217 protein-coding genes and 2 pseudogenes (2 of these 219 only partly in view) are annotated in these 230,686 nt (G+C 44.3%); 33 read left to right on the forward strand and 186 right to left on the reverse strand.

Annotated features, from left to right (window positions below):
* On the forward strand, nucleotides 1-1,041 hold the 3' portion of the coding sequence (locus HQN90_RS00570) for a sulfate ABC transporter substrate-binding protein (protein ID WP_173215486.1). It extends 84 nt beyond the left edge of the window; 1,041 of the gene's 1,125 nt are visible here — the last part of the coding sequence; its start codon lies beyond the left edge, outside the window; its stop codon occupies nucleotides 1,039-1,041.
* A 65-nt stretch (nucleotides 1,042-1,106) separates the two neighbouring features.
* Here HQN90_RS00570 and HQN90_RS00575 read toward each other — a convergent pair whose 3' ends face one another.
* From HQN90_RS00575 to HQN90_RS00625, 11 genes and pseudogenes are all read right to left on the reverse strand, one after another.
* Nucleotides 1,107-1,814: a YoaK family protein gene (locus HQN90_RS00575; RefSeq protein WP_173215488.1), complete on the reverse strand. Its 708-nt coding sequence runs from the start codon at nucleotides 1,812-1,814 to the stop codon at nucleotides 1,107-1,109.
* Between the two features lie 484 nt (nucleotides 1,815-2,298).
* Complete coding sequence (locus HQN90_RS00580) at nucleotides 2,299-3,171, reverse strand: SMI1/KNR4 family protein (RefSeq protein WP_173215490.1); 873 nt, start codon at nucleotides 3,169-3,171, stop codon at nucleotides 2,299-2,301.
* Nucleotide 3,172: 1 nt separating this feature from the next.
* A complete protein-coding gene (locus tag HQN90_RS00585; RefSeq protein ID WP_173215492.1) occupies nucleotides 3,173-3,874 on the reverse strand; it encodes a hypothetical protein in 702 nt (233 codons plus the stop codon).
* An 86-nt stretch (nucleotides 3,875-3,960) separates the two neighbouring features.
* Nucleotides 3,961-5,117 (reverse strand): annotated as a pseudogene (locus HQN90_RS00590) (IS110 family RNA-guided transposase).
* Nucleotides 5,118-5,409: 292 nt separating this feature from the next.
* Entirely contained in the window at nucleotides 5,410-6,204 is a 795-nt protein-coding gene (locus HQN90_RS00595) for a phage/plasmid replication domain-containing protein (RefSeq protein WP_173215494.1), read from the reverse strand.
* 112 nt (nucleotides 6,205-6,316) lie between these two features.
* Nucleotides 6,317-6,889: a hypothetical protein gene (locus tag HQN90_RS00600; protein ID WP_173215496.1), complete on the reverse strand. Its 573-nt coding sequence runs from the start codon at nucleotides 6,887-6,889 to the stop codon at nucleotides 6,317-6,319.
* On the reverse strand, nucleotides 6,886-7,074 hold the full coding sequence (locus HQN90_RS00605; RefSeq protein WP_173215498.1) for a helix-turn-helix domain-containing protein: 189 nt from the start codon (nucleotides 7,072-7,074) through the stop codon (nucleotides 6,886-6,888). Before HQN90_RS00605 ends, HQN90_RS00600 begins: the two co-directional genes overlap by 4 nt.
* 174 nt (nucleotides 7,075-7,248) lie before the next feature.
* Nucleotides 7,249-7,602, reverse strand: a complete 354-nt coding sequence (locus HQN90_RS00610) for a hypothetical protein (protein WP_173215500.1) — start codon at nucleotides 7,600-7,602, stop codon at nucleotides 7,249-7,251.
* Between the two features lie 36 nt (nucleotides 7,603-7,638).
* The gene (locus HQN90_RS00615) at nucleotides 7,639-8,262 is read right to left on the reverse strand and encodes a hypothetical protein (protein ID WP_173215502.1); all 624 of its coding nucleotides are present in this window, start codon (nucleotides 8,260-8,262) and stop codon (nucleotides 7,639-7,641) included.
* Between the two features lie 122 nt (nucleotides 8,263-8,384).
* Nucleotides 8,385-9,614, reverse strand: coding sequence for an IS110 family RNA-guided transposase (locus HQN90_RS00620; RefSeq protein WP_173215504.1), 1,230 nt, complete (start codon nucleotides 9,612-9,614; stop codon nucleotides 8,385-8,387).
* 410 nt (nucleotides 9,615-10,024) lie between these two features.
* Nucleotides 10,025-10,801 carry a recombinase family protein gene (locus tag HQN90_RS00625; RefSeq protein ID WP_173215506.1) on the reverse strand — a complete coding sequence of 259 codons (777 nt, stop codon included), beginning with the start codon at nucleotides 10,799-10,801 and terminating at the stop codon, nucleotides 10,025-10,027.
* Nucleotides 10,802-10,952: 151 nt separating this feature from the next.
* Between HQN90_RS00625 and HQN90_RS00630 the strand changes: the two genes are divergently transcribed.
* Nucleotides 10,953-11,177, forward strand: a complete 225-nt coding sequence (locus HQN90_RS00630; RefSeq protein WP_173215508.1) for a helix-turn-helix domain-containing protein — start codon at nucleotides 10,953-10,955, stop codon at nucleotides 11,175-11,177.
* Nucleotides 11,178-11,496: 319 nt separating this feature from the next.
* Here HQN90_RS00630 and HQN90_RS00635 read toward each other — a convergent pair whose 3' ends face one another.
* From HQN90_RS00635 to HQN90_RS00700, 14 genes are all read right to left on the reverse strand, one after another.
* On the reverse strand, nucleotides 11,497-12,420 hold the full coding sequence (locus HQN90_RS00635) for a phage/plasmid replication domain-containing protein (RefSeq protein WP_173215510.1): 924 nt from the start codon (nucleotides 12,418-12,420) through the stop codon (nucleotides 11,497-11,499).
* A gap of 119 nt (nucleotides 12,421-12,539) precedes the next feature.
* A complete protein-coding gene (locus HQN90_RS00640; protein ID WP_173215512.1) occupies nucleotides 12,540-13,298 on the reverse strand; it encodes a helix-turn-helix domain-containing protein in 759 nt (252 codons plus the stop codon).
* A gap of 184 nt (nucleotides 13,299-13,482) precedes the next feature.
* Nucleotides 13,483-13,734 carry a hypothetical protein gene (locus tag HQN90_RS00645; RefSeq protein WP_173215514.1) on the reverse strand — a complete coding sequence of 84 codons (252 nt, stop codon included), beginning with the start codon at nucleotides 13,732-13,734 and terminating at the stop codon, nucleotides 13,483-13,485.
* Between the two features lie 68 nt (nucleotides 13,735-13,802).
* On the reverse strand, nucleotides 13,803-18,407 hold the full coding sequence (locus HQN90_RS00650) for an RHS repeat-associated core domain-containing protein (RefSeq protein WP_173215516.1): 4,605 nt from the start codon (nucleotides 18,405-18,407) through the stop codon (nucleotides 13,803-13,805).
* Between the two features lie 13 nt (nucleotides 18,408-18,420).
* Nucleotides 18,421-21,630, reverse strand: coding sequence for a S8 family peptidase (locus tag HQN90_RS00655; protein WP_173215518.1), 3,210 nt, complete (start codon nucleotides 21,628-21,630; stop codon nucleotides 18,421-18,423).
* Between the two features lie 464 nt (nucleotides 21,631-22,094).
* Complete coding sequence (locus HQN90_RS00660; RefSeq protein ID WP_173215520.1) at nucleotides 22,095-22,817, reverse strand: hypothetical protein; 723 nt, start codon at nucleotides 22,815-22,817, stop codon at nucleotides 22,095-22,097.
* Nucleotides 22,818-22,850: 33 nt separating this feature from the next.
* On the reverse strand, nucleotides 22,851-23,279 hold the full coding sequence (locus HQN90_RS00665) for a GTP pyrophosphokinase (protein WP_173215522.1): 429 nt from the start codon (nucleotides 23,277-23,279) through the stop codon (nucleotides 22,851-22,853).
* Between the two features lies 1 nt (nucleotide 23,280).
* A complete protein-coding gene (locus tag HQN90_RS00670; protein WP_173215524.1) occupies nucleotides 23,281-23,832 on the reverse strand; it encodes a DUF6985 domain-containing protein in 552 nt (183 codons plus the stop codon).
* A 103-nt stretch (nucleotides 23,833-23,935) separates the two neighbouring features.
* Nucleotides 23,936-24,289: a hypothetical protein gene (locus tag HQN90_RS00675; protein ID WP_173215526.1), complete on the reverse strand. Its 354-nt coding sequence runs from the start codon at nucleotides 24,287-24,289 to the stop codon at nucleotides 23,936-23,938.
* Nucleotides 24,290-24,328: 39 nt separating this feature from the next.
* Entirely contained in the window at nucleotides 24,329-24,856 is a 528-nt protein-coding gene (locus HQN90_RS00680) for a DUF3841 domain-containing protein (protein ID WP_173215528.1), read from the reverse strand.
* Between the two features lie 109 nt (nucleotides 24,857-24,965).
* Complete coding sequence (locus HQN90_RS00685) at nucleotides 24,966-25,421, reverse strand: hypothetical protein (protein WP_173215530.1); 456 nt, start codon at nucleotides 25,419-25,421, stop codon at nucleotides 24,966-24,968.
* 137 nt (nucleotides 25,422-25,558) lie between these two features.
* On the reverse strand, nucleotides 25,559-26,122 hold the full coding sequence (locus HQN90_RS00690) for a 5' nucleotidase, NT5C type (RefSeq protein WP_173215532.1): 564 nt from the start codon (nucleotides 26,120-26,122) through the stop codon (nucleotides 25,559-25,561).
* 31 nt (nucleotides 26,123-26,153) lie between these two features.
* Nucleotides 26,154-26,492, reverse strand: coding sequence for a hypothetical protein (locus HQN90_RS00695; RefSeq protein WP_173215534.1), 339 nt, complete (start codon nucleotides 26,490-26,492; stop codon nucleotides 26,154-26,156).
* 47 nt (nucleotides 26,493-26,539) lie between these two features.
* Nucleotides 26,540-27,337 (reverse strand): DUF5677 domain-containing protein, encoded by a 798-nt coding sequence (locus HQN90_RS00700; RefSeq protein ID WP_173215536.1) that lies wholly within the window; start codon nucleotides 27,335-27,337, stop codon nucleotides 26,540-26,542.
* Nucleotides 27,338-28,020: 683 nt separating this feature from the next.
* On the opposite strand from HQN90_RS00700, the gene HQN90_RS00705 reads away from it, so the two are divergent.
* On the forward strand, nucleotides 28,021-28,320 hold the full coding sequence (locus HQN90_RS00705) for a hypothetical protein (protein ID WP_173215538.1): 300 nt from the start codon (nucleotides 28,021-28,023) through the stop codon (nucleotides 28,318-28,320).
* Between the two features lie 69 nt (nucleotides 28,321-28,389).
* On the opposite strand, the gene HQN90_RS38445 is transcribed toward HQN90_RS00705, so the two are convergent.
* From HQN90_RS38445 to HQN90_RS00800, 21 genes and pseudogenes are all read right to left on the reverse strand, one after another.
* Nucleotides 28,390-28,746 (reverse strand): hypothetical protein, encoded by a 357-nt coding sequence (locus HQN90_RS38445; RefSeq protein ID WP_246361967.1) that lies wholly within the window; start codon nucleotides 28,744-28,746, stop codon nucleotides 28,390-28,392.
* A gap of 50 nt (nucleotides 28,747-28,796) precedes the next feature.
* Complete coding sequence (locus tag HQN90_RS39490; protein ID WP_338042256.1) at nucleotides 28,797-29,297, reverse strand: recombinase family protein; 501 nt, start codon at nucleotides 29,295-29,297, stop codon at nucleotides 28,797-28,799.
* Nucleotides 29,298-29,333: 36 nt separating this feature from the next.
* Nucleotides 29,334-29,809 (reverse strand): annotated as a pseudogene (locus HQN90_RS39825) (recombinase family protein).
* A gap of 102 nt (nucleotides 29,810-29,911) precedes the next feature.
* Complete coding sequence (locus tag HQN90_RS00715) at nucleotides 29,912-30,190, reverse strand: hypothetical protein (protein ID WP_173215540.1); 279 nt, start codon at nucleotides 30,188-30,190, stop codon at nucleotides 29,912-29,914.
* Nucleotides 30,191-30,195: 5 nt separating this feature from the next.
* Nucleotides 30,196-30,429: a helix-turn-helix transcriptional regulator gene (locus tag HQN90_RS00720; protein WP_173215542.1), complete on the reverse strand. Its 234-nt coding sequence runs from the start codon at nucleotides 30,427-30,429 to the stop codon at nucleotides 30,196-30,198.
* Nucleotides 30,430-31,145: 716 nt separating this feature from the next.
* Nucleotides 31,146-31,706, reverse strand: coding sequence for a hypothetical protein (locus tag HQN90_RS00725; RefSeq protein ID WP_173215544.1), 561 nt, complete (start codon nucleotides 31,704-31,706; stop codon nucleotides 31,146-31,148).
* A 40-nt stretch (nucleotides 31,707-31,746) separates the two neighbouring features.
* On the reverse strand, nucleotides 31,747-32,007 hold the full coding sequence (locus tag HQN90_RS00730) for a DUF6794 domain-containing protein (RefSeq protein WP_216855154.1): 261 nt from the start codon (nucleotides 32,005-32,007) through the stop codon (nucleotides 31,747-31,749).
* 211 nt (nucleotides 32,008-32,218) lie between these two features.
* Nucleotides 32,219-32,863 (reverse strand): hypothetical protein, encoded by a 645-nt coding sequence (locus HQN90_RS00735; protein ID WP_173215546.1) that lies wholly within the window; start codon nucleotides 32,861-32,863, stop codon nucleotides 32,219-32,221.
* A gap of 253 nt (nucleotides 32,864-33,116) precedes the next feature.
* Nucleotides 33,117-34,241 carry a GerAB/ArcD/ProY family transporter gene (locus HQN90_RS00740; RefSeq protein ID WP_173215548.1) on the reverse strand — a complete coding sequence of 375 codons (1,125 nt, stop codon included), beginning with the start codon at nucleotides 34,239-34,241 and terminating at the stop codon, nucleotides 33,117-33,119.
* A 16-nt stretch (nucleotides 34,242-34,257) separates the two neighbouring features.
* On the reverse strand, nucleotides 34,258-34,491 hold the full coding sequence (locus HQN90_RS00745) for a hypothetical protein (RefSeq protein ID WP_173215550.1): 234 nt from the start codon (nucleotides 34,489-34,491) through the stop codon (nucleotides 34,258-34,260).
* Between the two features lie 4 nt (nucleotides 34,492-34,495).
* The gene (locus HQN90_RS00750; protein WP_173215552.1) at nucleotides 34,496-35,707 is read right to left on the reverse strand and encodes a Ger(x)C family spore germination protein; all 1,212 of its coding nucleotides are present in this window, start codon (nucleotides 35,705-35,707) and stop codon (nucleotides 34,496-34,498) included.
* Complete coding sequence (locus HQN90_RS00755) at nucleotides 35,704-37,248, reverse strand: spore germination protein (protein WP_173215554.1); 1,545 nt, start codon at nucleotides 37,246-37,248, stop codon at nucleotides 35,704-35,706. The genes HQN90_RS00750 and HQN90_RS00755 overlap by 4 nt, the downstream gene beginning before the upstream one ends.
* Nucleotides 37,249-37,413: 165 nt before the next feature.
* Nucleotides 37,414-37,896, reverse strand: a complete 483-nt coding sequence (locus HQN90_RS00760; RefSeq protein ID WP_173215555.1) for an acyl-CoA thioesterase — start codon at nucleotides 37,894-37,896, stop codon at nucleotides 37,414-37,416.
* A 33-nt stretch (nucleotides 37,897-37,929) separates the two neighbouring features.
* Nucleotides 37,930-39,108 (reverse strand): formate-dependent phosphoribosylglycinamide formyltransferase, encoded by a 1,179-nt coding sequence (gene purT / locus HQN90_RS00765; protein ID WP_173215557.1) that lies wholly within the window; start codon nucleotides 39,106-39,108, stop codon nucleotides 37,930-37,932.
* Between the two features lie 149 nt (nucleotides 39,109-39,257).
* Nucleotides 39,258-41,147, reverse strand: coding sequence for a vWA domain-containing protein (locus tag HQN90_RS00770; protein ID WP_246361971.1), 1,890 nt, complete (start codon nucleotides 41,145-41,147; stop codon nucleotides 39,258-39,260).
* 25 nt (nucleotides 41,148-41,172) lie between these two features.
* Entirely contained in the window at nucleotides 41,173-42,027 is an 855-nt protein-coding gene (locus HQN90_RS00775) for an ATP-binding protein (RefSeq protein WP_173216438.1), read from the reverse strand.
* Nucleotides 42,028-42,477: 450 nt separating this feature from the next.
* Nucleotides 42,478-43,182, reverse strand: coding sequence for a hypothetical protein (locus tag HQN90_RS00780; RefSeq protein ID WP_173215561.1), 705 nt, complete (start codon nucleotides 43,180-43,182; stop codon nucleotides 42,478-42,480).
* 24 nt (nucleotides 43,183-43,206) lie between these two features.
* A complete protein-coding gene (locus tag HQN90_RS00785) occupies nucleotides 43,207-43,362 on the reverse strand; it encodes a hypothetical protein (protein WP_173215563.1) in 156 nt (51 codons plus the stop codon).
* Between the two features lie 150 nt (nucleotides 43,363-43,512).
* A complete protein-coding gene (locus tag HQN90_RS00790; protein ID WP_173215565.1) occupies nucleotides 43,513-43,992 on the reverse strand; it encodes a hypothetical protein in 480 nt (159 codons plus the stop codon).
* Nucleotides 43,993-44,027: 35 nt separating this feature from the next.
* Nucleotides 44,028-44,663 (reverse strand): trimeric intracellular cation channel family protein, encoded by a 636-nt coding sequence (locus HQN90_RS00795; protein WP_173215567.1) that lies wholly within the window; start codon nucleotides 44,661-44,663, stop codon nucleotides 44,028-44,030.
* Nucleotides 44,664-44,679: 16 nt separating this feature from the next.
* Nucleotides 44,680-45,756 carry a Gfo/Idh/MocA family protein gene (locus tag HQN90_RS00800; protein WP_173215569.1) on the reverse strand — a complete coding sequence of 359 codons (1,077 nt, stop codon included), beginning with the start codon at nucleotides 45,754-45,756 and terminating at the stop codon, nucleotides 44,680-44,682.
* A gap of 582 nt (nucleotides 45,757-46,338) precedes the next feature.
* On the opposite strand from HQN90_RS00800, the gene HQN90_RS00805 reads away from it, so the two are divergent.
* The gene (locus HQN90_RS00805) at nucleotides 46,339-46,560 is read left to right on the forward strand and encodes a hypothetical protein (RefSeq protein WP_079420964.1); all 222 of its coding nucleotides are present in this window, start codon (nucleotides 46,339-46,341) and stop codon (nucleotides 46,558-46,560) included.
* Here HQN90_RS00805 and kapB read toward each other — a convergent pair.
* The 3 genes from kapB to HQN90_RS00820 are packed head-to-tail and all read right to left on the reverse strand — an operon-like array spanning nucleotide 46,557 to nucleotide 47,812.
* On the reverse strand, nucleotides 46,557-46,943 hold the full coding sequence (gene kapB / locus HQN90_RS00810; RefSeq protein ID WP_338042258.1) for a kinase-associated lipoprotein KapB: 387 nt from the start codon (nucleotides 46,941-46,943) through the stop codon (nucleotides 46,557-46,559). The two genes, HQN90_RS00805 and kapB, sit on opposite strands and share 4 nt — an antisense overlap.
* Nucleotides 46,944-46,968: 25 nt before the next feature.
* Nucleotides 46,969-47,289 (reverse strand): thioredoxin family protein, encoded by a 321-nt coding sequence (locus HQN90_RS00815; RefSeq protein ID WP_173215573.1) that lies wholly within the window; start codon nucleotides 47,287-47,289, stop codon nucleotides 46,969-46,971.
* Between the two features lie 4 nt (nucleotides 47,290-47,293).
* Nucleotides 47,294-47,812 (reverse strand): hypothetical protein, encoded by a 519-nt coding sequence (locus HQN90_RS00820; RefSeq protein ID WP_173215575.1) that lies wholly within the window; start codon nucleotides 47,810-47,812, stop codon nucleotides 47,294-47,296.
* A 72-nt stretch (nucleotides 47,813-47,884) separates the two neighbouring features.
* On the opposite strand from HQN90_RS00820, the gene HQN90_RS00825 reads away from it, so the two are divergent.
* On the forward strand, nucleotides 47,885-48,097 hold the full coding sequence (locus HQN90_RS00825; RefSeq protein ID WP_173215577.1) for a hypothetical protein: 213 nt from the start codon (nucleotides 47,885-47,887) through the stop codon (nucleotides 48,095-48,097).
* A gap of 66 nt (nucleotides 48,098-48,163) precedes the next feature.
* Here HQN90_RS00825 and HQN90_RS00830 read toward each other — a convergent pair whose 3' ends face one another.
* The 16 genes from HQN90_RS00830 to HQN90_RS00905 all read right to left on the reverse strand — a co-directional run bounded on the left by HQN90_RS00830 (nucleotide 48,164) and on the right by HQN90_RS00905 (nucleotide 66,137).
* Nucleotides 48,164-49,777 carry an ABC-F family ATP-binding cassette domain-containing protein gene (locus tag HQN90_RS00830; protein WP_173215579.1) on the reverse strand — a complete coding sequence of 538 codons (1,614 nt, stop codon included), beginning with the start codon at nucleotides 49,775-49,777 and terminating at the stop codon, nucleotides 48,164-48,166.
* A 120-nt stretch (nucleotides 49,778-49,897) separates the two neighbouring features.
* Entirely contained in the window at nucleotides 49,898-51,847 is a 1,950-nt protein-coding gene (locus HQN90_RS00835) for an ABC-F family ATP-binding cassette domain-containing protein (RefSeq protein WP_173215581.1), read from the reverse strand.
* Entirely contained in the window at nucleotides 51,844-52,893 is a 1,050-nt protein-coding gene (locus HQN90_RS00840; protein ID WP_338042259.1) for a M42 family metallopeptidase, read from the reverse strand. The genes HQN90_RS00835 and HQN90_RS00840 overlap by 4 nt, the downstream gene beginning before the upstream one ends.
* A 150-nt stretch (nucleotides 52,894-53,043) precedes the next feature.
* Nucleotides 53,044-53,334 (reverse strand): Dabb family protein, encoded by a 291-nt coding sequence (locus tag HQN90_RS00845; RefSeq protein WP_173215583.1) that lies wholly within the window; start codon nucleotides 53,332-53,334, stop codon nucleotides 53,044-53,046.
* A 21-nt stretch (nucleotides 53,335-53,355) separates the two neighbouring features.
* A complete protein-coding gene (locus HQN90_RS00850) occupies nucleotides 53,356-54,912 on the reverse strand; it encodes an ABC-F family ATP-binding cassette domain-containing protein (protein WP_173215585.1) in 1,557 nt (518 codons plus the stop codon).
* A 205-nt stretch (nucleotides 54,913-55,117) separates the two neighbouring features.
* Nucleotides 55,118-56,608 (reverse strand): DUF6382 domain-containing protein, encoded by a 1,491-nt coding sequence (locus tag HQN90_RS00855; RefSeq protein WP_173215587.1) that lies wholly within the window; start codon nucleotides 56,606-56,608, stop codon nucleotides 55,118-55,120.
* 17 nt (nucleotides 56,609-56,625) lie between these two features.
* A complete protein-coding gene (locus HQN90_RS00860; RefSeq protein WP_173215589.1) occupies nucleotides 56,626-57,135 on the reverse strand; it encodes an A24 family peptidase in 510 nt (169 codons plus the stop codon).
* Nucleotides 57,136-57,151: 16 nt separating this feature from the next.
* On the reverse strand, nucleotides 57,152-57,817 hold the full coding sequence (locus HQN90_RS00865) for a pilus assembly protein (protein ID WP_173215591.1): 666 nt from the start codon (nucleotides 57,815-57,817) through the stop codon (nucleotides 57,152-57,154).
* Between the two features lie 17 nt (nucleotides 57,818-57,834).
* Nucleotides 57,835-60,114: a hypothetical protein gene (locus tag HQN90_RS00870; RefSeq protein WP_173215593.1), complete on the reverse strand. Its 2,280-nt coding sequence runs from the start codon at nucleotides 60,112-60,114 to the stop codon at nucleotides 57,835-57,837.
* Nucleotides 60,115-60,128: 14 nt separating this feature from the next.
* Entirely contained in the window at nucleotides 60,129-61,202 is a 1,074-nt protein-coding gene (locus HQN90_RS00875; RefSeq protein WP_173215595.1) for a TadE family protein, read from the reverse strand.
* On the reverse strand, nucleotides 61,126-61,353 hold the full coding sequence (locus HQN90_RS00880) for a Flp1 family type IVb pilin (protein WP_173215597.1): 228 nt from the start codon (nucleotides 61,351-61,353) through the stop codon (nucleotides 61,126-61,128). Before HQN90_RS00880 ends, HQN90_RS00875 begins: the two co-directional genes overlap by 77 nt.
* A gap of 17 nt (nucleotides 61,354-61,370) precedes the next feature.
* On the reverse strand, nucleotides 61,371-62,240 hold the full coding sequence (locus tag HQN90_RS00885; RefSeq protein WP_173215599.1) for a type II secretion system F family protein: 870 nt from the start codon (nucleotides 62,238-62,240) through the stop codon (nucleotides 61,371-61,373).
* A gap of 1 nt (nucleotide 62,241) precedes the next feature.
* Nucleotides 62,242-63,027 carry a type II secretion system F family protein gene (locus tag HQN90_RS00890; protein WP_173215601.1) on the reverse strand — a complete coding sequence of 262 codons (786 nt, stop codon included), beginning with the start codon at nucleotides 63,025-63,027 and terminating at the stop codon, nucleotides 62,242-62,244.
* Nucleotides 63,020-64,261, reverse strand: a complete 1,242-nt coding sequence (locus HQN90_RS00895; RefSeq protein WP_173215603.1) for a TadA family conjugal transfer-associated ATPase — start codon at nucleotides 64,259-64,261, stop codon at nucleotides 63,020-63,022. Before HQN90_RS00895 ends, HQN90_RS00890 begins: the two co-directional genes overlap by 8 nt.
* Nucleotides 64,258-65,373, reverse strand: a complete 1,116-nt coding sequence (locus tag HQN90_RS00900; RefSeq protein WP_173215605.1) for a CpaE/TadZ family protein — start codon at nucleotides 65,371-65,373, stop codon at nucleotides 64,258-64,260. Before HQN90_RS00900 ends, HQN90_RS00895 begins: the two co-directional genes overlap by 4 nt.
* 251 nt (nucleotides 65,374-65,624) lie before the next feature.
* Nucleotides 65,625-66,137, reverse strand: coding sequence for an acyl-CoA thioesterase (locus HQN90_RS00905; protein WP_079420945.1), 513 nt, complete (start codon nucleotides 66,135-66,137; stop codon nucleotides 65,625-65,627).
* A gap of 137 nt (nucleotides 66,138-66,274) precedes the next feature.
* Between HQN90_RS00905 and HQN90_RS00910 the strand changes: the two genes are divergently transcribed.
* On the forward strand, nucleotides 66,275-66,757 hold the full coding sequence (locus HQN90_RS00910; protein ID WP_173215607.1) for a TspO/MBR family protein: 483 nt from the start codon (nucleotides 66,275-66,277) through the stop codon (nucleotides 66,755-66,757).
* Here HQN90_RS00910 and HQN90_RS00915 read toward each other — a convergent pair.
* From HQN90_RS00915 to HQN90_RS00955, 9 genes are all read right to left on the reverse strand, one after another.
* On the reverse strand, nucleotides 66,741-68,384 hold the full coding sequence (locus tag HQN90_RS00915) for a protein kinase domain-containing protein (RefSeq protein ID WP_173215609.1): 1,644 nt from the start codon (nucleotides 68,382-68,384) through the stop codon (nucleotides 66,741-66,743). The two genes, HQN90_RS00910 and HQN90_RS00915, sit on opposite strands and share 17 nt — an antisense overlap.
* An 85-nt stretch (nucleotides 68,385-68,469) precedes the next feature.
* Nucleotides 68,470-69,507, reverse strand: a complete 1,038-nt coding sequence (locus HQN90_RS00920) for an SAM-dependent methyltransferase (RefSeq protein ID WP_173215611.1) — start codon at nucleotides 69,505-69,507, stop codon at nucleotides 68,470-68,472.
* Nucleotides 69,508-69,535: 28 nt separating this feature from the next.
* Nucleotides 69,536-70,303, reverse strand: coding sequence for an ABC transporter ATP-binding protein (locus HQN90_RS00925; RefSeq protein ID WP_079420941.1), 768 nt, complete (start codon nucleotides 70,301-70,303; stop codon nucleotides 69,536-69,538).
* A 19-nt stretch (nucleotides 70,304-70,322) separates the two neighbouring features.
* A complete protein-coding gene (locus HQN90_RS00930; protein WP_246361973.1) occupies nucleotides 70,323-70,679 on the reverse strand; it encodes a cyclic-phosphate processing receiver domain-containing protein in 357 nt (118 codons plus the stop codon).
* A gap of 36 nt (nucleotides 70,680-70,715) precedes the next feature.
* Nucleotides 70,716-71,570 carry a deoxyribonuclease IV gene (locus tag HQN90_RS00935; protein ID WP_173215613.1) on the reverse strand — a complete coding sequence of 285 codons (855 nt, stop codon included), beginning with the start codon at nucleotides 71,568-71,570 and terminating at the stop codon, nucleotides 70,716-70,718.
* A complete protein-coding gene (locus HQN90_RS00940) occupies nucleotides 71,567-72,376 on the reverse strand; it encodes an Fpg/Nei family DNA glycosylase (protein ID WP_173215615.1) in 810 nt (269 codons plus the stop codon). Before HQN90_RS00940 ends, HQN90_RS00935 begins: the two co-directional genes overlap by 4 nt.
* A gap of 93 nt (nucleotides 72,377-72,469) precedes the next feature.
* Nucleotides 72,470-73,849 carry a ribonuclease H-like domain-containing protein gene (locus HQN90_RS00945; RefSeq protein WP_173215617.1) on the reverse strand — a complete coding sequence of 460 codons (1,380 nt, stop codon included), beginning with the start codon at nucleotides 73,847-73,849 and terminating at the stop codon, nucleotides 72,470-72,472.
* Nucleotides 73,846-76,134: a DEAD/DEAH box helicase gene (locus HQN90_RS00950; RefSeq protein ID WP_173215619.1), complete on the reverse strand. Its 2,289-nt coding sequence runs from the start codon at nucleotides 76,132-76,134 to the stop codon at nucleotides 73,846-73,848. The genes HQN90_RS00945 and HQN90_RS00950 overlap by 4 nt, the downstream gene beginning before the upstream one ends.
* A gap of 58 nt (nucleotides 76,135-76,192) precedes the next feature.
* The gene (locus HQN90_RS00955; protein ID WP_246361976.1) at nucleotides 76,193-76,408 is read right to left on the reverse strand and encodes a hypothetical protein; all 216 of its coding nucleotides are present in this window, start codon (nucleotides 76,406-76,408) and stop codon (nucleotides 76,193-76,195) included.
* 157 nt (nucleotides 76,409-76,565) lie between these two features.
* Here HQN90_RS00955 and HQN90_RS00960 point away from each other — a divergent pair, with 157 nt between their 5' ends.
* Entirely contained in the window at nucleotides 76,566-77,168 is a 603-nt protein-coding gene (locus HQN90_RS00960; protein WP_173215621.1) for a nitroreductase family protein, read from the forward strand.
* Between the two features lie 58 nt (nucleotides 77,169-77,226).
* Here the strand turns inward: HQN90_RS00960 and HQN90_RS00965 are convergent, their stop codons facing one another.
* From HQN90_RS00965 to HQN90_RS00980, 4 genes are all read right to left on the reverse strand, one after another.
* Nucleotides 77,227-78,222: a metal-dependent hydrolase gene (locus tag HQN90_RS00965; RefSeq protein ID WP_173215623.1), complete on the reverse strand. Its 996-nt coding sequence runs from the start codon at nucleotides 78,220-78,222 to the stop codon at nucleotides 77,227-77,229.
* 33 nt (nucleotides 78,223-78,255) lie between these two features.
* Nucleotides 78,256-79,227 (reverse strand): lysophospholipid acyltransferase family protein, encoded by a 972-nt coding sequence (locus tag HQN90_RS00970; protein WP_173215625.1) that lies wholly within the window; start codon nucleotides 79,225-79,227, stop codon nucleotides 78,256-78,258.
* A gap of 20 nt (nucleotides 79,228-79,247) precedes the next feature.
* Nucleotides 79,248-80,009: a GNAT family N-acetyltransferase gene (locus HQN90_RS00975; protein ID WP_173215627.1), complete on the reverse strand. Its 762-nt coding sequence runs from the start codon at nucleotides 80,007-80,009 to the stop codon at nucleotides 79,248-79,250.
* A 163-nt stretch (nucleotides 80,010-80,172) separates the two neighbouring features.
* A complete protein-coding gene (locus tag HQN90_RS00980; RefSeq protein ID WP_173215629.1) occupies nucleotides 80,173-83,442 on the reverse strand; it encodes an S-layer homology domain-containing protein in 3,270 nt (1,089 codons plus the stop codon).
* Nucleotides 83,443-83,629: 187 nt separating this feature from the next.
* On the opposite strand from HQN90_RS00980, the gene HQN90_RS00985 reads away from it, so the two are divergent.
* A complete protein-coding gene (locus tag HQN90_RS00985) occupies nucleotides 83,630-84,352 on the forward strand; it encodes a class I SAM-dependent methyltransferase (RefSeq protein ID WP_173215631.1) in 723 nt (240 codons plus the stop codon).
* A 254-nt stretch (nucleotides 84,353-84,606) separates the two neighbouring features.
* On the opposite strand, the gene rnz is transcribed toward HQN90_RS00985, so the two are convergent.
* Together rnz and metH are read right to left on the reverse strand one after the other, a co-directional pair.
* Nucleotides 84,607-85,536 (reverse strand): ribonuclease Z, encoded by a 930-nt coding sequence (gene rnz, locus HQN90_RS00990; RefSeq protein WP_173215633.1) that lies wholly within the window; start codon nucleotides 85,534-85,536, stop codon nucleotides 84,607-84,609.
* 102 nt (nucleotides 85,537-85,638) lie between these two features.
* The gene (gene metH / locus HQN90_RS00995; protein ID WP_173215635.1) at nucleotides 85,639-89,076 is read right to left on the reverse strand and encodes a methionine synthase; all 3,438 of its coding nucleotides are present in this window, start codon (nucleotides 89,074-89,076) and stop codon (nucleotides 85,639-85,641) included.
* 216 nt (nucleotides 89,077-89,292) lie between these two features.
* Here metH and HQN90_RS01000 point away from each other — a divergent pair, with 216 nt between their 5' ends.
* On the forward strand, nucleotides 89,293-89,835 hold the full coding sequence (locus HQN90_RS01000; protein ID WP_173215637.1) for a cupin domain-containing protein: 543 nt from the start codon (nucleotides 89,293-89,295) through the stop codon (nucleotides 89,833-89,835).
* A gap of 75 nt (nucleotides 89,836-89,910) precedes the next feature.
* On the opposite strand, the gene HQN90_RS01005 is transcribed toward HQN90_RS01000, so the two are convergent.
* From HQN90_RS01005 to HQN90_RS01015, 3 genes are all read right to left on the reverse strand, one after another.
* Nucleotides 89,911-90,702: an HAD family hydrolase gene (locus HQN90_RS01005; protein WP_173216446.1), complete on the reverse strand. Its 792-nt coding sequence runs from the start codon at nucleotides 90,700-90,702 to the stop codon at nucleotides 89,911-89,913.
* Nucleotides 90,703-90,746: 44 nt separating this feature from the next.
* Nucleotides 90,747-90,929 carry a DUF896 domain-containing protein gene (locus HQN90_RS01010; protein WP_079420926.1) on the reverse strand — a complete coding sequence of 61 codons (183 nt, stop codon included), beginning with the start codon at nucleotides 90,927-90,929 and terminating at the stop codon, nucleotides 90,747-90,749.
* Nucleotides 90,930-91,062: 133 nt separating this feature from the next.
* Nucleotides 91,063-91,419, reverse strand: a complete 357-nt coding sequence (locus tag HQN90_RS01015; protein WP_246361979.1) for a LysM peptidoglycan-binding domain-containing protein — start codon at nucleotides 91,417-91,419, stop codon at nucleotides 91,063-91,065.
* Between the two features lie 217 nt (nucleotides 91,420-91,636).
* Here HQN90_RS01015 and lexA point away from each other — a divergent pair, with 217 nt between their 5' ends.
* The gene (gene lexA / locus HQN90_RS01020; protein ID WP_173215639.1) at nucleotides 91,637-92,254 is read left to right on the forward strand and encodes a transcriptional repressor LexA; all 618 of its coding nucleotides are present in this window, start codon (nucleotides 91,637-91,639) and stop codon (nucleotides 92,252-92,254) included.
* Nucleotides 92,255-92,833: 579 nt separating this feature from the next.
* Here lexA and HQN90_RS01025 read toward each other — a convergent pair.
* The 13 genes from HQN90_RS01025 to HQN90_RS01085 form a co-directional block, all read right to left on the reverse strand.
* The gene (locus HQN90_RS01025; protein ID WP_173215641.1) at nucleotides 92,834-94,072 is read right to left on the reverse strand and encodes an aminopeptidase; all 1,239 of its coding nucleotides are present in this window, start codon (nucleotides 94,070-94,072) and stop codon (nucleotides 92,834-92,836) included.
* A 103-nt stretch (nucleotides 94,073-94,175) separates the two neighbouring features.
* Nucleotides 94,176-95,516 (reverse strand): type I glutamate--ammonia ligase, encoded by a 1,341-nt coding sequence (gene glnA, locus HQN90_RS01030; protein ID WP_079420923.1) that lies wholly within the window; start codon nucleotides 95,514-95,516, stop codon nucleotides 94,176-94,178.
* 41 nt (nucleotides 95,517-95,557) lie between these two features.
* The gene (locus HQN90_RS01035; protein ID WP_047676992.1) at nucleotides 95,558-95,968 is read right to left on the reverse strand and encodes a MerR family transcriptional regulator; all 411 of its coding nucleotides are present in this window, start codon (nucleotides 95,966-95,968) and stop codon (nucleotides 95,558-95,560) included.
* Nucleotides 95,969-96,063: 95 nt separating this feature from the next.
* On the reverse strand, nucleotides 96,064-97,284 hold the full coding sequence (locus tag HQN90_RS01040) for a methionine gamma-lyase family protein (protein WP_411830230.1): 1,221 nt from the start codon (nucleotides 97,282-97,284) through the stop codon (nucleotides 96,064-96,066).
* Nucleotides 97,285-97,316: 32 nt separating this feature from the next.
* On the reverse strand, nucleotides 97,317-98,642 hold the full coding sequence (gene hflX / locus HQN90_RS01045) for a GTPase HflX (RefSeq protein ID WP_173215645.1): 1,326 nt from the start codon (nucleotides 98,640-98,642) through the stop codon (nucleotides 97,317-97,319).
* Nucleotides 98,643-98,831: 189 nt separating this feature from the next.
* Nucleotides 98,832-100,097, reverse strand: a complete 1,266-nt coding sequence (gene efeB, locus HQN90_RS01050) for an iron uptake transporter deferrochelatase/peroxidase subunit (RefSeq protein WP_173215647.1) — start codon at nucleotides 100,095-100,097, stop codon at nucleotides 98,832-98,834.
* A 30-nt stretch (nucleotides 100,098-100,127) separates the two neighbouring features.
* Nucleotides 100,128-101,297 carry an EfeM/EfeO family lipoprotein gene (locus tag HQN90_RS01055; protein ID WP_173215649.1) on the reverse strand — a complete coding sequence of 390 codons (1,170 nt, stop codon included), beginning with the start codon at nucleotides 101,295-101,297 and terminating at the stop codon, nucleotides 100,128-100,130.
* Nucleotides 101,298-101,320: 23 nt separating this feature from the next.
* Entirely contained in the window at nucleotides 101,321-102,814 is a 1,494-nt protein-coding gene (locus tag HQN90_RS01060) for an FTR1 family iron permease (RefSeq protein ID WP_173215651.1), read from the reverse strand.
* A 448-nt stretch (nucleotides 102,815-103,262) separates the two neighbouring features.
* On the reverse strand, nucleotides 103,263-104,240 hold the full coding sequence (locus tag HQN90_RS01065; protein ID WP_173215653.1) for an AAA family ATPase: 978 nt from the start codon (nucleotides 104,238-104,240) through the stop codon (nucleotides 103,263-103,265).
* 86 nt (nucleotides 104,241-104,326) lie between these two features.
* Entirely contained in the window at nucleotides 104,327-104,632 is a 306-nt protein-coding gene (locus HQN90_RS01070) for an antibiotic biosynthesis monooxygenase family protein (protein ID WP_173215655.1), read from the reverse strand.
* Entirely contained in the window at nucleotides 104,629-105,258 is a 630-nt protein-coding gene (locus HQN90_RS01075) for a histidine phosphatase family protein (protein ID WP_173215657.1), read from the reverse strand. Before HQN90_RS01075 ends, HQN90_RS01070 begins: the two co-directional genes overlap by 4 nt.
* A gap of 30 nt (nucleotides 105,259-105,288) precedes the next feature.
* Complete coding sequence (locus HQN90_RS01080) at nucleotides 105,289-106,290, reverse strand: lipoate--protein ligase (RefSeq protein WP_173215659.1); 1,002 nt, start codon at nucleotides 106,288-106,290, stop codon at nucleotides 105,289-105,291.
* Nucleotides 106,291-106,306: 16 nt separating this feature from the next.
* Entirely contained in the window at nucleotides 106,307-106,786 is a 480-nt protein-coding gene (locus tag HQN90_RS01085; RefSeq protein ID WP_173215660.1) for a GNAT family N-acetyltransferase, read from the reverse strand.
* 153 nt (nucleotides 106,787-106,939) lie between these two features.
* Here HQN90_RS01085 and HQN90_RS01090 point away from each other — a divergent pair, with 153 nt between their 5' ends.
* Nucleotides 106,940-107,722 carry a GNAT family N-acetyltransferase gene (locus HQN90_RS01090; RefSeq protein WP_173215662.1) on the forward strand — a complete coding sequence of 261 codons (783 nt, stop codon included), beginning with the start codon at nucleotides 106,940-106,942 and terminating at the stop codon, nucleotides 107,720-107,722.
* Nucleotides 107,723-107,777: 55 nt separating this feature from the next.
* A complete protein-coding gene (locus HQN90_RS01095; RefSeq protein ID WP_173215664.1) occupies nucleotides 107,778-108,647 on the forward strand; it encodes an SDR family oxidoreductase in 870 nt (289 codons plus the stop codon).
* Between the two features lie 78 nt (nucleotides 108,648-108,725).
* Here HQN90_RS01095 and HQN90_RS01100 read toward each other — a convergent pair whose 3' ends face one another.
* The 17 genes from HQN90_RS01100 to HQN90_RS01180 all read right to left on the reverse strand — a co-directional run bounded on the left by HQN90_RS01100 (nucleotide 108,726) and on the right by HQN90_RS01180 (nucleotide 129,811).
* Nucleotides 108,726-109,421, reverse strand: coding sequence for a YdcF family protein (locus HQN90_RS01100; protein ID WP_173215666.1), 696 nt, complete (start codon nucleotides 109,419-109,421; stop codon nucleotides 108,726-108,728).
* A gap of 5 nt (nucleotides 109,422-109,426) precedes the next feature.
* Nucleotides 109,427-110,086 carry an alpha/beta hydrolase gene (locus tag HQN90_RS01105; RefSeq protein ID WP_173215668.1) on the reverse strand — a complete coding sequence of 220 codons (660 nt, stop codon included), beginning with the start codon at nucleotides 110,084-110,086 and terminating at the stop codon, nucleotides 109,427-109,429.
* Nucleotides 110,087-110,133: 47 nt separating this feature from the next.
* Nucleotides 110,134-110,850 (reverse strand): peptidylprolyl isomerase, encoded by a 717-nt coding sequence (locus HQN90_RS01110; protein ID WP_173215670.1) that lies wholly within the window; start codon nucleotides 110,848-110,850, stop codon nucleotides 110,134-110,136.
* Nucleotides 110,851-110,913: 63 nt separating this feature from the next.
* Complete coding sequence (locus HQN90_RS01115) at nucleotides 110,914-113,514, reverse strand: PBP1A family penicillin-binding protein (RefSeq protein WP_173215672.1); 2,601 nt, start codon at nucleotides 113,512-113,514, stop codon at nucleotides 110,914-110,916.
* Between the two features lie 144 nt (nucleotides 113,515-113,658).
* Entirely contained in the window at nucleotides 113,659-113,898 is a 240-nt protein-coding gene (gene hfq, locus HQN90_RS01120; RefSeq protein WP_056620871.1) for an RNA chaperone Hfq, read from the reverse strand.
* Between the two features lie 66 nt (nucleotides 113,899-113,964).
* Nucleotides 113,965-114,933, reverse strand: coding sequence for a tRNA (adenosine(37)-N6)-dimethylallyltransferase MiaA (miaA, locus tag HQN90_RS01125; RefSeq protein ID WP_173215674.1), 969 nt, complete (start codon nucleotides 114,931-114,933; stop codon nucleotides 113,965-113,967).
* Nucleotides 114,927-115,703 (reverse strand): class I SAM-dependent methyltransferase, encoded by a 777-nt coding sequence (locus tag HQN90_RS01130; RefSeq protein WP_173215676.1) that lies wholly within the window; start codon nucleotides 115,701-115,703, stop codon nucleotides 114,927-114,929. Before HQN90_RS01130 ends, miaA begins: the two co-directional genes overlap by 7 nt.
* A 4-nt stretch (nucleotides 115,704-115,707) precedes the next feature.
* Nucleotides 115,708-117,738: a DNA mismatch repair endonuclease MutL gene (mutL, locus tag HQN90_RS01135; RefSeq protein WP_173215678.1), complete on the reverse strand. Its 2,031-nt coding sequence runs from the start codon at nucleotides 117,736-117,738 to the stop codon at nucleotides 115,708-115,710.
* 5 nt (nucleotides 117,739-117,743) lie between these two features.
* The gene (locus HQN90_RS01140) at nucleotides 117,744-119,180 is read right to left on the reverse strand and encodes a S41 family peptidase (protein ID WP_173215680.1); all 1,437 of its coding nucleotides are present in this window, start codon (nucleotides 119,178-119,180) and stop codon (nucleotides 117,744-117,746) included.
* A 39-nt stretch (nucleotides 119,181-119,219) separates the two neighbouring features.
* On the reverse strand, nucleotides 119,220-121,844 hold the full coding sequence (gene mutS, locus HQN90_RS01145; protein WP_173215682.1) for a DNA mismatch repair protein MutS: 2,625 nt from the start codon (nucleotides 121,842-121,844) through the stop codon (nucleotides 119,220-119,222).
* Nucleotides 121,845-122,125: 281 nt separating this feature from the next.
* Nucleotides 122,126-123,595: a putative amidoligase domain-containing protein gene (locus tag HQN90_RS01150; RefSeq protein ID WP_173215684.1), complete on the reverse strand. Its 1,470-nt coding sequence runs from the start codon at nucleotides 123,593-123,595 to the stop codon at nucleotides 122,126-122,128.
* A 140-nt stretch (nucleotides 123,596-123,735) separates the two neighbouring features.
* On the reverse strand, nucleotides 123,736-124,302 hold the full coding sequence (cotE, locus tag HQN90_RS01155) for an outer spore coat protein CotE (protein ID WP_079420901.1): 567 nt from the start codon (nucleotides 124,300-124,302) through the stop codon (nucleotides 123,736-123,738).
* A gap of 115 nt (nucleotides 124,303-124,417) precedes the next feature.
* Entirely contained in the window at nucleotides 124,418-125,377 is a 960-nt protein-coding gene (locus HQN90_RS01160; RefSeq protein WP_173215686.1) for an aromatic acid exporter family protein, read from the reverse strand.
* Between the two features lie 70 nt (nucleotides 125,378-125,447).
* Nucleotides 125,448-126,290, reverse strand: a complete 843-nt coding sequence (locus HQN90_RS01165; protein WP_173215688.1) for an ABC transporter permease — start codon at nucleotides 126,288-126,290, stop codon at nucleotides 125,448-125,450.
* Nucleotides 126,287-127,057, reverse strand: coding sequence for an ABC transporter ATP-binding protein (locus HQN90_RS01170; RefSeq protein ID WP_173215689.1), 771 nt, complete (start codon nucleotides 127,055-127,057; stop codon nucleotides 126,287-126,289). The genes HQN90_RS01165 and HQN90_RS01170 overlap by 4 nt, the downstream gene beginning before the upstream one ends.
* A 49-nt stretch (nucleotides 127,058-127,106) precedes the next feature.
* The gene (locus tag HQN90_RS01175; protein ID WP_173215691.1) at nucleotides 127,107-128,120 is read right to left on the reverse strand and encodes an ABC transporter substrate-binding protein; all 1,014 of its coding nucleotides are present in this window, start codon (nucleotides 128,118-128,120) and stop codon (nucleotides 127,107-127,109) included.
* 170 nt (nucleotides 128,121-128,290) lie between these two features.
* The gene (locus tag HQN90_RS01180) at nucleotides 128,291-129,811 is read right to left on the reverse strand and encodes a carboxypeptidase M32 (protein ID WP_173215693.1); all 1,521 of its coding nucleotides are present in this window, start codon (nucleotides 129,809-129,811) and stop codon (nucleotides 128,291-128,293) included.
* 145 nt (nucleotides 129,812-129,956) lie between these two features.
* On the opposite strand from HQN90_RS01180, the gene HQN90_RS01185 reads away from it, so the two are divergent.
* Nucleotides 129,957-130,280 (forward strand): iron-sulfur cluster biosynthesis family protein, encoded by a 324-nt coding sequence (locus HQN90_RS01185; protein WP_173215696.1) that lies wholly within the window; start codon nucleotides 129,957-129,959, stop codon nucleotides 130,278-130,280.
* Between the two features lie 48 nt (nucleotides 130,281-130,328).
* Nucleotides 130,329-130,910, forward strand: a complete 582-nt coding sequence (locus tag HQN90_RS01190; protein ID WP_173215698.1) for a beta-class carbonic anhydrase — start codon at nucleotides 130,329-130,331, stop codon at nucleotides 130,908-130,910.
* Between the two features lie 358 nt (nucleotides 130,911-131,268).
* Here the strand turns inward: HQN90_RS01190 and HQN90_RS01195 are convergent, their stop codons facing one another.
* The 8 genes from HQN90_RS01195 to HQN90_RS01230 form a co-directional block, all read right to left on the reverse strand.
* The gene (locus HQN90_RS01195) at nucleotides 131,269-133,410 is read right to left on the reverse strand and encodes a hypothetical protein (RefSeq protein ID WP_173215700.1); all 2,142 of its coding nucleotides are present in this window, start codon (nucleotides 133,408-133,410) and stop codon (nucleotides 131,269-131,271) included.
* A gap of 63 nt (nucleotides 133,411-133,473) precedes the next feature.
* Nucleotides 133,474-134,652, reverse strand: a complete 1,179-nt coding sequence (locus tag HQN90_RS01200) for an ABC transporter permease (RefSeq protein ID WP_173215702.1) — start codon at nucleotides 134,650-134,652, stop codon at nucleotides 133,474-133,476.
* The gene (locus HQN90_RS01205; RefSeq protein ID WP_216855156.1) at nucleotides 134,649-135,365 is read right to left on the reverse strand and encodes an ABC transporter ATP-binding protein; all 717 of its coding nucleotides are present in this window, start codon (nucleotides 135,363-135,365) and stop codon (nucleotides 134,649-134,651) included. The genes HQN90_RS01200 and HQN90_RS01205 overlap by 4 nt, the downstream gene beginning before the upstream one ends.
* Before the next feature lie 27 nt (nucleotides 135,366-135,392).
* Nucleotides 135,393-137,126, reverse strand: coding sequence for an efflux RND transporter periplasmic adaptor subunit (locus HQN90_RS01210; protein ID WP_173215704.1), 1,734 nt, complete (start codon nucleotides 137,124-137,126; stop codon nucleotides 135,393-135,395).
* 90 nt (nucleotides 137,127-137,216) lie between these two features.
* Complete coding sequence (locus tag HQN90_RS01215; protein ID WP_173215706.1) at nucleotides 137,217-137,828, reverse strand: hypothetical protein; 612 nt, start codon at nucleotides 137,826-137,828, stop codon at nucleotides 137,217-137,219.
* A 72-nt stretch (nucleotides 137,829-137,900) separates the two neighbouring features.
* The gene (locus HQN90_RS01220; protein ID WP_173215708.1) at nucleotides 137,901-139,388 is read right to left on the reverse strand and encodes a sensor histidine kinase; all 1,488 of its coding nucleotides are present in this window, start codon (nucleotides 139,386-139,388) and stop codon (nucleotides 137,901-137,903) included.
* A complete protein-coding gene (locus HQN90_RS39495; RefSeq protein ID WP_173215710.1) occupies nucleotides 139,381-140,109 on the reverse strand; it encodes a response regulator transcription factor in 729 nt (242 codons plus the stop codon). The genes HQN90_RS01220 and HQN90_RS39495 overlap by 8 nt, the downstream gene beginning before the upstream one ends.
* Entirely contained in the window at nucleotides 140,106-140,639 is a 534-nt protein-coding gene (locus tag HQN90_RS01230) for a DUF309 domain-containing protein (protein WP_173215712.1), read from the reverse strand. The genes HQN90_RS39495 and HQN90_RS01230 overlap by 4 nt, the downstream gene beginning before the upstream one ends.
* Before the next feature lie 182 nt (nucleotides 140,640-140,821).
* Here HQN90_RS01230 and HQN90_RS01235 point away from each other — a divergent pair, with 182 nt between their 5' ends.
* Nucleotides 140,822-142,735 (forward strand): glycosyl hydrolase family 18 protein, encoded by a 1,914-nt coding sequence (locus HQN90_RS01235; RefSeq protein WP_173215714.1) that lies wholly within the window; start codon nucleotides 140,822-140,824, stop codon nucleotides 142,733-142,735.
* Between the two features lie 69 nt (nucleotides 142,736-142,804).
* Here the strand turns inward: HQN90_RS01235 and HQN90_RS39830 are convergent, their stop codons facing one another.
* The gene (locus HQN90_RS39830) at nucleotides 142,805-143,023 is read right to left on the reverse strand and encodes a double zinc ribbon domain-containing protein (protein WP_326072580.1); all 219 of its coding nucleotides are present in this window, start codon (nucleotides 143,021-143,023) and stop codon (nucleotides 142,805-142,807) included.
* 157 nt (nucleotides 143,024-143,180) lie between these two features.
* Between HQN90_RS39830 and HQN90_RS01240 the strand changes: the two genes are divergently transcribed.
* Nucleotides 143,181-143,339, forward strand: coding sequence for a DUF1540 domain-containing protein (locus HQN90_RS01240; protein WP_079420884.1), 159 nt, complete (start codon nucleotides 143,181-143,183; stop codon nucleotides 143,337-143,339).
* 80 nt (nucleotides 143,340-143,419) lie between these two features.
* Here HQN90_RS01240 and HQN90_RS01245 read toward each other — a convergent pair whose 3' ends face one another.
* The 12 genes from HQN90_RS01245 to HQN90_RS01295 form a co-directional block, all read right to left on the reverse strand.
* Nucleotides 143,420-145,312: a thioredoxin domain-containing protein gene (locus HQN90_RS01245; RefSeq protein ID WP_216855157.1), complete on the reverse strand. Its 1,893-nt coding sequence runs from the start codon at nucleotides 145,310-145,312 to the stop codon at nucleotides 143,420-143,422.
* A 34-nt stretch (nucleotides 145,313-145,346) separates the two neighbouring features.
* On the reverse strand, nucleotides 145,347-145,508 hold the full coding sequence (locus HQN90_RS39500) for a DUF255 domain-containing protein (protein WP_216855158.1): 162 nt from the start codon (nucleotides 145,506-145,508) through the stop codon (nucleotides 145,347-145,349).
* Between the two features lie 74 nt (nucleotides 145,509-145,582).
* A complete protein-coding gene (locus HQN90_RS01250; protein ID WP_173215716.1) occupies nucleotides 145,583-147,208 on the reverse strand; it encodes a hypothetical protein in 1,626 nt (541 codons plus the stop codon).
* Nucleotides 147,209-147,228: 20 nt separating this feature from the next.
* Nucleotides 147,229-147,411, reverse strand: coding sequence for a DUF255 domain-containing protein (locus HQN90_RS01255; RefSeq protein ID WP_173215718.1), 183 nt, complete (start codon nucleotides 147,409-147,411; stop codon nucleotides 147,229-147,231).
* Complete coding sequence (locus HQN90_RS01260) at nucleotides 147,386-147,742, reverse strand: metallophosphoesterase family protein (RefSeq protein ID WP_246361985.1); 357 nt, start codon at nucleotides 147,740-147,742, stop codon at nucleotides 147,386-147,388. The genes HQN90_RS01255 and HQN90_RS01260 overlap by 26 nt, the downstream gene beginning before the upstream one ends.
* Nucleotides 147,743-147,744: 2 nt before the next feature.
* A complete protein-coding gene (locus tag HQN90_RS01265) occupies nucleotides 147,745-148,020 on the reverse strand; it encodes a hypothetical protein (protein ID WP_173215720.1) in 276 nt (91 codons plus the stop codon).
* Between the two features lie 332 nt (nucleotides 148,021-148,352).
* Nucleotides 148,353-148,766, reverse strand: coding sequence for a hypothetical protein (locus HQN90_RS01270; protein ID WP_173215722.1), 414 nt, complete (start codon nucleotides 148,764-148,766; stop codon nucleotides 148,353-148,355).
* Nucleotides 148,767-148,823: 57 nt separating this feature from the next.
* Entirely contained in the window at nucleotides 148,824-149,126 is a 303-nt protein-coding gene (locus HQN90_RS01275) for a hypothetical protein (RefSeq protein ID WP_173215723.1), read from the reverse strand.
* Nucleotides 149,127-149,331: 205 nt separating this feature from the next.
* Nucleotides 149,332-149,697 carry a phage holin family protein gene (locus HQN90_RS39835; protein ID WP_173215725.1) on the reverse strand — a complete coding sequence of 122 codons (366 nt, stop codon included), beginning with the start codon at nucleotides 149,695-149,697 and terminating at the stop codon, nucleotides 149,332-149,334.
* A 52-nt stretch (nucleotides 149,698-149,749) separates the two neighbouring features.
* Nucleotides 149,750-150,385 carry an immunity protein Imm33 domain-containing protein gene (locus HQN90_RS01285; protein ID WP_173215727.1) on the reverse strand — a complete coding sequence of 212 codons (636 nt, stop codon included), beginning with the start codon at nucleotides 150,383-150,385 and terminating at the stop codon, nucleotides 149,750-149,752.
* 78 nt (nucleotides 150,386-150,463) lie between these two features.
* Nucleotides 150,464-151,390 carry a hypothetical protein gene (locus HQN90_RS01290; RefSeq protein ID WP_173215729.1) on the reverse strand — a complete coding sequence of 309 codons (927 nt, stop codon included), beginning with the start codon at nucleotides 151,388-151,390 and terminating at the stop codon, nucleotides 150,464-150,466.
* Between the two features lie 277 nt (nucleotides 151,391-151,667).
* Nucleotides 151,668-152,189 (reverse strand): hypothetical protein, encoded by a 522-nt coding sequence (locus HQN90_RS01295; RefSeq protein WP_173215731.1) that lies wholly within the window; start codon nucleotides 152,187-152,189, stop codon nucleotides 151,668-151,670.
* A 257-nt stretch (nucleotides 152,190-152,446) separates the two neighbouring features.
* Between HQN90_RS01295 and HQN90_RS39505 the strand changes: the two genes are divergently transcribed.
* The 3 genes from HQN90_RS39505 to HQN90_RS01305 all read left to right on the forward strand — a co-directional run bounded on the left by HQN90_RS39505 (nucleotide 152,447) and on the right by HQN90_RS01305 (nucleotide 154,357).
* Nucleotides 152,447-152,647, forward strand: coding sequence for a DUF6199 family natural product biosynthesis protein (locus tag HQN90_RS39505; RefSeq protein ID WP_338042260.1), 201 nt, complete (start codon nucleotides 152,447-152,449; stop codon nucleotides 152,645-152,647).
* A gap of 149 nt (nucleotides 152,648-152,796) precedes the next feature.
* Nucleotides 152,797-153,333: an RNA polymerase sigma factor gene (locus HQN90_RS01300; RefSeq protein WP_173215733.1), complete on the forward strand. Its 537-nt coding sequence runs from the start codon at nucleotides 152,797-152,799 to the stop codon at nucleotides 153,331-153,333.
* Entirely contained in the window at nucleotides 153,326-154,357 is a 1,032-nt protein-coding gene (locus tag HQN90_RS01305; RefSeq protein ID WP_173215735.1) for a hypothetical protein, read from the forward strand. The genes HQN90_RS01300 and HQN90_RS01305 overlap by 8 nt, the downstream gene beginning before the upstream one ends.
* A 58-nt stretch (nucleotides 154,358-154,415) precedes the next feature.
* Here the strand turns inward: HQN90_RS01305 and HQN90_RS01310 are convergent, their stop codons facing one another.
* The 8 genes from HQN90_RS01310 to HQN90_RS01345 all read right to left on the reverse strand — a co-directional run bounded on the left by HQN90_RS01310 (nucleotide 154,416) and on the right by HQN90_RS01345 (nucleotide 162,921).
* Entirely contained in the window at nucleotides 154,416-154,721 is a 306-nt protein-coding gene (locus HQN90_RS01310; RefSeq protein ID WP_173215737.1) for a hypothetical protein, read from the reverse strand.
* Nucleotides 154,722-155,062: 341 nt separating this feature from the next.
* Nucleotides 155,063-156,088: a LacI family DNA-binding transcriptional regulator gene (locus HQN90_RS01315; protein WP_173215739.1), complete on the reverse strand. Its 1,026-nt coding sequence runs from the start codon at nucleotides 156,086-156,088 to the stop codon at nucleotides 155,063-155,065.
* Nucleotides 156,089-156,116: 28 nt separating this feature from the next.
* The gene (locus HQN90_RS01320; protein WP_173215741.1) at nucleotides 156,117-156,671 is read right to left on the reverse strand and encodes an HAD family hydrolase; all 555 of its coding nucleotides are present in this window, start codon (nucleotides 156,669-156,671) and stop codon (nucleotides 156,117-156,119) included.
* The gene (locus HQN90_RS01325; RefSeq protein WP_173215743.1) at nucleotides 156,649-157,680 is read right to left on the reverse strand and encodes an ABC transporter ATP-binding protein; all 1,032 of its coding nucleotides are present in this window, start codon (nucleotides 157,678-157,680) and stop codon (nucleotides 156,649-156,651) included. The genes HQN90_RS01320 and HQN90_RS01325 overlap by 23 nt, the downstream gene beginning before the upstream one ends.
* Nucleotides 157,677-158,720, reverse strand: a complete 1,044-nt coding sequence (locus HQN90_RS01330; RefSeq protein ID WP_173215745.1) for an ABC transporter ATP-binding protein — start codon at nucleotides 158,718-158,720, stop codon at nucleotides 157,677-157,679. The genes HQN90_RS01325 and HQN90_RS01330 overlap by 4 nt, the downstream gene beginning before the upstream one ends.
* 33 nt (nucleotides 158,721-158,753) lie before the next feature.
* Nucleotides 158,754-159,899: an ABC transporter permease gene (locus HQN90_RS01335; protein ID WP_173215747.1), complete on the reverse strand. Its 1,146-nt coding sequence runs from the start codon at nucleotides 159,897-159,899 to the stop codon at nucleotides 158,754-158,756.
* A 3-nt stretch (nucleotides 159,900-159,902) separates the two neighbouring features.
* Nucleotides 159,903-160,901, reverse strand: coding sequence for an ABC transporter permease (locus tag HQN90_RS01340; protein WP_173215749.1), 999 nt, complete (start codon nucleotides 160,899-160,901; stop codon nucleotides 159,903-159,905).
* Between the two features lie 97 nt (nucleotides 160,902-160,998).
* Nucleotides 160,999-162,921, reverse strand: coding sequence for an ABC transporter substrate-binding protein (locus HQN90_RS01345; RefSeq protein WP_246361987.1), 1,923 nt, complete (start codon nucleotides 162,919-162,921; stop codon nucleotides 160,999-161,001).
* A 360-nt stretch (nucleotides 162,922-163,281) separates the two neighbouring features.
* Between HQN90_RS01345 and HQN90_RS01350 the strand changes: the two genes are divergently transcribed.
* Nucleotides 163,282-163,863, forward strand: a complete 582-nt coding sequence (locus HQN90_RS01350; protein ID WP_173215751.1) for a TetR/AcrR family transcriptional regulator — start codon at nucleotides 163,282-163,284, stop codon at nucleotides 163,861-163,863.
* A gap of 20 nt (nucleotides 163,864-163,883) precedes the next feature.
* Nucleotides 163,884-164,507 (forward strand): HXXEE domain-containing protein, encoded by a 624-nt coding sequence (locus tag HQN90_RS01355; RefSeq protein ID WP_173215754.1) that lies wholly within the window; start codon nucleotides 163,884-163,886, stop codon nucleotides 164,505-164,507.
* 124 nt (nucleotides 164,508-164,631) lie between these two features.
* Here the strand turns inward: HQN90_RS01355 and HQN90_RS01360 are convergent, their stop codons facing one another.
* The 17 genes from HQN90_RS01360 to HQN90_RS01440 form a co-directional block, all read right to left on the reverse strand.
* Nucleotides 164,632-165,189 (reverse strand): GNAT family N-acetyltransferase, encoded by a 558-nt coding sequence (locus tag HQN90_RS01360; RefSeq protein ID WP_173215756.1) that lies wholly within the window; start codon nucleotides 165,187-165,189, stop codon nucleotides 164,632-164,634.
* A gap of 503 nt (nucleotides 165,190-165,692) precedes the next feature.
* Nucleotides 165,693-166,049 (reverse strand): GIY-YIG nuclease family protein, encoded by a 357-nt coding sequence (locus HQN90_RS01365; protein WP_173215758.1) that lies wholly within the window; start codon nucleotides 166,047-166,049, stop codon nucleotides 165,693-165,695.
* A 40-nt stretch (nucleotides 166,050-166,089) separates the two neighbouring features.
* Entirely contained in the window at nucleotides 166,090-167,172 is a 1,083-nt protein-coding gene (locus HQN90_RS01370) for a vWA domain-containing protein (protein ID WP_246361989.1), read from the reverse strand.
* An 11-nt stretch (nucleotides 167,173-167,183) separates the two neighbouring features.
* The gene (locus HQN90_RS01375; protein WP_173215760.1) at nucleotides 167,184-168,302 is read right to left on the reverse strand and encodes an AAA family ATPase; all 1,119 of its coding nucleotides are present in this window, start codon (nucleotides 168,300-168,302) and stop codon (nucleotides 167,184-167,186) included.
* A 23-nt stretch (nucleotides 168,303-168,325) separates the two neighbouring features.
* Entirely contained in the window at nucleotides 168,326-168,805 is a 480-nt protein-coding gene (locus HQN90_RS01380) for a DUF6530 family protein (protein WP_173215762.1), read from the reverse strand.
* Nucleotides 168,806-169,081: 276 nt separating this feature from the next.
* The gene (locus tag HQN90_RS01385) at nucleotides 169,082-169,762 is read right to left on the reverse strand and encodes a formylglycine-generating enzyme family protein (RefSeq protein ID WP_173215771.1); all 681 of its coding nucleotides are present in this window, start codon (nucleotides 169,760-169,762) and stop codon (nucleotides 169,082-169,084) included.
* Between the two features lie 39 nt (nucleotides 169,763-169,801).
* A complete protein-coding gene (locus HQN90_RS01390) occupies nucleotides 169,802-170,167 on the reverse strand; it encodes a DUF4180 domain-containing protein (RefSeq protein WP_173216456.1) in 366 nt (121 codons plus the stop codon).
* A 26-nt stretch (nucleotides 170,168-170,193) separates the two neighbouring features.
* The gene (locus HQN90_RS01395) at nucleotides 170,194-170,847 is read right to left on the reverse strand and encodes a TetR/AcrR family transcriptional regulator (RefSeq protein WP_173215773.1); all 654 of its coding nucleotides are present in this window, start codon (nucleotides 170,845-170,847) and stop codon (nucleotides 170,194-170,196) included.
* Nucleotides 170,848-170,984: 137 nt separating this feature from the next.
* Nucleotides 170,985-171,857: an AraC family transcriptional regulator gene (locus HQN90_RS01400; RefSeq protein WP_173215775.1), complete on the reverse strand. Its 873-nt coding sequence runs from the start codon at nucleotides 171,855-171,857 to the stop codon at nucleotides 170,985-170,987.
* Between the two features lie 343 nt (nucleotides 171,858-172,200).
* A complete protein-coding gene (locus HQN90_RS01405) occupies nucleotides 172,201-173,376 on the reverse strand; it encodes a sugar ABC transporter permease (RefSeq protein WP_079420848.1) in 1,176 nt (391 codons plus the stop codon).
* Between the two features lie 11 nt (nucleotides 173,377-173,387).
* Nucleotides 173,388-174,908, reverse strand: coding sequence for a sugar ABC transporter ATP-binding protein (locus tag HQN90_RS01410; RefSeq protein ID WP_173215777.1), 1,521 nt, complete (start codon nucleotides 174,906-174,908; stop codon nucleotides 173,388-173,390).
* A gap of 96 nt (nucleotides 174,909-175,004) precedes the next feature.
* Nucleotides 175,005-176,102, reverse strand: a complete 1,098-nt coding sequence (locus HQN90_RS01415; protein WP_173215779.1) for a sugar ABC transporter substrate-binding protein — start codon at nucleotides 176,100-176,102, stop codon at nucleotides 175,005-175,007.
* A 128-nt stretch (nucleotides 176,103-176,230) separates the two neighbouring features.
* A complete protein-coding gene (gene xylF / locus HQN90_RS01420; protein ID WP_173215781.1) occupies nucleotides 176,231-177,331 on the reverse strand; it encodes a D-xylose ABC transporter substrate-binding protein in 1,101 nt (366 codons plus the stop codon).
* Nucleotides 177,332-177,351: 20 nt separating this feature from the next.
* The gene (locus HQN90_RS01425; protein ID WP_173215783.1) at nucleotides 177,352-178,914 is read right to left on the reverse strand and encodes a response regulator; all 1,563 of its coding nucleotides are present in this window, start codon (nucleotides 178,912-178,914) and stop codon (nucleotides 177,352-177,354) included.
* A complete protein-coding gene (locus HQN90_RS01430) occupies nucleotides 178,911-180,350 on the reverse strand; it encodes a sensor histidine kinase (RefSeq protein WP_173215785.1) in 1,440 nt (479 codons plus the stop codon). Before HQN90_RS01430 ends, HQN90_RS01425 begins: the two co-directional genes overlap by 4 nt.
* Nucleotides 180,331-181,329 carry a sugar ABC transporter substrate-binding protein gene (locus HQN90_RS01435; RefSeq protein WP_173215787.1) on the reverse strand — a complete coding sequence of 333 codons (999 nt, stop codon included), beginning with the start codon at nucleotides 181,327-181,329 and terminating at the stop codon, nucleotides 180,331-180,333. Before HQN90_RS01435 ends, HQN90_RS01430 begins: the two co-directional genes overlap by 20 nt.
* 236 nt (nucleotides 181,330-181,565) lie before the next feature.
* Nucleotides 181,566-181,958, reverse strand: coding sequence for a DoxX family protein (locus HQN90_RS01440; protein ID WP_173215789.1), 393 nt, complete (start codon nucleotides 181,956-181,958; stop codon nucleotides 181,566-181,568).
* A gap of 217 nt (nucleotides 181,959-182,175) precedes the next feature.
* Here HQN90_RS01440 and HQN90_RS01445 point away from each other — a divergent pair, with 217 nt between their 5' ends.
* The 3 genes from HQN90_RS01445 to HQN90_RS01455 all read left to right on the forward strand — a co-directional run bounded on the left by HQN90_RS01445 (nucleotide 182,176) and on the right by HQN90_RS01455 (nucleotide 183,713).
* Nucleotides 182,176-182,817, forward strand: a complete 642-nt coding sequence (locus tag HQN90_RS01445) for a cupin domain-containing protein (RefSeq protein ID WP_173215791.1) — start codon at nucleotides 182,176-182,178, stop codon at nucleotides 182,815-182,817.
* A gap of 151 nt (nucleotides 182,818-182,968) precedes the next feature.
* Nucleotides 182,969-183,343: a DUF3992 domain-containing protein gene (locus tag HQN90_RS01450; protein ID WP_173215793.1), complete on the forward strand. Its 375-nt coding sequence runs from the start codon at nucleotides 182,969-182,971 to the stop codon at nucleotides 183,341-183,343.
* A 25-nt stretch (nucleotides 183,344-183,368) separates the two neighbouring features.
* Nucleotides 183,369-183,713: a DUF3992 domain-containing protein gene (locus HQN90_RS01455; protein ID WP_173215795.1), complete on the forward strand. Its 345-nt coding sequence runs from the start codon at nucleotides 183,369-183,371 to the stop codon at nucleotides 183,711-183,713.
* A 47-nt stretch (nucleotides 183,714-183,760) separates the two neighbouring features.
* Here HQN90_RS01455 and HQN90_RS39510 read toward each other — a convergent pair whose 3' ends face one another.
* The 6 genes from HQN90_RS39510 to HQN90_RS01485 all read right to left on the reverse strand — a co-directional run bounded on the left by HQN90_RS39510 (nucleotide 183,761) and on the right by HQN90_RS01485 (nucleotide 190,441).
* Nucleotides 183,761-184,450: an S-Ena type endospore appendage gene (locus HQN90_RS39510; RefSeq protein ID WP_338042261.1), complete on the reverse strand. Its 690-nt coding sequence runs from the start codon at nucleotides 184,448-184,450 to the stop codon at nucleotides 183,761-183,763.
* Between the two features lie 161 nt (nucleotides 184,451-184,611).
* Nucleotides 184,612-186,603, reverse strand: a complete 1,992-nt coding sequence (locus HQN90_RS01465; RefSeq protein ID WP_246361991.1) for a collagen-like protein — start codon at nucleotides 186,601-186,603, stop codon at nucleotides 184,612-184,614.
* Nucleotides 186,604-186,666: 63 nt separating this feature from the next.
* Nucleotides 186,667-186,882 (reverse strand): hypothetical protein, encoded by a 216-nt coding sequence (locus tag HQN90_RS01470; RefSeq protein ID WP_173215799.1) that lies wholly within the window; start codon nucleotides 186,880-186,882, stop codon nucleotides 186,667-186,669.
* A gap of 103 nt (nucleotides 186,883-186,985) precedes the next feature.
* A complete protein-coding gene (locus HQN90_RS01475) occupies nucleotides 186,986-188,620 on the reverse strand; it encodes a helix-turn-helix domain-containing protein (RefSeq protein ID WP_173215801.1) in 1,635 nt (544 codons plus the stop codon).
* Nucleotides 188,621-188,629: 9 nt separating this feature from the next.
* Nucleotides 188,630-189,601 carry an ABC transporter substrate-binding protein gene (locus tag HQN90_RS01480; protein ID WP_173215803.1) on the reverse strand — a complete coding sequence of 324 codons (972 nt, stop codon included), beginning with the start codon at nucleotides 189,599-189,601 and terminating at the stop codon, nucleotides 188,630-188,632.
* Nucleotides 189,602-189,748: 147 nt separating this feature from the next.
* On the reverse strand, nucleotides 189,749-190,441 hold the full coding sequence (locus tag HQN90_RS01485; RefSeq protein WP_173215805.1) for a DUF7002 family protein: 693 nt from the start codon (nucleotides 190,439-190,441) through the stop codon (nucleotides 189,749-189,751).
* A 62-nt stretch (nucleotides 190,442-190,503) separates the two neighbouring features.
* Here HQN90_RS01485 and HQN90_RS01490 point away from each other — a divergent pair, with 62 nt between their 5' ends.
* Entirely contained in the window at nucleotides 190,504-190,926 is a 423-nt protein-coding gene (locus HQN90_RS01490) for a YjdF family protein (RefSeq protein ID WP_216855159.1), read from the forward strand.
* A gap of 402 nt (nucleotides 190,927-191,328) precedes the next feature.
* A complete protein-coding gene (locus tag HQN90_RS01495) occupies nucleotides 191,329-191,757 on the forward strand; it encodes a VOC family protein (protein ID WP_173215807.1) in 429 nt (142 codons plus the stop codon).
* 106 nt (nucleotides 191,758-191,863) lie between these two features.
* On the opposite strand, the gene cls is transcribed toward HQN90_RS01495, so the two are convergent.
* The 5 genes from cls to glgB all read right to left on the reverse strand — a co-directional run bounded on the left by cls (nucleotide 191,864) and on the right by glgB (nucleotide 199,131).
* Nucleotides 191,864-193,318, reverse strand: coding sequence for a cardiolipin synthase (gene cls, locus HQN90_RS01500; protein WP_173215809.1), 1,455 nt, complete (start codon nucleotides 193,316-193,318; stop codon nucleotides 191,864-191,866).
* Nucleotides 193,319-193,468: 150 nt separating this feature from the next.
* Nucleotides 193,469-194,899 (reverse strand): glycogen synthase GlgA, encoded by a 1,431-nt coding sequence (gene glgA / locus HQN90_RS01505; protein ID WP_173215811.1) that lies wholly within the window; start codon nucleotides 194,897-194,899, stop codon nucleotides 193,469-193,471.
* Between the two features lie 18 nt (nucleotides 194,900-194,917).
* On the reverse strand, nucleotides 194,918-196,027 hold the full coding sequence (glgD, locus tag HQN90_RS01510; protein ID WP_079420830.1) for a glucose-1-phosphate adenylyltransferase subunit GlgD: 1,110 nt from the start codon (nucleotides 196,025-196,027) through the stop codon (nucleotides 194,918-194,920).
* 6 nt (nucleotides 196,028-196,033) lie between these two features.
* Nucleotides 196,034-197,182 carry a glucose-1-phosphate adenylyltransferase gene (locus tag HQN90_RS01515; RefSeq protein WP_173215813.1) on the reverse strand — a complete coding sequence of 383 codons (1,149 nt, stop codon included), beginning with the start codon at nucleotides 197,180-197,182 and terminating at the stop codon, nucleotides 196,034-196,036.
* Nucleotides 197,125-199,131 (reverse strand): 1,4-alpha-glucan branching protein GlgB, encoded by a 2,007-nt coding sequence (gene glgB, locus HQN90_RS01520; RefSeq protein WP_173215815.1) that lies wholly within the window; start codon nucleotides 199,129-199,131, stop codon nucleotides 197,125-197,127. Before glgB ends, HQN90_RS01515 begins: the two co-directional genes overlap by 58 nt.
* 175 nt (nucleotides 199,132-199,306) lie before the next feature.
* Between glgB and HQN90_RS01525 the strand changes: the two genes are divergently transcribed.
* From HQN90_RS01525 to HQN90_RS01535, 3 genes are read left to right on the forward strand one after another with little or no spacing between them, the layout of a single operon-like run.
* Nucleotides 199,307-200,434, forward strand: coding sequence for a peptidylprolyl isomerase (locus HQN90_RS01525; RefSeq protein WP_173215817.1), 1,128 nt, complete (start codon nucleotides 199,307-199,309; stop codon nucleotides 200,432-200,434).
* Nucleotides 200,435-200,489: 55 nt separating this feature from the next.
* Nucleotides 200,490-201,356, forward strand: coding sequence for a class I SAM-dependent methyltransferase (locus HQN90_RS01530; protein ID WP_173215819.1), 867 nt, complete (start codon nucleotides 200,490-200,492; stop codon nucleotides 201,354-201,356).
* A 1-nt stretch (nucleotide 201,357) separates the two neighbouring features.
* Nucleotides 201,358-202,071, forward strand: a complete 714-nt coding sequence (locus HQN90_RS01535; RefSeq protein ID WP_338042262.1) for an RluA family pseudouridine synthase — start codon at nucleotides 201,358-201,360, stop codon at nucleotides 202,069-202,071.
* 15 nt (nucleotides 202,072-202,086) lie between these two features.
* On the opposite strand, the gene HQN90_RS01540 is transcribed toward HQN90_RS01535, so the two are convergent.
* The gene (locus tag HQN90_RS01540; protein WP_173216462.1) at nucleotides 202,087-202,491 is read right to left on the reverse strand and encodes a MarR family winged helix-turn-helix transcriptional regulator; all 405 of its coding nucleotides are present in this window, start codon (nucleotides 202,489-202,491) and stop codon (nucleotides 202,087-202,089) included.
* 309 nt (nucleotides 202,492-202,800) lie between these two features.
* On the opposite strand from HQN90_RS01540, the gene HQN90_RS01545 reads away from it, so the two are divergent.
* Nucleotides 202,801-202,968, forward strand: a complete 168-nt coding sequence (locus tag HQN90_RS01545) for a hypothetical protein (protein ID WP_173215822.1) — start codon at nucleotides 202,801-202,803, stop codon at nucleotides 202,966-202,968.
* Here the strand turns inward: HQN90_RS01545 and gyrA are convergent.
* The 15 genes from gyrA to leuC all read right to left on the reverse strand — a co-directional run bounded on the left by gyrA (nucleotide 202,959) and on the right by leuC (nucleotide 226,643).
* Nucleotides 202,959-205,400, reverse strand: coding sequence for a DNA gyrase subunit A (gyrA, locus tag HQN90_RS01550; RefSeq protein ID WP_173215824.1), 2,442 nt, complete (start codon nucleotides 205,398-205,400; stop codon nucleotides 202,959-202,961). The genes HQN90_RS01545 and gyrA overlap by 10 nt on opposite strands.
* A 24-nt stretch (nucleotides 205,401-205,424) precedes the next feature.
* Complete coding sequence (gene parE / locus HQN90_RS01555) at nucleotides 205,425-207,392, reverse strand: DNA topoisomerase IV subunit B (RefSeq protein WP_173215826.1); 1,968 nt, start codon at nucleotides 207,390-207,392, stop codon at nucleotides 205,425-205,427.
* A gap of 64 nt (nucleotides 207,393-207,456) precedes the next feature.
* Nucleotides 207,457-208,449: an ABC transporter permease gene (locus HQN90_RS01560; protein WP_173215828.1), complete on the reverse strand. Its 993-nt coding sequence runs from the start codon at nucleotides 208,447-208,449 to the stop codon at nucleotides 207,457-207,459.
* A gap of 16 nt (nucleotides 208,450-208,465) precedes the next feature.
* A complete protein-coding gene (locus HQN90_RS01565) occupies nucleotides 208,466-209,431 on the reverse strand; it encodes an ABC transporter ATP-binding protein (protein ID WP_173215830.1) in 966 nt (321 codons plus the stop codon).
* A 15-nt stretch (nucleotides 209,432-209,446) separates the two neighbouring features.
* Nucleotides 209,447-210,262, reverse strand: coding sequence for a GDSL-type esterase/lipase family protein (locus HQN90_RS01570; protein ID WP_173215832.1), 816 nt, complete (start codon nucleotides 210,260-210,262; stop codon nucleotides 209,447-209,449).
* 173 nt (nucleotides 210,263-210,435) lie between these two features.
* Nucleotides 210,436-212,283 (reverse strand): ABC transporter ATP-binding protein, encoded by a 1,848-nt coding sequence (locus HQN90_RS01575; RefSeq protein WP_246361993.1) that lies wholly within the window; start codon nucleotides 212,281-212,283, stop codon nucleotides 210,436-210,438.
* Nucleotides 212,280-214,121, reverse strand: coding sequence for an ABC transporter transmembrane domain-containing protein (locus HQN90_RS01580; RefSeq protein WP_173215834.1), 1,842 nt, complete (start codon nucleotides 214,119-214,121; stop codon nucleotides 212,280-212,282). The genes HQN90_RS01575 and HQN90_RS01580 overlap by 4 nt, the downstream gene beginning before the upstream one ends.
* 267 nt (nucleotides 214,122-214,388) lie before the next feature.
* Nucleotides 214,389-218,135, reverse strand: a complete 3,747-nt coding sequence (locus HQN90_RS01585) for a dynamin family protein (protein ID WP_173215836.1) — start codon at nucleotides 218,133-218,135, stop codon at nucleotides 214,389-214,391.
* 87 nt (nucleotides 218,136-218,222) lie between these two features.
* Nucleotides 218,223-218,498, reverse strand: a complete 276-nt coding sequence (locus tag HQN90_RS01590) for an NAD/NADP transhydrogenase alpha subunit (protein WP_079420808.1) — start codon at nucleotides 218,496-218,498, stop codon at nucleotides 218,223-218,225.
* Between the two features lie 26 nt (nucleotides 218,499-218,524).
* A complete protein-coding gene (nth, locus tag HQN90_RS01595) occupies nucleotides 218,525-219,196 on the reverse strand; it encodes an endonuclease III (protein ID WP_173215838.1) in 672 nt (223 codons plus the stop codon).
* Between the two features lie 195 nt (nucleotides 219,197-219,391).
* Nucleotides 219,392-222,118 carry an S-layer homology domain-containing protein gene (locus tag HQN90_RS01600; protein ID WP_173215840.1) on the reverse strand — a complete coding sequence of 909 codons (2,727 nt, stop codon included), beginning with the start codon at nucleotides 222,116-222,118 and terminating at the stop codon, nucleotides 219,392-219,394.
* Nucleotides 222,119-222,147: 29 nt separating this feature from the next.
* Entirely contained in the window at nucleotides 222,148-222,732 is a 585-nt protein-coding gene (locus HQN90_RS01605; protein ID WP_173215842.1) for a GerMN domain-containing protein, read from the reverse strand.
* A 67-nt stretch (nucleotides 222,733-222,799) separates the two neighbouring features.
* The gene (locus HQN90_RS01610; RefSeq protein ID WP_246361995.1) at nucleotides 222,800-224,287 is read right to left on the reverse strand and encodes an N-acetylmuramoyl-L-alanine amidase family protein; all 1,488 of its coding nucleotides are present in this window, start codon (nucleotides 224,285-224,287) and stop codon (nucleotides 222,800-222,802) included.
* Nucleotides 224,288-224,588: 301 nt separating this feature from the next.
* Nucleotides 224,589-225,194, reverse strand: a complete 606-nt coding sequence (gene leuD, locus HQN90_RS01615; protein WP_173215844.1) for a 3-isopropylmalate dehydratase small subunit — start codon at nucleotides 225,192-225,194, stop codon at nucleotides 224,589-224,591.
* 27 nt (nucleotides 225,195-225,221) lie between these two features.
* On the reverse strand, nucleotides 225,222-226,643 hold the full coding sequence (leuC, locus tag HQN90_RS01620) for a 3-isopropylmalate dehydratase large subunit (RefSeq protein ID WP_173215846.1): 1,422 nt from the start codon (nucleotides 226,641-226,643) through the stop codon (nucleotides 225,222-225,224).
* A 1,874-nt stretch (nucleotides 226,644-228,517) separates the two neighbouring features.
* Here leuC and HQN90_RS01625 point away from each other — a divergent pair.
* The 3 genes from HQN90_RS01625 to HQN90_RS01635 all read left to right on the forward strand — a co-directional run.
* A complete protein-coding gene (locus HQN90_RS01625; protein ID WP_144028657.1) occupies nucleotides 228,518-228,664 on the forward strand; it encodes a lmo0937 family membrane protein in 147 nt (48 codons plus the stop codon).
* A 169-nt stretch (nucleotides 228,665-228,833) separates the two neighbouring features.
* On the forward strand, nucleotides 228,834-229,727 hold the full coding sequence (locus HQN90_RS01630) for a LysR family transcriptional regulator (protein ID WP_173215848.1): 894 nt from the start codon (nucleotides 228,834-228,836) through the stop codon (nucleotides 229,725-229,727).
* A 21-nt stretch (nucleotides 229,728-229,748) separates the two neighbouring features.
* Nucleotides 229,749-230,686, forward strand: the 5' portion of a protein-coding gene (locus HQN90_RS01635) for a helix-turn-helix transcriptional regulator (RefSeq protein ID WP_173215850.1). The gene runs 52 nt beyond the window's last position; the window shows 938 of its 990 coding nt (coding positions 1-938); its start codon is at nucleotides 229,749-229,751; the stop codon falls past the right edge of the window.

A 230,686-nucleotide genomic window follows, 5' to 3' on the forward strand; every position in this document is an offset into this window, starting at 1 on the left:
GGCACCAAATCGGCAAGTTCACCTGCTCCATCCGCAGCCGCAACGGCAGCAGCTACAACGACAGCCGCGGCAAGCACGACGCCTAAAGCAGATGGCGGTAAAGTTACCCTGACGATTGGCGCTTATTCCATCCTTAAAGATTCCTTAGATCAAATCATACCTAAATTTAAAGAAGATTGGAAAAAGAAAACCGGGCAGACTGTAGAATTCCAAGAATCCTATGTGGCTTCCGGCTCGCAAGCAACCGCTATTATCCAAGGCTTTGAGGCTGATATTGCTCCTCTTTCCTTGGAAGGTGATATCCAAAAGATCGTTGAAAAAGGCTTAATCACACATGACTGGAAAAACAATAAATACAAAGGCTTCATCACAGGATCCATTGCCGCAATTGGCGTTCGCGAAGGAAATCCTAAAGGCATTAAAGACTGGTCTGATTTGACAAAACCAGGCGTTGAAGTACTGATCCCTAACCCAAGCACATCTGGTGGCGCAAAATGGGATATTAACGCCGTGTATGGAGCTGGCTTGAAAACTTCTGAAGCCGCAGGCAAACAAGACCCAGCGGTTGCGAAGGATCTCCTCTCCAAAATTTATAAAAATATTAAAGTCTTGGACAAAAGCGGTGCGGATTCCCTTACAACCTTCGATAAAGGTGTAGGCGATGCCATCATTACTTATGAAAATGAGCTCGTTGCTCGCATTCAATCCGGCAAAAAATATGTGGAAGTCATTCCACCATACACAACTTCGATTGAAAATCCAGTTGCCCTTATTGATAAATACGTAGATAAGCATGGAAATCGTGAAGTAGCACAAGGCTTCTTGGATTATTTGTACACGCCTGAAGCACAAAAAGTATTTGCCGATAAAGGCTTCCGCTCCGTTCTTCCAGAAGTCGCTAAGCAATATGAGAAGAACTATACGACACCTGCCGGTCTATTCAATATCGAATACCTTGGCGGTTGGGATAAAGTAAACAAAGAGTTGTATGGCAAAGGCGCAATCTGGGAAACCATCCTAGCTGAAGGCGGAGCTAAATAATTAAAAACAAAAAGTCCGGTGCGAATCCTTCGCATCGGACTTTTTTGATGACATAATCAGTTCGATTAATTCTGATTTGAACGACTAGGCCGAAAACGTATCAAAGCAGTCAAGATGATGCCCCCCATTATACAAACTGGAATCCAAATGACTGTAAAGGGAAAATGTTGTTCTACAAATGCAGCTAATACAGCACCTAAGCCGTACAATACGATCGCAGCGGCGCGCAATATGGAATCCATTGCGAGGTGTTTCGGATGAATCCCCAAAGTGCGCCACTTACGGAGGATATCCGTTACATCCTCCACAACATTAGCCAGATTGTTGGTTAGGACAGTCGTTGAAATACCTGCAATCCCCAGACTTCTAGCTGCTGTCGTTTGCATGCCCATCGCGATGCTCAATAAGGCAATAAGCAAATAAATCGTAGAATCGCTGGCCGTTGGACCAGAAATTATTTTAAAGAGAATGAACAAGAGTAATTCAATGCCAAGAATAATCGTCACGGTAGGAGGCCACGGAGAATTCACTTTCTTTTTCCGTATAATGGATGCACCGAGCGCATTCCCCATAATAAAACCCAGTAATGCTGTTAGTGTACGAAGTACAGCCAACCCTTGTACGTGACCAATGGCTAATCCGAGCATGACAATATTTCCGGTCATATTCGCAGTGAAGATGTGACCGAGACCTAAATAACCAATTACGTCAACTATCCCTGACGTTAAACAAAGTAAAAGCAGTAATAAATGACGGCAACCGGTAGCAGACAACACCTTTCAATCCTTTCGGCATTTTGGGTATAGTATTTATTTATAGTATCATATCTTCAGATTACATGACCAATGCACTTAAATTTTGATTTAAGACCAAAACCCAAGAAAATGTTTGCTTTTGGAATTCGCCAAAATAATTGCGAAGGATACCTTACCCAAGGTGTTAACTCAATTTTGACATACAATAAAAGTGGTTTTTTGCGTAAAGAAAAGAATAATGAAGAGAACCGAAGGCGATGTGCTCTCGGTTCTTTTTTGATGTGGATATAACTTGGAATTATTTACATTTGTGAATTCTGTAACCGCTCGTACTCTCCGAGTAGTTATTTGCGTTGTTAGCGACACAGCGGCGGATAAAAAAACCACAAGCGAGAGTTAGTCGCATTGTGGTCGATATATTAGGTCTATAGTTCAAGAAGTAATTTTTCGTTCTCAAAACTCAATCTCACAAATATCTTCCGTCTCTTTGGGAGAATGGTCTTTATACAATTCCTAAGTTACTATTAAATTTTTTCAGCCCATCTAGAAAGGCATCAAAATTATCCGCAACTTTATAGACCCCCTCCTCAACTAATGGACTCTCTCTAAACATGTTATTCCAATAAAAAATTCCTTTATTGTTTCCATTACCTAAAAGCAACTTCCCTCCATTGCCTACTTCCCCTATCGCTAGATAATTTGGTGGGAACTCATCGTTAGATCTATTCCAATAATTTAAGCTGTATTTGTTTTCCACATCTATTCCAAACAGCACCTCAAGCGGTATAACTTCATTTATTCCTTCCACCAAAAAAGTTAAGTAATGAACTACTACAGTTCCCCCATTGTACTTTCTTAGAAACTGCTTATAGTCTTTCGGTAGTGTAGTATCTAGTCTTTCCTCCAAGCAATCAAGCATCTCATCCGTCGCCTGACCGAACCCTCTAATGTTACTACTCCGAATGCTCTTACTATTAATTTCATTATAGGATTCATACTCTTTTATAAAATCTCTTATATCTTTTTCAGAAGGTTTGTATGGGCTAAACACCCATCTTATATACTCATATTTAGTTTCTTCCTCCATAGTTTCCCAACGAAAGGGGCTGTGTTTTAATAAGTAAGATAAGGATCTTCTCCATATCCACTCTTTCTTTCCTTCTAACCATTTCGACCAACTATCATTTTTTGTTGGATTTTTTTTTGACTGAACTTTGATTAAAGTTTCTAATCCTCGCTCTGCTAAAACTGCTGTAAAAGGACTTGCTCCAAGACGACTATCCTGAGGGTTTGGACTAAATTTGGCTTCCATAATAATGTTATGTAAAGCAATAAGTTCTTCTTCATTTTCAAGAACGAGTTTCCATTCACTCATTTTAATTATTCTCCTTTACTGTAATGTTAGCGTTCTTACCGTTACGAATAGATCCTCTAAAAATTAACTCATTGTCTTGAGTCTCTGTGTCTAACGAATCATAGTAATCATTATAAATTTCAACTTCGACCCGATGAGTTGCTATGAAGCCTGGTCTTTGGCCAGTAAATAAGACATTATTGGCATCATCAGGGGATACCGCTTGATCAGTTAAATACACTTTCCCCCTGTTTGATATAGTAACTTCCGATTCCATAATTGCCTTTGCCCCAGCTTCATCGGTGTAATCGTATAGTATTTTTGAGCTACTCATTAAAATATATGCCGAGTTGTCTATTATAGGTTGTTGAATGACAGTAGCATTAAGTTTCTCTTGAGCCTCTTGCTGAAAAATAATCATTTCCCGTTCATCAGCTATCCATTGTTTTGTTGATTCACTTGGGGGCAATAAAGTTTTAGGATCAATGTATGGATCATTATAATTATAAGGGTCTTCGCTATGTCGACTATAATAATAGGCTGGATTTGCGGATCCAGTAGTTCTTGGACTCGTCCCAGTAGCCCCCGCTGCCCCTGCTGCTCCCCCAAGAGCGCCTCCTAATGATGGCATTCTACAAACAAAACAATGTCCAGTTGGATCCCAACGAGTTAACGGATTATTCTCCACATAAGTACAAAGGTTCAGTGAGAGCGGATTATCCAACTGCCCCTCATTACTATCTTAGTTAATAAACCGTTCACTTGGAATAAATAAGGCGTCAACTTAATTTCCAATTACAACCAATTATATCATCCTACTTGTTTCCATTGCACGCTAGGTTTTACATACTCCGTCTTATTCTTCATAAGCGAATAGATAACATCAACTAACTTCCGCATGATACATATAATTGCTTGTGTCTTCGTCTTTCCAGCTAACAACTTTTGTTGATAATACTCGTAATAGTAAGGATTATTGGGTTCCTTACTTCCTCGTTTAGTTCCAATCTGCCGACATGCTAATCTGTAAAATAGTTCATGCAAAGCCCTATTTCCTTGCTTACATTTATAGTGCTTATGGTTATCTCCTGAACCATAAATGACAGGAGCTATGCCTGAAAATCGAGCTAACTTGCTTGCATCACTGAACCTATGAATATTTCCGATTTGAGCAACAAATGCCGCTGCTGACACTAGATCAATGCCGTACATCGTTTCTAGCTTATAGCCTGTCTCTGGCATCAACATAGCTTATCTTGTTTCTATGCCTTGTAACTCTTCCTTACACCTTTGTATACGTTTGATGTGACTTTGGACAATGAAGTCCCGATCTTCTTGGTACTCACGTTTCGTACAGCCATCTTCACGAATTAGCGTTAAAATCTTCTCTGCGGTTTTCATGGAACAAGCATAGTTGCTTGGCTTTAGTAAAAACCCCCTCAATTCCTGAACAGTTGCCCCCTCCAAATAATAAGGGGCAGGGAACATCTCTGCGTATGTAATTGGTTAAGCAATGTCGTGATATCTTGAACCACAGCCGTTCGGGTAGTGACAAGCTGGCTATTTACCCAATACTTATCATTAGGCTTGGCATCAGGCAGAGTTTCCAGCTTATCGACCAAGATTTGACCAACACATTCCGCATCCCATGCATCTGATTTTTGCACGGTTGGATTGGACTTCCTGACACCATTTGGGAGGGCAGGATTGACTTCTTTGACTGTCTGCTTTTGCTCAACTAAGTGGACAGCTAATGACCTACCGTAACCCCCTGTATCCTCCAAGCCATAGATAACACGCATTCCCTTTTTCACATACTTTTTAGCTTCCTTTATTAGTTCGGGGAAAGCGCTAGGCTTGTTGTCAAACTTGAATTCGCCCAATTTTCGCTTGAAGCCATTCATAAATACAGCGGTATGATGTCGTTTATGTAAATCAACACCAACAAATATGTGATTTAAGCGCATTTCTTCGTATCGTTCATGCTGTACTTGATTTACCAGTTCTATCTTCCTCCTTGTGATTCCGCAGTAATGTTAGTTGCTTAATAAAGAGAAAGCTTGCATCCTCATTTCGAGCGGTCTATGCCGCAAAGATACCTAAGCAATGTCCTTCTCTCTATAAGCGCTCCAATCTACTCGCGGTTTTGTTTATGTTGCTGTGACTGTGTGAATCTGACATGTAGTAACTCCGTTTGTAGATGACTTTGAATTTCATGTATTGCGAGTAGAATATCTTCTACGATTAGTTTATGTACATCTATATTCTGTTTACTTGCAACCTGTAATACAGCCAATAGAGTGTGCGTTCAACTTGCCCAATAATGTGAGAATGAGTTTGAAGCCATCCAATGGTAAGACCTTCAACGGAATCTGGTAACTTGATGTGTCTAATAATTCGTTTCGTCGTGTATGTAAAAAAATCTCTGGTCAATAGATCTATGGCGAGTCTTTTCGAAGAATACTTTTTCATATCCTTATAGCTTGGGCTGACTTCCATTCGTAGCAATCCTTGAGCTTGTTCGATAACTTCCCGCGGTTCTTTATGGTCTATGCATTCCTTCTGCTTATTGTAGAATGTGACTCGGCTGCTCTTGTTATTATGTGTTACAGTTTCTAAATAACCATCGGTATGCGCCTTCATAAATGGAATTTGAATCCTGCTTATCTGCTTGATGTATTCGGAAACTTGGTCATTAACTTGAAAACTCCAGCAAACGTCAATTCGACTTAAATACCAGTTCTCCGTTCTAACGTGAATGTTAAACAGTTCGTGTAACCTTTGATGCAACCTTTGAAAAAAGAGAGGAATATCGCTTTCTTTCAGGAGCCTTACATTGTTACCGAAGAGAAACTTTGGGATAGAAATTTGGATTTCGAGTAGTTGGATGAGTTCTCTGTATACGATGTAAGGTATGTATTTGTCATGGATTTTATATATGGGCTTATGAAAGCCCGTGTCGTGATCGAAGTAGGTTATAGGCTGTTTATCGTATTCAAGAAGTAAATCATGGTCAATTTTAATATTGGTTTTCAAGGTTATGGTATCGAACAATGGCATTCCTCCTAGAGTTGTATAGATTCTAAAATATAAGATACGATTCGGCATGTTATAAGAACAATCAAATTGCATCAGCCCATTCGTAATATTTTCTGTGAATCTAAATTTATTCATATTTATATTTTGCATCAACATGATCAAAGGGATCATCAAATTCTTTCAATTTTTTAGGCGGCTCCGTATCTATAATCTTAAACTTACGAAGCAACATGAATAATTCCTGATCAAACTCATCTATTTTTCCAAAAGCATGTAGCTTCCCACCATTTAAGAAATACAACATTCTACTTATTGAATCTACTCTTTCAGAGACATTTTTTCTACGTTGTACTTCTTCCTTGGAAATATCCTCAAGTTCCAAAATCCCTACTGTACCATTGTCTTTATCAAGCAATTCTGTAAGCTCTCTGACAACGTGAAAATGATTTCTCGTACGGTGATATTCCATATCCATAGCAAAATCATGATTAAGAATTTGTTTTAGCCGTAAAGCTAATTCTTCATAAGCTAGCTCCTCGTATTTGTAACGCAATTCCCCCTCATAAAGGTTGTACCAGAAATAAACTTCATGCTGATTGCCATCGTCATCAGTTATCGTATCTGGAACTTGGTGTGAATCCCGTTTCGACGCTCTTTCCAGATAGTTGATTTCGATTTTAATTTTCTCAACATGCGTCATTCTTTTTTCTTGAAATATTCTTCATCAATTCTGAACAACTTGGATACAAGAGGGAGCTTGTCATTGGGTATCGGTCTTCTGCCACTTGCCCAATCTGCTATAGCCGATGGGGTCATATTAAGTCTTTTGGCAATATCGGTATATGATACTTTAAATGCTTTCGCAATAAACTCAAATCCTGTCATGATTGAGATCCCCCTAGTCTTTTTTTGCGTAATTTACGCAACATTTTTTTGGGGCACATACTTATTCAAAAAATCAAGTCAGCGAACCCGCGGCGGACATAAAGAAACCACCCTACGATGGTTAGTCGCAAGGTGGTTGGAAGACGTATAAATATGTGAATAAAATTTAATCGATCAGCTACGGTATTTGTTTGGTATCAATTCAGATGCCTTGTTACTTAGTAAATTACGTTCTAATAAATACTCAGACAGCTTGAATAAATAATCTCTGCATGTTTGTAGATAACTATCTTTAAAATGATATTTCGTTATCAATATCTCAATTTCTTTGTCTGCTCTATAAACAAATAATGCAACATTATCATAAGATCCACCTATATAAAGAGCAATTGTATGATTGATATAGGAGACTAATGTATAATATGTTGAATTCCTTTGCAGACCATTTTTTGGTAAAACATTATTTTGATTTAAATCCTTCATTAGACTAATGATTTCACTATCATCATAAATTTCTATATTTCCCATATAACAAACCCCTTCTTTATAAATCAATTGTCTAATCTATTTTGAGGTTTCAACAGTAATAACTAGATTCCCATTGTTCATATTTTGTAACTTTTCTAGATAATCAGTTTTTAAAATAGCACCTAAACTGTACCGTGGATCATAAACATATGATCCATCACTATATACTGTGTGATAATCATACCCTGTCACATATCCATCACGCATAGTGTTTACTTGACCATACTTCTCACTTGGTCGAAAAGTTATTATTTCACCAAAATCAGCGATGTTATATAAATCTTCAGCAATTTCTGAGCAATCATAGTTACAATTCCTGTCAGCAGTTGGCAAAGCATTAACAATTTTATCATTTGGTGATATTTGCAAGATATAAGGTAATTGTCTCTCAAGTGGTTGTTGAATGATAGTTGGGTTTAGCTTCTCTTGGCCCTGCTGCTGAAAAACACTCATTTCTTGTTCATCCAGCTTCCATTGCTCTGTTGAAAGATCGGGTGCTATTAAATTCTTTATATCAAAATATGGATCCCCATAACTATACGGATCATAAGATGAAGAAATAGCCCCATAACTTAATGGATTACTAGGATTAGTAAGTGATTTAGAAGTACATGAGCAATGTCCTGTTGGATCAGTTTTCGTTAAAGGATTATTCTCCACATACGTATACAAATTCAAACTTAAAGGATTGTCAATCTGCCCCTCATAGCTATCCTAGTTAATAAACCGTTCACTTGGAATAAAGAAGGCGGCAACTTGATTTCCAATTACCACCAATTATATCATCCTACTTGTTTCCATTGCATACTAGGTTTTACATACTCCGTCTTATTCTTCATAAGCGAATAAATAACATCAACTAACTTCCGCATGATACATATAATTGCTTGTGTCTTCGTCTTTCCAGCTAACAATTTTTGTTGGTAATACTCGTAGTAGTAAGGATTATTAGGTTCCTTACTTCCTCGTTTAGTTCCAATCTGCCGACATGCAAGCCTGTAAAACAACTCATGCAAAGCCCTATTTCCTTGCTTACATTTATAGTGCTTATGGTTATCTCCTGATCCATAAATGACAGGAGCTATGCCTGAAAATCGAGCTAACTTGCTTGCATCATTGAACCTATGGATATTTCCGATTTCAGCGACAAATGCCGCTGCTGACACTAGATCAATACCGTACATCGTTTCTAGCTTGTAGCCTGTCTCTGGCATCAACATAGCTAATCTTGCTTCTATGCCCTGCAACTCCTCTTTACACCTTTGTATACGTCTGATGTGGCTTTGGACGATGAAATCCCGATCTTCTTGATACTCACTTTTTGTACAGCCATCTTCACGAATTAACGTTAAAATCTTCTCTGCTGTTTTCAGGGAACAAGCATAGTTACTTGGCTTTAATAAAAACTCCCTTAATCCCTGAACTGTTATCCCCTCCAAATAATAGGGAGCAGGGAATTTTTCAAAAAAGACAAGAGACGTTTTCCCATCCAATTCGCTAAAAAACTTCTTATAGCTCGGATAATGATGGGCTAACTGCGTATGTAACTGATTAAGCAGAGCCGTGATATCTTGCACGATAGCTATTCGAGTAGTGACAAGCTGACTGATTACCCAATACTTATCATTAGGCTTAGCATCGGGCAGAGTTTCCAGCTTATCAACCAAGATTTGACCCACACATTCAGCATCCCATGCATCCGATTTTTGCACAGTAGGATTGGACTTTCTGACACCATTTGGAAGGGCAGGATTGACTTCTTTGACTGTCAGCTTTTGCTCCACTAAGTGGACAGCTAAAGACCTGCCGTAACCCCCTGTATCCTCCAAACCGTAGATGACACGCATTCCCTTTTTCACATACTTTTTAGCTTCTTTCATCAATTCGGGGAAAGCGCTGGGCTTGTTGTCAAACTTGAACTCGCCCAATTTCCTTTTAAAACCATTCATAAAAACAGCGGTATGATGTCGTTTATGTAAATCCACACCAACAAATAAGTGATTTAGCCGCATTTCTTCGAATTGTTCTTGCTGTACTTGATTTACCAGTTCTATCTTCCTCCTTGAGATTCCGCAGTATATTTCGAGTACCTAATAAAGAGAAAGCTTGCATCCTCATTTCGAGCGGTCTAAGCCGCAAAGATACCTAAGCAATGTCCTTCTCTCTATAAGTACTCCAATCTAATCGCGGTTTTGTTTATGTTGCTGTGACTGTGTGAATCTGACATGTAGTAACTCCATTTGTAGATGACATTGAATTTCATGTATTGCCAGTAGAATATCTTCTACGATTAATTTATGTACATCTATATTCTGTTTACTTGCAACCTGTAATACAGCCATTAGACAAGCTTCGCTGATTTCGATTTGTTTCATTAGTGTCTGTTCTTCAAGGGCTAATATAGTAAGTTTATTTGTACTCATCAAATAATTGCCTGATGCTTGCCAACGGCTTGTACATTCGCGTAACAATAAATGCCACTATAAAAAGCTTTGCGGTCAAGAATACGTTTGACTTGAACTTTAGTAAATGAGTTTCCTTGCTGTGTTATTAAGTTTTCAAGGTTCAGTTGGCTGGCAATTTCAGATAAACTCCATTGGGCGTTTAACTCCCTTAATTCAAATACACGTTGTACAACAAATGCTTGCTTCTCGTCAATCTCAATGGCTTTAGAGCCTTTCTTTGCCGAATACCCAAAAGTTACCCTTCCTCCAGCATATCCGCCTTCCTTGGCTTTCCTATTGCGTCCCTTGCCCAATTTCATGGCTATTTCTAAGCGTTGGTAGGCATCCAGTAACTCCATCAAACCATTGATCAGGAAATCTGAGGGGTCTTTCTTATAAATACTGTAGGTTGGCTGTTCAATGGATTTCACATCAACGCTATGTTTCTTAAATTCTCGATGCACCAACACTTTGACGATATCGCTGCGCCATAGACGATTCGTGTTCAATACGACTACCGCATGAACAGATTGGGTAGCGATGAGAGAAAGCATGTCTTGGAACCCTTCTCTATCAACCTCCATTGCATCCTCGTCTACCTTTGCGCCGCTGATTCCTTCGTCACTGAACACCTGAAGCAAATTCCAGCCTTGTTGCTGACAGTAACTTTCAATTTCTTCTTGCTGATATGATAAGCTGTATCCGTCCTTGGCTTGTCCTGCTGTAGAGACACGAATATATCCGATTACATTCATTATAATTTCCCTCCGTTACAGAAATTGAGATTATTGTAACGCACTATAGTTATATAACTCACTTGAGATACATTATATAACTTACTTGCGTTCCACACAACATCTTTTTTATGCTATATTAAAGTTAAAATGTAACGGAAGGATATCGCTCATGCCCATAAGAATAAGACTAAAAGAAATACTAGCGGAAAGAGATATGTCTCAAAGAGAATTGGCAAGATTAATGAATGTTCGTCCCAATACAATTAATCGTCTTTGTAACGATAATGTGACTACTGCATTCTTTGAAACGCTAGAGCATATTTGTAAAACTTTAAATATTGGATTACATGAACTGCTTATCATGGAAGATGATCAAATTCCCCCTTCAGAATAAGTAATCGTCCATTTCCTAACAACGATGCATTGCAGCATCAGCTATACAATATATGGCTAAGTTTAAGGCTCGTAACTATGTAAATTACCCCCGACTACCTGTTTAAAATGAAATTGCTATTTCAAAGTCATTCAATCGGGGAAATCACTTATTTTCTTCTGTTTACTACGACTTTGGCTCGTTTACTTTTGTTTACTTTTAAATCATATTTACAATGGAATCTATCGAAAAAGCCTTATAAACACTGGCTTTATGGTCATTTTCGATTTAGATCAAATTGTAATCGTATCGCTAACTGATCGGTATGTATAGATGATTTCTAGTAGCTTATATTTGAATAATCTATCGTCAACGGTTCCAATGATTGGTCACTTGGAAACTGAAATTGCTTGGCTAATTTTTTCTTATTCCCATAGGTTGATGATGTGTATAATTGCTTTAATTCCGATTCATTTAAATAAGTTTGTAAGCTATGAAATCCAAGCATACTTTCAATCTGACTTATTGAATACGGTTGAGATTGTAACCATTCAAGAGTAAGACCTTCTATGTGAGAGGATAGAGATATTTTGCTGAGAACTCGCTTCGTTATGTATTCAAAAAAGTCCTTTGTTAGCAAGTCTACTGCTTGACGTTGGGATGAATAATTTTTCATTTCGATATAACTTGATTTAATTTCCATCCGCAATAACCCTGTAGCTTGTTCTATGATATGCTGCGGCTCCTTATGGTCAATACATTCTTGCTGTTTATTGTAAAAGCAAATTCGTTTACTCTTGTTACTATGTACGGCGGTTTCTGAATGTCCATAGGAGCTTGGCTTGGTAAACGGTAATCGAATGCTATTTAATTCCTTGATATAGCTGCTCAGATTATCATTTTTAGGAAAGTTCCAGCAAACGTCAACTCGCTCGGTATCCTTCCAGTCTTCTGTTTGTATGTGTATGTGAAACAACTCGTATAACCGTTCATGCAACCTTTGAAAGAAGGAATGGATATCACTTTCTTTAATGAGGATGACATTGTTACCGTATAAGAATTTGGGGATCGATACTTGAATAGATAGCGTTTGGCTATATTCGTAGTATGTAATCGAGGGTAATAAAGCATCTTTAATGGTGTATGTAGTTCTCAGTTGCCCAGTTTCAGGGGCTAGGAAAGTAGTAGATTTAGCTTGTAAATTTTGAAGAATAATAGGGTCAATCGTAATAAATTTGGCTTTCAGTTTAATCGTATCAAACATGTAAGTGAATAATTCCCCCTTGGATTAATTGGATTCTAAAATATTGGATAAGATTCGGTATGTTATAAGAACAATCAAAGAACATCATTCCTTTCGTGAAATTTTCTGTGAATTTATATTTATTCATGTTTATATTTTGGATCAACATGATCAAAAGGGTCATCAAACTCTTTCATTTTTTTAGGTGGCTCCGTATCTATAATTTTAAACTTACGAAGCAACATGAATAATTCCTGATCAAACTCATCTATTTTTCCAAAAGCATGTAGCTTTCCACCATTTAAGAAGTACAACATTCTACTTATCGCATCTACCCGTTCCGAGATTTTTCTCCTACGTTGTACTTCTTCCTTGGAAATATCCTCAAGTTCCAAAATTCCCACTGTGCCATCGTCTTTATCAAGCAATTCTGTTAGCTCTCTGACAACGTGAAAATGATTTCTGGTTCGGTGATATTCCATATCCATAACAAAGTCGTGATTAAGAATTTTTTTTAGCCGTAAAGCTAATTCTTCATAAGCTAGCTCCTCATACTTGTAACGCAGTTCTCCTTCATGTGGGTTGTACCAAAAATAAACGTCATGCTTATTACCTTCGTCGTCAGTGATTGTATCAGGTACTTGATGCGTATCTCGCTTCGATGCTCTTTCCAGATAGTTAATTTCGATTTTAATTTTCTCAACTTCCGTCAATTCTTTTTTCTCGAAATATTCTTCATCGATTCTGAACAACTTGGATACAAGAGGAAGCTTGTCTTTGGGAATCGGTCTTCTTCCACTTGCCCAATCTGCAATAGCTGAAGGAGTCATATTAAGTCTCTTGGCAATATCGGTATAAGATGCTTTAAATGCTTTCGCGATAAACTCAAACCCTGTCATGATTCATCTCCCTTATTTTGATTTGCGTAATTTACGCATCCCCCATTAAGAATATAACATTGATGCGTAATTTACGCAATAACTATTTTCTGAACACACAATTATTCTAAAAATTAGTGTAGCGATACAGCGGCGGATAAAAAGAAAACCTTGCGAGGGTTAGTCGCAAGGTGGTTTCTTTCATTTATATATTTTTTTGATGTGCTTCTCCCCACTGTTTAAATTTAAACCATATGTTAACATCAAATACAGATTCAACATTAAGTTTATAGTGAAGAGCTAAACTGAACCATTCAGAGTACTTAAAACCTTTAGGATATAATGCAACATTAGTAAGCTCTATGATTAGTCCTTCAAAAGCCATCTCATATTCACCATGTTCAAAAAAATGCAACACTCCTTCAAGACCATCAGGGAGAATAATTAGTTTAGACATATCAATATAATGCTTCAAAAGTAACTCAGAGTCATTGTAGGTAATATTAACCCCTCCTTTATGGCTTTTTAGGGATTAGCAGGCACATTCGTTGGGTAACCTGTTGAAATTTTACCAGCATAATTAGGATGATTCAAAGGATAAAAATCAACACGAATATCAATACCATCCCTTGTCCCCGTGGCGTAAGGAGAATCCCATTTCCCCATACTCCATGTAGATTTAGGATCGGTGGCGACATCTGAAATTTCAGCAAGTATTTTTTCATCACTCCATGTTGCAGGGAACTCTGTTTTCCCAGGTATTCCTTGTCCTGCTCTATGTCTATTAAGAATATGATCTTTTCTAAAACCAGTCAAGTCAACACTAGATTTTTGCACAGTTACACCATCTTGCGATACAGGGGTGGTTATAACCGTAGGTGACTGGTCTTGAAATGGCGTAGTTATGATAGTGGGTCGCTGTTCACCAAACGTTGTTTGTGTGACTGATGTTGATTGTTGTTCAATTGGTGTAATGTATACGGTTAAACCATTGTTGGGTGAGTCTGCAGCAGGAGGAGGGTCTTGAGCAATAGGCGTAGGTGCTGTTGCAATTGCCGCACCTACGACGAAAGTTCGATATAGCCATATTAAAGCTCCTACTTCACCAATACATGCATCTTCAATACAATGTCCAGTCGGGTCTGTTTGCGTCAACGGATTATTCTCCACATACGTATACAAATTCAAGCTCAGTGGATTATCAATCTGCCCCTCATAGCTATCCTCATTAACAAACCGCCCCATACTCGGATCATACCAACGCGCTCGTAAATACTGCAAACTCGTGGCATCATCAAACATCTCACCACTATACTTAAACAGTTGTGGTACATTCTCCTGCTGACTGACTATATTCCCCCAAATATCATACTGATACGAATTAATCTTAGTCAATCCAGTGCTATCCATTAGGTTTACGACATCACCGTGGCCATTTTGAACATAGTAAGCTTTGCCAGCGGAGTCCTCACGTGCCACAAGTCCATTACCACGAATGTATCGAGCTTTTAATGTTGCAACACCATTTATAACGTTACCTTCAGCAATGACATTTGATCCGCGATTGTAATATCGTGTACTTTGACCATTCTCTGTACGCTCCCACAGAACCCCGTCACCGTTATATTTATAAACTACATTTCGGCCATTTTTCGTCGTAACATTAGTTAGACGATTACGTTTGTCGTATGTGTACGTTGAATCTGGACTATCAAATGGATGATTTGTCGTCATACTTGTTCGGTTGCCGCGATTATCATAATCAAATGTCTCATCGAATTGCGATGATGTTTGTATACGATTCAACGGATCGTACGTAAATGAGTAACTCACCCCATTCTCCATCTTTGTTAATTGATTGCCGTTGTTGTCATACGACGAATAACTAAACGTATTCAAAGGAGAACCATCGGATTTCTTCTGAGTTAAGGTGCTCAGTTGTAATCCGTCATAAGTAAAGTACGATGTAACACCATTTTTCTGGCGGGTGCTGTTCAAGAGATTATTTTTGTAATAAGAATATTGTGCTTCAATATCCTCTAAAGATGAACCTACAGAAATTAATCGATTACGGGAATCGTATCCATAGTAAGAATTAGAACCAAATGGATCAGTAAGGCTAGTTATATTTCCCTGTGAATCGTAGCTGTAACTCAGTATGCGCCCATCAGGATAAGTAACTTTACTCAGAAAGCCATTAGACGGTGTATACGAATACAAAGTAGTACCCGTAGAATCACTCATATGGATACGACGGCCTACTAAATCATATTGATAGGAAACAGATTCATTTGCAATTACTTGACCTTGAGAATCTAATACATCGGATTGAAGAAGAAAGTTACGATAATCATACGTGTTTTTAAACGTTTCTCCTTTGCGATCTTTAGACCCTATCTGATTTCCATTTGCATCGTGGTAAAACTTTTGAATTTTATTATTAGCATCCGTTGTTTGAATAAGTCGACCTAACTCATCATACTTGTTCTGTTTCGTATTATAATCTGGAAAAGTAGTTTTCAAGATCTTCCCCAGATAATCATATTGGTAGGTTGTTTTTTCATTTTTGGCATTTGTAACCGCAGTTAAATGTCCTAGTACATCATACTCCATTCTAGTTATGTTCTGTGGAGGGACATCATGATCTTTAAAAACGGTTAAATTACCAGCATAATCATAATCAAAAACACCAGTTACGTTAGTCTTCGTTTTTGTTGATTCTGTTCTTGTATCAAGTCGCCCTAATTTATCATAATGTTCCTTTTTTACATTACCTTCCGGATCAGTCTGTATTTTGTAAAAATATATATCATCATATAGAACTGATTCGAAAGAATTATCCGGATAAATCGCCTTATTGGGCCTACTCCATTGATCATATTCATTGTAAGTTCGATTTCCTAGCGCATCTTCTACGTAGTTTTGACGTCCGTGTTGATCATAGTTATATTTTTGTTTCGTCCGATAGACACCATTTTCAATCAGTCCGGTTTCGGTTTTCCAACCAATAGGATTCCAAGTCGTTAGAGATGCTTGGCCCATTTCGTTGATTACTCGAATTTGGTTCGTATCGTCCAAGTAGCTGATTTCTTTATTACTTAAATCTGGCTGAATTACTTTAATAAGACGACCCAAAATATCATACTGATATTTTGTAATATTCTGGTTGCCATCCACAAACTGAATCGGCTTGCCAATTTTCGGATCATAATCTAATTGTTTGGTAATTGTTGATGTCGCACCATCAATATCTTTGACATTTACAATCAATTTGGTGGGAAATGCACCATTATACAAAGCACTGTATTCGGTCTGATACAATGTTTCTTGCCCTTGATTGGTTGTTACACGTGTTTGAAGACTATTTCCGTATACATCAAAATTTTCATATCCAATCTGTTTCAGTATCTTACCTGAATTACTTCCCTCTCTTATCTTTTCTGATGTAACACTGCCTTTATCGTTACGTGTATATTCCGTATATTGAACTTGAGTTGCACTAACAGGCTGCGAAACATTTAATAATAAATGTGAGTTTGGATCGTAGCCATATGTGGTTTGGATAGTTAGCGGATTTGTCGAAGACATGACATTTCTATAATCATCATAGTTAATGATTGATGTAATAGGTTGCGAATTTTCATTTGTCACAGCATTCTTATTCGTTACTGTCGTTATCGTTGGATTTGTGTATCTTTTTTCCTCGTTATACGTCATATCCGTTATTTTTCTATAATTGCCAGATGATGCAGTTATCTTTATGTTATATATGGCAGGCGGTGTTTCTGTATCTATAAAATCTTTTTTATTAAAAAACTCTGTTGATGTTAATCCATCGTTAACTGTCACTGAATACGTTAAATCTGAATTAGCTAAACTACCAATATCTCCGTTATACGTAATGTCTTTGCGATTCTTTACTTCGAAAGAACCATTCGAAAGTGTTAGATGATCTTCGCGGGCAACCACACGGTATACTTGATTTACATTATCAATATCTTCATCATGATACTTCCTATACTGTTTAGAGATATCGTTGTTCAAAAATCGTGTATACGGCGTATTTTCGTAATAATAAACACTTTTTGCTCCTGTCGGATAAGTAATCCCCGTAAGCAGTGCATAAGGGTTGCTGTTTAATGGTGTAGAACCATGCATGTTATATTTAGCATCTTTAATACTATAATCATAAGTTGTAATTCTACCCGCAGAGTCCTCTACCTTAGTTAACAAATCAATCCCATTCTGATTTGTTTTATAGTAAGTAATTGAATAACTTCCTTTAGTAACTGTCACATAGTTTGCCATATAAGATATGTTAATTGTATTACCTACACCATCAACAATAGCAATGAGTTTATCATTGAGAACGGAATAGTAGAATTGAATTTTATTCTCGTAATTGTCAGAAATTTGAATAATTCTTCCTTTTTCATCAAAAAACTGATTAATACCTTTAATGGAACGTAAAACGGACATTGATCTTAATCCATTTACAAAAACATGGCTATCTAACTCAAAACTTAAATCTTTCCACGGATAACCTTCAAGTGTATTCCCAACTATTTTATAAGTACCACTACCTGCAGGATGCACATACAAATCTGTGCTGCCATATTGCCCTAAGACATAAGGAATTTCCCACGACCATCCCTTGCCAATCGGCGAAATTTTCTCTTCTTGAGAAGGATCACTGTTAATCCCTTCATTATTCAATTGATAAAATTGAGATGAACTGCTGTTATATGTTCGTGTTAATGCAAAAGACAGACCGTTGGGACCAAGAACGCTTAGATCATCGCTCTTTAAAGAAAGAGATCCATTTAGAGTAGATAATGTCTCGTTATCCAGTTGAATGGAAAAAGGTGCAGTCTCTGGTTCAGTCTTAACATAATTAAAAGTGGAACCCGGATCTGAGTTATCCATTGCCTGAATCGTTTGATACTCTCTAGAACCTAAGTCACTAGTAATCACACTTTTAGCGTTCTTTGATTGATTAATAGGCTTTACATTCGATTGATCTTGCCTATCGACAGAGTTAGCACTTACTGTCCCTATTTTCGAATAAGTTGGAAATAGATTAATGAATAAGGAGAGCAATACTATGAGAATATTTATTTTCTTCTTCAAACAATGTCTCCTCCTAATTTGTTATAGTTGTCGTTTTATTTGTAATATTTCCGTTTGAATCATACTGGTAATTCGCTTTGTTAACTTGATTATATTTATTAACCAAAAATGAATAAGTAGCCGTATTACTAAATGATCCCCCAACGCCATTAATCTTGATGTAATAGGTCATACCTGCCCCAACTGTATAAAGAGTAGGAACACCTTTAGAGTTGGTCCCTATTAAATTCATTGAGGAATCATAGATGTATGCTTCATAAATTAATCCGCTCGGTATATTCAGTGTAAAACGATCCACTCCTGTCACAGGCGCGATGTACTTATAGAAATCTACGTCTGTTGCAGAGCTAATTAATGAACTGTACTGCGTATTGTAACTAATTGGGAATGCCTGAGCGTTTGTATCATTTGGTTCAAACGCATTAGGCAATACTAGGCCTGTCCTCATCGAAGCAATTGACCATTCATAGCCGTCATGAACCATTACTTTTATATCCCACGTTCCATTTGGTAATGGTGTTGTGGAATGTGTGTTGCCGTTTGAAGTAACTACCCCAGAATTATAGCCTACCGTTGCCCAATTATCTCGAGACCCTAGAACTTGATAGGCATACTGTGGTTGTCCATCCGCATCTTGATACGTCCAGGAAAGAGTAAGAACATTATCGTTTACTTGTTGTCCGTTCGTGTAAGAATTGATATTTGATACAGGCAAAGTGTTGATGCGGATATAATATATTTGTGAGAATGGAGATTCTCCCCCAGAACTGTCTTTTACTTTAACTTTCCATGCATATGTTGTACCTCGATTTAGCTTTCCAGAAGGGACAGAATAGGAAGCAATAGAAGAATTGATCCAGCCACTATCACTTATTAATGTACTTCCGTCCTGAGAATAAAGCTGAACATCATATGAACTCTGATAATCTCCCGCATCAGGGTCTGAAAAAGTCCAGTTTAGCGCTGGCGATAACGAAGTCAAAACTTGTGGATTAGCAACTGAAATTGCACCTGGATTCAAATTCGTTGGTGCATAAGGAAATCTATTCACTGTTATCGTTCCATTGTAGGTTGCATTGGCTGTTCCCCATAACCCATCATTAGTACTCACATTAATATTTCGATATGTCCCTGGAGGAATATTATCTGATGAAACATTCCATTGGAGAGACCAGGCTTGTGGATTTAAAGTATTTGTCAGCGTAGCTGTCTTGATAACGCCAGCTATGGAAGCCGAAATTGTCAAATTATCTCCATCTAGATCTTGGGCAGTTCCTGATAAAGTAATGATATTGGGTGCTACAGTTTGATAAACTACTTGATTATTCTGATTGGATATATTGATATTTGGTGCTTGATCTAATCTCGCAACATACCTGGTAGGAACATAATCAAAATTACCTGTAGCAGAAGAAAAACTAATATCTCTGGCATTAGTAACATCTGGCCAAGATGATGTTACATCCTCAATATTAGTTCTTGAAACCCATCTTTTCACACGATTATCTTTTGTAAGGGCAAATCTGTTGGTCCAACCTCCATATTCAGAAAACGAAATTGCTTTCAAATTTCCTGCTTCCGGCCAATTTGCCGTGTCATCAACAGTCAGCATGGGATCATTAGGTGCGGATGATTTCCAATACTTATATTTAATTGTTCCATCATGGTATAGAACATAATAATAAAGGGTTGTGTACGATCTACCTAAGTTATCTCTTGAATAAGAAATAGATTTAGCGTTTGTAAGATCTGGCCAATTACTTGTTGAATCTTGATAAGGGCCATTGTTACCTGACTGATACCATACTGTGTTATCATTCAATAAATAGTAGGTATAGGTAGTCTGAAAATCATATTGATACGTAACAGAAATCGACTTTGTCTTAGACAATAAATCTAGCGGCCATGTAGAAGTGGTTGGAGTTTGTAAATTATAGCTTTTTGTCACTGAAGGTCCAGTAACCCCCGCTGCAGATAACATACCGTACACACTGTTATAAACACTGTCTGTCACTGAATTCTCCATTCCAGGAGCAAGTGTATTATTTTTAAAAACGGCATTTTGATCCAGCAATTGCCTTAGTTGCACGTTAGTCAATGCTGACTTTTGTTGCTTTAACAACGCCAATTCACCCGTCACGAAGGCAGAAGCCATCGAGGTTCCACTAGAAATTTTATAGCCATTATTCAAATATGTACTGTATATAGCCTCTCCTGGTGCAGAAACCTCCAGCTCACTCCCCGTTGAAGAAAATGGTGCACGCTGTCTATTCTGATCCACAGCTCCCACAGCAATAACTGAGTTATACTTCGCAGGGTATTGAATTGAATCGCCAGTCCCTTCTTTGTTTCCAGCGTTCCCCGCAGCTGCTACTACTAATAATCCATTATCATATGCTTGATCAACAGCTTTATGTAGTGCCGGAGAATCCACGCTTGTTGCCATACTTAAGTTAATAACATCAATATTATGGTCCACAGCCCAATCAATTCCCGCAATAACATCTGATAAATAGCCTTTACCCGTCGCATCCAATACCTTAACTGCATACAAATCTGCATCCGGTGCTACACCAACGACTCCAGTTTCATTATTTTTTGCACCAATAATTCCAGCTACATGTGTACCATGGCCGTTATCATCATCATATGAAGTTGTATAATCTACGAAAGAAGCTCCGCCTGCTACAGATAGATCTTCATGCTGTGTATCTATACCGGAATCTAAAATAGCAACTTTGACACCTTTGCCTGTATATCCATTCTTCCAAGCATACGTTGCATTGACGACAGATACGCCCCAGTCCATTGCTTGTGTTGATGCAATCTGGAGTTGAATATCTGGTTCTACAGACTGAACCGTGTTATCTTTCTTTAGCTTTTCAATTTCTTTGGAAGTCATCTTTGCTGATATTGAAGCCGAATGCTTCTGTTCCCTTTTAATCTTTCCTTTGATGAGTGATTTGTCCACTTTCTTCTTTTCCTTAAACGTAACAATAACTCGCTGTTCATCATCAATTAAAGTTGATTGTGTGGAATCACTCTGAGATGTCGCAGCAGCAACAACACTAATTGGACGAATGTTCTGATCTAGAGTCACCCAATTACTAGCTACACTCACATTATCAGTAGGCGACGCGACAACACCTCCAAACGGTAGTAAGCATAATAAAACTGAACTTAACGCTACAGTTGAGACTTTCTTTTTCCATTTCCTAATCATTTAATGACTCCTCTCGTTATTTTATGACATAGACTTTAATATACCGTACATTAGTTCCCTTTTCATTAAGGAATATTGTCAAATAAAGTCGAAATTAACGAAATTTGCATCAAATTTTGAAAATCAAAAATAACCCTCTCGAAAATGAAGAGGGCTATGATTAATAGTATGCTATTCGATTAGGTCATTCCGATATATCCTTACCACGCACTCCACATGTGTGGAGACGGGAAAAAGGATATATTAGTTTTCAATCTATTGGATGTTACTCCACTAAGAGTTATTTACAAAACTAGTGTTTGTTGAACTCTGTGATTTCCCGCAATTCATATAAATTCTTGGAATTATCGCTAGGAAATGATTCCTAAAAACATAAAGCTAGTGAAGACCTTACTTACTATTGTTCTTACCCGTAATAAACATGAAATTCGATTTTAATGAATGATTGATTTTATTTTGAAATGTCATGATAAATTATCATTATAACAATCTTCAGTCTCACATATTATTTTGTACCATTGATATCCCCAATCTGTTACGTTAGGATGAATATGCAATTTTTTTCCGCATCGAATACAAGTATATTCTGATCGTCCATCATTTTTATATTTAACTAAACACTCTTCAGCGTGCTCAACCTCTTTGATTATTTGGTTAAGTGCCTGATCGCTTATATTAGTTGCTTTTAAATTACCTCGATCTGCATAAATAAGACGCGGAAATCCTCCAAAGCCTCCATCAATTTCTCCATGATGGAGTGACATCTGCCCACCACCTCGCTCGATTAGCTTAATAAGCGGTTCATACATATCTGGATATTTCTTTGAGATTGGTTCATCTGAATCAAGCAGAATAGACCAATGAACATAACATAGGCAAATTCGTGAAATAAGATAGCATTCACACTCTTTGATGTTAGGAAACAACTCTTCAAATTTCTCGGAATTAAATTCCATAACATCATTTGTAATTAATTCTGCCAAACTAATAATAAAATGAGTAGAATTTTTAGATATGTATTGTAACAATTCCCCCACTCTTCTAAAATGTTCACCAATCAATACAGCATCGGATCTATATTCTCCTTTAGATCGAAAACTCTTCCAATTTTTCATGGTAACTTTAGAATAAATACTTGGGTCTATATTATTAATTCTTTTCACTGCGTTATTGTAGAAATCATTCAATATTAACAACTCCTTTCTAATAAAAGACTCGTTTCATTCACTTCTTGATAACAAATACTCAACTGCCTTGCCATATCTTTTTAATCGCTCAAAATCATCTTGGGATAAGTCTTTAATTCGTTTAACATCTCTATTGTCTTCTAAATCCAAGAGCTTTACATATCTTGCAAGAGTATTTGGTTTAATTCTCTGAATAAACTCCTCATATGTCTCCTCTTTCCTTCTTGTAAGACAATCAAGAGCTTCTATAATAACTTTTGAAAAACCTTCTTCTTTAAGTTGCTCTAGCGTTATATTCGTATCCTCGATTACATCATGTAAAACGGATACAATTTTAGAGTCATTGTCAGGGGCTTTCAACATCAATCGCAATGGATGCAGTATGTATGGCTTCCCACCTTTATCCGTTTGACCATCATGGAATTGTGTAGCGATAATAATTGCTTTTGATAAAGTTGACATTTTACACCTCATCTTTAATAAAAGAATTGTTCCATTTTGTATCGCTACTTTCATTTAAATGATCATTAGCTATCCATGAAAGAAAGGATGAGTCTGATCCACCCAATGCAACAACTTCATTTTTAAATAGCATTACACCAAAACCGTGCTCTTCATCCCACGAGCAATTAAATTCAAAGCCAAAATAACCAATGCCGTCCTTGATTACATCTAGGATATGAACTCTTGCTAAACTGATTAAGGGCTTTAGATCATTAACACAAGTTAAATCTGGCATAAATTCATCATCTTCATCATCGCAATATTTTGCTTGGAAACCACTATATTCTTCAAATAACTCTTGTAGTATTACATTCTTAATTTCTTCTTGATTGGATACAATAAAATCATAAGTATCTATTAATTCACTGAGTAGTGGTGAATTTATGTCTCCACCAAAATCTACTTCATAAACATCGTTTGAGTCTGAAGTAAACTCATTCCAAACGGGTAGATTTATAATCCCTTTATATCCAAATTCATCTAATGTAAGATCTAATATTTGCTTTGTCATCAGTGTCAACTACCTTCAAAATGTTTTTTTTAATCAGATGAAAGTATTATTTTATCGCCTAAAATTCTCTTATTGTGCCTTACCACTCATACATTCGATTAGTTCAATTAATACGAGTTTTGCTCATAAATTTTTTAATAGAAATCGTAGTCAAGCCTTTCCTTTTCCTATCGTTATTTGACCAGTTCTCATTACCAAATACTCGGAATGTAAGTTCTCGAAATATATCTGCCATATCGTTAATGCCCTTGTTTCGGTATTCGTAAAAAATTTCTCTAAATCTTGTATTGCGGTGCCCAAAGTGAAGAAACAGCCTTGTTTTTAATAATTGATTTTCATCGTTGTGTTGATTAACAGTAATTAAATAATCCCCATGAAAACATGTAATACGTAAACGGCAGTTTTCATTCTCAAAGGATATCTCCTTCTCTAAAAGGGCAGGAAACAACTTGATCACCTCTACATCTACCTTTTAATAAAATATTTGTTTTATCATTTAAAACTCTACTTGTTTTCGACTTACAAAATGCTCAACTTTCTTCACTTTATTGATATCAATTCTACCAGTAACACCTTGCAGCCAATCTCTAACTCCACTCCAAAGAGGATCTTGGATACGATCTAATTCAAAAATACGTTCCCAACTCTCCTCCTTTGTAATCTTTAATTTCCCTTCATAAAAATCATCATATTCTTGCTCATTATCGGCATTAAAACCATTGTTCAAAACAGAATGCCAATCTTCAAAATCTGAAACTAGCACATTTTCTTCTTCCAAATCTATAGTAAGGCGAACGCATCTTGTATAACTTTTAAAGTGACTTGCAGATCTCATATCAGGTTTCTTAATCCATAGCCATATAGGGTATTCATCATTGTAATTTTCTAGTCGAAGCTTCATTTGCGCCATCATCCAAATGTACTCTGCTGGATACATTGCATATTCTTGTTTTCCTTCAAGATATCCAATTTTTACTGCTTCATTCCAAACTACTTCCTCTTGGAGAGTCCAATATGTAGCCACAATTTTCTCCAATCAAATTGTTGTTGTATACTGAACTAATCTTTTAGCAGCTTCCATATCTTATTGAAGTTAGACATTGCGAAAATGTCAGATTGCGCCTCAATGATATTCAATACTGATTATACTGAATATTATTTTGAATAATCCAATAATCCAGAATGGATTGATCACTAATCCTACTTTTTAGTATTTCGTCGTACTTACTAACTAAGCCGCACTTCTCAAATTTTTCAAACACAGATAAATGACCTAATTCATGTAAAAGAGTAAATAAAAATACGGACTTTTCAGAGATCTCAATGTCTAAAGATTCCAAGTAAGGCAGTATTCTATATTTGGTTCCAGTTTCAAAATCGATTGGTTCAATAATATTTTGTATATCTTCATGTATGTGCACAATAAAATAACCCTTATCAATTTCGCAGTACGCCCCACCATTCTCAATAATAGAGCTAGAAGGCTTATCCTCGTTCCAAACTGGTCGAATATCAATTGGAATTTTCAAGGAAAATTGAACATGGTCTAAAACAGTCTGAATACAATCTATATAGAACTCTTTACTCATTTCTTCACCTTATAAAATTATCTTTTCATTCCAATCTGGGATGAATATCCAATAAATCAACTACACACATGAAAGAGGGTTTTCATTTACCACGCCAACAATTTTTTCCTGAGACGAGATCACATAAAACTTCTCTTTTATTGAATCAAATTGGATTCTAAATAATCAATATGTTTTTTTACATCAATCCAATTTGAAGCACGATATACTATGTCATTTGAAATCGACAAATTGTATGGCTGCTCAAATAAAATAATTGGTTTATTATTGAGGGCAAATTCTTTAGCATAGTGAGGGGCATCATCAATCAACACATCAACCTCACAGTTGATACATTCTTGGAGCTTATTTTCAACGAGTGAAATATTGTGATAACGAATGTTATGCTGTTTAAGCCATTCTATTGTAACATCACGAAAAAGTAATGGGCGAGCAGTAATAATTGATATGTGATGCCGATTAAATAATTGCTGTAGGATTTCTACTGCCATTGGAAATGGTGATGAGTTCCAATGAATATCATATCCAAATTTATGATATACGGATTTACGTTGCTCATTGTCCCACCCATATAAACGATATAAATAATAGTCATTAACATCGTTTGGTGTAAATGATAAACCAGATGCCATATTATAATATTGTAAGTAAGTAGAAGTGGCATCAAGAACCGTATTGTCTAAATCTATTCCAATGTGCATAATAAAAACCCCTTTACATGAAATCTATGTTTTATGAAAATTTGATTTTGATTAGTATTCCTTTACCGCTTTTCATTGCAGATAATAAAACGTATTCTATTTGATGTTCGAAGTCTGTTCTAATGTAAAAAGTAAAGTAAGCATACTCAATGAATCGTACAAAGGAAGCAAATACTTCTTTTACCTCATATAGATTATATTTTTTAAGTTTAACCGCAATATCGTATAACTGTTTATTTTTTTCATAATGAGTCTCATATACATCTATTTCTTCTCTATTTTTGAAAAAGCTGTTTGCTTCAGACCATATTCCTATTTCGTAATCGCAATTCAACCCCTGTGCCATCGTTAAAATATCTTCTACTTTCATTTATTCCCTCCATAATAAAATTGCTCTATTAATTATCCAAAAAAATATTATAATGAAAGACCTTTTATCTTAAGTAGTCGATTAACACAGTCTTCAATTTGATCATTTTTGTCAACGTTAAAGTGATCGGCAACATGTTCCAATGCTTTTAGTACAAAATACATACATGAGAAAAGTATTCTTGGATATGGCTCAATATAATGTCCATAATTGAAAGCAACCAGTTTCTTCTCCTCTAAAATTAGATATGCTTTTTCTAAAGTATCTAACGAAGAATGTACATAACCACTCAAATATCTATAAGCTAACTGATAATCCATGTTCATATCTGCTCTTCTAGCCAATTCTTCTGCACTAAAAGTTCTAATCTTCCCATCCTTAAAAAAAGGTTCTAATTCGGCTTTAAGTTCATCTCTTGTTGCTGGATCAATTCCTGATGAGTCAAAAACATCTGCATTCTGCTTATTAAGCATAACATTATATAAGGAATACTTGTTTGCCTTATCATTCCGAATAAATTCTTCAAAAAATCCATCATCAGTAACTATTAGCCTTAATGGAATCACACTTTCCATAAGAGAACGTACTAAGATGTCAGATTCAACAGAAAGTCCTTTTTGAAGCAATAATATAATTGACTGAAAGTGATTTGATATTTTTGTTAACAACATAAGAATAACTATTTCTTTTGCTTTATCATCAGTTATTTGAATGGTATGCCTAAATTCATTTACAAGTCTATTTACTTCATAAGCTAAATTAAACCAAGGAGCTAGCTCTCTTATTGTATTTTCCATTAGTTCATCTGCTTCATTGCCTAAGAATCCATTTTGATCGAAGTCCATTTTCCTCCCACTTCCCCTCTTTTAAGATAAAATCATGCTTTTAATTGCATAGTTCTATCCTATTTCTCAATTTTATGATTCCTTTTGTGAGTTCTTCGCGATTCTTTCCACTCTTAATCCAATTAGGAAGCCTGCTAGCCAAACTCTGATTCTTATTTGGAATTGTTTCGCGCAAAGAAGAATTAATATATCCATCCATAAAGTCTAAATGTTGATGATTATAAGCCCACAGTAGCTCTCCACAACACTTCGTTCGTAACCAAAGATTCAAGCCCATAAAAGATCCGTTCCCCCATGTGCCAACTAATGGATCGGTCAAAACTCCACAACGTTTGCATTGCATTGCATAACATAACCAAATTTCCCATTTACACGTCTTAATGCTTTAGCACATTTCATACAATGGGGACACTCAATGAGAATGTCGTATTTGAATAGAAAATCATATATTCTTTCACCTGTATCTCTAAATTTTGAATTAGTCATAGCTTAACTTCCTTCACATTTCTATATAAAATCATTCTTTCAAAGCCAATAATCACGACTGCCCTCATCTTAGTATATAATTCAAGCTTTAAATTTTCCATTAAATTCCTACAAAAAAATGTTTACAAAACAACTTGCCATCCCTTCCCATCAGAGTTAACATACATACACTTGAACAATGGGAAGGGGATATCACTATGGAAGAATGGCCTGAATGGGTTTTAAAGGGATTACACGAGAGGTTTGATGATTTATCGCTCACTGTGGAACAACAGGAACATATTGCCCCATTAATCCAGAAATCATCGAAATTGCTGAAGGATTTGAAAAATCAAGTGGATAGTACTGCTCACGGTATTCTGTTGGAGTGGGAAGACGCTATTCAGTATCTACATTCGGCTGAAAAGGAATGGTTTTATCTGAAAGGGGTTAAGGATGGCATGGGGATGATCAGGGAAATGAACCTTTATTTGAAAAATAACCAATTGGAGTTCTGACGACTAACAGCATGGAATCGACCCATGCCATCTGTCAAATCATTTCTATTCTACATACAGGGTTAGAGCTTACTCCTCGAACTCTTCAATTTCCAATCCACTTTTCAAGAAAAATAAATAACGTGTTGGTGAGAGAATGGTTATCTTCTCTATCAGCGCGTTAAATAGTTCATCGTCAAATTGTTCAAGTAAATCCTGCCGTGCATTCATGACTTGTATAATTTCGTTTACTCGTTGTGTGACTTGGGATTTGTGGTCGTTATCCTTTTCAATTGTGGCTTTTTCCTGCCGGAGTTCATCCAGTTCCTTAGATATTCTGGCATTTTCCTCTGCATATACGGATTCTTCGATTTGATCACGTAATTTTAGGCTAACCAATCCCTTGAGGTCATCTTTCAATTGTTCCATTTGCTCATCAATCTTCAACAATGGCTCCTGAGCATCTCGCTTAGACAATATCGTTTCAATGTTTGCCTTCAGGGTTCGAATAAATCCATCCTTATTTTCATGCATCCGATTGAATACGCGTACAAAGGCATCCTGCAGCAATGCTCATTAACCGCTTTGGCATCACAAGCTTCTTTACCTTCATTCACGTAGGTTCGGCATTGCCAAACGACTTTCTTCGATACATTGTTACTGTTCCATGTTCGCCTTTTGAAATTAGCTCCGCAGCATCCGCAGAATACTTTGCTACTGAGTGCATATTTGCTGGAATATTTCTTCCTATCCCCCATAATATTTCCCTTCAAATGTGCGCGGCGTTCCTTCTCTTTCTGAACCGTCTCGAACATTTCTTTTGTGATAATCGGTTCATGGTTATCCTCAATCAAGTATTTCTGTTCTTGCCCTTTATTTTTCACTCGTTTATGAGTTAGGAAATCCACAGTTACGGTTTGGATCTTATCCTTCATCAAGCCGTTCGCTATCGACTGATAGCTTTTACCCTCTAAATACTCCTCATAAATCCGTCGCACAATTTCGGCTTCCGCTTCGTTAATGATGAGTTCACCTTATTTATCCTTATCGTAGCCAAGGAACCGTGTGGTATTACAATGTACTTTTCCGTTCTGAAAACCTTTCTGGATGCCCCATTTGGAGTTCTCAGAAATATTCCGACTTTCATCTTGAGCAATCGAGCTGAAGACGGTTAGAAATACTTCACCCGAGGATTCGAGCGTATTGATGTTCTCTTTTTCGAATAGTACGGCTATTCCTAGACTTCTTAGTTCCCTAACATATTTCAACAAGTCTAACGTATTCCTTGAAATCTCGATATCGATTTGACCAGTATCAAGTCGATCTTGCCCTCACGCGCATCCTGTATCATCCGATTAAAATCAGAACGATGCTTGGTTCCAGTATCGAAGATTCCCTCGTCCGCGTAGATATCTACATAATCCCAATCTGGATTACTTTTGATGAATCGCGTGTAATGGCGTAGCTGGTTCTCGTAACTCTCTTTTTGCTGCAAGTGCTCTGTGCTCACCCGACAGTAGGCAGCGACTCGTTTCTTATGAATTTGCTTAGTACCATCTAATATTTCAAGCGTCCTTACAGGTACAACTACTACCTTCTTCAATATTTAAAATTAAGAAAGTCTTCTTTTTTCGATAACCAAAAGTACGATGTAGATTACTAAGACTCCAGCAAAGAGGTACTCATAATACAATTTAAATGTATCTAAGTCAAAATTATAATGTTTTGAGAGGAGAGTACCCGATGTATAACCCATAAATAATAAAGTAAACGCATAGCTCAGAGGTCTGTATACTATTTGTTTCCATCGTTCATCTTTTCCTTCTCTAACCGATAAAATAAGATTCAAAAACATACCAAACAATATGATTACACTGAGCAAAATATCCATCCAAGCTATTCCTCCTCATCTTCTTCATAGGGCTTAAAAATAAAAACTTCGTTAATCTTCTTATCAAATACATGTGCTATAGCAAATGCAAGTTCAAGCGAAGGGATAAACTTGTTGTTCTCAATCGCTGCTATCGTCTGTCTAGTTACATCTAATTCTTTTGCGAGATCAGTCTGTGACCATCTTCGCTCAGCACGAAGTAAATAAACTTGATTACTTATAATTCCAAATTGATACATGATGGAATAACCTCCCTTCACAAAGAATGTAACATATAAAGAACAATATGTAAAGTTTAATTAACATTATGTTTTATTTAACTAACAATACTTTGCATAGAAAAAGCACTGGCAATAAGCCAACGCCTAATTGGGGACAATTAATCCTGTCCCCATTCGTTAAAGTTTGCCACTCCCCACCCACAGACCTCCTCCCGCTCCAATCCCACGCCCCGCAAGGCCTCCAAGTCCCTCCCATCTTATTCCCTTCACTACTCTAAACCACTAAAGTCTGCCGCTGAGCCAGAGAAATAGCCGATTGAAAATCAGAGAAAAAACAGAAAAATGAGCAAATAAAGTTTGATGTGGAAAAGCAGGAGAAGAGCGGGGATTTGGGCTTAGATTGGAAGCACTATTGGATGAAAAATAGGGGAAAGCCTGACAAGGATTCAAGGTTTGATGACGGGATCGAATTGGAGAAAGGAAAGAAAAAGAGCCGAGCGAAGATCAGGACAAATGCCTGAAGATCGGTCGGCTCAGTGGTGAACTTTATCTGTTCAGTGGCAGACTTTGTGGGACAGCGGCAGACTAATTTTGTTCTCTACAAATCCTCCCGATATATTACTACCACGCACTCCACATATGTTGAGACCGTGAAAGGAATATAATGGTTTCAATTTTATATAAAGATTAGTACAAATTCTAAACAAACAAAAGACTCGTTTCATGCATATTTTTTAAAAAAGACCTTCAGTTTTATATAATTGCAACTTTTTCATATTTTTAAGGTGTCTTTTCTCAATTTTATTTAAGACTGGATCAATACTCTTAACCCCGACAAATAATTCATGCAGAAAATCACCAATATCTCCTTTGACATAATTATCCGAGAGACTAAAACAATCATTCAATATAGATTCCATATCATTATCGTACTCTTTCATAATAATTTTTCTTTGATTGTATATTTTTTGCAATTCCAAACCTGCATCTTCAACTATCTCAGCACTCTCGCTAACATGTTTTACAAAGTTATTTAATGTGAGTTCATCCTTAATATTACTCCTGATGTCTTTTTGAGTAAAATAGTACCCGGACTTCCTTCTCAAAGACGAAATTGCTGCAATCATCTCGTCAGATGCTTTAAGATTCAAATCTCGTCTAAATTTTTCCTCATCGTTAAGCTTGCTCTTTTGTTGTGACCGATTCACATTAACAATAACAAATATTAATGTAATGGCTGTGATTATAGGTGAACCTATTTGAGCATATTGTTGTAATGTTTCAATTTTGACCATTATTCTCCACCTCTTTTACCTTCACGTTGAAACCAACCTTTTATACGCTTTCGTTTAACTTCCTATGGATCTCTTCTAAGACCATAAACGACACATCATCTCTGTGAATTGGAAAAAATGAATCCTCTTCCTCTAAACTGACTTCATAATTATTCCGTACATATAGCCCTAAAGTAAAATGCAACTTTATAATTTCTTTACTATCGAGATGAACTAAATAATCTCTTGTTTCTTGAACTAGATCATATGTAATTATATGTTCTGCTGCCTCTTTCACTGAATTGAATCTCTTTCGAGCCATTAGGAAACTCCTATCCTTCTTATGAAATCTCCGTTTTATGTCCATTAGTAAAACGCTTCTTTAAGTTCATCTATCTTCCTTTGTAATATATCGTAAACTGACCCATAAAATATTCCCTCTCCAAACACTTCACTCTTTTTACTATTACAATACAACTTACTTGCCTGCAATTTCTCAAGCATTTCAATTGTATTACTAATGTACTGCTTACTCATTTCGTTAAATTCATGCAATTTCCAGTTCGGATCAATCCAATAGCCTTCAGGCATATTTTAAAATTCTCGTAATCCTGAAGAAATCTGTACATTTTCTTATCTTCTTCGAAGAATGTAACTTCGACTTTTCCACCAAAATCTATTACCTTCTGACTCTTAAGACTTGCCTTCAGTTTCATTTGGACATCTCCCATGAAATCAAAGCCCTTAAAATATATTATTCTTGCGCCATCATCCTCTAAGTCCAAGTAAGTAATTATTGAATTTACTTCCATACTTAAATCAGTAAACCATTTGGAAATTGATATTGAATCTTCAAAAAGGCGACTCATATCTGAAGTAGCAGCAGTAAAAGACACCTCAATTTCATCATTCAGTCCATCCAATTTCTTAATTGAAATATAAATGCAAACAATACTTGCCTTACCATTAGGTTTAATGAATCGTTCTATTTCTGATTTGTCATAATGTGGCTTCCAGTCATAACCACCTTCAAGGTACTTAAAAATAAATGAATCCATTTCAAAATGGAGACTAGCACATCCACTGTAATCCAAAGGTCCATTCTTTCTAACATACTCAAACAATTTGTCCCTATTACTCTCCTGCATTATTAAGATGAATTGATAGTCAAGTCCCATGACTCATATATTCTCCGAGCTTACTGCTTTTTTATCCAACGAAATCTGAATTTCACTTCATTAAATCATACCAATTTTCACCAAAATAATACATAAGTAATCGAAGTGTGCAAAAAAAAGAACCTCCTATTAAGGAAGCCCCTCATTTTTTAAATTATTTTTTCCTTCCGATATATTACTACCACGCACTCCACATGCACCGTAAACGCGAACAGTTGTTACTATATTTAATTATCGCAGTAGCTATCCGGATCTAACCGCCTTCATTTTTCTCTTGAGGAGTATAGACATTCCTCCATTTTCGCTTGGCGATAAAAACAGCCCATAAGATAAGCGGCAGCACCACCCCATTGGTCAGATCCCAAAACATCCATGGCGTAACGAGCGTTTTGAGATAATAGGTCACATCGGGAGCAATGAGGACTGCCAGGCCAAAAATCAGAAATCCACTTGGCAAGATAAGCACATTTTTTTGCTTGAGCCGCAAAAGCTGTGCCATGCCGATGATAAACGCGTAAAAGAATACGGTTGCTTTAAAAAAGGTTGTAATTAGATAAGAGATAGCCATAAGCGCTTCAATTCTCTGAAAAAAATTACCGATATTAATCTTCTGAGCCAGTATGTACATCGTATAGGTGCTGTATGCCGTTAAGTCTGAGCCCAGCACACAAAGTGACACGGTTGTAATGATCGTGAATATCAGGCCCACCGCAAATGACACGGTCAGCACTTCCTTGACCAGATGAGGCTGTCTGTTGACATAAGGAAGGACCATTAGAAACGCGGACAGCTCACCAAATGGAAACAAAACCCCTGTTGCCATCGCTTGAAGAATGGGGCCAATTCCATGTTCCCCAACAGGCTTCAGATAATGGAACTGAAGTTTCGGAAGCAGGCAAACGATGAGAATCCCAGCAGCTACTAGAAAAAAAGGCAAGACAATTTCACTGCTTCTCCCGATAGACTCTAGCCCCGCCTTCATAGCCCACAGCATAAGCAAAATAATTAATAAATGAACAACCGGGAGAGGTGTGGACATGAAGATCTGTGTTGTCATAAAGTCCCCCATCTCCCGCACCAGATAGGAACAGACAATCAAGAAATAAAAGAGATACCAGATGGATACGATGACCCCTGGCCCATAACCAAAAACGCTCATACATTTCTCGATCAGCGACAAATCCGGCGCAACTCGGCTTGCAATCAGTAACACCGCAGTCACAGCCACTCCTCCGATAATGCCTAACAACGCAGAAATCCATGCATCCTGATCCGCTATAGCGGCTACAATGGAGGGATATAGCTGGAACATATCGCCAATGCCGCACAAAAATATAAGCACAACCAGCTGCCTAGCCCCGATTCTTCCCTTTTCCATCAGCCGTAATTCTCCTTTATGAAAACCAGTTCTTAAACAACTGATTGACCGGTCCGTAAATGATTTCAATTAGCCGTAATGGGCTGGGTGTTTTCTGCACAGTAACAGCCACTACGCTGCAAAAAGCACCAGCAGCCAGCATAATCAGAAAAACAGCAGCTTCCTTCCATTGACGTTGTCGGAACAGTCGAGGCAGCTCCCAAATCGCTGCGGCAGCGGCAGCACAAAGGATTATAATAGCGGCCAGCATCCGCTCACTCCTTCATTTTTTTCTGAAAGGTATCCAATAAAGTACCGAGCTTGCCAATTTTCGTTTTGACAGTGTAATGAATGGGTAAATCCATATAGGTTTGATCCCAGTTTTCCTCAAGCTTCTTCCATGCCTTCGGATCTGATTCATGAATGAGTTGTCCGAAGCCAAAAATATCGAACTTGAACTTGCGGCGAACTGAATCAACTGATTGCTTCATAAGCTCGATGATCTTCTCACTGCCTGTTTGTTCAATCAGCCGGAGGTCTTCTGGGGTGCTGATCTCTTGTGTCGTACCATGGACTTCAGTCAATATACCTTCGTTGGTCACCATGACGCGAATTTCCGGACTGCCCTGAACAACGGAAGCTTGGAGTACTGTTTTGCTTCGCAGCAAGTGAACCCCAATGCGCTCTCCACCTGGCATATCAATATGACCTATCGTTTGTTTGACCTGATCTTTGATGTAGTTATACGCTTTGCTCTCATCCTCATCCAGCCAGCCGATTAACCGATCTTTCTTAAAAACACCCAATCCCGTGAACTGAAGCTGCGCATCCGGATGTATTTTTTCCTTGTTCTTCTCTGAATTTCCTGTGCCGTTATGAAGATCTCCAACGATTTGGATCCCTGTCAGTATTGGACAACCACAATTCAGCAAATTATCCATTAATTCATCCATGGTTACCTTCGTGGTGGGTGCCCATGTTTCTGAAGAAGCATCCAATGACGCAAACATTTTGTTGGCGGGAATCGGCTCAAGAGGTGTCGTAACTTGCAAGACTTCGGAAGCTGTTCTCCCTTTGGCTACGGCAATATAATAATCTGATCGAACTGTTGGTTCGCGAACCATCGTTTCAACCACTTCTGAGACACCTTTACGAGCATAGGATTCACCGAAGATAAACATCTTGATATGTCCCATATACACCTTGCGCGGACTAATTTCCGTCATTTTCTGTATAGCCTCCAGCAACGTTGGCGCAATCACCTCATACACGGTAACGCTCGTTCCGCCTTTCATATTGGACTGGCTGGGGGCTATCTCGGAAGGAAGTACGACCTGGGCTGTGACCTTCAGTTGGTTTTTGGGTGCAAAGTCTACGCCAATAGCGACAGCTATACCCAGTTCGTTTAATTCCTTGCGGTCCCAGCACCCTGCCAGCGGAATAGTCAGTATTACGGAGAGGATGATCTTGATACATCTGGAGATCATGATTTTCTCCTCCCAGAAAACCATCCAACCTGCTGTCTCCTAGCGTTCCGATGCGTCAATTTGTCCGTTGTCGCATTATAGACCGGCCGCGTCTTCATCCGTTTCCAGGGCATTCGGAAAATGCTGTCCTTAATATCAGGCGCTACATAAGGCCCAAACGGACTCATATAAGACACGCCAAAGGACCTTAGTGTCGTCAAATGAAACACCATAGTCATTAAGCCAATCCAAATGCCAAGCAAGCCGAACGATGCAGCAAGAAACATCATGCAGAATCGCAGCATTCGAACCGTTATCGACAGACCATTCTCAGGGATAACATAGCTAGAAATTGCCGTGATCGATACAACGATGACCATGGCGGCCGATACAACGCCAGCCGCAACGGCTGCCTGACCGATGACAAGTGTCCCGACGATTGAAACAGCCTGACCGATCGTTCGGGGTATGCGGACACCGGCTTCCCGCAAAATTTCATAAGTTATTTCCATCAGCAATGCCTCAATGAAAGCCGGAAAGGGCACACCTTCCCGCTGTGCGGCAATGCTGATAATGAGGTTAGTTGGCAGCATTTCAAGATGAAAGGTCGAGATCGCTATATACAAGGCTGGAGCAAGCAAAGCGATGAAGAAAGACAAATAACGAAGCAGCCGAACGAGCGTCCCGATGTCCGCACGTTGGTAATAATCATCTGCGGATTGAAAAAATTGCACGAACAATGCTGGGATTAAGAGGACAAATGGCGTACCCTCCACCACAATAGCGATTCTGCCTTCCAATAGTCCCGCTGCGATCGTATCCGGACGTTCCGTATTGTAGACGGTAGGAAAAGGCGTTCTGAGTTCATCCTGAATTTCCTCTTCGATGTAGCCGCTCTCAAGAATCCCGTCAATATTTATCCGGTCAAGTCTTTTTCTTAGTTCTTCGATAATCCCTTCGTCAGCTATTCCTTTGATATACATGAAGGCTACGCTTGTATGCGTGACCTTTCCAATTTGCCTCGATTCCATCCACAACCGGGGGTCACGAATACGTCTGCGGATCAAGGCCGTATTGGTCCGAAGATTTTCAGTAAATCCTTCCATCGGCCCGCGAACAACCGTATGAGATTGGGGCTCCCCTACACTTCGCTCCTTTAATTCTGCGACATCAATCCATAGCCCCTTCTCCTCATGGTCCAGGAGCAAAATAGCATGCCCAGAAAGCAGTCGATCATATAGTTCCTTATAGGTATTGAAAGTACCGCTGTGTGCTGCAATAAGCGTATACTGCTGCACATACTCCACGCGGTCATCTTCTGCGGATAAATCGTGTTCAAACTCCTGCTTGAGCATTAGCGATTGGAGAATAGCATTGTGAAGCTGAGAGTCGACCATTCCGTCTATATAAATCGTTACGGCAGGCCATACTTGCATGCACTGGAACTTTTTGAAAATTAAATCATCGCTAGCGCCAAGCTCCCTTTGGATTCTGGTCATATGATCGGTTAGAGAGCCTTCAAGACCGCTAGCACTTTGCTCCTGTACGTCCTTACCGGGCATGGCATATCCTCCAATACTGACCGATGTTGATTTAGTATGATACATGGTTTAGGAATATATACCCATTCAAATGGCAGAAGTCAAACCTATCACATTGGCTATGCATGCAAAAAAGAGCAGATTCCGATTAAGGAACTGCCCTTCCGTTTACAAACAAATTCAGTACTATAAATTCAAATTGCGCTCTTCCTTGCGAAGCTTGCGAGCTGCAAACCGCGTTTCTGCGGTTTCGAACAGCCGCTTCTCTTCATCCGTTTCAGGGATAATCGCGGGAACCGGGCAAGGCTGCCCATGCTCATCAAGGGCAACAAAGGTAAGATACGAAGTCGCTGTGCGCTTCTTCTCCCCTGTCAGCAAGTTCTCGGAATCGACCTTCACGAACACTTCCATGGAGCTGCGGTGCGTCCAAGTAACAAATGCTTCCAACTGAATCGCTTCACCAAGCTTAACAGGCGCAAAGAAGTCCAAGCTGTCGCTCGATGCCGTGACAACACCTCTACGCGAATGACGCATCGAGGCTATTGTCGCGACTTTATCAATATATTGCATGACCCGGCCGCCAAATACCGTGTTGTGGTAATTCGTATCGGCTGGTAAAATGATTTCCGTCAAAATCGTTCGGGAGAGTCTTGCTGGTTTGGCTTCCAAAGTATGTTCCTCCTGACGCTGATTTGGATGATCTTATTCGTAATGCAAGGTTAATTTGCTTGCAGCTTGCTTCGCAAGATCGCGTGCTTCCTCTACGGAGCTGCCGCTGCTAAGAGCAACCGCCATGCGGCGTCCGACTTTCGTTTCCGGCTTGCCAAACACACGAACCTGCGTATTCGGAACCGACAGAGCATCCTCTAAACCACTAATGGTATAGTTTACTTGTTCACGATCCGCCTTCAGCGTATAGCTTGCACCAGCGGTTAAGAGTCGGATACCGGTGATTGGCAGCCCCAGAATCGCTCTAGCATGAAGAGCAAATTCGCTTAAATCTTGCGTCGCCATCGTAACCATGCCGGTATCGTGTGGACGCGGAGATACCTCGCTGAAGTAAACGCCTTCCTTCGTCAAGAATAACTCAACGCCATAGAGACCAAAGCCGCCAAGCGCATCTGTAATCGTTTTGGCCATATGCTGGGCATCTTGAATTTGTTGCTCTGACATGGCATGAGGCTGCCAGGACTCGATATAATCGCCATCTTTCTGGATGTGACCAATCGGTTCACAGTAAGTCGTACCCGAAATAGAACGAACGGTCAGCAGGGTAATTTCGGATTCAAAATGAATAAACTCCTCGACGATCACGCGGGCATTCTTGGCACGGCCGCCTTCCATCGCGATGTTCCACGATTGTTCCACATTCTCCGGTGTGCGGCATACGCTTTGGCCTTTGCCTGAGGAGCTCATGATCGGCTTAATTACGCACGGTGTCCCTATTTCGGCTACAGCTGCATGCAGCTCTTCCAGACTGTTAGCAAAAGCATACTTCGCTGTGCGCAGTTCGAGCGTTTCGGAAGCAAGACGTCGAATGCCCTCACGGTCCATCGTTAAGCGGGAAGCCGTTGCGGTAGGAATAACGCGGTATCCTTCTTTCTCAAGCTCAACAAGGACCGGCGTCGCGATTGCTTCAATTTCGGGTACGATCAAATCAGGCTGCTCTTTCTCGATCAAAGCTCTTAGCTGTTCGCCATCCAGCATATTAATCACGTGGCTGCGGTGCGCTACTTGCATAGCCGGCGCATTCGCATAACGATCTACGGCAATGGTTTCAATGCCTAAACGCTGTGCTTCGATGACTACTTCTTTGCCCAGCTCTCCTGAACCCAGCAGCATGATTTTTTTGGCTTTATTCGATAATGGTGCTCCGTACATGACAAACATTTCCCCTTTCAACTTTAGCCCATCCTTCGTAAACGTAAAAGCTTGCATATATGTAATGACAACTAAAACTACGTTAGATACAGGGGAATTCTCCCTTAATATTCATAAAATACCCTGATCTATTGTAATGGATTTCGACACTAAAAGATAGATTTCAACAGAAGTTTACGCAAAATCGGAACCAGCTGCTCATGCAGCTGATCGACATGCGGAACGACAATACTGCTGCGACCATACATATTGCGCATCATGATGCGCTGCGTTTCATGAACAACGCCGCTCGCCAGGAAGATGCTGATCACCTCAATCCCCAGTCGTCTCGCGCTTAGAACCGCTTCATAGGTGTCGAGGATGCCGACATCATTGTAATTGGCTGCCGAAGGCTCGCCATCCGAGAACACAATGAGGATGCGCTGCCGCTCTGTGCGGCGCAGCAGCCGAGCGGTCATCTGACGAATAGCGAAGCCGTCTCGATTGTCCTGCTGCGGCTCCAGCTGCATGAGAGACGCACCGCTGCCGGATGCGAGCGAGGAGGAGAAGTCAACGGCAACCTGGAACAGGTTCGGCGCTTCCTTCTCGGTGACACGATCCGCATCCTCCCAGAATCCCACCATTTCGTGAGGGATTCTCAGCGCTTGCAGGGTCTCGTGAAACAACACGAGACCTAGCTTGGTTTCGTCCATTTTGTCATACATGGACGCTGAGCAGTCGACGAGCAGCGAGAATGCCGCGTCGAGCTCAGGCACCGGCGCGCGCTTCTTATAGAAGAGCCGCGGCATCTCTTGCGTGAAGGCTCGCGTCAGCCGCTTGTCGAGCCGGCCAAACAAACGATCGCCGCGCGGGGCGATCCGCTTCTGCTCCAGCGTGCGCCGGATGGCCCGCTGCAAAGGCTTCGCGAGCGGCGCTGCGCGCTCGCTGAGGCGCCTGTAAGCGTCCTGCTGCGCAGCAGTGGGACGCACAGGCGCCAGCCAGGTCGCCGTCGCATACGCGGCGACAGCGGCCTCCGCGTGCCCCGCGGCAGCGGGCACGGCAAGGCCCTCGCGCCGGCCGGAGGCGGCGCCGGTGCGCTTGGCGCGCTGCGAGCGCCCCTGAACGATGGCGAGCGCCTGATCGGCCGCATCGCCCTCGCGGGGCGCAGACCCTTGCGCGGCTGTGCGTGAGCCGCGCTCCAGCTCGAACCGCAGCAGCCCTGGGCTGCGGTCGCTGCTCTCGCGGTGCCAGGTCGGCAGACGCTCCTGACCCGGTAATTGACGCTCCCCCTCTTGCTCGGGGAGCACATCCTCGTTGGCGAGCCGCTTCGCTCGCTTCAGCTCGCCCTTGTACCCCGCTGGCAGCGGCTCAGCTACGCCGCCTCCCTGCTGCATCCAGAAGTAGGCCGCTTCTGCATCCCGTTCAATCCAAGCTGTCAGCGAATCCATGATGTCCTGACAGCAGGCTGCAACTTCAGCCGTATGTTCAGCTTCCTCGATTTGCTCAAGTACAGGAAACAGCTTAGATAATTTCTCTACGACCCTGCTGGACTCTGTGTTCTTCCAATCCATCCCCGTAAACCAGCCATAAATCACTAAAATTACAGCATCAGCAAGGTCTTTCTTATTCAAATGAGACGTCAGCTTATGCTGAAAATAAGCGCCTAAAAGGCGGTGCCGATGAGCGAAAACCCGGGCAGTCCCAGGACGCCGCGTTCGACAAATGCGTTCCAGGCGCATATCTTCGCACAGGGCAAACAAGCTGTTAGCCAGTTTGGGCAATGGCGCATCCCGACAATACCCCAAATAAGCGCTCACGGCCTCGGCGCCAGTAAACCAAGCACTGCCAATTCCGCACAGGTACACATCGCTTTTCATCCCGGCCGCTTTATCAGCAGGCGGGTAGTCCCACCAGAATTGGCTCACTTTAATTCGTCCCGCAGCTTCTTCATAGTCCGCATGAAAAGCAGCTTCGACCTCCAACTCTTTGCGCTTAGTAAACATGCGGCCCAAATCCACAAGCTGCATCTGCAGCATGGCGTCTATTTTATCGTCCAGCAAGCTTAGCTTTCCAACAAACATAGGCTTAGAATAACGTATCCGCCGCATTCAAGACGGCTGCACGTTCCCTTTCATCCTCCAACTTATCAGCGATAGCTCGGGCGATTGCTCGCAAAGGAGGAATATAAGCGGTTAGATCACAAGCATCCAAAAGGGCCCGAATCGAGCCTGCTTCGTCCGGCAGCTGCCCCATTTCAATAAGCGTCAGCAAATCCGCTGATAGCTGCACAAAGGTTCGCAGCAGCTTGTCATCCTGCAGAACCGATTTACTTTTAAGCAGCTTCAATAATGTCTCGCCTTGCAAATACGGCACATCAATGGTGACAAACCGATTTTTCAAAGCTTCATTCAGTGGAACCGTCCCCATGTACCCTTCATTTATCGCCGCTACAACTTTAAATTCAGGATGCGCTGTAATGACTTCTCCCGTGAACGGATTGGTGATCGACCTCCGATAATCCAGGACACCGTTGATTAAAGATAAGGTTTCTGGCTTAGCCATATTAATTTCGTCAATATACAGAAAGTGCCCTTTGGTCATTGCTTTCATAATCGGGCCTGGAATGAACACAATCTGCGAATTTCCCTGCTCATCATGCGCGAGCGTCTTGAAGCCAAGCAAAGCTTCCGCATCCAAATCCGTCGAACAATTCACCGCATGCATCGGTTGATCGAATAAAGCCGATACGTGCTCAGCCAGCTTCGTTTTTCCAGAGCCTGTTGGTCCTTTCAGCAGTACATTTTTGTTCAAATACAGTGCTATGATCGTATCCGTAAGGATTTCTTCATGGGGTGACTCGAAAGTGGCTGAGCCAATGAGCTCACGATCCTCGTCATTTCGACTGGATTGCCTCTCTTCTTTATTTTGTGCCAACTTCATTAGAATTTGTTCGGGCAAACCCGCTGTCATCATCATCTAGCAGTCCTTTCCTGATTCCTTCGTTCTCTTACTATTTATCAGGAAAGCTTTGGTTGTCAAGCTCTTCAAGGCAGCCAAGGCTCGTCAATAACGGAATGTGCATAGAATGCCATAGATTCTCCACATAATGGACAGCTTGGTTTCGTGGGAGACTCATTATAGTGCAGCGCCAAGGCGAACGAGGTTTCTGCGTTAATGGCTTGTATCACATCTGCCTTATGAACATACTCACACTGACGCGAGCTGCAGTAGGAACGCACCTTATACCGATAGCTCATCGCGCGAGCAAGACAAATCCAACCTTCATAGGGATACCGAGCATCCTCATTTGCCCCTCCTTTGGACAGATAGCTAAAACCCTCAGCAATAAGCTGAGGGAAATTCTCTTGTTATGATTCAAATCCTAGCCTTTTACGGCAGAACTTGCTTCTGACCCGTTGAGTAAGTTGGGAAGGTATACTGAATCATGGTATTAAATTCATTCAAGAAGGTATCCATTCTTTTGTTGTTTCGCTGCTGACCATCGTAGTACATCATCCGGTTGACGAAATGCGGGTTGGTTGAGATGAAAATATTCGCATCCGGATAAATGCGCGTGAGCAGATGCCTAATCGCATTCGCGCTCTCCGCAGGAAGCGGCTTGGCCGAAAGCCAATCTAATTGAGCACCTACCCCTGAGCCAAATAATCCTGCGCCAGTTTCAGGATCGTTGGTTTTGCTAAGCATTTTGATCTCATCATTAGCTCCCATTGCCTGCATTCCGCCCATATCTACCGCAACATAAATATTATGATCCGTAAGCGCCACAGCCGTTGATCCCAAATGCGCTGCTTGAATCACTTGATCCGCCAAATCCCTGTTCAAGGTGAGATGCGTATTATTATGGGCTTTTATGTTATCAAGGGTAGCTACCGTCGCCGTTGGCTGCGGAGACTTGTTGACACTTTTAGCTCCGAGGGACGCATTCTCATTGTTTCTAAGACTTGTGTCCCAACTCCCCGCATGCGGATTGGATGAGCTTGCTCCAGCCTGATTATGCGAACCGGCTGAGCCACAACCCGTCGCCATGACAACGAGCATAGCGGATATGACGATTTTGGACATCGTTTTTTTCATGTGAACCCCTCTTTCTAGACAACATTATTCCTTATTCGTTTCAACATCATCTTGGCTATACGCAATCAAAGCCACATCCACACCTAATTCATCCTTCATTCGTGACTCCAGGCTGCGTAGATCTTCTAACAGATCTTCTCGTGCATCAAGATTAGCAAATTGATAAGACGCTGCCGGCATGATTCCACATCCCCCCTCTCTCCTTATTGCAGATGACATTATCGTTAATATGGACATTTATCCTGATTTTTACCAAACAAAAAAAAGCCCGCCGCCGTTGAACGGCAAAGCAGGCTTCTTGCTTATTAATTAGCTTGATCAGAAGTGTAATTATTCTTCTTTCTTGCGTGTTTGATCAAGTTCTTCCAGCAGTTTGCGAACGGCTTCCGGATCTGGATTGCCGTGTTCTTTGAATGCGCGAAGCTTGCTCAATAAATTTGCTGCGATAGCTTCATCTTCCGATTGTTCCAACTCATGGGCAGGATCAAACCATATATAGAACCCTTCCGGGCCATTCCTTAAAAAAGGTTTCTGCCAATGCTCGGGATACGCATACCCCTGTTCGCCAAATATCATGCCCAGCACATCATCGCTGTCAATAGGAAGCAAATAATGAAATGATTCCGGCTCGCCTGTGTTGGAAAAGTCGCGGTGCATGTAAGCATAATGAAGGTAATGCTCACCTGTCTCAACGTCCTTGGACACTTCATACAGATCAAGCTCTGTTTGAAGCAGTTCCTTCACAGCTGTGATGCGCGCTTCGATGGTCTCTGCAGATATCTTTTGCAAGGTGGATAATGAGACTTCCACTTGAACCACTCCTTCCAGCTATGGATAAGTCAATGTTAGAACTCCGATCTACGTGTCCCTTCGGGCAATGCACCGCGCAAAGAACGCTTCGGCAGCTTCCATTTGAAAAAGACAGAAAGCATTCTCAGGGTAACAATTAAAACAAAGAGTACGGCTAGCTGCCAAGTTCCCTGCATCCAGCCTAACCCGACCAAAGCCCCAGCCAGCATGCCCCAAACCGCATAAATCTCGTCTTTTAGCACCAATGGTTTACGGCCTGCCAGAACATCACGGACCATCCCGCCGCCAATTCCCGTCAAAACCGCCGCGACGATAATCGCGCTAAGCGGATGTCCCATATTCGTAGCATAAATCGCCCCTTGGATTGAAAAGGCTGCAAGCCCAATCGCATCGAAGAAAGCTTCCCACGTTTTCCACATTTTGATGAATCGAACAGGCATAAAGAAAACAAGTGTCATGGCAAAGAGGGCAATCTGGAAATACAACCCCTGCTCCCAGAGAAGGACAATCGGCTTGCCGATCAACAAGTTCCGAATAATCCCTCCGCCGAAAGCCGTAACAAGCCCAAGGACATATACACCTAATATATCGTATTCCTCTTCCATCGCAACTATGGCTCCACTCACAGCGAAAGCAATCGTTCCGATGATACTAAATAACTCCCAATTCACTTTGTGCAGCCCCTGTCTACTCGATGTCCCAGTCCAATTTCACTTCATTGCCAGTTTGCGAAGAACGATAGATCGCATCCAGGATTAAATTATTCGTATACCCTGTCATGACAGAAGTGATAGGCGGCAAGCCACTTTCGATACAGGAAAGGAAATGTCTCGCCATCCGTACACGCGGGCCTTCATCGAATTCAGGAACCGTGAGGTCTACGTCAGCTTCACGATCAAACATTTCGGCGAACAGCTTCCCTTTGGTTCCACGAATCGAAGCCCCGCCTTCGCTTCCCAGAAGCTGCACATACGGCTGACTGTCCGTTTCGATCAGCGCTGCCCAGCTAACATCCAGTGAGAGCGTAGCGCCGTTATCCAATTTGATCAACGCTGTCGCTAAATCTTCAACATCATAATGACCCGCCCAGTTCGGAGCTCCCCAGGAGCCGATTCCTTTTTTGCGTGGACCGAATTCGGCATACGTTGCTCCATAAACCGAAACCGGCTTCGGATTCCCCATCAAGTAGAGGGACAAATCTAACATATGCACGCCAAGATCAATCAACGGTCCGCCACCGGATTTATCCATTTGCGTAAACCAAGTTCCCCAGCCTGGAATCCCTTTGCGTCTTAACCAACCTGCTTTCGCATGATAAATATGGCCTAGCGCACCTTTCTCCGCCTGCTGTTTAACAGCCATGGAGAGAGCATCCCAGCGCAGCTGATGAGGAATCATCAGGATTTTCCCTGCTTTACGCTCGGCTTCCACAATTTGTTTGGCTGATGCCAAGTTAAGGGCCATCGGTTTCTCAAGCATGACGTGCTTGCCCGCTTCCAAGGCTTGTACAGCGATAGGGGCATGCCACTCATTCGACACCGCAATAACAACGGCATCAATCGACGGGTCTGCCAACAATTTCTCCGTGCTGTCATACACACGCTCGATAGCATGCTCTTTGGCCCGCGCTTCCGCTAATGGCAAATAGGCGTCCGTTACCGCCGTAATTTGTGCTTCAGGCACTTGTTTCAATACTTCCATATGCACATTGCCTATATTCCCTGAACCAATAATACCTATGCGAGTTGGTTTTCCTGTCGTCATTTCGTTACCTCCCGAGCTTGTTTACATACAATCTTACTTATTATAAATGGGGTTAACTTTCCCCGCAACCGTATTGTCCAATCCTTTTTATTCAAGCCACATATACATAAAATATCCTACTAAGGGGAGGTGTCGACGAATGGAGCGAACATTAAAATCCACCAAATGTGTTCCTCATCATAAACGCCATTCTATTCGTAAAATTGCTCATGAAAATGTTGGACATATCGTCGTTGTCCAATCGTTAGCAGGAACGTTTACGGGTTGTCTGATAAGCGCTCATCGTACTTTTCTGCGATTAAGGGTTTTCAATCCAGTCCTTGGGCGATTTGTTATTATCCGTATTCCTTACGCCATCATTATTCGCATCAGACGTGTCCATTGTAAATCCTGTAATTAATCTTTATGGAACTAGCCCACTTTGGGCAGTTCTTTACATATAATAAGTTGCTAAAACTTTTTTAATAGTTTGTCACAAACTAATCTAACATTTGAAATGTATCCTAAAAGGGTAATATGAACGTAAGGATGTACATTTACAAGGTCAGTTTTCCTGATGGAAAACGTGAAGGAGGACTTAACATGCAAGCAATTAACATTCGATTCAAAAACAAATCTATCCCTGTTCTTAATTTCACACAACGCCATTCACATATGGAGCTGCTATCAAGTAAACTTAAGGAATTTGAACTTCATTTTGAATTCCGCAAGAAATTAAAAATGATCTCGATGATCGAGATCATTGGGGATGTCGCCATTTTCAAATATAACGATGGTACAAAGTTGTATTTGGAAGTTTCTTAATTCGATTGAGGAAAATACTCCTGTTGCAATTGATCAAGCTCCTGCAGAGAGCGTCTGGCCCATGCTTCCATATCTGACAACTTACTTATTTGCGCCGATAACGCTCTCTTCAGAGAATCTTGATACTCGGGAACGACCCCTGAGTAAAGACGTATCGTTGAAATAGGCATCAAAGCAATCTCTTGATTCGACAAAGCCCGGCGTTGATGAAAAAAAGCCACACTAGGATCCATTGGATTATGCAAATCTCCTTGTGTCGGATGTTCCTTCACAGCCAAAATGCGAACTGCTGCTTTCATCGTCGATGACATTTCCACAACTTCACCGTAATATACCCCTGTTTTATACTCAGCTGTTACACGATCTCCAATTTGAAAACTCATTTCAACCATTCCTTTCTTTGATCCGTTAGTTATTTATAAGAGGCAAAAGTCTGCGGTACAGCTCATCCACGGATTGCATACGATACATAAATGTCTTCTCTTTCCCTGCTTCTAACATGACTATACATGGAACACTTGTAATTTGCCACTCACGGCTAAGCTGCGGAAGAAAATTGATATTGCTTTTAACGAGAGGCAAGTCTGGCTGCATCGTCCTAATAATCTCCAGCATCCGTTCTGTTATTTGGCATGTCCCGCAGAAGGGCGTGAACAGAAATACAGCAAATGGCCCCTCTTCCTCGTGGTTTACCCGGTCTATAAGCTCTTGCTGAGTTAATTCTTGCATCGTTCTAAGTCCCTCTTTCATCCAGCCAAGTGAGGCTGTCCGCAGCATACCCAATGAGATCCGGAAAATCATCCAGATGACTTTCATCCACTTTGCGTCCGAAGGATAATGTGATCTGATTACGATAAATAATCGGACTTGTGCCATACGTATACGAAAGAGACTGTGTAATCTCCGGGCGTTGTTCCCAAATTAAACCCAGCTCCTCGGCAATCCGTTTGCAATCCCGCTCCGGATCCTTTACCTTGGTGAACAGCTTAATGGTCAAGGTGCACCCTGGTTTGGCTGTCGGATTCTCCAAAATCTCTGCGGCCAGATCGCTCAAATGGACATGCAGGTTAATCTCAGCCTTGCTTGGCTTATCAATCTTCCTTGTAAACTCGATGGCAAACGTACGCGACATCGAAGATAGATCCACCCTATCTTCCCGTCGCGTAATTAAGATATGACCCTCTAAATCCAGATCATAAACGGCTCCTTCCAACACGACTTTGATATTGTCATAGATCGTTGGATCAAACATCCGGGGCACCTTCTTTCATCTTTTCACTGATTCGATTATACTTAGGTCATACCACGTAAAGAAGGTGTTCCTATGTCAGACAAGCCACAAGATCAACAAGAAGAACAAAAAGGCCCCAAAAAAGTTAGTTTAGCTGATGCTATCAAACAAAAGCTCGCCCAAAAGAAAGCCGAACAAGCTGAGGCTAGAGCCAACCCGAAAGCAGCTGGAAATGCCAATCAAAGCGCTAAAAGCCAAATGACCAAAAAAGTCAACAATCAACGTCGTCGTACAGGCGGCAGCTAAGTCACGCTTTGCATGCGGCAAAAGCGCCCTGAGAGTCACACATCAGGGCGCTTTTTTATTGGGTGCTTACGCGTAATGCGTTTCGCGTTGTTTCTTCACATCTTCACTTTCCAGATACTCATCATACGTAAGCATTTTGTCGATAAGACCTTTTGGTGTGATTTCCATAACACGGGTAGCAATTGTTTGAATGAACTGATGGTCATGAGATACGAACAGCATCGTTCCATCGAAATCAACAAGTCCGTTATTAAGTGCTGTGATGGACTCCAAGTCCAAGTGATTCGTTGGCTCATCAAGGATAAGTACATTGGCGCCGCTCAGCATCATTTTAGAGAACATACAACGCACTTTTTCTCCCCCGGATAGGACATTCGTCTTCTTCAAGGCTTCTTCCCCTGAGAATAACATACGGCCCAAGAATCCGCGAAGGAATGATTCGTCTGGATCTTTGGAGTATTGACGCAGCCAATCTACCAAGTTCAGCTCCGAGTTGAAGTAATCTTGGCTGTCTTTCGGGAAATAGGCTTGGGAAGTCGTAACCCCCCATGTGAATGTACCTTCATCTGCTTCCATTTCACCCATCAGGATTTTGAACAGCGTCGTTTTGGCGATGCCATCTGGGCCTACAAACGCCACTTTATCCCCTTTGTTGAGCGTGAACGTCAGATTATTCAATACTTTAACGCCATCAATTGTTTTGGACAAGCTCTCCACAGCAAGCAGTTGTTTACCAGCTTCACGCTCACCTTTAAAGTGAATGAACGGATATTTACGGCTGGAAGGACGAATATCTTCAAGCGTAAGCTTCTCGAGTTGCTTTTTACGGGAGGTAGCTTGCTTGGATTTGGATGCGTTCGCGCTGAAACGTGCGATAAAAGCTTCCAACTCTTTGCGTTTTTCATCGGTTTTCTTGTTGGCATCTCTAGTCAATCGTAGCGCCAATTGGCTGGATTCGTACCACCAGTCATAGTTACCGACGTACATTTGAATTTTACCAAAATCAATATCGGCAATATGTGTACATACTTGGTTCAAGAAGTGACGATCATGGGATACAACGATAACTGTACCTTCAAAACGGGATAAGAAGTGCTCCAGCCAACGAATCGATTCCAAGTTCAAATGGTTGGTAGGCTCATCGAGGAGAAGAATATTCGGATTACCAAACAAAGCTTGCGCCAAGAGGACACGCACTTTTTCGTTGCCATCAACGTCTTTCATTTTCGTATCATGAAGGCTTGTAGGAATGCCAAGACCGATAAGAAGCTCAGCAGCATCGGATTCTGCCTGCCAGCCGTCTAAATCCTGAAACTCGCCTTCAAGCTCTGCGGCTCTCATGCCATCTTCTTCAGAGAAATCCGCTTTCGCATAAAGCGCATCCTTCTCTTCCATGATTTTAAATAAACGAGAATGACCCATAACGACCGTTTTCAAAACTTCGATTTCATCAAACTCGTAATGATTTTGTTTCAATACCGCCATTCTTTCGCCTGGCGTGATGCTGACTTCCCCTGTGTTAGGCTCGATTTCGCCGGAAAGAATTTTTAGAAATGTGGATTTACCTGCACCGTTGGCACCGATAAGTCCGTAACAGTTGCCTGGGGTGAATTTAATATTGGCGTCTTCGAACAAGGCTCTTTTGCCGTAACGAAGCGTCACGTTATTAACATTAATCATGTGGAATACATACCTGCCTTTATAGTAGTTTGTTCTATCATATCATAGATAGGACGCAATAATCGAAGATTAAAGTCTCTCCTTAGTAGGAATCTTGCTGCTTTGAGCCTTAAACCTTGACTATTTGCGTTCGATTTCTTCGACTAGCTCGGATAAATAAGTCCATCGTTCCATCGCTGCTTCCAAATCAGCCGCGGTTTGCTGCTCCTGCTCATACAAATCACGAACTCGGTCAAAATCGCTTCCGGCCGATTCAATTTGCTTTTTCAAACTCGCTGCTTTGTCTTCTAAGGAAGCAATCGTATTTTCGATTTCGTCCCATTCCTTCTGTTCTTTGAACGAAAGTTTCTTGGGACGGCTCGAACTGGAAGCATTCCCTGCTGCGGCCGAACTCGTCGCAGTTGACGGAGCTGATTTGGCCGTGCTGGCATTGCGAATCATTTCCTTGCGAGCCTGCTCAGCCTCTTCCTCTTCCCGTTTCTCTTCCAAGTAATCCGAGTAGTTGCCAATGTAAGGTTCAATTCGGCCATTACCGTCAAATGCGAATAAATGAGAAACCGTCCGATCCAAGAAATAGCGATCATGGGACACCGTAATAACAGCCCCTGGGAATTGATCCAGGTAGTCTTCCAGTATGGTCAAAGTTTGAATATCCAAGTCATTCGTCGGCTCATCGAGCAGCAGGACATTGGGCTCGCCCATCAAGGTACGCAGCAAATAAAGTCTGCGGCGCTCTCCCCCTGACAGCTTGCCAATCGGCGACCATTGCAGCGTTGGTGAAAATAAGAATCGCTCCAGCATTTGCGATGCCGAAATCGTTTCTCCATCCGACGTGCGGATAAGCTCAGCCGCTTCCTTGATGTACTCGATGACGCGCATTTTCTCGTCCATCTCGACGTTCTCTTGCGTGTAGTACGCCAGCTTCACGGTCGTACCGGTCTCGATCGTGCCGCTGTCAGGCTGAATCCGCCCAGCGAGCATGTTCAGCAGCGTCGATTTCCCGCTGCCGTTCGGACCGATGATGCCGAGACGATCTCGCGGCATCACGATGTAGCTGAAGCTGCTGAGCAGCGGCTTCCCGCTCTCAAATGCCTTGGTGATGGCTTCCAGCTCCATCACCTTCTTGCCTAGGCGGCTGCCAGCCAGCGCCATGTCCATCTTCTCTCCGGGACCGTCTACTTTGTGGTCCCGCAGGTCTTCGGCGCGCTGAATCCGCGCCTTCTGCTTCGTCGTGCGCGCTTTCGCGCCGCGACGGAGCCATGCGAGCTCGCGGCGCAGCAGATTCTGCCGCTTGTCTTCGCTGGATGCTTCGGACTCCATCCGCTCTGCTTTCTTCTCGAGGAACGCCTCATAGTTGCCCTCGTAGCTGTAGATCTTGCCCCGGTCCAGTTCCAGCATGCGGTTCGTTACCCGCTCCAGGAAGTACCGGTCATGCGTAACGAGCAGCAGCGCGCCGCGCCACTTGCCGAGGAATTCCTCGAGCCAGATGGCGGTCTCGTTATCAATATGGTTCGTCGGCTCATCCAGGATGAGCAGGTCGGCGGGCTGAATCAGCACGCGCGCCATGGCGACACGCTTGCGCTGACCGCCGGACAGCTGGCCGACGGGCTTGTCGAACTGGCTGATGCCTAGCTTCATCAGCACAGTTTTGGCCAAGGTGCTGGCTTCCCAGGCACCTTGCTCATCCATGCGCGACTGGGCTGCGAACAGCCGCGATTGTTTTTTCTCGCTGGAAGCGTCGAGCTCCAGCTCTGCAAGTGCCAGCTCATAGTCGCGAAGCGTCTTCATGAGCGGCGTATCGCCGTGGAATACTTGCTCAAGAACCGTGGAGTTCGGATCGAACTCCGGGTTCTGCGGCAAGTATTCCACGCGGAAATGGTTCGCGTGCACAAGCTTGCCGCGATCCGCTGTTTCCAGCCCCGCCAGCAGCTTCAGCAGCGTGGACTTGCCTGTGCCGTTCACGCCAATGAGACCGATGCGCTGCTTCTCGTTCACCGTGAACGAGATATCATCGAACAACACCTTGTCGCCAAATGTTTTGGTAATGTTGACTGCACTCAGTATATTCATGCTTCCACCGGCTCCATGATATAGGCGGCAAGCAGAGCTGCTGTATTCACTACTGCATCCATATGCGTTCTTTCCATGCTGTGTGACGCATGAACGCCGGGACCAACCAACGCCGCACGAATATCGCGTCCGCCTCTGAGCGCGGCTGTTGCATCTGAGCTGTATCTTGGATAAATATCAACGGCATAGCCGATTTCCAGCTTCTCCGCAAGCTCGATCATTTTCGAAGTCATCTGATAATCATAAGGCCCCGAGGAATCTTTTGCACAGATCGAAACATCGCGTTCACTGCCGCTCAAATCATCGCCAAGCGCGCCCATATCGACCGCAATGAAATCCGTAATATCTTCTGGAATGAAAGATGAGCCATGACCAACCTCTTCATAATTAGAGAAGAACAGCTTGATCGTGAATACAGGCTGCAAGCCTTCTTCTTTCATTAGCTTAAGCAAACCGAACAATGACGCAACACTAGCTTTATCGTCCAAATGACGTGACTTTACGAAGCCATTGTCTTTCACTTGTACCCTCGGATCGAACGAAATATAATCGCCAACGCGAATGCCCAAAGCTTGAACCTCTTTTTTGGAATTTACCAATTCATCAATACGCACTTCCATATTGGCTTCATCCCGTTTGTACTCTCTAGCATCCTCATACACATGGACAGAAGGCCGTGAAGTTAAAATAGTACCATCATAGACACGTTCATCACGTGTATGAATTTGCACGTATTCATTTTCGATGGCTCCCATCATGAATCCGCCCAAAGAAGTGATTTTCAAAGTACCGTTCTCTTTGATAGAGCGAACCATGGCGCCAAGTGTATCCACATGGGCAGAGATGCCGATCACTCGGTCTTCGCGTGTTCCCGGTATGGTTACAATGCCGCAGCCTTTATTCGTATATGTAAGCTCATATCCGAGTTTAGTTACTTCTTGCTGCACCTTTTGCATAATGTGGTGCGTATAACCTGTCGGACTTGGTGTGCGCAGCAGCATCTCCAGGATGTCCGTCATATAGGCTTGATCAAGTTTTGACTTCACTTGGGAATCATCCCTTTTCTATAAATTAATGGCTGTCTAAACAAACAAAAAACAGTGCAGCCTAGGATACTTAGGCATGCTAGTGACATAAATCACCAACTAACCTCTTCTAAGGATACTACACTGTTCCCTTATGTTTTTCAAACCTGATTAGCTTAAGAAATCCACACAAACCGAAGTACCATCAAGAACTGTCTTCATATGAGCCTTCACTGCTTCATGAATTGGATGTGTGTCATAGACCTTCAGATCCTCTACAGAATCAAATTTCGTGATTAGCGCAATATCATAAGAACGTTCCAAATGAAGGATATCGGTTCCAACCTCAATATATCGGAGAACATCAATTTTGCCTTCCATATTGGTAAGAACATTTTTGGTTACTTCTACAGCTTCCGGACTGCGGTCTTTCAGCTTAAAAAACACAATGTGAGTTAACATGAATCATTTCCCCCTGTGAAATTAATTAGTTACTTTCGCTGACCATTCTTCAACATCCCAAACTCTAGTTACCCAACCTTCATAGAATTCAGGTTCATGGCAAACGAGTAAAACAGTACCTTTATATGCTTTCAAAGCGCGCTGGAGCTCTTCTTTGGCAACGACGTCCAAATGGTTCGTTGGCTCATCAAACAGCAGCCAGTTGCTTTCTCGCATCAGTAATTTGCAAAGCCTGACTTTCGCTTGCTCACCACCGCTAAGCTTGCTCATTGCGCGCGTGATGTGCTCATTTTTGAGTCCAACTCGAGCAAGCGCTCCTCTAACCTCATTCTGCGTCATGGAAGAGAACTCATTCCAAACGTCATCAATCGGTGTCATATTGGGCGCTTTCACCTCTTGCTCAAAATAAGCAGGGCTTAAATAATCGCCAAGAAACGTTTTGCCGCTGAATGGTTCAATTTTACCCAAAATGGTCTTGAGCAATGTTGATTTACCAACCCCATTGCACCCGACGATCGCAATCTTCTCGCCGCGTTCAATCGTGACATTCATCTCAGGTAATAGAGCGCGATCATAGCCGATCTCCAGCTTTTGCGCCTCAAAAACAACTCTACTGCTTGAACGCGATTCTTTGAACACGAAAGTCGGTTTCATAGCCGTCTCTGGACGTTCAATGCGATCAATTTTATCAAGCTGCTTCTCCCGACTCTTAGCCCTTGTAGAAGTTGAGGCACGCGCTTTGTTTCGCGCAATGAAATCCTCTTGCTTTTTGATAAATTCCTGCTGCTTTTCATACGCATCAATATGCTGTGATTTGTTCATTTCCGCCATATCAAGGAATTTCTCATAATTCGCTGTGTAGCGAGTAAGCTTCGTAAATTCCAGATGATAGACCACATTGACGACTTCATTCATGAATTCCGTGTCATGTGAAATAAGCATAAAAGCAAACGGGTAGTCCTTAAGATACATCTTCAACCATTCAATGTGTTCTACGTCCAAGTAGTTCGTCGGCTCATCCAAAAGAAGCACAGTCGGCTTCTCCAAAAGAAGCTTCGCCAGAAGAACTTTCGTCCGCTGTCCGCCGCTCAAGGAAGTAACATCACGCTCGAGGCCAATTGCATTAAGTCCAAGGCCATTAGCCATTTCATCAATTTTAACATCCAACAAATAGAATCCGCCAATGTCCAAGCGCTCTTGAATTTCGCCCATTTGCTCTAGCAGCAATTCAAGATCATCTGGCGTGGCATCTCCCATTTTCTCTGTAATGGCCATCATTTCTTTTTCCGCTTCAAATAAAGGTAGAAAAGCATCACGCAGAATATCACGAATCGTTTTGCCTGGCGTCAGCACCGAGTGCTGATCCAAGTAGCCATAATGAACTCGTGGCGTCCACTCCACTTTTCCTGTATCCTTCAAAAGCTTACCAGTCAATATATTCATCAACGTGGATTTCCCCACGCCATTTGCTCCAACAATACCAACACGTTCGCCCGCAAGCAATCGGAATGACACGTTTTTGAATAATGTCCGATCTCCGAAGCTATGGCTCAAATCTTCAATTGTCAAAAGACTCATCTCGTAAACACAAACCCCTGTCTGTTAAAAACTAATCGCATCCATTCGCGACTTCTTATTATACCACTCGCGCTGCAAGACAGGAAGTAGTTAAATTGTTTTAGGAAGCGTATTCATGCAAGAATTGCATAAAAACGCCCCTTTTGGGACGCAATATTTTATCATCGCTTGTCATTTCCGCCTTCTTTTCACATTTTCCTTCGCTTTATTGCCTAAACCTCATTTCCTGTCTGACTATACGAATTTCGTCTCCGTCCTTCAGTGCATAAGATTGATAAGCAACCAGTGATTCGCCATTTAAATAGGTCCCATTGGTTGAACCAGCATCTTGAATCTCGTAGCTGTGTTCTTTTTTTATGATCTCGGCATGAATGCGAGAAACACCTGCTTCTTCCAACATACAGTCAACGTTAATATTCGCGTCTCCTCTTCCTATTGTAAAATGATCGTTAGTGATAGAGATCGTTCTCTCGTTATCTGCGGTCTTTACTTCGATGCGCGGCCCGGCTGTCTTTGGCTTCATATTACCTAAGAAAACCGTTGCATTAGGCAATTTATGATGAAGCAGTGATGTATGCTGGTGTAAATTGTCATAGTAATGCTGAACATCTATAAGCTTCTCATCAGCCTCTGGAATTTGACTTTTCACTATACTCTCAGTTTGTTTTTCACCCATTGGCGTGAACGTTTGATGTTGTCTATCGTGTGGGGTAATGGGCAAACCAAGATATTTCAAAACAAACGAAATATCTGCCAGTATTATGGTGATACCAGCAGCAACATGCAGAGTCCCCGTCGACGGATATGTAAAATAATTTTGCCATACAAAAGCACTGAGTAAAATAACTACAGCAAGTGCAATCAGTTGTGACCTTTGCCTTAGAGGTGTAAAGAAAGTTGATTGCAAATCAGCTTTCACTACTTGCTCATCTTGCTGCATTTCAAGTGCATTTTGATTCCATTTTCGGGGCTCTGGCTGATCGTCCACTTGCCGGGCTAGATGGGGCCTTGGCAAGCTATTGAACTGCTCAGGAGGTGGTGGATCTGGCAATGTTCGATTCTTTTCTAATTCATAGTTGTGAATGACTGGAGCTGCCAACTCCTTTGGCACAACGGTTTGCTTGTCCATTAGCTGCAAGAAAAAATCTTTAAAATCTTGTAGTCGATGCATGGGTGTGCATGACCCCAGCATCGCATTCACCTCATTCCTTTCCTCTTCTTTCAAAGCAAGCAGCATGTGATCCATAAATAAAGCTAACGATTTATGAACGGACTGATCTTCCGATAACAGTTCAATAGGTATGTAAGTCAAATAGATATCTGACCATTCAGCACCCATAAAAATAAAATTCTCTTTCAGCACATACCCTTCTTCGTTTAACATATAGTTCATACTCGCTTCAAGAGTGCTTACGATGGCAACCATCATTTTAGCGAAATTAAGCTTGGAGAGCCCTTCTATTTTCACCATATGAGCAAGCATGCGTTTCGACGAAATGTTGTAAAGCAGGCTGATCCGGAAATCTATTTCCTGTATTTCCAAGGGCAACAGATTCGGGATGTCATTAGCCTCAAGCATCTTAACCTGCAGCATGGACAACTCTTTCACCTCTAATCCACGCTCTTTATGAAGCGCCATATAATGGCCGTGATTGTAGACAAACTCATACCTAAGGCCAAATACTTCTTGTGTCAAGGCTTCACCACCTCTCCTCATAAAAACGTATAACACCATGTCAATCCTACGCCAGGTACAACCGCATACATAAACGGAAATTTCGTGTTTTTTTGATGCTTCAAAGCTTGCAAACTGCTCATATCATGGCACGCGATAGCCCCATACAACCATAAGGCAAGCTTGTGTCCAGTTGCTGCCATCTGCCTCTTAATAACGAGTAAAAAAAGACCGATAAGACCAGCACACAAGATCGCATAGAGCATGGATTGCACAACGAATGTGACTCCCATGATGGCGCCAATTGCTGCAAACAGCTTTACATCACCAGCGCCTAAAGCTCCAAAAAAGTAAAGCAAGATCAGCGCAATAAATCCAACTGCCGCTCCAACCAAGGCGATAAGCAGCCCCTTCCATCCCTCGGAAGCAAAATGGAAAAACACACCTACAATTGATCCACATAGTGTCAATTTATTTGGAATGATGGAATGACGGATATCGGTAATACAAGCTACCGTAACGAACAGCAAAAGGATAACATGAATCATAAATTCCCCTCCTCCATTAAGCACCAACCCATGCTCGCTCATAGGCTCTCTTTTTTAGAATGATCCTCTGACTGATAAATGGTAAAGGAAGCTTATAAGTAATCTGAGCTTCAATGCTCAGGATTGCGTTTCTGCCGTTTTCCATACTAGGAAGGGTTATCGAGGTCACCTTAAATGTATCTTTTGGAACTGTTCGTTCATCACAAAAGGCATAAACAATCGGTGTAAAGACCGTTTGCATGCGCGATTTTATGTGGACATCATAGAACTCGTCCAACGCCTCCGCACCCTTATCTTCACTGAGTTCACGCTTCTCTTTCTCCCATCTGATTAATTCTAAGAGTGGCTCTGGAATGTAAGCGGCGTATTCATCGGCCAAGTTTTCAGCATTCGTCACTTGTGTTCTCGCAGATTGCACACGTTCGATTACGCCCGTCAACATCTCAACCGGCCGGCTCTGCGCGAGCTTCGACTTGGCTTCTTGTACGAGGAGCTGCACGGGATACAGTTGACCCGCGATGCTTTTGGTTGCTTCGCTCACACCTGCTTGCAGAGCTAATTCCAAAACAGCAATCTGAATACAAACAACCAAACCGACAACAAATGCCAGAAAGAAAGGTAACACAAAGGAAGCCTCCAGTACGATTCCTCCTTGCTGCTCTTTATAAAATTTATGAATCACCACTGCACTCTCCTTTATTAATAGGCTACAGCGGTTGTTTGACTAAAGCGGCAGTGATTGCCCTGTACGTTACAGCCAAGCAAGCCCGAGCCGTCCAAAAGCTTCATAAGCTGGGGGATAAACCACAATCTCACTTCGCTGATAGCATATCCCTGCAAATACGTCGTCTCTTGCACCAAATCCTTGCTGTTGTTGAGCTCAATGAGCGCCTGCATTCTAGCCATGAGTTTTGTATTATTGCTATGCATCATGAGGAAAACACGCAAATAATCTTTGTACGTTAAACGGAGCACTGACGTCGTTATTTTCGCAGATAGCTCCACAGCCTCCCCTTTAATCAGTTTGCTCATGTCTTGAAACGCAAGCAGCGCTCCTTCCGCGGCTGCAGCCAAAAGAACAAGCAGCGGCGAGCCCACATTAAGCAGCTCTTTCTTGGGATCCAGAAGTGCTTCGACTGTTCGGATCGCCAATCGGAAGGAAAACATCTCCGCATACGCAGATGAGATATTCGCACCGCATGAGGAAAAACCATACAACAAATATTCCACTTCTTGATTCTTTAGGGGGTGGGCTCCCGGATCTGTAAGCTCACTGGACTTCTTCGGGTTCCCATTAGGATCAAGCTCTTGCCCATAGGTTCGATAATTAAATTTGGTTAGCGCGAATTCGTTCACATACATTTCATCACGCAGTGAATCCGTCGCCAAATTAAATGCCTCCAGCATTCCCATCGCTTTTAAGCTCACAGGCTCCGATTTCTCGAGATCATAGGCTATTTCACTGCCAATTGTCGTTTCCTGTGCGTTGGCATCCCGATATTTTTGATAATAACCCTTTGTATCCGCAGATGAATTTCCTGAACCTTGCAATCTCTCATACACCCTGTTATCCCCATTTGGTGAACTAAACACGGTGCACGTACCCATTGCTTGCTTAGCTTGATCAAGAACTGCTTGAATTTTAGTCTTTTGCTGTTGTTTATTCGTGGAGATCATATTGTTGTGGTCCATTCGAGTTTTCTCCAGTAAGCTCTGTGTACGATAAAATCCTACTGATTCCGTGTGATAACTTTGATTTGCTGAATTAGCTCTGTTTGTTTGATCAGGGGTGAAAAGATAAATCGAGTCCATCACTTCCTGAAAAGCAGAAAACAGAGCAGTTATGCTAGCTATTGAGGTCTGATATTTATAAAAATAATCATCTCCCAAAATAGAAACATTTTGAAACACTTCATTTACGTTTTCATTTCCAATTCCAGCATCTCGAGGGATTCCATCTATTTTCGTTCGAAGCTCGTCATTCCGCTGTTTGGCTAGACGAAGAGCGGGTTCAATGTTCTGCTTCAATTGCAAAACAACTCGGCTATCGGCCGGAACCTCCAGCTTTGTCGCCGCTAGCAGCGCCGCATATTTCATAATTAACTGCAATAAGACATCCAGTTCATTTAATTTCTGATTCAGCAGTTGAGCTTGCTCAGCCAATCTGCTTTTCGCTTGCAACATGTTCTGTATGCCAGCCGCACTCCCTGAACCTGCTTGGCTGATCGCAGCAATAGACATATCCATATTAGACATGGACTCACGGATCGATTCTATCTGACTCCTGATGCTGCTCATCTCGCTTTTTACTTCATCAACCGTATGCAGACCGATCTGAGCAGCTAACTGATCCAGCTCTGTGATGCGCGCTAGATAATACGTGTAATATTGCTGTGTTTGGGCATGCAGGTTCTCAGCGCTTTCCCAAGCCTCATCCAGAGCTTCCTCACGTTGATTAATAAGCTTTTCCAATTCTGCAGCATTTTTTGAGAACTGTGTGCCGAACTGAAATGGTGTTGTTGTTCCACTTTTTCGAAATTTATCCGTAATTTCTAACGTATACTCAATAGGAGCTTTGATTTTCATATCTTCCAGGACTTGCTTTTCAAAAACGATATGATTCGCCAACGAATACACAGGAGTAACCCGAATACTTTCATTTACTGGCTTTGTATCTACATAATGAAAAGCACCAGCAGCTGTTTGACCTGACAAATTGGCGGTAAATACTTCTCTGAACAATGTCTCGCTTTCATTCTGCGAAATGCCCAGTCCGTACAGACCTATTTTTTGAAGCTCCTGATCATACGCTGACATGACAGAACGAGCTGCAGCTTTAACAGCTGATTCGCTTTCTTTTTCAGCCAGTTTAATACGCGCAAAATCAATTAATACGGCTTGAAATAAAAAAATCGGTACGATGATAAGAATTAAGTAAACAGAAACTGCGCCTCTCTCAGAACGAATGAATCTCTTCAAATACTCTCCCCTTTCTAGTTGTGTATAACAATTACAATCCCTTTGCTTTCCAACTCCTTTCGAAAAGAGCTTGAAGGCATCCCTTTGCCGCTAGCATCCTTTTTGAAAAAATGCCATACAATCCCTTTTACTTGCGTTCCTTGCTGGAGCAGTTCAATGTCTTTGGGCATTTGTTCTCTGCGGAGTTGAAATTCCGTCATGTTATAGAAGGCTTGATGGGCAATTCCTCGAGCGTCCAAAGCATCAACTGTTCTGCTTAATCCCGATACAGTTTCCAATACAACTTCTTTTCCGCCAACGAGCGATTTCAAATAAGCAGCAGCTTGACGCTCAGACTTGATCGTTACCTCAGGTCCAGCTAAATCACCATGTTCGGGCTCAATGAGGGCTTCCTTGGCTTTTTGCGCGGAAATCCTGCCTTTAATCGTTTGAAAATAAGTTCTTGTAATATCTGTTAAGCGGATGAGTTCAATTGGATCAACAATATGCGAAATCCCCGTACCCGTTGTCTTATTTACATGCAGCCATTTATCTACAAATGGAGGTGTTAAAAATGACTTATTCAGTTTCACTTCAATCTGCCTATTCAGTACATAATTCATAAATTTAGCACTTCCTGTTACACCCTGAGGCAATAAAGCTGACGCTTTGGCAAGCTTTCGCTCAACTCGGCCGTTTGCTTCTAGGGTAGGAAGCTGAATTTGAGATGAGCCGCTGCCTGTCAGCATACCGAATAAATCCGAAATATTATTTTGAGTAAGCCGCCAGTAGAGACCATCGCTTTCACTAGGATTATAATTGCCCGTAACGATATCTTTGTGACTGTTATCCCATGTAAACGCGAGTCGCTCCGCTGTGGATCTTGCCATTTGCTGAACAAAAACTCGCTGATACACATACATGCCGAGAAAGAGCAGCGTAACGGTACACAATAAAATAACAGGAAATACAAGCGAAGCCTCGAGCGTGAAGCTTCCCTGCTCACTGGTTGCCAAGCTACTGCGTTTATGTTTACGGTGCACAGCTAGTCGTTGGACTTGGCGCACAGGGTACAACAGCGCTATTGTCTTTGAGATCCGTATTGGCATCGCCAATCAGCTTCTGAAACCAGCTTACGATCCACTTTCTGAAAATAATTGCTATAGCAACTAGCACAGCAACAATCAATAAAATTTCCAGAGTTCCGAGACCTTCCTCCTCTTCCCAGAAGTGCTTAAAGCCCATTACAAACCTTTCCATTGTTGAATTCCTCCTCATTATTGTTTCATCATAAGTAAAGCTGGTGCAGCAACAATAACCATGACAACAACGAAAATAAGTACCATTGGGAACACCAGCTTGGAAGATGCCTCTTCTCCCAAGGTTCGTGAGACCGACTTCCTGCGCTGCCATAGATCCAATGAAAGAGAATGAAGAGAAACAGCAAAATCATGACCTCCGCGTTTATAGTTCAGCAGAAGTGTAGAAGTAAACAGCGACACTTCATGAAGTGCGCAGCGCTTGCTGAAGTCCTCCATCACTTTGGTAAATGAAATGTTCATTTGCAGTTCATGGACTGCCTGCGCCAGCTCTTTGTACAGTGGGGTGCCCGACTTGTGAGGTCTAGCCTCTACACAGCGAATCCACGCTTGATGGACGGTTTCGCCAGCATTAACAAGCAGGACGATTGTGCTCAGCACCTCCGGCAATTCAAGGATAATTAAGTGCTGTTTTTTGCGGATTTTGATATCCAAATCACGAACCATCATCAAGGGTATGATAGCGCTGAGAAGTACGCCAAAACCGAGCAAAGAACCATCTCCGCCTGCCAATACAGAAAGGAAAGTCAGCGTCATTAAACATAAAGTACTTGCGGAAATCATCTCAGTATAAAACCATTTCGTCCCTTGTGCAGCAAAGCTTCTACCATACAAGGTAATTAGCTTGTGATAGATCTTAGCTGTAAGATCTGGCCATTTCTCCATTAAATTGAACTTATCTACAAGCAAATAGCTGTATGGCAAAAGTAGCTTGATCCGAAATGGATACAATTGTCCTTTCAATACATTGGCATATCGGCTGCGTCCCCATAGAAACAACAGAATTAACACAATAACTTGTGCCATGCACACAAATGTGATCCACATGTTACACCTTAATATTCATAATTTTTTGAGTTAGCAAATAACAAGCTCCCAAGAGCAGTAAACAAATCGTCATAATGAGCAAACCACTCCCCGTATAAAGAGGCAGCATATATTCAGGGGATGTGAAAGCCAATACGGCCACAATAGCGATCGGGGCAAAAAGCAAAACCCTCGATTCGAAACGTTTCTGTGCGATCATGACGGATATATCCTGAGATATCTCCAGTTTTTCGCCAATAACAGTAGCCGTTCTTTTCATGACCTCCACAAGATTTCCCCCTGATCTTTTGCAAGTGAGGAACACATCCGTGAAGCTTCTTACATCTTCCAAATGACTTCGCTCGGCAAAATTTTTAAGCGCTGCTTCAATTGGTTCGCCATTTTCAACTCTGCGACAAATAATACTAAATTCAATGACAATGAAGCAGGCCGGATCAGAATAAAGCAGCTTCAGATCTTCCAAAGCCTCTCGAAAAGCAGTTTCAATTGATTTCCCCACCGTCATCGAAGATGATAAACAGCTTAGCGCTTGTTTAAACTGTACATATAACTTGTTTTTACGATTTTGGATTACATGCTGTTTGCGGAAACGTGGAAATGTCAGCCCTATCATGGATAAGGCAGCGGCGAGGATTAGGCTTTTGTAGAAAATGTAGCCAACTATAAAAGCAGGAATTGCCAGCATCAATATGGCAATCATTTTTTCTTTCGCGTTCATCTCATAAAGATTATAGTCGATCAGTTGATTGATGCTGGAGGGCTGGGGAGTTAGAGATGTTTTATTCATAAGCGAACCAATCCGGAAGCTTTTTGCCAGCCATTTGAATTTTGTGCAAGTTATGAAGTCTGTTGCCTGTATACGTAAGCTCACCAATCACTTTACGATCTGCCGTTTCGCCTCTTTCCTCAAATAAGAAAAGTGGAAGAAGCTGCACCTCGCCATCTCTAACATCTAGAACCTCATGAATTTCGGTCACTCTTCGCGAGCGGTCGCGTATTCGGCTAATGTGAACGATGATATCCAGCGCCGAGGCGATTTGTTTACGGATAACCTCTACTGGCAGCGGCGCACTGCTCAGCACCATTGTTTCAAGCCGGCTCAGCATGTCTACGGAGGTGTTAGAATGCCCCGAACTGAGGCTTCCATCATGCCCAGTATTCATTGCTGCCAACATATCTAGCGCTTCCGCCCCACGTACCTCGCCAACGATGATCCGATTAGGACGCATACGCAGCGAGGATCGAATCAGATCTCTTATGCTGATCTCCCCTTTGCCTTCTGTATTGGCATTGCGAGTCTCCATTCGCACTAAGTTAGGCACATTTTGAATCTGCAGCTCAGCGGAATCTTCAATGGTGATGATGCGTTCATGTGAAGGAATCCAGGCACTAAGAGCATTGAGGAATGTTGTTTTCCCAGAGCCTGTACCTCCTCCAATAAAAATATTGCAGCCTGACTCAACAAATACTTGCAAGACATCTGCGGCTTCCCGCGACAAGCTCCCCATATTAACTAAATCATCCATAAGAAGAGGCTTTCCCGGAAACTTACGGATGGTTAGTGCAGGTCCGTTTAACGAGGCAGGAGGCAGTACAATATTGACCCTTGAACCATCGTGTAAACGCGCATCTACAATTGGGGTTGATTGATTCACAATCCGATTCACTTTAGAAACAATCATTTGAATCAGGTCTTCAAGCTTCTCAGCACTTTCCAAAGCATAGGGGTATCGTTCCACAGCTCCATTTCTTTCAAAGAAAATGTTTTCATGACCATTAACCATAATTTCCGTTACGGATGGATCATCAATCAGCGGTTGAAGAACATCCAATCCCCGAAAAGAATCAAATATTCGCTTGACACCCAGCTGCATCTCACTAGAGGTCCACCCCTGCTCATCAGCAAGGCTGAAAATGACATGCTCAATAAGTTCAACTAGTTTCGCATCGCTCACTGTGCTTGAAAGATCAAGTCTCTCCTTAATATCTTGCTTCAGAGTGTGGAATAACTGTTGATTCAAGAAGCAGCAGCTCCTTCCCGCTGCGTGGCGGATCGATCCTTGCCTCCATAAATAGCTGCGAACATGTCGTACGTTTGTTCAGAAAAAACACCCGATTGCCACATCTGAGCGGGAGAACTCACCGTTTTCCAATCGGGAATGTACGGAAGCTTAAAGGCCAGCTCTTTTCCTAAAATGGAAAAATCATTAGTTAGAATACCTGTAAATTTATTCAGTACAAAATGAATATTCGGCTTGAAGCCAAGCTGTTTATGAAGTATCTGCGTTTTGAATAGATCCGTTACATCATCTCGGAGCAGCCATATAATGTGATCACTGGATTCTAAACATTTTACAATTCTCGGATGCAAAGTAGCTTCCAGATCAACAATGATGTAGTCGTATTCGTTCTGAGCAATGATCGTATCTAAAAGCAGTTGGATATGCTCGCCGCTCATTTCCTGCATTTCCCTAATTTGATCGTCAGGGCTTAAATGATCTATACGCCATCTGGCATCATGAGATTTAAGCAGCTGCAGCTTGGGACCCAATAGATCAGGTGAGCTTTTCATGTAATAGAGAATCTGGGAAAATCGACTTCTATCCCCCTGCAGCCATTGTGAAACAGCGCTAACCAATTCAAGACTTAAATAAAATACTTGTTCCCCGCGAAAAGACAATTGCTTTGCCAAATGCAGGGCGGTCATCGTTTTGCCACTGTTCCCACTGCTGCTGAAAACAGAAAACACCTTCGTTCTTTTCATCCCGATTCCTTTATCGTAATGATTCTTCTCCGCATAGAAGGCATGAAGACGTGAAAGCAATTGACTCAAAGACTGAAACCGATATAAAAAAGGGATTTTAGTCTCAGCTTCCTTGGAGTTAGCGATGGTTTCACTTAAAACCATTTTGAATAATGAAGTGCTCTGATTGAGCAAAAGTGGATAGAACGTCTCTGAGAACAATAAAATGCCTTCTACCGGCTGATGCTCAATGACTTCCAGGATGTATTCCCATTTGGAAAACAATTTCACCTGCAAACGCTCTGCGAACTCTGAAGAACGGACAAACGCTGCGAGTCTTTCTGCGTACAGGTTGTCATCATCCAAGACATACATTTGAATTTTATTCATTACTACCTCCTTTAAGTTGAGGATAATTTCGCATAAACACCGCTGCCAATTAACACTAAACCAATGATGAAGAGCACAATTGCCAGACGTACGGTGGTCGCAACGTTCATGTATCAACCTCCTTTGTATGTCGGAAAACAAAAAAAAGCACGCGCCGATGGCAGAGAACGAGTCTCCACGATCAGCGGTGCTTCCGCTTGTCCGATATATGTATCCAGATTATACCACATTCAACTGAAAAAACAATCCTTTTATTCCCAAGGATATTTCATCGTAAAAAAGCCGGCAAGCTTCTTGCTTTCCACTCTCCGCATCCTTCTCATCTCTGCTCGCTGTGGTGCAGATTCATGAAGCTTCGTCTCTTCCTCGGTTTCCGGAATCACTTGAGGCACCTCAACCGGAACTTTATTATCATCCAACGCAACGAAAGTTAGAAAAGAAGTCGCGGCAATTTTTCTTGCCCCTGTCTTCAAATCCTCTGTAACCACCTTTACGAAAACTTCCATTGAGCTTTTGCCGGTCCAAGTAACAAAAGACTCCAAACACACGGAATCCGAAGTGTGGATCGGCGACAAAAAGTCTACGGAATCCGTCGAGGCTGTAACCACAGATCGCCTGCAATGTTTATGCGCAGCAATCGATGCAATATCATCAATGTACGACATTAGCTTGCCACCGAACAGGGTATTGTGATTATTCACATCGGTTGGAAAAATGCGCGATGTTTTGAAGCAGCGAGATTCTCTGGCAAAACGTTGTTCCATAAACGAATAGCCCCCATTATTTACATGAAAATAGAAATATGACTCATCATAACACACTTATCGTGTTTGTGGTTATAACTTAGGACACGCGTGTAATATAGTAATACAAGCTAAAAAACCAAAGTGGAGGTGCTGTCATGTTTTCATTCATTGTGGTGTTTCTCATTACATATGCGCTTTTTTCAATCTCCGGTGTGCTATTCCCAACAGATCTAACTTACTATAAGACTCTGAAAAAACCAAGCTGGAATCCGCCAGCTAAGCTTTTTGGCATCGCGTGGGGGATTCTTTATGCTTTAATTTCCGCTTCAGTGGCCATTGTTTATACCAAAACTGACGGATTTCAAGAAGCCGCTGCGAGCTATGTTCTTATTTTACTTATCAACTATTTGGCGAATCAGGCATTCACTTTCATTGAGTTTAAATTAAAAGACCGGAGACTAGCCTTTCTAGATACAGCTATCGTAGCCATTACGACCTTCTTTTTAATTAATGCTACCATTCCTTATTCCAAGCTCGCTGCCTGGCTGTTAGTCCCCTACTTGCTCTGGTCTTGTTTTGCTACAGTACTCGCATGGTCCATTTATCAGCTAAATAAAGAGGCTAAGCATTCTGTTTAAATCGGGAAAACCATGATTTCTTTGGAGGTGACGCCATCCTTTCCCACATGCTCGCAGGCAAAATCTCGTGAAGCAAAGGACTTAGCGCATCGCTTAGCTGCTCCAGAATATCCGGTCTGTCTTGAATGCATTCACCTTTCATAACAGCCTGCATGACTTCCCCGCGAGATATTTCGGGCATTGTACATAGCGGAGCAGTCGGCAGCGCATCCAGCCATTCCTTGCGATATTGTCCAGGCAGATTTCCGTTTGCAACAAAATGAACCTTTTTGCCTCGTTTCTGATACATCATAAACAGCTCAAACAAAGCTCGCGAACGGGGGCGATGGCATTTGCCGGGAGAAGCATCAAGAAGTACAACAATTTCATCCGCACTATGACATAGCTCTTGAACAGCAGCTTCTTCCCAATTCGTCGATACGTCCCATATGACGATCGGCTTTTTAATTGTGTAAAGAAGTTTAAAGGTGTCCGCGGGATGCCAGCTGCTCGATAACCCATCAGGATGAACAGGCACCCATGTCGTAAAGCCATCTGTCCAGCTGACTGCGGTCGACAACTTTTGCTCTGTCACAAGATGATGGATGAAAGCATAATTTTTGGGTGCGTTGATATCGCCATATAAAAGCATATACAAATCTGGTTCGATCGTAGGCTCTTCGACTACAACGTTAGGAATCTGCCTAGCATGAAGAATTCTCGCCAAGGATATCGCCGCAAAGGTAGAACCGGCTCCGGCAAATAAGCTTCCAATCACAATTAATTTATCCGAAGAAATGGTGAGGTTGGGTTGGTCAGAATGTAACATTTCGGGCTGCAAGGGGGACGGTACCGAATAAATCGAACGAAGCCTCATTTTCACTTCCAAAGCTGATTGACAGCGATGTTGAGGATTCTCTTGAAGGAGTAATTGTATCGTAGTGGTCAGGACTTCTGGCAGGCCAGAGCGAATATGTCCCAACAGTTTCTGAGTAAGATAAGCATATTGCCCTCTGGATAATAAATAATACAACATGGACCCAAGTGTATACAGATCCGTACGAGCGTCCGTTTGATCGCCATGGAATTGCTCCGGTGCTGCGAATCCAATGGTTCCCATCTGAACCGTGTCCGACTGCTTGCCGCGCTCATAATGCCTAGCCACCCCAAAATCAATCAAACGTACCTGATCATGCTCATTCAACATCACATTAGAAGGCTTAAGATCACGATAAATAATAGGTCGTGGTTCAAACGTATGCAAATAATGAAATAGATCACATAGCTGAAAGGCGATGCTCACAATTTGGGCAACAGGCAAATCACGCCCCTTCTGATCAAACAAATCTTGTAACGTTGGCCCCTGGATATAATCCATTACCAAGAAGCCCTTTCCTTCCTCCGTAGTAAAATAATCAACTAATTGCGGCAGCTGCGGGTGTTGCAGCGTGGCCAGCATTTCTGCCTCTTCCAGAAAGCTCGTCAGCTTGCCATCAAGCGGCATACATTCTTTCACCGCCCATTTCTTCCCTTTAAGCTTCATATCTTCCGCCAAATATACGTGGCTCATCCCGCCTTCAGCGAGAATCGCTTCGATCCGGTATCTGCCTCCAAGGCAAGTTCCAATCCAATTTATCTTCCTATTCACAGTAAATAAAAGCCCCCCTTATCAGGTAAGAATTACCTTGATTATAAGAGGGACATCATTATAAATCTACATTTTTTTCCACATTCTACGTCTTTTGCAAATATAGCGTCAATTCTTCCCGATTATGAAACAATTGTTTCGCTTTAAGCAGGAACAAGGATGGCTCCAAAATCCGCAAAATATCGCGAACCGTTTGGAACGGTTTCTTGTGCATAAGCTTAACCGTAATGATCGCCGTTCCCCCACTCTGCAAGGAGTAGAGAAGATCAGCCACAAGTCGTCCCATCTGCCGAGGGTCCCAGCTCATGTCACAAACAAGCAGATCAAATTCATTGTCCCGCAGCTTGACATCTCCGGCATTTTTCTTATGGATTTTGAGCAGTGGATTGCCCAGAAGCCGAGGACTCATCGCCGCTGGATCAATGGCTGTCACTTTCAGCCCACGCTCCAATAGCAAGGAGGTCCAGCCCCCAGGAGCTGCGCCGATATCAAGCGCCGTACGAGCCACACTGAAATCAATTCCGAATCGCTGTTCAGCTTCAAGCAGCTTGAATTTGGCACGGGAGATTTGATCTTGCTCCTTCATAAAGCGGATAGCGCCACCCGACCAGTCGGATAAATTGTCACTTGGCTTTGATAGTCCTACGAACAACTTCGCAGCACTAATATATACCGAAATAATATGATCCGAATAACGGACAACAGGCTCACCGAGGATCTCGGAAACGATAATCTCGTCGAATGCAGCCTTAATGGAGAAAGGCGCATAGGGCACATCAGCGCGCTCATCTTTGCGAACCTGCGTAGCTATCTTCTCCCCAGGATGAATGAGCCCCGCTTGAAAAGCCTTTCTCAACCAACCTTTGAGATGTTCAATATCCGCATCCGTACGGCTGATTTCAAATTCTTGAGTAACAGGCTGAACATGCCTTAGAAACATCGGCTCCTGTTCTTTGATGACGGCTATCGGATCTTCAATCTCCGCCGGTACTTCGAATAAAAACACTTCCGTAGGCACCAACAAATAGAATTTCGTTAACGGAAATAACTTACGTATTTCATCTTGCGCATATTGAGCGAACCCATGGTTAGAGGTGCCAATATAAGTATTTGTATGTGTCATAGCCGCATCCTTTATGTAAACTTCAATTCTATTCAATGACCTTGATCCAAGGACGATCTTGATACCACTCTAACGAAATTTGTACATCAAAAGCTTTTTGAATATTTTCAGGCGTCAGCACTTCTTCTTTAGGACCCGCCGCAATCAATTCCCCTTGCTCAATAATGGCAACATGCGTAAATAAAGGGATAATTTCTTCAATGTGATGAGTGACGTAGACGACGGTAATATTTTGTTTACTTAGATCGTTGACATCGCGCAAAAACCGCTCTCTCTCGTACAGATCCAGACCTGCCGCGGGTTCGTCCATAATCAGAATGGAGGGCTTCATCATCAGTGAGCGCGCGAGCATCACTTTTTTGCGTTCCCCCTGGGAAAGACTTCCCAAAGGCTGATTGGCCAAATGAGGAATACGAACCTGCTCCAGCATAACCAATGCACGATCCTTTACCTCTTGCGGAATTTCCTGATAAAACCGTAGAAAAGCATATTCACCTGTCGCTACAACCTCTTGAACAGGATCGTTCAAATTCATTTTTTCAAATAACGATTGCGAAATATAGCCGATCTTCTTACGCACTTCCCTGACATCGCATTGCCCGTAACGATTGCCCAATACATCTACCGTCCCCCGACTAGGGAATTCGTATCCATTCATCATTTCGAGCAGTGTTGTTTTCCCTGATCCATTGCGACCCAGCAATACCCAGTGTTCACCTGGTGCGATGTGTACGTTCACATCATTTAGAATATGTCGTTCTCCGCGGATAAAATGAATATGAGATAAATGTATCATATGACGTTAGATTCCTTTCTTATTGCGCTTCTTTCGGATAAGTACCTTGTGCAACTTGTATAAGCAGCTCATCCGGAATCCGGTTCGGATACACAGACGTCCCTTCCGGCTTGGCCGTATAGAGCATTTGGTACATGGCTATGCAAGCCGCCCGACTAGAGGTATGAATATAAATCGTCTTGGGAAATTTCCGCTTCTGAAGAAGCCAGAGCACGACATCCATTCCCGTTTGCGCTGATGTCCAGCCTAGATCATGATCAAGGGAAAGAATATCCACTTCGAATTCTTCAAGCAGCAAGACGCACTCATTGACATCCTTGGCTAATGTAAAACCGGAGGGACAAGGTCGCAAGTCATCTAAGTATACATGAATCATGATTGGATTTCCTTTCTTGTTCATGTTGTTTGGCAATTAAGTATTTTTGACCAACGATTTCACAAGGGCGATCTCCTGCGTATGCGTACCATCTGTACCCGAACTCGTTTCTAATACGATTGGAATATGGGTTAAGAATGGTGAATTCAATAGCGTTTCGAAATTCTCACGTCCAATATAGCCCGCCCCAATATTCGCATGCCGATCTCGCCGAGACCCATAGGGATGCAGCGAATCATTCAAATGAACAGCTTTCATATGCGGGAGATAATCAAGCTGCAAACCCTTAGACTCCAGCTCGTTCCAGTTATGCCCCTGCCATAAGCCACTAGCAAAAGCATGACACGTATCCAAGCAAAATCCGATCTTCCCTGGAGATTCGCACAACTTCCTTATCTGAGCCATTTCTTCCATGGTTAGGCCAAGTTGAGCGCCTTCACCAGCCTGATTTTCAAGAAGAATGAGTGAAGAACCCTCATAACCCTGCGTCGCACTATTCAAACATTGTATTATATTTTTGTAGCCTTGTAACGGGTCTTTTCCAACATATTTTCCAAAATGCACCACAAGCCCTACTGACCCACAGGCATCGGTAATGTCGAGCGCATTTTTCAACAGTTTTACCATTAGTTCGCGCTCAGCCGCTTCAGCAGCTGGATTTAGCGGATATGGCGCATGGCCAATCGATAACAACCCATGTTCCGAACACAATTGCGCACAAGCTTGCGCATCTTGGTTATTCCATATTTTTGTAGAAAGACGACGAGGATTCATCGGAAAATATTGAAAGGCACTGGCCCCTAGCGATAACGCTGTCTTGGCCGCACCTAAATAACCGCCTCTTGTGCTAACATGTGCCCCAATAAATCGTTCACTTTGCTGTGCTTTCATGATTGGCAATTCGCACAATAGAAACATTTGCGACTGGAAACTTCTTCCTTAATCAAGGGGTGCCCACAGCGCAAGCAAGGCTCGCCTTCTCGATCATACACACGACATTTGGCATCAAATTGACCTGTCAACCGATCCCCAACAAATAAAGGATCCTCCATATAACCGCCAAACTGAATAGCTTCAAGAAGCACAGTTCGCATCGCTTGATAAAGTCGATTCTGTTCCTCTTCTGTCAAAGTGGGCAATTTACGCAGGGGCAAAATCCCCGCAATGAAGCAAATCTCATCCGAATAACAATTCCCTATACCTGAAAGAAAGGACTGATCAACAAGCGACACTTTCAGATTGCTTTTCTTACTGTTCAGCACTTTCTGAAACAGTGGAAATGTAAAACCTGGCTCCAAAGGTTCCGGCCCAAGCTTCGCGAATAATTGTTGCACCTCAGACGGGGAATGCATATGCAAATACCCTAGGCGCAAACCAATGAAATATAAGTGCTTCAATCCAAAATCAATGACAACCTGCGCTGTTCTATCTGGCTTTTCTTCTTCCGAGCCGTAAAACATCCATCCCCCAAGCATCAGATGCAAAACCAGTATCTCGCCCGTTTCCAAGTGAAATAGTAAATGCTTAGCTCTGCGGTCAATCCGGATAATCCGATTTCCCGTCATGGCTCGAACAAAAAAATCCGAATCTACGTTCAAAGATTTAGGACGTGTTACCTCTGCGCCTGTCATCGGTCTCCCTTGAATCAAGCGTGTTAATTGCTGACGATAGGTTTCCATTTCTGGAAGCTCGGGCATGTTATTTCCTCCTTGCTCTTTTCTTCCTTGTATGTCCAAAAGAAGGGGAACGTAAACGGAAATGGGATCATGCTGAGCTTGATTTGGAAACGTTTATATTAATCCTTCACTCACATAGATCGGTTTCATTTTGCGAGTCTTGGAGGCAGCTCTTTGATTTGCTTGCACCGCCAATGCGTTTGATTGGCGCGCAGGTGTTTCTGATTTCCTCAGCTTGTCCTTTAGCCGCCTGATCCGCTTCTCTAAAGCTTCCTCGACTTCATGTTGCTTCTTATCTGCGCGCTGCAGCGAACGGCGACGCCACAGCTTTGCCCAAGCCTCTTCCGCATAAAAAATAGCTTGCTCCCAGTTCCGCTCACGATGCTCATAGAACATAGCTAGTTCTAAATAAGGATCAATTTGCAAGGCAATACTCGCATGCTTAATCGCTATCCATCTTTTCCACAAATCAACTGCGCGAGAGTAATTGGCCCTTTTCTTATAAAATGCAGCCAACTGCAGAATCGCATGTTCATAATCCATAGAAGATATTTCGCCTTCCTGATCATTCATGAGCCTAGTGAATAACTCATTGAAATAGCTTTCTGCCTTTCGTTGGCGATTCATTTTATCAAGCCATTGGCCGGTCCTAAAAAGCTCTTCGAGCTCGAGTTCAGGCTCTGGCATAAACGCAGGTGTGTCATCTGCTAGCAGTTTGCCAAAATGAATGGCCAGCGCCGCTAAAGTGACAATGTCATGCTCATTATGAACGAATACCCCTTGGAGGATAGCTGGATTCTTCTCAGCCAGATACTGAAAATATAAGGTTGGCGCCATCGAACCAGGAACGTCGTCCACTCGTTCAAAGCCTAGCCGGCTCTCTTCGACTTTGCTTAATCGACAGGAGGGCAGCGTATTTCGCCACAAGCTGCGTGATGAATAGAGCAGATCGAGTTGAAGCAGCTTGGCATCGTTCAGCTTAAGGCGATTCAAGACATAGCGATTTTTCAGAATCGGCCAGTCAAACGTTCGACCATTATAAGAAACAATATGTGTGAAGCGGCTCAGCAGCTCTTGCAAATATACAAGCATCGCCTGCTCTTCCGCAGGATTGCGAATGAATAGTTGTTCCACCGTGAAAGACTCAGCTGTATAAAAGCCGATGCCGACCATGAACGGCACATTGCCCGCACCGACGCCAAGTCCGGTCGTTTCGGTATCGAAAAAGAGCAGCGCTTCGTGCTGGACGACCGCGTCACGGTCGTGAAAGCCGCTCAGCTGCTGCGCCACTTCGGCCAGCTCACGCAGCCGATACTTGCCGTGCACGCTGTCCGCGCCGTACGTACAGCGCCGCATGATGAACGAGCCCGCTGAGCTCGTTTCGATATGGGCGCCGAGCTGCGCCCACTCGCCGTCAGCCACAGGCAGTGGCGGCGGAACTGCTTGCGCCGCCGGGCCCTTCAGGCGGCCCAGCCTTTCGCGCAGCCCGCTCATCGGGCACCGCCATCAAGCTGCGCCAGCAGCTCCAGTGCGAGCTTCTTGCCAAGCAAGCCGACCTCTTCGATCGGTCCGACGCAGGCCGGACAGCCGCTTATGCAGCCGCAGCTCTGAATCAGGCTGCGCGCTTGATCCATCAGCTGTCCGTGCACCTCGTACAGCCGATCACTCAAACCGACGCCGCCTGGATAGCGGTCATAGAAAAACACGGTCGGAAGCTTATTATGCACCGCCTTCACCTGTGGAACAACCCGAATATCCATCGGGTCGCACATCAAGTACAGCGGTGCCAAATGCGAGAGAACATTCGCTATGCCGAGCAGCGCGTACTGCATATCGTTAGCGGAACGTCCGGCAGCCATCTCTTCATCAAAGGTGAACCAATAGGAACTGGTATGGAGTTCTTCCTCCGGCAGCCGAATCGGACCGGAACCTATGTTCTCGTGCGTCCTCAAGCGGATTTTTTTGAAAATGGTTGGCTGCGCATTGATCGTTACTTCACCTAATTGACGAAGCAATCCCCAGCTTCTGCCCTCACGATTCACATGGAGCACTTTCAGCTGCACGGCCATACTCGCATCGGTATAATAGTCCACATCGACTTGGCGAACGAAAGCTTTCTTCTCTTCATAGTCCAGCTTCTCAACTTGAAATTGGACCCCTTCATGTATATATATGGCCTCTTCATGAATAAGCGTTGGCGCGCTGAAGCGGTCACACTCGCCAATAACCCGATTCGCGTTAGTCATGTCAATAATAATAAAATTCTCTTGAGCTGCCGAGCGAAGCGATATGTTGTGAGCAGGAAAAGACTGCTCCATCCAATACCAGCGATCATTCACTTGATGAAGCACCTGCTCCTCGGTTAAATACTCAAGCACATCCTTAAGAGACTCATCCCCAAACTTCTCATTCGCCTCAAAAGGCAGCTCATACGCCGCACATTTGACATGATCTACCAGGATGATCAAATTGTCAGGATGAATGCGCGCTTGCTCTGGCGGCCGTTCAAAAAAGTACCGAGGATTCTGGATCAAATATTGATCCAGCGGATTGCTGCTCGCGACGAGGATCGTCAGCGAGGTCTCCTGCCGCCGTCCGGCACGCCCGGACTGCTGCCAAGTGCTGGCTATCGTGCCTGGATAGCCATTCAGCACGCACGCTTGCAGCTGGCCAATGTCGATGCCCAGCTCCAGCGCGTTCGTGCTGACGACGCCGCGGATTTCGCCGCTGCGCAAGCCTTTCTCGATCTCCCGGCGAAGCTTCGGGAGATAACCGCCGCGATAGCCGCGAATCGATTTGCTGCCCAGCTCGTGGGTCACGAGCTCCTGCAGATAGGTCAGCAAAATCTCCACGCGCACGCGGCTCCGAGCAAAAACAATCGTCTGAATCCCGCTTCGCAGCAGTTTGCCTGCCAGCTTGCGCGTCTCCAAGACGGAGCTTTTGCGAATCCCCAGCTGTTGGTTGACGACTGGCGGATTATAGAACACAAAGTGCTTCTCGCCTGCCGGCGCTCCGTTATTGTCAATCAGCTTGACGCTTTCGCCAATAAGTCGCTCCGCATGCTCTTTGGGGTTGTCGATCGTGGCGGAAGCGCAAATAAATTGCGGCTTTGAGCCATAGAATCGACAAATGCGCTTGAGCCTGCGGATGACATTCGCCACATGACTGCCAAATACGCCGCGGTACGAATGCACCTCGTCAATGACGATATAATTCAAATTCTCGAACAGCTTCACCCATTTCGTATGATGCGGAAGAATAGCAGAATGAAGCATATCCGGATTCGTTACTACAATATGACCGGCATTCCGAATAGCCTGTCTAACCGTCGGAGGCGTATCGCCGTCATAAGTATGGGTCTTAATGTCGACTTCCATAAAGTCTACCATTTCTTGCAGCTCGGCAACCTGATCCTGTGCCAGTGCCTTTGTTGGAAATAGATATAATGCACGAGAAGCATCGTTCTCGAGAATTTTTTGGAGTACGGGCAAATTATAACAAAGCGTCTTCCCCGAAGCCGTTGGCGTCACCGTCACTACGTGATGACCGGCTGTTACTTGATTGAAAGACTCCGCTTGGTGCGTGTAAAGCTGATGAATGTTTTTGTGCCCGAGTGCAACACGAATACCCTCATGCAATCCATCTGGAAAAGAAGCCAGCTTGGGATCACGCGGGGGTATAGTATGCCAATAGGTTACTTGCGACATGATCTCAGGCGACTTGCGCAGCCCTTCAATCATTTCTACCATGGAGGAAACTTTACCTGTTAAAGGATTCATATGCGAATCTCCTTATGCATTTCGTTTCTTCCATTTTACAGAATATACGTTCGCATGTCTACATAAGATCCGATGAATCATCGTAATCATACCGTAAACCATCATGATCTCCACTTGTAAGAGCAGCGTTCACATGGAGGGCATGCTTTGCACTCTCTTGCATTTTGACTAAAACTTCTTGATAATCTCTTGAGCGCTGTTCTTCCATTTCATATTTCATAGCCGCTCGCAATGCTCTTTCAATGATAATGACATCATGACTAGTAAAATTCATAGTTCCTCGCACCCTCTTCTTGGAGCTTGATTTCATAACAACTAGTTTTGCCAAAATCGAGAAATACCATACTATTCATGGGAATTTTCAGAAACTCGTATTACTTGCAGAAATCAGGTAAAATTAGGAAGAATACAATCTGAAGGAGGAATTCATCGTGACAAGCTCTCTACCAACTGAAATCGAAACGAATCGTCAGCCCGATCATGAAATCAATCCGCAGTTCCTAACACGCTGGTCCCCGCGCTCATTTACGAATCAAGAAGTGACTGAGGATGTACTTCTTAGCCTATTCGAAGCAGCAAGATGGGCCCCATCCGGCAGCAATTTGCAGCCTTGGCGTTTCATCATTGCCCGTACGGATGAGCAGAAAGCCAAGTTCCACGAGTTCATTATGCCTGCTAATCGGGAATGGTGCGAGAAGGCTCCAGTGCTTGCCCTTGTGATCTCTCATACCAAGACAGCAAGAGGCGACAACAATCCTAGTCATCAATTCGATGCAGGTACAGCTTGGGGATATCTTGCCCTAGAGGCCAATAACCAAGGACTTGTTACTCATGCTATGGGTGGATTCCATCGCGATCAAGCTCGCGAAGCGCTTCAAATTCCTGAGGATTATGACATTCATGCTGTAATCGCGATCGGCTACCGCGGCTCTGTCGATGCCCTTGCCGAGAAATTCCAAGAACGCGAAACGCCTTCAACCCGACGTCCCCTTAACGAACTGCTCTTTTCAGGGGAATTTGGCCAGACCCTCTAGCAAAAGCAAAGAAGTCTTGCTCCCATTTAGGAGCAAGGCTTTTTCGCTATTCTTTCATTTAGACATAGGGCGGATCCCACGCCTTTTTATCCCATCCCAGCGTGTCGCTGACGACGTTCATGTCGCGGTCTAGATGTACATTAACGCCGAAGGACAGCTTGCGTTTATACCAGAAACGCACATCACGCCACTGTACCTCGTAGCCATCACTCTTCTCGCTCCAGCTTACGTGAATTCGCTGCGCAAAGTGCAGAAATGCTCTGACCCCATCGGTGCCCATCGTTGCCTGCACGATCGGATGTGTATCCGCATTGGTATATTCCGCTTTACTATACTCTTCTTGCACCTGGATTCGCCCCTCGCGAATCTCTCCCAAATAGAAGCGCATATCTCCCTCGACAACGAATTGCCAATGAAACCAGCTCAGGCTTGGAATAAGATGACATATCGCATCGCTGAGTTTGAGTTCATTTTTAACTGATTCAATCAACCGCTTGCGCTGTGATGCCCTGATCGCGATATAGAAGAAACTTGCGCCATAGATGAGCCCGAACATTTCACCGATGTGACTGCCTCCACTCCCTCCCCAGACGAAGAGCCAAACAAGGATTCCCAGCGTATGAAGGGCGAATAAGAAAGGTTCATACAAACAAAGCGTGTCCAGATGAAACCATTTCGCGGACAAAGGCCGAAAACACTGGACGCCGTACACATTAAATAAGTCAAGAAACACGTGAAACACGACGGCTGCAAACGTCCATAAGTATAAGCTTATCAAGTGCTCCCAGACACCAAACATGGCTGCTAGAGGTACACTGATAAGGACAGGCCAGATAAATAAGGCCGGCAGTGAGTGTGTAATGCCGCGATGAACACGCAAATATGTGGCGTATCCTTTGAGACGAGCCAATGTATCGAAATCAGGAGCGTGCGAGCCAATCAGGGTACCTGCAAGTATGGCATGCGCTAGATCTGGATTTTGCACGACTGCTGGTTCCAAGCAGGCTAAACCTGCTAGGGAAACGCCGAAAAGCAAGTGGCTTCCTGTGTCCATCTGATGATCACCTATCCTTTGGATCGCTGTATGTTATCCCACTTCCGCTGTTGCAAATGCATGATTTCCTACTAGACTGCCTTCCGCTTCATCTGAACTGATTTCCCAACGCTCATGTGTATTGAACCAGTAAAACCAAGCCGATGGCTGTTCACGAACGACTTGCTCAATGAATGAATTTAAAGTCAGATTCGCCGCGGAACGCTCTTTGCGACCAGAGCCATCCAATTGTTCATGCAAATATATCGGTGCGCCAAATTGAAGCTGATGCTTAAACCCGTGAAGACGATAGCCGTAAAAGGGGACAACAGGTACTTGCAGCTCCAGCGCTAACATGGCAGCACCTTCCGGGGTGCGCGTTAGTTTGCCGAATAGTCTGGATAACGGAAAGTTCGGCCGCCAGAAATCACCAAGCAGAAAGACTATCCCCCCTGATCGTACATGCTTTTTCAAAGTTCGATACATTTCCAGCTGGGGAACGCTGTCATAATCCAAACCTTTGCAGCCCAATGCAGCAAACTTCAAGTAGAGCGGTTTAAGTTCTGGACTCCCTGCTGAAGCAACGGTCAAACAATCATATTTCTGAGATAAATACCAATAGTAGTAGAAAAAATTCCCAACATGCGGAGTAAAGATGATGAAACCTTTCCCGTTTGCCTGTTTACTCGCTTCTTCAAGCGCATCCTCACCTAGAACATTAAAATTAGATGTAGAATGAGTTGGCAATGTTTGGGATCGAAATAAAATTTCGCACAAAGTAAACACAACATTTTCCACGTATTGCTTGATCAATAGTTTCAATGAACGTTCAGGCATTCCACCCAGCAGTTCTACTAAATTAAGCTTCATGCGCCGCAGAAATCCTTTGCCGAGTGCCATGTATACAATAAAAGCGACCACTGAGCATGTCATTGATATCATCCAGTCTGGGAACAAACGGATGACTTTTTCGATTCGAGCCATTTTCTGCTCATTTGACGTTAATTGTCCGATCCAATCGTACAAATCAGATCCTCCTTGCTTGGTTATGTGGTAAGAAAATGACGTTTATAACGACGCGTAATGCGATCTTTTTGCAAAATGATGAAGAAATCTACAGTCCCGAAACTCTCGTCATAAGCCGGATCTCCGCCAATCTCTGCACCAAGCCATTGATAGCCTTTCATCAGAGGCGGGAGTTTACGGAAAATGTCCTTATCATTGCTGTCTATTTCAATTTGTGCAAGACCATGAATGCGATGTGTTGAAAGGGGTTTAACTCCGTATCGGTCTGTAATGACTTGTTTGTGCCGGAGCAGTGAATAGATCAAATTCAGCTCTTCCAGATTTTTGATATGAACACTCGCACAACCAATCAAATGCGTATAATTCTGCTCACTGATATAGCCGGCAATCCCCTCCCACAGCAGTTGAATGGCTTTGCCTCCGCGATATGCTGGATCAATACAGCTGCGCCCGAGTTCAAGCGTGTGTAATTTGTAAGCAGCATAGGACGCCAGATCGAATTCCGTTTCTGAATAAAATCCTATTCCATGCAAAACACGATCTCCAGGAAGCAATCGGTACGTACCAACCACCTGCTCTGTTTCGATATCTTTGACAATCAGGTGATCACAGTACGCATCATAAGCGTCTCTTTCAATACCCTCTTCGTTTCGCAGCTGCAGATTGTTCTCTTCCTCAACGAAAACTTGATACCTTAATCGCAGGGCTTGCTCAATCTCTCGTGCACTGCGGGCAAGCGAAACCGAAAGCTTAGTATGCTGGGCGGCCGTATTCAGAAGCATTCCACTCAACTTCCTCACACCTTTCAACTGGAGTCTCACTTCTCAAGGTTAGCAGAGGATTATTAAATGTTCGTCTTCGTGTTGTTAAGCTTTTGTAATTTTTGCGCGGCATGCCAAAGACCGCAACTCGTCTTCTAGACGAATTGCGGTCAGCATCTAACATTTAACTTATAAACTTCATATAAACAAGCAATCTATTCAGCATGACAGCTGCCTGTGCTCTTGTTGCATTTGCGTTTGGATCAAGCTTGGTATCTGAAACACCTTGAATCAACCCGTTTTGCAAAGTAATGGCCATCGCTTCTCGAGCCCAATCGTCAATGGCATTGTGGTCTTTAAAAGCGTTCAAAATTGTGTCTTCCGCTACAGTTACAGCCGTTTGACCAGCGCTTTGCAGGGTACGAGTCACCATAGCCGCCATCTGCTCGCGAGAAACTTTCTGAAGCGGACGAAACGTGCCGTCATCATAACCTTGAATGAGGCCTGCTTTCGCCGCCATATCCACGATTCCAGCATACCAATCTTCTTTGCGAATATCTTGAAAGGTTCCACTTCCAGAAGCATCTAGGCTATTCTCGCGAAGGCCAAGCGCTCTGATTAACAAAGCTGCAAACTCAGCTCGTGTAATCTCTTTCTCTGGATCAAACTTATCACCGCTCACACCACTGACAATCCCTTTCGAAGCTAGCTTCTCTACATCAGCTTGCGCCCAATGAGCTTGCATATCGACAAAGGACTTGTTGGCATTAATAACCGTATAAATACCGCCATACTGGTCTTTAATATGCATCGTCCACTTGCCTTCGTCATTGCTCAATGTAGATGGAACAAAAAATGATTCTCCTGTCATCGCATCTACTCGGACTGCTGTAGAATTGGTCGGGTACGATGCTCCCGGCAGAACAAGCGAACGCTCCACATAGATGCCATCTAGCGTATTAAGCTCGTTTCCGCCGACACGGATCTGAAATTCCATAGGATTCGTAACTAGCAAATTGGCATTAGCCCCAGTAACCTTCTGACTAACCTTTCCAGCTAGTTGTCCTGCTATGTGTTTAATTTGCACACTGATCAAACCATCTCCACCACCAGCTTGCATGGCATGATTTTTCATTAGCAGCAGTGGAATAGACATATAATTGCCGTCCAACTCAATCCGAATAACAGCCGTGTAGTTGGTCACTTGTACATTGGCAAAAGCACTTGCAGGAAATTCAATCAGGGTTGTATCTTTATAATCCTGCAAATGCATAGTCAATAAAGTCTCAGCATTGGCATTAAGTGCAGTAAAAGCAGAATTTAAGGCCTCGCCATTCACTCGAACTCTGGACAACAAGCCTCCTTCTGGCGAGTTCTCGCGAATTAATTCACCATTCAAGACACTATTGGGTTTGTTCGCCAAAGCATTTACGGCAACACTTTGTAAAGTTACATCCACGGCAGGTCCAGTCGCTGACCAATTCTCAGCCAAATCACCCGCTTCAACCTTAAAATGATAGGTTTCACCTTGCGTCAAACTAGTTAAATTGGTTGTTAGCTCGCTCCCGCTTACGGTCGTTAACAAATTCGAACCGTTGTATATCCGGTAGGAGGTAACACCAACATTGTCCGTTGCAGCCGTCCAAGCTAACGTCACACTAGAATCTGTTGCCGACGAAGAAGTTAGACTGGATCCATAATTCCAGGTCGGAACCAGCCCATCAACCGCGCCCGCGCCTACTGTCACATAGATGGAAGTGGATATCCAATTATAAGTGACTGTAATCGTAGTGCTGCCTGCTGACAACGCCGAAAGATAGCCGCTTGAGTTGACGTTTACAACCGCGGGATTCGAGCTGGTATAGCTTGAACTGGATGTTACATTTGTCGCATTATTATTACTGTCGTAAGCATTGATGGTTAGATATCTAGTTCCGTTAAGCGCCAAGGCTACGCTGCTGGAATCTGCTTCAAGTCGACTCATAGCTGTTGTCACAGAAACCGTCGTTGAAGCAGTGAAATTGCTATAACTGGCAGTAACCGTTGTCGAACCTACCGCTAACGCCGTTATAGCTCCGTTTGTATTTACAGAAGCAACAGAAGGATTTGAACTTACATAGGTGATACCGCTTGTCAAAGTTTGCGTACTGCCGTCAATTTTGTAACCGATCACATAAGGATAGCGATTCGCGCCGATCTGCATGGAATAAGAATACGTGTCAAAAGCAATACGATTCAAATTAGCAAGTGCCGTAGAAACCGTCACAGATGCTGAAGCTGTTTTCCCTTGATAGGTTGCGGTCAAATAGGTCGTCCCGGATGAAACACCCGAAATAATACCGTTTGAATTGACCGTTGCTACGGAAGGATTGCTTATCGTATAGGTCGCTCCTGCCGAAATATTTTGTGAATTTCCATTGTTGTACGTGGCTGTCAAATAGCTGGTTGCGGTCTGGCCTGGCACTATCGCATAATTGGTCAAATCAAGAGCAATACGATTTAAAGTTTGCGAAGTTCCTGGCACTGCTCCTCCGCCTGGTCCATAAATCTGAAACTCGGCTACATTCGCATACGTCCCCGGCGTCCCCACGCTTGTTGTTGTTAAACGGAAGTATCGAGCCGTTACATTCCCTTCATCCACATAGCGAGGCTCTCCCAGCTGTGAATTTCCGGTCCGGTCCGCAAACGTATACCAAGTAAGCCCATCGATTGAAAAATCAATCTTGTAGCCATAAGCCTCACGCCGTCTCTCATAAGTCGTCTCAAAACGCTGCACATTAAGCAGCTGCCCGAGGTCAACTACAAGCCACTGTGGCAATGTGGTGCTGCTTGGTGCCCAGCGAGTTGATAGATCACCATCTACAGCCTTTGAAGAACCAAGAGCAGAGGAGAAACTGCTGTAAGCAGCTGTCGTTTTATTAAGGGAAAGCAGCTGGAGAGGTTCATTCGTTGTATAGACGCGAAAATCATAAATACTTGCTCCATCGCCAGGAGTCCCAACGCCTAACACTTGTATGCGTACGAATCTAGCTAAGCTATCCCCAATATCGGAATAATAGGGGAAATTCAGCTCCGTATTCGTAGACTTATCGGCAAAACTGCTCCAATTCATACCATCCGCTGATGTTTCAATCGTGTATTGATAGGAGCTATCGACTTTTTCAAAAACCGTTTCAATACGTTTCACGTGAACATTTTGAGCAAGATCTACCGTTAGCCATTGCGGCAATTGCAAGCTCCCGGCGGCCCACTTGGTCTGAATAAACCGATCTATGGCTTGGTTTGCACTGTAGGTTGCCCCTGTCACAGAAGAAGCAACGGCAGATTTTCCTTCAGATACAGGAATTTCCGCTGCTTTGGCAGTCTGGCTATAACCTATTAAGCTAAACATTGCACTTACAAACACGACCAGGAATATTTCCATTACAGTCCGTCTGTAAACTGAATACGTCATGTCCACCCCATTTCTTAAGCGTTTACATTAATTTTATCAGATCAAAAGCACATCCGTATATAGTCGATTTTCCTCCCCTATTGCCAGGCAAGCTCTAACCCTATATGGCTAAAATTGTTTGAATTTCCCGGATACGAGGTATATATGCGTAGACAAACTATCTATTGTTGAAATTGGAGGAATCCGCATGAATACAGCTCGATTACAACGAATTCGCCAAGAGGAAAAGCAATATCATGAAGCGTGCTTTGAACAGCATCGTCTCTATGCCAAAGGATCTTGGCTGGATAAACCGATCCCTTTGGTCATGCAGCTAATAGAGAAGTTGGATAATGAGCGCCCGCTTGCCTTTCTGGATTTGGGCTGTGGGGTAGGTCGGAATTCCATTCCTTTGGCACAACGATTAAAGCCCTCCATAGGACGAATCCATTGTGTAGATCTGCTTGATCTAGCTTTAGAGAAGCTGCAAGTCTACAGTCATGAATTCAACGTTGACACGTTAATTAGCACCGAACAAGCAGATATCAGCAGCTATGAAATTCCCCCGGATACTTACGATTACATTGTTGCCGCTTCAAGTCTGGAGCATGTAAAGTCAGAAAAATCCTTCAACAAGGTTCTGCGCAGGATGGCTGAAGGAACCAAGCCTGGAGGCATTAATTTTATTATGATGAATACAAATATTGAAGAATTCGATCAACGCACAGGCCAGAAACGCGAAACATATATCGAAGTAGTCATGTCACAAGAGCGTGCTTTAGCGTCTCTACAAGCGAAATATACAGGCTGGGAGCGGCTTCATCTATCAACTACACCTATGCGCCTAGAAATAACGAGACAGGATGTACCCATTCTCCTGCAAGCGGATAGTCTTATGTATGCCGTTAAACGGCCAAAAGAAGCAACCTGACGATGACTGTTATCATGATTCAGTGTCTTTGTAGGCTTGGCATATTTCCCTGATCATAATGTAGAAAATGGAAGACATGAAGATTGAAAGCAGCACTTCTGCCCAAGTGATTCCCATAGCTTCACCTCAGATTTCTAACTGCTTTTGGTTAGTTTATGAGGGAAACGGGATAAAATAACTGCTCTCTAACGAAAAACTCAGCTTCCTTACAAAAGCGAAAGAAGTCTCCTCCCTGTTGGAAGAAGACTTCTTTGTCACACCTTTCGCGGCAATTCGAAACTCCAAAAATCTTTGGCTAAATAGCTGTTCTTATGAACCTGCTGAGCCTCATGCAGAAGTTCGGACACAGCATCTCCTTGATAGCGTGAACTGATATGCGTCATGATCAGGACATTGGCTCCTGCTTCCTGAGCTATCCTTGCTGCATCATGTGATGTAGCATGATCAAAGGAATACGCAAGCTCCTGCTTCTCCATGGCAAACGTGGCTTCATGAACCAATACATCCGCGCCGCGAGCAAGTCGTTGTGCTCCATTGCAATAACGTGTATCACCTAGAATGACGATGATCCTTCCAGAAATCGGAGCTCCCAGAAAATCCACCCCGTGAAGCGTTCGACCATCTTCCAACTGAACCGTCTGGCCTTGCTTCAACTTTCCATAGATCGGCCCTGCGGGGACTCCCAGTTCCTTCAACTTATCCTGCATAAGCTTGCCTGGTTGATCCTTCTCTATGATACGAAAGCCAAAACACTCAATCCGATGCTCCAATCGTGCCGTCTGCACTTGAAAGCTGTCATCTTCAAAAATAATGCCTTCTTCTAAGATTTCCACGATCTGAAGTGTATACGTCAAATGAGCACCGCTCACTTCAAGGGCTGTGTCAACAAAGCGCTTCAAGCCTGGAGGGCCATACAGCGTAAGTGGCGTATCCCCTCCTAAATAAGAGCGGCTTGTTAACAACCCTGGAAGACCGTACAGATGATCGCCATGCAAATGGGTGATGAAAATCATTTCTGTACGTCCCAATTTCACAGGTGAATTCAGAATCTGCTGCTGTGTTCCTTCACCGCAATCGAATAGCCAATAGGTTCCTCGTTCTTCAAGCAAGTTCAACGCAATCGAAGTCACGTTTCGCTGCTTGGAGGGCATGCCTGCCCCTGTTCCCAAAAAATACAAATCCACGATTTAAAACTCCATTCTCTGCTTGTGAATTACAAATGGAAAGCGAGGACGCTGCCGAACATGAATGTCCGTACCAGCTGCCTCGCTTTATTCATCAACGAACTAACCTACGTTAAAGTAACGCGCCTCTTTATGTCCAAATACAATCGCGGATACGGACGCTTCCGGTTCCATCATGAAGGATTCAGTCAACTCTACTCCGATATCCTCAGGCTTCAACAGATGGAACAGCTTCGCTTGATCTTCCAGATTTGGACAAGCCGGATATCCGAAGGAGAAGCGTTGGCCGATATATTTCGCGCCAAATCTCTCTTGCATAGTCATATCTGCACGATCGGCAATTCCTAGTACATCCCGCATAATATGATGGATGCGTTCCGCAAATCCTTCCGCAACCTCTAGAGCTGTTGCCTGCAGCGCATGGGATTTCAAATAATCCCCTTTATCCCGCCATTCTTTGGCAAGTTCATTAATATCATGTCCTGCTGTAACTAATAGGAACCCTACATAATCCATTTGACCGCTCTCAACAGATTTCAAATAGTCTGACAAGCACAAGTACGGCTCTTTATCCTGACGCGGGAAAGTGAAGGTCTCAAGCACCTTGCTGTGATCCTGCGGATCATAAATGATGATATCATTCCCATTCGATTGAGCCGGGAAGAAGCGATACATCCCGTGTGCCTTAATGATGCCATTTTTCTGAGCCGCGTAGAGGATGGAATCCACTGTATCTTTTAACTGCATGGCCTTCGAATCTTTGTCGCCGAGCAGTTGTTCAACTTTGCCTTTTAAGCCCAAGTGATGTCCGAGCAGCATTTGCATATTGACATATGGCATCAAATGGCTAATAGGATAATCTCTGAGAATGTGGCGCTCTGTATCCTGAGGAACTTGAACCGGCAAATCTTTGGAAACAGCGGAAGAACTCACACGCGTTAGCTGCGGCATAGCTTCTTCTTTCTTGCCAGTATCCATAACGTCCGATTCCAAGCTCTCTCTAAGCTCTTGAATGAGTCGCTTGCGTTGTTCAGGATCACTAAGTCGGTTGGCAATATCCAACCCGTCCATCGCATCCTTCGCATACAGGACAACACCTTCATACTCCGGCTGAATACGTGTTTTGGTGAACTTACGCGTAAGCGCGGCGCCGCCAACCAATATAGGTACGTCTACACCGGCTGTTTTTAAATCCTGCGCCGTGATCACCATTTGCTGGGCTGATTTGACGAGCAATCCAGATAAACCAATCGCGTCCGGCAGTTCTTTCCGATAAGCTTCAATAATTTGCTCTGGCGGTACTTTAATGCCGAGATTAACAATTTTATAGCCATTATTCGATAAAATAATTTCGACCAGGTTCTTCCCGATATCATGCACATCGCCCTTCACCGTGGCCAAAATAATCTTGCCCTTCACCGCAGTTTCGGATTTCTCCATAAACGGCTCCAAATAATTCACGGAGGCCTTCATCACTTCGGCGCTTTGCAGAACTTCTGCGACAATTAACTCATTGTTGTTGAAAAGTCGGCCTACTTGCTCCATTCCCTTCATGAGCGGTCCGTTAATGACCTCCAGCGGTGAATAGGTTTGCAAGGCAATCTCCAAATCTGGAATCAAGCCTTCTTTGGTTCCCTCAACCACATAAGAACCAAGTCTATCTTCCAAGGAAAGATTGGAAATTTTCTCTTTTTTCTCAACCTTTTTCTCACGGAAATGAGCAACGAATTGAGCTAGTGTCTCGTCGTTCGTATTATAAATGAGCTCTTCAGCTAATTGACGTTCTGTGTCCGGTATGGAAGCATACCGCTCAAGCTTCTCCGTATTTACGATAGCATAATCAAGACCTGCTTTCGTACAATGGTACAAATAAACGGAGTTTAGAACCTCACGCCCAGCATCCGGCAAACCAAAAGAGATATTACTTAAGCCCAAAATCGTTTTGGCTTTCGGGTATTTCTCCTTGATCATCTTAATTCCTTCAATGGTTTCTACAGCAGAACCGATATACTGTGGATCTCCTGAGCCAACAGGGAACATATTCGGATCGAAGATAATATCTTCGGGATTCATCCCATACTTCTGTGTTAAAAGCTCATAGGAGCGCGTCGCCACTTCAATTTTCGCCTCGCGCGAAACAGCTTGGCCTCGCTCATCAATGAGAATACAGACGACAGCAGCCCCGTACCGTTTGATTAATGGCAAAATGCCCTCAAACTTCGTTTCGCCATCCTCTAAGTTAATCGAGTTAATGATAGCCTTCCCTTGTGAATATTTGAGTCCAAGCTCGATAATGTGATCATACGTGGAGTCAATCATTAGCGGAACTTTTACTTTTTTCACAACTTGCTGCATGAACTCTTCAACCGCATACGCCTCATCAATGTCGGTATCCTGTAAGTTAATGTCGATGACATGAGCGCCGTTCTTCACTTGCGTACGGGCAATCTCAGATCCTTCTTCAAACTTGCCTTCTTTGATCAGACGTTTAAATTTACGGGAGCCCGAAATATTCGTCCGTTCGCCGACCATAATTGGACGGTTCTCAGGTTCAATGAACAACGTCTCAATCCCAGAAACCGCAGGCAAATGAGTCCCATATTCCATTCTAGGCTTATACTGACTTAATGTCTCGGCCATTGCACGAATATGATCCGGCGTTGTTCCACAGCAGCCTCCTGCGATATTCAACCACCCCTGCTCGGCAAATCCAGCCATTTTCTTAGCCAATGATTCCGGAGATTCGTGATAGTGGCCGTTCTCATCAGGCAAGCCTGCATTCGGATAACAACTGATCGCTGAATCTGCTATATCAGATAACGTACGAATATGATCCCTCATGAACTCGGGACCGGTTGCACAGTTAAGTCCCATAGAGATAGGCTTCAAATGTTCAAGTGAAATATAAAAGGACTCAATATTTTGACCGGCTAATGTAGTCCCCATCGGTTCAATCGTTCCTGAGATCATAATCGGAAGCTCAATACCCGTTTGTTCAAATGCACGGCGAATTCCGATGCTTCCCGCTTTCACGTTCAGCGTATCTTGTGAAGTTTCCAGCAGAATCGCATCTACACCTGCTTCAACCAAAGCTAACGCCTGTTCATAGTAGCTATCTTCCAACTGTTCGAATGTGACTCCACCTGTGACTGACAACGTCTTCGTAGTTGGACCCATTGCTCCTACAACATAACGCGGCCACTCCGGTGTTGAGTATTTGTTCGCCGCTTCAATCGCCAGCTTGGCTGCCGCCAAATTTAATTCCCGATGACGGTCTTGTAATTCATATTCTGCAAGAACCACACTCGTTGTACCGAATGTGTTCGTTTCTATCATATCAGCACCCGCTGCGAAATAAGCTTCATGAATTTTACGGATAATGTCCGGGCGTGTGACGCAAAGAATTTCATTACATCCATCTAGATCATCGCTTCCGAAATCATCAGCAGTTAAGTTCTCCTGCTGAATCATCGTACCCATGGCACCATCGAGGATCATGATCTTTTTCTTGAGCTGCTCTTGAATCGGCGGTTTAGACATTACATGACTCCCTTTCAACTTATCCTAAACGATATCGAATTAAAAACGACAAATTATGTTAAGATTTAGTGTAACAGAATAAGGCTTCTATGAAAAGATTTTGAATAAACTTAATTACCTATAGGTTTTATCGGAAAAATTTTTCTTCCTCCATCGACAGCCACTCTCATTTCAACTATAATACATAGTATATTTATTTAGAAAGAGGGATGCAGCATGGCACAAATAAGAATTCGCAAAACCAATGAACGAATTGAAGGCGAAGCAGAAGTAAAAGCCTTCTTGGATAGCCACAATGTCGTCTATGAGCACTGGAATCCTACTAAGCTTCCTGAGGCACTTCGCGAGAAATTCATCTTGAGTGATGACGAGAAGGCTCAAATCATCAGCACCTATGAAGAAGAAATCCGCGACTTGGCTGCTAGACGTGGCTACGAAATTTGGGATGTTATTGCCCTCTCGGATTCAACGCCTGATATCGAAAAGCTTCTCCAGAAGTTCGAGCAAGTCCACACGCATACCGAAGATGAAATTCGCGCTATCGTGTCCGGCAAAGGAATTTTCATTATTAAATCCGAAGACGAAGTTGGTTATTTTGACGTTGAGCTTGAGCCTGGTGACGTAATTTCTGTTCCAGAGAATACAAACCATTTCTTTACCTTAATGGACAACCGTGAAATCGTCGCTGTTCGTCTCTTTATCGAAAAAGATGGCTGGGTTGCTTACAACATCGAAGATCCGGAATTTATCAAAGCTTAATTGTATCAATGAAACAAAAGCCCAACAGTGCAGGACATTGGTCCATACAGCCGTTGGGCTTTTTGAATAATTGTGTTACCCGTTCGCAATGATTGGTAAAATATCTTGTAGTCGTGACACCTCGTACGCTGGTACGATCTCATCACCACTTTGAAGGCCATGATGGTTAATCCATATATTGCGCATCCCCACTCTGCCTGACCCCAGAATATCCGTTGTCAGCTTGTCCCCAATCATGATTCCCTCTTCAGCTTGGATACCAAGCAAACCTAAAGCATGATTGAAAATAGAAACATCTGGTTTACCTACACCAAATTCCCCAGAGATGACGATGTGGTCAAAATAGGCAGCGATGTTCGGTACACCTGCCAATTTTTCTTTTTGCAAATCAGGAGAGCCGTTTGTTAATAATAGAAGCTTGTACTTTCCTTTCAAGACGTCCAACACTCGGAATGTTTCCTCATAGACGAAAGGACGGCTGCGGCGTTCTGCAGCAAAAAGTTCCCCAAGCTTGTAACCAAGCTCGCGGTCTTCTATGCCCAGCGCGCTTAACCCTCTTGACCAAGATTCCGTGCGATAACCAGGTGCTAGCTTTTCCAGCTTACGAAAGTTCTCGTTTTCACCTTGCGTAAAATTAGCCCAAAGTCCTTCGAATGGATTAATGCCTATCATCTTCGTGAACGCAAAAGTATCAAATGTTTCATATAATGCGCGAGCTTCCTTGCGAACAGAAGCCTCCAGCTCCTCAGGATTCACTGCTGCATGCTTAGCCGCTTCGGCACATGTCGCTTCAAAAGCTTCCTGCACACTGCGATCATCCCACAAAAGCGTATCATCCAAATCAAAAAGTACGGCTTTCAACGTCATCATTCATTTCCCCTTTTGAATGTTGTCTCTATATAAACAAGCAACTACTCTTCGTCCGTAAACTTGATGGAATCAAGTTGAACTTTAAGATTGCCTCGGAAAGCTTCGATGTACTTTTTTCTTAATTCATTGCGTTCATCAATTTCTTCATCGGTTAAGCCGACTGTTTTTGCTTTGCGAGCAAGTTCATTGATACGCTCGATGTTTTTATCCATATCATCACTCATAATGATCCTCCCTGACAAAAATTCAATATGAATAATACTTTGCCATCCCGCTTCAGGAATGTCAAGGAAACAGCAAAAAGAGGTGTAGGAAAAGTCCCCACCCCTATGTTATATAAACGAATTAATTGTGAGATTAGGATCCCGGAAGAATAAGTACTTGTCCTTCTTGAAGGGCGCTGGTCGTTAAATGATTGATTGTCTTAATTTTATCTATATAGGAACGAATGTTCTCTCCACTCTTTTTATGTAATGAAGCAATCTCCCAGATCGTGTCGCCTCGTTGAATGACAACTCGTTCTTGTACGACTGTTCTGTAAATTTGATTTGAGTTCGAAGAAGCTTGCTTAACCGCTGAAGTGTTTGTTGAAGTAGTTGCTGCATCCCCTGCATAGGCTTGAACCATAGCACCAAACGAAAACACCGTTACCAGAATAATCGCTAACAAGAAAAAGCGAACAAACGCTTTTGTGTTACCGAAACTAAAAGTCATCCTTTTGGATGCGTCAGCTGATCTACGAGGTAGGTGTGAGTGGTTAGAGTTCGAATAAGCCATATACATGAGTAATCATCTCCCAAACATTTGTTCTGATATCAGAATAACACGAACACATGTTTGAGTCAATGCTTTTTCTCGAACTTATGTTTGTACGAACTCGGGTTCTATGTTATACTTTGGGTAATGATTCCCAGTATTGGAGTGATAACTATTGAGTAAGATTTCGCAGCGTCAACAAGCTATATTGGATTTCATTAAGAACGAAGTGAAAGATAAGGGGTATCCGCCTTCCGTTAGAGAAATCGGAGAAGCTGTTGGACTAGCTTCCAGTTCTACTGTACACGGCCATTTGGAACGTCTTGAGAAGAAGGGTTTAATTCGTCGAGATCCTACCAAGCCACGTGCAATTGAAATTCTGGGCTTGGATGGCGCAGAAACGCATTTTGCCATCTCTGTCGCTCGCGTACCTCTCGTCGGGAAAGTTACCGCCGGTGTTCCTATCACAGCAACAGAGAACATCGAAGACTATTTCCCGCTTCCCGTCAGTATGGTCAAAGACAATAATGTATTTATGCTCAGCGTTATGGGAGACAGTATGATTGAAGCTGGTATTCATAATGGTGATTACGTCATCGTTAAGCAGCAGCAAACAGCTAATAACGGAGACATTGTTGTAGCAATGACAGAAGACGACGAAGCAACCGTGAAACGCTTCTACAAAGAACGTGACCATATCCGTCTTCAGCCGGAGAATTCCGCTTTGCAACCGATTCTCCTGAAGCACGTAACGATTCTGGGTCGTGTTATCGGCTTGTTCCGCGACATGTAGCACGGCATACAGGACTACTTTTAATTTTTTGAAACGCATTAAAGTGGATAAAGGCGAATTCCCATTCAATTTGAATGGAAATTCGCCTTTATTTTGGTTTTCTTCATGTCTGCTAATTTAATAATGTCCTTTTCCGATTGCGGCGAACCTAGACGGCCTTTTTCGCTGGCTCAGCCCACATTCGCGGGGCTACAGCTTTCTTCAAGCGTCGAGCCTGCCTTTTCGGCAGGCTCAGTGCGGGTTCGCTGCTGTCAGCCTCCCGAGACCGCCTTTTTCGCTGGCTCAGCCCACATTCGCGGGGCTACAGCTTTCTTCAAGCGTCAAGCCTGCCTTTTCGGCAGGCTCAGAGCGGGATCGATGCTGTCAGCCTCCCGAGACCGCCTTTTTCGCCGGCTCAGCCTACATTCGCGGGGCTACAGCTTTCTTCAAGCGTTGAGCCTGCCTTTTCGGCAGGCTCAGAGCGGGTTCGCTGCTGTCAGCCTCCCGAGACCGCCTTTTTCGCGGGCTCAACGCACGTTCAATGCTGGCATCTATTTGACGCCATCTAAGCCTCAGCCAAGCTTCGCCTAAGCAGTCTGCTTAAAACTTAAGCGCCCAATTCCCCGCACGGAAAATAGGTTCAACCGTGCCGTCTTCCAAATAACCATCGATCTCTAGATCTGATGTGCCAATCATAAAATCAACATGAATCAAGCTCGTGTTCCCGCCTCGCGCCTTCAATTCATCCGTTGAGAGCGTAGCTCCGTCTTTCACATTAATGGGGTAGCAGCTGCCCAAAGCAAGATGGCAGGAAGCATTTTCATCAATGCCAGTGTTGTAGAAAATTCGATCCAGATTGGAGATCGGCGAATCATAGGGAACAAGAGCTACTTCGCCCAAATAGCGAGCACCTTCATCCATATCCAGCAATCGGGATAAATGCTCATAACCAACCTCAGCTTGGTAGTCCACAACTTTCCCTTCTTCGAATCGGAATGAAAAACGATCCACTAACGCCCCGTTCACATTCAATGGTTTTGTACTTGAAACGACACCGCGAACGCCCGTTCTCGCTGGCATTGTGAAGACTTCTTCTGTTGGCATATTGGCAACAAATCGAATCCCACTCCCATTCGCTTTATCGCCGCCAAGCCAAATATGGTTTTCTGGCAACTCGACGGTTAAGTCAGTTCCTGTTGCGCGATAGTGCAGGGCTCGATACTTCTTCTCATTCAACACTTTGCGAACGCGTTTTAGCTGCTCAATATGCGTTCGCCACGCGGCAACCGGATCTTCTTCATATACGCGGTTTATTTTAAAAATAGCCTCCCACATCGCATTAACACGCTGCTCCTCCGGCAGTTCTGCGTATACCTTGTTCGCCCATGCTACAGTAGGTGCTTTAATCAAACACCAGCTGAATGTACTTGTCCTAACATACTGCTGATACTTGGCTCTCGCCTTGGCAGCGGCTTTGGATGCTCTGGAAATCAAGCTTGCCTCTATGCCTGCATACAAATCAGGATCTGGCACCTTGATATTCAACAAAGCCCCGCCGTTCTCAACAAAACGTTCCAACATTTCTGTATACCACAGAGGATAATAATCCAAAGCATCATCATGCGCATGTTCAAATTTGCTGCGAGTGATGACATCATCCTGCCAATGTACTTGAACGAAGTTCGCACCCGCTTCATAAGCTTTTTTGACAATAAGCCTAGTCAGCTCCAAGGACTCAAGTGGCGATTCAATCATAAGGTCTTGCCTTTTATTCAAATTCACCCCGATTTTGACGACAAGCTCGGCATACTTTTCCAAATTCCTCTGAAAATTGTCCATTACATCTCTTCTCCTTCGCGTGAAAAAGCCCATCAACCTAGAAAGTTCCTAGTTTTGACGGGCTTCTCCTATCTAGTTGTTTATGCTCGAATTGACGATCATTCTAGTACAAGGACAGATATTGATCTCTTTCCCATTGGTGAACTTGTGTGCGGTACATATCCCACTCAATTTCTTTGAGCTCATAGAAGTGAGCCAAAGCATGCTCGCCAAGTGTATCGCAGATCACGTCATCACGAAGCAACTCGTCCAGCGCTTGCTTGAGATCGAGCGGCAAGCTTGGAATGCCTTGACTTTCTCTCTCTTCTTCCGACATGACATAAATGTTGCGGTCAGTTGGAGGAGGCAGCTGCATTTTGTTCTTAATCCCATCAAGACCAGCAGCAAGCATAACAGCCAGCGCCAAATATGGGTTAGCCGCAGGATCCGGGTTGCGCACTTCAACACGCGTGCTTAATCCACGGGAAGCCGGGATACGAATCATCGGGCTCCGGTTACTCGCTGACCATGCCACGTAGCAAGGTGCCTCATAACCAGGAACAAGACGTTTATAAGAGTTAACCGTAGGATTGGTAATCGCAGCGAAAGAACGTGCATGGCGAAGTACGCCTGCCATATATTGTCTTGCTACAGTACTCAATCCTAACTTGTCGTTCTCATCATAGAAAGCATTGACATCGTCTTTGAAAAGCGATTGGTGACAGTGCATGCCGGAGCCGTTCATACCGAACAAAGGCTTAGGCATAAACGTTGCATGCAGGCCATGCTGTCTAGCTACTGTTTTCACTACCAGCTTGAACGTTTGGATTTGGTCAGCTGCTTTAATCGCATCTGCATATTTGAAGTCGATTTCGTGTTGACCTGGCGCCACTTCGTGGTGGGAAGCTTCGATTTCGAAGCCCATTTCTTCCAGTGTCAGAACGATGTCACGGCGACAGTTTTCGCCAAGATCCATTGGAGCCAAATCAAAGTATCCGCCCTGATCATTCAGTTCTGTTGTCGGATTGCCTTTTTCATCTGTTTTGAATAAGAAAAACTCAGGCTCCGGACCTACGTTCATTGCCGTGTAACCCATTTCTTCCGCTTGTTTCAAAGCATTTTTCAAGATAGCACGAGGATCTCCAGCGAACGGGCTGCCGTCCGGCATATAGATATCGCAGATCAAACGCGCTACTTTGCTCTCTGTCACCCAAGGGAAAATAACCCATGTATCCAAATCCGGATATAGATACATATCGGACTCTTCAATACGAACATATCCTTCAATGGAAGAGCCATCGAACATCATTTTATTGTCGAGCGCTTTTTCAAGCTGGCTGAAAGGAATTTCCACGTTCTTAATGCTGCCCATCAAGTCTGTAAATTGCAAACGGATGAAGCGAACGTTTTCCTCTTTTGCAATACGAAGAATATCTTCTTTTGTATAATTATCATTGTAGCTCACGTGTGCATTCTCCTCTCGATTTTACAAACGCTTACGAAATGTTACTTGTAGAATCTGGAAAGTTGCCCTTGAATCAGTGAAACCTGATCAGGCCGTTTTCCGCCGCCAATCAATTGCTGCTTCAACATTTTGTGCAGCTGAGAGTCGGTTAATTCTTTACGCTTAACTTCCGTATGCTCGTTCAAAATGGTCGCATCCTCGGAATCTTTGTCCACAGGAATAAGAACTTGCTTGATCCCTGCGATGTTGACACCTTTTTCAATCAAATCTTTAATTTCAAGAAGACGTTCTACATCGTTAAAGGAATAGAGTCTTTGATTACCTGCTGTTCTTGCCGGAATAATAAGTTCGTGCTGTTCATAATAGCGAATTTGTCTCGCAGTTAAATCTGTCAGCTTCATGACAATTCCGATTGGGAACAACGCCATATTTCTACGTATTTCATCACTCATGCTAATCACTCCTGCTCCGTAAGTACCTCAACCTTATTGTACCTTTCTCACAAAAACGTGTCAAGGAGTGTTAGGTTTGTTCACAGTCTTGTTTTTCATATCAATTCCTTGTCTACCATATGCTGGATAGCTGTCAGCACCCCTAATTTGCAGTGCGAATACGTTAGTCCACCCTGCATATAAGCGATGTAAGGCTCGCGAATAGGCGCATCTGCCGACAGTTCCAAGCTGCCGCCTTGTATGAAAGTCCCTGCCGCCATGATAACGGGATGCTCATATCCAGGCATGTCCCAAGGCTCCGGCACCACGTGCGAATCCACAGCCGCCGCCTTCTGGATGCCCTGCACGAAAGTGATCAAGTGATCTGCGGATGTGAAGCGGATCGCTTGGATAAGGTCCGTACGCGGCGTCTGCCAACGCGGATGGCTCTCGAAGCCCAGCTCTTCGAATACCGCGGCGGCGAAGACGGAGCCCTTAACAGCTTGCCCGACTAGATGCGGGGCAAGAAACAGCCCTTGAAACATCGCTCGCGTAGTCCCGAGCATGGCGCCGACCTCGCCCCCGATTCCTGGGGCGGTTAACCGATAAGCGGCGAGCTCCACGAGGTCGCGCCGCCCGGCAATGTAACCTCCGGACGGGGCAATGCCGCCGCCCGGATTTTTAATCAGCGAGCCGGCCATCAGATCGACGCCAACCTGCGTCGGCTCCTGCAGCTCGGTAAATTCGCCATAACAATTATCGACGAAAACGATAAGTGCTGGGTTGATTTCCTTCACGAATCGGACCATTTCGCCGATTTGCTCAATCGTGAATGACGGGCGCCAGGAGTAGCCGCGGGAGCGCTGTATGCCGATAACCTTGGTATTCGGCTGAATGGCCGCTGCGATAGCCGGCCAGTCGGGAGCACCCTCTTCGGTCAATGCAACCTCGCTGTAAGCGATGCCGAAATCCTGCAAGGAACCCGTACCGTCCCCTGGCTTTCCAATCACTTTGTGCAATGTGTCATAGGGCTTCCCCGTTATGTAAAGTAGATGTTCGCTTGGTCGCAGAACACCAAATAACGCAGTCCCAATCGTGTGGGTACCCGAAACGAAGTGTGGACGAACAAGTGCCGCTTCTGCTCCCATAGCATCGGCATATACAAGATCGAGCACTTCTCTGCCGCGGTCATTATAGCCATACCCCGTCGAAGAGGCGAAATGATAATCGCTTACTTTGTGCTCCTGAAAGGCGCTAATGACTTTCCATTGATTCAAATCAATAGTTTTCTCAATTTGCCGGAAAGCACTTTCCACTTTGCGTTCAGCGCTTTCCATTAAACCCATAACTTTATCCCCGAATTGCATGGTTAATAACTCTCTCCCTCATGATCTTGTAACTCTTGCTGGGCTTGTTGATCATAGGCGACTAATTGGTAAGCCAGCTTCACATAATCATCCTTGTTGACTCGCACTTTGAATACCATGTCTTCCCCATCTACTTCTGTCTCGAGCACATCGCCGATGCGGTACATCAAGGAAATAATATCGCCTTTGTCTGCCGGGATGCGAAACTCTCTGCTCTCGCCCATCAGCTTCTCTTGAATCACATCGCGAAGCCGTTCCAAATCTTCCTGATTGTACGCACTGATTTTCAGAAATTCCCCTTCGGTAGAGAGCATTTCCCGCTCTTCCTGGGAACAAACATCAATCTTATTGAAAAGCGTCAATTGTTCCTTCTGATGCGCTCCCAACTCTTCTAATACTTCTGCAACGACACGCATTTGCTCGTTGCGCATATCTGTTGAGCTGTCGACTACATGCAGGATCAAATCAGCCTCATTGGCCTCCTCTAGCGTTGCACGGAAGGATGCAACAAGATCATGCGGCAGGTTCTGAATAAATCCTACGGTGTCCGTCAGAACGATCTCTTTGCCGCTTGGCAGCTCCATTGTCCGTGATGTTGGATCTAAGGTAGCGAACAATTGGTTCTCTATATAGACGTCGGCTTGTGTCAATTGTTTCAATAAAGTTGATTTGCCAGCATTGGTATAGCCAACAAGCGCTACTTGAAACACGCCTGTTTTCTTGCGGCGCTCGCGATGCAAGGTACGATGGCGAACAACTTCTTCCAATTGGGCCTTCAATTCATCAATTCGCCCGCGAATATGTCTTCGATCTGTTTCCAGCTTGGATTCACCGGGACCTCTGGTTCCAATTCCTCCTCCAAGACGCGAGAGGTTTTTTCCTTGTCCAGACAGCCTTGGGAGCAAGTAGCTAAGCTGCGCAAGCTCAACTTGAATAATCCCTTCACGCGTTTTGGCTCGCTGCGCGAAGATATCCAAAATGAGCTGAGTACGATCGATAATTTTCACATCTAGGGCTGCTTCTAAATTCCGCACTTGAGCGCCCGATAATTCTTGGTCAAAAATTGCCGTATTCCCGCCAAGCTCCTCAAGCCGAAGTCTCAGCTCTTCGACCTTCCCTTTGCCGATGAACCATTTGGAGTCTTTGGTTTCCTTATTCTGCGTCATCGTTTCCAGAACAAGGACCCCTGCTGTTTCAGCTAACTTGACCAGTTCCTGCAAGGAATATTCGGCAAGCAATTCATTTTTCTTTTGTTTCTGAGTGACCAGGCTAACCAGCACCGCGCGGTCATCGATTTCTTTTTCTACCATATGTGAAGTTGTTTTCATATAAGGTCTCCTTTGCATGACATTCAGACGTTGGAAATAGCCGCAATTCGGCGTATTCCTTCATCATTGTGTAGGAAATGCATGGGAAAGTCAATTTGCGGAGCAGGAATATTTGATTATAATCGAGTCCGCTGCCAAACATAAATAAAACCGAAAGGCCAGTGGCCTTCCGGTTAGCATTTCATGGCATTATGCAAATAAACTTTGCCCTAAATAGGCACCTTTTGCCGTTACCCCCGGCAGGACAGCGAAATATCCGCCACCTGTTGTATCGGTATAGGCTAGCATTCGATCCGGAAGCTTCGGATTCGTCAATCTCTTTTGAATGGCTTCAAACTGTGTTTGAATGTTCCGATTGAAGCATACGAAGAGCAATCCTGCATTAATGCGACCGACATCATCCAGATTATCCATGAAATTATAGCCGCGCCGCAGGATACGTTCCCGCTCCGAACTCTCTCCAGCCCGCGGATTGGATAAACGAATATGTGAATCAAGCGCGGTAACTTTGCCTTCAGCATCGCCAGCGAAATTCGGTTGATCGAACTCGCCATGCGCATCCAGCGGTGCCCCTGATACCTTCTGACGGCCCATAATGGTTTCTTGATCGGAATAGGACTGTTGATCCCATGTTTCAATCCGCATATGAATTCGGCGAACGACCATATAAGTACCGCCAGCCAGCCAAGGTGCACCATCGGAACTCTCAACCCACACATTATTTTTCATGAAGTTCTCATCATTGAGTGCAGGATTATTGGTACCGTCTTTGAAGCCAAAGAGGTTGCGTTTCGTCCCCTGGGATTTCACGCCGAGCTGTCCTGTCTGCTGCCACCGCAAATGAGCGACACCGCGAGCAGCCTTGGACAAATTACGGATAGCATGGAAACAGATCATAGGATCGTCAGAACAAGCCTGAATCACAATATCCCCATGTGTCAGTTGGTCCTGGAGCGAATCTTTATGGAAAATAGGCATCTCCGTCAAGCCCGCCGGCTTGCGTGAACGCAGTCCGAAGCGATCTGTCCCCTCTTTTTCGAACAAAGTAGAACCAACCGCGAAAGTAATGGTCAGTTTTCCCGTATCCAGCCCGATCTGCTCCCCCGTGTCGATAGGCGGAAATTTAGCATCCTGCGGCTCCACGGCCAAAGGTTTGCCAGCCATTAACGTAGCAGCCATCTCCGTCCAATGCTTCATGAGTTCTTGCAGTTCCTTAACATCCGTTGTCGTTACATCAAAGGCAGCTACATTGGCAAAGTTCTGGGCAGGAGTCACAACTCCAGTTTGATGAGCACCGTAGAACGAAATGGTTTCATTCGCAGCATCCGCAGAGGCGACATGAGAACCACTGGGTATCACTTGTTTGGCTTTCCCCAGCAGATCTCCAAGTACCACCCCAGCCGCGCCTGCAGCTGTCATCCCCAGAAACGCACGGCGATTCATTTTATCCCCCATGACCTTCGTAAGCCCCTCTCATCATCATTCTTATTTGCTTAATGTGCCTGGCATTTTCACAAGCGGTTCAGCCAGTGCTTCCAGTTTATTTTTCAAATCAATTTGTTTGGCTTGTTCGATTTTACTGAAATCGTTCCAAGTCGCTCCAACCGGAGAAAGAGTATTCATCGTCTCGATGACAGCGGCAAGGCTTTTGCTGATCTTCTCATCCAGTGCTGCGTCTTTTTTCTTCAATTCAGCTTTGACGAGGTCGTAAATGGCTTGTGCGCCTTCAACGTTGGCACGAATGACCGGTACAGTCGCTCCGCTCCAGCGCTCTTCTTCACCCGTGATTTTCTTCGATTGAGCTTCTTCCATCAACTCGCCAACACCAGCGATAAAGTCAGTTGGTTCTATGGTTGTTGAAGCAATGGCTTGCTGCATTTTCTTGCCGTCTTCTAATAAACGAGCAGAGAAAGGCTCCGCATCTTTTACATTCTTTTTAACAAATAATAGATACTCTATACGGTGATACCCGGTGAATGCTGGATCTTTCTCATTTTTGAAGTCATCCACCCGAGCATCCATAACGCCATCCAACTCGCTGAATGTCTCGATAATCGGTTCAATTCTCTCATAAGGCATACGTGATTGTCCATAGGCTTCTTGTGCCTTTTTCAAGTCACCGCTTTTCACTGCCGCGTCAAGCTGCTCCAAAAGAGTAACCAATTGCTTGCCTTGGTCCTGTACATATTTATTGTAAGCCTTAGCTGCCTCTTGCAGCTCTTTGGAGGCTGAGATGACATCTTTATTCACTGCGCCTTTGTTGTCTGCGAAGGAAGTTGTCAGTTCGGCAACAGCAGCTTTTAGATTATTGTTAAGTGCGGTTAATGTCGGATAATCCAGCTTGTCTTGTTTCAAACCGGCTTCCAAAGGTGTTAAGAATTTTTCCACTTTAAAATACAGCTCAGGAAATTTCGGTTTAACTTCGTCTTCGAAGCTTAACCATTGATTATCGAACTGCTCTGATAATTTCTTCGGATCTTTCACTTTGTTAGCATCCAATTGGGTTTTCAACTGATCAATACTTGCTGTGAGTGCCGCAGAACCATCTTTGAATGGAACTTTAGCTGGCTCCGTTGTTGTTGTTGTTTTACCACAGCCTGCGAGTACGAGTGTTGTAGCTGCTGCCAAAATAATAAGTTGCTGACGTTTGTTCATCGGGAAAAACCCCTCCACTATTTCTATTTGTATGATTTATTGGATAATGCCATGTTTCTGATTTGAATGGACTTGCGACGGTCCCAAAGGACTGCAAATACGGCTGATAGCAAAAGAATAAATTGTGGGATTGCACTTTCCAATGTCGGATAAAGTGCAATTACATCCCAGCTCGGCAGCCAAGAAGCGGTTGTTGCTGGTAAATAACCCGCTAATTGCAGCCCGTGAACACCCATCCCGGCAAATTTGAAGCAGAGATAGAACACGAAGAAGCTGGACACCAGGAAGAATGGACGCATTGGAATTTTCAACCCAATCTTCAGGATTAAGAAAGACACAATCAATAAGATTACAACCCCGATAGCAATACCGCCGAGCAAAGAGCTCAAAGAAATCGAGGAAGCCATTCCGATCATGAAGAGTGCGGTTTCTGTGCCTTCACGAAAGACCGCAAGAAAAGCAAGCAGGCTAAGCGATACCAGGCTGCCAGTAGCCAAAGCTTTGACACTCTGATCTCTTATGTACTGCTGCCAGTTGGAGACACTGGATTTGCTATGCAGCCAATAGCTCATATACAGCAGCATCACAGCAGCGAAAATGCCGGTACACCCTGCAATCAAGAAATTATTATTGCCAAAAGCACTAGCAGAGAACAATTGCTGAACGACAACCCCGAGGGCTACACTGACAAGCAAGCCAGAGCCAACGCCATACCAAATCCATTTCTTCTTATCACTATGGCCTGATTTATTTAAGAAACCAAGCAGCGCAATAACAACAAGCAGTGCTTCTAATCCCTCACGCAGCAGAATTGTCGTCGCATCTAACATCGTATAGCTGGTTTTTGCTGCCAATGGCCCCAAATCAGTGTGCATGCGCGCGATAGTAGCTGAGGCATCCGTCACTTGAGGAGGATCAGCCGACAACTGCGCATAGGCTGTAACCATGTCTCTCTCCATTGACGTGTAAACAGCCGAAGATTGTGTTAGGACAATCCCTTCAATTTGCAGCCAGGAATTCCGCAGCGTCTGGATGCTATCTGAAGCGCCGGCAGCATCATTTTTCTTGAGCTGTTCAGCGGCAGTTTCGAGCAAGGTAACCAAGGACCCCACCGTCACGTTGCCATTGTTTTGAACGGCTTTACCGAAAGCTTCCAAATTGCCATCAACGAAGCTCTTATTCAAATTGTGAAGTTCTTTAAGACCAGCTACCAGCTTCTGTGCGTCCACTGGCTGCTTCAGTGTCTGAAAGGATACTTCTCCCATCGCTTGTTCGATCTTTTGATACGCAGCAGTTGACTTCAACTTAATCCCCTCTTCATATGTCAACCAATTCATTTGAAATGTATCGAACAACTTGGAGGCATCCTCAAGCTTACCGCTTTCCGCCGCCTGTATGGCACTCACGATTCCTTCATCCGCTTTGGCCAGATCCGTTTCGGCAGTTGCCCCTGCGCTCATTGGCACGGATATAAACATAAGCAGCGCTATCCAACTCGCTAAGAAAACTTTACGCATGTACCACAACTCCCCATCATATATAACCAATTTCAACTTCATCAATAGTGATAATCATTATCATCTTAAAAGTTCACTCTGTCTATTTTACTCCGATCAGCCAATCTGTCAATTGTTTTATACAATAAAAAAAGAGGCTCTCCCCAAAGTAGATAAAACTACTTGAGAACAGTCCTCTTCATTCTGAAATTGTTCGTTTTTTTCGAAAGTCAACTGGCAGTTTGCCCCAGTCCCCTAATTCTGCATAATTCCTGCGAATATGCATCCTTTTCGTATCGGGAATCATCAAAATCGGGAAAAGCCTGCGATTATACATCCTTTAGAGACCTTTTCTCGATTCCAGAATGGAAAAGAGTAGAAAACCTGCACTTTCGCAGGCTCTCTACCCTTTTCACCCTATTTGCTCGAAGAAGGCTGTACTATCGCAGGCTTTCCCTACCTGAAACGTTCACTTAAATTTCATATCTTCCGGCCTGATCGACATCAGCTCTATTTTCGAAGGGGCGTTGATATATTGGCTAAGCAGCCTTACCGCTTGATGCCTCATCGCTTTCTCCAAGATGTTGCGCACGTACCTCGCATTGCTGAAAGCTCGCCATGTCGTAGCTTTCTCCTCAACTAAATGCTGTTTAAGCTTCACAATCGTCTGCGGCAGTAAAACGTACTCTCGATCCTTCGCCATCAGCTCCGTGATCTGAATCAATTGTTCAATGGGATAGTCCTCGAAATCAATCTGAATCGGAAAACGTGAAGGCAGGCCTGGATTCGTTGCCAGAAATTGATCCATTTCGTCGCTATAGCCGGCGAGGATGAGAATAAATTCATTTTTCTTATCCTCCATCCCTTTCACCAGCGCATCGATCGACTCCTTGCCGAAATCCTTATCTCCCCCACGCGCCAAGCTGTAGGCTTCATCAATAAATAGAATCCCGCCCATCGCCTTCTTCATCAGTTCTCGGGTCTTTAATGCGGTATGCCCAATGTATTCTCCTACGAGATCTGCCCGTTCCACCTCGATAAAATGACCTTTGCTCAGAACGCCCATCGCGTGAAACATCCGGCCCATCAGCCTTGCGACCGTCGTTTTCCCTGTACCTGGGCTTCCTTTGAAAATCATATGATACACATGCGCATTGCTAATCAGTCCCGCTTCGGCACGAAACTGGGAGATTTGCAGCAGCGCATAAATTTCATGTACCAGCTCTTTGACATTATCGAGGCCGATCAATTGGTTAAGCTCCTTGAAAATATCCGAAAGAGGACCTTCCATCGGCGTCCTTTTTCCGGTTACTTGCGGCTCGGAATCGGCCAGCGGTGAAGCGTTTAGTGGGTCGCCTACACCATCTACCGACCGCCTATGCATGCCAGGCTCAGGCTGCCGCAAGACGATGTTGATCTGTCTGGATGGCAAGCTTCGACCACTCATGAGGATCACCTCGTTCACAGGATGGTTTCTTGGTTCGTATCAATCCATCCTACGCTCGTTTGATCCATTTTAGACCGCGCCAGCCCTTATTGGGGCTTATAAGATTGGTTAACGGTATAATGTTCCACCACAGGGAACGGATCATAGAAATGGTGCAGCAGCGTGCGCCACTCTTGATATTCCGCAGAGCCTCGAAAGCCCACTGTATGGTCTTCAAGCGTTTCCCAGTGAACGAGCAGCAAATATTTATTGCTATCCTCGAGACAGACTTGCAACTCATGAGAAATATAGCCTTTCATAGATGAAATGATCGACGAAGCTTGACGAAACGCTGCTTCGAACTCTGCATTTTTGCCTGCAATGACAGGCAGTATGGCTGCTTCTAAAATCATACATATTCCTTCCTTTCCTCCGGAAAATGGGACGTATCCGCATGAAGTTGAATATGCGGTTTGCTATCCTTGAATTCAACGATACTTAAGCAAGTTTGATGAAAATAAGGCGGATTCCACAGCTCGGCCAGCGATTTCTGCTCCAAATACGCCATAATAATTTTCAATGTAACCGAATGCGATACCAAGGCAATTGTTTGCCCTGCTTGTTCTTCAACTAAACGTTCTAGAGCAGGAATAACACGTCTTTGCAGATCTTCAAACGATTCGCCTTTCGACGTCTTGTACATCTGGGGAGCGTGCCAGAACGCATGAAAGTTATCCGGGTCCAGTTCCTCAATTTCAGACGAGATTCGCCCTTCCCATGACCCTAAGTTCATTTCTCTCCAGTCATCGGAAGTATGAATGTCAATGTCACGCGCGCCTTTCACTATCGTTGCCGTTTGAAGAGCACGCCCGCTGCTGCTTGCACACAGCCTGTCAAATTGAACATCCTGCAAAGCATTGGACAACCAAGCCGCCTGCTGCTGCCCTTTTGCGGTTAGAGGCGAGTCCAAGTGCCCTTGCATTCTGCGCTCCTCATTCCACTGTGTTTCCCCATGCCGAATCAAATAAAGCTTCGTCATTGCCTGATTTCCCCCTGTCGCTGCTACAATTTAAGATAACATGACTAGTGCTATAAAAGAGTCCAGATCGAGCGCTCCAAAATAACGGCGCATGTCCACTTGCGCTAATCGCTCTCTGAGCGCTGATTCCTCATAGCGCGAACCTCTTAAGATGTCTTCCAGCTCAGTCACATCGCCTGCACCGAAGAAATCACCGTAGATTTTCACTTGGAGGATACGCCCTTCCTCAATATCTAACCGCACATCCACAGAGCCAACGCCTTCGAAGCGTTTGGAGTTTTGAACCGTGCTTTTGGGCGATTTCCCATAATTCCAGTCCCAGTTCTGATAACGTTCTTGGGATAGCTCATGAATACCGGACCAGTCTTCCTTCGTCAATGTATATGTTGGAATCTGATCGGTTTCGACGCCAAAAATAAAGGAAAGCAGCTTTAATCGGAACTCTTCCATCGTAATGGGTTCATTTAACAGCTCCACAATGTTAGCTACCCTGCTGCGAATCGATTTAATTCCTTTGGACTGGATTTTATCCGGGTTTACTTTCAGCGCGGATACGACATTTTCTATTTCGGAGTCAAAAAGCAGTGTGCCATGACTGAACATTCTGCCTTTCGTTGAAAACTGGGCATTGCCAGAAATTTTACGCTCACCGACTTGAATATCATTTCTTCCCGTCAAAGCCGCTTCAACCCCAAGACTGCTAAGCGCAGCCACGACCGGCTCGGTGAACTTTTGAAAATTGTGAAAGGAGTTGCCGTCATCTTTGGTTATGAAACTGAAGTTCAAATTTCCCAAATCATGATACACCGCCCCGCCGCCGGATAGTCTGCGAACAACATGCAGGTTGCGGGATTTCACATACTCCGAATTAATTTCTTCCAGTGTATTTTGGTTTTTACCAATAATGATGGATGGCTCATTGATATAAAACAGAAGATAACTTTCCTCTGGGGGCAATTGTCTCAGTGCATATTCTTCAATCGCCAAATTAATGCGCGGATCTGTAATTCCTTCATTGTCTATAAATAGCATTGGCGTTCTCCTTCTTTCAATCTTGCAAATGAATGGTCATCGTTCGATTCAAGGTCAGCATGCCTAGCGATTGATAAAAGGCGATGGCGCGTTCATTGAACTCCCAAACATTAAGCTCAAGCGATGAAGCTTGCCGTTCCTGAGCCCAGTCGGCAGCCGCTTGATAGAGCTTCGTACCGATACCCTGCCGCTGATAATCGGGTGAAACAGCCAATTCGTTGATATAGGCATAGGTGCGAGGAACTAAAGCTTCGTAAGTCGGGCTTTTTTTCATTTCAAGCATGGCTGCGCCAACTACCACTCCGCTTGTTTCCGCTACCAGAATCGCTTTGCTCATCTGATCGGAGAAGCTCCGATACCAGCCCATTGCTACAACACGGTCAAGTCTGGCAAACCGATCAGGCAATGCCTCTGCATGCTCCTCTTGCCCGGTACGAATCAATGCGTTTACTGCTTCATAATCCTCCAAGCGCGCTGAGCGTATCTTGAGTTCCAAGCAATCTGCCTCCTATTAATCTGCAGCTGAATTCAATCCTCTGTCTCATAGCTTACCTTATAAAACGTTTATTTTCCACTTTACCTTATTGTATTTTTATGCATAAATATGTATATTTATTAGTGATGATATTTAGATTGGAGTTGTTCCCCAATGAACAAGGAAACCGATTTGTGCTCGACAATCGAACCCATAGCTTCGAATACTTGGCCTGCTGAAGCCTCGCATCATCTTGAGCATTGGCTTGTTCGCGCCTCTCAAGGCGTTACTAAACGCGCAAATAGTGTGCTTGCGATTGGTGAGTACCCCAAAGATCCCCAATGGTTAGCGAAAATCGAGCAGTTTTATTTATCGCAGCAGTTGCCCGCTATCTTTCATGTGAGCGGCGCTTCTCCAGCAGGGCTGGATGAAAGGCTGGAAGCAGAAGGTTATTCGCTTGATACGCCATGTTTATTACTGAGTGCATCCAGTCATGAGGTTGCAGAACGAGTCTATAACAAACAGGTTCAGCAAACTCATTGCACGATCACGACCGTTTGGACAGATAAGCCTGATGCCGATTGGCTGGCCGCTTTTCTCGAACTGGAACAGTTCCCTGAAGAACGCAGAGCTTTCTACGCAGGTCTTTTTGATAGAATGCCAGAAGCCAAAGGGTTCGTCAAGCTTCTGCAAGATGGCCAAATCCTTGCATTAGGAACCGCTCTCGTCGAAGGGGAATGGGCGGGCTTCGTTAACGTTGTCGTCCATGAGAACCACCGCGGCAAAGGAATCGGTTACCTGCTGATGCATGCCTTAACGAAATGGAGTATGGAGCAAGGAGCTCAGCGGCAATACTTGCAAGTCGTTGCCGGCAATCAGCCTGCGGTTAACCTATATGAAAAGCTTGGCTATCACGCTGTCTCTGGCTATCATTACCGAATCAAGTATGATTTGTAGGCCATTGCTGCATCCTAACTAAGAATTTGGATAGGATGAAAGGAGCAATTTCCTCATGGCTACAGCAACCGAACAGAAACCTGCTTTCCCACCCCAGCATCAGAATCAGCAGCCAGGTATCGAAGATCAGATGAATCCTCGGCCTGTGTTTGAACCAGCTCAATATAAGGCGGCAGGCAAGCTGCAAAATAAAGTTGCTTTGATTACCGGAGGTGACAGCGGCATAGGCCGTGCCGTTGCTATTGCTTATGCCAAAGAAGGCGCAGATGTCGTGTTCGTCTATCTCAACGAGCATGCTGATGCCGAAGAAACCCATCGTCATATAGAAAAGGCTGGACGGCAATGCCTACATGTCGCAGGCGATATTGGCGATGAGAACGTCTGTACAAATTTGATCGAACAAACTATTCAGAAGTTCGGCAAGCTCGATATCCTGATTAATAATGCCGCTGAGCAGCACCCGCAGCCAAGCATAGCCAATATTACATCAGAGCAGCTCGAGCGAACGTTTCGCACCAACATTTTCTCCTTCTTCTATATGACGAAAGCGGCATTGCCCCATCTGAAGCCAGGAAGCGCGATTATTAATACAGCTTCCATTACAGCTTATCAGGGGCACGAGAGCTTGCTCGATTACTCAGCTACCAAAGGCGCCATCGTCACCTTCACACGCTCATTATCTCTTCAATTGAATGCTCAGGGGATTCGCGTGAATGCCGTGGCACCTGGGCCGATTTGGACGCCTCTCATCCCTTCTACCTTTGCGGCAGATGAAGTGGCAACTTTCGGATCAACCACTCCCATGAAACGTGCTGGTCAGCCCGGCGAATTAGCAGCAAGTTATGTTTTCCTTGCCAGCGAAGATTCCTCTTACATGGCCGGGCAAGTACTGCATGTGAATGGCGGAACAATCGTAAACGGTTGAACTAGGACTAGGATGCACGTCAAAAAAAAGCATGACGGACAAGTGGAATTCTCCACCTATCTGCCATGCTTTATTCCTTTATATGCCAGCCTTTAGCAGCAGTTTCGTCCATATCCATTTCGTATAGGCCATCGTTTCCCGTGCCTCATGATAGGGCATGAACAGCACTTCCGACTTCGTGGAGGAGACAAGCGGCTGCTTCAAACCAACCGTTTCCGCGATATCCAGGGACCGCGAGCCATGGTAGCTATGGGTCATAATAATCGAACTGACCAAACCCTTCTGATCCATAATTTGCTTGCTGTAGAGCAAATTCTCATAAGTGCTAGTTGCCCGCGGCTCGATCAGAATGCTCTTGGCCGGCAGCCCTTTTTGCACTAAATAATCGCGCATCCCTTCGGCTTCCGTCAATTTGGAACCATTATGGTCCAAGCCGCCGCTGACAATCAGTTGTTTGAATTTCCCCTGCTTGTACAGCTGAATGGCCAAATCCAGCCGTTCCTGCAGCCCTGGGCTCGGAATGTCCTGCCGCAGGGAAGCGCCCAGCACAATGCCAACATCTACTTGTTCTGGCAGAGGCTGGTCGGGAGCTACTTGCACTTTCCACTGTACATAAACGATCCACGCAACCGCCAAGAGAAATCCAATCACACAAAGCCGAAACAAGGTCGTTAAACTGCGACGCAGCTTCGATTTTGGGGCATTCCCCTTGCTTTTCTTAGGTTTGGCTGTCATTGTTTTTTGTTTTTTGCTCATATGGGTTCTCACAGTCATCCAAGCTACTCCTTGTCCAAAAATACGCTCACTTGACGAAACAGGTTAGGTGCATCGTCACTATGGCAAATAAGATGATCGGATCTCGGGTGCCAGTGGATTTCGCGTTGACCTCTCAATTTACTGTAAATATAGCGCGCACTTTGTGGATGTATAACCTGATCCCTTTCAGACTGCGCAATCAATGTGGGGATATGTACTTGGCTTAGCTCCGGCTTCAGATGCCGGACCAACCGGGTGAATTGCCAAGCGGCTCTGAGCGGCGTTGACCTCGCTTTGACCAGACTGACTTTGCGCTGGTACTTCCACTCATCGCGTATCACTTCAAGCATTCTGCCTGGACTGACGTAAATCACGGCCGTGTTGAGTAGAATAAGCCTGCGAATTGGATATCTGACCGCTAAGTATGCAGCAAGCAGTCCCCCCATGGAGAAACCGACCATATCAAAAGAACCGTACTTCGTTGTCATTCCCTGTGCATGCTCTTCGGCTGCCCGCACCCAGTCTTCCCAATGAGACGACTTCAGATGATGGTACGAATCCCCATTCCATGGCAGTCTGGGCACCTCACAAAGCTGACCGCGGTCTCGCAAATGCCGAGCTAACGGTTCCACCTCATAAGGCCCCCCCGTAAAACCGTGGAACAATAAACATGGCTGCTTCACTCGGCATCCTCTCCTACCCTTTGTTTAAGCATTCATGCTAAATACTGTTATTTCTCTTTGATGGTGATCGCGTCGATCGTTACCTTTTCCTTGGGCTTGCTCGGAGTCGACTCTCCACCCATTTCTACAGGAGTCTCGGCGATTTTGGCAATCGTCGCCATGCCTTCAGCCGTTACTTTGCCGAAAATGGTGTAGTCAGGCTTTTTGTTGAGTACGGAGCAATCATCTCCTGAGCAAATGAAGAACTGGCTGCCGTTCGTGTTAGGCCCTGAATTGGCCATAGCAACAATACCCGCTTCATATTTATGTGTTGTTTTCAGTTCATCGGCAAATTTGTACCCTGGGCCTCCTCGGCCTGTTCCTTGCGGGTCTCCCGTTTGAATCATGAAGGTTTTGATAATCCGATGAAACGTAACGTTGTTGTAAAACCCTTCTTTGGATAAGAAGACAAAGTTATTTACCGTTTTGGGAGCTTCATTGGCAAACAGATCAATCGTAAAGGAGCCTTTAGACGTTTTCACTTCAGCTTGATAAGTTTTCTTGACGTCAATCACCATATCCGGTGCTTTCGTCCATTGCTTGGCTGCCGCAGGTGAAGCTGTGGCACTTGTTGCTGGAGTAGCGGTTGCTGCCGCCGTTGCTCCGCTCTTCGGCGTTGCTGTCCCTCCTGTTGTTTCAGACGGCTTGTTGCCGCAAGCAGCGGCTAACAAGGTCAATCCGATTAGTACAACCGGCAATAATTTCTTTGATTTGACTGCGTTCATTGTCATTTCCTCCAAATATGAATTAGTGGGATTCGTCAGATTAAATCTTCTTCATTTTAATGCTTATGGATTGATTGGAGCAATGACTTGACCTGCATCCTTCGGTTTGTCTGAAGTTCCATCCACTGGCTTGTTTGCCGGAGGAGCGCTTGGACTTGGCGAAGGACTTGGACTTGGATTGGGATTACTACCAGGACTCGTGCTCGGGCTTGGACTTGGGCTAGAACCAGGCTTATCCGTATTGGTCGGCGAAGTCGTTGGTTTAGTTCCTGGTGACGGTGATGGCCCCAAAGGATCCTTCCCATTGCCAGGCGAAGGTGATGGTGACATCGTTGGAGTTGGCGATGGACTTACACCACCCGGCAATGTATCATCCTTCGGCACTTCTACGCCTGCCACATTCGACTTGGCCCCTTGGACATTCGTATCTAAATTAATAGGCACAACATAATATTGGTACGATTCTCCACTGTTTACAGAGGTATCATTCACGCTAGGCGTGGCTGATTGTATCAGCATTCTAGCATCTGCTTCTGCTGCTCCTTTACGATAAAGCTGATAAGCAATTTTGTCTCCCAGAGATGACCATGCTATTTTCACTGACTTTTTATCAGGCTCATAGATGGCCGTCAAATCGCTGATACCGCTTGGCGGTTCCGTCAAATCAGGCACACTTTCCGGCTTCATGAAGTTTGTAACGGGCCGGCCTTCCAACGCTTTGGTCATGACTTCCTTGAAAATCATCGACGGACTGCCGCTTCCAATCGTCACGTAATGCTTGGCATCGACTTTATCGAAGCCTTCCCACACCGCTGCTGTCCATTCCGGCGTATAGCCAACGAACCAAACATCACGATCATATTGCTCAATTCCCTTAATGTCGAGTCCCGTTGTACCTGTTTTTCCCGCTACAGGACGGTTCATTTTCGCTTTGGTTCCTGTACCGCCCGGTTCAACTACCCCTTGCAGCAGGAGCGTCATATAATAAGCTGTTTTCGGTTGAATCACCTGCTTACTCTCAGGCTTATAAACGGCAACTTCCTTGTCTTTGGCATCTGTAATGCGCAGAATCGCATGAGTCTTATTTTGAACACCTTGATTCGCAAAAGCTGTATAAGCCGATGCCATTTGCAATGGCGATACGCCATCGGTTAAGCCACCTAAAGCGATCGACAAGTTGCGATCTTTTGTTGCGTTTAATGGAATACCCAGCTTTTTGGCAAACTCCATTGCGGCTGGGACTTTAATCTGGTCTAGCAGCCAGACCGGAGCCAAGTTATAAGATTTTTTGACCGCCTCAAACATCGATATTTGTCCATGTGTCGTACGGTCATAATTTCGAGGTGAATAGGTTCCGTTGCCGAATGATGTTTGCGTATCATCCATAATGGAATAAGGCGTGTACTTTCCACTTTCTAGTGCCGGTCCATAGGCGGCTATCGGTTTGAAAGATGAACCTGGCTGCCTTTTGGAATACACGCGACTGAACCCTCTGGATTTATAATCCCGACCGCCTATCATCGCCATTAAAGCACCGGTTTTGTTGTCCATAATGACCATCGCGCTTTGAATTTTCTCACCATCTGAAGCATCCTTTTGGAAAAGGGCAGGGCTCGCATAGGTTTTCTCCATCGCTTGTTGAGCTTTCACATTCATTGACGTGTAGATGTGGTACCCTTTTGTCAGCAATTCATCTTCGTCAATGCCATACATATCCTCCGCTTCATTCATCACATAGTCCACATAAGATGCATATTCCTGTGAACCTTGGGTTGCTGCCGGCGGAGCTACATAATCAACGGCAGCCGCTTCCGCACGCTCGGCTTCTGTGATATAGCCTTGATCGGTCATCAATCTAAGAACAACAGCCCGGCGCTCTTTGGAAAGATCAGGGTTTTTGAGCGGCGAATATTTCGAAGGCGCCTTCGGCAATGCCGCAAGTGTCGCCATTTCCCAAATTTTCAGATCGTTCAGATTGGATTTCCCGAAGTATACCTTGGCAGCGGCTTTGATCCCATAAGCATTGCTCCCAAAAAAGATACGATTCAAATATCTTTCAAGAATTTCATCCTTCGTATACTTCTCATCTAGCGCAAACGCAATGGACATCTCCGTTCCTTTGCGGAACGCTGTTTTCTCCGAGCTTAGAAACACATTTTTGGCCAGCTGCTGTGTAATCGTACTTCCGCCTTCCACAGCGCTCATATGAATAATATCTTTGGCCAAAGCGCGTCCAATCGCCCAGAAATCGACACCTGCATGCTGTTCAAAGCGGCGGTCTTCTGTTGCAATGAACGCTTGCTTCAATCGCTCCGGAACATCTTTAATATTGACACTCTCACGGTTTTCGCCTTTGTAGATCTTGGCAATCTCCGTCGCTGGCTTGTCTTTGCCATCTTTATCTTTGCCTTCTTCTTGCGCATAAATAAGCGTTGATTCATTCGTAGTCTCAATTTTATCAATATTGTTTTCCAGGATTTTGAAGCCGCTCATAATAACGACGATATAAATGGCTAATGCACATATAAGAGCTAAAATCGCTGCGATAATCGTACCTGTAATCAGCTTGCGGAAACTAAATCCCTTTTTCTTAGAACCTTTACCGTTTCCTTTCGGCTTCGATTTCGTATTCGTTGCCGTTTGCTTGTTCGTAGGTTTCTCCAAATCCACCGACTCCCCCGTTGTTCATATCTTTATCTAATAACCAACAAAAGAACAACCTTAAACAAGGTTGCTCCCACAAGTTTCTATTCGGTTAGACGATTCAGTCCATTAAAAAGTTGCAAAACGAACGAAACGAACAATGGATTATTCCGTAGCTTCAGCTGCCGCCATGAGCGAAACTGCACGCTGCGGTGTGAAGGTAGAGATCGCATGCTTGTACACCATTTGCTGACGGCCTTCACTATCAATAATGATGGTGAAATTGTCAAAAGCGCGAATTAATCCTCTGATTTGAAACCCATTGGTTAAATAGACGGTAACGGGAATGCTTTCTTTGCGCAGTTGATTAAGAAAATTGTCCTGGATATTAATGGATCTGTTCATCAATAGGTCCCCCTTAATGGAATGAAACTTTCGCCTGAAGGCGCTATTTTCTAATGGTGATATTTGTTAATTATATTCAATTTTATGTACAAACTTTCCTGCTAGTATATCATTAATAATTTGGAAATGGGCAGAAAAATTTGCTGAATCCGTTACATCCACCCAATGAATGTCCTTCATATGCCGAAACCAAGATAATTGGCGCTTGGCATATCGGCGTGTGTCACGCTTCAACAGGGTGACTGCCGCTTCGAGACTCATGTCCCCGTCCAGATAACTTACGATCTCTTTGTAGCCCAGAGCTTGCATGGAAATCGCTTGTTTGGGACAGCCGGCCGCAAGCAAAGACTCCACCTCTTCGAGAAGACCCTCCTGCATCATGGCATCAATCCGCTCTTCGATACGCTTATAAAGAAGCGCGCGGTCCATCGTTAAACCAATGATACATAGTTCGTAGGGCGACTCTTTTTTCTGGGAAGCCAAATGGGTTGACATCGTTTCACCGGAAACATGGTAAATCTCAAGCGCACGTATAACTCTTCTGCGATCATTGGCGTGCAGTCGATCCGCACTACCAGGATCAATCTCACGCAGCCTCTGATGAAGCGCCTCATCCCCACTCGAGAGGGCGAATGCTTCCTGTTCTTGGCGGAATGCTTCATCCATACTGACATCCGTAAACTGATAATTGTAACAGACGGATTCGATATAAAGGCCCGTTCCTCCTACGATAAAAGGAAGCTTGCCACGCGAGTGGATGTCCATAATCAAATCCTTCACGCGCTCTTGAAATTCAGCGGCCGAGAAGGGATAAGAAGGATCGTGAATATCAATCAAATGATGCGGGACAAGCTTCTGCTCAGCTTCGCTCGCTTTGGCTGTTCCAATATCCATGCCACGATAGACCTGCATGGAATCACCGGAAATAATTTCGCAGCCAAACTGCTGGGCGATTTCTAAGCTCAGCTTGGTTTTGCCAACTGCCGTGGGACCAAGAAGCACGAGTAATTTCGGCTTGGCTGATGGGGCTAACACAGTCGAATCACTCCATACGTTGTTTTGGTCGTTGATCTTAAGACATGCTCGAATCCGAGCCGATCAAACTCTTTACTATCTCTGTTCTCTTTGAGCACGATGCTCTTGCGGGAGACACGTCTGGCTTCTGAGATGGAAGCTAAGCTAACTGCTTCATCGTTCGCGCTGCGCCGAAGATGAGAAATCGCTTGAGATTCCTCAATCGGACTGCGGAACATCGGGTCAAAATAAACGATATCCACACTTTGGTCAGCAAGCTGCTGCAAATAAGCGAGATGATTCATTTGTTTGACTTCGATACGTCTCATCGCTTCGTTAAGCTCCGCAATTTCTGATTCATACACGGCTAAGCCTTCATGAATCAGCATCGCCGGGATTTCTTCGCTTTCTAGAGCAGTCACTTTTCCCTGCTTGCCAACCGCATAGGAAAAGACGATCGCATCCGAAGCTAATCCGGCTGTACAGTCCACAATAACTTGACCAACTTCTGCACCTGACGCCTCAATTAAGAGGTCGGATTCCCCCCGCTGCATCCGTTTCACACGAACGAGCGCCATACTCGGGTGGAAAAAGTACGCAGGATGGTCATCTTCATAGTACCTGATCTCATCTCTCGTCACAAGCAGAAGGGACTTTTCTTTATAATTTTTCCTAAGATGTTCCAAAGAATACTTTTTGCGCTGGACAAGTTGACCGCCATAATCGGCCGCTAGTCGTCCTGCTTTGTGCAGCAGTTCCATAGACGGATTGTATGAAGTTGTAACTAACACGGGTTTACATCACTCGCTTAAACATTTTTTCCAACTCATAAGTCGTAAAGCTAACAACAATCGGTCGACCATGCGGACACGTATACGGATTACGGCAGCTTGCAAGACGGTCAATCAACGTTTCCATCTCCAGAACGCTGAGTCCTTGATTGGCTTTGATCGACGCTTTGCATGAACACATAATGGCTGCTTTTTCTCTTAGCTTGGCGATATCTACGGCCTTTTTCTCGCTCAGCACCCACTCGCACATTTCTTCAACGATCCCTTTTTCCTCACCGGAAGGGAACCAATGCGGATGAGCGCGAACGAGGAACGTATTCCCCCCGAAGGCTTCCATAAACACGCCCGCCTGTTCAAACAGAGACAGCTTGTCCGCAATCAAACCAGCTTCGGACGGTGTAAACTCCAATGTAATCGGAACGAGCAATTCTTGGCTTGCCTCAGCAGGATTGCCAAAACGCTCGTAATAATATTCATAGTTAATTCGTTCATGCGCGGCATGCTGGTCAATCAAGAAAAGTCCTTCTTCATTCTGCGCGACCAAATACGTGCCATGCATTTGTCCAATGGGATCCAATCTTGGAAATGCCGGCAGTTTTGGCGTCTCGCTGTCCGTCGTGGACGGCAGCAAGTCCATGAAGGCTTCGTTCGTGCGGCGCTGCTGCTGGATCGAAGCGCTTCTTGGATTACCGATTGGAGGTGTATATGCGTTATTGGATGTTGATTGGGCACGAACCGGACTGGAAGCCGCTGGAGTGAATGTGCTTTTTGTGGACTCCACCGTTGGTGTCCACGCTGGGACTTCACTTGTTTTCCCTGAATCTGAGCGATACGGAGTCAAGATTTCTTTGATTTGAGGCGAAGCTTCTGCAAAGTTTTGAGCTTTGGACTCCCGCTGTTGACCAGCGCTATGAATCGACATCTCTGTTGGTGTGAAGGATTGCTGCTTAGGCGCAGGCTCCGGCTCTAATGTTCTTGCCAGATCCAGCTGTTCCTGCACGTAAGCGCCTTTCGGCGCTGCCGGCTTGACGCCTTGCGGGATCAGCACTTGCCTGCCGAACAATCGCTTCACTTCCGCTTCGATCAGTGCGGTCAACTCCGCTTCTTTGCTGAAGCGGACCTCAAGCTTGGATGGATGCACGTTCACATCCACCAGGGAAGGGTCCATCCCGATCTGCAGCACCGCGACGGGAAAGCGGTTGATCGGCAGCAGGGTATGATACCCCTGCAGCAGCGCTTGGTTCAGCGCGAAATTGCGCACGTATCGACCATTCACGATGGTCGATATGCCGCCTCGGTTCGCGCGGGTCATCTCGGGCTTCGCCACGAAACCCGAGATGGTGTAATCCAAGCTTTCCACTTGGATTGGAAGCATTTGCTTGCCGATGGCCGTGCCATAGATGCCGGCAATCACCTGCAGCAAATCACCGTTGCCAAGCGTTTGGAGCAGCACGTTGCCGTTATGCTTCAACGAGAAAGCGATGCCGGGATGCGCTAGGGCCAATCTGTACAAATAATCAGAGATGTGCCCAAGCTCCGTCTGAATCGTCTTCATATACTTCAAGCGAGCCGGCGTATTGTAAAACAAATCTCTTACCGTTACTTCCGTTCCACGCGAAGCAGCGGTTTCCTCGACACTGCGAATCGTGCCGCCTTCGATGAGAACTTTGCGCCCTAAGCCATCGGTAGTTGAGCTTGTGACGCATTCCAGCTTGGATACGGAAGCAATACTCGGCAAAGCCTCGCCTCGAAAACCTAATGTCCGAATCGAAAATAAATCCTTGCTCGTTGCGATCTTGCTCGTCGCATGACGCTGAAACGCCAGCTCGCAATCCTCCAGCGCCATCCCAGACCCATTGTCGGATACGCGGATTAACTGAAGCCCGCCCTCTTCGATGGTCACGTCAATGCGTGTACTCTCAGCATCAACCGAATTCTCAACAAGCTCCTTCACGACAGAGGAAGGGCGTTCCACCACTTCCCCGGCTGCTATCTGGTTCGCTATATGTTCGCTTAAGAGTTGAATTTTACCCATATTTCCTAGTTCCCCTTTACTGCGCGAATGGAAACATTCTCTCCTTGGTCATTCACTTTCAGCTGTGGAAAATAATCATCAAACAGATCAACATTGACATAGCTTGCGCCATTTTCAATGATCAACTTATCATCTTCAACTGGAATGGCATGCGTTCCTTTACTGTCAGCGACATCAACGGTACGATTGGCTTCATTCCAAGTAATCGTAGCTCCGACAAGTGCAGCAAGCCCCCGGGTTGACGCATATAATTTCCCGTTTTCATGAAAGCTGCCGAAGCCAGTTGCCGTTTCAACACCATTAAAGGTTACAGAATGCTTAGAAATCTGCACGTTAATATCCGCAATGCCGGATTGATGTAAAGCTGTGATTAACTGTGCCGCAGCTCCATCCACTTTAATATCTGGTGTGATGCCAACTTTGTTCACTTTACGCTTGTTCGGCGTCAAGTACTCTTCAATCGTTACTTTCAGCGCACTGTTATTATCCAGTTGATAAAGCTGTTGCACGCTGCCTTTGCCGTAAGTTTGCATGCCGATTACTTTCGCTACGTTATAATCCTGCAAAGCGCCTGATAGCACTTCCGATGCGCTTGCGCTATTTTCATTAGCCAAAACATAAACAGGAATGTTCAATTCCGAACCTCCTGTTATTAGAACAGGATCATCTTCGCCATTGCGATCACGCGTATGAATCAAGACGCCTTCTTTGACAAAATGTTTGGCAATGTTCTGTGCCGTGTCAACAAGGCCGCCTGGATTATTGCGCACATCGAGAATCAAAGTTTTCAAGCCTTTCGCTTGAAGCGCCGCTAATTGCGTGTCGAAATCTTCATCAGCGTCACTTGAGAAATCGGTAATTTGGATATAGCCAACACCATTAGAGAAGCTTTGGCTGTACACCTCGGGGACATTCACGCCTTTGCGAGTAAGTTCTACCGTAAGCTCTTTGCCAGCTCGCTCCACCGTAACTTTGACTTTGGAGCCTTCCACACCGACAATCTTGTTGCGCACTTCATCAATCGAAGTTTTGGAAGCGGTGACGCCATCGATAGCTCGAACATAATCATCACGCTTTAAGCCGGCAATTTCTGCTGGAGACCCTGCGAAAATTTCTGACAAGTAGACTCCGCTCTCATCAATACCGATGCGCGCACCCATACCGACATAATTATTTTCCAGAGAACTGTTGAACTGACTGTATTCTTCCTTGCTAAAAAATACCGTATATGGATCTTTTAATCCGGCAATCATTTGCTTGATGCTTTGATTCGCAAGCGCTTCTTCCGTCACACCGCTCACATGCATTTTACCGATGATTTCTCGAACTTGCTGCGTTTGCAAATCTTCCTGTGCGATTGCACTTACGGGCAGCACCGTCATCAAAGCCGACGCAAGCGCTAAGGAAACCTTCATTGTTTTCAATCTTGGCTGTTTGTTCATATGCGTCTCTCCTTGAATTGTAGGATGAAATAAATAAGATTATTGCAGCTTTTGCTTCCATTCGTATACTAAATTGAGCGCCTGCAGCGGCGTCATATTAATTAAATCAATCCCCTTCAGCTGGTCGATCACGAGCTGAGATTTGCCGTCCGGCTTCTTCTTGACGGCTGCGCTTGAGGGGCTGTCCTCCTCGAAGAGGGACAACTGCTGGATCGGGGCTGCCTTCGCCTGCGGAGCAGCCGTTGTTGCGGCGGTCTGAGCTGCGCCAGCCGCCCGCTCTTCAAAGCCATTCAGCAGCTCGTATGAGCGCTGAATGATCGTATCCGGGAGCCCGGCGATTTCGGCACAATAGATGCCGTAACTCGTACTGGCTGCCCCGGGAATGAGCTTGCGCAGGAAGGTGACCTGCCTGCCGCTCTCTTTCACAGCCATGCAGTGGTTGCGCAGATGCAGGAGGCTTTCCTCCAGATGGGCAAGCTCGTGGAAATGCGTTGACACAAGCGTCTTGCAGCCGATGCGGTCATGCAGGAATTCAATCACAGCCTGCGCGATGGCCATGCCTTCACCTGTTGAGGTGCCGCGGCCAAGCTCATCAATGATGACCAAGCTTCTGCTCGTTGCCTTCTCGGTCATGACTTGGATGTCCATCATCTCAACCATGAAGGTACTTTGCCCACCGATTAAGTCATCGGCAGCACCGATCCTCGTGAAGATCCGGTCCGTGACCGGAATACGCGCGGATCGGGCAGGCACAAAGCAACCGATCTGCGCGAGCAGGCAGATGACGGCCACTTGCCGCATATAGGTACTTTTGCCGGCCATATTCGGACCGGTAATGAGCAGGATGCGGCCCTGCTCTTGCTCCAGACGGGTATCGTTCGCGATGAACGAGCCGTCTTGGATGACCGCCTCCACAACGGGATGGCGGCCTTCTTCGATCAACAGATCGAAGCCTTCGCCGATCTCCGGCTTGCGGAAGTGCTGCGCCGCGCTGACCGCAGCCAGCGATTGATACACATCGGCGGTCGCAATCACTTCCGCCAGCTTCTGCAATCTGGAGATATGCTGCGAGATCCGGTCGCGAAGCTCCGTGAAAAGCTCATACTCCAGATCAACCATTTTATCCTGCGCTTCCAGAATGAGCGCTTCTTTCTCTTTGAGCTCCGGCGTCACATAACGCTCGGCATTGGCCAGCGTTTGTTTGCGCTCGTAACGGCCTTCCTGCAAGGCAGACATATTCGCCTTCGTCACTTCAATAAAGTAACCAAACACTTTGTTGTAACCGATTTTCAGCGACTTGATGCCTGTCGCCTCCCGCTCCTGACGCTCAAGCTCAGCGATCCACTGCTTGCCGTTCTTGCTTGCTTCCCTGAGTTGATCCAGATAAGGCTGGTAGCCTTCCCGAATCATGCCGCCATCGCGGATGGACACCGGAGGCTCATCTTCAATGGCGCTGGCAATCCATGACATCACATCATCGCAGTTGTCCATATTGTCGACCAGCTTGCGCAGTGTTTCAGAACCGGAAGCTGCACATACCTCTTGCAGCAGCGGAACCTGCTGCAAGGAATGCTTCAAAGCGATCATATCGCGGGCATTCGCATTCCCGTAGGAGATACGCGCCACCAATCGCTCCAAATCATAAACTTCCTTCAATGCCTGCTTCACATCTTCACGGACGATAAGCTGATTATAGAGAAGATTAACAGCCTCCAAACGCTCTTCGATGCGCGAAACGCTCATCAGCGGCTTCTCAATCCAGCGGCGCAGCATGCGCGCTCCCATCGCCGTGACGGTTTTGTCCAGCAGCCAAAGCAGTGAACCTTTTTTGGCGCGTTCGCGGACCGTTTCGACCAGTTCAAGATTTCTCCGGGTGAAAGGATCCATCGTCATGAATTGATCCGGCTCATACACACGAATATGCTTGACATGCGTCAGCGCGCGTTTCTGCGTTTCTTTCAAATAAGCCAGCAAGGAAGCTACACCTTGCCGATTCAAGCCGGATAGCGAAGCTAGAGCAGAATCTTCGGCGAAATGCTCATCCAGCAGCTTCTCATCGACCTCTGTCCACTCTGTTAATACCGTACTGCGCCCCCAGGCAATGCCTGTTTCGCGTATGGTAGCGAGAATTCCTTGACTCGTAATGATTTCTGACGGGTTGTACACATTAAGTTCATCAACAACGAGCTCCCAAGAGCTGTTGAGCAGGGTCGTATACAGCTCGCCCGTTGAAATATCACAGGCTGTAAAAGCATAACTATTCGCCTCGTTCACAATGGAAACGATGTAATTGTTGCTCGATTCCCCTAACAATTTGCTGTCCATAACCGTTCCAGGCGTGACAATCCGTACGATTTCACGGCGAACGACACCCTTGGCTTCAGCAGGATCTTCCACCTGCTCGCAAATCGCTACTTTATAGCCCTTCTCAATGAGCCGCGACATATAATTTTCTGCCGCGTGATGAGGGACTCCGCACATCGGAATCTTCTCGTCAGCGCCGCCTTCTCGGCCAGTTAACGTAATCTCCAGCTCGCGTGAAGCATTAATCGCATCGTCAAAAAACATTTCATAAAAATCTCCCAGACGAAAAAACAAAAAAGCATCCGGGACTTGCGCCTTCACGGCCAAGTATTGCTGAATCATCGGCGTATATTGGGCCACCTTGCGTTCCTCCAACCAATCACAGTATTCATCATAAAACTATGAAACTAGCAATTAAAATTTTCATATGTGTGCAAAAAAGACATATCTAAGCTGCCCCTAAAGAGAGCTTTGGACGTGTAAGTACGTGTTCCCTATCGCGTAAGAGCTGATTTGACCTCCTGAGAAAATCCTGGTGAAAAGCGACAAGAGCCTCTAGAAATTGTTCTTCAACCAGCCTCTAGAGACTCGCCATCTAACCGCTGAACGGTTATTTCCCAAGAGATCATTGTAGTAAGTTATTATAACATGATTTGTTCTTCAAAAGCTTCTTTCCTATGATACGGAGCAATTTTCCAAGCCTTGCGAATATCCGCTCTTTCATCCCATGGTTCCATGGACATTACTCTTGCTTGGAGCCGATTCAGATCCGCTGCGTAGACCTCATACCCATTCAAATGTTCAAGATCCTGCCAAAGCTTCGCTACAGTGGGTTGAAGCCGCTGTTTATCTCCGCAATAGTAAGCTGCTTGCACATCCGGCTCCTGCAAGGGTTGCCGCGTGAGCAGCCAATAATTGTCCGCAATCAGCGAAGCAAGAGCAAAGATGCCGCGCGTGATCACCGGCGACTGCATCCAGCTCGGCAGTGTGCGGTACTCGAAGCCTCCGTGCGACTTCTTCCGAAAGTCGCCGAGAAAACCGTACCGAGGGCGGCGCTCGCGCGTCGTGTCGCCCTCGATCAAGATCAAGGGCAGCGCGAGGTAATTATCGAGCGCGCGCAGCAAATGCCCATTCAGCCAGCAGCGGCTGAAATGAATATGTCCGCCGAGGGGGTAGCCTCCCACCGGCATGCCGCCCGAGAGCCAAGCGAGGCTCTCGTCTGCAATCTTCCGCGTGGCGAGCTGCATCGTAGCCTGCAGATTCCTCGCCAGCTCCCGCGGGTCCGTGCTCGGCTGCGGGCGCAGCTCCGCCAGCGGAAGAATCAAGCGCTGCCCGCTGAGCACGATCGCATCGCAGCCCACCTCGCCCTCCCGCGTCAGGAAGCGGTCAGCGAAGACGACCTTGCCCTGCGGGCTCAGCAGCAGAAACTCGGGGTCGCTGCCAAGCATCACGCGCTCCTTACGGCGCAGCTCCTTCGCCAAGCCCATCTCGTAGCGGTCGATCGCTTGGGCATATAGCGAAGCGAGCCTCCCGTTCAGCTTCGGAACAGGATCGACATCCAATACCAACGTGTGACCGCTGCGCAGCACACCGATGGTGACTAACCCATAATCCAAACCCAATGCATAGATCGCTTTGACAGCTTCGCGGCTTGCTCTGCGAACATGAAAGCTTGCCCGCTCAGGAGCCACTTCTATGTAGGCCGAATGAACACTCGACTGTCTCTGATCAACGAGTGTTTTCTCCGATAACAACAAGGTTTCTTTTTTCTCATATACGACTAATGTCTGCAAATGAAAGATAGCTACTTTATATTTATACGTAAAGGTTGGTCGTTCCTCCTTGCCGGCGCCAAGTGCACCATAGGAAGCAATCGTCTTAATCCCATGCATTTGCAGCAATTCATCGCGCTTCGAACGTTTCTGAGCTCTCACAATCGCTTTAATTGGCTGTAAAGCTTGCCTATTCGGCAGCTCATCGTGCGCTGCTCCCCAGTGAATGATGATCCTGCCGCGCCAATTCTCAGGGAGCTTTGTTCCGCTGGGGACACGTATAAGTCCCGCCAGCTCCAGTGCTTCTTTTTCCTGTGCGTGCAGCAAAAAAGTTTCCATGGCCTTGGCTCCCCATTCCTCACATGCCCTATCCGTCCACTCGACGGTACATATGCCCAATTATTGACAAAAAACAAAAAAGAGGGCAAATGCCCTCTGCCGAACCTCTATCGCCCGCATACACTGGCGTATAAAGATTCTTAATCCAAATCGTCTTCGAGCAAGTCGGCATCGAGATCCTCGAAATCTCCATCGCCATGATCATCGAAATCCACATGCTTGTCGTCGAAGTCATTGCAGCCGTTGGTGCAAACGACTACACAGACTTTCGTTTCGGCAATCAGCTCGACTTGGAACTCGCGTTCTACCCGAATGATGACGCTGTCGCCGCTTGAAGAGATACTAGCTTCCACACAGTTGGGCTCTTGCGTTGCGACAGCAGACACTTCGGCAGTAGTCGGCTTATGTTTTTTGTCCAGATAGCTTAGTCCAACAATTTCTACATACGAAATGGTTTCTTTTGCTACGTCTGTTTTGGTGTTACGATCGTAAGAATACCAGATGTTGATATCATAAGTACCAACTACTTCTACGCCATCTCCGGATTGGATCGCCTCGAATTGGTTATTAATAATCCAAGCGCCCAATATACTGGTCGGAGAAAAGGGCGGAGTCACGGTATGACTTACATGCGAAAATTTGCGACCTTTACCGCAGACAGCTTTTGTAATGATCTCTCTGCATTGCAAATCTTTATCTAATGACATCCTTTCAACCTCCTCCATACAATCATTCATTACAAGTGTATGCAGGACAGTAGTCTAGAGTGACAAATATTTTTATATTATTTTTGAGCAAGAAACATACTGATAGCTGTCAGAGTCAACCTGCCTCGGGACGCTGTTTTTTCTGCTTTTTGGCAATGGATAAATAGTGCATAAGTTCTCTGTTCAGCTGAAAAATAGCCGCCCGCACTTCGAATTCAGCGCGGCTTTCCGGCAGCGGCATCATTTTATAACGATCATCAAGCCCTTTCAAGTCTTTCTCCGATTCACCCGTATAGTAATCTTCCTTCACAGAATGACTAATATCTTCAAGGATACCAGCAACAAGCTCTCCTTGCGGCAATGTCTGGTACACCTGGGCGACAAGATCAATCATGCGATGGATGGATTCCAGCTGTTCGCCACGCATGAAAAAGTAGACCCGCCAATAAGGATCTCCTCCGAATATAAGCCGATTTTCCATTGAGCGTTTAGCTAGAGCAGCCCCTTGTTCAATTTCTTCGCTAACCTCCAATAGCTCTTTGCCATCCCAGATAACCGTGTTATCCCGAAGATGCTTGGCCATGTTGACGAAAATATCGGAAAACAACGTCTCGATACGCTGCTTATGCCGAACAATCTTTTTATCGGCCTTCGGCATATAAGCGATATTAATCAGTGTCGCCGTGCCCAGTCCGACAAGCAGCAGACTCATTTCATTCAATACTGATCTCCACCCTGCGTCTTCGTAAGCAAAAAGATGCAGCATGACAACAGCTCCGGTCACAGCACCTTCTGTAATTCGCAAACGATGCAGCAAGGGAAAGACAATAAGTAGAAAGACGCCAACTACCCAAACATGGAACCCAACTACTTGAAACAGCAAACAACCGATCAATAGTGCTAGCAAGGAGGCTGCAATCCGATGAAGGGCGCTTTGAATTCCTTTTTTCTTCGTCACTTCTATCCCGAGAATGGCTAGAAGCCCTGCTGCCGCAGGCGTTTTTACCCCAAAAATATGCGCAAGATACATGGCAATTACTACCGCAAGGGCGGTTTTCAGCACACGAAAGCCCATAGCGTCTTCACCTCTTTACTGGTTTTACCTATGGGCTCATTATTTCATTTTCGACAAGATGTGGCAAGCTTCACCGATGTTTTGTCAATCTTTTTTCCAAATAAGAAACCAGTTGATACATGATCGTAGCTACAATGGCGATGACGAACAGCGTAGAGATGACCAAGGTGAAATTAAACACTTGAAAGCCATATATAATCAAGTAGCCGAGCCCCATCTGAGAAACGAGAAACTCGCCCACAATGACACCGACCCACGCTAACCCTACATTGACCTTCAAAGTGGAAACGATAGCCGGAAAGGACGCCGGCAGAATAGCCTTCAGGAATATTTTTCGCTGATTCCCCCCGAATAACGTAACGACTTTGACATAGTTCTGATCTACCTCTTTGAAGCTCCCATATACGACGAGCGTCGTAATGATGACCGTAATCGATAGCGTTGTGGCAATAATCGAAAGTAATCCCGGCCCCAGCCCTACAATAAACAGCGGACCCAACGCTACCTTCGGCATGCTGTTCAGGACGACGATATAGGGATCAAGCACTCTGGATAGAAACGGCGACCACCAAATGATGACGGCTAGGGCCGTTCCAAACAATGTCCCTAAAGCAAAACCGATAATCGTCTCTACGACGGTGACCCCGACATGTGGAAGCAGGCTTCCGTCAAGCAGTTTATCCCAGAGCAGCCGAAACACTTTGGTCGGATAACTAAATAGCAGCACATCAATCCATTTCAAGCGAGCAGCGGCTTCCCAAATGGCGAAGAAGAGCAGGAGAATCGCAAGCTGGACAAGTCGGACATTTTTCGTTTCCTTTTTTTTGGCGTTCACATACTTCTGATGAATTTGTTTCGTGAGCACTTCATCTGCGGCTGCGATGATTTTCGTATTAAGCTGCTTATCCTTCATGCTTCTTGCCCTCCAAATTCCTGCCAAATCAAGCGAAATAGGGCATGGAAGCCAGGCAGTTCCCGCGCCGCGAAAGGGACTGTCGTCCGAATATCTTCCGGAATCTCGAAGGTTTGACGGATGCGCCCTGGATTCGGATCCAGCACAATAATACGGTCACTCATTGCAATAGCCTCTGTAATATCATGCGTGACAAGGAGCGCTGTCTTCTTTTTGGCATGCAGCGTCTCTACAACCAAATCTTCCAACTGCAGTTTGGTTTGGTAATCCAATGCAGAGAATGGTTCATCCAGCAGCAGGAGTTCGGGCTCCGTGGCCAGCGTGCGAACTAGCGCTACGCGTTGGCGCATGCCTCCGGAAAGCTGAGTCGGGTAATAATCTTTGAAACCCAGCAAACCCATCTCTTCCAATAGATGCAGTACTTTCTGCTTGGCTTCCTTCGTTAATGCCCCAGTGATTTCCAAGCCCATACAAGCATTATCTTCAATCGTGCGCCAAGGAAAGAGATAATCCTGCTGCAGCATGTATCCGACTCTCGTGGATGGTTCCGTAACTTTCTTCCCTGCTATCGTCACCGTGCCAACAGTCGGCTGAATGAGCCCGGCAATAATGGACAAGAGAGTTGTCTTCCCACAGCCGCTAGGACCGATCAGACTGACGAATTCACCACGTTCAATAGTCAAATTAATCTGCTGAACAGCAAGCGTTGCCCGCTCCTCGGTTACATAGACCTGTGTTACGTCCTGTACAGTCACAGCTGAATCCATGTTCATACTCCTCTCTTGTTCGCATCCATGACGACTTGTTGCAAACTGATTATGGTTTTACAGTCGTTTTTGCTTTCTCAGCGAATGTGTTGTTTACGAGCGTTTTCCAAGCTACTTTTTCCTTCAGCTCGCCCGCGGACGTCATCACATCCAGCAAATTGTTCCATTCCTGCTCATCCACAATGCCATCCGTAGCGAATGAACCTTGATCTTTATACCTTTGAACAACACTCTTCACAATTCCAGCATCGATATCTTTGAAAAAGGGCAGAACCGCCGTTGTAATTTCATCTACGCTTTTGGCTGCAACCCATAACTGCGCACGCTGAATGGCATTCGTGAACTTCTGAGTTGTTTCGGCATTCGCCTTCAAGAAGCTTTGCTTCGTCATGAACACCGTGTAGGGCAGATGCCCGCTCTCTACGCCAAAGGAAGCGACGACGAATCCTTTGCCTTCTTTCTCAACGATGGAAGCTTGTGGTTCGAAGAGCTGTACATACTCCCCTGTCCCTGAAGAATAGGCAGAGGCAATATTGGCGAAATCAATATTTTGAATCAGCTCCAGATCTTTCTTCGGATCAATGGCATGCTTCTTAAGTGTGAATTCTCCGGCCATTTGCGGCATGCCGCCTTTTCTTTGACCAAGAAATACAGAGCCCTTCAAAGCATTCCAGTCAAAAGCGTCGACTTTCTTGCGGGCTACGAGAAATGTGCCATCCGTTTGCGTCAGTTGCGCAAAATTAATGACTGGATCATCCGACCCTTGCTGCGAGACATAGATGGAAGTCTCCGAGCCAACCAACGCGACATCAATCGCGCCTGAAAGCAAGGCAGTCATCGTTTTATCGCCGCCTGGCGTTGTGGTTAGCTCCACATCCAGACCCTCTTCCTTGAAAAACCCTTGCGACAACGCCACATACTGCGGTGCATAAAATAATGAACGTGTTACTTCGCCAATCCGCACCTTTGTTGTTTCTGTGCTTTTCGTGCCGCACGCGGAAACGACAATACTTAGCAGTAGGACGGCAGATAATGCGATTCCCCATCTTTTCCGATTGTTCATAGACGTCCCTCCGATTAAAGTTGTACTGTATCCTATGCAGAAGCCCAGAAGTCGGTTAACGGTGTTTCGAACAGAAAACGTTGTCAAACAAAAAAAGAACGCCCAACCTTCCCTTATTCGGAAAGTTTGAGCGTCCTCTTTATTCTGCAGCAGAGTTCCAGCTAGTATCGTTAGATCCCGTAAACCGATTTGTATTTCTCTTCCAAATACGATACCAAGTAGTCAGGATTCAACTCTTCCCCTGTCACTTGCACAATAATTTCGTTTGGCGTTAATAATTTGCCGTGTTGATATACTTTATCTGTTAACCACTCTTTAATCGGCACTAGATTGCCCTCGGCAATCAAGCTGTCGAAATTCGGCAATTGTTTACGCAGGGTCTCTGTGAATTGCGCCGCGTACATGTTGCCAAGCGCATAAGAAGGGAAATAGCCAAAAGCGCCACCGGACCAGTGTACATCCTGCAGCACACCTTCCCCATCATTAGACGGAGTTACGCCTAAGTACTCTTCATATTTCTCATTCCACGCTTGCGGCAGGTCTGCTACAGCGATCGTACCGTTGAACAAGCCTTTTTCCAGCTCGTAGCGAATCATAATATGCAGATTATACGTCAATTCATCGGCTTCAATTCGAATTAGCGAAGGTTCGATATGATTGATCGCTTTGTAAAAGGAATCCACATCGACATCGTCGATTTGACCGCTGAACGTCGTTTGCAGCTCGCCATAATACCGTTCCCAGAACGCCTTGCTGCGACCAATCACATTTTCCCAGAAACGGGACTGTGACTCATGAATCCCCATCGAGGTGCCTGTGCACAGATTCGTCCCGACCAAATCCTTGGATATGTTTTGCTCATACAGCGCATGACCACCCTCATGGATGGTGCCAAATAAAGCAGACGTAATGTCATCCGGCAAATATCTGGTCGTAATACGCACATCGCCCGGATTCAACGCCGTGGCAAAAGGATGCACCGTCTCATCCAAGCGGCCCGCATCAAAGTCGTATTGCATTTGCTTCAAAATCGAAAGTGAAAATTGCTTCTGTTTGCTAATCTCGAATTGCTGATCCAAGAAGGAGCGATTCGGCTGGTTCGGAGAAGCTTGAATCCGCTGCAGCAATGGAACTGCCTTTTCGCGCAGCGCGCCAAATACTTCATCCAGCTTTTCAACGGTCATGCCAGGTTCGTACATATCTAACAAAGTGTTATATTTATGTCCTTCATAGCCCCACAGCTCAATAAACTCTTGGGTTGCCGCGACGATTTTCTCCAAATAGGGCTGAAAAGACACCCAATCCGAGTTATGTTTAGCTTCTTCCCATGCCGATTCGGCTTGTGAAGTCAGCACAACATAGGCTTGATATTTTTCAGCCGGTATTTTTTTGCTGCGGTCATATTCCTTTTGGCATTCCAGAACCATTTTGCGTGAAATGGCATCTAACTTATCCAGCTCTGACGGCTGAGTAAAAAACTGTACATAACTTCCCATTTCATCCGATGTGGACATCCGGAAAACCTCAGTGGATAGTTCTCCGACAACTTCGGAACGAGTTTCAATTCCTTTTTTCGGAGCGCCGGTGCGCATATCCCAATAAATGAGAGCGATGGCCTCCTCGTACTGTTTCATTTTGCGAACATACGCCTTGAACGATTCCAGCTTTGCTGGTGCAGCTTGCACACTCATGCTCTAATCTCCTCCCAAAAGTTTCTTAATTTATCATACTTCGTCCCCTTCTCAGAATCAAATTTATGCTAGTGTGTGTTAGAATAATGACAAGCCTTTTCGCTTTGGCGCAAAACACGCAAATTATTGAAGGAGCTGACGCAGCATGAACATTACTTTTACAGAAACAGCCATAGATCGTATAACGCCTTTATTAACCGGAGATGACGCGGTATTGAATCTCGTTTTTGACACAGAAGATTGCGGCTGCTCGGTGAATGGCGTCCCCACCCTTTGGATTGTCTCGAAAGCAAATGAAGAGAAACTTGTTGCTGAGACGAATCGGTTTACACTGACTTATAAAGCCAAGGACGAGATCTTTTTCGAAGAGAATATGACAATTGACTTCCACGAGAAGAATAAATCCTATATACTAAAGAGTAATAATCAGATTTACAATGCAAGTATGAGCTTAATTAACAAGAGATAAAGCTGCATCAACAAAGACAGCAGCAACAACTTACTTGGAGGGAAAGCCATGTCTTTGATGAGTGAAATTTTGAATTACAACGAGGAATTTGTCGAGACCAAGCAGTACAAGGAGTTCTTGACGACGAAGTTTCCCGACAAACGTATGGTCGTTCTCACCTGCATGGATACTCGGCTGGTAGAGCTGTTGCCCAAAGCTATGAACCTCCATAACGGAGATGCCAAAATTATCAAAAATGCCGGCGCCATCGTCTCCCATCCTTTCGGCAGTATCATGCGCAGCATCATTGTCGCCGTGTATCAGCTGGATGCGGACGAGGTGTTCGTCATTGGGCACTATGATTGCGGGATGACCGGGTTAAACTCGGATCATGTCATTGCCAATGCCAAAAAACGCGGAATTTCCGATGATGTCATCGCCACTTTGGGCCACTCCGGCATCGACTTATCTCGTTGGCTGGCAGGCTTTGAGCACGTCAGAGAAGGTATCGAGAAAAGTGTAAATATTATTCGGAATCATCCACTGCTTCCCAAAAATTTGCCAGTTCACGGGTTGATCATAGATCCCGAAACAGGTCGGCTTGATTTGGTCGCAGACGGCTATCAACAACCGGAAGACGTACATAGCTAAAACGAAAGAGCTGTTGCCTAGTTTAATTCTTAGGCTGCAGCTCTTTCTTGCTCTCTTTAAGGGTGCTCAAATTGCCGCAAGCAAGAAAGCAAACAAGTTCCTTGGTTCGCGGAGTCCAAAACCTGCGAAAGTGCAGGCTTTTTCAACAAAATGGAATGAAAAATAGAAAAGCCTGCGATTAGGCAGGCTTTTCTATCATTTTCATCCTGAAGTCAGAAATACGGCGCCAAAGCCTGCATAATTGCAGGAATCTATTGATTTATGGCTAATCCAAGCGCAAAAGGATGCATAATCGCAGGCTTTGTCAAAAGTAAAACTGCACTTCACACTCACAGATGTCCACACCATGGAAAGACTGCTACATGTCTAATGATTTAATCAGACGTTTGGCATCGCCATTTGGAGTTGCTACTACCTCGTACATATTAATCGTGACATTTGTATTCAATTGTTCGGATTTAATCGAACCGAAATCAATAAACTGGACGCCGGACATAATTTTTTGCTGACCCGTGAAGGTCATCGCTTTGGAGCTGAGCAGACGTCCTTCTGAATCGACCACTTCAAACAATAAGGAAGAGAAATTAGCATCCGTAATTACTTGCTCTTGACGACTGACATCCAGGTCAACACGCAAACGATAGGCATAAGAGGCATCTTTGCTATACGTTGCACTCACTGAGTAGTCCTTGAGGTTAATCGTGAATGGATACAAGGACACAGGACCTGTCGTTGGTATTGATTGAACAGCCGTTTTGTAAGAACCAACTGCCAGACGATTGGCATCGTATAAGTTAAGCGCAAGTTTATCAGCCTTTTCCGTACCTGGAAGCAGATAGGAATAGCTTACTACGTAACTGGTGTTCGGAGCGATGTTCTTCGAAGACGTTGTTTGACGTACGCCGGAATACGTGTAGCCCTCTGCATTGGTTAGATCGGATTGGAAATCTGGGATCGTTAAAGTATCTGTCCCTTTATTCGTTAATTTGTACTTCGCCACAACGGTTTTGAAGCCGAAATCAGCATTCTCGCTCATGCCCATTTCTACCAGCGAGACGTCGATATTAGAATCAATCAGATTACTCGCCGTGAACTTGAACGGAGTCCCCATTGTATAATCTTCTGCGGCTGAATAAGAGGAAACTTCCCCTCCGCTGCCCGCCCCTGCCAGTGTCGTAATCGAAACCGGCAAGGTTGCCGCTTGCTTATTGGTGCTTGCGTCCGTGCTTCCTGTCCCACTTCCTGTACCGCTTCCTGTGTTGCTTCCCGGCTGCGTTGTTCCTCCGGCGGCTTCCTGCTTCTCAAGAACAACCAATTGCAGCGCATCGGTGTTCAAGCCTGCCGGCAAAATGCCTGTGAAACGGAAGGTTGTCGTTTCATTCGGAGCTAAATAGGTTGTACGAACGGAGTTGTCATTCGCTAACACCGCAACGCTGCCGCGAAGTGCCTGGAACTCTGCTGAAAGGTTAGGGATAGTCACTACCCCTTCGCTTTTATTCGTTAACGTCACGTTCGCTTGCAGATGCAAGCCGTCGGATTGCTTGCTTGCTGCCGCCCAGGAGGTCGATATCGTTAGTTCGTTTTCATCCGTGGTGGGATAATCGGTGTTGGTGCCGATTTTGCCAATGACAAATGACTTCGCCGTATTCAGAGAGCCTAATACGGTTGTCTTCACTTTGCCTTTGGGCGAGAAAAGCAAGGTTAAGCTGCTTGTGTCAAGCGAAGCCGGAACCGCCGTTTGCAAGGTTGCTTTGATCGGCTGCTGCGGAAGCAAGGATTGCCCTGCCCCTTTGGCAAACTGGGCGTTATACGTCAAGCCCTTGCTGTCCTGGTAGTTGTATTCAAGGCCATCCGGCAGCTTAAGGGCAGCATCGCTTAAGTTTTCCAGTACCAGATCGGTATAAATCATCCATGCCCCATCTTTATAAACCTTATAGCTGTTGCCTAATTCCGCGGTAACTAATGCATTGTCGCTTAGTGTCGCATCTATTTCCTGTAAATTAATGACAGCTTGCTGATGTACCGATTGTCCGGTTTCCGTTAATGCCGCATCGACAGACAATGCGCCAAGATCATGCATTTTATTATAATTCCATTCAAAAATATCGACTTTCAGCTGACCTGGCGCTAAATTCGCAGGAATTTCGGACGTAAACTTGAACGTCCCCGTTTCTCCTCCTTTAACGCGCGCTGTTACTTTCTCCGTCAGCTTGGCTGTATAGGACACGCCGTTCGCGTCAATCACCTTGACGCCATAGTTATTGAAATCAACTGGCGTGCTGCTGTTGTTATTCAGCCCGAGTGAGAAGCGAAGCGAGCTGTCATCCGCGCCTGCGGACAAAGCAACCTTGTCTAAGGTAAAGTAGACGGAATCATTCAGAAACACGCCTTCCTTCCCAGCAAAAGCCGAAGTGGCCAAAGGTAGTGTTAGGAAGCTTGCAGCTGTCAGCACGAGGGCTGAACGACTCAGCAAGCGTTTCATCTTTCGTTGTTGGATCACAGGGAGTCCTCCTTCAAATTTCGCATAAGAATGATGCTTCTATCCTAGCTGCATTTCGTACAATTAATCAGATCTTAAAGCGTCAATAGGACGCAATTTAGAAGCTTTGTTCGCTGGGTATAAGCCAAATATCACGCCAACAAGCACAGAGAATAAGAAGGCATACAAGCTAATATCGAACGATAAGCTCGTCGTTTGCTTCGGACTGAAGTACGGCAGCGCATAGGATAATCCAATGCCTAACGCAAGTCCAATTAATCCGCCCATGCCGCTAATGACGACAGCTTCAACGAGAAACTGCAGCAAAATATTTCGCCGCTTGGCGCCAATCGATTTGCGAATACCAATTTCTCTGGTTCGTTCGCTGACAGTAACCAACATAATATTCATAATTCCGATCCCGCCTACCAGCAGGGAAATAAGAGCAACAGCTACTAATTGATTCGTAAGTGTATTCGTCGCTTCAGTCCGTGCTTTGAGCAGTTCATCCTGATTCGTCAAAACGAAGCCTGTATCGCTTTTAAATTTATAAGTCAGATACTGCTTCATCGTTTCTTGGGCGGCGTAAATATCATCCTTCGTTGGGGCCTCCACATAGGTCGTGCGGATTTGCCCCAATTTAAACACGCGTCGAGCTGTTTCTAGAGGGACAATAACCGAGCTATCGACAGAAGCTCCACCAATATTGGACCCCTTCTCTTTCAAGGTACCGATGACGCTAAAAACGGCTCCATCAATGTTGATTTCCTCGCCTACAGGGTCCAGCGTTCCAAAATAAGTCTTAGCTACTTCACTGCCCAAGATCGCAACATTCGAGCGAAATTCAAGATCGGTAGGAGAAAGATTGCGGCCTTTATCAATGGTTGCTTTAATAATCCCGAAGTAGCGATCATTCGTACCAATGACGTTGTATTTCTCCTGCGTACGATCATATTTAATGTTCGATCCGTTTTTGGTCATGGTTGGGGCAATGGATTTGAACTCCGGAAAGTTCTCGAAATTCATTAGCTCATTGTAATCCAGCTGTGTAGCACGCCCGTTCCCTGTTGCGGTTACAACAAGCAAATTCGTCCCCATATTCTCGTACTGCTTGGCGATTTGTTCCGAAGTCCCTTGCCCGATCGACACCAGTGTAACTACAGAGCTAACCCCGATAATGACACCCAGCATCGTTAGAAAAGTTCGCAACGGACTTGAAATGATCGTCCGAAGCGACATTCTGAGCAGTTCATTTACCTTCATATGCCCACCTCTTGCTGAAGGCTCTTCACCGTATTATTCCGGTAATCATCAATGATAACACCGTCTCGGAGTGCTACGACCCGCTGCGCATTATCGGCAATGTGATGATCATGGGTAATCAACACGATCGTATTGCCTTGGGCATTTAATTGTAAAATTAATTCCAACACTTCTTCGCCGGTTCTGGAATCCAATGCTCCGGTTGGTTCATCCGCCAAGATTAAGGAAGGCGAGATCGCCAGTGCCCTTGCAATCGCTACACGCTGCTGCTGGCCTCCGGAAAGCTCGCTTGGCTTATGATGACCACGCTCTCCCATGCCAAGCATCTTTAGCATATTGTGAGCCCGTTCCCGCCGTTCCTTCCTGGGAATTCCGGCATAGATCATCGGGAGCTCGACATTTTCCATCGCCGATAAACGAGGCAATAAGTTAAATTGTTGAAAAATGAAGCCGATTTTCTGATTGCGCAGCTCGGCAAGGGCATTATCGCTCATGTGCTCGGTTACGACGCCATCCAGTATATAGCTGCCCGATGTGGGAACATCCAGCAAGCCAATGGTATTCATTAGCGTTGATTTCCCCGATCCGCTGGGGCCGATGATGGCTACGAAATCACCCTCGGCTACAGAAAGCGATATGCTGCGCAATATGGGCAGATCTTCCAGACCACGCTTATAGGTTTTGGTAATTTCTTTGAGTTCAATGATATTCATACCGCAATCACTCCTTTCCAGGCAGTATTATCTACCACCGCCACCACCACCGCCGTTAATCCGGGTAGCTCCTGTATTGCCGCCACCACCGCCTGCTCCGCCCGGAGCGCCGCCTTGTTGGAATCCGGCACCGCCGCCAAAGCCACCTGCACCACCTGCGCCGCCGCCTTGCTGGAACTGTTGTCTTAACTTATTAATCTCATCTTGACTTAAATTTTGCTGTCTTTTCACATTTGGCAGAACAACTTTATCGCCTTCTTTAAGCCCTTCGGTAATTTCGATTTGCGTTTTGGAACGGATGCCAATCTTGACCTCATGTTCCGCTTCCAGCGTGCCATCTGCTTTCTTCAGCGTAACAATACGCTTCCCTTTGGAGGATTGAAGCGCTTCTGGCGGGATATAGATGGCATCCTTTTTATCTTGAATCAAAATTTCGCCGGTTGCCGTCATCCCATATTTCAATACATTATCCTTATTGTCAGTAGCTAGAACAACATCATAGAACGTTACGCCATTCGTTGTCGTTCCAACGGTGGAGACCTGCGTAACTTCTGCCGGGAAAATACGTCCTGGGTAAGAATCTACTTTAATTTCCGCTTTCATCCCCGTCTTAATGTTAGGAAGGTCCAACTCATCCACTTGAACAGGCAGCTGCATTTTGGCAAAGCTGGCTACCGCTCCGAGCTGCGTACCGCTCGTCACTTTACTTCCCACTTGAAAGTTGCTCAAAATATCATTTTTCTTATTCACGAAGTCTGTTGAGAAAACACCATCAAATGGCGCTAAAATTTTCAATCCGTCAACCTTGTCTTTCGCTGCGTCCACTTTCAGCTTCTGACGTTCAATGGCAGACTGCTTCGCAAGAATATCATCGCCCAAGGTATCGTTCACGAAGGTGCTGATGACATCGCCTTGATGAACCATATTGCCTGTTTTGAAAGGCAGGGTAGACACATTGCCGGTTGTCCCAGCCAGAATCGTTGTTACTTTGAGATACTGCAAGGCGCTTTTGCCTTGCGAATCCACAGAACGGCCGCCGATAGTGACGGAACCCAATACATTCGTACCAGCATCCATCGAGTTGTCATTCGGAACCGTAACGTCGATATCAATCAACTTTCCGCCCTTGCCATCGGATTTTGGATCTTTGGATATCGTTTCGATGCTTCCTGTTTTGGTAATCATGAAGCCATCCAGCGTAATATCTACAGCATCGCCTTTATGCAGCTGCGCAGCATCTTCCACAAAGAAAGGAAGCGTTACTGTCAGTGTATTTACGTCAGCAATGGTAGCTATTTTCGTTGATTTGTTAATGGAAGCTCCTAAGTCAAGATTCGTAGCGTATGTAAGTTTGCCGGAAACCGGTGCTTTTACACCCATTAAGCCTTGCTGCTGCTGTAAAGAACTCAAATCTTTCTCAAGCTGCTCATAGTTCAGTTCAGCATCCTGCAAATCGCTTTCCAAGCTGGAGCTCGTGAGTTCAATCAGAACATCGCCGGCTTTGACCGCTTGATTCCGTTTCAAGTTAATTGATTTAATATTGGCATCCTGCGTAATTGAAATGATTTGTGTATCCTTTGGCTCGAACTGCGCCGTCCCGGATACAGACGATCGAATATTGCCTTTCCTCACATCGGTCGTTACTTCCTTGACATCCGCTGTTTTTGTTTTCTTTCCTTTTGTCAGATAGACATACGTGCCGCCAGCACATAGGATAACTGCGAGACTTATAATAAGCCATTTGCTGCGATACCATTTCATGAAGTTGCTTCCTCCTAAGATATAATCTCGAGCCCAATCTTATCTTGATTTCACGTTGAGTTGTCTGCCTTAACCACGAATTGCGAGCGGTTAATTCTGCTTGGAAACAAGCAAATCGACTAATTGCTGTTCAATGCTCATCCCCATGGTTTTGGGATCCATCTGCGGCTTCTCCCCGTCTGTACGATCCATTTCACCGGCTTCAGCCTCTCGCCCGGCTTTTCTTCGCGCTATAAAAGCATCGATCCGCTTTTCTCGCTCCTCATCAGATAATGCCAGACCTGGATTGTCCACTCGCTTCGCAATGCGTTGCGTCAATTGCTTGATTTGCTCATCAAGGAATGCTTTCTGCTCGGCAGTCAGGCTGCGAAGCACTTGCTTGCGTTCAGCATCGCTCATGCTCCCTTCCTCCATGCTTTGACGAATAGAAGGCAGCATAGCAGCAGCTTGCTTAGTCGTTATAACGAGAGAAGCATTCCGATCCATCCGAAGCAACGTCTGAAAGAGCATAACCAACTGCATCTCCGTCAGATTTTGAACATCTTCGTCAGGCTGTCCAACATGTGAGAATTGCCCAGATGCAGGAGAAGACGTCGCCACGGCCGTTACAGAATCCACGGCAGGCACGTTAGAGCTGCAAGCGCTTAACAGAAAAGTTAGGAGTATCATGCTCGAAACCACTATGTGTGTGCACCTAATCATACATACACCTCCAAGACAAAAAAATCCTGTCCACAAGCAACAGGATACGAAATAAACATGAATTAAGTTTGCTTAACTTGTAAAAAAATTGTGAATATCCGACGAAATGCGTGGAAATGCGACACGAAATTCCGTGCCTTCTCCCACTCGACTGTGAACCTGTATCGTTCCTTGCATCCCAGTGACCAAATGTTTCACAATTGTTAAACCAAGACCAGTACCCGTCGCTACATCCGAACGTGAGGTTCTTGCTTCATCAGCTTTATAGAACCGATCCCAAATTCGAGCCAGCTCGGCTTCTGTCATACCAGTCCCGGTATCCCGAATATAAAGGATGACTTCTTGCTCCTGAATTTCTAGTGCAACCGTTAGCGTTCCGCCCTCTGGCGTAAATTTTAATGAATTATAAATTAAATTTTGCACAATTTGCGCAAAGCGATCTGGATCCAGCTGCACTTGACCTGGTTCTTTGAGCGGATCAGGCAAGATTAGATGAAGCGAAATATGCTTGAGAGCAATCGGGGCTTTCAATAGCTCAAGCGAATCTTCCAGCGTTTCTGCCATGTTCACAGGCCTCATACGGAAGACATCAACCCCATTTTGAATCTGTGCCAGATCGAGAAGATCCGTGACAAGCCGCTGAAGGCGTTGAACCTCTTGATCGCAAATACGTAAATAATGCGAATATTTATCTTCGGGTATGACCTTGTCGTTCATCGCTACGATAAAGCCTCGAAGCGTCGTTAAAGGCGAACGAAGTTCATGGGAGACGTTCGTCAGAAATTCCTGCCGAGTTCCTTCCCACCCTTCCAACTGCTCCACCATGAAATTGAAGCTTGCTGCAAGCTGACCAACCTCATCCTGCGAGGTAATGGGTACTCTCGTTGTGAAATCTCCATGCGCCAGCTCAAGCGCCGCTCGGTTCATTTGCTGCAGCGGACCTGCAAGCTTGCGAGAAATAATAAATAGAATGAATCCAACCGCAAGGAGAGAGAACAATAGCGGCACCATAATATTGACCCTTACAGCAGAAATGGCTTCACTAATATCGCCTGCGGGAAAATGTAGAATGATGACCATGGGCTGACCGTTGAGCTGAGAAGGTGCATGATAGGTAAACAGATTAACGTTCCGTCCATCAGGCATCGTTAAGGCAACCATCCCATACCCGGAATGACCGTGCAGCCCGTCAATGAATAACGCGTCCATCTGCTTGGGAATCCCCCGTCCTTCACTGTCCGAGGAGCCATTCAAAATATTGCCCTTATCATCAACCAGCCACACCTGTCCGTTAATGCTTCGTGCCAAAATACGGATCGTATATTTTAATTCACGTGTCGTAATCGTGCCATCCTGTACAGAGTTCATCAGGCGCGTCACTTCGACGTTGCGTTTCTCCAGCAGCTCGATCTTATCTTTGTAAAATAAATCGGTGAAATAGTAATTCCAGAACAAAAAGAGACCTGCGAAGAAAAGAACACAAGTCGCAAGAAAAGATAAAAATATTTTTAAATACAGACTGTTGTACTTGCTAATGATCCAGCGTTTGGCCTTAAGCATGCTGAACCACCTCAAACGAGTAGCCTATCCCCCATAAAGTCTGAATGTTCCAGCTGTCATGTTGTCCGAGTTTTTTACGCAAGTTTTTCACATGCGCATCTACGGTTCGCGTACCGCCTGAGAAATCAAAATTCCACACATACCCCAGCAAATCTTCACGTGTAAATACACGGCTTGGATGACTCGTCAAGAAATAGAGCAATTCGATTTCCTTCGGTGTTAATTCAACCCGTTTGCCGCCGACCATGACCCGGTACTGCTCCAAATCTATGACGATATTGCCGATCTCCAGCCACTTCCGTGTGGCGCTCTGAGTGCCGCTTGGTTCAGGAGATACTTGAATTGTACGGCGCAGCACTGCTTTAATCCGGGCAATCAGCTCATTGGGGTCAAACGGCTTAACCAAATAATCATCAACACCAAGATTGAACCCTCTCAATTTATCGATAGACTCCCCTTTTGCCGTGAGGAATATGATTGGCGTTTGATGAAGTGGGGCTTCCATTTTGCGAATTTGATCACAAAGCTCATAACCCGAAATATCAGGCAGCATAATGTCCAGCAGCACTAAATTCGGTTTCTCGGCTGCAATCGTTCGAAGCACCTCCTGACCGCGAGGCAGCAGGATCGCTTCATAATTGGAGTGCTCTAAGTACAAGCGGACGACCTCCGCAATATTGGGCTCATCATCAACGACTAAAACTTTACCTTCCGAACTCACTTGGCGCCACCCTTTTCCTTGCGGATTTGCTGTTGTCTCGCTCTTTCTGATATAACCTCTGAACGGTCTCGCCGCGTATGCTTATGGGTAAGCTCCTCATCGAGCAAACGGCTCGCCCCCTGCCAAATCAATCCTTTTCTTTCACATTCTGCTGCACACCAAGCGCTCAACGCCATATCTGAAATCGGCAAATTGATATCCGCGAATAAGTAATCCTGATGCTCAATCTGAGCTAGTGTTTGACTGAGGATCTGCTGGAGTTTGTCAGCGTCCAGCCCCAATGAAGCGAGATGGGCGGCATCCATATTGCCTGCTGCGCTTTGCAGCATCTTCGATGCACCGCTGCGGTTCCCTCTTCGAATATGGTACATGCCAACTGCGATTTGGATAAGAGCCACATACGTCTTACTGCGTTCATCTCCTGGATGTTCCTTCCAGAACTCCTCCATTACCTCATGACATTCAAAGTAGTCACGCTCCGCATGGAAATAAAGTAAATATGCGAGATAAGCTTCTGGATACTGCTTCATGAATCGTTCCCCTCACCTTGTTGTAATCACGGCAATGCCTCTATATTCCTCATGTTACTCGAAAGTTGTGTCAGCGTCCAATATCAGAATGCCTAAAGTCTGAATTTCTACCATTTCCCAGCGCAACCATTCTAGCATTTGAAACGTCCAATTAAGTAGCTTACTAGAAAGAGGCGTGATGAATGAAAATTGGAAAATGGATGCTTGCCAGCACCCTGATACTCGCCATGACCGTACCCTCTGCAGTTCAAGCAGCAGGCACTGGCTCAGACAAAACTACGAAATACCGCGTTTATCAATACAATCATGTGCTTATGGAATTTGCTGCTTATGCGCAAGCAGAAGCCTTTGCCAAAGGTTTCACGAATAGTCATGTCGAAGAAATCGGCACACGCAAATGGCTGTGGAATAATTTCCCCCGTTATCAAGTTTATCAATTAGATGCTTCCTTGCCAGAATGGCAATTCGCCACTTTGGATGCCGCCATCGCGGAAGCCAAGAAATGGACAAACGCAAGCGTAAGAGACCTCCAATCCACGGGCTGGGTGTGGAATAATTATCCGAAGTATCAGGTTTATCAGAACGAAATCACCCTTGATTCATGGAAATACCAAACGCTGAATGAGGCCATCGCGGAAGCTAAGAAGTGGGGCAGCGCCCATATTATTGAGCTTAACAGCAATCAATGGGTGTGGGACAACATCGCAAGTGATGTCAAAAAGCTGCTTAGCTCAGGCGATCCCATCTATAAGGTGTATCAAGGAACCTTTTCAGCCGATAATTGGGCGTTTGCCTCCTTAGAAGATGCCGTTAAAGAAGCTCTCAAATGGGGCAATTCAACAGTTGTTAATACAACGACCAAAGCTACCGTATACAGCAATCTTAAATCTTATAAAGTATTTCAAAACGATACCTTCCTGCAAGAATTTACGTCCATGGATGATGCTATTGATTATAGCAAGCAATGGGGTCATAGCGCTGTTTTTAAAGACGGGCACAAAATTTGGAATAACTTTGCATCCTATCAAGTGCTGCAGAACTCCACTCTCATCGGTGAATTCAAAACCATTCCGGAAGCACTGAATTATAGCGTCCAATACAGCAATGCATCCATTCAAACACTAGATCATAATTTGCTTTGGGATAATTTCAAAAAACTTCAGGTTTGGGGCTGGAATGGCCAGTCCGGTGGTGAGACCATTAAATCGCAAGTCAACAACACCATCGGACTTGATGTCGATTCTCCCAGTTATTTCGAACTGGCTGACGTTTCCGGCAACTTGAAGGACAATTCCAATGCGGATACCGTCAAATGGCTGCAAAAAAACGGCTTCACCGTCTATCCACTGGTCAGCAATCAATTCAGCTCAAGCCTAACAACACAGTTTCTTGCAGATAGCGCTGCACAAGATAAATTCATTAAGGCTTTGGTTGATCGCTCAGTCCTCCTCGGTGTTCCCGGTATCAATGTAGACTTTGAGAGCCTGGCCGGATCAGATCGCAATGCTTTTACCGCATTCATCACCAAATTAACCGCCTATGCTCATTTGCAAGGCTTGGTCATTTCCATTGATCTTCCCCGCGGAAGTGTCAAATGGAATCATCTTTCCGCTTTTGATCATGAGAAGCTCGGGAATCTCGTTGATTACGTAGTCATCATGGCTTACGATCAGTTCTACAAAGGAAGTACCTCCGCAGGTTCAGTCGCTGGTCTTCCTTGGACAGACGGCGGTATTCAAGAATTCCTGTCCTATGGCATCCCACGGGACAAAATCATTCTAGGCATCCCTTATTATGTAAGAGAATGGAAACTAGATGCTGCCGGTGTTTTACAGGGCAATCGTACCGTATTAATGAAAGACATTCCGGCGCTAATCGCGTCCAAAACCACAACGCAGACATGGGACAAAACCTTCGAACAATACCGCGTTGAGTATCAAGAAAATGGCTTCACCTATGTATTCTGGCTAGAAGATCAAGCTACTGTCAAAGCCCGTCTGGACATGGCCAAAAAATATGACATCGCCGGTGTCGCCGCATGGCGCCTAGGTTACGATTCAGCGGATTTATGGAAATCCGTGCTGCAAAACAAGTAGTTTTTAACGTTAATAGTAAAAAGCACATACAGGGCATTAGACCTGAATGTGCTTTTTCTTAGATTTTGGCTAAAATAATCCCCATTGACTAAACGTCGTCTCCGTACCGCAATCCGAACAGAATTTGGCATCTGCTTTATTCACCTTGCTGCACCCTTTATGGAGCAAAGATTTCTCTTTTGTGCATTTATTTTTTAGCGGGGCTCCGCAACGAATGCAATATTTGTCGTCTTTATCTGCCACATACTGGCACCGGAAACAAGTTTGCAGTTCACTCTTCTCAGCCATAAATTCAACTCCTTGAAGTTTAACATTCTTACTCCAAGTATATGTATCGTATAGCCTTGCGGGTGAATAGGTTCCCTCATCAATAAATCATTTCCAGTCTATGTATAAAAATAGGCCTCTTTCGCCTACCCTATAACGTAGAGGAGGTGAAACAAGCATGGCTAAAGATGTTCTTTGTGAAGTCAATTCCTGCAAAAACTGGGCTACAGGCAATAAGTGCAATGCGAACTCGATTTATGTCGTGAGCCACCACGGCAGCAACCAAGCCCGCAATTCCGAGGAAACCGATTGTAAAACGTTTGAGCCTAAGGTTTAGTTTGTAAAGAAGAGGCCGTTTTGGCCTCTTTTTTGTTCTCTATAGACATTGTAACCAATAATGATAATTATTATCACTATTTATTTGGAAAGATTTTCGAGATCCTCAAGCTCCTGTGTTGGCGCTTGGCAGGCAAAGTTCTGGCACACATACGCTGTGGCTTGCCCCCCAAGCGGCAGTTTGTCCTGCACAAGCGGAATCAGCTTGCTCACTTCTTCGCCGGCCGGGCCCGGCGGGTGCAGAATCAGCAGCGCATTCGGCAGGTACTGCCGCTGCACCGCACGGAGCATCTGCTGCGTCAGCGGCTTCGCCGGGTCGCCGGCAATCACGATTTCGCTGGCTTCGCCATAAGCGAAATCGAGCGCGGCCAGCGTGAGCGCATGGCCCGGCGGGTGCGCTGCCACAGCTCCGGCGAACGCCTGGAGCTGCACGTCCGCTGCCTGCGACAGATTCGCGTCGTAGGTCAGCCTCGCCAGCCGCTGCATATTCAGCGCGGCTGCTCCGTTCCCCGACGGCATCGCGCCGTCGTAGATCTCTTTGGGGCGGGTGAGCAGCTGCTCGGCATCGCTGCCGTAGAAGTAGAGCCCGCCCTTCTCTTCGTCGCCGAAGAGGCGAAGCATCTCTGCGTTCAGCTGGACCGCTTCACGGAGATAGCGCAGCTCGAACGTGGCTTCGTACAGCTCGATCAGGCCCCACACGAGGAACGCGTAATCGTCCACGTAGCCGAGAAAAGCTGCTTCGCCATCGCGGTAGCGAGCGAGCAAACGTCCATCCTCGCGGCGCAGCTCGCGAAGCAGGAAGTCCGCGGCTTTGGCAGCCGCCTCCGCGTAAACAGGCTTGTCCAAGGCACATGCAGCCTTGGACAGCGCAGCGATCATCAGACCGTTCCACGAGGTCAGAATCTTATCATCCTTGCCCGGATGAACGCGCTGTTCGCGGTGCTCGAACAGCTTGACGCGGGCCGCTTCCAACCGATGCTTCAGCTCCTTCAAGGGAATCTGCTTACGCTTCGCAACAGAAGCTAACGTCGTGTCAATCAGATTCGGGATATTATGCCCCTCAAAGTTCCCCGACTCCGTAATATCGTACAGCTCACTATAGAGATCGCCGTCCTCTACGCCCAAAACAACCTCGATTTCGTCCGGCGTCCAGACATAGAACCTGCCTTCTTCGCCTTCCGAATCCGCGTCCTCGGCGGAATAGAACCCTCCGCCTTCGTCCGTCATATCGCGCAGAACATACGTAATAATCTGCTCAGCGACCTCAGCATACTTCTCTTTTCCCGTTACTTGGTAGGCTTCTGTGTACGTCATAACTAACAATGCGTTGTCATACAGCATCTTTTCAAAATGAGGAACCAACCATCTTTCATCGACCGAATACCTCGAAAATCCGAAGCCGATGTGGTCGTACATCCCTCCACGATGCATAGCATCTAGCGTCTTTTCAACCATTTCAAGCGCTTTTTCCTTACCGGTTCTATGATAATACCTTAGTAGAAACGATAGATTATGAGCGGTCGGAAACTTCGGCGAGCTGCCGAAGCCACCATTTGCTGAATCAAATGTACTCTCGTACAAACGGAATGCCTCATGGAGCGTTTCCTCCGTAACCTCGCCACCCGTACGATGCTCGAGCAGTCGACTTGTCGTCTCTTGCATAATCTGCTCCCCTACCTCACGAATTCGCTCGGCGTCTTCCTTCCACTTCGCGGCCATCTGGGCTATGATCTCTACCAATCCAGCCCGGTTATACTTCCGACTGCGCGGGAAATAAGTTCCTGCGAAGAAAGGCTTCTTCTCCGGTGTCAGGAACACCGTCAACGGCCAGCCGCCTTGACCAGTCATCGCCTGACATACGGCCATGTAGATGTGATCGACGTCCGGCCGCTCTTCGCGGTCGACTTTAATGGAGATGAAATCCTTGTTCAGCATATCTGCTACGGTTTGGTCTTCGAAGGATTCGTGTGCCATGGTGTGGCACCAATGGCATGTTGACTAAGCCACACTACGAATACCCAATAGATAAGAAGACAGGTTTGTTTTCCTGTATGGCTCTGTTAAAGGCTTCTTCTGACCAAGGGAACCAGTCTACTGGGTTGTATTGATGTTGAAGCAAGTAAGGTGACTTTTCCTTGGCTAATCTATTGGGTTTGCTGTTCGTTGTCATAGGGCATCACCTCCTTGGTTGGGGTTGGACTAATCGCTTTTTCTTCTCCCAACTTGTAAAATCTCATCCATCAATCAAATAAGGTTAATATAATCCTTTATATATTGGATGAGTTGATCTTCTCGAATGATTGAATTGTTATGAATTTGTGAAGGCGAAAATTCTTTCACTACAATTATTTCCTTTACTTTGTAATCAATATTCTTATTAAATTGAATTAATTTACAGGATTGCAAGTGAGCTTTTATTCTCTCTTGGTATTTTAGAAAATCTTGAATTTCTGCATTCAACTGATAAGTATATTTCCCAATTAGTTGTTTATACTCGTTATGTATTCCGGTGTTACTCAGTGGAAAACTTAGTCTTTTGCATTCGATAAGAAAAATAACGTTATACAGAACAAATATTATATCAATTTCTCTATCACTTGGACATGATTGCGAAAAATGGTAATTTAAAGTGATTTGGGCTTCCTCGAAAGAAGCTTTTAATTTAGTTGCAATGGAATCACAAAACGAGTTGGAAACTTTATCTACAATCTTTTTGTTTGCTACAAATTTATGTGGATTATTGAAAACATTGCTTCTAAAATACTCTAAAGCGTAAACAGCTTGAGCCGTATAGCATATATATAAATGATTTGATTCAATGTACACTTTTTGAGACAGCATTGGATAATAATTGGCATTTACATATTTATGTAATTGTTCTAACGAAATAATTTCACTAAACTTTCTAAATTTGAAATATTCAAACAACTTGAGTGCTCTGTCCATATTCATTCTCAGTTTTGAAAATTTCTCCATCCATTCACTTTCATCAGCAACAACTACTAATTCTCTCATTTTAGAAATCAAATATTTTTGAAGTATATTAACATCATCCAAATTGAACCCAAGTTCTTGCAAAATGCTATTACTTAACTGATTCATATTAATTCTACTGTATTCATCAAAATTTTGAGAAAATTTATAATTATAGTTATCTAAACTCAAATTGCCCCATTGAAATGCCTCAATCACGTCTATGATTCCATCATTATCAACAAATACCTTTTTATCCTTATTTATTCCAATTGTTAAATCTTGCTTAGTATGAATTAGTAACACTAAAAGATGGCTTAGAGAGAAGAGCTTATTTACTTTTTTAAGATCACGTTTTACTACATCATTATTTTCTGAAAAATCACATGAATATGATATCTTAATTAGCAATTCTATAGCATCTTCTTGAGTTGCAATATATTGCTCTATTTCTCTACAGTTATCGTCTGATAATTCCATCACAGTAAATAATATTTGCAAAAAATCGTCTTTATTATTATCTATTATGACACATTTACCATCCTGTTTCTTTACTATCATTTGACCTAAGTATCTGTTATAAATTAAAGAACCGTATAGAAATTCCATTATAGACTCTTTATCCGTTTTTAAACACTTCAATAAAACATCATTTATTTCACGAAATACTTTTTCAATAATGACATTGAAGAATGCATTTTTATCATCCCTACTTTTATATTCATTATTGTTTAATTTTAAGTCAATTATGTTTTGCCTCATCATAGCATAAGGATCAATTGATAAATCAGGTGATATTGGTACATGTATTGATAAAAAGTCTGATGAAAAATACATAAAATTATCATTAAGCCAATTTGATATATACGATTTATAGTTTTCACTAGAATCTGTCATGCTGTTTATTAAAACTTACTTTAATCTCTTCGTTTTTTTCCATTCAAATAATTTCCCTCCACTATTATAATATAATTACTTGCCTCTATTTTCATGAAAGCTTCTTCGGACCAAGGTAACCAGTCGACCAGGTTGTATGCGTGTTGCAGCAGATATGGGGATTTTTCCTTGGCTAATCTATTGGGTACTTTTTGAGTTGTCATGGGGCATCACCTCATTGCCGCGCATAAGATGAATCACGCTATCATTGATTCTATGCACTTTGCCACCGTTCCAAATCTCAACTGGATAAGCGTCCAGCATATCATGATTCTCATGATTTCCGTCGATGAACAGCGTTGTGAATGGCTTCTCTTTATGAAGCCATTTAAGCCAATACTGATCCTCTTTGTCACCATTCCAAATTAAGCCGAAGTCACCTGAGATGATCACGAAGTCATCTTTAGTCATTTTCTTTTGTTCGGGGAAATTTTTAGTGTTGAGCCTTCGACCAATACTAATGCTGCCGTGTACATCACCTGTTATGTAAATCATGGCTATTCCTCCCCGTTCAAAGCATTAACCATTTCATTAAAGATTTTTTTGTAATGATATAAATCATACTGAACCTCAAGTGAATCAATAACACACCAAAAATTTTCTTCATTGAAGTCTTTAAACTCGGTAGCAACACTCTCAGCTAGATTATGGAAGGCATGAGCAATACGCATATTCCTATTAAATGTTTCCTCGCTTAACTCCCCAAAATTCTTTATGTCAAGAAAAGCCTGATATATTAATATGTTATATGCCTTTTTCCTTATAGTATTCATTTGCACACTCCATAAAATCTCCGTTTATTTTCTATTACCTTCTGAATATTCTCTACAAATTTCTTTATGTTCTATCTAATTAAAAACAGCATTTCAAATTTGCTTTACAACATATGGACGACTCTCTTGAGGATAAAATAAAATAGAAACTACAATTGTTAATAAGACAATTGCTACATATCTAAGAGTATAACGAGGTTGTTTGTATTTCTGTTTTATTACGATAATAATGATGATATTGTTTACTATAAATATTATTGGTAATGCAACAATTCTCCCTAGTTCTGTGAATGGAAATTGTTCAATTAATTTTAATGAAAAGTAAGCGCTGCTCAACTTAGTCCGTAGTATCCAAGGTAAAAATTTATTGAATTCTCTCTACTAAAACCAACAAAATCCTTTGCCAATTCCGCTTTTTTCAAATACGCAAGTGCATCTAGGGCATCAAAAATATTAGCATCTCCCAAATACATTTTGGTTTGCTCTAACCCTGCCCCACAAAGCAACTGAACATCAATATAACAAAATGTATCGAAGTTCTTCTTTTTTGCCTTCCAAATTAAGATGCTATCCTCTACTTGACCAATAATAAACAATTGAATACATAACGTCTTTATATATTCGTTGTCTTCAAATTCCTGATTATTCAGTTCATTAACTAATAGGGTACGTATATCAGCTAATTTACTTAGCTTTGGTACTAAACCGTACAAATGCAATAATTCATCAATTCTATCTATTGTCATATGCTCATGCCAACATCCTTTTAAAAATCAATTCAGCTTCGTTTCCTTCCTCATAAATCATAATAGAAGTTGTTCTATTTCATGAGTAATAACTGCAATATCTCTTGATTCAAAACGGATAACTGGATTTTCCCAATCTTCGTTTTTTATAAGAAGCAATACATAATTCCCTTCCATTTTGGCTTCGGGATACCAACCTAAATCAACCGTAATATTATCTTTTTGTAGTTGTAATAAGTCCTCCCTAAAGTTCCAGCAAAACGATGTATCTTCTTCAACAAAGTGCGCAGGGTCTGCTTCGTCAAACACATTCCAATTCACTTTCCAGCCTGTGGGGATTCGCAATGGTTGTAAAGCCATAAGGGTCACCTTTGATTATCTTTCTGATTTAAATTCCTGTTACCATTGAAAGTTCGATTTTATCGTTACGTCTTTCTAACAGTTACAACATTTTCTGGTGTTTCACTCGTATACTCCACTTCAATTAAATGGCCGCCAGCGTCTAAGTCGCCCTCCCCCATTAAACTTCAATTACAAATGAAATTCTTGATTTAATTGCCTCTCATTATTTTTCCTTTTTAAAAGACTTTACTTTCGTAGTAAAAATACTCAACACAACAGAAAGTACTACATATGTCCAAAAACCATGAACTTCGAAACCAGATAAATACCTATCAAGCAACCACAACTTTATAGGTGTTAGTATAATGGACGCTAGAATAAGCAAAGGTGTTGTTAAACAACCAATGCCCACAACAATTGAAAGCATCGACGCAGCTAGCATCAAACTATATAGGAAGCTAATAACAAACATAAGGATAGATGCAAGTATCAATGTCTTTGTGTCTGCGATAGATATGTATTGGTTGAAGTACTCACTACCGATCCAAAACACTATCAAAGTAACCAGTAAATTGAGTAGATTTCTCAACTATCAACGCCTCCTTTAAAGTAAACAAAACTATTCTTTTCATCACTTGTATTTACTCATGAATGCTCCAGTCATAATTTTCAATTTTCGTAAGATTCCCAGTATCTTTGTTTCTCTCATACGCACAATGCAAGGTTTCGGAAACGTCAATAAACTCCAAAATAGAATCATCCATATTTAACATCTTTCCAACTGAAATCACTTGAAAATTCTCTGAGTTAGCAGAAAATTCATCATCTTCATATCCACTAAAGAAAACCCATCCCAAATCATGCTCATTATCTGGGTCGAAACGTAACATGAAGTTAAACTCATTTCTTGATAATACGTCATTACTTACTGTAATTTTCTTGTCAAAATAATAGTCCATGTCCTTAGAATACGGATCCTCTAGCTGAGTGCTGCAAATATGTTCTGATTTAAAATCAATCAAGTCACCATGCTGAAGTGAACTCAAATAGTATGGCTGATTAGCTAACTTCCCACGGAAGTCAGTTTCATCTCGCTCAAGGATTTCCACCCACATTCTTTCAGCTTGACATCCATTATCAAATGTCTCCGTTGCCATGAATATTAGCTTAACTAAATCGCCTACCTTCAGTTGACTTATTACTTGATCGCTTGGAAGATAAAACGTATAAGGTGACTCTTTATGAATTTCAACAGCGCTATCTAATTTCCACGTCATTATCTATTTTCTCTCCTACGATTCGATTGTTATCTTCTTTTTGCCGTTCTTTGTTGTTTCACTTTGCTTATTCCCATTTTATTTATCTACTTCTGCTTCTTTCTTCTCCTCCTTTTTCTCATCATCTACTTTTCGCTTCTTATTATTATCGTCATTTTCTTGCTCTAGGTCTGGTACAGTGTTTGCTTCTAGTGCTCTCTTCGCCGCGCGATCTCTAAGTTGTTTTTGATAATGTTCATATCTAGCAACGAAATTATCTTGAGTTATGTCAGGAATGCCATCTTTAGCTTTATTTGCTCTGAAAAATACAAACCATTTAGTTATGATTTGCTCTGGTGATAGATTGAAATCTTCGGATGCCTTTATGGTTTCAACAATTAAATTATTCGTACGTGCAGTCTGCTTCTTTTTCCTCTCAGCATCCGCAGTTGCTGCCGCAATTCTGGCTGAGTCCTCAGCGTCCTGCAAAACAATATCTTCATCCCTTGCTTCATCATCCGTATAGTGATCTACCCCATCTAACATCGATTGGTATCGAGCAGCGTAGCCACTTAAAGCTTTCTCGTCTCCACGATTTAGATGTGTATCAATTAAATCTCCCTCATCTGTATAATAGGCTCGGTTTCGTCCTCCATCTTGTGTAATATGAAAGGAAGAGACCCACCTTGGACTTATAAATTCATAATCCAAACTACCTGCAAAAGCTTGAGAATCAGGGAAAACTGTTGCATGAGTTGACGACGAAAATTCTTGAACTCTGCTATCTGTTCCCTGTCTATTATTTGGGACATCTTTATATAATCTTTTAGGCTGGATAACATTATTATTGGTGAGTAATTGCCCTACCATTTTATTCCCAACAGTACGTTGAAGTTGTGTAATCATATTGCCTGATAAATTACCAAGAGATAAATGATTACTCGTAGATTCTTTCTTACTACTGGGGGCAATGTCTTTTGGTTGTGGCGTGTTTTGACTAGATTTATGAACTTTCCCATCACGCATCCTCCTCACTCCCTCCTCATTTCAATAATCCACAATAGATCTATTTTATTAGATAAAACAACATATTATTCAGAGCTGCCCTTCAGCATTTACAAGCGTACAATAAAAGAGAGTGCAAACGAGTCAACGTCTACACTCCCGCACCACGATAGCTGCTTTTAAGGGCGGTTGGCTTTAGACTTATAGGCAAGGCGTTACAATAGACCGCGTTCCTCGTCAAAAGGGCGGTCTCTTTCTTTTTCTGCGAAAGTTCGATGCATGAAACTCATCATGGAATTTAATCGTAGCCACAACCAAATTCGCAAACAAAAAATTTATTTTCTGTTTCTCCAAAACAATGATGACACGCATATATATCAATCACTTCTATTAAGCTTGCCTGACTATGTTGAGCTCTAAATTGCTCAATTCGTTCTTTTGGAAATTCATTATGATTTAACCAATCTGTTACTTCATTAATAAATTCTAAAGGACTATACTGCTTTATGTTTAAGTTTTTGTGATGACTAGGGATCCAAATAGTTTTTAAAATTTCAGCCCATCTTGCTTCTGTAATTGACTCGTCATCCAGATTCCATTCATTTTCGGAATAAAGCCATTTAATAAACAATATGCTATAGGCTTGCTGATAATCATCAACATATGACTTATTAATAGATATATAATTCACACCAACTGGATATTTAAACGAATCTATCTCATCAAACACGTACTTTCTTAAATCAACTGCTGCGGCTATTTCAGAAAAATAATCAACATTATTTAATAACTCCGTAATGCAATCAATTATTTTATTCATTTTTCGTTCACCTCATTCACTCCCACATCTTATAATCACCATATATTTAAAATCGTGCTTTCATTGATTGAGTTAGTGACCTAACATCCTTTTATCAACATGTAAATATGTATGAATTACCATTTCCTTCTTGTTATTATACAACGAAAATCCAGCTTAGAATATGAAACCCATCATTCCTCCTCTAGTTGTCGTTTCCTTCATCATCGAAACAATTGCTCCTTTGAAGCGTATGATTATAAAAGGAGTTGATGAAAATGATTTTCATTTGTTTTCTCTTCATAATTTTTGCGGTGTTGAACATCTTTTACCCTACTTTTGGTTGGCGTTTGAGATATGGTTGGATGGTTAATGGTGATTCAGAACCAAGTGATGCTTACATTCTGATGAGTAGAATTAGCAGTGTAATTGTACTGATCGTATTTCTTAGTGTTATGCTTCCTTATTTTTTCTCATAAAGTTTGAAACAACCTTTCAACCGCAATAGCGGTTTTTTTGCTTTTCTCCAATCAGTTTAGTTCAAATTTCGTGCATTCAGAATAAATTTTCAAGACAACAAGGGAACTTCTCTAGACCTACTCTTGTCTAATAGGATGGGGGTGAACAGATGGATTATCAATATCTGACCTATATGAATCACATAGACAAAACCGATCTGAACCATCTGATGACCGAGTATGGGCCTGATGTGTGGAAATATGCTTATGCGATCACACGAAACCGCGAGCAGGCGAGCGATGTGGCCCAAGAGGTTTTTATTAAGGTGTACAACCATATCGGTTCCTATCGCGGGCAATCCTCGTTGAAGACGTGGTTATTGTCCATTACGAGGAATGAAGCGATCAATGTGCGCAGGTCAAGCTATGTGCGTCGCATTATATTGTTTGAGAAAGTGAAGCCTCACGCTACTGGGGCGTCCGCCGAAGTGGCTTTTTTGGGCGAACAATCGGCCAGGGATATTTGGGCAATTGTGATGAGCTTGTCAACCAAACTTCGTGAAGTCCTTGTGCTGGATCTGGAACATGATCTTAAGATGTCCGAAATGGCTCGCCTATTGAATGTGTCGGAGGGCACGGTCAAGTCAAGACTTAGCCGCGCGCGCAAAATGGTAGAGAAGAAATGGAGGGAAAATGAACGTGAGTGAACCCAAACCAGCTTGGTACGAGATTGCAAAAAAAGGCTCAATAGCAAGCACCCCATTTGATGAGGAACTAAAGCGGTCTGTACTAAGCAAGATTGATCGACGCGAAACGCGGTATTTGCAGTCGGTTAAACAAGTGCTCGCGGCAATAGTGGTATGCATGGCACTGGGATTGTCCTTGCTTCTTGTAACAAATGAAGGGGTTTTATTTAAAAAAAGCGAGCAATCCGCATCCCCTCCGGCAGGAACTCCATTTCATTCCATTTCGGGTATTGATATAAAGGAGCATCCTTTTGCTTATAAGCTGCTCGATGCCAGAATCACTGGCAATGGCAGCATAATTTCCATGAACGACCCCGACATCCTGCCTGGATTGGGCAATAAGGTGAACCCGCTGCACGCCTATGACAATCGGATGATCTACAAGATCCCCTATGCTGATATCGAAGTGCTGAGCAAAAAGGATATGGACGGTTTTGGCACCCTCTTGAAATATAAGGCGATTAAGGATGACCCCAAGCTGCCATACTTCAAAAAAGGGGACGAACATTTTGGTTACACCGTTGACGGCTTAACCGGACCTGAGGTTATTTATGACTTTGGAACTGCTAACCTCTACGATGCTCAGATGGCAGTCACGCGTGTTTTTGGTCACCAGGCTCTAAAAATATGGCTAGTATGCGGAGCCGATAGTATCCGTGTATGTACTTATTATAATAGAGAGCAAAACGGAGGAATGGCCAGTTATCTGGAGTTCGATAATGCGACGATGTACGAACGCGATCTTAACGGGGATGGATTGGAAGAAGCAATCGCTGTTTCTAATACAACTGGACAGATTTATATCTTCAAGGAAAACGCGGAGCAGTTATACTGGGTCAGCGTACGAGAGGCGCTTGGGGCAGGCGAACAAGATGTAGTGTCCTACGAAGAAGCATCAGGAATGTTTACGGTGCTGAATCAGGATATTGGTCTCAGGAAGTACCGATATACCGAGAATGCGGATAAGTTTGTGTTAGTGAAATAAAGCAATTCGATTTAGAAGCAGCGCGCACCGATTGAAATTCCGGTGCGCGCTCGTTTTATTAAATAAAGAAAAATGGCAAAAGAAATAATAAAGCAATGGATGACCACAATAATGGGTTATAACCGCCAAAGCCCCAAGCTGTGGTTTGCGCCTTGTTTTTGAGTACTTTCAGCTCTTTTTTTACTTTACCAGGTTTGGTTGAAAGAACTGTAGCATTGTTGAAACCCTGGTTAATAAATAATCCATGTCCTGAGACATTGTCTAACGTTCCTACAACCTGAGTGCCATCATGAAGAACTGCACATACCTGTTGTCCAATGTAGGGTCTGCATGAATCTGCACATATTGGATAGATGGGTTGCATTCCTGATTCCTCCTCGTTTAAAAATCATATCAGCTTAATTTAAAACATGCTAAATAAAGGCCTCACTTATTGCATCATGCCAAATCCAAACCTCAGCATTACCTCCTTCAACAACAAGTCTCTTCATTTTATGGTGGTGATTAGCAGCATGACCTAGACAAGAATGTAGAATGGGAAAATTGTACTCTCCGTCTTACACGACTTGTAGAATGAATCTGCAGTTGATCTCGGAGCCAATTTATTAGGAAAAACAAAAAAGAAGAGGTTGCCCTCTTCTGTAAGTTTATTCGTGGTTTCTTTGTTAAGGAAGTTTAGCAGCCTGCTAAACAATAGGCATATGCTCATACCGATGAACAAGAGTCTCGCTCAACAATCTTGCTATCTACGATCCAATGATTCGTAAATTCGCCCTCTAGGACAGACAACTTATGCATGAGCAGCTTGACGGATTGAACACCCAGCTCCGAAGGCTGCAAATCCATTCCCGTTAAGGAAGGCGTCACTTGATGCATCATAGAAAGATCACCGCAGATGACGAACAATGAGATGTCCTCCGGTACGCTGTAACCGAGATCCTTCAGTGCATTCATCGCACTGAATGCCGTGCGGTCATCATCTGAGATAATGGCGGTCACCTTTTCTTCGAGATTTGCTAGTGTATTGTACGTTTCATCGTAACCATATCTCATATATTCCTCTGAATATATGAGCGGCTTGTAATGAATCATGTGCGGTTGAAGCTCGATCTGATGTGCCTCCAAGGCATGAATGAACGCCTCTGTCCGTACAATAGAAACGGTCATTTGCTGACCCGCGTTAAGAAACATGATGTTTCGATGACCCTTGCTAATCAAATAGTTGCATATATCACGAATAATTTTGTCATTGTTGTTATTTACGGTAGAAACGTCCTCAATGCCTTGATTCATGATTTTGCCAACCGTGACAAAAGGAATTTGATTCTGATGCAGCAGCTGAATACGCCTATCTTCTTTCGTTGGACCTAGCACAATAGCACCGTCAATGGGGTAACTGGCAAGGGAAGGTGTCTTGACCTCCTCGACAGCTATCATGTCCAGCAGTACGCGATATCCATAAGTAGAAGCCTCCAGAATAACTCCGTTGATGAATTGATTATGAAAGGCGCTGAAGAAGAAATTCCCGTGTGGAATCGTAAGGCCGATCGCCATTGTTTTCTTAGTGACTAAACTCCTTGCAGTGTGATTCGGCACGTAGTTCAATTCTCTGGAAACCCTCAACACTCTTTCCGTCACCTTTGGACTTGTAGCTCTTTTCTGGCTAAATACATTGGATACGGTTCCTTTGGAAACTCCCGCCAGACGGGCGACATCGTCGATTTTTGCCATTGTGCAGTAACATCCCCTCCAAGCAGATTCAAGCTAATTGTAAATTAAGTACTTCCACCAAATCAATCAAGGCTTGCGGCTCACTTATGGTATAATTCGGAATTTCCCAATCATCTGCCGGTGCTTTCGGGTATCGCTGGGTCCAGCTTAGGAAAACACTGGTTATTCCTAATTGGTTAGCTCCTCTGACATCCCTGCTCAGGTTATTTCCAACCATAATGATTCGCGAATAATCCTTTTCGCTTAGATCCATTGCGCCAACTGCCGCCTTAAACATGCGAGGGCTGGGCTTTGAAGCTTTGACAGGCTCTGAATAGGTCAATGTTTCAAAATAATCATACAGGCCATTCTGGGTCAGTAAATTTTTGAAAGATTGCGCATCGCCGTCGGCGACAAGAGCCAGCCTGTAACCTCGTTCGGCAAGTGTCTTCACCATAATATCCGCGCCAGGAATCACTTTGCCATGAATCACAATCCCTTGTTCATCGCGTATTTCAGTACCCTCATCGATAATTGTATCTCCACAATCCAAAAAAACAATTAATTTCTTTTCTTCGGCCTTAGATTCCGCTTGCTGTTTCATTCTCTGCACCCCTCAGATTTAATTCCTCCGCATAATGACAAGCTGTGAAGTGATTATGTCCTACTTCACGGAGCTGCGGAACTTCCTCTACACACTTATCTGTTCTATATGCGCATCTTGGATGAAAGTGGCAGCCGCTTGGCGGATTTGCCGGATTCGGAACCTCGCCTTCCAAGATGATCCTATTCTTCTTCAGCTCCGGATCAGGCTGAGGTACTGCCGACATAAGTGCCTCTGTGTAGGGATGCCTAGGTTGGCTGAATAACGAATCCGTTGTTGCCAGCTCAACAATTCTTCCCAAGTGCATGACCGCGACTCTGTCCGATATGTTCTGCACGATAGAAAGATCATGTGAAATAAAAATATAAGTAATTTGGAACTGCTCCTGCAGGTCCTTAAGCAAGTTAATAATTTGCGCCTGAATGGAAACGTCCAAAGCGGATACAGCTTCATCACAAACGATGAGTCTAGGCTGTGTAATAAGTGCGCGGGCAATCGCGATACGTTGTCTTTGTCCGCCTGAGAAAGCATGTGGATAACGCTTCAAATAGCCTACATTTAACCCCGTCTTTTCTGCAATTTCCATTACCTTTTCTTCGATTTGCGATTTTTTCAGCTTAAAATTAGCCGTTAACGGTTCAGAAATAATGTCGAATACGCTCATCCGCGGGCTCAGCGAGGAGTACGGATCCTGGAATATCATCTGGATATCTTTTCTGAATTGCTTGGATTTTTTGCCTTTTAACTTGAGAAAGTCAATGCTTTGACCGTCTTCCGTATGGTAAATCACGTCACCCGAGGATACGTTCATCCCTCTGACGATGCAGCGGCCAAGCGTAGTCTTGCCACAGCCGGATTCGCCAACGATGCTTAATGTTTCACCTGCCATTAACTCAAAAGAAATATTGTTCAGCACACGTACTGGAGTAGGCTTGCGAAATAGAGAAGTCTTGGATTTTACTTGAAAATCCTTATTCATGTTAACCACATCGAGAATTGTTTTGGTCATTGTGATTCTCCTTCACGCTGATCCGAATACAGAAAACATTTTACCATATGATGGTCTGAAATCCGAGTGCTTGGAACTACCTTCGTGTTGCATACACCTTCTATTCGATCTTTGCAACGATCAAAGAATCCGCACATGGGAGGCATATTGATTGGCATTGGAACCGATCCCTCGATAGAGTCCAGTCGCTTGCTCTTGCCTCCTCCTAATCTTGGCATAGATTTCAGCAAGCCTTTCGTATACGGATGCTTTGGGTTATAAAATATTTCTTTGACAGGCGCCTGTTCGACAATCTTGCCCAAATACATGACGGCTACTTCGTCACACATCTGTGCGATGATGCCCAGATCATGCGTGACGAGCAGAATAGCCATCCCAAACTCCGCTTGAAGTCCACGCATTAATTCGAGCACCTGAGCTTGAATGGTCACATCGAGCGCTGTTGTTGGCTCATCAGCAATCAACAGTTCAGGATTGCAAGATAGTGCCATCGAGATCATCGCCCGCTGCCGCATACCTCCGGAAAACTCATGCGGATATTGGTCAAATCGCTTCTCTTGATCGGATATTCCCACTTTGGCCAGCATTTCGAGGGCAATCTTTTTGGCTTCTTTTTTGTTTTTGGTACGGTGGATTTGAATCGCTTCCATAATTTGATTGCCGATTGTATACATAGGCGAGAAAGCGGTCATCGGTTCTTGAAAGATCATGGCAATTTTCCGCCCGCGAATGGAACGGATCTGCTTGCTGGTCGGATTTAAAGACAACAAATTTAGATTTTTCAAGGACTCTTCAGATTGAGAATGATAAACAATGCTTCCCGTCGTTTCACATTCCTTGGGATTAATACTGATAATCGCTCTGCTGGTCAGACTTTTACCACAACCGGATTCGCCTACAAGTCCCAATGTTTTTCCTTTATGGATTTCAAAATCGACCCCGTCCACCGCATTCATTTCCCCATTATCCATCTGAATCCGAATTCTAAGGTTCTGAACGGACAGTAAGGGCTGCTCAGTCTGAGCCGCTTGAGTCGTCATGCTATCCCCTCGCTTGCCTCTTATTTTAGTCGGTTATTTCTTATAAGGATCTGCGGCATCTCGCAATCCATCGCCCAGGAAGTTGTACGCCAATACAGTCAGGATGACAATTCCCAGCGGGAAAAGCTTCCAAGGGTACAAGGCGACATTTTCAATCTTCTGCGCTTCTTGAAGCAATACCCCCCAGCTGGTAGCAGGCGAACGAATACCAAGACCTAGAAAGCTCATCGCGGTTTCGCCGAGGATCATACCAGGAATCGCCAATGTTGTAGCCACGACCAAGTAACTAATAAATCCAGGCAAAAGGTGCCTAACAATGATTTTGGTATTGCCAACGCCTGCAATTTTCGCAGCAATGACATAATCCTCATTTTTAAGTGAGATGAATTTGCCTCTAACCACCCTTGCCAAATCGGTCCATCCGATGAAAGCAAATATAATAACGATGTACAGATACATGGTCACTACAGGTATTCGCGGTGGAATAGCAGCAGATAATGCCATCCATAATGGAAGAGTTGGAAACGAACGAATAATTTCGATGACCCGCTGAATGAGCGCATCCGGCCAGCCTCCGAAATATCCGGAGATGCCTCCGATAATCAAGCCCAGCACGAAGCTGATTCCCACACCTACAAGCGGGATGCTAAGCGATATTTGGCTGCCAAGTACAATACGGGAAAACATATCCCTTCCCATCCCGTCTGTGCCTAGCAGGAATACGCGCCCTGGCTCCTCCACACCTATTAAATGCGTTGACGTTGGAATCAATCCGAGAAACTTATACTTCTCTCCTTGGACAAAAAGCTGAAGCGGATAGCGTTTCTCCGTGTCCGGCACGAATATTTTACGCATCGTTTGCGGATCACGCTCAGACTTCAGGTCATAGACAAACGGTTTGATATGGAATTTGCCCTCCGCATCTATGAATCTAATCCCCATGGGAGACACATTTACGTATTTGCTGTCATAACTCTGCAATCCGTAGGGGGCTATAAACTGGGCAAACAATGCGACAGCATACAGCAAAGCCAGGGCAAATAAGCTTATGCGCGCCAACTTGTGCTTCTTGAAACGGAGATATATGAGCCGCCATTGTGAGCTGTAGTTGGCATCTTTGATTTTGGCCGGATGGATAGGTTGAACTTTGGATCTTCTGAATACAGGAATTGTTCTCATCGGTTAGTTTCCCCTGAACTCTGTACGAATTTTTGGATCTAGCCACGCAAGTAAAATGTCAGAGATTAATGTCCCCACAACCGTTAACAAAGCCATAAAGAGCAGCCAGGAACCTGCAAGATACATGTCTTGTCCTAAAAGGGCGTTGTACATCACGGGACCTTGTATAGGCAAATTCAACACGATGGCTGTAATGGTTGCACCCGTAAAAATAGAAGATAACGACCACCCGAACGTACTGACGATAGGATTTAAAGCTGCTCTTGTCGGATATTTTAGCAATATCTTTATTTCTGACAAGCCTTTCGCTCTAGCAGTTACGACGTTCGGTTTATTCAACTCATCCAGCATCTGACCTCGCATGACACGGATTAAATCCGCCGTACTCGAAAGTCCAATCACGATGACGGGAATGACCAAATGCTTCATAAGATCCATCACCTTGTCCAGTGACCAAGCGGCATTGACATATTCACTTGAGAACAAGCCCAGCAAAGGATCACCAAACCAGCTATAAGAGAGAAACATTAATATAATAGCGAGAAGGAAGTTAGGCGTTGCCATCCCAATAAAGCTGAGTCCAGAGAAGATATAATCTCCTGCGCTATACTGCTTTACTGCTGTATAAATACCAATTGGAATCGCCACAGCGTACTGAAAAAGCATGGTAACCAGCGAGACGACCAACGTTAAGCCCATATATTGCTGAATGACAGCTGTAACCGGTTTATTATAGTTAAATGAAAATCCGAAATCACCGTGCAGCACGATTTTTTTCATCCACACCAAATATTGTTCGTACACCGGACGATCCAATCCCAAATTTGCCCTCATCTCATCCATTTCAGCCGTAGTCATCACATCGCCAGCTGCGGACATTTTGGCCGAATAACTGGAAACATAGTCACCTGGCGGCAGCTGGATGATATAGAAGACAATAAAGGAAATAAAGATAACAACAGGAATGACCAATAGGATTCGTTTTAAAATGTATTGCAGCATCTCATATCCTATCCTCTCCGTAACAATTTGAAGCTTGATGAGAAAGCAACAGCAGGGAAGTTGTATTCCCCGCTATTGTTGCTATTACCCTCAAGTGCTATTTCTTGATAAAAAATTGCGATGGATGCCCTTGACCTAATGAGCGGTACTCATCCGCCCACACCGCATCCTTCGGGATATTGTGAATGCTGTTAGCTGCTGCAATCAGCATTGGTGTTGGACCTGCGTATCCGATGATCCATTGGTTCTTCTGATGCAGCTTTACGATTTCATTGCTGAGCTTATTGATATCATCGACACTCTTGCTCGCTTTGATTTTATCCCAGATTTCTAAAATCTTCGCTACATCCCCCTCAGGCTTAACCCCTTCTTTGCCTCCAGAAGAGCTGTAAAGGCCATAATGCCCAAACCATGGCGTAATAACACGCAACGGCACAAGCGTATCAGGACGAAATGCCACATTAGCAACCGAGATATTCTCTGTCGTGATTGGAATCTTATTGGCATACTTCAAATCAAAGTGTGTGCCTCCATCGACTACCTTAATATTGGTTTTCAGTCCCATGTCTTCATAGTATTTCTTAAGCAGCTCCAGGAATGCGGCAGAATCGGTACTTGATTCAATGATCGTGAGCGTCAAATCCGAGCCATCCGCGTATCTGCGGAAGTTATTCTTATCACGTGTCGTCAGCCCAATCTCATCCAGTATCTGATTGGCACGTTTCGGATTGAATTCGGACCATTGCTTCGCCCATCCATCTTGATACCCGATAACACCTTTAGGAACGGAAGCTTGAATAGGCTCAGCAAGTCCATTGGAAACAATTTCTGAAATTTCTACACGATTGACTCCAATGGATAGCGCTTCCCTAAATCGGATATCTTGGAACAGCTTGCGCAGATTAGGATCTTCGGTTGTCTGGTTTAATTGGATACCTGAACTCGACCACGCTGGCTGTGTCCAAGGTATAACCCGGTAATCGCCTTTTTTCTCATTTTCCTTCAAGACAGTGAAATCTTTAGAATCAAATACAACTAGATTGTAATCCCCGGATAACTTACCTAATAATTTCTGGCTGGGATCCTGAATCTTCGTCGCAACGATACGGTCGATATAAGGCAGCTGTTTCCCTTTTGAATCCGTTTTCCAGAAATAAGGGTTGCGCTCCATAATGAACTGATCGCTATTCGGATCTGTTTTAGGTACCCACGCTCTAAGTGTCGGAATCTCTTTATGTAACCAGTCATAGTAGCCTGTTTCCACCAGGAAGACTTTGGGGTCCTCATAGCCCCATTTCTTCGTGATTTCAAGCGTTTTGGCATCGCCTACGAATTCGGGAAGAATTGTTTTATGGAAATGTGCGGGTGCAAAAAACCATTTGTTGTCAATTGCGACACGCTCCAGGAACTGCACACTCGGGTACTTATGTGTGACGGTGAACGTGTAATTATCAATCTTCTTCACTTCCGCCAATGCTTTATCGCCTGTAACGGGATCAACCGAATAATATGCATCATACGTCTTTTTGCCGAAGGTTCCCTTCGTCAGCATGTGTTCCCAGTAGAAAAGAACATCATCCGCTGTAAAAGGCACACCGTCAGACCACTTCATGCCTTCGCGCAAATGGATGGTGAATACCGTAGAATCGGCATTTACTTCGAAACCTTTGGCCACATTGGGTTCTACCTTGTTTCCTTCTTTGTTAAAGCGAAAGAGCGCTTCCTCTGTGGGCTGTCCGACGCCCCATTTATCACTTGGACCCATCCACGGCATTTTCCAGTCTCCGCCGTATTGTCCAATTTCCTCAACAACCTCTTCAACTTTGATATCCGCCGGAATAGGCATACGTTCAGCTAAAGCCGGCAGTGAGCCTGCGCTTACAAGCGATGCGAGCATTGGAGCTTCTTTAGCGCCCTTGTCTGCATCCGTTACTTTATTTGGCGATGAATTATCATCACAACCTGAAACAGTAATAGCCATGATAATGGATAAAAGTAAGAAAACCATGTTTCTTTTCAAGATAACCCCTCCATAATTGAATTTGCCATCAAATTATTTCTTGGTACTTTGAAAAACGTTCCACCTCCTCAATTGTATTAAACCGGTTTAATTTTATTCGGGACTTTGGAATGCATGAAATAGAGCGGAAAGCTTTTATTTATTAAACCGGTTTAATTAAGAACTAGGAGGTTTGTAAGCGCTTTATTAAAAATGCTTTATTTGTATAATACATTGCTTCTTACTCGTGTGCAACAAAATTTTTACAGAAGGTGGAAAATAGCGAGATTAAGACTTGAAATAACAAAAAGAAGTGCTACAATAAATTTAAACAACGTTTAAAACACTGTTTTAATTTTCAAGATCGATAGGAGGTAAAAGATGGAAACGAACAAAAAAAGTGAAACAAAAGAAAAAATTATGCATGCCATTCTAGAATTGGCCAAAAAAGAAGGCTTTGAAAGTATCACTATAAGAAAAATTGCTCAAGCCTCCGGCACCAATGTCTCTCTCGTTAACTATTACTTTGGTTCTAAAGAGAACTTAATCAGCGAATCCATTAAATTGATCCTGAACAGCTTCCAGCATACTTTTGCTGTGCTTGATGACCCTTCCTTGCCTGCCAAGGAGAGATTGAAACAATTTCTGCTTGATTATTTACAAGTCATCCGCCAATATCCCGAATTGCTCTCCAGAATCATTCTTATGGGAAACACTGTTTTCGCATCTCAGCATGAATATGGCTCATTTCTACAATTGCTGGGGTTTCCCAAAGTTCAAGCTATTTTAAAAGAATTAACCGGTGAACAGCAGCCCGAGCAGTTGATTACGATGATGGTGCAAATTTTTGGAGCCATCTTTCTACCTGCACTCATGAGTCCGATTCTGGAATCGGGGGCTTCTGTGCAAATAGCACCTAAAGATAAACAAATTGAGCTGCTCTTTGAACGATATTTTCATTAAAAATCATTGAGGTGATGAACATGAACCTATTGAGAAAATATTGGCAAGATTTAGGATTTGCGGTGGGACTTCTTGTATGTTTCTATCTGATGTTCAATTTGGAATCGCTTCCCCAACTACAAGTCATTTTATGGTTAAGCTTTGTTGCGATTCTCCTTCATCAATTTGAAGAATATCGTTGGCCGGGCTATTTTGCCGGTTTGTTTAATCAGGTTATATTTAAAAGTGAGTGGCCTGAAAGATATCCGCTAAATAAACAATCTGCCATGATGATTAATCTAATCATCGCTTATGTGTTTTACTTGCTCCCTCTATTGTTCCCCTCCATCGTTTGGCTGGGCCTCGCCCCCATTATGATGGGCTTTTTCCAAGTCATTTGGCATGGAGTCTTCGCAAATTTGAAAGCGAAAAGCTTATATAACCCAGGATTATTTTCTTCACTGTTTCTTCATGTTCCTATCGGGATCTGGTATCTCTCGTATATGAATAAACACAGCTTAATAAATCCAACTGACTGGATTGTGGGCATGATCTATTTTATCGTCGCCGTTTATATTCTCATTGTGAAAGGGAACATGTGGCTTCGCAACAAAAATTCCCTTCATAGCTTTTCCAAGAAACAATTAGGATCCTATCATAATTAACAACTGCGAAAATAAAAAGAATATGGAACTTTTCTATGAAAGAAAAGCCCCATATTCTATGCATAAATGATCCTCCAAGATTGTATTAGCAATAACTCGTAGTCTCTACAGACTATTCAATTATCTAATTTAACCATTTAATCATCCGGTCAAAAAGATGTCCGCTGACCGTTACGACGCCATCTTCCTTATATCCCATCTTAACGTACAATAGCTTGGCGGCCGTATTTTCTTGATCTACGAGCAGCATAATTTTATCATGTCCAAGCTCACCGGCTTGTTGTTCAAACAAACGAAGGAACTTGGTTCCGATCCCTCTGCCCTGATAGTCCGCATGAACGGCAATGGAGTCCAAATAATATTCATCCTCGCGTGCTTCACGTTCAATGGTTTGCGTTGCGCTGCCGATCGCAGCTAGACGTTCGAGAAATGGACGATCCAGCTCCGCCGCTCGACTGCCATGATAGGCAAGCATAAAGGCGATTACGCGCTCGTCTTCTTCCATCACTAGAACATTTTCGAAGCTGATACGGTTTCCTTTTTCCCGGAAAAATCCCTCCAGAACATGGAGAGCTGTCCCAACATCACTGGTGCCTGCCAGTGTGTGGACAATATCGCCTATCGCCGTATACATTAAATTTATGACTGCAGTCGCATCTTCTTTTTTGGCCTGTCGTATCATGAATGTTCCTCCTGTATTAAACAAATCCCCTTCTTTTCGCTTTAATGACGCAAGAATATAGGCTTGTTTTCTCTGGTTGCTTTGAAAATTCTTCTTCACTCCACGGAAACCAATTTATGGATTATGAGTTATCTATAAATAAAGTATACCCGCTTCTCTATTCCAGATCCACTTTAATACCGTTCAGTCAAGCACTGCCTGATTTCCATTTCCCTCGCCAACGGTCATTCAGCGAGATATACGGTTGAGCTTCTTATAAAACCTGCGATTATGCATCCTTTTTGAGCTTGAATTCGCTTTTTTGGTGAAATTCCTGCGATTATGCATCCTTTCGCAGCCTTTCTCTCATTTGTGGATGGAAAAGCTTGAAAAGCCTGCATAATCGCAGGCTTTTCAACTATTCGGGCAATTCCGCTGAAAAAGCCTGCACTTTTGCAGGTTTTCAGACTATGTGAACCAATGTAAACTGTTGAAGTTCATTTTCAAAAACTCTACCCATTCAACTAAACTTTCAACCTATTATATCCTTTATCCCCATAAGGCTGCAGTTCATCCAACCACAGCTTTTCCATCTGCTTAAGTTCCCACTTGATGTCTGCAACATCATCCGTTTCTTTCTCTTCCAGCACTTCGAAGGCAAATGCTTCCGTCCCTAGTTCCTTCCAATCCTTCTGCAATTGGGCATTGGCGAACCTTCCCGAATCCAGTTGCATCTGAATGGTCATCCATTTGTTCTTGAGATTGGGGTAACTATCAACGTAAATTTTACCACTGATTTTATTACTAATTTGTATGACACCCATATAGGTCTTTATCTGCTTGAATTCTTCCTGCAGCTCCTTGCGCTTGCTCTTGTCCATGTATATATCTCCTTTCAGCGTCCATAAAAGTTTACAGACATTACAAATATCTTGCGATGATCCGAACCAGCTGTGCGGGCAGTTCTGTTAGATTGGTAATATCCAGATATCTTTCGTTTCCATAGATGTGGTTAATCACATCCTTGTCTTGGCCAATCGCGGCTGCAAGGAATGTAATTCCTTTGCGTTCATATTCGGCTATCGTCTGCTGCATATCTTGCGTAGCATAACTTCCCGTATAATTGTCCATTGCTTTCGGCTGTCCGTCGCTTATGCTAATCAAAAGCTTGGTCTGTTGCGTTGTTTGAGCCAAACGTTCGGCCATAATTCGCAGCGCCATGCCATCTCGATTATTGCTTCTAGCTCGAATCCCCATTAGTCTGAAGCGGTCATTGGCATCCACTTGGTCATAATCCGCATAGGCATAAATAGACATTTGCTCCAATCTGGAAACATCCGCCGTATCACCGTAAATTAAAATGGGAATATAACAAATTGTACAAAACTCATATACCGCCAATACCGCGCGTTTGGCTGCTTCTAATCTTCCAAAAGCCGCCATAGATGCTGATTCATCAATCCTTAAACCAACCGCAAGTGAAGGCGATTCCGTTGGCGGACGTTTTTTGGCAAAATACTTAAAATCCTTATAAGCCACACTATCTGCTTGAAATTTACTGCCATAATAATGATTCCTTGCGAATTCAGCAGAAATGTCATGTTCCAATAAAGGAAGCGTCTTTCTGGCAATTTCTCGTATGACAGGCATAAGCTCATTGCTTAAGCTTTCATATTCCTGCTCACTGTTCGGACCGTATTCGGGACGGTGAACAATGAGTTTAACTCCTTTGTGAATCGAATCGGACACAATCGTCCGTGCGTCTTGACTTAACTTTTTGCGGAAATCCCGCTCCTTTTGCTTCGCATTCTCAAGCATGGCTTCAGGGTTGGCCTGATGATATTTGGGAGTATCCGCTTCCCCCGTATCCGAACTTTCCATATCAGTTGAATCATCAGAAACGTCAGAAGTGCTATCGTCACTATCCGCTGATTTCTTCAAGGCGATTCCCTGCTCCTCTTCGCTGCTCACATGCTCACAATCGGTATCGTCTATTTCTCCCATTGTCTTGATTTCTACCGTATCAAAAATTCGTTTTTTTTTTGAAAATTGATCTCGACTTCATCCAGACTTGCCAACAAGCCATGTTTTTTTAGTGCTTCTTCCAGCAGTTTAATTTCTTCCGAATCGGTCGTTATTTTGTAAATGACCTTATGATAAAGCGATTCTCTTGCCGAAGCACCTTCAGCAACAGCATCTGCCCAGTAGAAGTAGGATCGCATTCCAGCGACGCCTTTAATGCCACTTGCTCGGGCTGTTTTATCCAAGAGAATTATGATATCCGCCAATAAGCCAAGCACCTTCTGATTCCTATATTCGGTTTTGGCCATTGCCCGTTCTATCATCATGTCTTTCGTCGGTAGGTCCATCTTTTCCGAATGCTGAATTCTGTCACGCAGTGCTTCGTTTAGTGGTCTGGTCCCCGTATAACTGCGGTTTGTTGTGATGATTGCTATGAAATCCGGGTGCCTGTGTATTATTTCTGTAGGAAGATTAATGCTCCCATCCAGCTCCAAAGCAGAATTGAGTGCCATTAATACCGCGGCATCCCGTATAACCGTTGGTTCTTGAATTTCTAGCAGATAGCCTTTTTGAAAAGCTCGAACGATTTCGGAAGGGTAAAAACGATACTCAACAACGTTGTCCTCGGTATTTTGAGCCATCATTTTCAATAACCTCTTCATCTTTAAAGCTGCCTGTTCCTGCGAAATGCCCAGCACGTTCATCACGATTTCCGATGTGCTTTGAAAACTATCGCTCTCATATATGGCTTTCAAAACAAGTTGATCCTCGGACTGCATCTCTTCTAATCGTTCATATGAAATAACTGGCAGAATAGAGCCAATAATATCGGATTTGTCCATATCGGCAAAACACGTCACTTTCGTATAGGGCAGCCCTAAATCAGCTGAAAGTGCTTTGGCAAGCTGCGTTTTGCCTGAACCGGCATCACCTTCTAACAAAATATTGGCGATTTTCATTTCCCCGCGATGCCAATTGCGTTTTATTTCCTTACAAATCCGCCGCTCTTCTTCGCTTTCCTTATGAGACGATGGCTTTGTCCAGACAAGCCCTTTTTCTATATCCGTTAATTGTCTAGTTGGTGACAGTACATCATTATCATGGTTACTCATACCCGTATTCCTTTCCGAAAATTTCAATAACCCATTTCTTTTAACAGACGGGATAATACAGTAAGCCTTTCTCCAATCATTTCGCCATCATCACTCAGAGCCTGAGCGAACAGTTTGATATCATTATCAATCATCGGATTATCTTCACATACAGCCACACTCATCGCATCTCCTTGCAGACCTATACGATCGATCGTGGCATTCTCTGGATCATACAGCTTCGGAAACCGATAGGCCTCCTGGAAATGCAAGCTGCTTCTGCATATTAGAATGGCCAGATCAAGTACACGATGCATAGGCAGCTCTTCGGATTGACGGGACCATTTCTCCCCAGTATGCCTCCATACTTTTGCCGAAATATCGACCTTACCTCTGTCATTCCACTGAGCTAACCCAAGGGATAACCCTTTGGCATCCGTGTTTAGGGCATATCTGCCGTCCACCTGCTCATAATTTTCAGATACGATAACAGGTTTATGTTTTAAGGTTGTTGGTATTTTCATTTTTCGCACACTCCATTTTATAATTTACTAAATTACTAATTTACTAAATGACTACTTCATAATAACCTGCAATTCACCAACAGTCAATACGGTCACTTGACCAAAAAGTGGTGCTGCAAATTAGTCTTGCTTCGTTCTGCCGCGATTACTCGGCTTCTCAGATAAAAGAAAAAACCCATGCTCAGCAATGGGTTGAAAGCTTCCGTACCTAATGATCTAATTCTTTAATCGACTTAAAGCCATAATATTGGGCATAGTAGTATTTCAGAGGATATCTTATTTGTCGTTCCGGGCAAGGCGGAATCCAAGATCGTCGATCGCTAATGACGGATGACTGCGACGACGGCACGAAGCTCCACAGCCTCTCGCCTCTTCTGCCCAACTGCCGCCACGAAAAATTCGGTAGGAGCCATATACTTTCTCATCATAAACATCCCAGCACCACTCCCAAACATTGCCTAGCATATCATACAGTCCCCAGGCATTCGGCTCTTTTGTGCCTATTTCGTGGATGCTTCCTCCTGAATTGTCACGATACCAGGCAATGTGATCAATCTCACCATATCTGTATCCAGTCGTTCCTGCTTTACAGGCATACTGCCATTCTGCTTCTGAAGGAAGACGAAAGCCGTTGGATTCCCAATGACAGATGACACTTTCTCCATCATTAGGCTTGGAATAAAACGCCCGAAGCCCTGCTTGCTGGGAAAGGTGATTACAGAAAGAAATGGCATCATGCCAAGACACATTGACAACTGGTTTTTGGTCACCGTCACAAGTTAGAGAATTTTTTGAAATAACATCATAAAGCGCCTTAGTTACAGGATAAGGGGCAAGAAGAAACGGCTTGATTTCAACCTGCCATTTACTTTGCGTTCTATCATCTCTTAAATCAATAACTCCACCTGGAATTTTCACCATTGGATAATCGCCCAGGCTCATTCCTTCATGATTCATGCTTTCTCTCCTCATTCACGCAAAAAATCATCTTCTGGGTTAAGCAAGTCTCAGCTTCTCTACAGCTTCTTGTTCAGTCGACAAGAAAAAGATATTCTTCCCTTGATTGCTCTCGCCAATGAATTGTTTCAAACTCATACTTGAATACATCGAATAATCACCAACGATGGCAATTTTCACATGATAATTAATAAACTTTTGCAATATTTCACCGGCCAGCCGTGTTTTTAAGTTGAAAAAGTCTTCACAAATGGCTGATTTATTCAAAATTATACGATCACAGCCTGCTTCATAATTTACCGTAGCTATTAAATCTAATGCTGACTGAATGTCAGTTATTAGTAACTCTTCGCTCGTTACAACAGCAATTTTTACGTCGTTTTCCGTTAATGTTGTAATTTTCATCATTATCCTCCAATGAATGCTTATTGTTATCCTCTGGTCAGTTTCTTGACATAATCCTCACAAATAGAACGATTGTCCTCACTGTTCAATGGCTGAACATTCGCCACTCGAAAGAAGCTTAGCCCCACTACCATCGCCAGCAATCCATAAGCAGCGCTTTGGGAATCCTCAACTTTCATCTGCCCTGTCGCCTTCCCATAGTCAAAAATCTTCATGAGGCCTTGCATATCCACCGAATAACTCGCAGAAACAACCTCTTGCAAATTACGATCTAATGCCGCTCTGGAAAAGAAGTGAAGGAACAGTTTGGCTTGATCTTCAAGTGGGATAACCATCTTTGCAGTACCTTCAAGTTCCGATACATTGATTGCTCCCTGCGTTTCATCGCTAAGCGGCGGTAGGAGATGTGCCAGAGTGACCTCGAGCATATCCGCAGCACTCATGGTAGGCTGAATATCAGCATTGATTTTCAAACCATAATAAGCAAAAAAAGCCTTAAATGACTCGATCATCAAGTTATCTTTATTTTTAAAATAATACGTGACAACACCCTTTGAGCAATCTGCATACTCAGCGACTTTATCCAAAGTCATGCCGTCAATCCCGTGTCTGCTTATACACATTAATGTAGCATTAATAACAGCTGCCCTACGTATTGGTTCCATTCCTACTTTAGGCATGTATGTTTGCGTCCTCATTTCATAAAAAACCATTGATTTTATTTATACTGAACAGACAGAATAAATAAAATGTATCGCAGCTGCAACCTATTGTCAAGTACGCAGTTGATTAATCAGCGAAAGCAAAAAAAGCCAGCTCACGGCTGACTTTTCACAATTGGGATCCAGATTTCACTCTTAAACGTAGGTGACGATATATCTTTATGCTCGTTCCATAATAGTTCAGGACCTTCCGTTTGCTCATAGTTGGAGGATGGGAACCATTCTGAATAAATGCGACCCCAAACATTTTGAAGCGTATCTGGAAAGGGGCCGACGGCTTCAAATACAGCCCATGTTGATGCAGAAACTTCAAGCTGGGTGAAGTTATCAGGACATTCTTCTAACGTGGCTACACCAATATAGTGATCAAGTTCTCCCTGCTCCTTCATTCTTCCTTCAGAAAAATTCGTAGATGCGTTAAGAAGTCCAATGGGCTGGACATTTGAAAGCTTTTTAAGATTATCTAACGTTTCTTCCTTTAAGCTTTTCCACATAGAAGCAATTTCCGGATTAATCCCACTAAATTGGATCGGAACTCTTTTCTTGATTCCCACGATGCGAAATACTTCCTTTTCTTCAAAACGATAGTTCATTTCATTGCCCCCTTGAATAGAAAGTGTGAAGAACATTTTCGGGTAAACTTTCAGGGATTGTCCCTTACTTCTGGCTTCAGTTGGTGTCACACCATGCAGGCTTTGAAAAGCCCTGGTAAAAGCGTCTGGCGAGTTGTATCCATATTTAATGGCAATATCAATAACCTTTCTATCACTTTCATGAAGCTCAAATGCTGCAAGCGTCAGCCGTCTGCGGCGAATGTATTCCGACAAGGAAACGCCAGCCAGAAAAGAAAACATTCTTTTGAAATGGTACTCCGAGCAATAAGCCAATCTGGCTATTTCCTTGAACTCAATCTCATTTGCAAGGTTTTCTTCAATATAGGTTAAAGCACTATTCATTCTGTCAATCATGTCTGCTCATCACCTCCTCTTACCTCTAGAATATCAGGTATTATACGTATTGATCCGACTTTTTGAGCAAAGTTAAGTAGGGTCATCACTTTGAAACCCAAATACAGTTGGTGTTTAAAGTTCACATTTTCCTGCGATTATGCATCTTTTTCACCCTTCAGATACCCTAAAATACTAAATGCCTGCATTTGTGCAGGCATTTATGGCTTTTTCTAGATTAGAGGCAGGAAAAAAAGAAAATACCTGCACAATTGCAGGCATCTTCACTTTTCAACCAAATTCGCTCGAAAATTCCTGCACTTCCGCAGGTTTTTACACTTGGCATATGGGACAGCCACATTCACTAAGCCCTTTTCTTCCGAGTCACCACATCGAAAATAACAGCAGCAGCCAACACAGCACCGCGAATCATATATTGATAGGAAATCCCGATCCCCATTAAATTCATGCCACTGGACAGCGATGCCATGACAATTGCGCCAATAATGGAACCCGTCACTTTGCCTACCCCGCCGGCAGCAGAAACACCGCCTACATAAGCAGCCGCAATCGCGTCGAGTTCAAACAACGTTCCTGCCGTCGTAGTCGCCGACTGTAGGCGAGATGTGAAAAGAATTCCGGATAATGCCGAAAGCATCCCCATGGAACCGAATACAATGTATGTTATCTTCTTAACACTGATCCCGCTTAGGTTCGCAGCTTCCGGATTGCTTCCTACTGCGTAAATATGCCTTCCCAGCACAGTTGAAGTCGTCAAAAAGTGATAGATCACTACGACGAGCAGCACAATAATAACTGTCCAGGAGAATCCGTTGTAACCTGCGAGAATCCACGTGATATAGGCGATGATGGCTGAAACGAAAACCACTTTTACGACAAAAATACTCTTGGATACCACTTCAAAATTGTATTTCAGTTTGCTGGAACGTTTGGATAATTCACTATACACATAAATGACAATCAAGATGGCGCCCAAAATTAAGGAAAGCAAATTCAAGCCGTTCACTTTGGCAATCGATGGAATGAAACCGTTACCGATGGCGTTGAAATGATCGTCTTTGATAATGATGGTTCCTGTCTTTTCAGTAACTCGCAGCAAGGCGCCTCTGAATATGAGCATTCCCGCCAAGGAAGCAACAAAGGAAGGAATACCGAATTGTGCAACCAATAGACCATTAAATAAACCAACAACAATGCCGAGTACCAAGATGATTGGAATGGTGATATAAAACGGAACCCCTGCCTGTGTCAGTAGGACGGCTGTAATGGCACCCAAAAATCCAGCGGCAAAACCAACGGATAAATCAATATGCCGAATCACAATGACCAGCGTCATGCCTACTGCCAACACGGCAATATACCCTGTAGCATCAATCAAATTGCTAATGTTTCGAGACGACATGAACAGGCCGTCTGTCATGATCGAGAACGTCAGCATGATGATAAACAAGGCAATGTACATCCCATAATCCCGAATATTTACTTTAATCAACGATTTCGCTTCATTGTAGAATTGCACCTGTCTTCCTCCTATTGCGTTGCAAGCTTCATTATGGTTTCTTGATCTGCATCATCAATGGACAGTTCGCCCGTTATTTTCCCTTCAGCCATAACATATACCCGATCACTCATGCCTAAGACTTCAGTCAGCTCAGAAGAGATCATGATGATGCTCATGCCTTCGCCAATCAGCTTATTCATAATCGTGTAAATTTCAAATTTGGCGCCCACGTCAATCCCACGAGTTGGTTCGTCCAAGATAAGCAAAGTTGGGTTCACAAATAACCACTTCCCCAGCGATACTTTCTGCTGATTGCCTCCGCTTAAGTTGCCGACAAGCTGCTCAACCGAAGGGGCTTTAATGTTTAACGATTGTTTGTAATGATTGGAGATTTTCACTTCTTCATTATTGTTAATAACCCCTTGCGATGCGATCGAAGGCAGATTGGCTGCTGAAATATTTTGTTTAATATCTTGAATCAAAAACAAGCCGTCACCTTTACGATCTTCTGTGACATAAGCGATTCCTGCTTGGATCGCATCTTTGGGATGTTTAAATACTTTTTTCACACCGTCTACAGCTAACTCGCCTTTTAATCTATACGATTTGGGATTTCCGAAAATACTCTGTGCCAGTTCTGTTCGTCCAGAACCCATTAAGCCAGCGATACCGACAATTTCGCCTTTTTTGACATGGATATGAACATCTTTCACAACTTCTCGGCCCAGTTCGGAATCATAAGCCGTCCAGTTGTGCGTTTCGAGGACGGTATCGCCGAATTGCTTGTTCATTCTTTTTGGGTAAATATCATCAATTTCACGACCCACCATACTCTTGATGATGACGCTTTCGGAAATCTCGTCTTTAGAAGCATCCAGCGTACAGATCGTTTTGCCATCACGCAGTACAGTGACTTTATCCGCTATAGAAATAACTTCTTTCAGCTTATGAGAGATCATAATGCTTGTAATTCCTTGTTTTTTAAGCTCCCTCAGCAGTTCTAACAAATTCTCACTTTCTTTCTCGTTCAGCGCAGCGGTTGGCTCATCCAGAATAAGCAGTTTCACATGTTTGCTCAAAGCCTTGGCAATTTCAACAAGCTGTTGTTTGCCTACGCCCAAATCCTTGATCAGAACTTCCGGATTCACCTGAAGCTTTACTTTTTCAAGCATTTCTTTGGCTCGATTAATGGTTTGATTCCAATCCACCAGCATTCCTTTTTTCACTTCATTTCCTGCAAAAATATTCTCATATACCGTGAGATCAGGAAATAATGCTAATTCTTGATAAATGATCGCAATGCCTGCTTTCACGCTGTCGCTGATTTTCGAGAAATGTTGGATTTGGCCTTCAAATACAATATCTCCCTCGTAGGTTCCATAAGGGTATACACCGCTTAGCACCTTCATTAATGTTGATTTACCCGCACCGTTTTCACCGATCAAACAATGAATCTCACCTGTCTGAACTTTAAAGCTGACATCCGTGAGCGCTTTTACGCCTACGAATTCTTTGGATATATGATTCATTTCCAGTATATTTTTGCTCATAACCACATAGCGCTCCTTACCCAAATATCTCGTGGAATAAAGGAATAGTGATAGATTGTTCTATCACTATTCCTTCCAAACTATGTCTGAATACGGTTACAATCCTTTGAAATCGCTCGCTTGATAATAACCAGAATCAATGAGTGCGGATTTCACGTTGCTTTTCTCAACAACGATAACGTTCGTTTGTTTCGCTTTCACATCGATTTTGCCATTTTTGTAGGATCCAGTTGTTTCAGGCGTCTTGCCATCAAGTATAGCGACCGCCATCCCCATCGCATCTTTGACAAGCGTACGCACATCTTTGAATACCGTCATCGATTGCTTGCTGTCAATAATGTATTGAATGGATGCTTTTTCAGCATCTTGCCCTGTAACTACAAAGCTAGTAACAGCTTTATCTGTTGCAAAAACATCGGCGATTGAACGAGCTGTACCATCATTAGGAGCCAAGATGGCGACATCGCCTTTTTTATCGGCGGAAGCTGCCGTCAAATGGGTTTGTGCTTTATTTTTAGCTTCGTTCGCATCCCAGTTTGTTGTCACTTGGCCAATGATTTTACTTAATTGATCACGTGTCAACTCAGCAGTTGCTTGCAATCCAACCGCTTCGCTGGAGTTCGCAATTTTGAAAGTGCCGTCGGCAATTTTAGGCTGAAGAACGGACCAAGCGCCTTGGAAGAACAAGAACGCATTGTTATCAGAAGCAGCGCCCGCATACAAGTACAAAGGCTGCCCCTTGCCTTTGGCATGATCAACCAGATACTTCGCTTGTGCTTTGCCTACGGCAACGCTGTCGAATGTTACATAATAGTTAACCGCATCCGTGTTTGTGATCAAACGGTCATAGGAGATGACTTGGATGCCAGCTTTTTTGGCTGCTTCAACTGAAGCTGCTGCTGCATCGCCATCTTGCGGACAAATGATTAATACTTTGATACCTTTGGCGATCAAGGCATCGACGTTTTCTTTTTCCTTGGCAGAAGATCCTTGGCTGAACAAAATCTCCGTTGTGTACTTGGTGCCGTTTAAGGCATCTTTGAAGCGTTGCTCATCTTGAACCCATCTCGGCTCGTCTTTCGTAGGCAAGACAATCCCCACACTGACTTTGCTGCTTGTGCCGCAGGCTGCAACAACAACGGCAAACATCATGATCACCAACAGGAGCGAAATCGCTTTCACAGTACTTTTCATTCGTAAACCCCTCTCATTTGTTTTGGCTTAGTGCCAATTACAAAATGAGTATATCACTGGATTTATCTCATGTATCCGCTTTAAATTAGCACTTTTTTATAGCTTGCTATACTATTTTGTCATTTGGATCATGGCTTCACATTCTTGTAAACGTCCTCTTTCTTATGGAACCCATCGGCAATAATCGTTTCATCCATATTGAATTTATCCACGGCAATAGGCTCAAGAAGTATCGAGGGAACATCAATTTTTTTGTTGTTGACTTTTTTATCTGCATGCACATTTTCGCCCTTTGCCATTCGTACAGCCAGCTCAGCAGCCGTTTCAGCAAGCTTTTTGATCGGTTTGTACACGGTCATCGTTTGTGTGCCTTCTACAATGCGTTGAGCAGCCGCAAGCTCTGCATCTTGTCCAGAAACGGGAATTTGACCAGCCAAATGCTGGGCAGCCAAAGCTTGAATAACGCCACCTGCTGTTGCATCATTCGCGGCAACTACTGCCTGAATGTTATTATGGTTAGCCGCCAATGCCAGCTCCATATTCGCCAAAGCGTTTGCGGGCTTCCATTCTTTCGTAGACTGGTCAAATACGATTGTGATATCTCCATTCTCAACGAATGGCTTCAGGATATTCATCTGCCCTGCTTTGAACATATGGGCGTTGTTGTCTGTGTCGGCGCCTTCAATGAGGACATAGTTCCCTTTGGGTACCTTCGCTGTAATGGCTTTCGCTTGCAGCTCGCCGGCTTTCTCATTATCGAAAGACACATATAAATCAACATCCGAATTGACGATCAAGCGGTCATAGGAAATGACTTTAATGCCTGCTTTATGCGCTTTTTCTACAATGGCCGATGATATCTCCGCATTATGCGGTACAACAACAAGCACATCTACGCCTTGTGAAATCAAGTTCTCCGCTTGCGAAAGCTGTTTGGCATCGTCTCCATTGGCTGCTTGAACTTCAATTTGTGCGCCAAGCTTTTCAACAGCAGCTTTGAACATATCTCTGTCCTTCTGCCAGCGTTCTTCCAGAAGCGTATCGATGGATAACCCGATAACGACCTTTTTCTTTTTCCACTTTTCATTATCGACTGACGGGCTGTCTGCTTGCTGCTTTGAAGCTTCACTTGATTTATGACTTGATAAGGTCATCGAACAGGAGGAAAAAGAAAATGCCAAGACCGCCGCAACACCTACAATTCCGCTCATTATGTACCGTTTATTCATTGTCTGCCGCCTTTTTCTCATCACTTTTTGGTCGCTGGCCGAATGAGCATTTTACGATAATCTGTCGGTGAGTGGCCAACAAGCTTTTTAAACACTCTGCTAAAATAATTCGGATCATGGTAACCTACTTCATACGTGATTTCCTTCAAACTTTTATCTGATTCCTGCATTAATTGTTTGGCCGTTTCAATCCGAAATTCCGTTAAATAATCAATATAGTTCATCCCAAAATGCTCTTTAAAGAGCTTGCTCACATAAAAAGGATTTCGATTCACGATAGCCGCAATTCTTTCCAATGAAAGATCCTCATGCGCGTATTTCCGAATATACTGCTTCATAGTTTGCAGCAGATCTGATTCTGCTTCTCTTACTTCCACTAACTGATGAATCAGATAGCGTGTCTCTGCTTTTAATTGCGTATAGCTAGTCGTTTGGTAACGGAAATACGGTTTATTTACGTCAATACCCATCTCCTGCAGCAATGTAGTTACATTCACCAGCAACTCAAAAACTCGCTGCTGCGCCATGTCGATCCTTTGACCAACACCTTCAAATACATCAATAATTTTGGCGACTTGTTCCCCGGCCGATTCCCATTTTCCACATCGAACTTCATCAAGAACACTTTTTTCCAATTCAATCGTTAGGCTTCCACCCGCCTGATTGTCAAAATGCGGCACATCCTCATATAAACAATAATGAACAGGCAATGAGCTATCGATTGAGGCTAGGAGCGCTTCGTGATAGGATCTGCGCATTTCCCTCACATCTTGGCATTGTCCTCCTATACCGATAAATAGACAATAATCGCTCTTCCGGTTCAAAGCTAGAATCAAATTTCGCGCTATGCCGATTGCTTGTGCACGATAGGACAACTCTCCATCGGTAAAGACAATCAGTTGGACTTGTTTTCCAGACATTTTACCGACCCAGCACGTTATGGATGAATCATGAATCTGCTGTATGAGTTTCGAATACAGTTCCTCCAACTCTGCTGGTTGTCCTCCCGCCATAGCATGCGTGAACAGCACATTGACGACAAAGCCATTTTTCACCGAAGGAAAGCCTAACAAATCCATCATTTCGCTAAAATATGCGGAAGGAACGTAGTCAAATAATAACTGTTCCACAATATCAGCTTCTACCATCGGCATCATTTTTTGCAATCTAATCTTTTCCGAGCTTCGCTTTTGCCGTTCAATTTTGGTATTCTTAATCTCATTCGCCACTTTGCCTATGGTTTCGAGCACCACCGATATCCTGCTTGGTTTAAGCATATAATCATAAACACCCAGTCTTATCGCCTGTTGGGCAAATTCAAAGGTATCGAATGCGGTTACAATAATAAATTTAATGCTGTCATTCGCTTCTCTAATTTTTTCAATGGCTTGCAGGCCATTAATGCCCGGCATTTTAATATCCATCGTGATGAGATCAGGTTGAAGCCGAGCGGCAGCTTCGATTGCTTCCCTCCCATTTGAGGCTTCGCCTACAACCTCGATGTCAAGGGAGCTCTCCGCCATGATTTTATGAAGAGCGATACGCTCAATAGGTTCATCGTCCACAATCATCATACGAATCATTTCATTTGCCTCCTTGGCAGCTTCAATGTCATACAGGTACCAATTCCTAACTGGGACTCCACATCCATAATTTCCTCAATTCCATAAAACAGCTGGAGCCGATGAATAACATTCCAAATACCGATTCCGGTGGAATGCCCTTTGTAAGCTGAATTTTCCGTATTTGATAATAGCCTATTCAATTGTTCTTGATCCATGCCTTGACCTGTATCCTGCACCTGTACGATAACGCAAGTCACCTCATTTTTAACTCGGATCGTTAAGGTTCCGCCTTCTTCGGCAGGTTCAATCGCATAAATAAAAGCATTCTCTGCTAGCGGCTGCAGGATAAGAATTGGCAGTTCAATGGACAGCGCTTCTTCGTCAATTTCTCTTACAACTCGCAAACGCTCGCCAAACCTTGCTTTTTGAATGGTTAAATATTCTTCAAGAACTTCCAGTTCATCCTTTAGCGACACCTTGCTATCCAGCTTGCGGAGATTATATCGAAGCATCCCTGCCACAGAGCTGATTAATTCACTGGTTTTATCTGCGCCTGCCAGATAGGCCTCTTTGGAGAGCATATTTAGCGTATTAAAAAGGAAATGCGGATTAATCTGACTTTGCAAGCTTTTCAATTCGCTTTCTTTCAACATGAGCTTATGCTTATGAAGATCGTATTCCAATTGCGCTTTGCTCTGGATATCGTCAATTAAATTGCCAATTTTCATCCTCATGCTATCCAGGGTAACCGCCAAAAATGTCATTTCATCATTGTTCTTGATTTCGATCGGATTTTTGAAATTTCCTCGCGATAATTCACGAGCAGATTGTGTAAGCTTTAATAGTGGCTGTGTCATACTGTTCACGAACCGATAGGAAAACAGCAGCAACAGCAAGGAAACCAAAGCCAGCGTCCAAAAGCCCATTTTTTTAATATCTTCACTCCGTTTAATAATTTTCCTATAAAATGCATCATACGTGTTCTGCTCGCCGCTAATTAACGTTAAGGTCGTTTCCGAGATATATTTGGACATGTTCGTTGCTTCATCGAACTCTTTGGCGGCATTTTCGTCATCGTTGTCTTTTTGGAAACGAACCGCTAAATCCATCGCTTGTGATTGGCTTTCGAGCATATTCTGAAGATTGTCTAACAGCATGCTGTTGCTCGTATTTCTCAACCAGTTCATGTCAGACCTCGTACGCAGCAATCTGCTGTTGTCTTCAACATACTGGTTCATGCTGTCTAACGTAGGAGAAATACGGTATTTATTCAAGGAGGTCAAAGATTGACGGCTTATTTGCGAGGCTTGGTTCATCTGCATATAGCGCTGAAGAATTTCGTTGTACTTTTCCACCGTCTTCTGATTAAAAAGGCTCATAGATATCCAAATAATAGCCATAATGACCCAGATTAAGATCGACAGCATCATCATTTTACTTCGAATGGTTTGCAACGGCTGTCTCCTCTTCTCCCGTTGAAGTTACGATACTGATTGGCGTGAAGTAGCTATTATCCAGTGGCAGCTGCATCGCATCCAGCCAGCGTTTCATCAAATTCACGCTCATTTCGCCCATTTCTTCATAATGCTGCGAAAGGCCGGCTTGAACAAGCCCATTATTGATCAACATGACCGTTTGCGGAGAATCATCAAAAATGAAAATAGGGTATTCTTTCATCCGGGAACGTGATTTCGCTGCTTGAACAATGCTCTCGCCTGAATCGGAGGGCAGACTAATAAACGCATCCACTTTCGGGTAATGATTCAAAATATCATTCGTTTGTATTTTCGGCTGCAGCGTTTCATTATCGGCCGAAGCGAAAACGAGTTTAATCCCAGGATATTTGCCAAATATTTCTCCAAGTCCCTTTAGTCTTAACTCGTCCGTACCTGGAGATGTCATGCTTTTGACGACACCGATAATTCCGTGACCGTTCAGCCGAGTTGCAATATACTCCCCCATTATGATGCCTTCTTGATAGTGGTCGGATCCAACATACGATTTGCGCAAACTGCCAGGCGCGTCGGAATTTATCGTGATAACCGGAATCCCTTTGGCTGTCGCTTTCTTCACCATACGATCAAACTCAGGATGATCAACACCTTCTACAATAATCCCGCTCGCTTTGGAAGCGATTGCAATATCAATTTGCTTAATCAACTCATCTAAATTCGAGCGATATACCCCCCAGAAATCTATTTTGATCTGATGCGCATCTGCCGCTGTACGCGCTCCTTTCTGAATTTCGTTCATCATGAAGCTGCCTTGCTCTTGAGAAATAATAACAATTCGCTCCGCATGCTCATTCAGCATCGGCTCAGCCCTGCTTGCGATGCCCAAATCGCTTTGATATATCGTGAACATATAATACAAGGAGAAACATAAAGTGAGAAAACTACTGGCAATAATTGCAATTAAAATGAGCTTTTTCATAGGTTCTCCCACCATTTCCCCAATTTCCGGACACTTGATCCAAAACAGACTAGCTGCTAAAACAAACGAACTGCTAAACCCTAGATTTAACTATTATACATAAAAATACATTTCAATTATATGTAAATTCACATCAACCAACATAACAAAAAAAGCATTAACCACTGGCTAATGCTTAAGCTCCATCTCAATTTCGCGAAAAGTCTTTCATCTTAGACTTTACTATTTAGACTCTACTATTTCTGCCAAGAAAAAAGTTTGCGAACTTGCTCATTCCTAAGCCAAAGGCCACCCCAAACCAAGATCGCGAGATACACGGGAAATAAAATATTTGCAAAAAGCGGGGCATCCATTCGGATCTGTGTGGCCATCACTCCGCCAAAATATCCGGTTAACAATACAGCTCCCATAATCGTTGTGCGCGGCATGGCATAAAGAATCGTAGAGATAAGTCCAAGAATGCCAAGCAAGACAATATGATGCTCCTGAAAGCCAAGGGATACCGTTGATTCAACAACAACAGCAGGTTTAACTAATTTCATGACACCATCAAACAGCATAAATAGAATCGCAATACCACTCATTACTCTTGCCGTCCATAAACGGCCTTTAGAAATTGTTCTCATCATCCCAGTTCTCCCCTTTTACTGACTTCTTCATGATTACAAGCCTATATTAACATAGATCCGCCAACTATATTTCTTTTAAATTGCTTTTTGCATGACTGCTTTTGGATAAAAGATGCAATATTGAATTTTCGCCTAAATCCCAGGTCCCTCCGCCTAGCCATTTACATAGTATAATCCGACAACACCTAATTTAGCTGAAGGGTAGGAACGAAAGAAAATGAATTCATATATGGACTTTACATCACCATCCGTGCAGTTTTCTTATGATCTGCGCAACAATCCGCTTATCATTAAAGATAGTCGCAACTTTATTAATACGCTGTCAGTCAATCAACTGAACACCTTGGGAAATGTCTCTTTGCTGGATATTTTCCTTAGCCAATCGAACGTCGTCGAACCTCATAGCCACCAAAATGCCTCAGAACTGGTTTACTGTATCTCCGGATCGGCCGTTGTTTCTTTAATTAATCCTTTTACCAAAAAATTAGTTAATATCCCTGTCACACCAGGAATCGTTGCAAACATCCCCCAAGGTTGGTGGCATTACGAAATAGCTACGGTTGATAATACCCATTTGTTAGCGATATTTGATGCGCCTATTCCTGAATTCATTGCAGGCTCCGACATACTTCGGCTTACTCCAGCAGAAATACTGGCACATACTTATTGTCTCAATGAGGCTCAGATCAAAGAAGCATTGGCCCCTATCCAGAGCACACTCATCATCGGTCCGCCGGCGAATTGCAACCAAACACCCTCTGCTCAACAACCAACACAGCCGACCGGAGCTACGTATTATCCATCGACCTACAGATATAACCAGCAAATGCCCTTCATTGGGAATGGCGGGGCCGTGTAGTCATTTGAGAGAAACAACATAAAAGGATGTTATCCTCAGCGTTTTGGAGGAAACATCCTTTTTTATTTTACAGATATCAGACAGATGTCCAAGCGGGTTACTCCTTGTTCGCATTAAATAGCTTAGAAATTATAATAGGAGGTATTTCACTATGGGATGTAATTCTACAGGGGCTGCACTCACTTGCTGTTCGGATAAAAACTATGTGCAGGATAAAGTATGTACACCTTGGAGCGGTACCGTTGTCGCGGCTGATGTCCTAGTTGCTCTATTTACAAACAACATCAATCAAAACATCGTAGGTACAGGATATGTGCAATATGATGTCGGACCCGCGGATATCACGCTTAATTTCCTCGATAGTACAGGGAACCCTATCAATCCGACCCCACTTACACTTTCAGCAGGCACTAGCCTCGCCTTTACTTATCGGCGCTTTAGTGCTATTCAATTAACGCTTCCAGCAGCAACACCTGGCACCTACCAAGGTGAATTTTGTATAACAACTCGATACCCTGTCCAATAAGACCTTTAAGAGGAGGGATAAACGTATGTGTAATTCTGATTTAGCACTTAGTTGCTGTTCGGATAAAATCACTGTACAGGATAAAGTTTGCACTAATTTTCTAATAGCTGCCGCTGGTACTCAAGTCATATACTCTAGCAACATTTCTCAAAACATCAATGGCACAGGCTATGTTAATTTCGAAACGGGAACCGGCACATTGACGGTTAATTTTTTTATAACAGGAGTCGTTGCTGCAATTCAAACCATTGTTATACCAGCAGGAGGCAGCGCCTCATTCACAATTTCCAGATTTAATTCAATCTCCTTAACCTCCACAGCAGCAGCAGCCCAGGGTGAATTTTGTTTAACAGTCCGTTATAATCTATAACTTTCAAGCTCAAGGTGGTTCTTTCATCAACGGAAGAACCACCTTTCCTATTTTTCATGTGGCTTAGCTTGCAATTGCAACGTAGTCGATATCACATATTTCCCTTCCACATAGGTCATTGTCTGTTCTTTCGAGGAAATCCTGATTGAAGTAATGCCTTGACCTATAAAATTGTTTGTGTTGCCAGGTGCTACAGACAAATGTTTCTTTTCCGCACCTTCAATTTCTACTTGCAAAGCGTCTGTACTGGATGAGTCGCAATAAATACTTAACTGTGCTACCGTAATCGCTGCATCCACATCCGCCTCCCATATTAGAAAAGGAGGTTGTATTCCTTGAATTAATATGTTTCCACAGCATTCCTTTTCGACAACAATTGAGGGAGAAGGAATTGGTGGATCAACTGGAATTACTGGGACTATTGGAGTAATTGGAACTACTGGAACAATTGGTGTTATTGGTGTTATCGGAGTTACAGGCGGCACTGGAGTTAGAGGAAAAGTACATATTGGTATGAAGCAACGTTTAGGAATTGGTTTCTTTTTATGCTTGCACTTTGGAGGACAAGGGAATATAGGAAAGCATTTCCTTTTTCGTCTTCGGTGCTTTCGACGATTTTTCTTTTTTTGGCATGTCAACTTGCATTTACTTTTATGCACATAAGAGGACTTCACCACGACGATGACCTTTAATGCTAATAAGGCATTTTTATTGGGACAACAATTCCTTCTCAGCATTCTCCCCTTCTTTCAAAAGCACAAAAATAGTTCCTCACTTACATTAAATGAATCTTCTCGGTACATGGTCCTTCAATATCAAGATTTATTTCAAAAGCGGGTAGGAGCCTATTAAATTCATTTCTATTTTCAATAAACCTATCGCTCTTGCGAAGTTTTACTTAACTTATTTCGTGCATCGACCAAACGACACCATTCGAAGCCCCACTACCTACGTTAAGTGAAATCGTAAGCCCATTCGCATTATAGAAAAGTCCAATAACATCACCTGCTGTGAGTGTAACATCCCCTGCCAAGGTTATACATCCATTACCGAGCACTGCTCTTAAGGTTAAAAGCAAGGCAACGTTCACATTTAAAATAGGCAACAGACCGGTTATTAAATTGGTAGCTGTGGGCGATGTTCGTTGAACAACAAAAAAGGGATTAATCCCTGCCCCAAGACTTACAGATAAAGCCGCAGTAGTCGTGTAATTAATCGTTGCAGCAATCGAATATCTACCTGTCGCCGGAACCGTGAAATTACCAGTGACCGCATTAAAATTAGCATTCGAAAAATAAGGACTAGCTACGGACCAATTTGTAAGTTGTGAGCTTGCCGAAATGGTTACCGTGGACAAAAAAGCCGAAAATCCCTGAATAGCAAAATTAGGACCAGTAGCCCCTGTTTCTCCTGTGGCTCCCGTGGCACCTGTGGCACCTGTCGCTCCCGTGGCTCCTGCAGTCCCTGTCGCACCCGTGGCTCCTGCTGTCCCTGTCGCACCCGTGGCTCCCGTTACCCCTGCGGTCCCCGTCGCTCCCGTTGCTCCTGTGGCTCCCGTTGCTCCTGCCGTCCCTGTCGCTCCCGTTGCTCCCGCTGTTCCCGTAGCTCCCGTTACCCCTACGGTCCCCGTCGCTCCCGTAGCTCCTGTTACTCCCGCTGTCCCTGTCGCTCCCGTAGCTCCCGTAGCTCCCGTTGCTCCCGTTGCTCCCGCAGTCCCTGTCGCTCCCGTGGCTCCCGCTGTCCCCGTCGCTCCCGTGGCTCCTGCGATCCCTGTCGCTCCTGTTACTCCCGCTGTCCCTGTCGCTCCCGTTGCTCCCGCTGTTCCCGTCGCTCCCGTTGCTCCTGCGGTCCCTGTCGCTCCTGTTGCTCCCGCTGTCCCTGTCGCTCCTGTTACTCCCGCGGTCCCTGTCGCTCCCGTGGCTCCCGCGGTCCCTGTCGCTCCCGTTACCCCTGCGGTCCCCGTCGCTCCCGTTACCCCTGCGGTCCCCGTCGCTCCTGTTACTCCCGCTGTCCCTGTCGCTCCCGTTGCTCCCGCTGTGCCCGTAGCTCCCGTTACCCCTACGGTCCCCGTCGCTCCCGTAGCACCTGTGGCACCTGTCGCTCCCGTTGCCCCAGCTGTCCCTGTCGCTCCCGTGGCTCCTACGGTTCCTGTTGCACCTGTCGCACCAGTTGCTCCCGCGGTCCCTGTCGCTCCTGTTACTCCCGCGGTCCCAGTCGCTCCCGTGGCTCCCGCGGTCCCTATCGCTCCCGTTACCCCTGCGGTCCCCGTCGCTCCCGTTGCCCCAGCTGTCCCTGTCGCTCCCGTGGCTCCCGCGGTTCCTGTCGCTCCCGTCGCCCCTGCGGTTCCTGTTGCACCTGTTGCACCTGTTACTCCTGTGGCCCCTGTCGCTCCCGTCGCCCCTGCGGTACCTGTCGCTCCCGTGGCTCCTGCCGTCCCTGTCGCTCCCGTGGCTCCTGCCGTCCCTGTCGCTCCCGTGGCTCCTGCCGTCCCTGTCGCACCCGTGGCTCCTGACGTCCCTGTCGCTCCCGTGGCTCCCACTGTCCCTGTCGCTCCCGTCGCCCCTGCCGTACCTGTCGCTCCCGTGGCTCCTGCGGTTCCTGTCACTCCCGTGGCTCCCACTGTCCCCGTTGCACCTGTTACACCCGTAACCCCCGTTGCTCCTGTTGCTCCTGTCACTCCTGTTTCCCCTGTAGCTCCTGTCACTCCTGTTTCCCCTGTAGCTCCTGTCGCCCCAGTGGGCCCCGTCGGACCCGTCGGACCGGTAGGACCCGTTATTCCTTTCTTCGGAGTAATTCCATCACAACTCAAACCCCCAGAATCCGAACAGGAACAATTACTGCTCGTGCATCCCGAAAGTGCCCGGCTATACTTCGAGTTGCTATTGTACATCTACATTAGCCCCTCCCATTACAAGTTTTTCTACCTTCTAGCAATGCACCTATACACAGTCGTTTACTTTGACAGCACCTCTATTTCTATTAAATGCTTCTCCGGTTTTTTTGCTTGTACATCAGCCTTACTCTCAAAAAATACTTTTTGTGCAAACTCAAAAATCAGGCTATGTTTACCAACTTGAACCCATGATCCGCTATATTCACTCTTGGAGGGACGATCTTTACAACTATCATGCCTAGCTTGAAAAACATATTTTGCGTGAATAACATCCATATCAACTCAAGCCTGTCTTCTAGCATCCTCAATTTGGGGAAACAACAAAAAACCGCTCAAATCCCCTCAACGGAAGCAAGGAGTGAACAGTTTTTATAAAACTCTAGTTATGAAATAACTGACCCATCTGCTGCATAAAGCGCTCATGGCCAAAAGCATTGTACTCATTCCAAGGAGCTTCCAAGCCAGTTAGGCCAGAAGTATAATGAACTTGTTTTTTCTTCACAGCCTTAAGATCCCTCCAACCCTCCTGTTTGGAAATTAGCTGCCAGGTTGATTGCGAAATAGGATCCTTGGAGATGTTCATAATCATATGATCTGCATCGAAATCAGCAAGGTCTCGGACTTCAACTGACTTCGTCCATCCAATTTGGTCTATATGCTCTGCCGGAGCAATCCCAAGATCATCATATAAAACTGTTCCAGCACGACGTCCCCAAATTAATAATCGCTCATTGTGAACCACGACAACTAGAACCGATTGATCCTTCAAGGTCATCTTAATAGATTTATGGATCCTCTTTGCCTTTTGATCGTAAGCATCGAGCCATTTCTCAGCCTCTTTTGTTTTACCTAGAAACTGTGCCGTTAACAGGTGATGCTCACGCCAGCTTTTGTCCCATGGCAAGAAAAGAGCAGGAGCGATTTGCGCCAGCCTCTGTTGTTCGTCCTCTTCAATCCAACAATCGATTCCGATAATGTAATCCGGTTGCATTTTTCTCAAAGACTCACGATTGAATTCATAATGATGGCTTAACGGCACCAACACATCAAAAGCATATCTACTCCGGTAATAGTCAGTCCAGTAATGATCCAATGGAGCAGCATAAGGGATGATTTGCAGCGCCAGTAATTGTCCGATATTAACCCAGCTGTATGCAGCTATTTTCAAATGTGCTTGTTTCAAATAAACCGCAGGAGCTACGCCCATATGCTTCTTAAAAAGGTTGCTGAAGTACGTTTCATTCTTATACCCTACACGAAAAGCAATATCGCGAAGCGTAGAATCGGGCATCTCCCTCATCAGCTTTTTGGCCTCGCTCAATCTCAGCTCTGTCACATATTCAATAACACCTTTACCGAATTTTTCTTTAAAAAGGCGCATGAAATGGAATCGACTCAGTCCAATGTTTGCCGTGAGCTGTTCAATTGTAATTTCTTGGGCAAAATCACGTTCAAGCTGCCCCTTCGCATATTCCAGCGCCATGGCCGTCTTCTGCTCTTGATGCTTTAACACAAGTCCAATCAATTCGTGGAAGCCTGCTTCACTGCTAAAACGGTCTGCCAGGCTGCCATTATTCCAAGTCGCGGCAATCATTTTGCATAAGGGCAGTACCGCAGCTGCGGACAGCATCATAGCTTCGCCTTCCGCAGAGAAATTATGTATCGCATGTGCCACAGCCGTGTGTTCGGAGGTTGATTTCATTTCATATGCTTGAAACCGTAAAATGGTCAGCCCAAACTCCCGTCCTGCATGCAAACCCGCTTCAATCAGCTGACCTGGCCGGCATAGGAACACAGCACCGGGGCGCAATGGATAATATTGTCCGTTAACAACGAGACGGCCTTCACTCGTATCCGAGACAATGAACATCAGCGAATCGCTTTCAATAAAATCCCGCTCATGCGGATATTTCAGCTGTGGCTCTGTTAACCGCTCAACCCCAATTAATTTAAACCATAGCTTGGAAAGCAGTTCTTCATTCTCTAAAAAGGATTTGTTCTCATCTATTTTCATAAGCTTCTGTTATTTAACCAAAGAACGAAGCACGTCATCCATAATCAATTTGTTGGCAATCGCATTGTGGTTGAACCAATGACCCGAGTCCACTTCATAAACATGGCCTTGTTTCACCGCAGGAAGCTGATTCCATAGCGGATTATCAACAGGCGCTTTAGCACGACCTTTGCCTGACAAGACGAAGATGTAATCAACATCATCCAGCTGGGCTAATGCTTCTAGCGAATAAGAATCATAATCGCCTTTTAACAATTTCGGCTGCTTAAACCCAAGGCCTTGATAGAGCATTTTGCCGCTGTAGAAATTTGCTCCGAACAACTTGAATCCCTTTTCATCAGCCGATTGAAATAATACTGCCGTTTTATCGCCAATTGCCGCATGAATTTTCTCCTTCGACTCCTTCAGCTGCTGATCGTACTTCTTCAGAGCTTGCTCCGCTTCACTCGTTTTGCCAAGGACTTCGCCAAGCTTCGTCAAGTTGCCGCGCCAGTCATTTTCATCCGTAGAAAGCACAAAGGTAGGGGCAACCTTGGAAAACTCTTCATAGGAACCATTCTTCATATACGTAGGCGCGAGTATAATGATTAAATCCGGGTTATGGCTTAGAGCTTGCTCTGGTTTAAGTCCTCCGTTCATATCAAGAACCGGCACATCTTTAAGTACATTTTGCAAATACAGCTGCGGCTCACCACCGGCGGACCATTGTGCAGCAGGCTTAACCCCAATAGCAGTCATGGAATCTTCCAAAAATGGCGCGATGATTTTCTTGGGCTGAACAGGAACCTTAACCTCATGACCCATGGCATCTTTCAAAATCCGATCGGACGCGGCAGTTTGAACCGCTTTTTCAGTAGATTGTGCGGCTGTTGGACTGCTTCCCCCTTGTTTTGTATCGTTACCGGCTCCACAGCCAGCTACAAATAACGAGGTTAGCACACATACTGCTGTGATATTTACCCATTTTCTTGCGTGATTCATTCTATTCTCCCCTTAAATGATACTGATTATCATTATCGATATAGTGGAGTATATATGAATATTGCCTATTTGTGAATACGCAAAAATGCTGAGTTTACGTAGATAAGCAGCACAATCGTATAACTACGCTCTAGCATCGACCGTTTTTCACATGTTCTCTTGTTGCAAATAAGCCAATGGCTTTACCAAACTCTCCCATCTTGCCGGTATTTCCTCCCTATGATTTGCATATACAGCTTGTAAATAATGTGATATGAAAGTAACTTGATCTTCGATAACAACCTCTCGAATTTCGGAAGCTTTTGTAGGTACAAGATGATTTTTAACTGTCTTAAAACTGTTCAGGGGTAGGAACATCTCGGGACTCTTTTTGTAGGAGCAGGATTTGGGATACCGCGGTGAGCTTCCGGAGTCATATTTGGATAACTTCACTTCGGAATAGTGTGCAAGCAGTAGTGCACTCGCGTCGAATTCTAGTACAGCAAACCCTTCTTGTGGCTCTCTTCTCGCATAAGTAGTTAGCATTTTCTGACAATCCTTCAAGGTTGGCCAAAAAAATACATGCCGATCTATACACGCTCGAAACTGCTCCTGTGAAGTAGACGGATCTATCATACTGTCTGGAATTTTCAAATGAGCATTGATCGTGATTGCATGTTCCTTAAATATTGCGTTTAAAGCTGAAGTTCGGCGCTCACCTGGTAGGACGGGATTGAGCATATAGCTGGAGAACAACGTATCGAAATGAGCCATTGCCGGTAAATTTCTTATTCTCGTAAAATGATAAAGACTTCTTCTGCTTTTCGGTTTGGTAATGTCCGCGACTATGGTTTCCTTCATGATCACATTCCTTTTCACTTATTCCATCCTACTTTGACCCCAAACGGCATGTGATATACCGCTTGATAAACAGAAGGGATTCTTGGATATATTTTAATGGTCAATTTTGGATCGGAGTCGTTGAGCACGAGAACGGTTCCAGGCTGAAGGCATGTCAATTTCTGTTTGGGACGGAGCCCAAGGACGGCGAGGTGTGGGATTTTGTCCAGCATCACATGCTTAGCTTGCTTGCCTCTAGTTCTCAACAAGTCAGCATCAAGAAGCCCAATAATCACAAGATCAATCCCAAGCGGCTAGCTAGACAAATTGCCAAAGAGCTTAAAACGACAGGCGTCTCCACATTCGCGCAAGAAGCAATGAAGCTGGAACTGGAGTCACGGAAGAAGGAACGAAAAGCGTTTAACAAGCAGCAACACGAGGAATATCAAGACAAAAAATATCAACTCCGAGTTCAAAAAGCAAAAGAAAAGCATCGCGGTAAATGAGGCTGCCTTAGGGTAGCCTTTTTTGTGTGTTTACCCTAATGCGCTCTTCCCCCAACAAAACAACTTCCACCTGCCGCTTTACGTCCACGTTTCTCTCTGTAAGCTCGTTTTTCGGCCCTATGCAGCCACTTTTGCTCTGCTCAGTAGCTTTAAAGCCGAAAAACAGCCCTAACTCCATCCACCTGCCGCTTTACCTCCACGTTTCTCTCCGTAAGCTCGTTTTTCGGCTCTATGGCGCCACTTTTGTTCTGCTTAGCAACGTTAGAGCCGAAAAACCGGCTTAACTTCCTCAACCTACCGCTAGCCTAAAGCCTTACGTCAACTAAAATTGGCTTTAGAACTGTAAAATGTTACAATTTGTAAGGTACATCTTCTACCCAATAAAGCGAAGGAGTGAAATGAATGTCATTAGATGTTTATTTGAATTTCAAAGGAAACTGTCGAGAGGCCGTTGAGTTTTATGCCTCCGTATTCGGCTTAGAGAAGCCAAACATTATGACATTTGGAGACAACCCTCAAGATCCTTCCTACCCGCTTCCAGAAGAAGCCAAGAATTTGGTTATGCACGCTCGCCTTAGCATTAGCGGCAGCACAGTCATGTTCTCTGATACGTTTCCTGGCATGCCTTTTGTAGCCGGAAACAATATCAGCTTATCGCTGGTCAGTTCCAACTTGGTCGAAGTCCAAAATGCCTTCCATAAGCTAAAAGAAGGCGGAAAAGTAGGCATGGAACTGCAAGAAACTTTCTGGAGCAAATGCTATGGCAACTTAGAAGATAAATTCGGTATCCAGTGGCAGTTTAACTATGACAGTGGCGAAACTGTTTACTAATTCCTTTTAAATGAGAAAACCGTCAGGAAACTTCCCGACGGTTCTTTTGCATGGGATTCTTTCAAGCCAGCGCCCATCATTGCGCATATCCCAAAACCAGAACAAACTAAAGAATCGGAGATATTAGTTTAGAGACAGATTCCAGAAAACGAATGCGAAGCGAACGTTTATCGTATTCCTCAAGCGTCAACTCCATACACCCCTCCATATCCTTCCAGAACGTATTTTCCAGCTTTTTAGCTGTCTCCGCATGGTACATAAGGGCATTGGTCTCAAAATTAAGCCGCAAGCTGCGAATATCGAAATTGGCCGTCCCCACTGAAGCAACTTTCCCATCGACAACGATCGTTTTCGCATGAAGAAAACCTTGATCATACAGATAACATTTCACCCCTGCACGCAGCAACTCACCTACATAATACAAGGATGCCCAATGAACGAATAAGTGATCTGCTTTCTGTGGAATCATGATGCGTACTTCGATCCCTGACAAAGCTGCTATTCGCAAAGCATTCAGCATGCTTTCTTCGGGGATAAAATAAGGCGTTTGCAGCAAAATTCGGCTCTTCGCCATATGAATCATTTTCAAAAAGGTATATACAAAATGAGGCCAAGCTTCGTTCGGTCCACTTGCCACAATTTGCATAGGTACCTGTGCTGGTTCTTCGGTTTGTTTGGGATCTGGGAAATAGTACGGCTCCAATTCCATCATCGTTTCTGAGGCTAAATTCCAATCGAGAATAAATCGAGACTGCAGCGCCCTGACTACACTGCCCGTCAAACGCAAATGGGTATCTCTCCAGTACCCAAATTTCGGGTCTAACCCAAGGTACTCATTGCCCACATTGAAGCCGCCCATATAACCGATCTGGCCATCAATGATGACAAGCTTGCGATGGTTTCGATAATTCACCCGATAATTCAAATAAGGAATTCGTGAAGGGAAAAAAGCCGCCTTCTGACCCCCAGCTTTCAGGAAATCTCGAAAAAACGAATCCTTCAAAGATCGCGATCCAATATCGTCGTACAAGAACCTGACAACAACGCCTTGCTCCGCTTTTTTAGTCAGAGCCTGCATAACCTTCTGTCCTAAAGAATCATTCTTCACGATGTAATACTGCATATGGATATGTGATTCAGCAGCTTCAATTTTCATCAATAAATCACTGAATTTAGCTACGCCGTCTGTAAAAATATGAACACCATTGTCTTGCGTTAAGAAAGCATCATTCGTAGCCACATTCAAATAAATTAAATCTCGATACTGGCTTACCATAGGATCAATATAAGGCAATGTCCCATCCATCAATTGTTCCCGCTGCTCGGAAATAACGGTTTGCACCCTTTCCAGCATGCGGCGATTCCATTTGTACAGCTTTCTGCGGCTTAGGTTTTGTCCGAATATCACATATAGAATAAAACCTAAAATAGGAATAAACAAAAGCACCATCAACCATGACCATGTTGCAGCTACATTTCGCCGTTCCAAAAAAACAACCGCAATCGCAAGCAAAATGTTAATAACGAATAAAAATGTAAGTGCGTGTGAGTACCAGTTCATAATTCAACTCCACCATTTCATTGTCCAATGATACCCATTATACCTCAAATAGGCCAAATACGAAAAAGCCCTTGTCCGCGTAATGGGAGCAAGAGTATTCTGAAAAGCAAAGACTGGAAGCCATAAGCCCCCAGTCCTTGTTTCCACCATTTATTTCACCATATCCTTATAAAGTGCCATATATTGCGCCGCTGATTTTTTCCAACTGAAATCGCCCTTTTTCATATTTTGCTGCATTTTCAACCAAGCATCTCGATCATTCTTGTAGAAAAATACAGCTCGGCGAATCGTGTGCAGCATATCATGCGCGTTATAATGGCTGAAGGTGAAACCAGTTCCTTCTCCAGTAAACTCATTGTACGGTTGAACCGTATCTTTGAGCCCGCCTGTCTCTCTCACAATTGGGACTGATCGATACCTGAGGGCAATTAATTGGCCTATGCCGCAAGGCTCGAACTGCGAAGGCATCAAGAACATGTCTGAAGCCGCATAAATTTGATGAGCCAACGCTTCATCGAAATTAATTTGAGCCGAAACTTTCCCCGGATGTGTCTGAGCGGCGTAGCGGAACATTTGCTCATAGCCCGCTTCCCCAGTACCCAGCACAACGAGTTGGATATCTAAACCTAATATCTCAGGAAGCACGTGCTGGATAAGATCCAGCCCTTTTTGCTGCACGAGACGTGTGACCAAGGCAATCATCGGGACATCCCCATCCACCGGCAAGCCCAAACGCTCCTGCAGAGCCAGCTTGTTTTGCTGCTTCTTAGGTAAAGAATCACGATAATTCACCACAAGATGCGGGTCTGTCATCGGATCGAAGATGTCATAGTCAATGCCATTGACGATGCCTTGCAGTTGATCCTTCCGGTGCCGCAGCAGGCTGTCCAAAAATTCCCCGTAATAAGGCGTCTGGATTTCTTCAGCATAAGTCTGACTCACCGTAGTCAAACGATCCGAGTACAGAAGCCCGCCTTTGAGGAAACTGGCGCCGCCGTGCAATTCAAGCGCATTGCCCGTGAAATGATCGTCAGACAAACCGAACAAATCTTTCAAGAGCGATTGATCAAACACGCCTTGATATTTCAGGTTATGAACGGTCGTTACCGTTTTCATCTGGTTAAAGAAAGGCAAATGCTGATAGTGAGCTTTCAGCAGAACAGGAATCATACTGGCTTGCCAATCATGACAATGAATGACATCCGGCTGGAAATCAAGCAGCGGCAAAGCCTCAATTACGCCTCTGCAGAAGAAGCCGAATCGCTCAGCTTCATCGCCGTATCCATAAATACCAGGTCGTTTGAAGTAAAATTCATTATCCACGAAATAAAACGTAACGCCATCCTGTTCAAGCACATCAATCCCGATGTACTGCTTGCGCCAACCGACATAAATATCAAACGTGATTACCGACGTCATGGCCTCCCGATATTTGGCTGGGATATCGCCATACTTCGGTAAAATGACTCTGACATCCAGACCTTGCTGGCTCAGCTCTTTCGGCAGTGAGCCAATGACATCAGCCAGACCTCCAGTTTTAATAAAAGGTACAGCCTCTGATGCGGCAAAAAGTACTTTCAATCTTCCCACTCCTCCAGACTAAATCACTTTCGTTTTCGCTGCGATGAATGGCGCTTTGTTGTCACCTGTCAACACGCGGCCGCGGCTGATGAAGACATCTTTATCCAGAATGGCATTCTCGATAATCACATTCTCCTCGATCTCACAGTTCTGAAGAATGATGCTGTTCTTCACATAAGCACCCTTACGAATTTTCACACCACGGAACAGGATACTATTCTCGACCTTGCCTTCGATCATGCAGCCGTTCGCCAGAAGCGTATTCTTGACTGCTGCGGAATCCGAGTACTTGGCCGGCGGTTCATCCTTGACCTTGGTATAAATCAGATTTTTCTGGAAGAATAGTTCTCTCCAGATGGCAGGATTCAGAAGCTGCATACTGTGCTTATAGTAGCCTTGGATCGAATTAACGATGCCAACGTGGCCTTCGAATTTATACCCATAAACACTCAATTTATCAATGTTCTTCATGATACCGTCGCGAACCAGATGATCATACCCTTGCGCTAAGCACGATTCAACCATATCCAGCAGCAATGCTTTGCTCATGACATACATTTCCATCGAAATATTGTTGGTCCGCAAACGTCCCGTGTGATCTTCCATAAGGGTCACTTGACCGCTTTCTTTCACAGCTAGGCGGCGAAACTTTCCTTGAATCTCTTCATCCGTCTGTTTATATATAACCGTAATGTCGGCTTGTGAATCTTCGTGATAGCGAACCACGTCGCGCAAGTCAAGGTTGCACACCATATGACTGCGTGAAATAATGACCAATTCCTCTTTCCCCCGATAGAAATAGTCGCGGTGGCTGTAGAATTGATATAAGTCCCCACGGGAAATTCCTGTAGGCTCATCCATCACAGATGGCAGTACGAACAAACCGCCGCGCTTTCTGTCCAGATCCCACTCTTTCCCGGATCCCAGGTGATCCATTAACGAACGATATTTGTGCTGGGTGAACACGGCCACATTATCAATTCCTGAATTAACCATATTGGATAAGGTAAAATCAATTAACCGATAACGTCCTCCGAACGGCACCGAAGCCGGGCAGCGAAAATAAGTCAGTTCCTCCAAATCATCCGGTTCATTTACTAAATTAATGACACCCATCACATGTTTCATCTGATATCATCCCTTCTGAATGGCGTTCGCTGTAATCCGTTCATTGCCGCCGATAAGTACTATTTCCCCGTTGCCATCCACGACAGCGCCATCTTCAACTACCGTATTTTCACCGATAATAGCTTTACGAATTGTGACGTTATTGCCGATTTTGGCATTCGGCATGATGACAGAATCGCGGATTTGGCTGCCTTCGCCCACCTGCACGCCAAAAAATAACACAGAATGATCGACATCGCCGAAAATCGCACAGCCTTCATTCACAAGCGAACGTTTGATGTTTGCCGTTGGAGCAATATATTGCGCTGGCTGATAGGGATTCTGGGAATAAACACGCCAATCCTTATCGTTCAGATTAAGCTCATTTTTATCATCCAGCAGATCCATATTCGCTTCCCATAAGCTGTCGATCGTACCGACGTCTTTCCAGTACCCTTCGAAAGGATACGCGAACATCCTTGCTTCATCTTTCAACATCATTGGAATGATATCTTTACCGAAATCTTTGCTGGAGTTAGGGTTAGCTTCATCTTCAAGCAGATAAGCCTTCAGTACACTCCAGTTAAAAATATAGATACCCATCGAAGCTAAGTTGCTGTTAGCTTCTTTTGGTTTTTCTGCGAATTCAGTTACTTCCTGTTTGTCATTCACGCTCATAATCCCGAAGCGGCTTGTTTCTTCCCATTTCACTTCAATAACAGCAATGGTAGCATCCGCCTTCTTCTCTTTGTGATACGACAGCATGAGATCATAGTCCATTTTATAAATGTGATCACCTGAAATGACCAAGACATACTCAGGATCATATTGTTCAATAAAACCAATGTTGCGATAGATGGCGTTGGCTGTGCCTTTGTACCAATCGCCGCCTTTTTGCTCCATGAAGGGTGGCAGTACCGTGACGCCGCCATATTTACGGTCCAAATCCCATGAGCTTCCAATGCCGATATACGTGTTGAGTACCAGCGGCTGATACTGCGTAAGAACACCGACAGTGTCAATTCCTGAATTCGTGCAATTGCTAAGGGTGAAATCAATAATCCGATACTTCCCGCCAAAATGAACGGCTGGCTTGGCCAAATTGTTCGTCAGAACGCCTAATCTTCGTCCTTCTCCTCCAGCGAGGAGCATGGCAACACACTCTTTACTGCGCATATCTGATTTCCCCCTTCAACTTCGTCAATCACAGTTTGGAATTCACTTCTACATTTTATATAAACAGCCGCAAGCGGCGGAATACACAGGGATAGACTATGACTCAGATTATGCCATGGGCGTTGTTCGCTTGTAATCGGAAGCTTGTTGCCTTGTCCAGATCCGCCATACGCAGGATCATCGCTGTTAAAAACAATCTCATAGACGCCATGCTTGGGAACACCAATACGGTAATCGGGATGAACGACCGGGGTGAAATTACAGACCAGAATCAAGTCATCCTCGGGCAAGTTCCCTTTGCGCATGAAAGTCACAACACTTTGGCTTTCATCATTCGGATTAATCCATTGAAAGCCTTCCTGACTATGATCCAACTGCCACAAGGCAGGTTCATCCAAGTAAAATTGATTAAGCGACTTCACATAATGATGCATTTGCTGGTGCTTCTCATAGCCATCCAATAAGAACCAGTCCACTTCCTCCTGATCCTTCCATTCGTCGAATTGACCGAATTCACTGCCCATGAACAACAGCTTTTTGCCTGGATGACCTGACATATAACCGTAGAGAACACGTAGATTCGCGAATTTCTGCCAGTAATCTCCTGGCATTTTATGTAAGAGTGAACGTTTGCCATGTACGACCTCATCGTGAGAAAAAGGGAGCACATAATTTTCACTAAACGTGTACATGAACGAAAACGTAATTAACTTATGATGATATTTGCGGTTAATCGGATCAAGCTTCATATAACGAAGCATATCGTTCATCCAACCCATGTTCCACTTGTAATTAAATCCAAGCCCTCCGTCATGAACGGGTGCTGTAACGAGCGGCCAATCCGTCGAATCCTCGGCCATCATTAAAGCATCTGGGAAATAGGAGAATACTACTTGATTCAATTTGCGTAGAAATGCTACCGCTTCGGGATTATCATCCCCGCCCCATTGATTCTTGATCGGCTTTTCATTCCATCTTCCGAAATTCAAATGAAGCATAGAAGCAACAGCATCCACACGAATGCCATCAATATGATACATGTCCATCCAAAAAACAGCATTAGAAATTAAGAAACTCTGCACCTCCGGTCTCCCGAAGTCGAACGTGAGCGTCCCCCACTCCAGCTTTTCCGCTTTGCGAGAATCTTCATATTCATACAGAGGTTTTCCGTCGAACTGCCGAAGACCATGGCTGTCTTTGCAGAAATGGCCTGGCACCCAGTCCATAATGACGCCAATCCCCTTCTGGTGACAGCGATCAACGAATTGCATGAACGCCTTCGGAGAACCGTGCCGGCTCGTTACAGAATAATAGCCTGTCGCTTGATAGCCCCAAGACCGGTCAAACGGATGCTCGGCAAGCGGCATTAATTCAATATGGGTATAGCCCATTTCAGCCGCATAATCCACAAGCTCGTCTGCCAACTGCTCATATGTATATAAATCTTCACTGTGGCGATCTTTCTTGCGCCATGTCCCTAAGTGTACTTCATAAATAGCAAGTGGCTTATTGTAGGCAGGCACTTCTTTTTTGAGCTGCTGCCAGCTTTGATCCTGCCACTCATAACCGTCCAAATCAACGACACGCGAGGCAGTGCCTGGTCGTAATTCGGAATAAAAGGCGTAGGGATCAGCTTTCAACTGAACTTGACCTGTCTGGCTATGAATTTCGTATTTATAATGATCGCCTTCACCTGCTTCTGGCACAAATACCATCCAAACACCAAGTGTACTTACTCTCTCCATGGGGTGTGCCCCAGATTGCCATTGATTAAAATCACCAAGCAAATAAATCTGTTTGGCATGAGGTGCCCATAAGGTAAAGCGAACTCCCTCTTGTCCGGTTGTCTTGCTTACATGCGCCCCTAAGATGCGATAGCTTTGGTAAAGGGATCCTTCATGAAGCAGAAATAAGTCTTCTGAGCTGGGTATACCAACATTTGCCCCCATGTTAACCTCCTAAATCCAACGTTTTGATTCGAATCTCTATGCAACAATAAACGCTTACTCTACAAATACAACAAGCAGGTAAAGAATTCCTTCAATTCCATTTGATTAAAAAAAGGAAAATACACGACCTCAGGTGAATTAATAGGATGACAACTAATTGAAAGGTGGAAATGAAATGATGAAAGACAAAGTAAAAGGACTCGTCGTTGGCATAACGATTGGTTCATTAATTAGCGGGACTGTCGCTTTTGCGGCAAGCAGCCAAATCGATGTAGCATTCCGAAGCCTAAAGTATATGTTTGATGGCGTCGAAAAAGCACCAACCGAAGGAAAAGCATTCATTTATGAAGGCTCTACTTATGTACCCCTTCGCTTCGTAAGTGAAGCACTTGGCAAAAAAGTGGAGTGGGATGAAGCAAATGAAACCGTCTGGATAGGCAATAATCCGAATCGTGTCGTGGCTACTTACAAAGGTGGACAAGTGACCAAAGGTGAGTTTGATACTTTTTTTGCGTTGCAGGCACTGTTCAATAACAGTCACAGTACATCCAAGGATGATCCTGAATATCAGAAGAGCATGGTTACGGAATTGATCCAAAATCGCGTCCTCTACAGCAGATCTTCTGATGCTGATCAAACTGCGGCCAAAGCCGGAGCGGCAAAACAGATCAGCGCATGGAAAGCACAGTTTGGCGAAGCTAAATTCTTGGAAGACTTGAAAAAAGCAAACGTAACGGAAACAGATCTTCAGTACTTCTTAGTGGGCAGCTTATGCGCCCAAAACGTAATCAAATCCAGCATCACCGATGCGCAATTAAAAGCCAAATATGAGGATTCCCTCAAAGTGGATAAAAATGCATTCACGATCGCCTCCGTCCGACATATCCTTATTGGATTAACCTCTGGAGATGACGGCAGCAAGACACGGACCAAAGAAGAAGCGCTCAAAATTGCCAAAGATGTGCAGCAAAAACTGAAAAACGGCGATGACTTCGTGAAGCTAGCCAAAGAATATTCCGATGATCCAGGTTCCAAAGATAACGGCGGCTTATATGCGGACGCTGATGTGAACCAATGGGTTCCTGAATTTAAGAAAGCCACGATTGAACAGCCGGTTGGCACGGTTGGCGAGCCAGTCGAATCGCAATTTGGCTACCATTTGATTAAAGTGGACAGCCGTTCCGTGAAATCTTTTGACGCTGTGAAAGAGCAGCTGCGTGCCGCACTCGAGCAAGATCAATTCCAACAATTTTCCCAAAAAGAACTGCCTGATTTGATTGAAAAGATCGATTTAAGTCAATAAATGGTGTACAATGAATGTTTGTTAAAGTATACAAGTTGAAGGATGGATTACAGCAATGTTTTATGCAAAAGATTGGGCAGATTACGAGCTTCTCGATACGGGCGGCGGCGAAAAGCTGGAGCGTTGGGGCTCCATCGTTCTGAGAAGACCGGACCCACAAATTATATGGCCGTTAGAAAAAGAAACAGCGCAGTGGCGCCAAGCTGATGCGCATTATCACCGCAGCTCCAGTGGCGGCGGACAATGGCAGCAAAACGCCGAGCTTCCTGAGCGCTGGACGATTACCTACGACCAGAAGCTTTCGTTCTACATTAAGCCAACCAGCTTCAAGCATACAGGCTTATTCCCAGAACAAGCGGTGAACTGGAAGTGGATGATCGATAAGATCCAGCAGGCAGGACGACCGATTAAAGTGTTGAATCTGTTCGCCTATACAGGCGGAGCTTCTCTTGCTTGTGCATATGCCGGCGCTGAAGTGTGTCATGTCGATGCATCCAAGGGTGTCGTGCAATGGGCGAAAGAGAATTTGCAGCTGAGTGGACTCGGCAGCCGTCCTGTTCGTTTTATTACAGATGATGTTTTCAAATTTGTCCAAAGAGAGCAGCGTCGCGGCAGTAAATATGATGCGATCATCATGGACCCGCCTTCCTACGGACGTGGACCTAATGGCGAGACTTGGAAATTGGAGGATGACCTCTTCCCATTCATCCAAACGTGCAAGACGATTCTGACGGACAATCCGTTATTCCTGTTGATCAACTCCTATACAACAGGCATTTCGTCTACCGTACTTGAAAATATCTTGACCATGTCGATGAAATCCAAGCATGGCGGCACGATCTCCAGCGGAGAAATCGGCTTGCCGATTACGAACTCCGGCCTAAAGCTTCCGTGCGGCATCCTGGGACGCTGGGAGGCGTAACGTGAGCCGATCGAACGATGTTTCGGGAGCATCTCAAATCCCGATTTTGTTCGAAGACAACCACATTCTTGTGGTTGAGAAGCCCGTCAATATGCCCACGCAGGAAGATGAATCGCGTGATCTGGATTTGCTGAATGCGCTGAAAGACGATATCAAGCTGCGGTACAACAAGCCCGGGAACGTGTACCTCGGGCTTGTACACCGTCTGGATCGTCCGGTTGGCGGCGTGATGGTCTTCGCCAAAACGTCAAAAGCCGCGTCACGATTATCGGACGCGGTCAGAACACGACAGCTCGACAAGACATATGTCGCTGTCGTGCACGGTAAGCCGCCACAGCCGTCCGCTACGCTTCGTCATTGGCTTTGGAAGGACACACGCACGAATACCGTCAGTGTGGTCAGAGAAGGCCAGCAGGACGCCAAGGAGGCTGTGCTGGACTATAAGCTGCTAGGCAGCCAGGACGGGTTCAGCTTGATCCAGATCAAGCTGCACACCGGGCGGCCGCATCAAATCCGCGTGCAGCTGGCAGCCATCGGCTGCACGCTCTACGGCGACCAGCGCTACGGCAGCACGGTCAACAAGCCTGGCCAGCAGCTTGCGCTCTGGGCGACGGCGCTTTCCTTTGAGCATCCAACGCTCAAAGAGACGATGCGCTTCAGGTCGCTGCCGCCGATGCAGCGGCCGTGGACTGAATTTACGATCCCAGAATTGTAAATTCACCTGCAGCTGTTAATTGGCGACTTTCCCCAACAAATAAATAAGCAATTTCTGATTATGGGCGGAAACGCGACTCAGGTACGAATCCAACAATTCTTCACGGATGGATGTACCTCTCTCGCATTCCGTCTTTCCTTTTTCCGTGACATTGACCCACACGATTCTGCGGTCCTTCTCGTCCCGCTCCCGCGCAATTAACTCCGCTTTTTCCATCCGGTCCAGTAACGTTGTGACAGCCGCAGGTGTTGTGGATAAATATTCAATAAGATCCGAAGGCTTCATCCGCTCATGTGCCATTAGCAGTTCCAGTACATGCAGCTGACCTTCCGTAATGGTAGGAGCCAAGCCTACCTCCATTTGATTCTTCAATTCCTTGGATAATTTAAGCCATAACTTTCCGAACTCATCGGAATACATCTTCCTCATCAACTCGCTTCCAACATCTTCTAACGCCAGTATAGCATGCCTTTTCTCTCGTTTAAAGGTTAATGCCATTAATATTTTCAGACAAATCTTGCGCCCTGCTGAGACATGCTGTGACTTCACAGGGCATGCTGTCGATCATTCCCTAACTTTGTCCAATCACGCGCAGATAACCAAGCTTTTCGACTTCTTTTAACAACCTGCTGGGCACTTACATATACTGCGAAGTAGATGCAAATAACTCTTATCCCCGCTTGTGCTTCTTGTTTAGCGCACAGATGCTCATCTAAAGGAGTGGTTCTTATGGAAGATTGGAAAATAGAGCTTGGTAAAAAAGCTCTGAATGCCGGCGTATTGAAAGACCCACAGTGGCTGGATCGATTAGACGAACCGATGCCTCTGTGGGTCCTATTGGAAATTGCTTTTCAGCTTATTGAGAAGCTCGATCCCCCTTCAATCAGCTATGACTGAGGAAATCGCAGCACGTCGAGAATCGTTTCTGTTTTGGTCACAGGAATCATCTGCTTGCCTTGGGCTTTGCGGTCTTCCAAAGGCGCCGTTTCTGTTGAGAATCGAAGCTTATCGCCATTGCTCATGATCGCTGTAATGAGATAATCCATTTTCACGATAAACGTTCGGATTAATGCCGAACCGTTTGGTCGCACGCGCTTGCCTTCCTTGAATTCGAAGGTTAGAATCCCCTTCCCACCGCGTCCTTGAATCGGATAGTCGACGACAAGGGAGCGCTTCGCATACCCGAGGTCCGAGATCACAAGTACTTCCCCTTCATCCCCATAAATCCACTCGGCCGCGACAATTTCGTCGTCGTCCTTGAGCTGGATGCCGCGGACACCAGCGGCTGCACGGCCCATCGGGTTCACTTCCTCCTCACGGAAACGGATGCTCATTCCTTGTTTCGTGACCAGCAGGATTTCCTTCGTACTGTCACTCAGGTGTACATGCAGCACTTCGTCGTTCTCACCGATCTTACAAGCTACAAGCCCGTTTGAGCGGTTCGTCATGTACTCCTTCAGCTCCGTACGCTTCACTTGACCCTTACGAGTTACAAAGACGAGTGATTTCGTCGGGTCATCAAAGCCTTTGACTGGAATCACGTTGACAATCCGATCTTCCTTGGCAATTGGAATGACATTGACAATAGCAGTGCCGTTCTCTTTCCACTTGTACTCAGGTATTTGGTGAACCGGCAGCAAGTAATACTGCCCTTTCTTCGTGAAAATCAACAGATTCTCAATGGTATTCACGTCGAGCAGGAAGCGCAAGTAATCACGTTCCTTGAGTCCCGTGTTCTCCAATTCACCGCCAGAACGTGTGAACGAAAGCTTGCTCGTCCGTTTTAAGTAACCTTCATTAGAAAGGGTGACAAAGACATCTTCCGAATTGACGAGAACTTCCAAATTAACCTTCAGCTCTTCCACTTCGCCTTGGATTTCGGAGCGGCGCTCAATCCCGTACTTTTTGCGAACCTCGCCCATTTCATCTTTAATAACGCCAAGCAGCTTCTTCAGGCTGCCAAGAATGCCACGTAAATAGGCAATCGTTTTCTCAACGTCTTTCAGCTCTTTTTCAAGCGTTGTAATTTCTAAATTCGTCAGACGGTATAATTGCAAAACGAGAATGGCATCGGCTTGACGCTCTGAGAACCCGAATTTCTCGACGAGGTTGTTTTGTGCATCTTGTCTGTTCTTTGAAGCCTTGATAACGGCAATCACTTCGTCCAAAATATTTAACGCTTTGACAAGCCCTTCCAACACATGCGCGCGGTCCTCAGCTTTCTCAAGCTCATATTGCGAGCGGAAAGTGACAACCTCTTTCTGATGCTCAATATAAGCTTCCAGAATCTCACGAATACCTAATTGCCGCGGAGCTTTGTTCACAATCGCAACCATGTTGAAGTTGTAAGTCACTTGCAAATCCGTTTTCTTGAGCAAATAGGCAAGAATCCCTTGCGCATCCGCTTCCTTTTTCAGCTCGATGACAATTCTTAAGCCATTACGGCCGCTTTCATCACGGACTTCGGCAATGCCCTCGATTTTCTTCTCAAGTCGAATATTTTCCATCGCTGTAACGAGACGGGATTTCACAACTTGATAAGGAATCTCGGTGATCACAAGCTGCTGCCGACCGCCGCGCATATCTTCAATGGCTGTTTTGGAACGGATATGGATACGACCTTTACCCGTACGGTAAGCTTCCCGAATCCCATCTTCGCCCATAATAATCCCGGAAGTAGGGAAATCGGGACCTTTGACGATCTGCATCAATTCATCCACCGTTATTTCCGGTTTATCGATCATGGCCGTACAGGCATCGATGATTTCACGTAAATTATGAGGTGGGATCTCCGTTGCGAACCCGGCGGAAATACCGCTGACGCCATTGACGAGCAGATTCGGATAACGGGCCGGAAGCACAACTGGCTCTTTGGTCGAGTTATCAAAGTTATCCTTGAACATAACCGTTCTCTTCTCGATATCACGCAGCAGCTCCATGGCAATCTCGGAGAGACGAGCTTCTGTATAACGCATAGCTGCGGGCGGATCATCATCCAAGGAACCCCAGTTGCCATGTCCGTCAACGAGGGTATGTCCCATCTTCCAAGGTTGTGCCATCCGCACCATGCCATCATAGATGGAGGCATCTCCATGCGGATGGTAGTTCCCCATCACATCACCGACGGTTTTGGCGGATTTGCGATAAGGTTTATCCGGCGTGTTCCCCGAGTCATACATCGCGTATAAGACACGTCGTTGTACGGGCTTCAATCCATCTCGAACGTCCGGGATCGCGCGATCCTGAATAATATATTTGGAATAACGCCCGAAGCGATCGCCTACGATCTCCTCTAGAAAGGCGGGCAAAAACTCTTCTAAAATACTCAACTTTCAATCACCACTCTTTTTGGTCTACTCTACATATTCGGTAAAATCGACGTTCTCGATAATCCAACGCTTGCGCGGATCTACTTTATCACCCATCAAAGTTGTTACACGACGCTCAGCTTTCGCCGCATCTTCAATTTGCACTTGCAGAAGTGTCCGGCTCTCGGGATTCATCGTCGTTTCCCACAGCTGATCCGGATTCATCTCGCCAAGACCCTTGTAACGCTGAAGCTCGGTATTCTTGCCTAATTCTTTGACGACAACCTGCAATTGATCATCTGTCCAAGCATAACGATGACCGCCATTTTTGCCTTTTCTGGTCACTTTATACAGAGGAGGCTGGGCGATATAGATTTTGCCGGCATCAATCAAAGGCTTCATGTAGCGGTAGAAGAAGGTCAGGAGCAGCACTTGAATATGCGCGCCGTCCGTATCTGCATCTGTCATAATAATAATCTTGCCGTAATTCATCTCTTCTAATTCAAATTCGGAACCAACACCTGCTCCAATAGCAGCGATGATCGCTTTGTACTCTTCATTCTTCATAATGTCGAGAAGCTTCGCTTTCTCGGGATTCATCGGCTTTCCTTTGAGCGGCAAAATAGCTTGGTGCTTCGAGTCGCGTCCTTGCTTCGCCGAACCGCCAGCGGAATCACCTTCCACGACGAACAATTCATTACGCTGCAAATCCTTCGATTGTGCAGGCGTCAGCTTGCCGTTCAGGTTGGAGCTTTCGCTCTTTCCTTTCTTGCCGCTGCGAATCTCTTCGCGTGCTTTGCGAGCAGCTTCTCTGGCTTTCGATGCTTGTACAGCTTTCCTCAGCATCATTTGGGCGATTTGTGGATTTTCCTCCAAAAACACAGTCATTTTATCCGTTACAATCGCATCTACGACGCTTCGTGCAATGGCACTTCCGAGCTGATCCTTCGTTTGACCGACGAATTCCACATCGCCCATTTTAATATTAATAACGACCATCATACCTTCACGAAGATCGGTACCGTCTAGATTTTTCTCTTTTTCTTTGAGAATTCCTGCTTTGCGGGCATATTCATTCATCACACGCGTATAGGCTGTCTTGAAGCCAGTCTCATGTGTACCGCCGCCGCGGGTCGGAATCGCATTCACGAAAGAAGCAATCGTTTCGGTATACCCGTCGTTGTATTGAAGTGCGACTTCAACTTCAATTTCATCCTTCTCGGAGGCAAAATGAATCACAGGATGAAGCACCGTCTTCTCTTCATTGAGGAATTCAACGAATTGGCTTGCGCCGCCTTCGTACTGGAATGAATCCAGTTTATCCGTTCTTTCATCCTTCAAATTAACAAGAAGACCGGAATTCAAAAACGCAATTTCTTGCAATCGCTCTGCAAGTGTATCATAGCTAATCGTTGTTCCGCCTTGGAATACGCGTTTGTCAGGCTTGAAGGTTACCTTCGTTCCTGTGCGATTCGTATTCCCGATAATATCAAGACCTGTAACGGGTTCACCAACATGTTCAATACCCTTATCATCAACCCAATACTCAAAGCGCATTTTGTGCACCTTGCCGTCACGGTTGATTTCTACTTCCAGCCACTCTGAAAGCGCATTGGTAACGGATGCTCCAACACCATGCAATCCCCCAGATTTCTTGTAGCCAGAACCGCCGAACTTTCCTCCGGCATGAAGAATGGTAAACACAACTTGCGGTGTTGGAACACCTGTCTTGTGCGTCCCAGTCGGAATGCCCCTGCCGTTATCCTGCACGGTAATCGACTGATCTTTATGTATGGTGACCGTAATCTTGGAACAATGCTTCGCTAGATGCTCATCAACCGCATTATCTACGATCTCCCAGATCAAATGATGCAAGCCGGAAGCACTTGTGCTGCCGATATACATCCCTGGTCTTTTGCGCACCGCAACAAGTCCCTCCAGAACCTGTATATCATCCACATCATAATCCGATGCAGGGGCTTTTCCATTCGCAAATTCTAGCTGCTCAGTCATTGAAGCCCTCCTTTATCTCTAATAGGGGATCTTTGATAGAGATCAAAGTCTCACCTTGTTTATCCTAATTCAACACATCTTTACGGGAGAAAACGGTAAACGAAACAATAAGCGAGGCCAACGCCCAAACGCTTAAAACACTTAGGGAGAACGTCAAGTCCATCCCCTTGATCGGCGGCAAACCTCCCGTTAAATACTTCGTTAAGTCCAAATTAACCATGAATAAATATTTTGCGGTTTCCCAGGACGATACCATATTCGAAAGAATTGTACCTGATATCAATACCGCCAGCATGACCCCCATACCAGCTGCTGTAGAGCGGACAAGCACGGAAAGCATCAGCGACATCAAAGCAACGACAATCGCTGAGAACCAAACCAATCCAAGTTCCATCAAGAGAAAGAACCATTGATCAACGGCTCGCGCCATACTGAAATCCACATCAGTACCCGAAAGCTGAATGCCTGTAATCACAGGTTCCAACCATCCTCCGTAGCCAAAAACCACACCGGAAATCAGGTAACAAAGCACAGCGGTAGACAGAACTGTCAGCGAAGTAAAGAAGACGACTGTAATTAATTTACTCAATAGGATTTTCCATCGCCGGACCGGTCTTGTCAACAATAATTTAATAGTCCCCGTAGAATGCTCGGATGATACGATGTCTGCGGAAATGACCATGATAATCAAAGGAATGAATAATCCTACTGCATTTTTGACAAAATCACGTGTAAAAGTCACGGCGTTAGGTGAGGTTGGATCCACATCTTTATCTAAATAATAGTTGGCAATCTGGATTTGCACACGCAGCTGCTGCTTCCACTCATCCGGTGTTCGTGCTGAGCTTAAACGCTTCTCCCAGTCGACAATTTTTTGACGTTGATCCGCTTTCCAGTCCGTTGTTCCAAACTGCTTCTGCGTATTTTGGGCAACACGCATCTGGGCATAAGTGAACATGGGGATGAGAGCAAGTAGAATGAGGACAATCACATAAAAACGTTTTTTCTTAATCATCTTGATACATTCATTTTTGACAAGATCCACAAGAATTAGCATTTCTCTCACCCTCCCCCTATTGAATGGTTTCACCTTCGGTTAGGCTTAAGAACAAATCTTCTAGTGTTGGATTTTTGATTTCTACAGCGTACAGGCTAATTCCTGCTTCCATTAATTGCCGACTTAGCTGCGGAACATGTTCTTTATCCATTTGTGTAACAATTTGTTTCACCGAAGGTTGTGCAAGAATGGTTAAGTCCTGTTCGACTGCTTCAACGGCCGTAACCAGTGACGACGCATGTAGAAGCCCCTCAGCTTGTTCAGCCGGAGACACCGTCCAGACGACTTTTCCGCCTTGCGCAATTAAATCATGAACCGCTCCGACTTGAATAACCTCGCCATGACTAATAATCGCAACACGATCACACATTTGCTGAATTTCAGTAAGCAGGTGACTCGAGACGAATAGACTCAAGCCGTCCGCGGCTAAACGCTGAATAAATTCCCGCATTTCCTTGATCCCTTGCGGATCCAAGCCATTCGTAGGCTCGTCCAAGATTAATAAGCTTGGCCGTCCCAGCAGTGCCTGAGCAATGCCTAATCGCTGACGCATGCCCAAGGAATAGGTCCGCACTTTATCATGAATGCGTTGATCCATCGAGACGATTTCGACGACTTCTTGAATTCGCTTCTCATCGACATCCGGCAGCATTCGGGCGAAATGCTCAAGATTTTCCCAACCCGTCAAGTAACTGTAAAGCTCCGGATTCTCTACGATACACCCTACTTGCTGCATCGCTTGATCATGCTGTTTACGCACGTCAAACCCGCATATATGGATCGTTCCCTCCGTTGGACGAATGAGATCAACAAGCATCCGAATAGTTGTTGTTTTCCCCGATCCGTTAGGCCCTAAGAAACCAAAGATCTCTCCGGCATAGACATCAAATGAAATCCCTTTGATAATCTCTTTATTTTTTATTCTCTTCTTCACATTTCTCACGGATAGCACAACGGCTGGTGATGTTCCTGTTCCATTCATTCTGGTCTCCCCTTCCTATTTCAAAATTTGTACAATTCGATCAGCAATCCGCTCATAGCCATCACTGTTGGGGTGAAAATGATCGGCTGAAGACAAATATTTAATCAAATTTTGTTCAAATAAATCATAAGTTGGGACAATCACCATCTCCGGATAGCGATTCATCATGCCAAAAACGCCGTCATTCCAACGTTGTACAATTAACGAACCTTCTCTTTTTGGATCTAAATCCAGAAATGGGTGATACAGACCAACATAGAGCAAGGTTGCTTTCGGATTTGCCTGATGGATGGCTTGCAGAATCTTGTCCATTTGAAGCAGTGCAGGAGCTACACGTTTGGCTGCGGCTTCAGGGTTAAATTCGGTTTGGTTCTCGCCAGTAAAGAGGCCTTCCCCTCCGGCGAAAATATCATTGCCACCGATGGTAAGCAAAATAATGTCTGCCTGCGCAAGCGCATCCTGCGTCTTTTTGAGGGCAAGATCGGCTAGCAGCTGATCACTCTTGTAGCCAGGAATTGCTAAATTATTAAGCAAAAATACCGGTTTGCCGGTTTCCTTCTCCAGCTTCTCCCGAACACGGCCGACATAACCTTTGCCTGTATTGTCGCCTGTTCCCGCTGTCAATGAATCGCCCAAGGCAACAATTTGAAGCTTGCTTCTGCTTTCAATCATAGATTCTTTCTTCGGGGCTTCGGTCACAAGCTGAAGATCTCCAGATGCTTTGGGAAACCATATTTGATTCGCGGCATAGGCAAAGCCTACAGCGAAAACAATCGTGGATATCGTTGCGGTCAGGCCAATTGCCCCCCAGATGAAACGAGTTGATTTCAATGAAGTCCCCTCCTGCGAATAAATGGCATAATTCACTCTAAGAGTATAGCTTCTTGCCTAAATTTGCAAACGCTACAAAACAGATTAGTTCGACGAGAGATCGTATGTTCGTATTTATTGTAACAAAAAAGCCGATTAACCGCCATAGCAGTTAACCAGCTTCTTCCTTAACCTTACACAGCATCCTGCAAAAATTTATATTGCGCTTGAATAAGTCCGTAATAGATCTTCTGCTCTTTCATCAATTCATCATGATTGCCGATCTCCATCATACGTCCATGATCAAGCACGACAATTTTGTCTGCATTGCGTATCGTGGATAAGCGGTGAGCAACGATAAACGATGTCCGTCCAGCAAGCAGCGTCTTAAGCGCTTGTTGGATTTTAAGCTCGGTGTCCGTATCAATACTTGCCGTAGCTTCATCCAGAATGAGCACTCGCGGATTAGCGAGCAGCGCTCTAGCAAAAGAAATCAACTGACGCTGGCCCATAGACAATACGTTCCCGCGCTCTTGAACTTCGGTATCATAGCCGCCGGGCAAACTCACGATAAAATCATGCGCATGAACAGCTTTGGCTACTTGTTCAATTTCTTGGTCAGTCGCATCCAAGCGGCCAAAACGAATATTGTCTCTAATGGTGCCCGAGAAGATAAACGTATCCTGCAGCACGACGCCAATCTGCGAACGCAAGCTTTGAATGGTAACCTGACGGATATCCTGACCATCGATTAGCACTCTTCCTTGATTCGGATCATAGAAACGGCATAGTAAGTTCATGATGGTACTTTTACCCGACCCCGTGTGCCCAACGAGCGCAATCGATTGACCAGCCTGTACATCCAACTGAATCCCGTTTAGCGCAGGACGGCCTGGTTCATATTCAAACACCAAATTCTCGAATTTCACATTCCCTTGAATGCTTGGCAATGGTTTTGCATCTTCAAGCTCAGCTACACTTGGCTTCTCATCAATAAATTCAAAGATTCTTTCCGCAGAAGCCATCGCAATGAGCAGTTGTGAATACATTTGCCCTAGGCGTGTAATTGGCTCCCAGAAATAACCGATGTATGTAGCGAACGCAACCAACAAGCCGACCGAGATTTCTTCGGTTTGAATAAGATGAGCTCCCAGCCAGAACAAGATGCAATAGCCGATTGCGCCTGTAATTTCGATCAGTGGACCAAAGGATTGGTTCAGCATGGAAGCTCTGTTCCACGACAGACGATTGACCATATTCATTTTGGTGAAGAAATGGATATTCTCTTTCTCTTGACTATACGCTTGTGTTACGCGAATGCCTTGAATACATTCATTTAAGTGAGCATTCAGGCGCGATTGTTTCATCGTCACGTCCTGCCACGCATGGCGAATCTTTTTGCGAAGCTTCGTGCTCACGAAAAACATAATTGGAACGGTTACGATAATCGCAGCGCCCAGCTTGAAATTAAAGGTCAACAAAATAATAATGATTCCACAGAGCTGAACCACATCAATAAGTAAATTGACAACGCCGTTTGTAAATAAATCTTGTAGCGAATTGACATAGTTCGTTACCCGTACAAGGACTGATCCGGCAGGTCTTGTATCGAAAAAACGGAACGAGAGCTTCTGAATATGACTGAATAAATCATGACGCAAGTCATAAATAACGCGCTGCCCAATCATATTCGTGAATTTAATGCGAAACGTATTGGCAAGCCATTGAATCAAATAGACGCCGAACATAATGCCAACAATGATAATAAGCAAATTAGTGTCCTTCGGGATGATGGCTTTGTCAATCGCTTCGCGAATGAGCAAGGGAACGGTCAATTTGGTTATGGCGCCCACTAGCATCATGATGATAATAATGGGCAGCATTTGTTTCCGGTAAGGCTTCATGTAACTAAATAAACGCTTCAACTGGCTCCAATCAAACGGTTTATCTATTAATTCATCGTCTTGATAAACGAAGCGCTGTCCGGCTTGCGATTGTTCGTTATCGGCAGAAGCATCCGTTTGCTTTGTATTCGTACTCAATGTGCTAACCTTCTTTCTTGCGCAGCTGCATGTAGTTGAGTATCCAGCAACGTCTCGGAATTCGTTTCCTTCGCAGCCGCAGCTTGGGTCTCGGCAGCTGACTTCGGAGGCTGGTCTGCATATTGAATCTGATAAGTTTGACGGTAAAGTCCTTCCTGCTGCAGCAGGTCCTGATGGACACCGCGTTGAACAATTCGGCCTTTATCCAATACAATAATTTCATCCGCATGCTTCAAAGAAGAAATACGATGGGCAATGATGAACGTTGTACGCCCTTTCATAACTTCGCCAAAGCCAGCTTGAATTTCGTGTTCCGTTTCCATATCAACAGCGCTTGTTGCATCGTCAAGCACAAGGATTTTGGGATCTTTAAGCAAAGCTCTAGCGATCGCAATCCGCTGCTTTTGTCCGCCTGATAAACCAAGGCCGCGTTCACCTACAACAGTGTCATAGCCTTCCGGAAGCTCCATGATGAAATTATGCGCTTTGGACAATGTTGCTGCGCGGATGATTTCCTCCATCGTCACATCTTTACGTCCATAAGCGATATTGTTGCGAATCGTTGAAGAGAATAAAAAGGTCTCTTGGAAAACCGTCGCAATTTGATTCCGGTAGGTTTCCAGCTGCACGGAACGAATATCTTTGCCGTCCAGTTCAACTTTGCCTTCTTTGACGTTGTACGCCCGCATCAAGAGCGAAATGACCGTCGTTTTACCCGAACCTGTGCTTCCTAACAAACCGATGACAGATCCCGGCGGAGCATCCAGCGTGAAGTCATACAGGGCAGGCTGCTTCTCTGGATAAGCGAAGGTCACATGATCAAAACGCACATGTCCTTGCACCTCATCGTTGTTCAAAGCAATAGCGTCCTGTTGATCTTTCACATGCATATATTGATGCAAGATTTCCAGGATTTTCTCTCCGGAAGCCTTCGTTTGCGTAAAGTTATTGATATGAAACCCTAAACCCCACATAGGTCCAATGATGTACCATATCAGACTAAAGCAGGCTACTAGCTCGCCTAGCGTGATCGTGTTTTGTATAACCATATAGCCGCCAGCGCCAAGCAGTGTAACTACACTCAAGTTCGCCAGAATTTCCATGATTGGAAAATATTTGGCCCATATTCCTGAGGTTTCGATGTTCATCGCTTTGTAGTCCTCATTGCGGGCTGAGAATTTCGTCACTTCATGAGGCTCACGGGCAAAGGATTTAACGGTCCGTACCCCTGTAATATTTTCTTGCACCGCGGTAGTCATCGTACTGAGCGATTGACGGACCATTCGGAAAGCCGGATGGATTTTCCCTTCAAAGCGCACAGCGGTAAATGCCAGAAACGGCATCGTAATCATGGTCAGCAGCGCCAATTTCCAGTTAATCGAGAACATCATGCCCATCCCGAACACCAGCATCAGGACCACGTTCAGAAGCTGTGCAAATCCAAAACCGATGAATTGCCGAATCGCTTCCAAATCAGCGGTCAACCGTGACATCAGATCCCCTGTTCTTGCTTGATCATAATATTGGAAGGATAAGTACTGAAGCTTATTGTACAGCGCATTCCGTAAGTGATAGGCAACACGATTCCCCAAGCGGCCTCCACATAAGCCATGTAGAAATTGGAATATCCCTTTGGTTGATACGACTAAAACAACGATTAGTGCGAGTTTGGGAACGAGCTCAAATTGTTTCTTTGCGATTACGTTGTCAATTAAATACCGAAGTAAATTCGGGTAAACCAGGCCAAGCGCTGTTGCCATTGCTAAACATAAAATTGCTCCGAAAAATAACTTCTTCTCTGGCCAGAAATACGGCTTCAGTTGCCTGAACACATCCACGTTGGGGGTCCCCTCCTCAGAAGGATAAATTGGAAAAGCTAGGTAAGCGTTTTAATACTTAATGAATCTTAACACCATCCCTAGGAGCGAGCAATCAGAAGAAAACAGGATTTAAACGCTTAAACGACCATAACCTCACAAAAACTTGCAGGAATCCCCTCTATTCTTTAAAATCATCCCGATACCCGCCATTGTAAACCCTTACATGAGCATGCATGAAAAAGGGTTGGCCAAGTTCCTAAGAACAAGACCAACCCTTCACAAAATTCAAGAAACAAAGGCTTTCAATTGATGCTGAATGGATATTAGTTCATTCAAATCAATCTTCATTTCCAGCGCATCACGCATGCCTTCGGCATGTTCTTGCCACTGCTGAAGCATCAAATTCTTCTGCTGAAGCAGCCAATTTTCCAGTTGATTGGCATAAGCTTGCTCAAGCTCCAAAGTGCGATGTTCCATAAACTGGGCAACAGGGGCCGTCATGCGATTTTCCAAATCAGCCCTTAGCTTGCTTTTGCCATCCCCTTCAAAAAACTGCTTCGCATTTTTAAAGTGTCCTTGAAGCAATTTCAGGGAAACATCAGGCACTTCTAATTTCGCACTAATTTCCGGTGTGGCAAATGAATTTAATTCATAAGTGCTGCTTTCGTAGCCATCCATGATGTCACGAAGCTGGTCATCCCAGCGTTTCACTCGATTACCGCTAATCAAATTCATCCGATTCTCAACCCGCAGCGTGGTTGCTAGAACTTCTTGGGACAGATCGTAGCCAATCATCCTGATCAATTCATTCCAGGCAGCTTGCAGCGCTTGTTTCGGGTCTCTCGCCTCATCTCTGAACGTGGAGGGATTGAAGGCGTAATTATACAGCTCTCCGAAGCGATACATCGTGCGCTGCTTCACATAATACAAAAGCTCCTGAATCTCTTTCCTCAGCTCTTTCAACTCGGCTTCAAAGCCCGTGTTCTCTAACAGTGTGGCGCCTGCTTGCTCATCCTGAGCCAACTGGGCGAGCTGAAGCTTCCGATTGACCTCACCGGATTGAGCACGCTCCAACCATTGCTGCATCGTAGCAATCGCACGATTTAATTCCAAATTAGCTGAATGTACAGCAACTTCACTGAGTTCGTTGAAAGTAAACTTGACAAAATCCTGCTCAAAGGGCTGAATCCCTGATTGGGCAATGAGCGCTTCATCGCCATTTATTTTCCCTTCGGAAGCTAAATAACTGGAGATCGGATAAATTCTTGGATTTCGGATTCCATGCTGAAGCAAGTTCGTTTCCACATGTTTAATGACCCCATCCAATTCTTCACGGCTAGCTGCAAGATCAGCGGCATTGACGATGAAAAACATTTTATCCATTTCAAAGCTATCTTTGACACGGCCGAGCTGCAGAAGGAATTCACGATCCGCTTGCGAGAACGCATGATTATAATACGTCACGAACAGAATGGCATCAGCATTTTTAATATAATTAAAAGCCACTCCCGTATGACGGGCATTAATCGAATCGGCTCCAGGCGTATCGACGAAAATAATGCCTTGATCTGTCAAAGGATTTGAATAATACAGTTCTATAAATTCTACAAAACAAGACTTGGATTCATCAGCCACATAGCTGGGGAATTCTTCTTTTGTGATTTTGAGCTCGGAACCCAACTGATCCGCTGCCAGTGACCAGCCTTTCTCTACAGCTTTCAAGAAAGAATAGTGCGGTTTTCCTTTGGCGGTTACATCCGATGGCGAAAGTGCGCTAATGCGTTTCAGCGCAGACGCCATATCGGAGGCCGGCACGCCTAGAATTTCCAAGGAATACAGAACATCCTCCTGAATCGCGTCAGCCTTCTTCATCTTCACCTTAGCCGTACCATGCGGCCAACCTTCTTGCGGCGGCATGATCTTATTGATCGCCGCCGTCGTCGGGTTCGGCGAGACCGGCAGCACTCTTTCGCCAATCAAGCTGTTGGCGAAAGAGGATTTGCCGGCACTGAAAGCGCCGAACAGGGCGATCGTGAACGTCCGCTGCCGCAGACGTTCCGATTTATCGCGCATGGAGCGCGCGATCGATTTCATCGACGGCAAGGCGTCGATGAGGCTCGAGGCCGCCTGCAAGTCGGCGGCCTTGCGCTCCATGCGCCTGCCGTGTTCACCTGAGGTGAACGCGGTAGGCGCTGGAACAGCGGCTGCCTCCACAGGGGCAGCCGTGGCGCCTGCGGCCGCTGACGCTGTCGCGGCGGCCTGCAGGATCTTATCCATGGAGGTCACGGCTAGCCTTGGATGCATAGGCGAGCAGGTGACGGAGTCACCGACCAGCCCCCCGCTTAGCGGGGCGGCTGCCGTCTCCTCCATGGCCGTGTACAGCTGCGCGTCCGGCAGCGCCGGCGCAGCGGGCTTCCGCCAGCTGGCCATAGCCAGCAGCTGGGCGGTACCCGCCGCCTCGGCGTCCTCCAGGCGCTGCAGTTCCCTGCTCGCGCTTAGACGAACGCCAAGCGCTTCAAGCTCTGCAGCAAGCGCTGCTATCGCTTGCGCGGAATGCTCACGTACAGCATCCGCCAACAGATCAATGATCGCAAAAGCCATTTTGCGGTACTGCTGCTTAATGTCGGATGACACCTGTTTCATATAATTCAGCGTATATTCACCGCCGAAAGTAGCGCCGGCGTTCACTTGTGACGCCAACCATGCCGTTGTCACAGGAACTTGAATGGCTTCAATTTGCGCAATTAGCGCCGTATCGAACTGCCCATTGCTTTGCGCAGCCTTTTTCAAAGCATCCCGCAGATGCCAGTCGATCTGCGCTTCTACTTGCTCAGCTAGATCGGCTTGAAACGAAGCTAACCGTTTCTCCGTCTCTGCAGCCGTTTGCGCGGCGCGCGAGAAGAAACCAACTTTGAACCCTGGCTTGCGGCTCTCCAGATACGAGTGCGCCTGATCCCGGGTCAAAGCCGGTGTAATATTGGCGTTCTCGATAATCACGCCAACTTCCTTGCGCAAGCTTGCCGTCAAGGCTTCAGGTAGCCCCTTCAAAGACGCAAGCTCCGCCTGCTTCGCAGCAACTTGCGCCTGAATCTCCTGCACGTCGCCTTCTTGGCTGATTTGCTCCATAAGCTCCGCCTTGAGCGGCTCATGCTGTTCAGCCAGCCACTTGCCGTGCTCCGCTGCCAAATAACGCGCGGAAGCGTCGATGCTGTAGCTTCGCAGCTCATCACCGCGCTCAATCAAACGGCTAAGCAGCCATTGCAATTTCGCATACTCATTATGCGGATGGCTCGGCTCCTTCATCGTAACGAACAGCAGGCCGTCCGGCTCGATGCCCCAGCTCAAAAAGGCTTGCTTCGTCCCTTCTTGATACTGAGCAAAAGGCAGCTCCCATTCCTTGTGTTTGTCAATCATATTGACAACCAGGTAGAGAGGCTTGCCCCATTCTTTCATCTTTTTCGTAAACGCGAGATTAACTTCCGACTGCACATGGTTGTAGTCCATCACATAGAACACCACATCAGCCAAATGCAAGGCCGACTCTGTGGATTGGTGATGGGCATCATCCGTTGAATCAATTCCTGGGGTATCCAGCAGCGCCGTATGCTCGCCCAAGAAAGCAATCGGATAGGTGATCTCCACGGTTTCAATATCCGTCCCATTAACACAATAAGCATCAAGCTCTTCCAGAGCAATCGTCGTTTGCTTCGCCTGCACCCCTGCATCTTCTGAACGCAGCCGATGACTAACATGAGCCCCCGGTTCCCCATTGCGAATGCTTACGATATTCGCGCTTGTTGGAATAGGACTTGAAGGCAATAAAGCATGCCCGCAAAGTTGATTAATTAAAGTAGATTTCCCAGCTGAGAAATGTCCGCAGAAGGCAATGTTCATGCGTCCAGACTGAATCTTATCAAGCAATTGCCCTAATTTATTCGCATTATCAAGATCACCTGCTGTTTGCAGCGTAACCTGCATGTTCCTGATCGCATCCGGCATCACCGAGATACTTGAATCTATCGCTTGCGTCATTCGTCCATTCCGCTCCTTATTCACCGTTCTAGCTAAACGTGCCCTTCACGACACAGAAAAAAATCTCCCAAAGGGAGATTTCGTTGTTTAGGACATGACGGCTTTTTCTTTTTCCGGTAAGAAAATTTCAAAAACATCGCGGTGCTGCAAAATTGTAATGTCTGAATCCCTTACTTTCATGACAACAACTTCTGTTTTTGTTTTCATTTTGTCTATGTAATTCTGAGGAACCTCACCTGATTCACTGACTGTTACACCTTCAATGACTTTTTCCTCATTATCGGCTAATGGTGTATTAATCACTTGTTCAAAAATATCAGAGAACAGTTCAAAACTATTGGTGTATACGGCGATGCATTTCATTTTAAATCCCATCCTTTGTCTGCATATCATTTGTTTGTAATAGTTTTCCTAATTGGGCCTGATTTCATACGCTTCTTGCCCTCACGGCATACATTGAGCAAAGGGCATACCGTGCACATGGGGTTCTGTGCTTTACAGTGATAACGACCAAAAAAGATTAGACGATGATGGGTCAGTGTCCATTCCTCTCGCGGAACCTTCTTCATCAGCTTCTTCTCAACCTCTAGTACCGAGTCGTCCCAGCCAACCAATCCCAGCCTTTTGGAGACTCGCTCAACATGTGTGTCAACCGCGATAGCAGGGACACCAAAAGCATTCGATACTACGACATTAGCGGTTTTGCGGCCTACGCCAGGAAGCTCGATCAATTGCTCGTGTTTTTCTGGAATTTCGCCATCAAACTTGTCCAGTAACAGTCGACACAATTTTTGAATATTACTTGCCTTATTTCGAAATAGTCCAATCCGTCGAATATCTTGCTCAAGCTCCTCAAGCGGAACAGCCAAATAATCTTCAGGCGTCTTATATTTCTGAAATAAATCCAATGTCACCTTATTCACGGTTTCATCGGTACATTGCGCTGACAGCAGTACCGCTATCGTAAGTTCGAAAGGGTTGCTGTGGCGAAGCTCGCAATGTGCATCCGGAAAGAGATCAGCGATGGTATCCAAAATATGCCTTACAATCTTCTGCGTCATGTCTTTACTTCCTTAGGGACGTAATATTCTCCAGTTTATCGAATTGTGCGGGTAGAATCAATGCTTGAAAGCGTCAAAATGCGAACATTTTCTAAAAAAATGCCATATTTATTTTTAAAATGAATAAAAATCCGCCTGTCATAGAAGTTTTGCTTCTAATTTACAGACGGATAAGCAATCAAATTTGTTCAAAACTTATTTTTCAATCTCGACAATTTTATTATCCAGGACATAAATCATGACTTGATCTCCACTTACAAAAGCAGTTGGAACCACAACATCTGTCCCTTTATGGTAATACGCTCTTGGGAAAAGATTATAGGACGTTTTGTCTCCGGCGCTTGTTGATTTGAAATTAAATTGATTTACGATGCTATTAAAATTATCCACCTCACGCTTTAAGGCAGCAGCAACTTGAATAATCACCTTGTCACTCGCATCCTTCATCACCTGAACGCGATCGCCAACTTTGATGGAAGAGAAGCTAAGATCCAAACCACCGTTCATCTTGACGCCATAGTTGCTGCCCACGCTAACGACTTGATTTCTGCCTGCGAAATCCTGAACCGTTAAACTCATGCTTGCTGCATTAACACCTGTTACTTTACCGCGAATTGGGCTATTGATTTCTGCTTTCAAAACAGCAAGCCCTTTGAACGTTAATCTCACGTAATCATCAATAGCGAAATCGGAAAGCGCTCCTGAAGTTTGATCTGCTTTGACAATTGGAACACCCTCTAAGGAAATCGTATAAGAGTTATTCGCGTCATCGGTCACCGTAATTTGTTTACTGTTGATGTTTACAATCGCTGTTTTATAAAGTCCCATCTTGCTTGTCACAATTTTCGTAACAATATTTTGATCAAAGCTGAGCATTAAGCTTACATTATCGCCTACTTTTAAATCAGACAATGTGCTGTTCTGCTTATTAGCCAGTTCGACTTGCGGCGCGTAAGTAAGCTTGAACGTTAAGCTTTGACCACTGTCTGTTTTCAACGTAACATCGTTGGTTTGCAGATTTAATTGTGTCAGCGCACCATCCAGTTGTTGGGACATTTTAATTTGTGTTACGTTACTCTTAGAAACTAACAAATCAACATATTTCCCAGCGGTAAATGTACTGGTGAAATTGGAGAAGGGAAGTGTTTGCCCCGCGTAAGAAATAGAAACCGTATCCGTCAATTTATAAGCATGCGGAATACCCATGTTATCAATAACGGTTAGTAATTTCGACGTTGCATTATAGTTGTCAATTTTAGCAAAGTATAAATTATCAATCGAACGATTCGTCACCGTTATTAATGTAACCTTATTATTCAGAACATCAAGCTTCAATTGATCGCCAGGAGCAATGTCATAGATACTAGGCGACGTTAAACCATTAATTTGAACTTGAACATTATCAGCAAGTAAATATGCCGCTAGCGCGGAGCCTGATGTCTTAGTAATGGTCAGATAAGTCTTATCATCACTTAAGCCTTTAAGCGTTCCCTCTATGCTGACACCAACGTCTGCCTGCTTTTTAACAATAATCTTAACAGCTTCACTGTTTTTGACAGTGTAATCAATCGTATCCCCAACATGCAAGGAATTAATATCTACCAAGCTGTTATCTGCCAACGTTGCAATCAAACTGCTGGAGAACGTATACGTTTCAGCTTCTCCGGAAGTTAATTCCAAAAGAGTAACTTGCATCGTATCTTTGTTAATGTTCTGAATGGTACCAGTTGCTGTCTTGTTAACGGGAACCTGCTTTACAACAACAGATGTATATTTGTCCGTTTTTACAATCTTGCTTTTACGCAGTTGAAGTGTACTGCCTGGGACGATCTCTCCAAGGCTCATTCCATGACCCTTCGTATCGGTTATACTAACGTCTGTAGCCAGATCATAACTTTCGTAATCATCGAGCGTAGCTTTCATTGTCCCCAAATTCAGCTTGAGCAGCTTGCCTTCTTTGATATCCAGTTGAAGCTCATCGCTGAGAATTTCTACATAGTAAGCTGTACCATTTACTTGAACGATAGACACTTCATATGTTTCTTGGAACGTATTCGTATTCGCTTCAATTGCCGTGTCATTCTTGTTGCCGTAGAATACAGCGTTTGACGAGAGTTTGTATGTACTTGTATTCCCGTCTTTATCCATAAGACCAATGCTGCCGCTTGTTAGCGAAGTTAAATAGCCTTTGACGACACGTGATGGCAGTGTAGCCAGATTCTTCTGAGAGCGACTCAGAAATGCTGCCATTTGTGCGCGCGTGACAACACCTTTAGGCTGAAAGCTGCCATCCTCAAAGCCATCTACGATTTTCAGCGAAACCGCCGCATTCACATACCCTAACGTTGTGCTGCTAATGGAATTATTATCTTTAAACGTAGTTGGCGTCGTTGACATGCTTTGCGCTAACGCACCTTTGCCAATTGCACGGACCACGACTTCAGCTACCCATTCTCGGGTTGCTTTCCGTTCGCCCCACTTTTCTTTGGACTTCTCATCCAGACTTCTTTGTTTCTCTTCTTCATTGGTGATTAAGCCTTTTTGAAGAGCGATAGCCACATAATTGCGTGCATAGTTATCCACTAACATGAAGTCAGGGAAAATCGTTGAATTCGTCATGGCATCGACATCACCTTGAAGGCCCATCATTCGTGTTGCCATAATCAGTACATCCTGCTGCGTAACCGAATTTTCAGCGCGGTAGGCTCCGTCCTCAAATCCATCAATAACGCCCTCTAAAGCCAGTTTGGAAATATGACGAATGCCCCAATAGTCTGAACTCACATCTGGGAAAGAAGTTTTCACATTATTAGCTGGGGATGTTGAGTTAGGCGTCGTATTTGCAGCCAATGCCGGCGTCCCCGCAAGACTTGTTACGATTAATGAACTTACAATTGCACTTGCCAATTTCTTATTTTTCATCGTTGATATTGACTCCTCTGCTACTCCATTTAGTTAGGTCGTTTAATCGGATACGGAAGCTCTATATGACCCATTAAACTATCGACTTGTTTGCCGTCTTTCAGAACATACAAGGTTTTCACTTCCGGAAATTGAAAAACGGTTTTCTTCAAGGCCTGCAAAAACAATTCCTCGCCTGGGGCGCCTAATTGTGTTTTAGGTCCGAATTTAAGATCGATTTTAAGTTCACCCTTGGCTTTGTCAAAAGCCGTACTCGTGAATGTCAAATCGTCAAATAACGAAACGGCTTTCGGATCATCACTCTTTTTGAGCGCCTTCAAAGCGGCTTCATAGACATCGGAATCCAGTTTGTAGCTGATTGTGACTTCTTTTTCAACAAGCTTCATCTCGTCCTGATCACTGTAAAAAGCTTTCACCGTCTTCTGTTTCAACGGTTCGGGTGTTGGGGACGGGATTGGTGTAGGACTTGGTGCCACCGGTGTTGTTAGAGGCGCATCCGTAGATGGAGGCGTAGCTCCACCTATCATTTGCGGTTTCTGACCACAGGCAGTTAACGATAACGTGATGGCACTTACAAGCAGAACCCCATGGAACAGGCGACTTGTTTTGGTCATCTCACTCACTCCTTAGCGTTTTGCATAGCAAAACTAACTTCGAAAGCTGCATATAAGCTCTCGTCTCTTATTTAAGGTTCAAATATTCTTTGATTGCAGCTACGAGGGAAGCGGCTACTTTGTCTTGAAAAGCTTCTTTGTACATGGCAGATTCATCACTTTTGTTAGACAAATATCCCACTTCTACTAGGACAGCTGGCATTGTTGTTTTGGTAATTACCCGAAAATCCGCTTGGCGCACCTTGCGATCAGGGAATCCCGTCGCTGCCACCACTTTCTGATGCACGACATTGGCAAAATCTATGCTTTCCGGTCTGTTATAGTACGTTTCCGTCCCTGTTACGGTTGATTTGGCGCTATTCCCATGAATGGACAGGAATAGATCTACCATATTGTCATTGGCAAAAGAAACTCGGTTATCCAGCGGTATGAACGTATCATCGGATCTCGTCATCATTACAACAACCCGCTTATCTTGAGCAAGCAGCTTCTCTACCTTCTTCGCTGTTGCAAGTGTAAATTCCTTCTCGTGCTTTCCGGTAATAGACAAAGCTCCCGGATCTTGATCACCATGTCCAGCATCAATAACGACTGTTAATTGGTGTTCAGCAATCGTAGCTGTCCATTGATTAGGAAGCTTGGAAGTTTGTGCCTTATAGTCCGCCGCACCTTTCAAATCAAGAATAATCCTTACGGTAGCAGGGTTATCCGCGAAATTGGAAAAGCGCACTTTCTGAACTAACGGGTGCTTGGACGGTAATTCACCAGCATTATTAACAAGCAGCTTCTGGAGAGATTCATCCAATTTCGTATTCGGGAAATCGAATACAATGCGATTGGGATTGGATAATTTTAACACGGTTGGCGTTAGTGCTCCGTCCTTGGCGTTCACAATCAAATCCTTTTCCGTAAGCTGAATCAAGTTCAACAAATGAACATTGGGATCAGGAGGCTTTATCCCGTTCTCATCCCCGGTCGGAGGTGCAGTTGGAGGCACAGTTGGGGGCGTAGTTGGTTTCGTTGGCGCCACCGTTGGAGGCGCTGTCGGTTTCGGAGTCCCTGGCTGATTCCCATCCCCTGTGTCAACAGGAGCCGTTACTGGTTTGGAGTCGGTATCATCTTTTTTGAACATATGGACGGAAGACGTTAATCCGTCCCACTTAAATTCAATACCCATTCTGGAACCAATGAAACTAAGAGGCAGCATGGTATTTCCATTTTCAATGATCGGCGCTACTTCCATCGTTTCTTTTTTGCCATTGATCACGGCAGTCTTGCTATCAATGACCAGTTGAATATTGACATCATCCTTGACAATTGTCACTTTGCGGGCAGCTTGGTCCCAAGTTACTTTAGCTCCGATTTCTTGAACAATAATTCGCACGGGCACAATGGTATTTCCACTAACGATGCGGGGTTCTACTTCCGTAGAAGTCAATCGCTTCTCATTCATAAAAAGTTTAATAGCAGCGGGGGATTCTGCGCCAAGCGCATAAGTTGGCAGGAGCAGCATGCAAACAAACAAGAATAAACAAAATGCAGGAAATTTCATCATTCACCTCTATGTAATGTCGGAATTGTGGATATTAGCTTTGTTATTTGGAAATCTATCTTTTAAATCTAGCAGCAGCATGTCAATTATATCAAATTAGTCACTCTCCCGACAGCAAAACCTCCGTTCGTTCGACAATCTGGTAATCTATTAGACGTAGCAAACTACCAAAAGTTGCAAAATAAACAAAAAAAACAACCCATTGGCTGAACGGCCAACAGCTTGTTTTGGCATGGCAGGTTTCGCTAAATGCAAAAAAGCGCAATCCATGGAAATTCCCATGAATTACGCTATCAGTCACAGCTTATTTGTAAGCTAAACGTTTTTGGTGAGCTTGCTCATAGGCTGTAATTTTCTCTTCATGCTGCAGCGTCAGACCGATATCATCCAAGCCTTGCAGCAAGAACTGACGACGGTGCTCGTCAATGTTGAACGTAATTTCCAAGCCATGTTCATCTGTCAGCTTGTTGTTTTCAAGATCGACACTCAGCTTGTAGCCATCATATTTCGCTGTACGGGCAAACAAATCATCCACTTGCTCTTCCGATAGCTTGATTGGCAAAATGCTGTTTTTAAAACAGTTGTTGTAAAAAATATCCGCATAGGAAGGTGCGATAATAACGCGGAATCCGAAATCTTGAATCGCCCAAGGCGCGTGCTCACGGGAAGATCCGCAACCGAAGTTGGCTCTGGAGAGCAAGACCGATGCTCCTTGGAAACGTTCTTGGTTCAAAGGGAAACTCTCGATAACATTCCCCGCTTCATCCCATCTCCATTCGAAGAAAAGGAATTGTCCGAAGCCTGAACGCTCGATTCTTTTAAGAAATTGCTTAGGGATAATTGCATCTGTATCTACGTTTACACGGTCCACGGGACCAACTAGACCTGTATGTTGTTTCAAAGCTTCCATGTTTTCATTCTCCTTAATCAACCAAAATTAAGCTTGTTGGTATTCTTTGATTTCCCAATCACGAACATCGTAGAAATGACCTTTGATCGCTGCAGCAACAGCCATAGCTGGTGAAACCAGATGCGTGCGTCCGCCGCGGCCTTGACGACCTTCGAAGTTACGGTTGGATGTGGATGCACAACGTTGACCTGGTTGCAGTACGTCTGGGTTCATCGCCAGACACATGCTGCAGCCTGCATCGCGCCACTCGAAGCCTGCATTTGAGAAAATTTTGTCCAAGCCTTCTTTTTCAGCTTGAATTTTCACACGGCCTGAGCCTGGAACGACGATAGCGGTCACGCTAGGATCAACAGTGTAGCCTTGAGCAATTTTGGCAGCGGCACGAAGATCTTCAATACGACCGTTCGTACAGGAGCCGATGAAAACATAATCAACTTTCAGGTCCGTCATCGGCGTACCTGGTGTTAAATCCATATATTCAAGCGCTTTTTCAGCGGCTTTGCGTTCATTCTCGGTTTCGAAGCTTTGTGGATCCGGAACAAGTGCGTCAACGCCAGTACCCATGCCTGGGCTAGTTCCCCAGGTTACTTGCGGGATCAACGTATCCGCGTCAAATTCCAATACCCAATCATATTCAGCGCCTTCGTCAGTAACAAGCGTAGCCCATTCTGCTACCGCTGCATCGAAATCAGCACCTTGCGGTACGTATTCACGACCACGCAGATAGTTGAAAGTCGTTGCGTCAGGAGCAATCAAACCTGCTCTCGCTCCGCCTTCAATGGACATGTTACAAACCGTCATGCGCTCTTCCATGGAAAGACCACGGATTGCTTCGCCTGTGTATTCAATAACATAGCCAGTTGCAAAATCTGTGCCGTATTTGGCAATGACGCCTAAGATCAAATCTTTGGCTGTAACGCCTGGTTTCAAATCACCTGTAATACGCACTTCCAAAGATTTTGCTCTGGACTGTTGCAGTGTTTGCGTAGCAAGCACGTGTTCAACTTCACTTGTTCCGATACCGAAAGCAAGCGCACCAAACGCACCGTGAGTCGAAGTATGACTATCGCCGCAAACGATCGTTTTACCTGGGTGTGTAAGGCCAAGTTCTGGACCCATAACGTGCACGACACCTTGGTCGATGCTGTCTAGGTCGAACAACGTAACGCCGAAATCACGGCAGTTTTGGGAAAGTGTATCAATTTGCTGCTTGGAAATTGGATCTGTAATGTTGAAGCGATCCTTCGTTGGTACGTTATGATCCATTGTTGCGAATGTCAGATCCGGTCTGCGAACTTTACGACCCGATAAGCGAAGTCCTTCAAATGCTTGTGGAGAAGTTACTTCATGCACCAGCTGCAAGTCAATATAGATAACGCTAGGCTTGCCTTCTTCCTGGTTAATTACGTGATTATCCCAGATTTTCTCAAACATTGTCTTTTTACTCATATCCAGTCACCTCTTGTCATTATCCGCTCTTTTTGTTCTTGTCTTACCCTCATAACGTAGTTTAACACGGAACTCGTCATTGCTCCAAGATATAATAACTATAAGCTTGATAGGAATAGACTATAGGATTGTATTGGTATTCTACGTTGAACACTGTTAAATAAGGATTAATTCTCGTAGGAGTAAAGTGTGGCCCTACAATAGCAACTTCTTTATAGGAATATAAGGCATATAACATAAACATCCGTCCAACCAAAGGATAATTACTAACATAATATATTGTGTAAGCTAATCCTTTCAAAGGAGTGATAAGAATATGGGAGTAGTAGGAGCAGAAGGGCATCGTCGTAATAATGTAGCTGAAGTTTTAGTTCTCTTTATCCTTTTGGTTATCATTACAATGGCTTTTGCATGGTAATAATGTAGATTTAACAAAAGACTGCCTTAGCATTTATTTCTTTGCTAGGGCTTTTTTTGTTAATTGAGTTTTTAACTGAAAACTATTTGATTAAAAAACTAGCGAAACAGCCTCATTTGACATAAAACTGAAGAAATGATCGCATTTCAATAGAACAAGAGACTTTTGGGTCTACTATTTGCGGAAAAAGTATGCGGTGGGATTGAATGGGGCCGAGCCAAAGCCATCTTTAGCGAATGCGCCACCTTATGGCTAAATCTGCTACCCGCCGATGTATGAAAGCCTGCAAAAGTGCAGGCTTTTTCGATCAAATCGAGTGAAAACAGCAGAAAGCCTGCGATTATGCAGGCTTTTTAAGCTTTTTCATCCTGGAATCGAAAAAAGGCCTCGAAAGGATGCATAATCGCAGGCTTTTGGAGATTTAGCTTATTTGCAAGACGAAAAAGGATGCATAATTGCAGGAATTATACGAAATAAACAGACGTGGAGCAAAACTCACAGCTTGTGCAGAACTTAAGCGACTCCAGCGGTTTACTCCAGTTACTCCAGCTTCTCCAAACACTCCAATCACTCCAGACACTCCAGACACTCTAATCACTCCAGCAACTCCAGTTACTCTAATCACACTAGTCACTCCAATCACCCCACTCACTCGAGTCACTCCAGTCACGCCAATCACTCCCGACACTCCAGTCACTCTAGTTACGCCAATCACTCTAGCAACTCCAGTTACTCCAAACACTCCAAACACTCCAGCAAACTACTCACTCCAGTTACTCCAACCACTCTAGTCACTCCAGACACTCCAATTACTCCATTCACCCCAGACACTCCAGTCACTTCAGTCACTCTAGTTACTATAGCCACTACAGCCACTACAGCAACTCCAGCCACTACAGTACTCCACTCTCTCCAACCACTCCAGCATTTAACTAACCGTTTGTTATCTTTAACAATAAAAAAGAGGCTGCTCAAAAACAAAGTTTAGCGATTGTGCCAGCTATAGGTATTATGCGCGACCCACTAATGTATGAAAGCCTGCAAAAGTGCAGGCTTTTTCGATCAAATCGTATGAAAACGTCAGAAAGCCTGCGATTATGCAGGCTTTCTAAGCTTTTCCATCCTGCAATCGAAAAAAGGCATCGAAAGGATGCATAATCGCAGGCTTTTCCTTATTTCTCCCGTTTCCAAGGCAAAAAGGATGCATAATTGCAGGAATTATGCGAAATAAACGGACGGGCCTGAGGCCCCCTGCCAGCATGAGCAAACGTAGACTATTCAAGCCAACGCAACGCCATGAAGTGTGTCTAAACAGAATGACAAATATAGCCCTGCTGCCAACTGTCTTCCGCCCCACCCTCACAAAGCTATCCGTGTACGAGTGTTTGAAAATCGGAATAGGTGGTTAGAGTCTAGTATAAGCAATTATACCAGTATGAAAAGGATGTGTGTTTCTATGCTTTGGACAATTTTCGTTATTATACTTGTGATGTGGGCTTTGGGAATGGGGTTTGGAATTGGCGGCAGTTTAATTCATCTGCTTCTCGTTTTGGCCTTGATTTCATTAATATTTAACTTGGTAACAGGACGAAGAAGCAATTAACGACATGAGGATGCCTTAATTTACAAGTAACCTGCCTAAAGCAGTTTGTGGAACTTATCCGCAGATTGCTTTTTGCGTGGAAATGGTTATTATCTGATATAGTAAGGATAAGCTTTATAAACCAATCAATTACAGCTTATATGATTACTTTTCAGGAGATGATCCATCCATGGAATTACGTCAACTTCAATATGCGATTCAAATTGCGATTGAGCGAAATTTCTCGCGCGCCGCGGAAAAGCTGCACATCGCCCAACCTTCGCTCAGCCAGCAACTCTCTAAGCTTGAGAAAGAAATAGGCGTTCTGCTCTTTCAGCGCAGTACGAATTCTGTTGAACTCACGCACGCAGGAGCCCTTTTTGTAGAAAAATCACAAAAAATTCTCGATATGGTTGAACAGCTCAAGAAGGAAATGGAAGATATTTCGCAAATGAAAAAAGGTCGCCTTGTTGTCGGCAGTATGCCAATTACGGGATCGACGATTCTTCCGTTGGTCGTACCTGCCTTTCAAGCGGCTTATCCGGATATCGAGATCTCACTCGTAGAGGAAACCTCCGCAAACTTAGAAACCTTAACCATGAACGGTCAAACAGATATTTCCCTGCTTTCTTTGCCCCTGCGCGAGGAATCGCTCGTCTATGAAACCTTGCTGGAGGAAGAAATCGTCCTTGCCGTACCTCCGAAGCATCCCTTAGCCGCAAGCAATGAGCCAATCCGCATTAAACAGCTCGAGAAGGAAGCCTTTATCGCTTTGAAAAAAGGCCAGGGCTTTCGCAAGCTGACGCTGGAATTATGCCAAGAAGCTGGCATAACGCCAAATATCGTCTTCGAATCCAGCAACATGGAAACCGTGCAATCGCTTGTAGCGGCCGGTATGGGCATTGCTTTTGTACCTTACTTAATCTCCAAGCGAAGCTTCAGCGAGCTGTTCCCTGTCCATCTAACTCTTGAAGGCAGACCAACACGGACCCTGGTAATTGCTTATCGCAAAGGCAGATACATTTCTAAAGCAGCGGAAGCCTTCGTGTCAACCATGAAAGAAGTGATGGGCACAATTGTCTAACATTCGGAGGAAATCAAGGCAATGAACAAAACACAGCGATTGATTCAACTCATGATGGCCGTAAACGAACGCATGCAATTTACCACCAAGGAAATGGCTGACGAATTCCAAGTATCGGAGCGGACTATGCACCGTTATTTGCAAGAGCTGAGCGAGCTTGGCATGCCGCTTTATACGGAATTCGGCCCGCATGGTGGCTACCGTTTATTGAAAAAGAGGATGCTCCCGCCGATCCTCTTCTCGGAACAAGAAGCCGTTGCCATGTTCTTCGCTTTTCAGTCTCTCCAGTTTTATGGAGCGCTCCCTTTTGCAGCAGAATCAACAACAGCCTTGAATAAATTCTATCACTATCTCCCTTCAGATACGAAGGCGCGGATAGATGCTCTGAAGGATCGTGTCTCCTTCTGGACGCCTACTCGAACGCAAAGCTCCCCCTTTCTGGAGCAATTATTGGAAGCAGCGATCGCAGAGCAGCCACTGCGCCTTACTTATTCCTCCAAAGAAGGGGCTACGGAGCGAGTTGTGCAGCCTGTCGGCATTTATTCCTCTAATGGCTTCTGGTACTTCCCCTCCTTTTGCTTTCGGAAGGAAGCCATTCTCCTGTTTCGCGCGGATCGCATCCTAGCCCTTGAGAACGCTGAAACAGATCACCCACGCCAAAGCTTCCAGCACTATACGCTTGGCGACTGGCTCAAAGCAGGACAAGACATGACGCCAGAAGCTTCCTATTTGAGGTTGAAAGTTAGGCTGACTCCCGATGGCGTAAGAGCTTATGAACGCAGCAATGGGCTGGATGAGAATCTCGAACGCAAGGAAGACGGCAGCGGTTTGCTAATCACCGATATCCACCCCAGTAACTTACATTATTTTTCCAAATATTATCTGAGTCTGGGCAAAGAAGCGGTCGTCGAAGAGCCGATAGAAATGGTGCAATGGATTCGCGAGCAGATTCATGCCAT

Source organism: Paenibacillus alba, from assembly GCF_013204855.1.
GTDB lineage: Bacteria > Bacillota > Bacilli > Paenibacillales > NBRC-103111 > Paenibacillus_E > Paenibacillus_E alba.

Excerpts from the sequence above, each read along its gene's own strand:
- HQN90_RS00735 (WP_173215546.1), bottom strand. The coding sequence starts at position 32,863 with ATGGGACTTGACTATCAATTCATCTTAATAATGCAGGAGAGTAATAGG.
- HQN90_RS01320 (WP_173215741.1), bottom strand. The coding sequence starts at position 156,671 with ATGAAACAGCAAGCGGAATCTAAGGCCGAAGAAAAGAAATTAATTGTT.
- HQN90_RS01270 (WP_173215722.1), bottom strand. The coding sequence starts at position 148,766 with ATGACAATAGATAGAATTGATGAATTATTGCATTTGTACGGTTTAGTA.
- HQN90_RS00890 (WP_173215601.1), bottom strand. The coding sequence starts at position 63,027 with ATGAATAAAACATCTCTAACTCCCCAGCCCTCCAGCATCAATCAACTG.
- HQN90_RS00580 (WP_173215490.1), bottom strand. The coding sequence starts at position 3,171 with ATGAGTGAATGGAAACTCGTTCTTGAAAATGAAGAAGAACTTATTGCT.
- HQN90_RS01010 (WP_079420926.1), bottom strand. The coding sequence starts at position 90,929 with ATGAGTGATGATATGGATAAAAACATCGAGCGTATCAATGAACTTGCT.
- HQN90_RS01515 (WP_173215813.1), bottom strand. The coding sequence starts at position 197,182 with ATGCGCAGTAAAGAGTGTGTTGCCATGCTCCTCGCTGGAGGAGAAGGA.
- HQN90_RS01295 (WP_173215731.1), bottom strand. The coding sequence starts at position 152,189 with ATGAATAAAATAATTGATTGCATTACGGAGTTATTAAATAATGTTGAT.
- HQN90_RS00880 (WP_173215597.1), bottom strand. The coding sequence starts at position 61,353 with ATGGAAAGGTTTGTAATGGGCTTTAAGCACTTCTGGGAAGAGGAGGAA.
- HQN90_RS00825 (WP_173215577.1), top strand. The coding sequence starts at position 47,885 with ATGTCAGACAAGCCACAAGATCAACAAGAAGAACAAAAAGGCCCCAAA.
- HQN90_RS00640 (WP_173215512.1), bottom strand. The coding sequence starts at position 13,298 with ATGACAGGGTTTGAGTTTATCGCGAAAGCATTTAAAGCATCTTATACC.
- HQN90_RS00835 (WP_173215581.1), bottom strand. The coding sequence starts at position 51,847 with ATGAATATACTGAGTGCAGTCAACATTACCAAAACATTTGGCGACAAG.
- HQN90_RS00860 (WP_173215589.1), bottom strand. The coding sequence starts at position 57,135 with ATGATTCATGTTATCCTTTTGCTGTTCGTTACGGTAGCTTGTATTACC.
- HQN90_RS01265 (WP_173215720.1), bottom strand. The coding sequence starts at position 148,020 with ATGAATACTATAAGGAAAAAGGCATATAACATATTAATATATCAGGCT.
- HQN90_RS00620 (WP_173215504.1), bottom strand. The coding sequence starts at position 9,614 with ATGCGGCTAAATCACTTATTTGTTGGTGTGGATTTACATAAACGACAT.
- hfq (WP_056620871.1), bottom strand. The coding sequence starts at position 113,898 with ATGAACAGATCCATTAATATCCAGGACAATTTTCTTAATCAACTGCGC.
- HQN90_RS00805 (WP_079420964.1), top strand. The coding sequence starts at position 46,339 with ATGCAAGCAATTAACATTCGATTCAAAAACAAATCTATCCCTGTTCTT.
- HQN90_RS01060 (WP_173215651.1), bottom strand. The coding sequence starts at position 102,814 with ATGCGTAAAGTTTTCTTAGCGAGTTGGATAGCGCTGCTTATGTTTATA.
- HQN90_RS00820 (WP_173215575.1), bottom strand. The coding sequence starts at position 47,812 with ATGTTTGATCCAACGATCTATGACAATATCAAAGTCGTGTTGGAAGGA.
- glgB (WP_173215815.1), bottom strand. The coding sequence starts at position 199,131 with ATGGGGGCAAATGTTGGTATACCCAGCTCAGAAGACTTATTTCTGCTT.
- HQN90_RS01410 (WP_173215777.1), bottom strand. The coding sequence starts at position 174,908 with ATGAGCAAAAATATACTGGAAATGAATCATATATCCAAAGAATTCGTA.
- HQN90_RS01215 (WP_173215706.1), bottom strand. The coding sequence starts at position 137,828 with ATGATTAGGTGCACACACATAGTGGTTTCGAGCATGATACTCCTAACT.
- HQN90_RS01080 (WP_173215659.1), bottom strand. The coding sequence starts at position 106,290 with ATGCTATTTATAGACAATGAAGGAATTACAGATCCGCGCATTAATTTG.
- HQN90_RS00730 (WP_216855154.1), bottom strand. The coding sequence starts at position 32,007 with ATGGCTCGAAAGAGATTCAATTCAGTGAAAGAGGCAGCAGAACATATA.
- HQN90_RS00740 (WP_173215548.1), bottom strand. The coding sequence starts at position 34,241 with ATGGAAAAGGGAAGAATCGGGGCTAGGCAGCTGGTTGTGCTTATATTT.
- HQN90_RS01610 (WP_246361995.1), bottom strand. The coding sequence starts at position 224,287 with ATGATGAAATTTCCTGCATTTTGTTTATTCTTGTTTGTTTGCATGCTG.
- HQN90_RS01485 (WP_173215805.1), bottom strand. The coding sequence starts at position 190,441 with ATGAAGGAAACCATAGTCGCGGACATTACCAAACCGAAAAGCAGAAGA.
- HQN90_RS01440 (WP_173215789.1), bottom strand. The coding sequence starts at position 181,958 with ATGATGAGAACAATTTCTAAAGGCCGTTTATGGACGGCAAGAGTAATG.
- HQN90_RS00785 (WP_173215563.1), bottom strand. The coding sequence starts at position 43,362 with ATGCCGGCAGCGTCTTATCAATTTGCTAATCTTGATGCACGAGAAGAT.
- HQN90_RS01495 (WP_173215807.1), top strand. The coding sequence starts at position 191,329 with ATGTCATTAGATGTTTATTTGAATTTCAAAGGAAACTGTCGAGAGGCC.
- HQN90_RS00630 (WP_173215508.1), top strand. The coding sequence starts at position 10,953 with ATGCCCATAAGAATAAGACTAAAAGAAATACTAGCGGAAAGAGATATG.
- HQN90_RS01630 (WP_173215848.1), top strand. The coding sequence starts at position 228,834 with ATGGAATTACGTCAACTTCAATATGCGATTCAAATTGCGATTGAGCGA.
- HQN90_RS01025 (WP_173215641.1), bottom strand. The coding sequence starts at position 94,072 with ATGGACAATTTTCAGAGGAATTTGGAAAAGTATGCCGAGCTTGTCGTC.
- HQN90_RS01110 (WP_173215670.1), bottom strand. The coding sequence starts at position 110,850 with ATGAACGCAGTCAAATCAAAGAAATTATTGCCGGTTGTACTAATCGGA.
- HQN90_RS01470 (WP_173215799.1), bottom strand. The coding sequence starts at position 186,882 with ATGGATGTTATTCACGCAAAATATGTTTTTCAAGCTAGGCATGATAGT.
- HQN90_RS00725 (WP_173215544.1), bottom strand. The coding sequence starts at position 31,706 with ATGGTCAAAATTGAAACATTACAACAATATGCTCAAATAGGTTCACCT.
- HQN90_RS00955 (WP_246361976.1), bottom strand. The coding sequence starts at position 76,408 with ATGAATTTTACTAGTCATGATGTCATTATCATTGAAAGAGCATTGCGA.
- HQN90_RS01300 (WP_173215733.1), top strand. The coding sequence starts at position 152,797 with ATGGATTATCAATATCTGACCTATATGAATCACATAGACAAAACCGAT.
- HQN90_RS00905 (WP_079420945.1), bottom strand. The coding sequence starts at position 66,137 with ATGGAACAACGTTTTGCCAGAGAATCTCGCTGCTTCAAAACATCGCGC.
- HQN90_RS01585 (WP_173215836.1), bottom strand. The coding sequence starts at position 218,135 with ATGACGCAAGCGATAGATTCAAGTATCTCGGTGATGCCGGATGCGATC.
- HQN90_RS01455 (WP_173215795.1), top strand. The coding sequence starts at position 183,369 with ATGTGTAATTCTGATTTAGCACTTAGTTGCTGTTCGGATAAAATCACT.
- HQN90_RS01210 (WP_173215704.1), bottom strand. The coding sequence starts at position 137,126 with ATGAAATGGTATCGCAGCAAATGGCTTATTATAAGTCTCGCAGTTATC.
- metH (WP_173215635.1), bottom strand. The coding sequence starts at position 89,076 with ATGTCTAAACCGCCGATTCAAGAGCAGCTCAAGAAAAAGATCATGATC.
- HQN90_RS00610 (WP_173215500.1), bottom strand. The coding sequence starts at position 7,602 with ATGGGAAATATAGAAATTTATGATGATAGTGAAATCATTAGTCTAATG.
- glgD (WP_079420830.1), bottom strand. The coding sequence starts at position 196,027 with ATGAAACATGTGATGGGTGTCATTAATTTAGTAAATGAACCGGATGAT.
- HQN90_RS01540 (WP_173216462.1), bottom strand. The coding sequence starts at position 202,491 with ATGTATTCCGATGAGTTCGGAAAGTTATGGCTTAAATTATCCAAGGAA.
- HQN90_RS01200 (WP_173215702.1), bottom strand. The coding sequence starts at position 134,652 with ATGAAGGTAAATGAACTGCTCAGAATGTCGCTTCGGACGATCATTTCA.
- HQN90_RS01170 (WP_173215689.1), bottom strand. The coding sequence starts at position 127,057 with ATGGATTCAGCTGTGACTGTACAGGACGTAACACAGGTCTATGTAACC.
- HQN90_RS00775 (WP_173216438.1), bottom strand. The coding sequence starts at position 42,027 with ATGAAGTTGGCACAAAATAAAGAAGAGAGGCAATCCAGTCGAAATGAC.
- efeB (WP_173215647.1), bottom strand. The coding sequence starts at position 100,097 with ATGGGGGATAAAATGAATCGCCGTGCGTTTCTGGGGATGACAGCTGCA.
- HQN90_RS01090 (WP_173215662.1), top strand. The coding sequence starts at position 106,940 with ATGAACAAGGAAACCGATTTGTGCTCGACAATCGAACCCATAGCTTCG.
- HQN90_RS01425 (WP_173215783.1), bottom strand. The coding sequence starts at position 178,914 with ATGATTCGTATGATGATTGTGGACGATGAACCTATTGAGCGTATCGCT.
- HQN90_RS01360 (WP_173215756.1), bottom strand. The coding sequence starts at position 165,189 with ATGATACGACAGGCCAAAAAAGAAGATGCGACTGCAGTCATAAATTTA.
- HQN90_RS01435 (WP_173215787.1), bottom strand. The coding sequence starts at position 181,329 with ATGAAAAAGCTCATTTTAATTGCAATTATTGCCAGTAGTTTTCTCACT.
- HQN90_RS01185 (WP_173215696.1), top strand. The coding sequence starts at position 129,957 with ATGAACATTACTTTTACAGAAACAGCCATAGATCGTATAACGCCTTTA.
- HQN90_RS01040 (WP_411830230.1), bottom strand. The coding sequence starts at position 97,284 with ATGGAAAGCGCTGAACGCAAAGTGGAAAGTGCTTTCCGGCAAATTGAG.
- HQN90_RS01065 (WP_173215653.1), bottom strand. The coding sequence starts at position 104,240 with ATGAGTGGTCGAAGCTTGCCATCCAGACAGATCAACATCGTCTTGCGG.
- HQN90_RS00985 (WP_173215631.1), top strand. The coding sequence starts at position 83,630 with ATGAATACAGCTCGATTACAACGAATTCGCCAAGAGGAAAAGCAATAT.
- mutL (WP_173215678.1), bottom strand. The coding sequence starts at position 117,738 with ATGGGTAAAATTCAACTCTTAAGCGAACATATAGCGAACCAGATAGCA.
- HQN90_RS39505 (WP_338042260.1), top strand. The coding sequence starts at position 152,447 with ATGATTTTCATTTGTTTTCTCTTCATAATTTTTGCGGTGTTGAACATC.
- HQN90_RS00750 (WP_173215552.1), bottom strand. The coding sequence starts at position 35,707 with ATGATCTCCAGATGTATCAAGATCATCCTCTCCGTAATACTGACTATT.
- HQN90_RS01545 (WP_173215822.1), top strand. The coding sequence starts at position 202,801 with ATGGAAGATTGGAAAATAGAGCTTGGTAAAAAAGCTCTGAATGCCGGC.
- HQN90_RS00845 (WP_173215583.1), bottom strand. The coding sequence starts at position 53,334 with ATGTTAACTCACATTGTGTTTTTTAAGCTGAAAGACCGCAGTCCGGAA.
- xylF (WP_173215781.1), bottom strand. The coding sequence starts at position 177,331 with ATGAATAAACGGTACATAATGAGCGGAATTGTAGGTGTTGCGGCGGTC.
- HQN90_RS01475 (WP_173215801.1), bottom strand. The coding sequence starts at position 188,620 with ATGAAAATAGATGAGAACAAATCCTTTTTAGAGAATGAAGAACTGCTT.
- HQN90_RS01315 (WP_173215739.1), bottom strand. The coding sequence starts at position 156,088 with ATGGCAAAAATCGACGATGTCGCCCGTCTGGCGGGAGTTTCCAAAGGA.
- HQN90_RS00605 (WP_173215498.1), bottom strand. The coding sequence starts at position 7,074 with ATGACAGGATTTGAGTTTATTGCGAAAGCATTTAAAGTATCATATACC.
- HQN90_RS01235 (WP_173215714.1), top strand. The coding sequence starts at position 140,822 with ATGAAAATTGGAAAATGGATGCTTGCCAGCACCCTGATACTCGCCATG.
- HQN90_RS00695 (WP_173215534.1), bottom strand. The coding sequence starts at position 26,492 with ATGAAAGTAGAAGATATTTTAACGATGGCACAGGGGTTGAATTGCGAT.
- HQN90_RS00875 (WP_173215595.1), bottom strand. The coding sequence starts at position 61,202 with ATGCCAATACGGATCTCAAAGACAATAGCGCTGTTGTACCCTGTGCGC.
- HQN90_RS01220 (WP_173215708.1), bottom strand. The coding sequence starts at position 139,388 with ATGCTTAAGGCCAAACGCTGGATCATTAGCAAGTACAACAGTCTGTAT.
- HQN90_RS01385 (WP_173215771.1), bottom strand. The coding sequence starts at position 169,762 with ATGAATCATGAAGGAATGAGCCTGGGCGATTATCCAATGGTGAAAATT.
- HQN90_RS00700 (WP_173215536.1), bottom strand. The coding sequence starts at position 27,337 with ATGGACTTCGATCAAAATGGATTCTTAGGCAATGAAGCAGATGAACTA.
- HQN90_RS01390 (WP_173216456.1), bottom strand. The coding sequence starts at position 170,167 with ATGAAAATTACAACATTAACGGAAAACGACGTAAAAATTGCTGTTGTA.
- HQN90_RS01330 (WP_173215745.1), bottom strand. The coding sequence starts at position 158,720 with ATGACGACTCAAGCGGCTCAGACTGAGCAGCCCTTACTGTCCGTTCAG.
- HQN90_RS00950 (WP_173215619.1), bottom strand. The coding sequence starts at position 76,134 with ATGAATCCTTTAACAGGTAAAGTTTCCTCCATGGTAGAAATGATTGAA.
- HQN90_RS00920 (WP_173215611.1), bottom strand. The coding sequence starts at position 69,507 with ATGACACATACAAATACTTATATTGGCACCTCTAACCATGGGTTCGCT.
- HQN90_RS01370 (WP_246361989.1), bottom strand. The coding sequence starts at position 167,172 with ATGGGAGAAATAGACGATACCGATTGTGAGCATGTGAGCAGCGAAGAG.
- HQN90_RS00745 (WP_173215550.1), bottom strand. The coding sequence starts at position 34,491 with ATGCTGGCCGCTATTATAATCCTTTGTGCTGCCGCTGCCGCAGCGATT.
- HQN90_RS00850 (WP_173215585.1), bottom strand. The coding sequence starts at position 54,912 with ATGAGTCTTTTGACAATTGAAGATTTGAGCCATAGCTTCGGAGATCGG.
- HQN90_RS00925 (WP_079420941.1), bottom strand. The coding sequence starts at position 70,303 with ATGATACATTTATCTCATATTCATTTTATCCGCGGAGAACGACATATT.
- HQN90_RS01005 (WP_173216446.1), bottom strand. The coding sequence starts at position 90,702 with ATGACGTTGAAAGCCGTACTTTTTGATTTGGATGATACGCTTTTGTGG.
- HQN90_RS00635 (WP_173215510.1), bottom strand. The coding sequence starts at position 12,420 with ATGTTTGATACGATTAAACTGAAAGCCAAATTTATTACGATTGACCCT.
- HQN90_RS00885 (WP_173215599.1), bottom strand. The coding sequence starts at position 62,240 with ATGTGGATCACATTTGTGTGCATGGCACAAGTTATTGTGTTAATTCTG.
- HQN90_RS00965 (WP_173215623.1), bottom strand. The coding sequence starts at position 78,222 with ATGGACACAGGAAGCCACTTGCTTTTCGGCGTTTCCCTAGCAGGTTTA.
- HQN90_RS01590 (WP_079420808.1), bottom strand. The coding sequence starts at position 218,498 with ATGAAATGCATCGCCGTATACACCAATAGTTTTGAACTGTTCTCTGAT.
- HQN90_RS01180 (WP_173215693.1), bottom strand. The coding sequence starts at position 129,811 with ATGAGTGTGCAAGCTGCACCAGCAAAGCTGGAATCGTTCAAGGCGTAT.
- HQN90_RS00980 (WP_173215629.1), bottom strand. The coding sequence starts at position 83,442 with ATGACGTATTCAGTTTACAGACGGACTGTAATGGAAATATTCCTGGTC.
- HQN90_RS01400 (WP_173215775.1), bottom strand. The coding sequence starts at position 171,857 with ATGATTGACAGAATGAATAGTGCTTTAACCTATATTGAAGAAAACCTT.
- HQN90_RS01375 (WP_173215760.1), bottom strand. The coding sequence starts at position 168,302 with ATGAGTAACCATGATAATGATGTACTGTCACCAACTAGACAATTAACG.
- HQN90_RS00800 (WP_173215569.1), bottom strand. The coding sequence starts at position 45,756 with ATGACGACAGGAAAACCAACTCGCATAGGTATTATTGGTTCAGGGAAT.
- HQN90_RS01245 (WP_216855157.1), bottom strand. The coding sequence starts at position 145,312 with ATGGCACACGAATCCTTCGAAGACCAAACCGTAGCAGATATGCTGAAC.
- HQN90_RS01355 (WP_173215754.1), top strand. The coding sequence starts at position 163,884 with ATGAACCTATTGAGAAAATATTGGCAAGATTTAGGATTTGCGGTGGGA.
- HQN90_RS01230 (WP_173215712.1), bottom strand. The coding sequence starts at position 140,639 with ATGAAGCAGTATCCAGAAGCTTATCTCGCATATTTACTTTATTTCCAT.
- HQN90_RS00690 (WP_173215532.1), bottom strand. The coding sequence starts at position 26,122 with ATGCACATTGGAATAGATTTAGACAATACGGTTCTTGATGCCACTTCT.
- HQN90_RS00685 (WP_173215530.1), bottom strand. The coding sequence starts at position 25,421 with ATGAGTAAAGAGTTCTATATAGATTGTATTCAGACTGTTTTAGACCAT.
- HQN90_RS01175 (WP_173215691.1), bottom strand. The coding sequence starts at position 128,120 with ATGAACAATCGGAAAAGATGGGGAATCGCATTATCTGCCGTCCTACTG.
- HQN90_RS01625 (WP_144028657.1), top strand. The coding sequence starts at position 228,518 with ATGCTTTGGACAATTTTCGTTATTATACTTGTGATGTGGGCTTTGGGA.
- HQN90_RS01100 (WP_173215666.1), bottom strand. The coding sequence starts at position 109,421 with ATGACTGTGAGAACCCATATGAGCAAAAAACAAAAAACAATGACAGCC.
- HQN90_RS01150 (WP_173215684.1), bottom strand. The coding sequence starts at position 123,595 with ATGGAAACTTTTTTGCTGCACGCACAGGAAAAAGAAGCACTGGAGCTG.
- HQN90_RS00815 (WP_173215573.1), bottom strand. The coding sequence starts at position 47,289 with ATGCAAGAATTAACTCAGCAAGAGCTTATAGACCGGGTAAACCACGAG.
- HQN90_RS00830 (WP_173215579.1), bottom strand. The coding sequence starts at position 49,777 with ATGATTAATGTTAATAACGTGACGCTTCGTTACGGCAAAAGAGCCTTG.
- HQN90_RS01160 (WP_173215686.1), bottom strand. The coding sequence starts at position 125,377 with ATGGGCTTTCGTGTGCTGAAAACCGCCCTTGCGGTAGTAATTGCCATG.
- HQN90_RS39510 (WP_338042261.1), bottom strand. The coding sequence starts at position 184,450 with ATGCTGAGAAGGAATTGTTGTCCCAATAAAAATGCCTTATTAGCATTA.
- HQN90_RS01250 (WP_173215716.1), bottom strand. The coding sequence starts at position 147,208 with ATGACAGATTCTAGTGAAAACTATAAATCGTATATATCAAATTGGCTT.
- HQN90_RS01275 (WP_173215723.1), bottom strand. The coding sequence starts at position 149,126 with ATGGCTTTACAACCATTGCGAATCCCCACAGGCTGGAAAGTGAATTGG.
- HQN90_RS00945 (WP_173215617.1), bottom strand. The coding sequence starts at position 73,849 with ATGAGCGGGCTGCGCGAAAGGCTGGGCCGCCTGAAGGGCCCGGCGGCG.
- leuD (WP_173215844.1), bottom strand. The coding sequence starts at position 225,194 with ATGGAAGCTTTGAAACAACATACAGGTCTAGTTGGTCCCGTGGACCGT.
- HQN90_RS00975 (WP_173215627.1), bottom strand. The coding sequence starts at position 80,009 with ATGCTTCTGAATACGGCCGCCCAGCATACTAAGCTTTCGGTTTCGCTT.
- HQN90_RS01565 (WP_173215830.1), bottom strand. The coding sequence starts at position 209,431 with ATGAATGGAACAGGAACATCACCAGCCGTTGTGCTATCCGTGAGAAAT.
- HQN90_RS01000 (WP_173215637.1), top strand. The coding sequence starts at position 89,293 with ATGGCACAAATAAGAATTCGCAAAACCAATGAACGAATTGAAGGCGAA.
- HQN90_RS00900 (WP_173215605.1), bottom strand. The coding sequence starts at position 65,373 with ATGAATAAAATTCAAATGTATGTCTTGGATGATGACAACCTGTACGCA.
- HQN90_RS01240 (WP_079420884.1), top strand. The coding sequence starts at position 143,181 with ATGGCTAAAGATGTTCTTTGTGAAGTCAATTCCTGCAAAAACTGGGCT.
- HQN90_RS01480 (WP_173215803.1), bottom strand. The coding sequence starts at position 189,601 with ATGAATCACGCAAGAAAATGGGTAAATATCACAGCAGTATGTGTGCTA.
- HQN90_RS01450 (WP_173215793.1), top strand. The coding sequence starts at position 182,969 with ATGGGATGTAATTCTACAGGGGCTGCACTCACTTGCTGTTCGGATAAA.
- HQN90_RS01605 (WP_173215842.1), bottom strand. The coding sequence starts at position 222,732 with ATGACCAAAACAAGTCGCCTGTTCCATGGGGTTCTGCTTGTAAGTGCC.
- nth (WP_173215838.1), bottom strand. The coding sequence starts at position 219,196 with ATGACGCAGAAGATTGTAAGGCATATTTTGGATACCATCGCTGATCTC.
- HQN90_RS01335 (WP_173215747.1), bottom strand. The coding sequence starts at position 159,899 with ATGAGAACAATTCCTGTATTCAGAAGATCCAAAGTTCAACCTATCCAT.
- HQN90_RS01310 (WP_173215737.1), bottom strand. The coding sequence starts at position 154,721 with ATGCAACCCATCTATCCAATATGTGCAGATTCATGCAGACCCTACATT.
- HQN90_RS00930 (WP_246361973.1), bottom strand. The coding sequence starts at position 70,679 with ATGATTCATGTATACTTAGATGACTTGCGACCTTGTCCCTCCGGTTTT.
- hflX (WP_173215645.1), bottom strand. The coding sequence starts at position 98,642 with ATGAAAACAACTTCACATATGGTAGAAAAAGAAATCGATGACCGCGCG.
- HQN90_RS01530 (WP_173215819.1), top strand. The coding sequence starts at position 200,490 with ATGTTTTATGCAAAAGATTGGGCAGATTACGAGCTTCTCGATACGGGC.
- HQN90_RS00705 (WP_173215538.1), top strand. The coding sequence starts at position 28,021 with ATGGAAGAATGGCCTGAATGGGTTTTAAAGGGATTACACGAGAGGTTT.
- HQN90_RS01190 (WP_173215698.1), top strand. The coding sequence starts at position 130,329 with ATGTCTTTGATGAGTGAAATTTTGAATTACAACGAGGAATTTGTCGAG.
- HQN90_RS00755 (WP_173215554.1), bottom strand. The coding sequence starts at position 37,248 with ATGCCCGGTAAGGACGTACAGGAGCAAAGTGCTAGCGGTCTTGAAGGC.
- HQN90_RS01095 (WP_173215664.1), top strand. The coding sequence starts at position 107,778 with ATGGCTACAGCAACCGAACAGAAACCTGCTTTCCCACCCCAGCATCAG.
- cotE (WP_079420901.1), bottom strand. The coding sequence starts at position 124,302 with ATGTCATTAGATAAAGATTTGCAATGCAGAGAGATCATTACAAAAGCT.
- HQN90_RS00715 (WP_173215540.1), bottom strand. The coding sequence starts at position 30,190 with ATGGATATTTTGCTCAGTGTAATCATATTGTTTGGTATGTTTTTGAAT.
- HQN90_RS01525 (WP_173215817.1), top strand. The coding sequence starts at position 199,307 with ATGATGAAAGACAAAGTAAAAGGACTCGTCGTTGGCATAACGATTGGT.
- HQN90_RS01255 (WP_173215718.1), bottom strand. The coding sequence starts at position 147,411 with ATGACAACTCAAAAAGTACCCAATAGATTAGCCAAGGAAAAATCCCCA.
- HQN90_RS01070 (WP_173215655.1), bottom strand. The coding sequence starts at position 104,632 with ATGATTTTAGAAGCAGCCATACTGCCTGTCATTGCAGGCAAAAATGCA.
- HQN90_RS00625 (WP_173215506.1), bottom strand. The coding sequence starts at position 10,801 with ATGAATGTAATCGGATATATTCGTGTCTCTACAGCAGGACAAGCCAAG.
- kapB (WP_338042258.1), bottom strand. The coding sequence starts at position 46,943 with ATGAGTTTTCAAATTGGAGATCGTGTAACAGCTGAGTATAAAACAGGG.
- HQN90_RS01035 (WP_047676992.1), bottom strand. The coding sequence starts at position 95,968 with ATGAGTGATGAAATACGTAGAAATATGGCGTTGTTCCCAATCGGAATT.
- HQN90_RS01325 (WP_173215743.1), bottom strand. The coding sequence starts at position 157,680 with ATGACCAAAACAATTCTCGATGTGGTTAACATGAATAAGGATTTTCAA.
- HQN90_RS01165 (WP_173215688.1), bottom strand. The coding sequence starts at position 126,290 with ATGAAGGATAAGCAGCTTAATACGAAAATCATCGCAGCCGCAGATGAA.
- HQN90_RS01055 (WP_173215649.1), bottom strand. The coding sequence starts at position 101,297 with ATGAACAAACGTCAGCAACTTATTATTTTGGCAGCAGCTACAACACTC.
- HQN90_RS00935 (WP_173215613.1), bottom strand. The coding sequence starts at position 71,570 with ATGAAAGCACAGCAAAGTGAACGATTTATTGGGGCACATGTTAGCACA.
- HQN90_RS01015 (WP_246361979.1), bottom strand. The coding sequence starts at position 91,419 with ATGACTTTTAGTTTCGGTAACACAAAAGCGTTTGTTCGCTTTTTCTTG.
- HQN90_RS01285 (WP_173215727.1), bottom strand. The coding sequence starts at position 150,385 with ATGACGTGGAAATTAGATAGCGCTGTTGAAATTCATAAAGAGTCACCT.
- purT (WP_173215557.1), bottom strand. The coding sequence starts at position 39,108 with ATGTACGGAGCACCATTATCGAATAAAGCCAAAAAAATCATGCTGCTG.
- HQN90_RS01290 (WP_173215729.1), bottom strand. The coding sequence starts at position 151,390 with ATGCGTGATGGGAAAGTTCATAAATCTAGTCAAAACACGCCACAACCA.
- HQN90_RS00645 (WP_173215514.1), bottom strand. The coding sequence starts at position 13,734 with ATGTCTAAACTAATTATTCTCCCTGATGGTCTTGAAGGAGTGTTGCAT.
- HQN90_RS00940 (WP_173215615.1), bottom strand. The coding sequence starts at position 72,376 with ATGCCCGAGCTTCCAGAAATGGAAACCTATCGTCAGCAATTAACACGC.
- HQN90_RS39500 (WP_216855158.1), bottom strand. The coding sequence starts at position 145,508 with ATGACAACGAACAGCAAACCCAATAGATTAGCCAAGGAAAAGTCACCT.
- HQN90_RS01445 (WP_173215791.1), top strand. The coding sequence starts at position 182,176 with ATGAATTCATATATGGACTTTACATCACCATCCGTGCAGTTTTCTTAT.
- HQN90_RS01600 (WP_173215840.1), bottom strand. The coding sequence starts at position 222,118 with ATGAAAAATAAGAAATTGGCAAGTGCAATTGTAAGTTCATTAATCGTA.
- parE (WP_173215826.1), bottom strand. The coding sequence starts at position 207,392 with ATGACTGAGCAGCTAGAATTTGCGAATGGAAAAGCCCCTGCATCGGAT.
- HQN90_RS00670 (WP_173215524.1), bottom strand. The coding sequence starts at position 23,832 with ATGACAAAGCAAATATTAGATCTTACATTAGATGAATTTGGATATAAA.
- HQN90_RS01140 (WP_173215680.1), bottom strand. The coding sequence starts at position 119,180 with ATGAACAAACAGCCAAGATTGAAAACAATGAAGGTTTCCTTAGCGCTT.
- HQN90_RS00910 (WP_173215607.1), top strand. The coding sequence starts at position 66,275 with ATGTTTTCATTCATTGTGGTGTTTCTCATTACATATGCGCTTTTTTCA.
- HQN90_RS01365 (WP_173215758.1), bottom strand. The coding sequence starts at position 166,049 with ATGGACAAGAGCAAGCGCAAGGAGCTGCAGGAAGAATTCAAGCAGATA.
- HQN90_RS01350 (WP_173215751.1), top strand. The coding sequence starts at position 163,282 with ATGGAAACGAACAAAAAAAGTGAAACAAAAGAAAAAATTATGCATGCC.
- HQN90_RS00720 (WP_173215542.1), bottom strand. The coding sequence starts at position 30,429 with ATGTATCAATTTGGAATTATAAGTAATCAAGTTTATTTACTTCGTGCT.
- cls (WP_173215809.1), bottom strand. The coding sequence starts at position 193,318 with ATGAACTGGTACTCACACGCACTTACATTTTTATTCGTTATTAACATT.
- HQN90_RS01205 (WP_216855156.1), bottom strand. The coding sequence starts at position 135,365 with ATGAATATCATTGAACTCAAAGAAATTACCAAAACCTATAAGCGTGGT.
- HQN90_RS01075 (WP_173215657.1), bottom strand. The coding sequence starts at position 105,258 with ATGACGAAGCTTTATTTGATTCGGCATGGGGAAACACAGTGGAATGAG.
- HQN90_RS00655 (WP_173215518.1), bottom strand. The coding sequence starts at position 21,630 with ATGATTAGGAAATGGAAAAAGAAAGTCTCAACTGTAGCGTTAAGTTCA.
- HQN90_RS01560 (WP_173215828.1), bottom strand. The coding sequence starts at position 208,449 with ATGCTAATTCTTGTGGATCTTGTCAAAAATGAATGTATCAAGATGATT.
- HQN90_RS01415 (WP_173215779.1), bottom strand. The coding sequence starts at position 176,102 with ATGAAAAGTACTGTGAAAGCGATTTCGCTCCTGTTGGTGATCATGATG.
- HQN90_RS00600 (WP_173215496.1), bottom strand. The coding sequence starts at position 6,889 with ATGACGCATGTTGAGAAAATTAAAATCGAAATCAACTATCTGGAAAGA.
- HQN90_RS00665 (WP_173215522.1), bottom strand. The coding sequence starts at position 23,279 with ATGTCAACTTTATCAAAAGCAATTATTATCGCTACACAATTCCATGAT.
- HQN90_RS01260 (WP_246361985.1), bottom strand. The coding sequence starts at position 147,742 with ATGATTTACATAACAGGTGATGTACACGGCAGCATTAGTATTGGTCGA.
- HQN90_RS01395 (WP_173215773.1), bottom strand. The coding sequence starts at position 170,847 with ATGCCTAAAGTAGGAATGGAACCAATACGTAGGGCAGCTGTTATTAAT.
- HQN90_RS01380 (WP_173215762.1), bottom strand. The coding sequence starts at position 168,805 with ATGAAAATACCAACAACCTTAAAACATAAACCTGTTATCGTATCTGAA.
- HQN90_RS00780 (WP_173215561.1), bottom strand. The coding sequence starts at position 43,182 with ATGAAAAAAACGATGTCCAAAATCGTCATATCCGCTATGCTCGTTGTC.
- HQN90_RS01465 (WP_246361991.1), bottom strand. The coding sequence starts at position 186,603 with ATGTACAATAGCAACTCGAAGTATAGCCGGGCACTTTCGGGATGCACG.
- HQN90_RS39830 (WP_326072580.1), bottom strand. The coding sequence starts at position 143,023 with ATGGCTGAGAAGAGTGAACTGCAAACTTGTTTCCGGTGCCAGTATGTG.
- HQN90_RS01340 (WP_173215749.1), bottom strand. The coding sequence starts at position 160,901 with ATGCTGCAATACATTTTAAAACGAATCCTATTGGTCATTCCTGTTGTT.
- leuC (WP_173215846.1), bottom strand. The coding sequence starts at position 226,643 with ATGAGTAAAAAGACAATGTTTGAGAAAATCTGGGATAATCACGTAATT.